This is a genomic window from Marinoscillum sp. HNIBRBA16962 (assembly GCF_057801515.1).
The window spans coordinates 57,672-288,357 of sequence record NZ_CM173603.1 but is presented as its reverse complement, the minus strand read 5'-3'; the positions used below and the strand labels follow the sequence as shown (position 1 = coordinate 288,357).

The following is a 230,686-nucleotide window of genomic DNA, read 5'->3' as shown; positions in this document are numbered from 1 at the left end:
ACCAAACCTTATACAGAGTTATCCGCAGCTACGTGAAGAATGCCGGGTTAACAGAAGACCTGATGCAGGAAACCTATATCAAATGCTATCGCAAACTGGAGCAGTACCATGGTGATTCTTCTTTTTCCACCTGGTTGATCAGGATAGCAACAAACGAAGCCCTTCAACACCTCCGCAAAAAGAAAAGAGCGCCTTTTGATCATCAGGAAAACATAGATGCCAAGGTCATTCAACTTCGAGCTACCCACATGGAACCAGACAAGCAATACCAGACCAATGAACTAAAACTGCTGATCGAATCAGCGGTGGATCAGCTTCCTGAAAAGTACAGGATCGTCTTTGTGCTTCACCAGGCCGAGGGGATGAGCAATGAAGAAATCGCCACTTGTCTGAACCTGAGCAATGGCAATGTGAAGGTCCGTCTGCACCGTGCTAAAGCTCAGTTAAAAGAATGGCTGTTTCAACAAACTGATAGTGCTTCCCTTTTTGAGTTTGGCAATGCCAAATGTGACCGGCTGGTAGAGCAGGTAATGAGAAGGATTTAGTCATCTATGATGATTTTTTGAAGGGGTTCTTTACCTGAAGAAACGGAAGCTTTTACACCTTTATAAAACATCCAATAGGCCATCAGCATAATAAAATGTGCGATATCATCCCTGTTGAACCACGCCGGATCAATGTCAATCCCCAGCACCTTCACCAAAGCCATCAGGATGAGACAAACTATTCCAAAAAAGAAATATCCATAACCGGACTGCCCGGCCTTCCACCGCTGGTATCCGATGATTCCCACAAATAGTAAGAGACCGGCTGTTTGAGCCATGATCCATTTAAATGAAAAATCGTATATCAAAAGAGCAACGGAAGCGAAAAGTTTGCCTCTGATAACTGCCAGGAGGGTTACTTTCTTTTTTTCATCGCTCACGTCAGTCACCATCGCCAGCTCACCAAGCGCTACCCCGATGATCGCCGCTGACCAGCCGGGTATTTTACCCATCATGCCTGTATACTCGTAGAGGAGGTGTGAAAACCCGCCAAATGCCAGTGAAATAGAATATGCAAGAAAAAACCACGCCCAGTACTTCAGAAAAGCATTTTGATTTGGCTCTTTTTTTAGTTTCTGATAGAAAAATAAGCACTGGATAGCCAGTACCCAGTTCATCAAAGTGCTCAGGGGCTCCAGCAAGGCCAACCCTAAAAATTCAAAGGAAACTTTCTCCACCGGACGTACTCGTTAGTTGATAAGTTTGCTAAACTAACCGCCTGGCATTAAAAGTCCGCAGCTTTTGAGTAATTTTCACCTATGGCCAGAAAGTTACTTCGCATACTGGTGATCTTATTCTCCTTTTTCGGAGTTGTTCTGATGTTTACCATAACGACCGTGGACAGGCAGCATTATCAGCAAACGACTTTCTACAAGGAAATGGATCAGCGCCTGGACTCTCTAGCCGGATCAGAGGTAGGCATAGCTCCCGACTCCCTTCAGGTTGGCTGGTCTAGAATCAACATTACCCCCCAGAGACCTCAACCCCTGGCAGGGTATGGGAGCAGAGACCCTAAAGTCATGACCGGGATACATGATTCAAGCTATGTGCGTACCCTGGTTTTCAGAAGCGGAGATAAGAAAGTAGCACTGATCACTGCGGACCTGCTGATCATTCATCCCGAAATTTCACGCAAAGTATGGACCCTGCTGCAGCCTGACTGGAGTCCTCATGAAATTTACTTCACTGCTTCTCATACCCATTCAGGGGCAGGAGGCTGGGCTCCTGGATTTATCGGCAAATTGTTTGCTGGCGAATACAATCCGCTTATTGCTGACAATGTTGCTCAACAAATAGCCAGATCCGTACTCCGGGCAGCTCATTATACCAAACCGGGATTAATCTCATTCATAGAATTTTCCATGGACGACCTGGTGAAAAACAGGCTTGTAAAAGAAAAAGGGATAACGGACCCCTGGCTCAAAGTCCTGAAAGTGCAATCAGGTGCAGAAAAAGGGTTAGTAAGCTTCTTCAGCGCCCATGCGACCTGCCTCGGGCACGAAAACAGGATGCTTTCCGGAGACTACCCGGCAAAACTGAATCAATCTCTGGAAGCCGATAGCAGCATCAGGTTCTCCGCATTTGCTGCGGGAGCTGTGGGTAGTATGGCTCCCCGGATTAGCCGAAATGATGATTTTGAGGAGGTTCGTGTCATGGCTGATGAGCTCGAAAAGCAGATAGCGCTTTTTGACATGCTTGGAGCAACAGAGTCAGAAACAGGAGCTCTAAGATCTTATCAGCTCAAGGTTCCCCTGCGTGCCCCTCACTTTAAAATCGCAAAAAGCCTTGCTATTCGTCCATATCTCTTTAACGCTCTGGCCGGGGAATACGAGACGCATATTCGTGTGCTTCAGTTGGGCAGCCTCCTTTTCATTGGTCTGCCTTGTGATTTTTCCGGGGAGCTGGCGGTGCCCCTTTACGAAAAAGCCAAAGCCAAAGGGATAAACCTGATTATCAGCTCGTTTAATGGGGAGTATATCGGATACATTGTCAAAGATGAGTGGTATGATCTGCCGAAATACGAATCCAGAACAATGAGCTGGTATGGACCGGACAACGGCGCGTACTTTAGTGAAATTATAACCAGAATAATAGATGCTACACCAAATTACCAAACCAACGCTATTGGTAGATGAGGATAAAGTAAGGAAGAACATAAAGAAAATGGCTACAAAAGCGAGTGACAATAAAATCACTCTTCGACCTCACTTCAAAACCCATCAGTCAGCAGCTATTGGAGAATGGTTTCTGGATGCAGGGATCATCCAGGCGGCGGTTTCATCCGTAGAGATGGCCAAATATTTTGCGCAATGCGGATGGAAAGATATTACATTAGCCTTTCCTTATAACCCGCTGGAATGCAATGAAATCGAGGCGCTTGCAAAAGAAATTAAATTAAACCTTTTAATGGTCTCAAAAGAGTCACTCAACCACCTGAATACCCATGTGAGTGCTCCACTGGAATATTTCATTAAGGTAGATGTGGGTACCCACAGGACTGGTGTACTGTCCTCAGCAGAAGAAGAGATAAAGGCAATCGCAAATAGCGAAAACGAAAAGCATAAACTCACTGGCCTTCTGGCTCATGCCGGCCATGCCTACCAGCCACTAACTCCTGATACGGCTGAAGAACTTTTCCGGGAAGGAATGGATCACTTGCTTTCGGTCAGAAAGACCCTGGGGGTTCCCTCACTAAAGATCTCCTGGGGTGATACACCCACCTGCTCCTTACTAGGCGAATTCCCTCAAGTAAATGAGATCAGGCCCGGCAATTTTGCCTTTTACGACCTCATGCAGTATTCCTACAATGTTTGTACCCTTGCAGAAATAGCCGTTTGTCTGGCCTGTCCGGTGGTATCGATACACCCTGACCGTAATGAAGTCGTAGTTTACGGAGGAGGTGTGCACCTGTCAAAAGATTTTATCACAGATGAGCATGGAAAGCTCTATGGACAGGTGGTCAGCCTTTCTGAAGAAGGCTGGGAGGCTTCTCCGATAGCTCGTGTCGATCGGCTGTCACAGGAGCATGGCATTTTAAAAGGTTCATCAGCATTTATACGGTCGCTGGAGATTGGTAGCCTGGTAGGCATCCTGCCTGTCCACTCATGTCTTACGGCTGACCTTCAGGGTTACTACTTATCTTTGACCGGCGACAAGCTGGAAAAACTCAATAGAAAAGGTTTATGAAAAAGCTTTTGATTTTAGTCATGAGCGTGGCATGCGGCTTCCCGCTGTTTGCTCAAACTCAAAAGGACTCTCTTGATATCATGATCGGGCAAATGATCATGATCGGTCTTGGAGATTTTAATACACTGGACACTACAGCAGTAGTCTTTGACGATATAAGAGACCGAAAAGCAGGAGGTATCATCCTTTTTGAAAAAAATCTGTCACCAGAAAATACCACCGAAAACCTTCGAAAAATTTTGGATTATGCACAAAGACGTGCCACCATGCCTCTTTTTGTGAGCATAGATGAAGAAGGTGGGCGTGTAAACAGACTTAAGCCAAAGTATGGTTTTCCCCAGACCAAAACCGCTCAGTGGTTAGGAGAACTGAACAATCCGGACTCCACCAGGTACTATGCCCAACAAACAGCAAGCACCCTGTATAGTTTGGGGATCAATATGAACTTTGCTCCGGACATAGATGTGAACATAAACCCGGATAATCCTGTCATCGGTAGCATTGGCAGGTCTTATTCGCAGGATTATATGGAGGTGGTAAAACACGCCAATCAGGTTATTGAGGCCCATGACCTGTTTGGTATAGCAACCGTACTGAAACATTTCCCCGGCCATGGCAGCTCCAAAAATGATAGCCACCTGGGGATGGCTGATGTTTCCTCCACCTGGCAAATTGAAGAGCTGTACCCCTACAAGGCCCTCCTTGATTCCGGAAAAATACGCGCGATCATGACAGCCCACATAGTAAATGCCACCCTGGATGAAGAGAAACTTCCCGCCACGCTTTCGCAAAAAGTAATCGGGGGATTGCTCCGAAATTTTCTCGGATATGAGGGGGTGGTTGTCTCAGATGATATGCAAATGGGCGCGATTAGTAAAAAATACGGATTGGAAGAGTCGGTAAAGCACGCTATTTTAGCGGGAGTGGATATTTTATTATTTGCTAACAATGTACCTGACCATCAGCTCGTCACCGCGAGCCAAATACATGAAATCATAAGCACGCTGATCCGTAATAAAGAAATAACTGAAGAACAGATCAGGGATTCTTACCGCCGTATCATAACTTTAAAAACCCAACTGGGCCTAACCCAATAAAAAACTTAAGTCACGCCGAATGATCCAATACAACCCTAAATCCTGGTTTTCCTTAATATTTGATGTCTATAGCAGGTATGTGATCAAATTACTTTTCCCTCTTCTTTTATTTGTGGGGCTGTTCACACTTTTGCTCTGCTTCCTGGTGATTGATGTTTTTGATTACCACTTTGAAGGCACCATCGCCTTTCACTCCATTTTAGGGGTTATACTAGGTCTCTTTTTGGTGCTCAGGACTAACACTGCCTATGATCGCTGGTGGGAAGGACGAAAACTCTGGGGTCAGCTTGTCAATGATTCACGCCAGCTGGCTATAAAACTGTCTGCATTTCTGCCTGATGATGCCACAGAGGACCGTGAGTTTTTCCGAAGGATGATTCCTAATGTGACATTTGCCATGAAAGAGCACCTGAGAGATAGCATCCTCATTGGCGAAATGGATACGATCAATGACGAGTACAAGGAAAAGATCATCAAAAGCAAGCACCGCCCCAATGCTATCAATAAGATAATCCTCACCAGGATCATGAAGGCGCACAGGGAAGGTAAGATTTCGGACACACAGCTGTTTCTGCTGGATAAAGAAGTGAAAGGATTTACGGACATCATCGGAGCTTGCGAACGGATCAAAAGCACACCGATCCCTTATTCCTACAGCATGTTCATTAAAAAGTTTCTTTTTATCTATGCCATCACACTTCCCGTGAGTTTTATGTGGGATTTCTACTACTGGACGGTAGGCATTGTCATGCTGGCTTTCTACTTTTTGGTAAGTATAGAGCTAATCTCAGAGGAGATTGAGGACCCGTTTGGCACTGACATAAACGACCTCCCACTCAATGAGCTTTGCCTTAAGATCAAAAGAAATATCTCTGAGATCTTACACTAATCCTAACACTAGTATATTAATTCACCAGGAGATCTCATCGGATCACGGGATCCACTTAATGTCATCAAAGTTGGGTTTGCGCTTTTCAAGGAAAGCATTGCGCCCTTCTTTGGCTTCATCAGTCATGTAGGCAAGACGGGTGGCTTCTCCGGCAAAGACCTGCTGACCCACCATGCCATCGTCAGTCAGGTTAAAGGCAAACTTGAGCATCTTGATGGAGGTAGGGGATTTCTCCAGGATCTCCTGAGCCCACTGGTAAGCGGTGTCTTCCAGCTCATCGTGGGGAATCACGGCATTGACCATGCCCATGTCGTAAGCGTCCTGCGCAGAGTAGTTTCTTCCTAAAAAGAAGATCTCTCGGGCACGCTTCTGACCTACCATTTTCGCCAGGTATGCCGATCCATAGCCACCGTCAAAGCTGGTTACATCTGCATCTGTTTGCTTGAAGATGGCATGTTCTTTACTGGCTAAAGTCAGGTCACAAACCACATGGAGACTATGACCGCCACCCACAGCCCAGCCGGGCACCACCGCGATAACCACCTTGGGCATAAAACGAATGAGTCGCTGCACTTCCAAAATGTTCAGCCGGGGCATGCCGTCATCATCTACATAACCCTGATGTCCGCGAGCACGCTGGTCCCCACCGCTGCAAAAGGCATACTTGCCATCTTTGGGAGAAGGACCTTCCGCTGAAAAAAGCACTACGCCAATGTTGGTATCTTCTCTGGCATCCAGAAAAGCTTCAAAAAGCTCCGCTACCGTTTTGGGCCGGAATGCATTTCGTACTTCCGGGCGGTTGAAAGCGATCCGGGCCACCTTTCCGGATTTTTTATAGGTGATGTCTTCGTATTCTTTTACTGTTTTCCAGTTGGCTGTGCTCATGGTGTTCATTATTAAGTTCGGGCGTTAAAGTTAGCTCTTTCATTTTCTTTTTTGGATCAAAAACATCTCTGTGTATTAATCACTTTTTCACAAAAAAATAATAAAAACTAACCGCAGAGTCCTCACGGTTTGAAGACCGAATGCTGACGCACATGATGTCCTGACCAGAGTTGCGCCAGGATCGGTACAGCATAGTTCCGACCTCAAAAACAGATAACTAATCTGTCTCTTTCCTGAGCGGCTTTTTTTCCCGCAGATTTCGCAGAATTACATAGTTTGTTTTTATTAAATCTGCGTCGATCCGCGAAATACGAAGTATTCATGAAGACAGATGAAATATAGAGTACTGCGTGAATAAATCAGCGGAAAATTAGTTATATAGGTAGTAAACAGAGATCACAGAGTAAACAATAGAAATCTGAAACTCCTTCTCCTTGGTTAGAAACTTTGCTTTCTCGGTGTTCTTTGAGGTTTAAAATCCTTATTGATCAAAATTTTTCTTTCTATAACTACTCATCCTTCATGTTGTCAACGCATTCTCATGTGAGGTTTTTATTGCCAATTTTGGCTGTTTTGGCTGTATATTGAGTAAGCATTTTTTTAATCAAAGCTTATGAAATTTCCGTCCCTTACATTTTTGAGTCAGCAGGCTACCAAGGCATTTAAAGCATATCCGATGACGATTTTATCTGCTTCAGTTGCTGTGTTTTTTGGGATCTACCTGATTGAGGCAGAGCAGCAGATCTCCAATGAGTTTCCGTTTATCAACCTGCTTTTATGCGGATATTTGGGCGTACCGCTTTTTATGGCCGCAAGGACGTATTCCCTGGCTTTGGAAAAGTCGGATAAGTTTCTCTGGGTGGTCAGAGGGCTTATCGTGATGCTTTTGGTTGGGGTATACTTTTACCTGCCTGGCTCTGAAGAGACGCTCAACAAGAGCATCCCATACATTCGCTATGTCATCTTTGCAGTGGCGGCTCATCTGCTGGTTTCGTTTGCTCCCTTCCTGCAAAGAGGTTCACTCAATGGGTTCTGGCATTTCAATAAAGGGCTGTTCCTGAGGTTCCTGCTTTCGCTGCTTTACTCAGCATTCTTTTACGTGGGCATTGTGCTGGCTTTATTGGCCATCAAATCGCTGTTTGATGTAGATATCAAGGATGAGCGCTTCTTTGAGATCTTCATATTCATTGCCGGTGTTTTTAATACCTGGTTTTTTGTGGCAGGGATTCCAAAAAAGTTTCCCCAGCTGGATGAAGATGAATCTTATCCGAAGGGATTGCGAACGTTCATCCTGTACGTGCTTATTCCTCTGCTGGCCACCTACTTTGTGATCCTGTATGCATACTCGGCCAAGATCATATTTGTCTGGGACTGGCCCCGGGGCATCATCACATACATGATCATCAGCGTGGCGGTGCTGGGCATACTGGCCATGCTGCTGGCTTATCCTTACTCTCAAAAGGAAAGTAAAAGCCCACTCACGTTTTTGAGCAGGGGATACTGCTGGGTACTGCTTCCCATGATCGTCATGTTGTTTCTGGCCATTGGGATCCGTGTAAGCGATTATGGAGTGACCATCAACCGCTATCTCACCATCCTTTTAGCCATTTGGCTGACCTTCGTTTCCGGGTATCTGATCTTTTTTGGAAAAAATATCAAGCTGATCCCCATTTCTCTTTTTCTGTTTATCCTGATCACTTCCATCGGTCCCTGGGGGATCTTTAAAGTCAGTGAGAGGAGCCAGATCAACAGGCTCCGGTCAGTACTTGAGGGTGCGGATATTTTGAATGGTAAGATCAACAATGAGCCGGAGTGGGTAGTATCAGATACCACAAAACTTATTTTCAAAGGAGAAAATGCCAACGACGGGCTGCTGACGGACAGCCTGCACAACGAAGTAATGTCCATCCTCAATTACCTGGATGATTTTCATGGGTTTAACGGTATTTCAGGCTGGTACAGCCAGGACCCTAAAGCTATAGCTGAAAGCCGGGGTGTCAGTGAGCGTGTGGTTTATATGCGGCTGATGGGGCTTCCGTATGTATACCGATCAGGCGAAGATGCAAAGGACTACTATGGCTTTGATACGTATGAGCAGCGTCAGAGGCTCCATCTTATCAGTGGGTTTGATTACATGATCTGGGTGGATTACTACAGCCCAAATTCCCCGGATAAAGGCATTGAACTGGACCCTTTTGACGAGTTGCCCGAATTAACCATTTTGCTTAAAGACTCCGCGCTGACGATCAGTGACCAGACCCATGAAATCAGCCTGAACCTGCAGAAGAAGCTTCGGCAACTCATCGATGAAAGTCCGGAAAACTATAGCAGAGAGCTGGAGGAAAAGCTGATCCTGAGTGCAGAGAATGATTGGATGAAAGCCCAACTCCAATTAACGAGTATTTCTGCGCAGGGAGCAGCGATTAACTACTACAGGGGTCGGCTTCTCTTTGGGTTTCTTCAGGGGGGAGCTGAGCAGAAATAGATAGCTTCGGAAAGATCGAACGAACTGCAGCTTTTAAAATATAACTCCGAAAAGTATTACAATCCCCAGCCCCTAAGCCGGTCTCTTACGCTAACTGTGCCTTCGCAAGCTTCAGCGAAGCAAGGAGCTTTAGCGACAGTGTGGCGCCCCTCCTAAAACAGGTAAAACATCCCGTTGAAAAAATTTCCCCATCACAGTCAGGGAATAATTCTAATTGCATAGCTGTCAAATTTTAGTCTTTTGGTTCAAAATATAATCCAAGTTAACCCTTCCTGTATTTGTGTGAACAGAGTAGCCTAAAACAGGAGGGGAGTTGTTAGCGTTGTGATTGGTAGTTACTTCTTCCATTTTAAGGTTTATAAATTTTTGCAGTGCATGAGGTGCCAGATACACCTACACCCGGAGGCTACACTGCATAAAAAAAGTCGAAGGGGTTTGTTATCGTTTCATCGTTATCTTTAAATTCCCAAGAAACATCCTTACTTATGAACATAGAATTCCTCCTCGTCATCCTGATAGCCATAGTCGGTTTCTTCATGCTTCTCTATTTTGTCCCGTTAAACATCTGGATCACTGCCATCTTCTCAGGGGTGCGGATAGATATCATGGAATTGGTCTTTATGCGCATCCGTAAGTCACCGGTCAAGGAGATAGTATATACCCTCATTGCCTGCAAGAAAGCCGGGGTTCCGATTGAGAAAAATGACCTGGAAACCCATGCACTGGCCGGAGGAGATGTGACCAATCTGGGTAAAGCGCTAATCAAAGCAAAGAAGGAAGAGATCCCAACAGACCTAAAGGAACTCTCCGCTGTAGACCTGGCCGGAAGTGACCTGATGGCCTTCCTGGAAAAGAAAAAACATGCTTCCACAGACGAAGACCTGAAGAAAAAGCTTTGCCAGCAGATCATACAGGATCTTACCGATGATCAGCTGAAAGAGCTGGATCGATTTATGAGTGACTTGTAAAAACCCTCCCGTGCTGGTAGTCGGTAATCGGTGGGCAGTGGGAGTAATCGGTAAGCAATAATCAGTGGTCGATCAATCCCCCCTATAATCCCCCGGGGATAGATGTAAGCACGTAACTTCCCAACCGTAACAACTCGCAACATCGCAACTCCTCAACTCGTAACCTTCACGCAACCATGCAACTCGCAACTTTCACAACATCGTAACCCCACGGCCATCACACCCGCAAAGCCTCAGCATGATTGTGATCCGGCGTCTTTTCCGCATCATCAGCTATTCCCCTGATCAGCAATCGTCTGAACCGCTCTATGAAGCGTGCCGTCTGTGCTCCGTCCAGAATATCATGATCCATAGAGATAGTGATATCCACTACCTCCCGCTTTACCAGCTGTCCTTCGTCATACCCGGGAAGCTTCCTGATGCAACCCACCATGGCCGTAAGCACCTGCGGTGTCATGGGGATGACCCAGGCACCCGAATTGTAACTGAACATGCCCATGGAAGAAAAACCAACCGTACCGTTAAATTTCTTCTTGAGAAAGGGGTCATTGAATATGCGCCTCAAAAACCACCTTCGCAAAAAACCAATCCTCTTGATCACACTGATCAGTTTCTTCTTTCGAACCATCACATCACTGTCAATCAGATCCGAAGATTCTCCATTTTTAGCTTTTTTGATCTCTTCTGATATCTCAAAAACGGATTTGGTATTGGCTGCCCGCAGCACGTAACTAACCGGAACGAGCACTCCGTTTACCCTGCGTTCCACCATAGTGGAAATATCCACATCATCAAACACAATGAGCTTATTGCCCTTTCGGTAAGCCTGCACTGATCTATCAGCATCCACAGCCTGTGCAAAACAGTACAGCAAATACGCCGTAAGGGAGATCGGACGGTTACTTTTCCTGCCAGCTTCCCGTATGCTTTCACGGACTCCGGTGATATCCAGCTCCAGGACCGCATAGGCGGTATGCTTGGCCTTGGCAATGCTTAAAAAATCAACTATTTGCTTTCGCTCCAGTGAAAACGGGTGTACAGTATATCGGGACATTTTACAAAAGAGATTAAGGAATAAAGGTAAAATGCCCTGCTCAGCCTGCTTATGAAGTATATCAGTCTGCAACTTGACAGAGATCATATATACAGTTCTCAAAAATTGGGAATCCTCTACTTTTGAAGGTCGGCAATGCCAGAGAAACACTCCCTAACCCTCTTTTTTTCAGGGCAATAGCCTGGAATGATTAGAGGATCATCGAAAAAATGCCGCAACTCCGCAACACTTCTACACTCACCTCTTTTTCCTAAAAAGAAATGCATCCACGGAAAACCGGCCCGGCCCCAGAACCAACAGCGAAATGAATGGAAACAGAAACACCAGCGAATGTTCCTTATCATCAAACGGATCTCCCGCATGAGCCACAAAAAAAGCAACCAACATGGTAATAATCAGCGGGATAAGTGCGAGCCGGGTTCCTGCCCCCAGCACCACAAACAATGCACAGAAAAACTCTGCGAAAATGACCAACGCCAGAGAAACGGATCCTCCCAGCCCCAGGAAGTTCATAAATCCGGGCGCCCATGCACTGTAGTTTTCCAGCTTCATCAATCCATAACGCATCATCAGCAGCCCAAAAGTCAGCCTCAGGATCAAAGAAGCATAGTTAATTGCTGTGTTTTCGGTTTGTGGAGTCAGAAAGTTTTTTAGCATGGTTCTTTTTATATTTCACACAAATCTAAACCTAACTCACATGAAAGGGTTGCAACTTTTACAGAAATGGAATACGAAGAAGAACTAATCACAGTAAATCGCAATGCAATAACAGTCATACCACAAAAACCCTACTTTGACTGGATCAATTACCTGCACCCGGAAAGCATCATCACTCCTGATGATATGCACGAATATAATTCGTACCTGGTGAATGGTGGTTTTGCCGAACCCGAAAAGGTTGTCAAAAAACACTACAAGACCATCTTTGAAACCGAGCTTTTTGATATGTGGACAGATGAAAATGACTGGCCTCAAAAACGTACGTTTAAAATCTTTGCAGAATGGTTTGACTGCAAAGTCAGTGCAATAGTGTATGACCTTGGCAAAGGGGGAATCTACAAGGAGTAAAAAGATAGGGGTTATAAAAAAATTTATCAACCCCATACTCCCTTACTGCTTAATTGTAATTAGTCATCCTTGAGGGTCTCTGCGGGATTTACCAGGGCCGATGTAATGGTCTTGTAGCTTATCGTAATAATGGCTATCAGCAGGGTAGCTAAAAACGCCACCACAAAAACCCATGGGCCAATGGCTATCCTAAAAGCAAAGTTGTCAAGCCACTTGCCAAGCAGATAAAAAGCTATTGGTGATGTAATGACAAAAGAGATGGTGATCAGGGTGATCACTTCCTTAGAGAAAATGCCAAGGATATTGAATACTGAAGCTCCGAGCACCTTTCTCACCCCGATCTCCTTGGTGCGGTTGACTGCTATGAATGAAATCAACCCATATAAGCCCAGACATCCGATCAGGATCGAAATACCTGCGAAGATCTCCATGAGTGAAGTAATGTTCTGAACAGTCTCGTAACGTTCGGCTACTTTTTTGTCATAAAAATCATAATCGAGCACGTACTCAGGATAGACCTGGTTCCACACGTTTTCAAAGTGACTGTTGGCCTCTTTCACCTGATCCAGGGATTTTACTTTATAAGACAAACTATAAAAAGCCTTGGGATAGTGAAGCATAAGAACAAAATCCAGGTCCTTTTCCAGTGAGGTGGTATGGAAATTATCAACTACTCCCACGATGGTTTTGTCGCCACCCCACCCTGTAGTTAACTTTTCTCCTACGGCATCCGGATAGCGACCTTCAAAACCCATAAGGTCAGCGATCTTACGGTTTACCACTACATTATTGCTGTCTCCCTCTCGCACCGTTCTGCCCGCCAGCAGGTCTATATCAAAGAGCGATGTGTAATGTGAATCCACCGCTTTAAAATTGCCATGATAATCATTTTCTGATTCCAGGGGAGCATAATTAAAGTTGCTGAATGAGTTGGAGTTTCCGGTAGGTTCAGCCAGGGCAAAGGACACACCTTCAATGGCCGAAGATCGGAGCATTTCCTGCCTGAAACGTTCCATCTTCACCTCATCCCGTTCGGGCATATAGGTGGTCATGATAGCCTTGCTGTCAAAGCCCAGCTCAGAGTTCAGGAAAAAATCTGTCTGTAAGGAAACGATCAATGTGCCTATGATCAGGAACTGTGAAATGGTAAACTGCAGGATCACGAGTCCTTTACGCAGATTCAATCCACCGGAATGAGACCCCGCCGAAATCTTCTTGCGCAAAGCCACTACCGTATTCATCCGGGACAGAAGTACCGCCGGATAAAATCCGGAAAGTAAGCTTACTACCAAAAAGAGGATAAGAAGAAAGAGAATGGTTTCCGGAGAGCTAAAAAGATCTAATGACAGCTGATGGCCAATAATATCTTTAAGCGTATTAAACATCAGCTCACTTATGGCCAGTGAGATCAGAACTGCAAAAAAGGTGATCAATGCAATCTCCGCCAGAAACTGAACCACCAGCTGACCGCTCATACTGCCGATAGCCTTGCGTATACCAATCTCTTTCGCTCTGTTGGCAGCCTGAGCAGTTGCCAGGTTTACGAAGTTGATGCAGGCTGTGATCACTAAAAAAATACCAATCACTCCCAGTGCCAGAATAAACTGCCAGGAAGCACCATCTGTATAGGACCCGTACTCCTCATCAAAATGTATCTCGCTAAAAGGCTGAACGATATATCGTGTTTTCTCAGAGTCCCCTTCTCCACGATACTTCTCTACAAACTCAACAAGCTTTCCATTGAACGTGTCCAAATCAAACGTTGCCTTTGGGATAAAGTAGGTGTTTGTATTGGAGCTGGTAGAATTCCACTGCTTGCCCTCACCGAAATAGGGATTTACATCATCCTTCTGCCCGTAATACTCAAACAAATAGGTAAATGGCAAAGAGGTAGTTTCCGGAGGATCGCCGATAATTCCCACTACCTGAAAGTCTTTCAGGTTGTTGTAATTGATCACCTTACCAATGGCTTTGTGCTCCTCTCCAGCGCTCAGCCCATAAAGTTTACGCGCCTGGGATGCCGATATCACTCCAGTATTGGGTTTGGTAAGCGCTTTTTCGCGGTTGCCTGCTATCCAGGGAATGGAAAAAACATCAAAGAAGGCCGGCTCGGTAAAGGCTATGCCCTCCTCGATCATATACTTATTGATGGTGCCGTCTGCGTTGTAGGTGTTGAGCTGGTTGCCGTACGTGTATTGTGTGCGTACTACCTTTTCAATTTCAGGATAATCCTCCCTCAAGGCAGGGCCAAGGGGGTGAGGTGTACCCATGTCTTTGGAAACATGATCCGGGTAAATGTTTTGATGTACTACCCGGTATATGGACTCATAATTTTCGTGATGCTTATCATAGCTTAGCTCATAGGTAATCACTTTGTATATGACCAAAGCACAACCTATACCAAGCGCCAACCCAAACACATTGAGCGCTGTATAGACCTTATTTCGTTTTAGGTTTCTGAGTGCAGTGATCAGGTAGTTTCTTAGCATATCTAGTCTTCCGGATGATCATTTCTGAGGTCAACAAGTGTGCCAACCAACAAAAACTATAAATAAGCTAAGATAGATGGGTTTTGGTAAAGTAATCACCTGCTAAAAACGTACATGAAACTGTTCGATAATGTACATTCTCGTCAAAGAATCGGGGAATTTAAATGATTACGTTTTCTGCCTGCGCCACTCCGTACCGTTATTGAGGGTTACCAGGGGTTTATCCTCCCTCTCAAAACCTGCCATTTCCTGACATTGACGGGCCACTCCGGCGCCACTTATGGCAAAAGCACCTTGCGCAGTAATGAACTTATCTCACCCGCTAGATCGGAACGTTTACGTGCCTTTCAGCATGATAGGAGGATCTTACCAGCGGACCAGACTCTACGTATTTGAGTCCTCGCTTTAGACCTTCTTCCCGGTATTTGTCGAATTGGTCGGGGTGGATGAATTCAGCAACTTCAATGTGCATTTTGGTAGGTTGAAGGTATTGTCCCAGAGTAAGAATATCCAACCCGTGCTCTACCAGGTCATCCATGGCTTTGTGTACTTCATCTTCCGTTTCACCAAGCCCCAGCATGATCCCGGATTTCGTTCTTTTACCGGCCTCTTTGGTCAGTTTGATTTGCTCCAGGCTTCTGTAATACTTTGCCTGGGGCCGTACTCTTCTGTAGAGCGTCTCTACAGTCTCCACGTTGTGAGAAACAACCTCCTGCCCTGGCTCGATCATCCGGTACAGTGCATCCCAGTTTCCTTTTACATCAGGAATGAGTGTCTCTATGGTAGTCTCAGGGCTTAGCTCTTTTACTTTCTTCACAGTCTGATACCAGATCTCAGCGCCTCTATCCTTCAATTCATCCCGGTTTACGGATGTAATGACAGCATGCTTGACTCCCATGGTCTTTATAGCTTCCGCTACCCGCTGAGGTTCAGCTTCGTCATACTCCGGGGGTCTTCCCGTAGCTACTGCGCAGAACGTACAGCTTCGCGTACACACATTTCCGAGGATCATGAAGGTAGCTGTACCTGCTCCCCAGCACTCTCCCATATTAGGACAGTTACCGCTCTCGCAGATCGTGTGAAGCTTATGCTCATCTACGACCTTTCGTACATTGGCATATTCCTTGCCTACCGGCAACTTTACTCTCAACCAGTCTGGTTTTCTGGTTCGCTGTGCTTTATCCTGAGAAATAGTGGGTAATTCAATCATGCTTCAAAATTGTTCTGCAAAGAAAGCTCTGCTGTGTCAAACTTCCAAACAAGGCATTTTACTTCCTCGTTCCCCAGTAAAGATTAAAATAGAGGGAAGTAAATAAGGCGTTATTGTCCTGGGTAGGAACCATGATTATCTCTTTAGGAAATGCTTCAAAAGCGATGCCTGTCTCTACTCCGGCTACATTATTCTTAAAAGTTCCAAATTCAAAGGAGACTCCGGCTTTGGCATTCAGTCCGACAGTTAATTCTGAGTCTCCGAGGCCCTGAAACAATTTACCTGATCCCTGCACGGCCCCAAAATTATTATGCAACTCATGGTCAAACGGCACGTAATTTCCGCTATACAATATGTAGTAGGGAGCTATAACCCCTACAGTAGGTCCTGCGCCATACAGCACACTGATCTGCACACCCTGCTTTGGCGCTTTTTTAAACAATAAATGCTCGCGACCATAAATGCCCCGAATGGAGTATAAAAATTTTTCCTTACCCCAGGTGAATGAGGTGCCCGAAGCTTGCGATAAGTATCGCTGCTCTTTGGGATGGCGCACATTCATCATCTCTATACCAAACATGGAAAAAAGATTTTCCTTCTGCTGCCGTGAGAGCTTGAAGATCACACCTCCTATCAGTCCTCCGTTGGTGTTCTTATTTAACCCCCAGGTGACTTCAGTGGTATAGTCATTTTCCGGATCCTGGGCGTATATTGATCCGGATACACAAATTACGGTTAAAATAACTATCCACTTTTTCATAAGATGTTCGCACTAAGTGCCACTAAATTTAATCAAGGTTACTCAGAAAACCCTCGGAAGGCTGCTGATCTTAAGCAGAAACCGGGTCGATGTTATCGATGAGTTCCTCAAACGAAATGCCAAAGTGTGAATTATCATACACGCATCGGCCATCCTTTATCATAAGTATCTGTGGTGACTGGTGCTCCACCCTGTATCGCTCCGCTATAGCATTGGACACGTCTCTGTATGCGATCAAATCCAGAAAGTACAGGACAAGGCCCGAGGCTCTTGTGTCGTCCCACTTTCTTTCCAGCCGGTTTAATGATGCTGCACTGATTGAGCACCTGGTGCTATGCTTAAAAACTACTACAGGCTGAGTTTTGGATAATTCTTCCAACTCCTCTATACCTTCTACAGATGTCAGGTTTTTCCAGTTCATATTAGTCATTCCAGATTTCCGCTTCCTTACGATCAAATTTGGGTTTGGAAACTTTTTCTTTAACAGCATCCGGTTGTGCTTTGTTCCCGTTTAACCTCGCCCAGAAAAGATTCCACTTCCTGAGACTGTTCCTGAGAAACTCACTATCCTGATTTGCTTTCTGATGGGGGAAGCTCGGATGCATCTTTCGGTTATTGATCCACTTTTCTTTGAATGAACCCTGGTAGCCAGATGGATCCTTTGATTTGGACTTATAGTCTTTGGCCATGTATGGCACTTTCTGTCCACCCTCAAAATGAGCTGTAGACCAGGTTTTGAAGAAGCTGTTCACGTTCTCATACCAGTCTCGTTTCTTTTTATACTCCCCTTTGTATTTGGATACCTTAAAATTATAGATCCTACTTTGCCGTTTTAGCCTTTCATTTTCATCAAACCGGTTTTTGTTTTCTGAAAACCGCGGATCTGCTTTACTCCACCTTAAACCATCAAATGGTGAGCCCGGAGAAAATCTTGGTGTAATGTTCTTTTTCCTTTTTGCCAGAGGTGAGCCTACAGAATACCGGGGACTCACTTCCCGGTCCTTTTTGCTAAATGGTGAGCCGGGAGAATACCTTGGCTGCACACTTCTATCCTTTTTGCTAAAGGGTGAACCCGCTGAGTAGCGGGGCGCCACTTTCCGGTCCTTATTGGAAAAAGGTGAGCCTGAAGAATAGCGGGGGTTTATTGCATATTTTGCGTTTTTGAATGGCGATCCGGAATCTGACCTGGGCTCTTTCTTTTTGCTGTAAGCCCGATTATTAAAAGGTGAGCCCGGAGAATACCGTGGAGTGACGGTTTTGTCTTTGCGACTAAATGGTGAGCCGGATGAGTATCGCGGGCTCACTGCCATATCCTTCTTGCTGAATGGCGAGCCAGAAATAGATCGAGGTGTGATATCCTTTCTCTTTTTTGAAAATGGCGAACCCGAAGATGTCCGTGGACTTACTACGACAGTCTTGTTGGAGAAAGGTGAGCCTGGTGAAAATCTCGGCTGGATTTTTTTCACTTTCCGATCAAATGGGGTCTGCCCTGAAATGGACCGGGGCGGGCCTGCTTTCTTCGACTTTCTGTCAAACGGATCGCCGGATGAATACCTGGGTGATACATTAAACTTTGTAGTCCGAAATGGTGAATGTGAGTCTGACCGGGGCTCCTTCCGCTTGCTGTAGGATCTTTTATTGAACGGTGATCCGGGTGAAAACCTGGGTGTTACGGATTTTTCTTTCCTCGAAAAAGGTGAGCCTGAAGAATACCGGGGTGATATGTTGACTTTGCTGTCGCGGAAAGGGGAGCTGGAGTCTGAACGAGGCGGCTGGCGCTTATCTTTGCGTCCCGCAAATGGGGAGCCGGATGAATACCTGGGTTGCCCTTTTTTCTGCTTGCTAAATACTGCCGGCGGACCTGAAGGGTATGCACTGGCCGGAGCAGTACGCTTAGACCTGAATAACGATCCTCTGTCTATTTCGGTAAATCGGGGTGTTACCTTTCTCCTCCTGAACGAACTAAATGGAGATGCAGTGGACCTTGGAGCCCCCGTTTTAGCCTTTTGGCGAGGTGGACCTGTGGATCTTTTATCTTTGCTGAATAACCCAAAAAACCAGCCCTTCTTGTCTTTATCTTTCTTCTCCGTTTTCAGCCTGCGGTCTGAATCTGTAATGATCTGGGCCTGAGCCGTCTCCACAGATAGAGCTGCTATCAACAAACAAAAAGAAGATATGATCAGTACGCGCTTCAAACAGTCGATTTCAGTACCTCCAAAGATTTAAATTTTCTCCCGTAATCCCAATTAATGAGTCTGGTTATCCTTTAATAACGCAACAATTGCCCGATTCTTCCTTTCAGACGAGACTTTGGTAAGAAATTCTCTTCCAAAGGCTTAGCAAAAGGCACCGGTGTATCCAGGCTTCCTTCTCTGAAAACCGGTGCATCCAGCTGCTCAAAACAGTGCTCAGATATCCATGCCGCAATCTCTCCTCCTATACCCCCCGTGAGACAATCCTCATGAAGGATAAAGACCTTGCTGGTTTTTGTAACGGTTTTCTTCACGGCATCCTTATCCCATGGCAGTAAAGTACGTAAATCAAGGATATCCGCAGAAAGTTCCATCTCACTGACCACCTCCCGGGCCCAGTGAACGCCCATGCCATAAGTAATGATAGAAAGATCGGACCCCTCATTGACTAACCGGGCTCTCCCCACTTCAGTAGTATAATAGTCATCCGGCACTTCATCGGTAAGCGAGCGATACATAAACTTATGCTCAAAAAACAGATAGGGATTCGGGTCCTCTATAGCAGCATTCAGCAAGCCTTTTGCATCCGCCGGGTTAGAAGGATATACGATCTTCAGACCGGGCGTATGAAAAAACCACGCCTCGTTCGACTGGGAATGGAACGGACCGGCGCCTACGCCTGCCCCTGTAGGCATGCGGATCACCACATCGGCATGCTGCCCCCACCGGTAATGGATTTTGGCAAGATTATTAACAATTTGATTAAACCCACACGTAACAAAGTCTGCAAATTGCATTTCCATCACTGCTTTCATGCCAGAAATGGAAAGCCCCAGGCTCGCGCCAACAATCGCTGATTCACACAATGGCGTATTTCGGATCCTCTCTTTACCAAACTGATCAATAAATCCTTCTGTCACCTTAAAAACACCACCATAATCCGCTACATCCTGTCCCATTACTACGAGTTCAGGGTATTTCTCCAGGCTTTGCCACAAGCCATCAGAAATGGCATCAACAAAGCGCTTCTTCGTGGTTTTACTGAAGTCGGGAGTGGCAACCTCCTGCTCAAACGGCCGGAACAAATCGTTTACCTCACTATTTGTATCGGCCACTACGTCGGGTTCTGCAAACGCTTTCTTTACTGCACTGTCAATTTCTTTTTTAATCCTGGAGCGGATCTTTTCAAGTGCCTCCCTGTCAGCTGCTTTCTCCTTCAGGAGGTAGTCTTCGTAGCATGAAATGGGGTCCTTTTCCGCCCAGTATTCCATCAACTCCCTGGGTACATATTTCGTCCCTGATGCCTCCTCGTGCCCTCGCATTCTAAAGGTTTTTGCTTCGAAAATAATCGGTCTGGGTTTCTTTCGGATGCTCTTCACAAGCGGCTCCAATTCATCAAGCACTTCCAGTATGTTGTTTCCCTCCACACTGTATGCTTCCATACCATACGCCGGACCTTTCACCACAAACGAGTCAAAATTAAACTGCTCCGAGCTGGGTGTGGACAAGCCGTATCCATTGTTTTCTATGATGAATATGACAGGTAGATTCCAGACGGAAGCTACGTTTAATGCTTCGTGAAAATCCCCTTCGCTGGTGCCTCCATCTCCGGTGAACACGATAGTAGCTTTCGGCTCTTTTCTCAGTACCCTGGCCAGAGCTATCCCATCTGCTATCCCCAGCTGGGGCCCTAGATGTGAGATCATTCCCACGATATTATGCTCCTTTGACCCAAAGTGGAATGATCGGTCACGCCCTTTTGTAAATCCGCTCAGCTTGCCCTGAAACTGCTCAAAAAGCTGAGTGAATTTCACTCCCCGGGAGGTAAAAACACCCAGATTTCTGTGCATGGGCAGGATGTACTCATCCATTTCCAAGGCAAGTGCAGAACCCACGGATATTGCTTCCTGTCCTATGCCTGAAAACCATTTGCTGATCTTTCCCTGCCTGAGCAGGATCAGCATCTTTTCTTCGATCAGTCTAGGGGTGACCAGAGCAGAATAAATTTCCAGAAGTTGCTTATCTGAACGCTTCTTACGGTCAAAATTCATAGATGTGATGTTTTAAAACGGCTAAGCCGATTTGGGGTGTAATTTTTGGCCAAAGGTATTATTTATCCCCTTATTCTTATCCATGAGGATTATGGTTAATTTTGTCAGCTGAATTCTAAAGAAATCAAAATAGCCAACCACTTCATGGTCCCATACAAAGAACATCACCTTTCAAACGGATTACACCTAATCGTACACGAAGACCACAGCAGCCCGGTCGTGTGCCTGAACCTCCTTTACAAGGTGGGCTCCAGAAATGAGCTTCCTCATAAAACCGGCTTTGCTCACCTGTTTGAGCACCTGATGTTCGGAGGTTCTCAGCATGTTAAAAATTTTGATGAGCCCCTGCAGAAAGTCGGAGGGGATAATAATGCCTTCACCAACCCCGACATTACAAACTATTACATCACGGTCCCATCTTCCAATGTCGAGACGGCCTTTTGGCTGGAGTCTGACCGAATGCTGAACTTATCTTTTGATCCGGAGGTGCTGGAAGTCCAGCGCAAAGTGGTGATCGAAGAGTTCAAGCAACGCTACCTGAATCAACCCTATGGTGACATCTGGCTGAAACTAAGACCCGTAGCATATCAAAAGCACCCTTACCAATGGCCTACCATCGGCAAAGAGATCAGCCATATCGAAGAAGCTACCATGGAGGATGTAAGATCATTCTTTCACACACATTATCATCCGGGCAATGCTGTATTGGTACTTGCCGGTGATATCACCGAAGATAAAGCGTTGCAGCTTACACAAAAGTGGTTTGGCACCATACCCGGTAGAGCAAATCACCTCAACGGTATCCCTGAAGAGCCCAAACAAACCGTTTCAAGGCACCTGGAAATAACAGCCAATGTGCCAGCTGACAGCATCTACAAAGTATATCATATGCCTGGCCGGGTGGGCAAGCGCTATCATGAAGCTGACTTGCTTAGTGACCTGCTGGGTCGCGGAAAGTCATCGTTACTGCACCAAAAGCTGGTAAAAGACACCAACCTGTTTTCCAGTCTGGGAGCTTATGTAACAGGAAGTTATGATCCCGGCTTGTTGGTAATATCAGGCAAGCTGAATGATGACGTAACACTCGAAAAAGCCGATCAGGCCATCCAGGAAGCCATCAAACCTACTCTGTCCGAATTGGATCCTAAAAGATTGGAAAAGGTTAAAAACCAGGCTGAGGCTACCGTGGTTTTTGCCGAGGTAGATCTACTCAACCGGGCTATGGGACTGGCATATGCCGCATTTCTGGGAGACACTAACCTGATCAATGAGGAGATAGAGCAGATCAAATCTGTCAATGCCAAAGAAGTAATGACAATGGCTCAGGAAATACTGCGGGAGGATAATTGTACTACACTATATTATCGTAAAAAATGAAACCGAACATTCGAATAGGCTACGGCTATGATGTGCATGCACTGGCTGAGGGTGTAGATTTCTGGATCGGTGGGATTAAGATCCCTCACACGCATGGAGCTTATGGTCATTCGGATGCGGATGTGCTGATCCATGTGATCTGCGATGCGCTACTCGGAGCAGCCAACATGCGGGATATAGGGTTTCATTTTTCAGATAAAGACCCAAAATACAAAGGCATTGATAGCAAGATCCTCCTAAAAAAAGTAGTGAATCTACTTGCTGAAAATAGCTTTGGCATAGGAAATATTGATGCTACGGTATGCCTGCAGCAACCTAAGCTCAGCCCACATATTGAAAAGATGAAATCCACTTTGGCCGAAGTGATGAATATACCCGTCCATGACATCTCAATAAAAGCTACAACCACTGAAAAGCTTGGTTTTGTAGGAAAAGAAGAGGGTGTGGCTGCACATGCGGTGGCATTGATCTATTCCAGTGACCGATCTACATCGAGAACTTTCCCTTAAAAGACCTGCTAACAAATCTTACCTCCAGGCCTTTTTTGATCAAAACCCCCATGAGATAGCCCGGCAAAAAAATGATCTTCCTCAATTTACTATTGAAGAAGGGCAGCCTTTTTACAGGATTTTCTGTCTGGTTATTTACTTTGAGTTTTTGAAACACAACGATCCCAGACCGTTTTTTTGAATGAGGGCCACTTTGTATTGTACAATAATTTGTACAATTTGTTTGTTGAGCTTATCTTTGCAATATGGAAGTAACCTCATACTCTAATTTTAGAAAAAACATGAAAGCCTTCATGGACAGAATCTTTGACTCAAAGGACACACTTTTTGTCACCAGGTCTAATGGGCATGATATGGTTGTTATGTCGAAAAATGACTATGAAGGGATGCAAGAAACACTTCATCTATTAAGTAGCCCCAAAAACGCTCAACGACTCAGAGAAGCTATTGAAGAATATAATGCTGGTGGTGGCCAAAACCGTCAACTCATAGAGGACTAGTGGAGCTCGTCTTTCTTACACATGCCTGGGAAGATTACCTTTATTGGCAAAAAACGGACAAAAAGACATTAAAAAGGATCAACGAGCTCATCAAACAATGCCTCCGAACTCCATTTGAAGGGATTGGAAAGCCAGAAGGTTTAAAAGGAGATCTATCCGGATGGTGGTCCCGAAGAATCACTCAGGAGCACCGATTAATATATAAAGCAGAGAAAAATAAACTGGTGATTGCCCAGTGTAGGAAGCATTATTAGTTAAAACTTCACCCCCACAGTCACATAGCCGCTTCTGCCGTCTGAAGGGATAATGCCTGGGCCCGGATAACCGGCTGCCCTTCGGGTAAAGTAGTATTCATTCGTTAGATTGTTGATCCCGGTCTCCAGCGTCCAGTTTTTCAGGGTATAACTCAACGAAAGGTCCATCACCGAATAGGCCGGAATGATGCCTTCCACTGCTGTAGGTGAATCGTCTGCGTTTGTAGCATCTGAATATTGCTGGCTTACGAAACTATATAGCCAGGAGAAACCAAGGTCTTTGTATTTGAAGGTAAGACCTGTTTTTAGGTTTGCTTTCGGCACCAGTTCTACACGGTTTCCTTCTACACTCTCTTCTTCATTGGCCATGTATTCGGCATGGATCGCCGCAAAATTGATAAAGCCTGTCAGGCTGATATTTTTAGGTTTATAGTTAAACAAGCTAAAAAGATTGCCTTCCAGATACGTCTCTAGCCCCAGGATTGCCGCATTCGCCACGTTGGTTCTGAAACGAAACGTCTTAGGTACATAAAAAGTGAAGCGAGGGTCGGCTTCTGTGCGGAGCACACTACCGATCCGGTCTTGATAAGACAGGTAAAATAAAGAAACATCATATCGAAATACATCTGGCTCAGATCCTCTTATACCCAGATCCGCATTGTATCCGCGCTCATCATCAATGTTTTCATCTACTGTAAGTGATGGATTATCAACACGAATGTCATTGAAGTTTATCGACCTGAAATTTTGAGAGAAATTAGCGTATAATTCCAGGGCATCTGACTGTTTATAACTTAGCCCTATTCCCACCAGCGCAAAAGATCGGTCTTTGGACTTCTCCTCCTCAATTTTTTCTCTGAAAATAATATTTCCAGCTATATCCTCCTGTTGACTGTAGTAATAGCCATCTGCATCGGTTTGGATGTACTCATACCTGATTCCCGGTGTTACACTAAGTTTAGGAGTGATATTAAAAATATTCTCAATAAAGAAGGCCACATTCTTACTTGGGAAGGTAAACTCTGAGTCATCAGGTTCTTCCGGATTAATGAAGTCAAAGCTGGCTTCATTTGAATTATTAGCTTCGCCCTGTTTACGTAAGGTTTGCCCAAAGTAAAGCCTGTTCCCAACCAGCAGTATGGATTTCTGACCCAATAATGGATAATGAACGATGGTTCTGAACTCATTGCCCCAGTTACTATAGTCGTCCTTTAAAAGGTTCCGGTTTTCTTCCGGATCGTCGGGCCGGTTGATCCGGCCAAGGTTTCCCACCGCATACCGGTTAGCATTCAGATGAAAAGTCTTATTGTTAAACTTCAAATAAGGAGACACCCGGTAGTTCCACTCCATAGCCGTAAGGTCCCAGCCCACCTTGAACCAATTGCGCTCCCTGTTGGACTGTCGAGGATCCTGGTAAAACTGCGCATCTGTGAGGCCTCCAGGCTGCTGCGCCAAATAGCTCATATGTGTATGCTCCAGCTTCACACTCAGGAAGGGATTGAAATTATAAGTGAATGACCCAAATGCATTATGCTGATCCAGCCCCGAATTTGGCCGCCAGCCATTGCTGGTTTTGTACTGGTAAAAGCCGTAATAGTTTACTTTACCCACTGTGCCGCCTGTGCTATTAAAAGTGTTAAACAAGCCAAACGATCCCAGGGTGTTGATTGAGTTAATCTCGATTTTTTTATCCTCCGGGCCTTCTTTAAAATCAAAGTTCAGCATTCCCCCAAACTGTGTCCCATATTGCAGTCCCGCAGCTCCTCTGACTATCTCTATCTTATCCAGCGCCTGCACCGGAGGGGTATAGTAACTTTCAGGGTATCCCAAAGCATCTGCCGAGATATCATATCCGTTTTGTCGCACATTAAAATTAGACGTTCGGTTAGGACTTAGTCCTCTCCCACCAATGCCCAGCTGAATCCCCGCTCCATCACTCTCCCAAATGTTCAGGCCCGGTACCCGTGAGTAAACCTGGCGGCTCACATTGGCAGCTTTGTTGGCAATGACTTCATCCAGCTGAATAAGTTCGGTCTTTTTAGCTTCGTAGATTGCCGACCCGCTCACAGATTGCAACCAGTTGATACCCAACTCTTCAGCCCGGGTATCCTGTACAGTGACTGATGCCAGCTCCCGGGATAACTCTTTGATCTGAAAGGAAACTGTTACCGTCTCTCCTGCATCCAGCTCAATGTCCTGATAGGAAGTTTCAAAACCCGGATAAAAAGTCGCTACCCTGTAAATACCTACCTTCAGTCCTCTAAATGTAAAATCCCCGGAATCGTCAGTTGTGGCTTTTTGATGAGTACCTTCTATAAAAACCATTACACCCGCTAAGCCTTTTCCCTCCATATCAAACACATTGCCGGAGATACTCTGGCCAAAGGTGGCAGTAGCAAAAAACAGGGTTAGTATCGTCAGCAATACCTTATTCATAATCCAATACCATTTTCCCGGTGGTCAGTTCCGGATCTGTCAAGTCCAGGTTCGGATCAATGAAAGCCCGGTTTGGTCGGCCGTTTAAAGTCACATGGGATTCAGCAGTCACTCGTGGGTCATCGAACCCCTTTGAGGCAAACTCCTCCTTCAAAAAACCAGCAAACTGCCGGATCATATCCGGCTGGGTAGCTAACATCTTTTCCTGCTGCGGTGTCAGGTACTCGTAATTGGCCACCATATGCTTTTTGGTGTCATCCTCCACATAAAAGGTTACTTGTCCGGCTTTTTCCATCAGCATCACTCTCCACGAAAATCGATACCCTGATTCATTCCAGAAGATATTCCCGGGATAGGTCAGGTATCGTAGCGGAATCAAAATTTGAAACGCAAAGAAAGCCACAAAAAAGACTTTCTGTGTTCTGTGCATTGTTAATTTTCCGAGAGGTCTTTCTGCAACCGGTCTTTCAAGTTTTGATAGTAGTTCCTCATGTATCCTTGCAGGAAAGAAAATGGTGGTTGCAACAATCATGATGTACGGAAACATCCCGATCGGAAACATCCAGCCTGTAAGCAAATGAAATATTACCACAGCAACATAGGCGAATGGCAGTGTTTTTTTGAAAGACAGGAAAAACGGGATAGTGGTATCAAACAGCATCCCAAACCAGCTAAAAAGATATGCTGTAAGCTTATAGCGAAACAGTTCCCCGATTATTGGTTTATGAACCAGCGCTGACAGCCACATCTTCAGCGGTTGCGCGTTGATGAGCCAGTCGTAATTAATCTTGGCAATACCTGCAAAAAAATAAACGATCCCCAGCTGTAGCTTGATCACATTGATGAAAAGCACGGAAACCTGTCTCGCTGGTACAACTGCACCACGCAAAACGTCCAGGGAAAACCGCTGGTGAGCCGGGAGCCAGATCAGCAAAAAGCTCATCAGACTGACGAAATAATAGTGGTTGAGATAGTTGGTCTTATCAATGAGCTCTACATACGTGAAAAGCAAAAAGAATACCGCCGTAGACCAGCGGTAAAAAAGGCCGGTCATTATACCCAGTGCACTTAGCGCCATTAGGAAAAAGACCACATACATTCCGCCTCCGGAAAGTGGCGCCACTCCGGTGATAAAAGGAAAGAAAAACTTCGGCTCCACGTACTGAGTGTAGATCCAGCCATTGGCCCAGAAGCGCACAATGGACAAAAACATAAGCAGGCCAAATAAAACCCGAAAGGTTACCAAGGGAGCATTGGTAACCTTTTTGTGAATGAGTTGGGCCGATATGTCTTTCAGGTCAATCGCCATCGTTATCCTGGTAGCTGATAATTACACCGATGGAGGATGCCATGTCTGTTTTGAACAGCACAACCAGGGCCTGCATCTCCGCAAATATTTTCTCCACTTCTGTTTTTTGATTGGCTATGGCCTCAGGTAGTGGGTCAGAGATTGCAGCAATAGCTGTATTAATTTTGGCAAATTGAGCTTCTATGGTTTCTGAAAGATCCTCATTTCCTGTAGTAGAAGCTCCGATTTCTTTGAGATAATCATCAAAACCTATGCCGTCAGAACCGCCCGTATACAGTTCAAAGTACCCTTCCATGTTGGCTTGAAGCAACTCGACAGAATACTGTCCGAAAAAAGCTTCCGAAGCGGTAGGGATAGCCTCGCCAAGAGAACGGATGCCTACTGGAATACCTACTTTGCCATCTCGCGTATTTCGCTCAAAATCCCGATTCATGGCATTGACCAGTTTGCCAACTGAGCTCCCGATATCCACGCCTAATGCATCCTCAGCAGTAAATGTGGCAAGATAATTTTCTCCTTCAGACTTCCATGCATCATAAACAGCCAGAGTGGCTTCCTCAATACGTGCAACAACATCCACGAGGTACTGTAAACGTCCTGACGTAAGAGTCGCTAAAACATCCTCGTCAGTATCCGGGTGCCCGTATATCAGAAACCCAATGGCCTGATAGCCTTTTGTATCAGAATTACTAAGTTTCGATAGGTCATAATCACCAGAATTAATATTTAATTCAATCTGATTTTGATCGATTGGATAAATATTCAGCTCGGCAGAAAGACCATAAGTCTCAGCAGGGCCAAACTGAAAGGGCGTACATTTTTGCCATGCAAATCGAGCTGCCTTGAGCTGAGATTGTGCCGCTAACAATGTAACTTCAGAAGGATCGTTTGCCAATGCATGGATTGCTTCAGCAAGCTTTTCGTTTTCAACAGCCAGAGAAGCATAGGCCGGGAGAATGATGTTCTCCCCGATATTTTCCAGAAATGGCTGTTGATCAAAATCGTTGACCTTGTCCAGCCCGCTATTCCCATCACATGAAATGAGCATGATGCTCAACAACCCCACTATTGAGCAAACCCCTCCAGGTATAATTAAAGGCAAGCAACAGACCCCTGGTCTCAGTAATCTTTTAAAACCCGAATAGAGCGAAAGGCTCAATAAAACTATTGAGCCTAACCCTTGAAGATACTTTTTATGTATAAAATACATTTACAAAGTCTTATGGTTTAATGAATCCTTTTCAACTTCACTTACAGGTCATCTGCAAATTCTTCAAACTCCGGATAAACAGATACCAAAGTAGATTTCGCAGCATTTAATCCTTCCAGGTCTATGGTCCAGAAATCACCGTCCGTTCCAAAATTGGAGTTAAGGATCGTTTCAATCTGCGCATCTGTGATTGACTTATTAGGACTGTATTTCAGAGCCATTACAAACCCGTAGCCTTCAGAAATGTGATGAAAAAGGTTACCCTGATCTCCGTCATTCAGATTCGTGATCGCTTCATTAATGTAATGGATAGCTGTAGCTGCTGCTATTTCTTCAAATTGCTCATAAATGATGTCTCTTTGTGCATCTCTAAGCTCGTAATCCTTATTTACGATGGCAGTCCTTCCCGTAAGAAAAGCATCTTTCAGGGCTGTAGCGCTTCCAAGGTATGACTCACGTCCGTAAGTGTAATTCCCCCAGAATCGATTGTCCCCTTCAGGATCAAAATCCACAGGCACACCCCAGTAACCGAATGCTTCGTCCCAGTGATGCTCCATTGCTGTATAATTCTTTCCTTCTTCCAGCTCATCATTTTCCACTGCATCACCAATCTTAGCCTCGGTCAGATAAGAATTGAATATCTGATTTAAGAATGTAGCACCCATCAATCCCTTCTCAATGATCTGGGTATATTCCCAGCCTTTTCCATCAACCAGAATATTTTTATCCGGGCCTCTGGCGATCAGTCCGGCTTGTCCCTGCGCTGCATCTCCGGGAGACTCACTTGCTGCTGCTGCAGAACTCAATACATTTTTGAAAAAATCAACATCACTAAGGAATGTTTTATTTTCCAGTTGTTTACCACTTGTATTTAAGTCTTCAGTAGAAAACGGATTGTTTTGGTTGGCAAACATGTCCAGCAATGTCTGCTCGGAAAGTGTGGTGGTACCATCATTGGCTTCTCCAATGTATGCTTTCATTTCAGCCAGCATATCCAGGCGTGTAGTTTGACCGGAAAAGCTCACTGTAGATTCCCCGTTTCTTTCAAAAGTATAAGTCTCAGGAACCTCAATATCCTTTGTTACATCATCCTCATTATCGCATGCCGTGAATAGTACAACTGACAATAGAACTAGTGCTTTGAATAATTTCATTTTATGTGGTAAACGTTTTTTGATTATCAATTTTTATTTAGATCAATTCTAAACAATGCAAAAGTACTACCGATGAGAGGTGCTATACAATCACTACCGATAGGCAAATTTCTGGCAACTAGTGATGCTAGTAATCACTACAAATAGTGAACGATTATTGGAGTACATGCTCCCGAATGGTTTTGGGCTTTTTTTGTTGAGGCCGACCAATGCTGAGTGAAATGGCAAGAAAAATGCTGGCTACCCACCGATTTGCTTTTCGCTTTCATTCCGGTGGTTTTTAATAAATCAGCCGAAAAAGTTCGTTTATGGTTTTAGCTTCCGTGATCATGCTTTGGATCTCCCAAACTTCTCGCTGAGTAAGACAAAAACCTACTTTGGATGCCGGAGTTTTTAGAAGGACCTGTTGGGAATCATTTAGCTGGTAATGGAAGTCATCATTGGTGAGATGGTTAAGTAAACTTTCAAACTGTTTGAAATCCTGGTCGTCAAAAGCTGCACAGCATGCTTTGTAAGCTAATGTGTAGGACCGGCAGCATTTACACCATCTGATAACACCATTTTCCGTTTCGCTTAAAGTTATTTGCTCTTTGGCACTACACATGTATTCTGAACATTTGTGCCTCATGGAACCGATGGTCCTTACAACCACCGGCCCACACTGAGGTCTTCTATTAAAAATTACTGATATAGGCGGTAAAGCATTTCCAGCTTCTCCTTCAAATAGGGGCAGTGTGAATCCCGGATCGCTTTTCGGATGATCATCCTGCGGTTTTCAGTCTCGGATTTCAATTTTTTTTCCAGCTTTAAAAAAAAATGGTCGTATTTGTAAAGATCCATTGTACCTTATTCGAATGACGCTATACAAAAGTGAATAACTCCGGGATCTATGTCAATCGCTAGAGATAAGGGAATTTGTGTTCACCAATAGTTACTTATCAGATGGCTACAACTAGGACTGGTAGTGATAAAAGCATCGCTAATAGTAGTTAAAGATTCGTTAGTCGAAACAACAGGTTACCCTGCAGGTAATATTAGTATAAATCAAAAAATTATTTAAATATTCCAATTTTAAATTGTGCCGCCATGAAAATTTTTATCTCGATCTTCATATTGCTTCCATTTGCAGCTTTCAGCCAATACGATTCCAGAACGATCACGGTCTATGGAGAAGCTCAACAGGAAGTAAGACCGGACCAGGCAGTGATTTACGTATCATTTTCTGAGTTCGAAAAAGTAAAAGAAAGTGAACTGGCTGAGCGCGAAGAAGCTTTGGCCAAATTATTGGAAGAGTGGAATATTCCTTTTGAGCATGTAGAAGTTTTGCAAATGAATGCCAGCAGGTCAGGTTATCAGGGTTCTCTTTTTTCAAATAAAATACGATTTGCTAAGGACTTCCTGGTGGAATTTGACCAACCCTTGAAACTTACAGAATTCATGATTGAGTTGTTTAAAGTAGGTGCAGGTGTAGTGCGTATCTCTGAGTTGAAGTATAACGAAAAGGAAGCTATCAAAAAAGAGGTGACCCGATTGGCTATGGAAAACGCCAGGGACAAAGCCATGATTATGGCGACCAGTCAGGGTGATACGTTAGGAAACACTATTTCCATTAAGGAATTTCCTGCAAAGGAGTCTTATGAAGAAAATTATCCGGAAATGACCTACCGTGAGCAGCTAAACATGTATGGGGCTGTTTCACGAGCCGTAGGATCATCTCATGACAGTCCTATCGGTTTAAGGAAAATCAATATTGAAGTAAATGTAAAAGTAGTTTACTCACTGGAGTAAACCATTATTCCTCTTTCAGATAAGTTGTGGGCTTTACACGGAATCCGATCTTACTCTGAATCAGGATCATCAGTAAAATAGCAGCAATCAATACCAGAGATACCCCAATCAAAAGGTCGAATGGCAAGCCAATTCGATAAGCAAAATTGTCCAGCCACTGATTGATAAAAAAGATGGTGACTGGAATGGCCAAAGCAACCGAGAGCAGGATCTGCCAGGCAAACTGCCTGATATATAAGGTTAGTACATTGCTAAATCCAGCGCCAAATACTTTCCGGATCGTGATCTCCTTAGCGCGAAATCTGATCTGGAATGACACCAGACCGATCAATCCGGCAAAGGCCAGTGACACAATAAGTAAAGAAAAGATGCTCAGGGTCTTCGTTCGTTTTTCTTCAGCCTGGTATTGCTGCCAGTAATCCTGATCCAGAAAAGTAACGGCATGTGAAGTAGAGTTGGTGATCTCCCGGGTTTTGTCCTCTACAAAACCCAGCAGGTTTTGCATGTCTTGTGTTTCAACCTTGACCAGGAGCATCGAAGTGATCGGAGTAAAATTGATCAGAATGTGAGGTGCTATCTCGTGATGCAAAGACCTCATGTGGACATCTTTAACCACACCAATAATCCGGGAGTGAAAATCCTCACCAATTGGGAGCTTTACCCGTTTATCCAGTACATCCCCGGGATTTGAGTATCCCAGTTTTTTGGCCAGAGTCTCATTGACTACTGCCACAGTACCCGGACTTTCATCACCTATATTTCTGCCTGCCAAAAGTTCAAGTCCTAAGACAGGCAGGTAATTTTTATCTACAGCATTAAATTCTGCTTTGTGAGTGCTAAACGAACCATCAGGCATCTCAAAAGGAAACCCCTCCAGCTGAATATCATCTCCGGGAGCTTGCTTTGAAGCGGCTACCGATTGAATATCCGGATGGGCCAAAAGTTCCTGAACCAGTGCATATTCATCATTGGTCCGGTTTTTCAAATCGATCTTCAGGACATTTTCCTGGTCAAATCCCAGGTCCATATTCTTCGCAAATTCTACCTGCCGATAAACCGTCAGTGTCACAATGATCATGACCAAAGCGATCATAAACTGAAAGGCATTAAGCAGCTTATTGAGTGGAAGCCTAAAGCCACTGAAAGAATAACTCTTCTTCAGCACCTGATCTGCCGTGAATTTAGATAAAAACACAGCCGGATAGCAACCGCCCAACAATCCCGTCACCAAAACAATCAATGCAAAACCGGCAAGGATTTTCACATCCAGAAAATGGAAAACGGTGAAAGACTTGTCCGCCAGATAGTTGAAATACGGAAGAAAAACAGGGACTAAAAGCAGGGCCAGTACAGCTGAAAGCAGAGTCAGAAGGCTCGATTCTGTGAAAAACTGGAAAAGCAACATTTGCCGATTGGAGCCAAGCACTTTTCTTATGCCCACCTCGCGCACTCTCTTTGTAGCCTGGGCTGTGGCCATATTCATATAATTGATGCAAACAACCAGTACGATAAAGCCTGCAAGAAGACCCATCCCTACAACGTGATAAAACTTATTGTTTGGCTCAAGCTCAAAAGCCAGGTCCGAATGCAAATGAATGTCTGTAAGAGGCTGAAGGAACAAATAGCCCGTTCCGGAAAACACTTCTTTAACCGGTTGCTCCATGTATTGGCTATAAAAATCAGGAAGCTTCTGACTTAGCCGGTCTGGACCTGCTCCAGCTTTTAGTTTTACATAGTTGTAATAGCCATTGTCTTTCCAGTTTTGGCCAGTGAAATACCCATCATCTACATGGAAGAGGATGGGATGATGAAAATGGGCATTTTCGTAGGGGTCCGCCATCACTCCGGTAATGGTAAATATTCCATTGTGCTCCGACTCTACAGCCTTACCCACTACATCTAGTGTTCCAAAATAGGTCAGCGCTTTAGATTCACTGATCACCATGGTATTCGGTTCGTCCAAAGCGGTTTCAGGATCACCTTTAATGAATGGGTAATCAAAAACCTGAAGGAAGCTGCTGGAAACCAGATGAGATTGCGGATCGGTAAATTTCTTATCCCCGATTTTCAGGGTAACCCGATTAAACATAGTAAATGCAGCGAATGCTTCTACTTCCGGAAATTCAGCCTTTAGGGTAGCGCCCAAAGAGGCTGGTGTAGCTGCGGAAGTCATCTCACTGTTTTCCATATCTACATGCTGTGCTACCCGGTAGATGTCGTCATACTGAGAAAATTCCTTATCAAAGCTAAGCTCATCCAAAACGTAAGCCACCATCAGGATACTGGATGCTAACCCAATAGTCAATCCTAACAGGTTGAAAGAAGTGTAGCCCTTATTGCGGATTAGATTTCGGTAAGCGATAAGCAGGTAATTTTTGATCAGCATCATGTGATTGGTGGTTTTGGTTGGACGAATGTTTGACGGTTTGAAAAACCCCATAACTCTCAGGCAGTACAAGGCATTAGCTTTAAATGAACTCAATGATTGCAGATCCTCTGAGTACACCTCGTAAAGATCCCCTTCGATCTCTTCCAGGAGGTCTTTTCTGCAAAACCAGGAAAGAAACTTATGCGCAAGCTTTGGTGGTTGAGTGGGGTGCTTCATTTAATCCTATTTAAGAGTAGGTTGTAGCTGCCAGAGTTTTTCACGGGAGTCACGCTGATCCTGAAGGGCCTGTTTGCCAAGACCAGTGACCTGGAAAAGTCTTTTTCTTTTACCTCCGCGTTCATGGGTCGCATCTCCAAGTGAAGATTCCAGGTAACCCTTTTTCTCCAGCCGGTGCATCACTGTATGGAGCGCGCTCAGCGTCACCTTACGATCCAACTGGCTGGCTATTTCTTTCTGCACACTGACTCCATAGGCATCACCATCCAGGATGCCCACAGCCAGCAAAACTATTTCTTCCAGTTCACCTAAGTATTCGCCCTTCATTGGTCTTAAATGATATTTTTAGTAAATGTAGAAAAAATATTTATTATAAAATTCATATTTGTAGAAAAAACTTATTTTGACGGCTCTTTTTTCATAATGGAAACTATTGAATACTTTTAAACGTCAATAAAGAAACCGCCAGAGCCGCAAAACAGATCGCTCAATAAAACTTAGAAATGCGTAACTACTTGGTCATATATGAGAAATCACCACAGGGATATTCAGCCTATGTTCCTGACTTACCAGGCTGTACATCAGCTGGTGAAACAAAGGAAGAGACTAAAAGGAATATCACTGAAGCGATCAAGCTTTATCTGGAGACTTTAAAGGAAGATGGGCTGTCTTTTCCGGAGGAGAATTCCGAGTCAGATATTGTTAGTGTGTAGAAACTATTTCAAACCCGCTTGTTTTAAAATGCTGTTTTCTGTCCCTTTTGGGACATCATCAGATAATCTATGAATAGCAATCACTACAATACCTGGTTTTGAAGGATGCTTGAAAACATGATGGCTTCCCTTACTTCTGTGGATATACCACCCCTCATTTTCCACAAGCTTTATGATCTCCCGGTATTTCATAAACCAAAGATAAAATTAGTTTATCCCTAGTCCGGAACTATTACACACATCTTACCAACAAAATATCCTTAAAAGCAAAAAGGAGAACCATCGCTGATTCTCCTTTTCGGATTGATCTATATGTTATTGGATTTTAGCCTTCTGCAGAATCGTACTTTACATGAAGCACTCGCTCTTCGATCATCCCCAGGGCGAGCTTATCTTCACCGAGCACATCAAACAGTTCTAAGCATCTTCTTGCCACATACTCCTCTTCAATTTGCTCCTGCACAAACCATCTGAGGAACTCTTCAGTAGCCAGATCGCCAACTTTTCGGCAGACCCGCACCATATCGTGGATGCTGTCCGTCACTGCGATTTCCATTTCCAATGCCTTTTCAAAAACACTTCGCAGCTTATCAAACTCGTGCTGTGACTCACCAACAGACGGTGAAATCGCATCGCATTCCATATCCACCAGATAGTGGAAAAACTTCATCTGGTGCCCACGCTCCTGGTCAGATTGTTTGAAGAAAAACTCAGCACAGTTATCATATCCCCGCACATCACACCAAGCTGCCATCGCCAGATATGCTGCAGAAGACTGTGCTTCCATTTTGATCTGCTTGTTTACTACATCTATGATCTCGTCCTTAAGGACCGAATGTCTTCTCAATATGTCTTTCATAAGTTTCCGGTTTTGTCCACTATAGCGGCGGTACATGCTGTAACAATTGCGATTCAGTGATTCTAAACAGGTACCCCGGCTATCAGAATGTTTAAATAACAACTACAAATGAACAATAAAAGTTGATCAGAACAGCATTAAACCGCAATTTATAATCAGTCTAAGTTAGTGTCCTTCAGAAAGATCAGATGGAAACAAGCAGGATCAGGAAACTTTTCGTACCAGCTCTTTGTGGATCATGCTGTTGAGCTCCAGCATGGCAAAAGCTCCGCCAAATAGCTCTTTCAGCTCCAGCACATCGTGAATGGTAAAAGCAAAGATCCGATCACAGTGAGGCATATGAATGATCTCAACATCTGGTGTATCACTGGAAAGTAACGACACCATATCAATTTTCTGGATCTTTCGCTTAAAGGTGATTAGCTCACATGGCCGAAACTCAAGGATATCTCCTTTAAAGTTAAGGATATACAATTCCGCCTCATCACACTGAAACAGTGCAGAATTATTCGTTTCAAAAAGTAATTCCCTACTTCCCTTTCGCTTCAAAATCATATTTTTGGACACTTCTTGCAATGTTTTCCCTTCTTCTTATACTTCTTGCAGCATTTTTTAAACACACACTCTTCCCCGTTCATCAGATCCTTCTGACTATCAAAAGGATTGAATGAACCAAATCCCTGCGCTTCCATACACTGCTCCTCCCTAATCATTATTTAGAATAATTCCAGATAGCAAAAGTCGCGCTAAAATCGGGCCTAAACAATCGCTATTTTTAGTCAAATTTTTATTCACTACTAGTTAGAAGAGTATCACTACTTATAGTGATGTTATGAACCTTCTGATTTGGCTATCTGATTGGCAGCACACTTCTCACAACCGGGTTGGGATTTTCCGGAGAAGCTCTTGTAGATCCTTCTTCCGATAAAAAATCCTGCAGTCAAAAACAATCCGATCACGATTAGTAACTGTGTCATTTCAATAGCTGATAAACGATCAATGCGGCGATGTATGCCATCCCCGTCATGTATACTAACTGTAATAATGGATATTTCCAGTTTTTAGTTTCACGAAGCACAATTGCCAGCGTACTCATGCACTGCATTGCAAACGCATAAAAGATCATGAGGGACAATCCGGACGCCAAAGTATACACTGGATCACCTGTAAGACGGTTTTTCTCTGTCCGCATCCGTTGTATCAATGTCCGCTCGGTATCAAAATTTTCACCTACACTGTAGATAGTAGCCATAGACCCTACAAATACTTCCCGTGCCGCAAAGGAGGTGATCAATGCTATCCCTATCTGCCAGTTATACCCTAGTGGCTTGATGACCGGCTCTATAGAGTGACCGAGAATACCGATATAAGAATTGGAAAGTCTGGCTGATGATACCTGCTCTTCATAATCATCCATCTGAGATTGTTCCTGAGGTACCGGTATTTTGGCTACAGCTTCTTCCATTCGATCTCCCGGCCCAAATGAGGCAAGCACCCATAAAATGATCGAAATGCTAAAGATCACTTTACCGGCGTCAAACACAAACAGTCGTACTTTTTCCCATAAGGTAATACCAAGATTATTCCACCGTGGCATTTTATACAAGGGAAGCTCCATCACCAGGAAACTCTTCTGTTTGGTTTTAATAATGAATTTGAAAATCAGCGCCACAAGTAGCGCAGCTATCAAACCAATCAAATAAAGACCAAGTAAAACCATTCCCTTGAGATTGAAAGGCCCGATGGAGGTATCAGGTATCACTAGAGCAATCAACAATGTGTAAACCGGCAACCGGGCGGAGCAGCTCATCAGTGGAGTAACCATGATAGTGATGAGGCGTTCTTTCCAGTTATCAATGGTTCTGGTAGCCATAATCGCCGGGATGGCACAAGCCACACCCGAAATCAGCGGTACCACACTCCGCCCGTTCAGGCCAAACGGACGCATCAGCCGATCCATGATAAACACTACCCTCGCCATATAACCCGTTTCCTCCAGGAGAAAAATAAAGCCAAAAAGAAGCGTAATCTGTGGTATGAAAATGACTACACCCCCCAGACCGGGAATGATCCCTTCAGCAACCAGGTTAGTGAGAATCCCAACTGGCAACGTGTTTTTAGTCCACTTACTCGCAGACAGAAACACTGAATCGATCAGATCCATAGGCCATTCTGCCCAGGCATAGATAGCCTGGAAAATAACAAAAAGGATGGCGAGGAAGAACACATAACCTAAAACAGGATGGGTAACCACCCGATCCACATAGCGGTGCCTTTTGACAATAGATCTTTTAACAGGCGTTTGCTTCATCACAAAGCTGAGTACCTGCCGAATCTTCCTGTAGCGTTTTTCTACCCGTATATTTTGCTCATCAGTATCCCGGATCAGAAACTGACCTTCGTCAAACTCTCCTCCCAAAAACGGCTGTGAAGCGGGTCGCTGTTTATGACTGATAATCTCATCGATCAGCTCCTTCATGCCTTTGCCGGTACGGGCTATGATCGGAATGATCTGTACACCCCCCAGTAGCTCGCTGAGCTTCTCCGTATCGATGACCAGCCCCTTTTTATCTGCGACATCCGTCATGTTGAGCACCATGGTTACCGGCACTCCCAGGTCAAGCACTTGCGTAAAAAGCAGCAGATTGCGCTCCAGGTTAGAGGCATCAGCCACTACCACAATACGGTCCGGATAGTCCGGGTGATTCTTATCGCTAAGTATATCATATACGACCTGCTCATCCTGTGTTTTGGGATACAAACTGTAGATCCCGGGCAGATCAATGATGATATGAGAATTGTTACTATGCTTGAGAAAGCCAAATTTCTTGTCTACAGTAACTCCGGGAAAATTACCGATCTTTTGATTCAGGCCGGTTAATTGATTGAAAACGGAAGTTTTACCTGAGTTGGGGTTGCCAACTAATGCGATCTTCATGTTATTCCACCTCTACAAGTGATGCTTCCTCTTTTCTGAGAGAGAGGGTGTAGCCTTCCACATCCACAGCGATAGGGTCACCAAACGGAGCCTTGAAGACAACCTGGATCGACTTACCGGGGTATAGGCCCATGTCCATTAACTTGGAGGTTAGCCCATTTTGAGTAAGACGCTTTACGGTGACGCTTTGATTGAGTTTAAGTGTATCTAGAGTCAATGCCTTCAATTTATTTGGTTGCAAATTAAACTCGGTAATGGGGTTTTCACAATAGCTATTCCTAGTGAAAAAACTGACTTTTGTCATTCCCTGTAACTATTCCCTTCAGTATCAGACCTTTACCATTCCTGATTCCATAGCATAAACAATCAGTTCTGCAGGTGATTTCAGGTTTAGCTTTTTAAGTATATTTTTTCGATGAGAGTTTATCGTATGCACACTCACATGAAGTTCCTCGGCTATTTCTACGGTCTTATACCCTTTGGTGATCAGCTGTAAGACCTCAAACTCACGGGGAGAAAGATCAGTCGGCTCACAGTCTGCCTCCTCCACTTCTTTATCCTGACCCATCAGCAAATCCAGGATACGGTTACAGTAAAAGCGATTGTTTTTAGAAATGGCATGAATGGCATTAACGATCTCCAGCTTGCTACAGCTCTTGGTTACTATGCCCTTTATACCCAGGTCCAACAGAGATTTTATGTGCTGACGCTTATCATCATTTGTAATAATCAGGATGTTGGTGGCATTTGTGCTCACAATCTGCCTAAGTAAGGAAAGTAAAACCGGATCCTGACTTTGGCTATCCATCACCATTACATCAGGATGGTGATTCAACACACTTTTCAATAAGTCCTCCGGTCCCTCTACCACGTCTACCAAATCAAAATCATCATTCTTCTCAATGAGGTGAATGAGCCCCTCCCGGGTGAGATATTGAAAATCAGAAATGAGGACTTTTACTTTTTTCATCTATTTAGAATCATTCTAAACAACCACAAACCTACTACCTAAACAGGAATTTGACAATTCCGTTCAAACAATTCATTTGATTTAATATTGCGCGGAGTTAAAAATAAGCTTCTGCAACGCTTATTTTTGTGATACAAAATCTGATAAAACGTTAAAAAAATGGAATTCCGTACGGAGCATGATACAATGGGTGAGGTAAAAGTACCTGCTGAAAAATATTGGGGAGCCCAGACCCAACGATCGAAAGAGAATTTTAAAATAGGCGGAGCAAACATGCAGATGCCCATGGAGGTCATTTATGCATTTGCTATTCTGAAAAAATCTGCGGCTCAGGCCAATCATAAGCTTGGTGTACTCCCGGAGGAGAAAGCCGCCCTCATCACCAAAGTATGTGACGAAATCCTGGAAGGAAAGCTGGACGATCAGTTTCCGCTGGTAGTATGGCAGACAGGATCCGGTACTCAGTCAAACATGAACTGCAATGAGGTGATCGCTAATCGTGCTCATGTACTAAACGGAGGAAAGCTGACCGACGACAAAAAAGCTATCCACCCGAACGACGATGTGAATAAAAGCCAGTCTTCCAATGACACTTTCCCCACTGCAATGCACATTGCATCTTATAAAAGTCTTATAGAGAATACCATCCCTAAGGTCAAAAAGCTGCGCGATACGTTAAAGAAAAAATCAGATGCCTTCCGGGATGTAGTAAAGATAGGGCGAACGCATTTTATGGATGCTACTCCATTGAGCCTGGGCCAGGAGTTTTCCGGGTATGTCTCGCAGCTGGACCACGGGCTAAAAGCTCTTGAAAACACATTTGCTCACCTGTCCGAGCTGGCCCTTGGAGGTACGGCTGTAGGTACCGGCCTAAACACTCCGGAAGGTTATGCGGATCTCGTTGCAAAAAAGATAGCTGAAAATTCAGGACTACCCTTTGTATCTGCAGAAAACAAATTTGAAGCATTGGCCGCGCATGATGCCATCGTAGAAACCCACGGCGCATTAAAGCAGCTGGCCGTGAGCCTTATGAAGATCGGTAATGACATCCGAATGTTGTGTTCCGGACCCAGAAGCGGAATCGGAGAGATTATCATTCCTGAAAATGAACCGGGCTCTTCGATCATGCCCGGAAAAGTAAATCCTACACAATGCGAAGCGCTTACCATGGTCTGCGCCCAGGTGATTGGAAATGATGTGGCAGTGTCATCCGGAGGTATGTTTGGCCAGTTTGAACTGAACGTTTTCAAACCAATGATGGTTTACAATTTACTCTCTTCAGCACGGCTGATAGGTGATGCATGCGAAAGCTTCAATGATAACTGTGCCATTGGTATTGAGCCAAATTATCCGGTAATCAGAGAAAAACTGGAAAATTCCCTGATGCTGGTAACAGCGCTTAACACGCACATTGGGTATGAAAATGCTGCTAAAATCGCAAAAAAAGCCCATAAAGAGGGGACTACACTGCGGGAAGCAGCTATTGAACTGGGGCTTTTGACAAGTGAACAGTTTGACGAATGGGTAAAGCCAGAAGATATGATCGGTTCACTCAAAAGTTAAAAATTTGTGTTTTTTAAAGTTATTTTAGTACTTTAGTCGAAGATATACAAAACATTAAAGATCAATAGCTTAAAGATGAAATCTCAGATTAAATGCTTAGCTTCAATTTTGTCTTTATGAGGCTGGGTTTTAACCAAAATTCCATCGTTTACCAAACAAACATTATACACATGAAAAGATTTATTACACTTTTGGCCCTGACGCTATTTGTAGCTGTAGGTTTCCAGGCCACTGCTCAAATGGATAAAAAAGAGCGAAAGGAATGGAAGAAAAGGATCAAAGCTCTTGAGCCTGAGCAATATAAAACGCTTATTGAAGAGAACAAGTCCCTGAAAAGTCAGGTGTCAAGCTTGAAAAGTGAGTTGGCAGGAGTAGATGACAAACTTGCCGATAAAGATGACCAGATCTCGCAGTATCAAAAGCAGATAACCGGTCTTCGTGATGAGCTGGCTGAAGCCAACTCTAAGCCTGCGCAGTCTTCTAAAAAATCTCAGAGCAGCGGAATTAATGAAGAAGAGGGCGTGGTTTTCAAAGTCCAGATCGGAGCCTATAAAAACAAAGATCTAGGTGAGTTAGCACAAAAAGCTCAAAACTTCACTCAGGACAAAGAAGGTGATCTAAATAAGTATTCAATAGGAGTTTTCCGGGATTACTGGGAAGCTGATACATTCAAAAAGTACCTCCGTGAAATGGGTGTGAAGGATGCCTGGATTGTTTCTTACAAAGATGGTCAGCGAGTTCCTATTGAAGAGGTCCTCTCCGGAATCACTAAGAAATCATAATAGTTTGCGTTTATAGATTTTTGAATAGACCCCGGCATTCTCGCCGGGGTTTTTTTATTTGTGTTAATTTTGCGGTCTTAGCAGAGAGCCCATGATTCACTACAAGTCTAAAGAAGAGATAGAAATAATGCGGGAGAGCGCCCTGATAGTTTCCAGAACTTTAGGGGTAATGGCCGAGCACATTAAGCCTGGTGTTACACCTCTGGAGCTGGATAAGATCGCCGAAGAATATATCCGGGATCAGGGTGCCGAGCCGGGTTTTCTGGGTCTATACGACTATCCCAATACAATAATCACCTCAGTTAATGAGCAGGTAGTCCATGGCATTCCCACTAATCGCCCACTAGTGGAGGGAGATATCGTAGGTGTGGATATAGGTGCTTTGAAAAATGGCTTTTACGGAGATCATGCCTACACATTTGCAGTTGGTGAAATCAGCCCTGAGGTAAAGCAGCTACTAAAAATTACCAAAGAGAGTCTTTACCTGGGGATCGAGCAGATGGTGACAGGTAATCGGATTGGCGACATCAGCTATGCCATTCAGACTTATACCGAGAGCTTTGGCTATGGAGTAGTCCGGGAACTCGTGGGGCATGGCCTTGGGAAAAAGATGCATGAATCTCCGGAAGTACCAAACTTTGGAAAAAGAGGCCGTGGACCTAAACTCAAAGAAGGACTGGTTCTGGCTGTAGAACCAATGATAAACCTTGGCACCCGCCGCGTTATCCAACTCTCAGACGGGTGGACCATAGTGACTGCAGATCGGAAACCCTCTGCTCACTTTGAGCACGATGTAGCTATTGTGAACGGGAAGCCTGAGATCCTTTCTACCTATAAGTATATTGAAGAAGCACTGGAGAAGGTAAACGGACTGCTGGTCTGATTGATTACTTGTACTTGTCCAGCTTATCTTTTTCTGCCAGCTTAATCATCTTTTTGCTCGGGACCAGGCTTATTTCAATCCTTCTGTTTTTAGCCCTTCCGGCCGCAGTAAGATTCTTCTCAACAGGCGCAAATTCACCATAACCTTTAGCTTCCAGACGATCATCGTCTATCCCCTTGATTATAAAATAATTCAAAACTGAGATAGCCCGTTCCTCAGAAAGCTTTTGGTTATAGGTTCCTGCTCCCATGGAATCAGTATGTCCGGCAATGGTGACATCTGTATATTCATAGTTGAGTATTAAAGGGCTTATGACATCCAGGGTCCCCGCGTACTTCAGATCAGCCTTACTGGAAACAAACAGATTATCGGAGCTCAGTGTGAGTAGTACTTTCTGGCCCTCTCTCGAGACTATGCATTCTGGCAAGGCCATATTCAGCTCTGAGGCTATCTTATCCATCTCTCTAATGATCCGTTCCTTGGCTCTGTTACCTGATGCATCTGCCAGTGGTGTATAGCCTCTGTAATCAGTAGAAGCTATTACATTTCCCTGATCAAAGACATTAGCAGTTTTACAGCTGAATGTTAAAATCAAAAAAGTAAGCAGAAAATTAAAGATAGCGGAGCTGTTTTTAAGCGAATTTATTCTCATATTGACTCTAGTGTTTCTAATAAGACTGCAAATTAAGCGTGATGGTTGGAACAAAACCAAAAAAAAGTGGTAAATCAGTTATTTTTTTTATTAAAGTCATCTATTTATTGAAAATAAAACATAACAATCCTGCTTTGTCATGCTGCGATTAAGCAGATAAGAGCATATTGATTTGACAAATTTCCTATAATCCCATCGCCTCCCTTTTGGGAAAAGAAAAGGGGGAATATTTGTTCAAACCATACTCCAAGATGATTATTCAATATAACTCAATAGAGTAGAATTAATTCAACCTCAGTTTGATATAATATTTTAACGTCATCGGTAACGTTTTATTGTTAAGGGCTGAAGGGGAAAAGGCGTAAAGTCTTTCATAATAACCGAATTGGCTCTTTGCCCTGAAAGTGTTTGATTATAACTATTAAGCTTATGATTATTACCTGCAATTGTTGTCGTGTCATTTTTATGACCCTTTTTTTGATTAAAGATGATTTTCAGATCTGTAACAAAATTCTCAATTCTGAAATTATTCCCAGATCCCCACAGGCACAACCTCCAGCACATGGCCATCAGGATCTTCGAAGTAAAAAGATTTTAAATCGTCTTTCCATTCTTGCTCATGTGTAATGGAAATACCGGCTTTGGTCAACTTCTCCAGTGTATCTTTATATTGATCCGGTTTTACCTCAAAGGCAATGTGTTGCTTCCCTTTAGCAAAGTGTGGCGGTAGCGTCTTTTCATTTTTTGTCATCTCCGGGATAAAGCACAGCAAGACCGAGGTTCCGGCTCTGAAAAAAATATGCCGACCATTTACTTTTGATAGCACAGGCAGTCCTAATATCCCATGATAAAATGACTCTGTCTTATCAAGACCCTGTACATAAAGACAGGTCTCTTTGATTTGGGTAAATTCGATCATGCTATTTTTAAGTTAATTAAGTTAATCTGAAACATAAAATTTTACCTTTGTCGCTTGCTGATCATTTAAGATGAAGTTTTCGCGAGTATTAATGCGGTTTTTAGTCTGGCGACTAAAACACATCAGCGACAACAATTTCCTGCTGATCGTTGCCAGTATCATCGGGCTCATAGCCGGACTGGCAGCGGTGATACTAAAGAGTACGGTCCACTTCATTCAGAACCTTCTGGAACGCAACATGGATATCACAGGTTTTAACTACCTCTACCTGGGGTACCCTTTGATCGGCATTTTACTTACGGTTTTGATAGCCAACTATCTGCTGAAAGAGCGGCTTGGACACGGTATTACTCAGATCCTATATGCTATTTCTAAAAACAGTTCGATCCTGCGCCGTACGCAGATGTATTCACGTATGCTCACCTCAGCAGTCACCGTTGGTTTTGGAGGGTCAGTGGGACTGGAGGCCCCAATAGTAGTAACAGGGTCAGCGATCGGGTCCAATGTAGGCAGACTCGTCCATCTCGACTATAAGAAACGAACATTGCTGATAGGCTGTGGTGCTGCAGGAGCTATTTCTGCTATATTCAACTCTCCCATCACAGGAGTGATTTTCGCTATAGAGGTCATCATGACGGAGGTAAAGATCAGTAAGTTTATTCCTATCTTGATCGCCTCGGTAAGCGGACAGCTAGTAAGTATTATTCTTCTGGGAGAGGACATCCTTTTCTCTTTCCGGCTGACCGAAGGCTTCACAACCGCAGATACTCCTTATTATATTATGCTGGGTATTACCTGCGGACTGGCATCTTTATACTTCACACGAGTACTGTACCGGGTAGAAGGCTCCATTAAGAATATCAACAATCAATTTAACCGGGCTATCATAGGTGGATTGGGGCTTGCCCTTATCATTTTCACTTTCCCTCCTATATATGGTGAGGGCTACGAGTCGATAAAAGCACTTCTCAACGGTCGTCACGTCGACATCTTTGACCGAAGCCTTTTCTACTCACTCTCCGGTAATGAAGGTGTATTAATCCTGTTTTTACTTCTCATTTTATTGATCAAACCAGTCGCTACTGCCCTTACTATTGGTTCCGGAGGTAGTGGTGGTGTCTTTGCTCCTTCCTTATTTATGGGTGGGGTTACAGGCTTTCTCTTTACCAGAGTAGTCTCTCTGGTTTTTCCAAACGGTCAGATAAGTGCCAGCAATTTCACACTGGTGGGTATGTGCGGCTTAATGAGCGGTGTGCTCCATGCTCCTCTTACAGCTATATTCCTGATAGCTGAAATTACCAGTGGATATGAGTTATTTGTGCCATTGATGCTGGTATCTGCAATCAGCTTCTCTACTATTTCGTATTTTGAAAAATACAGCATCTACACGAAAAATCTCATTGAAAAAGGAGACCTGATCCAGTATGACAGAGACCGGATCGTCCTGAGCCTTATTGATCTGAAAAAAATTGTGGAGAAGGACCTCCTGACGATACACCCGGATGCACCACTCAGTGAGTTGGTAGATCTGGTTAAGCAGAGTAAAAGAAACATCTTTCCAGTAGTCAATGACAATCAGGAACTGGAGGGCATAGTAACACTGGATGACATTCGCGAGATCATGTTTGACCCTGAATATCGGGATAAAGTGATCATTAAAACCATCATGCAAAAGCCCCCGGCCTTTGTCACCCCTCAGGAAAAAATGCAATCGGTGATGAATAAATTTGAATTAACACAAGCGTGGAATCTTCCTGTTATAGATAATGGAAAATACGTGGGGTTCATTTCCAAATCCAGAATTTTCAATGCCTACCGTAAGAAATTAATCAGGCAAACAAAGGAATAAAACAGTCAATATGCTGATTTATAACCATTTACAAAATTGACTGCTTTTCGTCCGTTTATTTTTTTAATTCACATTATCCACAAAGATTACCTTTAGGTGATTAGTTTTAACGTTCTGTAAAACAGTTAGTTATAGGAAAAAATGTGGATAATGTGGATAAATGGTCAAAAATGTGAATAAAAAATTGATTTATCATTTTGATCTAAAAAAGACAAATCGTATTATCCGTGTTCTTTTTTTGTATCCCTCTGGGATCAGAATTTGAGATATATGTACGGCAGACACTTATTCAAAGCAAATCCATTCTTCAAATATTCTCAAAAAATTAAGATTGAGGAACTTGCAGACATCAATAATTTCAGAAAGATATAAGAATAGTGCAATTTTTATAATCCCTCCAATAAGTCTCTAAAACAAAAACACGCTAAAAAACGTAAACCCTTGATGATGAAAAAGTTGCTGATGATCATTTTGGTATCGATAGCCTTTAGTGGGGTATCACAGGATATCAAGCTGGTAAAACTGGAAGAGCTTAATAACATCATAAACACGGAGGGTGACCGGCTTAAAGTCATTAATTTCTGGGCATCCTGGTGTGGACCCTGCATCAGGGAAATGCCGTACTTTGATGCACTAGGTCAGAAAGGTGATGTGGATCTTTACTTTGTCAGCCTGGATTTTACATCGCAGGTTGAAAAGGCCAAAATGATGCTTGCAAAAAAAGGCATCAAATCAAAAGCATTACTGCTGGATGAAAAGGATGCAGACAAATATATATCCAGCATTAGCCCTGACTGGAGTGGTGCAATTCCAGCTACATTATTCGTGCAACGCTCCGGCGAAAAGACATTTTACGAAAAGGCACTCGAAAAGGACGAACTGGAAAGTATTGTTAAAAATTTATCATCAAAATGAACGAATCGATGAAAAGAACATTTCTACTATTTGCAGGATTGCTGGTGGTCGTAGCAGTATTGTTTGTGAATGCTACCGAAACTCCTGAAAAAGGATACGAAGTAGGAGACTATGCCACTGATTTTAAGCTAAAAAATGTTGACGGCAAAATGGTCTCCATGGCTGATTACAATAAAGCCAAAGGATTTATTGTGATTTTCACCTGCAATACGTGTCCTTACGCCAAGCTTTACGAGCAGCGTATCATAGACCTTGACAAAAAGTACCGCAGTAAGGGTTTTCCGGTGATCGCCATCAATCCTAATGATGTGGATAAGCAGCCAGGAGACTCTATGGATGAGATGATCAAACGCTCTAAAGAGAAAAATTACCCATTCCCATATCTCAGGGATGATTCTCAGGAAATTACAGCTGCCTATGGGGCAACAAAGACTCCTCATGTTTTCGTGCTTAACAAAGAAGCCAATGATAAATACCGGGTAGAGTATATAGGTGCTATCGATGATAGCCCCTCAGAGGTATCAGACGTGAATGAAACTTATGTTGAAGATGCCGTAGATGCCTTACTGGCTGGTGAGAAACCAAAGGTTACTGGTAAAAGAGCCATTGGATGCACCATTAAGTGGAAGGATGCGTAATAAGCTTGATTAAACATTAAAATTGATGGATGCTCTTTTCGGGACATCCATTTTTTTACCAACCGATATAAGTAAGTAGTTATCCGAACGGGTTTTACATATTTTTATTTTAAAAAAACCGGCCCCCTGGGGACCGGTTTTACAGGCCAATCTGCCATGAATGACCTCTGCCTTAGTTTATCGCTTGATCAGCCTTAAATGCTCCCCATTTGATAATTCAATGATATAAATACCGCTTCTAAGCTGGCTGATTATTGTCGTGGTGTTAGTCCGGCTCTGAAATTGCAATCTCCCGTGCTGATCATAAATGCTGATCAACTCATCATCAGGTGATTGTACTTCAAAACTTTTTGTAGCCGGATTCGGATACACTGATATGGTGAATTGTCGGGCCACCTCAAGGGGAGTTGGCTCTACTGTGAATGTAAACTCATCTGAAACTGACCCTCCGTTTCCATCATTCGCAGTGACAGTTATAGTGCTCTCACCTGATCCCACTTCATTGATCAGGATCTGGTCATCGGTAATCAACTCAACAGTAACCACACTCTCATCGCTACTGGTCACCGTGATCGCTAAAGCGTCACCATCAGGATCAGAAAAGACTTCTACATAACTAATTTGTGAAAATTCGAACCCTTCTTCTCGAGACTGATCAGCTAAAGCATTTGCCACTACTGGTGCGTTGTTCGGAACTTCTGTGACTGTGAAGATGAATTCATCAGCTACTGAACCTCCATTACCGTCACTGGCAGTGACTGTGATTGTGGATGATCCAGGTCCTACTTCTGTAATGGTAAGGAGGGAGTTGGTCTCACTAACGGTTACAACAGATTCATTGCTGCTCTCAACACTAAGGATCAGCTCATCTCCATCTTCATCAGAGAAGGTGCTACTAAGATCCACATCACTGCTGCCAAAGCCTTCGTCAAACGAAAGGTCCGCTATTGGGCTGGCCACTACGGGTGCGTCATTCACATTATTGACCGTCACCACAAAATCGTCAGCTACGGTTTCCCCGTTTCCATCATTGGCTGTAACCGTAATGGTAGCTGTACCCAAACCCGCTTCGGTGATGGTGAGGGTGGTTCCTGAAACAGCCACAGTTGCTACGGCTTCATCACTGCTTGAGGCAGTCAATGTCAATGCATCCCCATCTGCATCCGAGAAAGTGCTGCTGAGATCCACGTCACTGCTACCAAAGCCTTCGTCAAGCGAGAGATCTGCTATTGGGCTGGCCACTACGGGTGCGTCATTCACATTATTGACCGTCACCACAAAATCGTCAGCTACGGTTTCCCCGTTTCCATCATTGGCTGTAACCGTGATGGTTGCTGTACCCAGCCCTGCTTCGGTGATAGTGAGGGTGCTTCCTGAAACAGCCACAGTAGCTACGGTTTCATCACTACTTGAGACGGACAATGTCAAGGCATCGCCATCTGCGTCACTAAAGATGGAACTCAGATCGACATTACCGTTGCTGAAACCTTCATCAAAGGTTTGGTCAGGGATTGTATTGACCACAATCGGCGCATCATTAACATTATTGACCGTCACAATGAATTCATCTGAAATAGTGACTCCTGATCCATCGTCTGCTGTCACTGTGATAGTAGAGCTCCCAAAGGCCGCTGCTTCAGCGATAGTCAAAGTTCCAGCAGTCTCACTCACGGTAACTATACTTGTATTAGAGCTCGATACTTCATATGTTAATGCATCTCCGTCCTGATCTTCAAATACAGTGCTCAGACTGATATTCAAAGAAGTGAATCCTTCGTCCAAGTCTCTATCAGCAATAGGATTAGTGACTACAATACTTTCATTTTCATTAAGGATGGTGATCGTAAAGGACTCCTGATAGGTGCCGCCATTTCCGTCATTTGTTTCAATCCTCACCGAATAGCTTGATTGTGTTTCAAAGTTAAATACTTCACCAGCCCTGAGTTCATCCCCCACAATATCAAAAGAAGCGTTATCGGAATCACCAGCTCCTGCTACTAATGAGTAAGTGAAGGTTTCACCTGCATCTTCGTCCGTAGTGGATAAGCTGCCTATCACGTCACCGATCGAATTGTTTTCTTCGATGGTGTTTCCTGCTAATGTGATATTTGTAGGTGCTTCGGAAACATCATTCACTGAAATTGTGAAAGATTTTTCATCTGTATTTCCAGTTCCATCATTTACAAGAACTCGTACACTGTAAGAGTTTTTAACTTCAAAGTTGAAACCGGTCCCTGACAACAACTGGTTTCCTGAAATAGTAAAAGATGCATTGTCTTCGTCTCCGACACCAGCCACCAGACTGTACGTAAAGCTCCCGGAAAGATCTTCACCTGAAGTGGTAAATGAACCCACTGCTGAACCGGACAACTCATTTTCGTTAATTGATGCATTGCTCAGCGTGAATGATGTGATTTGAGCCGGTAGATCTGTAATAGAAATCACAAATGACTTTTCGAAAGCGCCTCCATTGCCATCTTCAGATCGAACTCTTAATGAATAGGAGCTCTTTGTTTCAAAGTCAAATACCTCAGCACTTACTATATCGCTTCCCGAAATCGTGAACGAATTGTTATCTGTGTCACCAGTTCCTGCCACGAGTGTATAAGTATGTGATTGCCCCGCATCTTCGTCATCCGACGACAATGACCCTACAATGGTTCCTGAAGGGTTACTCTCTTCTATCGATGTATTTGATAAAAGAATATCTGTTGGATTTTCATTCAAATCATTAACCTGAACAGTAAATGATTGTTCAAGTACTCCACCGTTTCCGTCATTCGTTTGCACTCTGATTGAGTAACTGCTTTGTGATTCATAGTCAAAAGAAACAATAGCCTGTAGATCATCACCTGAAATATTAAATGACCCGTTATCAGAATCTCCCACACCGCTTACGAGTGAGTAGGTGAAGGAGTCTCCAGCATCTTGATCGATCGTAGAAAGGGTACCAATGGAAGAGTTAATTGAATTATTTTCATCAAGTGTCTGATTACTAATATTAAGCGCAGACGGCACATCATTATCATCTATGATCGTTATAGTAAATACTTCTTCATAAACACCACCGCTCCCGTCATTGGTTTGGACTCTGATTGAATATGATGATTGATCTTCAAAATCAAAGATTTGACTGGCTAATAACTGTCCACTGGCGATCGAAAAAGCTGAGTTATCCGTATCACCTGTACCTGATACCAATGAGTAGATATGTGAATCTCCGGTATCCTCATCGGTAGATGTAAATGTTCCGATCAATTCATTATCAGCATTATTTTCAGTGATAGTAGCCGAGCTCAGCTGGATATCGGTTGGAACTTCATTTACATCATTTATATCGATTAAAATCACTTCCTCAACCGTGGAACCTTCTCCATCATCTGCCATTACTCGGATCGAGTATTGATTATCAGATTCAAAGTCAAAAGAAGTACCGGTCAATAATTGATTTGTTGAAATGCTAAATGAGGTATTGTCAGTATCTCCCGCTCCACTTACAAGTGAGTATGTAAAGCTGACGCCTTCTATTTCATCACCCAGCGCAAATAGATTTCCTACCAGCGAACCTGAAGACAGGTTTTCATTTATGCTATTGCTGGTAATACCTACACCTGTTAAACCAGGAGGCTGGTCGTTGATTGAGATCGTGAATGTTTTTTCAAAAAGCCCACCATTCCCATCGTTGGTTTGAATTCGAACGGAATAGCTCGTTTTGGTTTCAAAATCGAAGACTTCACCACTTTTCAACTGGTTTCCGTCAATGGTAAAGGAAGCATTATCGACATCTCCTGATCCACTTACCAGGGAATACGTATAGGTTTCGCCACTGTCTTCGTCCACTGTACTCAGGTTTCCAACTGTTGTCCCTGAAGGTGATGACTCATCTATATCACTGGATGATAGAAGTATATCAGTTGGTACTTCTTGTTGGTTGTTTATTGTGATTGTGAAGACCTTTTCAAATACTCCAGAGTTTCCATCATTAGTCTGTACACGAATGGAATATATGTTTTGTGTTTCAAAATCAAACTCCTCAGAAGCTCTAAGCTGATCCCCATTAATGTTGAATGACGCATTATCGGTATCACCACTTCCACTTATCAGTGAATAGGCAAATGTTTCTCCTATGTCATCGTCTTCTGAAGAGAATGTTCCGATCACATCGTTTATTTCATTGTTTTCTTGGATTGAACTGGCGCTGATGCTTAGATCGGTTGGTTGCTCGGAAAGATCATTTATTGTAACTACAAATGCTTCCGAATAGGTTCCGCCATTTCCGTCATCGGTTTGCACCCGGATGTTGTAGGTACTTTTTGTTTCAAAATCAAACTCCTCTGCAGCTTGTAGTTCATCCCCAACCATATTAAAGGATCCGTTATCCGTATCTCCTTCCCCGGCCACTAGCAAGTAGGTGTGCGTTTCCCCGGCATCCTGATCGGTGGTTAAGAAGGTGGTAATTAGATCATTCACGCTATTGTTTTCATCTATCTCAAGGAAGAATCCGGCAAACGTAATATCCGTTGGAGCTTCGGAAACGTCATTGATGGTAATGGTAAATGCTTCAGCATATATTCCTCCGTTCCCGTCATCGGTTTGAATACGGACTGAATAGCTTTCTTTGACCTCAAAATTGAATACCACCGAAGCTCTCAACTCATTTCCGTTGATATTGAAGGAAGCATTATCCGCATCTCCCGTTCCGGAAACCAAGGAGTACGTATGAGTTTCCCCGGCATCCACGTCGGCGGTGGAAAGGGTACTGATCACATCATTGATGGCATTATTTTCATCAGTGGAAGTGACATCCAAGTCCATGTCCGTGGGAGCTTCTGCTACATTCGTCAGGTTGATGGTGATAGTGGCAGAAGAAGACAATCCCCCGTCCGATACCTGAACAATTAGTTCGAAAGACGGATTGGTTTCGAAATCCAGTTGATTTACATCGGCTACTGTTATTTCACCTGATGACGAATTGATAACAAACCCACCTAAGTCGTTTCCTGAAGTGATTGAAAAAGTGATATCATCACCATCGTTATCGGATGCAGCTACTATTCCGATAGAGGTGGAATTTGCACTGTTTTCAGCTACTGAAAAATCCTGATCTGAAATAGTCGGTGCTTCGATGAAATCTATGCCAATACCACTGCTGGCTGCTATGGCATTGGTCACATTGGAGGCATCACCGAGATTAAATGCGGAGTTGGCAAAAGTGAATTCCAGCCCGGCAATATCATCTGTATTTACATGGCTTGAGGCATTTCCGGTAATGTTAAGGGTAGCTGATAAAGCATCTCCTGCCACAGTTAATGTTGGGGTTAAACCATTTGGCAGGTTATTGATGGTGTAGTCAACTCCGTTAGTAAGTGTTCCGCCAGCATTGGTAAATAGATCGTCAAATAGCCGAATGACAAGTGAACCCTCGATTTCACCAAAATTGTCAGCTGTTTCGGTGAACCCTCCGGAATTCAGGCTGTATTGATTGATGTCTTTACCTGAAGTTCCCACGATGTACATTTTGTCGCCTGAGTTATTGAAAGCAATACCCGATGGGCCAGTTTCTTGAGCGGAAATACTGAAGGGTTCTCCAAGAACCGTAACACCGCTGGTAACATCATAAGCTGTCGAGAGGCTATAAATATTTACTTCGTCTCCAGATGAACCAACGATTGCCAATTGGGTACCGTCAATGTTGAACGCCATCCCGCTTGGCCCGGTATCTTCTGAAGCTACCGAAAGTTCACCTTCATGTGAGACACCAGAGCCAATATCGTAAGGAGTAGTTAAGTTAAATTGCTGAACGGCATCACTACTTGCACCTACAACAAACATTTTGGTCCCATCGTCATTGAATTTCACATCATACGGAATCGTTTCATAAGTCGAGACATCTAAAGAGGAGCCGGAATAGCTTATTCCGGCGGTTACGTCCCATGCCGATGTGAGGCTGTATTGATAGACTGCATCGTTGGTAGAGCCGGTCAGGAAAACTTTGCTGCCATCTGAGCTGAATGCTATGCCGGTTGGTGTCTCATCCTGTGTGGTTGTACTTGATGATGTGCCGTCCAACGTTACACTAGAAGTAATATCAAATGGAGTGGTTAGGCTGTATTGATTAATATCATCACCTTCTGTACCTATAACGTAAACTTTCGTTCCATCAGGGTTAAAGGCAAGGCCACCTGGGTAGAGTTCATCCCCAGATACACTGAATGGGCTACCATCGAAAGAGGCATTTGACGGATCAAATAGGTAACCATATACAAGTTTTGGATAGTTTTCCACGAAATCTATGCCCAACCCGCTATCGGTGCTGACTGAATTCAAAACCGTCGAGGAAGTAGTAAAAGCTGCCTCTTCGAATGTGAAGATCAAACCGGAAATATCGTTGCTACCCTGATGTTCTGATGCTTTTCCTGAAATACTTAACTCAGCTGAGGACCCGTCTGCCGAAACAGTCAATGTCGGGACCAATCCAGATGGAAGATTGTCAATGGAATAGTGTGTTGTTTCGGCCAAAGTAGAACCAGCATTAACAAATGTATTTCCAGTCGCTTCAATTGTGAGAGTACCCTCAACCGTTCCATCATTGGCTTCTGTTTCTACAAATCCTCCTTCGTTTATATCGAATTGTGCGACCACATCATTGGTCCAATCGGTGATTGTTATTGTTTTTCCATCCGGATGAAATCTTGATCCGGTTGTATTTGGACCAGTGGCTAGTGAATAGCCATCAGCCGTGACGCCACTCGAAATGTCGAACGGCGTAGTAAGGCTAAATTGGTGAAGATCAACAAACATTTTTGTGCCATCCGCACTGAAATCCAACCTTGAGGGGTTGAACGCCTGGCTGGTGGGGTCATAGGAAGCCTCCAGCGAACCACCATCGGTAATGTCAAATGCGGTATTAAGGCTGTATTGCCTAACCTGATCGCTGTTGAAACCAACGATGAACATTTTTGTACCATCTGAGCTGAATCGAATGTCTGAAACGTTTGTCTCTTCCGCAGATACGCTGAAGGAACCGTCCAGGCTCACTCCACTGGAAATATCATAAGCGTTTGTAAGGCTGTATTGTCGAACTTCATCTGCACCATCCACAACAAAATACATTTTTAGCCCATCAGAGCTGAAGGCCATACCATTGCCACCTGCAGCATAGGAAGTACCTGTATAGCTTATGCCTGAGCTGATGTCGTAAGGTGTGGTGAGGCTATATTGATAAACGCTGTTCTCCAGGACAAAAAGTTTTGTGCCGTCATCATTATATGCAAGATCCTGCGGGGCAATTGTTTGGCCACTAATGTCAAATTCAGCTGTTCTACCTGTAGCCCCGTTTGACAGATCGAAAGATAGACCATAGGTTAAGTAGGGATCATCCACGGTAATGGTGATGGAAGTACAAGCTCCGCTTGAGAGACAAGAATATCCCTCCCCACGCACATAGTAAGTGGTAGTGGTTTCAGGGAAAACATTAATTGAAGTACCTGAACCCACAGAAGTGCCTGCACAACTTCCCGAATACCATTCCCAGTCTGTAGCACTGTTAAGGTTTCCTGACTGGATAGAGATGGTGGCGGATTCTCCCGGAAAAATGCTTGAAGCCGTAGCAGATAGTGTGGGATCATCGGCTAAAGATTCGATGGAATATTTTGCAACAAAAGCCTTGTCCCCGCTTAGTCCATTGATATTGTGCGTTCCTCCACACAGGTCGAAGTTGGTCGTGCTTGTAAAGGCACCATGCAGATAGAAGTCAGATCCATCGACTTCCACGTTGTAGTTTTTCATTGCAAAAGTAGGAGAGATGGAAAACAGCTCGAGTCCATCGATATCGTAGATTTCAACGATCCCATATAGGCTATAGAATCCAGCATGATATACATTATCATTTGCATCTACATCAATACCAAATAAGCCTGAGCTTGTGATGTCAACCTGCTTATACCAGAAAACCTTGTCATTCAAAATGTCAAAATGGTGAACCAACTGATCCACATTCGAACTGCCCGCTGTGGCACTCTTGGTGCCGGCATAAGGATCGATATCAATAGTACCATCGAAGTAGCTTGTGGTCACTACAGATCCGGTACTGGTAAACGCAAAATCTTGGAGACCATCATTTGAAGTTCCTCCCCAGGTGATCACTTGCTGATAGCCGCCAGCATCATCAAGCTGAAGCAGGAATGCATCAAGGAGGCCATTGGATGTTTTGTTAGCGACTGAACCTGATGGATCAAAATCTACTGTACTGGAGAATATTCCACCGATAAAGATATCTCCTGAACTTTCGAGAGCGATAGCGGTAGCTTCATCTCTTCCTGTTCCTCCAATATCAACACCCCATTGAAATACCCCTGAGGAATTTAACTCAACGACAAAGATATCTTGTGCACCATTTCCGCCCAGAGTGGTCGTTCCCGCACCATTGTCAAAGTCTCCTCCGTATGTGTCCCCCGTCACAAAGACACTACCTGCCCCATCAATTGCAAGTCCCTGGCCCTCGTCAGAGGAAATTCCTCCGCCCTGATAAACCCATTGGAAGGTTCCGGACGAGTTGAGTTTCAACACATAAACATCCGTAGAACCAGCAGAAGTTAGGTTACTTGTTCCGACTCCCGGGTTAAAGTCAATGTTGGATTCCTGAAACCACCCGGTCACATAGACGTTCCCACTGGCATCCAATTCCATATCTCCGACTCCATCGTTGGATGACCCACCAATGCTGTGGACCCAAAGAAGATTACCGGAGGCATCTAACTTACAAATGAAGATATCAAATGAACCGGCTGAGGTAAGGTTGGTGGTTCCGGTTCCAGGATCGAAATCGACCGTTCCTGAGAAACCTCCGGCTAAATAGACATTTCCGGAGGCATCAATTTTGGCATCGCTATTGATAGCGAAACCACTGGTGTTACCGTTGACCCATTGAAGGTCTTGTGCCTTCCCCATCCCCATCATACTGAGCATAAAGGCAAGTAGTAAAATTTTGTCAACTAAGATTTTTTTCATGGCATATTGCGATTTTTGTTTCGAAACAAAATCACAGAAATACCATGGTTTTTTACCTGACCCCTTGGGCTAGTTTCACCCTACCCAGGTGGGTAGTTTTACGAAAAACTAGCTTGAAGTTGCCTGAAAGGCGAATTTTAGCGCCTCCTTACGGTTAGATACTCCGAGCTTTTGGTAGATATTTTTGAGGTGATACTTCACCGTGTTGGTAGAAACGAAAATCTTCTCGGCAATCTCACTGTTATTTTTGTCCGTCATGGCCATTTGCAAAACCTCAAATTCACGGTCACTTAATGGTTCCTTGAGAACTTCGTTTAGCTGGTCAATAGAGATAGAAGATTCCTCCGGCTGATAGTCAATCAGTTGTTTGATCTGTAGACGCAGTTCGCTGATTTCCGACTGCATCAATTGCTCTTTTATCTTATTTTTTGAAATCAGCGAGTAGGTAATGAATGCTCCGGTTGCCAACACAACAAGTACTAAAACAGTCAGCCAAAATGTGGTGTTTTGTTCTTGCGCAAGTTTTGCCTTAGCTACATCACTTTCCAGTTGCAAAATCTCATTTTCACTGGCAATTTTATCCACTTCATATTTTACAGCCAATTCAGAGGCTGCTCGTTGGGCTTCTATGGTTTTGATCGAATCGAATAGGATACCGGCTATTCCTAACGCATCATATGCTTCGTAAGAGCGTCCTGCCTCGGCCAGTAGTTGTGCATATTTTTTTTGAGCAATGTGGAGATGCTTGATCGATCTTATTTCTTCTGCAAGTTTTATGTTGGTTTCTGTAAGCTGAATGGCGGCTGGTAACTGTCCTTGTTTTTCGTAGGATTCAACCGCTGCTGTGTTGGCCATCAGGATCAAATCACTTTTTTTCAATTGTGCCACTCTATCCCTGGCTTTCAGACTCCACTCCAAAGCTTGTTCCAGGAGGTCCATTTGATTTAAGATCATGGCACGATTGATCCATCGGTTGGCCAGGTTGATCTCATCATTAAACTGCTCATGAATTTCAATGGATTTTTGATTATAGAAAAGGGCGCTATCCCATTCGTTTTTACTTAGAAAAGCTTTTGAAAGGTTATTATACCGGGTGCCCAATGAATTGTAGTTTCCAGAACTTTTCCCCAGCAGGAGTATGGATTCCTTGAAGTATCGTATGGCCTCATCCGAACGGTTCATTTCCAAAGCGGCATATCCCAGTGCATTCAGGTCAAAACCTATGGCGGCAGTGTCTTTTCTTTGTTTATCTATCGCATAAGCTTGCTCCAACAGGCTGATGCCTTCTTCCAAATTGCCCTGCTTTAAATGAGCATTAGACCTATTGTAGTAACCTACTGCTACCTCCGAGCTATCATTTAACTCAACTGCAAGATCAAAGGAAGCTTTATAGTACTGCAGCGCCTTATCGTGTATACCTAATTCGCTGTAGCAAAAGCCTACATTGCTGAGCGTTTCCTGTAGTGCCTTACTGTTTTCCAGGAGTTTGATTTGCGGTTCTTCACTCGCCAGCAGGTAATTTTTCAGGGAGTTTTTGATGTCTGCCAGATAATAGTAAGCATCCCCTTTTTTGATGTAGAGATAAAAATAATCTTCGTAGAAACGGGGCAGGTCAAGCAATGAATCCGCAGTATTTATGGCTCCCTGGTAGTTTTCTGCATCTATGAGGTTATTAACTAATTCAACATTCTCCGATTGGGAAAAGAGGTAGTATGGAATAGAAAAGAAAAATATACTAAGACGTCTTAACCACATAGTCCAGGGCTTCCTTACGATTATTCACGCCTAATTTACCATAGGTGTTCCTTAAATGAAACTTGATGGTACTAATTGAAACAAAAAGTGTCTCTGCTATTTCACTGTTTGTCTTCCCCTCAAGGCTCAATTTCAACACTTCAAATTCTCTTTCGGAAAGTGGTGTTTGAATTTTTTCATTCAGGTCATTGATACTGACTTGCGTCTCTGACGGACTGATGTTAAGGTCCATTAATCGTTTTTCTAAAGCCTCTATTTGTAGTTCCTGTGCTTCCTGCTCCACTTTATGCTTCTTTATCCTCTGAAAATAAAGAAGAAGCACAAGGACGATGATACAAAAAGCGCCTCCGCCTCCCACAACAAAAATGACCCTGGTATTGTAGAGTTGAGCTTTTTGCAAATCAGTTTCCAATGAAAGACGCTCTATTTCAGCCTCCTTTTTGGCAGTTTCAAACCTGGTTTCCCACTCAGCGATTTTCTCATTCCGATCTTCATTAATGGCATCTACTCGCTTTACATAAGCCTGCCTATACACTTGGTACGCCTCTTCATACCTCCCTAGGTCGGCTAACACATTGGCTTTCATTTGAAGTCCGTTTATGGTATACATCGTCTCCCCCAGTTCTTTTTCTATCACTTCGGCTTCTTCTAGCATTGACAATGCTTCCTTACTTCTTCCTTTGCCGGAAAGCAGTTCGGCATAATTCACCAGAGAATTAAAAAGTCCACCTTTGTCCCCAATCTCTCCTTTTTTCTTAATAGCTAGCCTGAAGTGGTGTTCAGCCAGGGCATCATCAATATTCCCATCTCTATACAGAGTAGCTAAATTATTGTGTGCGTTTGCTTGCTTCGGCAGGTCTTTAAACTCTTCACCTATCTCTAAGGCTCGTTGATAATATGAGATCGCTTCCTCATATTTCTCCTGATTTTTCAGAATGATCCCAATGTTATTCAGCGTGTTACTCAGAGATCGGGTTTGTCCATGTTCTTCTTTTAGCCTGGCTGCCTCCTTATAGTATTCCAGAGCTTTTTCATAATCAGCCATTCGGTTATAGGCATTTCCCAGGTTATTGACTGTGGAACTAACCTTTGGATCATTTATTGATTCTCTAAATGCTTTTGCCTGAAGCAAAACGTGGATAGACGTGTCATATTTTCCCTGATATGTAAGAACCACTCCAATGTTGCCGACCAAAGCTCCTTGTCTAAGTGAGTCTTTAGCACGTATAGCCTGATCATATCCTCTTGAATAATAGTAAATGGCTGTATCATAATTTGACTCCAGAAAGTTTGCATTTCCCATCAAATTGTAGCCTGATGCCAGGGCCCTTGGATCGCCGATTTTGTCTGCCAGTGCAACCGCCTTTTTAGCGTACCAGACTAAGGAGTCTTTATTTCTGCCTTGAAAACTGTGGCCTAGCTTCAGATATAGTTTCACAATGGTAGTGTCACTGGTGGCAGTATCCAGTTGCGATCTCCATTCTTCCCGACTTTGAGCAAGACATGTAATAATAAGGAGGCACAGCAAAAGGGTAAAAGAGGATTTCATCAAGCCAAATTAATTAACTTCTGTAAAAAGAAGTTTGTGTAAGCTGAAAAAGCCTTTTCTGCTGAAAAATGGAGACCCCCTAAAGATCATGATAGATCTTACCTGAAAAATCGCTTGTAAACAGGCTTCCGATACAGAAACTGACCAGCCAGCAATGGGTACATGACCAAATCCGTAAGCAATGTCCCTGTAGTATACTCGATATTATCTACGATCGCTGAACCAGCGGCCTCTGCCTCCACCAAATGCTCGTGCTTCCACGTTTTGAGGAAAAAAGGCAGCTTCCTTCCAACATCTACAAACTTCCAGACTTTATCTGTTTCCTCATCAGAAATGACCTCACTGGTCCAGGTTTGTTTAAATGCCAAAAAGTTAAGCTCGAGTGAAACCAGATCTCCTTTTTTAGACCCATCAAACTGGAGAAGCTTAACTTTAGGGAAGGGTGGGTTCAAGGACAAAAAGAGCTCCTGGTTGAAGCCCTCTTTCACTTTATTGAGTGAGGCTGAAACCCGGGTTTTGATTTTTAAATGCATGAACTATAAACCACAAATCAATCATGAAGTTCTCCGGCCGTAAGTTAATCTTCTCCATAGCCACTCCAAAGGACCAAATGAAAACCGCTGCAGCCATAGCACGCTAAAGATTAGCTGAAAAACCCAGATAGCTGCGACAATCATCAACAGCTCTGACCGTGAGTAGGTATTAAATTGTGCAAACCCATACCCGTAGAAAATGAAAACACAAATAATCGTTTGCAGGATGTAGTTAGTCAGGGCCATTTTCCCTATCCCGGAAACAGGCTTAAAAGCACGTCTCGAAAAATAGATCTGAAAGAGTCCATTTAATACCAATACGTAACCAATTGCGAGAATTTCTTTGGCAAAGGCAGTAGCAGCCGCAAACCAAACATCAGTGACCGGATCCAGATAATTATAAGTCCACTGATAACTACGGAGGTAATTGGTAACCAAACCAATAATGAAAACCGAAAGCGCTATCCACCAGTAGTACCTGACTGATCTGAAGTTCTGAAAAATGCCCAACCTGAACAGCAGAATACCACAGACCATCATAATCAGGGTCCTGAATAAAATCCCCTGGTAATAAAGCTTGCCTTTGTAAACGTCTATGTGGTCTGAGTTTTCACTGAGATTCGCTAAGTACCCTTCCTTTCGGGTTTTAATTAATTCCTTATAACCTTCGGTATATTGCTTCGTTGTACGCCTTTCCCAATTCTTAATAACCTTGTTTTCATTTTCTGTTCTCTCACTGATTTCTTTTTCAATGGCTTGAAGATAGGTTGCTTTTTGCTCTTTTCTTTGAATGGTAATTTGCCACGTGTTATGCAGAAGGATTCCCATAAGTAACACCACAAATACCAGCAACTGCCTTTTTTTAAATGACCTGAAGGGAAACAGGAAAAAGCCGCAAATAGCATAGTGGTACAATATATCTCCGGTCCAAAGAAAGTAAGCATGGGCCAGCCCAAAGACAAACAACCACAAGAGTCGTCGGGCATAAAGGTCCATGGCCTTCAGCCCTAAACCCTTTTGCGCCAAGCGATCCAAAAAAATGTAAAAACCAACTCCAAACAATAAGGCAAACACGCTGAAAAACTTTCCCTGGAAAAGAAAATATACCCAAAACCGTACGTCAGAATCCAGGGTAGACTCAAAACCAAACTGATACGGACTGAAAGGATTGGGGTAGCTGAAGCTTTCAATATTGACAACCAGGATACCTAAAATAGCGATCCCCCGCAAAAAATCGAGCACTATTATCCTTTCCGACCGTTGAGTCGGCATTCGCAAAGAGAGTTCTTTCATCAAAGCAAGTTTTATAAAGCCGCCATCCGAATGGCGTTACTGATCTGATCTGCAATTTTGCTCTGACCGGATTCTGAATTTATGTACTTCGCACCATCTTCATTGGATAAAAAACCGACGCTGAGAAGTACTGAAGGGCAAAGAGCATTTTCAAGAACAAAATAGTCCGCTTTTCCTACTCTGCATCTTCTTCCTTCAGCCTCAAATTCATAGGCCGACAGTTTAGCAAACCGCTCCGCCCTGGAAGAGAATTCATTCCGGTCGTAGTAGATCGCAAGGGCATGATCAACGTCTTCCTCCTGATAGAACTCCGCATGAATAGAAAGAAAAAGATCCGCCTTTTTCGTTTGCGCTACTCTGTCTTCAAGGCTTATGAAGGAATCATCCCCGCGCGTAAGAATAACGTTTATATCCTTCTGATCTGCAAAGCAATTAGCTACTTTTCTGGCTATACTTAGGGTAATCTCTTTTTCCGGGTTACTGTATTCGGAAGAAGCTCCGGGATCTTTACCACCATGCCCTGCATCCAGAATGACTGTAAATTCCTTAGCAGGTGCACCAGCACCTGGTTTTGTAGTAAAAGCAAATACTGTAAACAAACTGATCGCGACCACTGCCACCAAACCTGATTTCAGGGCAAGCCTCCTTTTTGTCGGATGTTTTTTTGACATCATTTTGATTCGGTTCTTAAGTGAATGAAAAGAAAAATTACTTGCTAAATGAACCTGCGGCTGGTGGTTTGTGACCTCAAGTATTTTCTGTAAATAGTTCTTAGGGTTCCCGGTGTAACGAAGCACAAAATCATCTGCCAAAAACTCATGATTGAGTGTAATAGCATTTCTGTAGAGATAAATCAACGGCTGAAACCAAAACACCACTGAAAGTAACTCTACAAACAATATATCTACAGTGTGCATTTCTTCAGCATGCGCTTTTTCATGCAAAATCAGGTCATCCGGATATTTTGAATAATCCGTTTCAGACAGGAAAATATTTTTGAAAAACGAGAACGGATGAATGGTCGAATTCAGAATGATGAGCTTACAACCTTGATCCACAGTCTGTGTCCCAGACCGCTTGAGCTTGCCTATTTGATAGAGATTTCTAAAAAACCTGACAGCCATCAGAAGTGCTCCAGTCAGGTAAACAGCCCAAAAGATCAATGACATGCTTATGAAGCCATTGACTTCCGATTGTGCTGATTCCTTTGTGACCAATTGATTTTCAAAGTCTGCAGAAACATCTGTGAATGTGAGGTCATAATGCTCCAGGCCGATCGGCACATCCGAAAAAACCGGAATCTTAACCAGGGGAATGACCAATGAAAAAACAATAGCTCCCAGTAAATAATACCGGATAAACTTAAAAGCCCGCTCATTTTTCAATAGAAGATAAATGAGGTAAAAAGCCGCAAGGCAGACGGTAGATTGAATTAAGTAATTGATCATTTCTCTTCTTTTTTATTGGCTATTTGCTCCTCGATCATTTTTTGAAGCTCCTCCAGCTCTTCCACACTCAGATCGGTCTTTTTGGTGAAAAAAGATCCAAACTGCGCTGCTGAGTTGTTAAAAAAATCCCTGATCATACCTTTCAGCTGTCCCGAGAAATAATCGGTTTTTTTGATCTTTGGGTAATACTCCCGCACACTCCCTCGCTGATTAAACCCGATATAGTCTTTCTTGATCATGCGAGATACCATGGTAGCAACTGTGGTATAGGCCGGTTTAGGATCAGGAAATTCATCGACCAGATCTTTCATATAAGCTGTATCGAGCTTCCATAAGTACTTCATGATCTGTTCCTCTGACTGATTAAATTTCATATCGCATTGTGAATATATATACTACAAATGTAGTAATATTTTTCAAAATAAAAAACCATGGTGCACGACAGTTTTACATTCCTGAATGTTTCCAAACAATTTCACCCAAAAACAGACTAGCTTATAAACATTCCCCTACACCCCTTTTTCTAAAGGGGAATATTGGTGTTTTTGTGTGAAAACCTCTTATAACGCCAGGGTCATTTTTTGCGAAACTGTCGTACACCCAGAAATCATCAAAAATATGGGATCAAATCCACTCTCTTTTTAGCCGTTCACAAGGAGAGCAAGCATATCTTCTAAAGGAACCTTTCCGGATTGTATCTCACTCATGAGTGATTTCACCTCCTTAAGGATCATGAGTGTTATTTCCATGAAAAACTTTTCATTAAGGGGATAATCCTCCGGGAGGTCAATGTCATTAAGGATTTTGTAGTAAATGTAAGCAGATGCCAAATCGTCTTTAGCCAGAAAGTACATACCCATTAAACTATGGAAAGCTGTAAATTCTGATATATGAAATTGTTTTCTGTCAGGAAAAAGTCCTGGCAGGGAATATTCCCCGTCAAAAACATCGGGTACCTCTTCCAGCCTTTTTTTCTCGATCAACAGGTTAGCGTAAGCAATTTTACCAAAAAAGTAATCCGGAAATTTCTCATATACCAACCGTGTCTGTTCTTCCGCACGCTGAACTTCACCGCTTCTTATGTATGCAGTGTAGAGGTAATTATGTAAAATGGGGTTTTCCGGCCATTTTATGATAAGGTTTTTCAGCCTGGTTATTATCTTTTGAGTTCTGTCAGGGGTTAACTCAGTGCTATTTAACTCACTATATATTTCGAATTGTATATTCAGCTCTTCCTCAGAATACTTTCCCTCTCCAATTGCATCAAAAGTTACCTCCGTTTCCTCAAGAGTAGTTCTCCCAGCTGCAGCAAGCTGTTTTCCCGCCATATGCGGTTCAAAAATGCACTTCTCATAGATCATGTAAACTGCCGGATCAAATATAGTGAGTTCATCGGGCTCCAGATTCAGAAGAAAATCTTCCCACTCTTCCCTGGTCCACTCTTCAGGCGGATAGAAATCATCCATTTCCTCATCTCCATATTCATCAAAAAAACCACCATCAACTACTTCGTAATTCCCCGGACCGGCATGCTTTTCCAGTTGTCTCCGGTAATAGTCATTCCTCGGATCGTCAGGGTGTAGAACTAAAAGGGGTTTATCATTTTCACCGAGCGGAATTTCCATTAATGGAATGCTTTCATCATCCTCTTCCAGTACCATTTCTGCCAGCGAAAAGTCTGTATGCGGCTCGATACCAAAATCTTCAGCGTAAGCCAATGCCTCATAAATGATATTGTGAGCCACTTGGTATTCACAAGAAATCATACTAAGGTCTATTCCCTCATACCTGTCAACCATTTCCCTGTATTCATATTCTGGAAGGTTCACCATATACATGGCATCTTTTATTCCGGTACATAATAAATCAACCAGAATAATCACACAGGTAATGTTGCCATTCGCATGTTTTCGGGCAACGATCACAGGAAATTTCTTAAGGTCAGTCCAGTTCTCCGGTATCAGAGATTCCACGATCGGCAGTTTTCGGGCGCTCCCCTTTCTAAGGTAAATTTCCGGTGAAAATGATGCCGGATGTTTTATCACTTTCTTCTTTTTCTTTTTGGCCATGCTGCAAATTAAAGCTCGCAACTGATAACTTTATGGTAATGAAAACGAAAGTCGGATTTTCAAAATATTCCTGAAATGAACGAGGAGAAAAACAAACAATTAGGACGGGAACTATGTCTGGCTCTGATCTATCTTAACAGCCTGGAAAGAGGAAACGCTTGGTGAGGAATCTGTTATGCGGGCATGGAAAGGCTATGATTTTGGCACCCTGGACCAGCTAAAAGAAGAGGGTCTTATCGATTTTTCTTACAAAGCCAAATCCTTATACCTGACCGAAGAAGGAGAAGAAAAAGCCAGGAGTATTCTTAAGAAGCTGGACCAATTGTAAGGCTTACAGGTTACAGATCCTCATCGTCAGACCCAAAGTCATAAGAGCCGCCAAACTCATCATCATAGTCATCGTCCAGGTGATATGGGTAGTACTTTATCCAGTCCGGTCCATGCTTTCTCTTGAGGTGTTTGATCTCAATTTCCAGCGCACGAGCGCGTTCCTCTTCGGGGCTGAGTTCTTCATCTGAAAAGCCGGAGAAAAATTCAGCATAAAATGCACATTGGCAATACTCACCAAGAGTACACCGCTTGTGTTCCGTCCCCGGTTTACACAGTTCAAAGAATCCATAATGCCATCTTTTTTGTTTTGCCTGTTGATTAAAGTTGGCTCTGATAGTCTCATATTGGATGCGCTCCGGCACTTCAATTTGCAATACAAATGACCAGTTGCAGGCATCAAGTAAGTTTTTCAAAGCCGTAAGCAGGTGATGGATCTGGTCGTCAGAGAGCATTTTTTCCGGTGGCAGCTGCTCTTGACGGATCCCGGTCCAATCCTCAAGGTCCCGGACCGGAGCATACATTTCTTCCTCCTCTGGTGAAACCCAATCGCTCAGGTCTGTTGCCTTTTCTACAAAAGGCCAGGAGATATTCTCACTTGCAATCTTTAAATCATCAATTAGCTGAGATACATATTTCTGCATAACTGATATTAAATATTTTAATTAAGTCCTGACAGGTTACTTAGACAAAACCTGTCAGGATTAAATTTTCCACTATCTACTCTTTGTCCAGGCACCCAGGATAAACCCTGAAACAGCCCATCCTGCCATCTGAAATCCTCCCTCAACCCAGGCTAATCCGTAAGGCTCCTGAGAAAACATCCCGCCTGTCATCCCGGGTAGGTGATAAAAAACAAAGCCCACCAAAAACCCAAGAACCAGACCCCTGATCCCGCTTTTCACATTCATCTGCACAAACAGCCAGGCCAAAAAATAAATGGGTAATACGCTTGAAATCACATTTGAGATCCAAACACCAGCTCCGGGAGGATTTGCTTCAATCCCTTCCCTGGTAAGACCTACCATTTCCATCCATGGCTCACCAAACAATGGTCCGTACCACAAAAAACCCAGGACGAACATCCAGATTACAGAAACAAGAACAGCCAGGTGATTAATTTTTAGTTCACTCATTGCAGTTAAAAGTTAGGTTAATGAAACACTCTTGAATTTAAACATTTACCGACTGACTTACCCGCATGGCTTTTATAATTTTTTTGCCTGCTCCCAGTACGCATCCATCTCCTCCAGACTCATTTCACCCAGCTTTTTACCATCTTTTTTTGATTCTGCTTCCAGATAGGTAAAGCGTTTGATAAACTTCTTATTTGTTCGCTCCAGAGCCTCCTCCGGATTGATATCAATAAATCGGGAATAGTTGATCAGTGAAAAAAGCAGGTCTCCAAACTCGTTTTGAGCCTTTTCCCGATCTACTTTTGATTCATCTTCTATATTAAACTCACTTTTGAATTCCTGCAGCTCCTCCTCTACCTTTTCCCAGACCTGCTCCTTTTTCTCCCAGTCAAAGCCAGCTCCTCTGGCCTTCTCCTGGATACGCATGGCTTTTACCATGGCTGGTAGAGATGCCGGGACTCCTCCCAACACAGATTTATTGCCCTTCTCTTTTAGCTTAATCTTTTCCCAGTTTTCCTTCACCGCTTGTTCATCATCAGCTTTCACGTCTCCATAAATATGTGGGTGTCGGTTGATAAGCTTATCGCAAACCTGATTGAGTACATCGGTCACATCAAAAGCGCCTTTCTCTGACCCGATCCGGGCATAAAATACCATGTGGAGCATCAGATCTCCCAGTTCTTTTTTCACCTCCTCCAGGTCGTTTTCCAGGATTGCATCGCCCAGCTCATAGGTTTCTTCAATGGTCAGATGACGCAGGCTCTCCATGGTCTGTTTCATGTCCCATGGGCAGTTTTCACGCAGCTCATCCATAATGGTCAGCAGACGATCAAATGCTTTGAGCTTTTCTTTCCGGTTAAGATCGGGTTTCGCTAAGGGTTTAGACATTTATGAAATCTTTATAGGAGTTTGTCTGTTACTACAACTAGAGAACACAAATATTCTTTATTTTTGTCGCAAAATAGAAGCTATGGCTACTGTATTACTGGGAATTGGATTTATCGCGCTTTTTTTTATCCTGATGTCTGTACGACTTATCTTTAAAAAGAATGGTGAGTTTAAAGGAACCTGCGCATCACAGAGCCCTTTCCTCAATAAGGAAGGCGCTACGTGTGGATACTGCGGAAAAACAATGGATGGAGGCGAGAGCTGTGGTAACCAGGACTCAGAAGTCAATAAAGTAATGGCCAAGTTTAACTGATTGTCAGTTTATCTCCTTATTTAGGAACTTTATCTAAATGTCATATCAAACAGCAATCACTTTTTCTGAATTTTGCTGTAAATAAAAATTGCTAAGCCTTGTCACTAATTAAATCTATTGCCGGCCTGAGGGGGACCGTAGGAGGGAAAGTAGGTGAAAGCCTGACACCCATAGATGTTGCAAAATTTACTGCTGGTTTTGGGATGTGGATCAAAGAAAAACACGATCATCCCAAAGTAGTAATCGGTCGTGATGCCAGACCATCGGGGCGGGTTTTCCGCTCCATAGTAGAAAGCACCTTAAGAGCTCAGGGAATAGATGTCGTAGATCTTGGGCTTTCCACTACACCCACTGTGGAAATGGCAGTGGTCAACGAAAAAGCTCAGGGAGGTATTATTCTGACCGCATCACACAATCCATCCGGCTGGAATGCATTGAAACTTCTTAACCAAAAAGGAGAGTTTATTTCTGCGAAAGATGGACAAAACGTCTTAAAATGGGCAGAATCACCTGACACCTTATTTGTAGATCCTAAAAAATTTGGCGTTTACACAGCGGATGATACTTACATTGACTGGCACATCGAACAAATACTCGATCTGAGCCTGGTTAATGTAGAGGCAATAAAAGAAAAGAAGTTTAAGGTCATCGTGGATGCGGTAAACAGTACCGGAGGGATAGCCGTACCCAAACTTCTGGAAAAGCTGGGAGTAGAGGTTACTGAACTCTATTGTGAGCCAAACGGTATATTTCCACATAACCCCGAACCACTCCCTGAAAACATCACTCAAATAACCAATGAGCTGGCCAGTGGTGATTATGATCTGGGTTTTGTAGTAGACCCTGATGTAGATCGGCTGGTCATGGTATCTGAAGACGGGCAGCCATTTGGTGAGGAATATACGCTTGTGGCAATAGCGGATTATGTGCTAGGCAAGAAAAAAGGCAATACCGTCTCCAACCTTTCGTCCACCAAGGCGCTACGTGATGTAACTGAAAAGCACGGAGGCACTTATGAGCCATCAGCAGTCGGCGAAGTACACGTGGTAAAGAAAATGAAAGCTACCAGGGCTGTAATCGGCGGTGAAGGCAACGGAGGGGTCATTCTACCTGAATTACACTATGGTCGTGATGCCCTCGTTGGTATTGCACTGTTTTTGTCTCACTTAGCCGAGTATGGTAAGAGCTGTTCCATGTTGAGAGCCAGATACCCAAACTATTACATTTCTAAAAACAAGATCGAACTGGACCCGTCCATGGACCTGGACAATGTATTGGATCAGTTAAAAGCAAAATACGCTTCTAACCCCTCCAATACCATCGACGGTCTAAAGATTGAGTTTGAAAACGAGTGGGTCCATTTACGAAAATCCAACACGGAACCCATCATTCGGATCTTTGCAGAATCGGATAGCGCTTCCACTGCTGAGCACCTGGCTCATAAACTGATGGCAGATATCAAGGAGCTTATCGCAGGGTAGAGGGTCAGTCACTGAAAAGTGTGCTGTAGATGAGGTTGAGTATTCCCCAAAGAATATTCTTAATTTTGCGGGACCAGATTAAAAAACAACATCATGACCAAAGTTTACTTTGATAATGCAGCCACCACCCCTATGGATATTGCTGTGTTTGAAGAAATGAAACCCTATATGCTGGAGTACTATGGGAATCCGTCTTCCATACATGCTCACGGCAGGCAGGTGCGTTCTGCCATAGAAAAGTCACGAAAAAAAGTGGCAGATATCCTCAATACATCTCCTTCTGAGATTTTTTTCACCTCAGGAGGGACCGAAGCAGATAATACCGCCATTCGGTGTGCAATTGAAGAATATAGAATCAAAAATATTATCAGCTCACCCTTAGAACATCACGCAGTGCTACACACTATAGAGCATCTGGCTAAGACGGGACAGGTAGACCTTCACTTGCTCGGTGTGGATCCTAAAGGAAATATATCGATTGACGAGATCGAAGAGCTGCTGAAAAAAGAACCCAAAACCCTGGTTACATTGATGCATGGCAACAATGAGATTGGTACGCTTAATGACATCCATAGCATTGCGGACCTCTGCAAAGACTATGGCGCCCTTTTTCATACCGATACGGTACAGACCACGGGGCATTTCAAACACGACCTGCAGGAATTGAAAGCCGGATACATTGTGGGATCTGCTCATAAATTTCACGGACCAAAGGGAGCCGGTTTTCTGTACGTGAATCATGAAAATAAAATTCACCCGTTTATCCATGGTGGCGCTCAGGAGCGAAACATGCGAGGCGGCACAGAGAATGTATATGGAATTATCGGCCTGGCAAAAGCATTGGAGCTGGCATATGAACATATGGATGAACACCGTAAGCAGATCGAATCAGTAAAGGCATACATGATCCGGGAGCTTAGAGCAGCTATAGAAGGAATAGAATTTAACGGAACCTCTGCAGAGCTGGATAATAGCCTTTACACCGTTCTGAATGCCAGCCTCCCACCTAGTGAAGACAACGACATGTTACTGTTTAATCTGGACATCAATGGTATCTCAGTCTCAGGAGGAAGTGCCTGCAGCAGCGGCTCCAATATCGGATCACACGTGCTCACAGCTATCGGATCTGACCCAAACCGTGGAGCCATTCGGTTTTCCTTTAGCCGCTTCAATACTAAAGAGGAGGTGAATTACGTTGTAAGTAAGCTAGCTGAAATTACAACCGTGAGTGCCTGACATTAGAAAAACCTTAATCCTTTACCTGCTCCTGTTTGCCTTTTTCACTTCCTGGTCACAAGGCGTGAGGAAACTACACTATGCTCCTAACTCACGGATTTCACTTCAGGAACGGATAACAGCCATTGCCATTAAGTCCACGGTATACCTTGGCAAAGAAGTTCAGGGGAATGTCGGAGAGCAGGCTATAACTGTCCCCCTTGACCCGGATGCCCCGGATTTTACTTATTTTATCTCATTGGCTACACCTGTAGAAAATGGTTCAATTAGCTTTGATATAGATGCCGAAACCCAAATATTCCTGATCAATAGCGGGGTAAGTCCTGCCATCAATCAGGCTCGTTACAGAACCCACCAGCAGGATTGCAATTTTGAATTTTCAGCTGTCCCTCAATTCGAGTGGCGAGCCGGTTTAGAATCCCCCAGCTATACTCGCTCCTTTACCGATGTGAGTCATGTGGTAGTTCACCACTCAGCCGGATCCAATACCGCCACAGATTATACTCAGGTAGTGAGAGACATCTATCTGTATCACACAAACACCAATGGCTGGTCGGATATAGGATACAATTACCTGGTGGCTCAGAACGGGACGATATACACCGGTCGTGATCCGGATTCAGGAGAGCAGGATAATGTACTCGGCGCTCATTTTTGTGGAAGCAACAGTACTACAATGGGTGTTTGCCTCCTGGGAAATTATGAAACTGCTGATCCTACTCCCGAGACGATCACCTCGCTCGAAGAAATACTCGCATTCAAACTGGACAAAGAGGACCTTGATCCTTTTGGGGAGTACCCCCATGCTTTTGGGCAGCTTGGGTCGATCATTGGCCATAGAGATGGGTGCAGTACCCTATGTCCAGGCGAAAGCGTGTACCAGCAACTAGGTGATCTTAGAGCCTCAACTGCAGAAACGTTTATCGAGTGCGGCCAATTAAACCCAACACTCGATCTTACTTATGACCAATCTACAATACCGGCGGGAGAAGAAGTTGCTTTCCAAAATCAAAGCAACGGTTACAGTCAATACAAGTGGATACTGGAGGGAGCCAACCCTTCCGAAGCTTTCTGGGAAGACACAGGCACTGCAACTTATAATGATCCTGGGATTTACGATGTTACCCTGATAGGTTATCTGAGTGACTCCTCCGATACCCTTTTTTTGCCAGACCTGATCATCGTGCAGCAAAACCTGGAACTGGATTTTACTTTGAGCCAGATACAGATCAATGCCGGCGAGACAATCACCTTTCAGAATCAAAGCACCGGCTATGATGAATATCAATGGCTTTTTGAAGGAGGATCCCCCCGGCTTACGGACTGGACTACTGGCGGTACAGTAACCTATCCTGCTCCTGGCATTTTCGGGGTACAGTTAGTTGGCTTTACTGCCAGCCGGTCTGATACCCTCTTTCGCGAGCGGATTATCGCGGTAAGTGGTCAGCCAAGAGTTTATCCCAATCCAATAAACAGTATGGCGAAGTTCACCATAGCATCATTCCACGAGATAGAGCAGGTGAAAGTGATAGATTTTTCAAGTAGGACACAAATACTTAACAAGCTGCCTGACGGCAAATACCAGATGCCATATCTGCGGCAGGGAGTGTATTTTATCAGCGTCCAAACGACCAGGGAGACTGTCACTAAAAAAATATTGGTGAGGTGAAATTTCACTAACAGTTCCCACTTTACCTTCATTAATGCGGACAAAACACTATCAAATGATATAATAACGGGGATTATTACTTAGAATAGGTGATTTACCTAAATTCAAAATTAGGTATAATCATCTTGTTATGAGATAATCGGGATATTTTCTTTGCTAGAAAATATTATCAATTGATATAATGAGGGCAATCTTTTTAGGGTTATTTTTTATTCTTTGCTCAGTTAGAATCTATAGCCAGGATATAAGGTTTGTGAATCTAAACGAAAGACTGAATCACAATGCAGTCACGTGCATTGAGCAGGATTCGTACGGCTACATCTGGATTGGCTCCTTAAATGGGATACATCAATATGATGGAAAAAACTTGAAAATATTTGAAGGAAAGTCCAGTGAAAACACAGGTTTTACAGGTAATGGTCATGTTTTTTCCATTCTTTCCGGTTATGACAGCTCTTTGTGGGTCGGAACAGCTTCAGCAGGTCTACACCTTTACAGCAGAGAAAAGTCAACATTTAAAAAAATTGACCTTAAAATAAACATAGACAGCAGTCACCAACAACCGTTTCAAATAAACTCGGTTTATTCAATGTCTGAAGACAGGAACCATGATATTTGGTTAGCCACTAATAATGGAATTATATTGTTTGACCCCTCAATGCAAACCATTAAAACCAACTACCTGACCGGTCAGTGGAATTCAGTATTCGTTGATTCCAAGCAAAATAAATGGTTGGGGGGGAAATCACTCATTTTGTTAAGAAGTGACGGAACCTTGAAAAAATTTTCCGAAACTACTAATAAGGTATTGATTGGTATCAAAAACATTATTGAAATAGCCGAAGATAGCATTGGTAATATTTGGGTTGGCACTGAAGAAAATGGTGTCTACAGAATAAGAGAAGATAAGCCAGGCTACTACACTGCTGATCATTTTTCAAAGGATGGAAATAAAGATTCTCGAATTTCGGCAAACGAGATTTTAGCGGTAAAGGCAGATTCAAAAGGATACGTATGGGTTGGCACAAATAATGGCGGACTTAGCCGGATCAATACCCAAACAGGGAAAATAGATTATTTCAAAGAAAACCCGCTAAATGATAATAGCTTATCGGACGAAACCGTTTGGTCAATCTTTGAAGACTCTAACGGAAGAATTTGGTTTGGAACTTACCAAAACGGGGTTGATATTTATGACCCACTGGACAAAAATTTTCAGGTATATAGCTATAAGTACAATGCGCCGAAATCGCTTTCATACAGTTACGTACACTGCTTCGAAAAGGCTAAAAATAACCTTATATGGGTTGGTACTGACGGAGGGGGAATAAACTTATTCGATCCCTCCAAAAAAACATTTGAAACGTTTAGCCACAACGAAAGCAACCCAAACACCATAAGTTCGGATAATGTCCTTTGCATAGTTTCTGATAAAAAATCAAATGCCTGGGTAGGCACCTGGGGAGGAGGACTAAACTATTACAACTCAACTAAAAACAAGTTTGAAAGATTTTTAAATGATCCCTCCAATCCCAGAAGTATCTCGGATAATCATGTACTCTACATTTTGAGAGATCACCGCAACCAGGAAGACCTTTGGATTGCAACATTTCGTGGTGGATTAGACCATTTTGATACTTCTACAGGTGAGTTCACAAATTTTAATTACTCTAATAACAATCCGGGTGCTTTAATGGCCCACAGTTTAGGTTATGATAAAAACAATAATCTTTGGGTTGGAACAACCGACGGTTTATTTAAAGGCACCTTCTTTGGAGATTCGGTAGCCTTCAAAGCTTACTATACCGATGCTACTGATTCTACAAATAGCCTGGTCAATTATCTGTTTAAAGATATCAGTGACAGGTTATGGGCAGCAACAAATAGTGACGGCCTATTACTCTTCGATGAAGAGAAGGACCATTTTATTTCTTTTAACCAAGATACAGGACTTCCGGGAAATGGGATAGTCTCAATTATCGAGGATGATTCCAAAAACCTGTGGGTCGGGAGCCCCCAGGGTATCGCTAAGATTGAAATAATTCAGGATAGTCTCAATCAAATTCAAATAATCTGTCAAGGTTATACTGAAGAAGACGGATTAAATAACAATTATTTTATCAGAAACAGTGTCCTGAAAAATGATAATGGCAAGCTGTATTTTGGAAACAAAAACGGTTTTATAGTCTTTGATCCATCTGAAATCAAAAGAAATCAAATTAGCCCCCAGGTTCATATCACAAGTGCTGAAATTATATCTCAAAATCAGGAAATCAAACTGCTGGACAAGGATCAAATTGTATTGAATTATAATCAAAATACCCTGAAATTAGATTTTATAGCTCTCAATTATACCAGAAGTGGTAATAATGAATATGCCTATATTTTAGAAGGGGCAGAAAACAGTTGGAATCACTGCGGAGACAGAACATTTGCTTCTTATACTAACATTGATCCGGGCACATATACCTTCATGGTAAAGGCAGCTAATAATGATGGAGTATGGAATGAAACTGGTGATACACTCACTATAACTGTCCTGCCGCCTTTTTGGGCGACCGAATGGTTTATCTCTTTAGTAGTGGCATGTGGGATCGGAGTAGTTTTATTAATTGTAAATATTAGAACCCAGGCAATCAGACAGCAGAAACAAATTCTGGTCAAAAAAGTAGAAGACCGTACAAGTGAGCTAAATATAGCTAAAGAACAAGCTGAAACTGCTAACAAATTTAAAAGTCAGTTTCTGGCTAATATGAGCCATGAGATACGTACACCAATGAACGCCATCATAGGCATGACAGAAATTACACTTGCCGGAAGCCTGCAAAAAAATCACCGCGAAAATATTGAGATCGTTCAGCAATCCGCAAACTCCCTGCTCAATGTGATAAACGATATACTGGACTTTAGCAAAATAGAAGCGGGGAAGCTGGATATTGTGCCCGAAAAATTCCAGGTTCATGACCTAATAGAAGAGGTCATATCCACCTTTTCTTTCCAGGCATCAAAAAAAGGTATAGAGCTCATATGTGAAATAGAGCCAAATCTCCCCGATTTCATAATAACAGACCCTATAAGGATCAGACAAATATTGACTAACCTGATAAGTAACGCTATAAAATTTACTAACTCAGGGGAGGTGCATTTACAGGCCAGGCTCACCAAAGAAGGCAAATTCTTTATTCAAGTAAGGGATACAGGAATAGGCATCTCACAGGAAAAACTCGATTTGATTTTCGAAAGCTTCTCACAGGCAGATCTCTCTACTACGAAAAATTACGGAGGTACGGGACTGGGATTAAGTATATGCAAGCGACTCGTTGAAATGATGGAAGGAACCCTCATTGTAGAAAGCACAATAGGGTCAGGTAGTACATTTAAATTATCGTTTCCATATGAGTCTGTATACGACAATCATAAAAATTCAGAAGTTTATGATTTCCGAAATGTCAATCTGCTGATAATCGATAAAAACCTCACCAACTGTCAGGTACTGGATCGAATGCTATCCGCTTACGGGTGCAAAGTTTCATTCATAAACTATCCTCAGGTGGCTGTCAGCCAACTTAACGATGAGCGCTTAAACCATGATATAATACTTATCAATAACAATCTGAAACAATCAGACAAACTATCTCTGCTAAGAATAATAAAAAATAAAAAGTACCTGAAAAATGCTAAAGTTATCGTCGCAAAAGAAATTGTAGAGAAGGATGAGTCTTCCCTGGAAAAGCTTGGAGTGAATACTATCATCAATAAACCAGTGAAGCGAAAAGAACTTTTAAAACTAATCCATGAATCTGTAGAGCCCACCCACGTACATTCTGAATACAAAAGAAATTCCGCAAACATTGAATTTGCTCAAAATACTCAACTAAATGAGCACCTGAAAATATTGGTTGCAGAGGACAATCGGGTAAATCAAATCATGATGAGTAGATTTTTATCCAAATTAGGGTTAAATATCCAAATCGCTAAAGACGGGAAGGAAGCTCTGAAAATTGCAATGGATCAGCCATTTGACCTGATATTTTCGGACATTCAAATGCCGATTATGGATGGGTTTGAATTTACCGAATCCCTAAAGACACGTAACGGCCCTAATCGTGATACACCAATAATTGCCCTTACAGCTTATGCCATGACTGGTGACAAAGAAAAGTGTCTCGAAGCTGGCATGGATGATTATTTGTGTAAGCCTGTGAAATTAAACGACCTCAGAGATTCTATTGTGAAGTGGTGCCCGGATATCCAACAGCTAAATGCAACTGCTTAACTTTTACCTGAGAAATGCTTTCATGATTTCACCATCCCCGCCAAACTCTCCACCCACATCGGGTCATCATTCAGGCTTTCTACCAGGTCCCATCGTTCACCACCTGCAGCAATAAAGTCCTCCTGATAGGTTTCACCCACTTCTATAGTGGTTTCCAGACAATCTGAAACAAATGCCGGTGAAAACGCCAATACTTTTTTTATCCCCCTGGCAGCCAGCTCTTTTAAGGTCTCTTCAGTGTAGGGTTTGATCCACGGGTCCTTACCGAGCCTGGATTGAAAACAAACCGTGTATTTGTCTTCCGAAATTCCCAGCTTCTCGGCCACCAGCCTGGTGGTGTGAAAACATTGCGCCCGATAGCAAAACCGGTTACGTTCATTGAGTTGGTCACAACATGAACCCAGCTGGCATTGATCACCAACCGAACCTTTTCGTACCTGCCTTTCAGGTAACCCATGGTAGCTAAAAACAAAATGATCATAATCCGTCTGGTCCATCCATTTCTTCCCATTTTTCACAATCACCCCCAGAAATTTCTCATCTTCCAAAAACTGTGAGGTAAACTTAATATCCGGAATGATCTGCCAGGTTTTGGTGATCTCCATTACCTTATCTATTACCGACCCGGTAGTAGCAGAAGCATACTGAGGAAACAGCGGAATCACATGAATACTTGCCACATTTTGCTCCTTCAGCTTATGCAATCCTGATGCTATGGAGGGATTCTGATACCTCATAGCATACTCCACAACATACTCCTCTCCCAGGGTCTTACGCAGAGGCTCCAGCAGATCCTCAGTGTAATACTTCAGTGGAGATCCACGGTCCGTAAAGAGCTTTCGATACTCTGCTGCAGATTTAGGCGCACGAAATGGAGCAATGATAAGGTTTACCAGCAGCCACCGGGGAACAGCCGGTATGTCGATCACCCGCTTATCTGATAAAAATTCCCGTAGATATTTTCTCACATCAGTAACATTGGTGGAATCCGGCGTGCCAAGGTTTACCAACAAAACTCCATGCTTCGTCATGATCTTGTTAAATTTTTTGAAAAGCCGTCTAGTGTCATGATTCTTAAATAGGCCCACTAATTCATGCCATCACTAGTTGATGAAAACCCCTGTTTATAAAGCAAAAAGTTGAGTAATGGCATGAATAATTAGTTTACATTCTTTGCAACCCCCACACTAGTTCAGGATATTGGCCTCCCAGATAATAAATGCATAAGCACCAAACCGAATGAATCTGGTCAGGGAAAAGTACAAAAACCTTCTGTAAGGGTACTTGACTGCACCCGTAAGCATGCAGATCCCTGAAAACGGCAGAGGCGTTATGGCCGCAACTATGATAAGAAATCCACCAAAGCGGGTAAAATGTTTTTCGAATCGGCCTAAATAATTTCTCTGCAGTGTCCTGTAGAGCTGTGTAGTACTAAAGTGAGAGCCAAGGTAGTATCCGATCAATCCGGCACAATAGCTAATGACTGAAAGGCCCGCAACATTTAGTACATACTGAATAATCAGTTCATTGCGAAGTGCCCAGATCATAAAAAGCTCCGGGGGTATGATCCCAAAGATCACTTCTGAGCCAAAAAATATAGAGAATATCACTACAGGCTGATCATAGAGAGAACCCAAAACCTCCTTCATGGTAATATCATAATGAGACTTCAAATAAAAATACCCACCAACGATCACCCCAAGCCAGATCAAGCCTTTGATTAGGTTTCTTAAGAAAAATCGTGTACGATCTGATAAGACCTTTTGGTATTCAGGATCCATATGGCGTTCTATGAAGTTAAGGCGTTAATTTCCATTCCCGGAAAACGTTTCCCGGAAAAACGTTTTACAAATTTTTTTGTTGAGGTTCGACAAAAATTTTGGGGCAAAAATAAGCGTTTCAATCTTCTTCCAAAGATTTTCCTTGTGATCGGGAATTTTCTGGTTTGATGACGCCCTTATCGTATCTAACTTCCCAGTATGGATCCTGAAGCTCGGTATATCGGCCATGAAATTGTGTCAGCATAATTTTCACAGCATAATTGAGCCGATTGACCGCATCACGGTAGTAGTCCAGCCGGTTTTGAGGGTGGTAAATAAAAAATTTCAGGATCGGGAAAACTTTTTTTCTTAAATCCCCGAGCACCTTTTTTACATCAGGATCCTTTTTTTGCAAAGCAGTCACCGCTCCCCCGGTATGTTTGGTTACTCCTGCCAGGAGCTGAGAGTAAACCGGATAAGTTCTGCCCTGGATCTGCTCATAGTTTTGAATGGTTTCTTCACAAAAGGCCTGCAAAATTCGTAAACCCGGCAAGCTCATGCCTGCGTCCGTAAACACATCAGGCTGCCAGAGAATCTCGCGAAAGGTAAAAATGGATGGCAACAACTCAGTATCATAATCCGAATCTGAACGAATGGCCAGCAAAACATCCTGAGAGATATCTGTTACCTCCAGGTTTCCGGCTACCAAACTGTAAGACCAGCCGTCCTCCTGACCTATCAGCTCTGAAAAATTCCAGATTTCACTTAGAGGGATCTTCATGGTCCCGACAATTTATTCAAATCCCACCAACAAATAAAACTGTCCCCTTTTTAGGGGTTAACACTGTTTTTATTTACATAATAAATAGATAACTGCCTGTACGCAGCTTTTTTTATGCTAAAATAGTATGCTTGCAGAATAAATTTTCCTTTGGATATGATATATAAAGCATCGCCAATATTTTATGAGGGAAACAAAATCGTGAGATTATCCGATTTACCAGGAAACCAGGCGCATCTTTTTTCCGGATGGCTAAATGTGGGAAGCTATGTGACACTGGGTGAGCGTAATGATTATGATTGTGTGCGGTACGAAGATTATGAGTTTTGGTACCAAAATCACTTCATGACAGAAACCGACCTGGACGAAATCATTTAACACTCTATTTGTATCCCGTAGATCCCCACACTTGAATTGGACTTCTGAGTGCCTATTTGGGTATAAATACATTTCCTCATCTACTGTGGTAAAAATCAGGACTTTATGAAATACCTGAAGTCATTATCTCCCTTTGTGCATCCTGTTTTTGTGAATAATAATTCTTTACACGACGGTACCCATTTTAAAAAACTCTGAAACTTTAGACGCTTTTCTCAATAATTTTTCATTTTTTTGTCACGTCTCTGAATTGTCGAGATAAAATGAAACCCGCCTATATGAATTACCTGCCTGATAATTTTTCCTCATCTCATTCAGAAAAATCTGGTTCCAGGTATTTTCAGGCTGGTCTTCTTTTTCAATTCCAAATAAGTTTCCAACTAAAGCAAGAATTGCACTTAATACTTTAAATATTTCTATCAATTTTTTCCACTTAATCAACATACAAATGAAAAAGTTAACAATCTGTTTAATGGTTATATTATTTGCTGCGGGAGCATCTGCACAGGACAAACCTATGAGAGTAGGGCTCAAATTTGGAGTTCCGATGATCGTTGGGCTCAATGCAGAATACGTAACACCTGCAGTAGGTGGCAGACTGGCACCAAGTGCAGACCTGTCTTATTTTTCTATCTCTTTGGGAGAAGCTGAAACTTCATTTTCTTACGTTGAAATAGGAAGTAACATTTATTTTAAGGACACCGGAAAAGGTTTTTATGGAAACCTTAGTTACGGTAGAATTGGCCTGAAAGCAAGCTACAGTGACCCTGATGCTGGAGATGGCGAGGGCAAAATAGGAATCAACCTGGTGAACCTCAAACTAGGAGCAAAGCTGGGGAACAGTTTCTACTTCCGACCTGAGCTTGGATATGCTCTTGGAGTAGGAGGCACCAGCAAAGTCAAAGTTGAGTATGCCGACGGTACTACCCAAGAAGAAGAGGTGCCAGGACTTGTTGGCGGTGGGTTTATTATAAACCTGGGCTTTGGATTCGCATTCTAAAATTTTAGTATTCTAACTGAAGTATTAACGCAATGCATGTAAACTGGTGGAAGCTGTAAGTCTGAAGGACTTTTTCAGATTATTTCGACAGGTTCCACCGGTTACTTCCTCCAAATTTTATAATTTCATCGGATGGAAAAGAGATGGGTACTTCACAACTCTGTAACCGATGATCAATTAGAAAAACTGGCTTCTTCCCTCAACATCAGGAAAGGGCTGGCTCAGCTCCTTTTTTGGCGGGGCATCACTACTTTCGATGCTGCTAAAACCTTCTTTCGCCCTTCCTTAGACCATTTACATGACCCCTTCCTGATGAAAGGAATGGACCGGGCGGTAAACCGACTTTCTGAAGCCATCTCACATGATGAAAATATTCTTGTCTATGGAGACTATGACGTGGATGGTACTACCTCCGTATCCATGATGTTCGGATTTCTGTCCCGATACTCATCTAAGGTGAAATATTACATCCCGGACAGATATACAGAGGGCTATGGTATATCTGCTAAAGGAATTGAATGGGCCAAAGACCATAAAATTGATCTGATAATCAGCCTGGATTGTGGTATCCGAGCGGTTGACAAAGCTGCGCTGGCTAAGGAATACGGCATGGACCTCATCATCTGTGATCACCACCTCCCGGGAGAGGAGTTGCCGGATGCTTATGCCATACTGGATCCCAAGCAGCCAGGCGATACGTATCCGTACAAGGAGCTCTCAGGTTGTGGAGTTGGGTTCAAGCTCCTGCAAGGATTCTGTATCCAAAACACAATCCCTCTGAATGAACTGTTCAACTTCCTGGACCTGGTGGCAGTCAGTATCGCCTCAGACATTGTGCCTATAACCGGTGAAAACAGGGCGCTCGCTTTTTATGGCCTGAAGAAGCTAAACCAAAACCCCTGCCCGGGGCTGAAAGCGCTTATCCATATCAGTGGTCTGAAAGGGCAAATAGATGTTTCTGGTATCGTATTTTACATAGGGCCGAGGATCAATGCTACCGGCCGTCTGACCCATGCGCATGAATCTGTAAAGCTGCTTATTGCCCAAAACGAAGAAGAAACTGAGAAATATGCGGACATCCTGAATAACGCAAACGCAGAAAGACGCACCTTTGATCAGGACATCACAGCTGAAGCCCTGGAGATGGTCGAGGCTGATGAGGCGCTGGCCGTGGCAAAAAGCACTGTTCTGTTTAAAAACGACTGGCACAAAGGGGTGATTGGCATAGTAGCTTCACGGTGCATAGAGCAATATTACAGGCCTACTATTATCCTGACAGAGTCAGAAAACAAAGCCACAGGCAGCGCGCGAAGTGTTGATGGGTTTGATATCCATGAGGCCATCTCAGCGTGCAGTGACTTACTGGAGCAGTTCGGAGGACATACCCATGCAGCCGGCCTGACACTGGCCATCGATAAGGTTCCTGCTTTCCAAAAGCGCTTTGAAGAGGTGGTATCAAATACCATTTCTCATGAGCTCCTCTCGCCTAAGCTCGAAGTGGACCTGGAAGTGGACCTCAGCTTTGTGAATTACAAAACTTATGGTATCATCAAACAAATGGCGCCATTTGGACCACAAAACCCCAAACCTGTACTTGTTTCGAAAAATTTACGTTTAAGAAAAGAGCCTAACATTATCAAAGATCAGCACCTGAAGCTTTTTGTTTATCAGGACGGACACAAGATGAACCATGAGGCCATTGGTTTTGGTCTTGCAGACAAAGCTGAACACCTGATCTCCGGTAAACCTTTTCAGATGGCTTATCAGATTGAAGAAAATGAATATCTGGGCAACAAAAGCCTGCAGTTGAACATTAAGGATATTAAAATAGATTAATATCTTGCACGGTCAAACATTATGGAGTTAAGAGCGGATCATTTAATAAAAAAATATAAAAAGCGAAGAGTTGTTAATGACATCTCTGTCTCTGTAAACCAGGGAGAGATCGTAGGTCTTCTCGGCCCGAATGGAGCTGGAAAAACAACTACTTTTTATATGATTGTCGGGTTGATCAAGCCCAATGAGGGAGACATCTACCTGGACGATGATAACATCACAGACCTGGCAATGTACCGAAGGGCCAAAAAAGGCATCGGATATCTTGCCCAAGAGGCATCTGTCTTCAGAAAATTGTCAGTAGAAGACAACCTTATGGCTGTGCTGGAAATGTCAAAGCTTTCCAAAGCAGAGCAAAAAGACAAAATGGAATCACTGCTGGAAGAGTTTAGCCTGACGCATGTACGAAAAAACAAAGGCATGGTCCTGTCCGGTGGAGAGCGCAGACGTACAGAAATCGCCAGGGCGCTGGCTGTAGACCCTAAATTTGTGCTTCTGGATGAGCCTTTTGCAGGAGTTGACCCTATCGCTGTGGAAGAGATACAGTCAATAGTAGCCCAGTTGAAAGACAAAAATATCGGTATATTAATAACAGACCACAACGTGGATGAGACCCTTTCCATCACAGACAGAGCTTATCTGATGTTTGAGGGTAATCTTCTGAAAGCTGGCACCCCTGAAGAGCTGGCAGAAGATGAGCAGGTACGTAGAGTGTACCTGGGTAAAAACTTTGAGTTGAGGCGTAAGAGAAATGAATAGATGGAAATTATAAACTCCATATTAACCTGGGTCATGAAGAAACGGATTCATGACATTGAGCTTTTCCTGAAATACCCCATCGATGTTCAACGCGAACTACTTGACGGGCTGGTGAATCGTGCTGCTAAAACTGAGTATGGAAAGAAGTACGACTTTGCCTCCATCAGAAATTTTGACCAGTTTAAAGAACGAGTCCCGATCGTCTCATACGAGGATATTTTTCCCTATATCGAACGGCTTATGAAAGGTGAGCAAAATCTGCTATGGCCTTCAGAGATTAAGTGGTTTGCCAAATCATCAGGTACTACCAACGCCCGAAGTAAATTTATTCCTGTATCCAATGAAGCATTAGAGGACTGCCATTACAAGGGTGGGAAAGATTTGCTTTCCATCTATGTCAATAATTACCCGGAAACGAAGATGTTTACCGGAAAAAATCTGGTAATTGGCGGCAGTCAGCAGGTCAATCAGTTTGATCAGAATGCCAAATCTTACTACGGCGATGTGTCAGCGGTATTATTGAAAAACCTGCCTTTTTGGGCACAGATGGTTCGCACACCATCGCTTGACATTGCTCTCATGGAGGAATGGGAGGAGAAAATAGAAAAAATAGCTCGCCAGACAGCCGGGGAAAATGTAACCTCCATTTCAGGAGTTCCCACATGGACAGTCGTTCTGCTTGAGCGCATACTAGAGTTAAAAAAGGCCAGCAATATCAAAGAAGTCTGGCCAAACCTGGAGGTGTTCGTTCACGGAGCAGTCTCCTTCACGCCTTACGAGAGGCTTTTCAAAACACTGATTCCTTCTGACACCATGAATTACATGGAAACCTACAATGCATCAGAAGGCTTCTTCGGTATACAGGACCAAAAAGATTCCAAAGAGATGCTCTTAATGCTGGACTATGGGATTTTTTATGAGTTTATTCCCATGGAAGAATGGGATAACGAAAATCCGCACACCATAGGACTTGAAGATGTAGAACCTGGCAAAAACTATGCAATCATCATTTCTACAAATGCGGGACTTTGGCGGTATAAGATCGGAGATACAGTCAGGTTTACTTCACTGGACCCTTTCCGTATCAAAATATCCGGCCGTACCAAGCATTTTATTAATGCATTTGGCGAAGAGTTGATCATTGAAAATGCAGAAGATGCCATTGCCTGCGCCTGTGAACAAACACAGTCTGAAATAGAAAACTTTACAGCAGGCCCAAGATACTTGGATACCAGGCAAAAGGGAGGACATGAATGGGTCATAGAATTTGACCGTCCACCGGAAAACCTTCAGCAATTTACGAAGATCCTGGATGCCAGGCTACGGGAGCTAAACTCTGATTATGATGCAAAAAGACAAAAAGACATGGCCCTGGAGCTTCCGGTTATTCACCAGGTAGAAAAAGGCACCTTTTACAACTGGATGAAGAAAAGAGGAAAGCTGGGTGGGCAAAACAAAGTGCCCCGCCTATCCAATAACCGGGAATACCTGGACGATCTCCTGGAAATGATTTCTAACCCTATCGTTTGATGAATTGTAGACTTGATTAAGTCTCAACTTTGGTCAGGATCGTGGTGGTTTACATATCCCTCCCATTTCTGCAGAGTTGCTGAAAAATCCTCCGGCAATTCCGAATCAAACTGCATTTTCTCTTTTGTGACCGGGTGTATGAATCCCAGCGTTTTGGCATGGAGCGCCTGCCTGGGTATTATTTTGAAACAGTTCTGAACAAACTGTTTGTATTTCGTAAAAACAGTGCCTTTCAGTACCTGATCTCCTCCGTACAAAGCATCGTTGAATAACGGATGCCCAAGCCACTTCATGTGAGCCCTGATCTGGTGTGTACGGCCGGTCTCCAGATTGCATTTGATCAAAGAAACGTATCTCAGATCCTGTAGCAACTGATAATGGGTGATCGCCTCTTTGCCAAAATCCCCTTCCGGGAAAGCTACTGTTACGCGTCGGTCTTTGAGGCTTCTCCCCACATTTACATGAATAGTACCGTAAGTCTCCTCCGGCACACCCCATACCAAAGCATAATAAGTACGCTCGATGCTATGGTCAAAAAACTGCCTGGCCAGTCCGTTCATGGCTGCCTCCGTTTTTGCTATCACCAACAAACCGGAGGTGTCCTTGTCAATACGATGTACCAGACCCGGCCGACCTTCATTGCCCTCCATTTCAGGAAGGTTTTTAAAGTGAAAAGCAAGTGCGTTCACCAGTGTACCTGACCAGTTTTGATAGGCAGGATGCACCACCATCCCTGCAGGCTTATTTACGATGAGCAAATGCGCATCCTCAAACACAATGTCCAAAGGAATATCCTCAGGGAGGACCTCATCATCCCGGGGAGGCTCGGGAAGATACACATGAATAGAATCTCCGGGATGTACTTTATAGTTTGGCTTGACCTGATCTTCATTGACTTTGATCAGACCTTCCTTAATTCCCATTTGTAACTTATTACGGGTCACATTGGGGAGGCGGTCCATCAGAAACTTATCTATTCGCAGCAACTCCTGCTTAGGATCTACCTGAATATGGTAATGTTCAAACAGCTCTTCCTCTCCCTGACCATCATTTTCCTCAGCAGGGTTCATGCTAGACATTACGTTTTACGCGTGAAAAAAGTGAAACTGTACTGCTGGTGATGAAATCTACCATCACTTTGCTCCAACTGTTATACGAATGCAGGTGATCATAGTGCTTGTTAGCGATTTTGTTTAACTCCGGTAGCCGAGAGCCCGGAATGTTGGGAAAATCATGGTGCTCATTGTGATAGCCTACATTAAAAGCTACTTTATTCCATGGACCATAATAAGAATACGTTTCCTGTCCTTCCACAAATACAAAGTGCTCAGAAACAAAATGACCAGACATAGGGTGCAAACCACCTGCTATAAATATGGACAGCAACAGGTAAAGGATGCCATACCAACCGGCCAAAAAATAAAATCCAACCATAAAACCTACTTGCAGCACAAAGTTGATGATCATCCATTTTGTAGGCTTGATCGGGTGCACTATCATGGGTCTGATGGCATAAAACAGGATTTGGTTGACCATCCATATAAATTTTCCCAGAAACCCTTTGAAAAGCATGGCTTCCTGCTCCGTGGGAATATCCGTATCCACCCCTGCTTTACCCTGATGCCAGTGATGCTCCAGGTGGTACACTTTAAACGCCATGGCAAATGGAAACACAAGCGGAAAATTGACGATCATGGCCAGCCAGTTATTCATACTTTTATTTTTAAAAGCCAGGTCATGACTCAACTCATGGATTGCTAAAAAGAGGACCTGGGCCAGTGTCGCTCCTACTACAAAAAGCAGCAATACAAATAGCAGCGGATTTTCGGGCAGAAAAAATATGGGGATAACCAGCTGGAGCGCCGTTACAAAAAGTACCTTAAACTTGAGGTACGCGTCGATACCAAACAACTTCTTTACTTCCGGAAATTCCTTCATTATTTCCTTTCTCCGCTTAAAATGAGGCTCTCTCTCCTTATCCCACTTAAATGAATCTGTACTCATTCCGTCTTAAGATTTGTTCCTGGAATTGCAAAAATACCTATTTTCACTCATATGGCACGACTGCCCTCACCCATAGAAAAAATTGATGACCCATTGTTTAGAGACAAGGGGATCCAGGCTTTTATCAAGCGGGATGACCTCATTCACCCATACATTATGGGCAATAAATGGCGAAAACTGAAATACAACCTGCAGTACGCAAAGGAGGCAGGTTTCAAAGGAATTTTGACATTCGGTGGCGCTTTTTCCAATCACATTGCAGCTACGGCTGCAGCTTGTAATGAACATGGGCTAAAAAGCGTGGGGATTATCAGAGGGGATGAGCTCAACCCCTCCAGCAATGTAACGCTTCGGTTTGCCTCAAAACAGGGAATGGATTTGCAGTTTGTCAGCAGGAAAGCGTTTCGAGAAATGAGAGGCAACCTGGCTGATCACCAGAGAAGCCATGCAGACTATTATGTATTGCCGGAAGGAGGGACTAATGAACTGGCGATTAAAGGATGTGCTGAAATCATTATGGAGCTTCGCGAATTCTATGATTATGTCATCACTCCGGTGGGTACCGGAGGCACAATGGCCGGGTTACTAAAAGGCATGGAGGGGAAGGGAGAAGTGATCGGAATATCCGCCATTAAGGGAGAGTTTGTCAAAGCAGATTTTGAAGCTCTCACAAAAAAATACAAAATAAGCTCAGATAACTACCAGGTCTTCAGTGATTTCCATTTTGGAGGGTATGGTAGGGTAAATGATGACCTTATTCGTTTTATTAATCGAACAAGACAAAACATTGGTCTACTATTTGACCCGATATATACAGCAAAAATGTATTTTGCCGTTAGGGAACTGACAAAGAGGAATTTCTTTGTATCCGGGACAAAGATCTTAATTCTCCACACCGGAGGATTGCAGGGAATTGACGGCTACAATGAATTTCATGAAAAAAAGATCTTGATTTAATTCAAAATAACGAACTTTACCATTGTGAAGAAGTTTTTACCGCCATTTCTCTTCCTCCTGATTGTCATGGGTTGCAATTTCAACGACCTGGAATTTGACAACCTGGAACCTCCTGTTCTGGATGGAACCTTTGCTTTACCCATAGGTTATGTCAACTATACGATGCGTGAGCTCATCGACTCCATTGGAGATCAGGGACTGGATCTTGATGAAGACAGCACCTCGCTCCTGATGCTCACCTATAGGGATACTGCTACTTTCGGATCAGGCAACAGCCTCGTTGCAATAGATGACATTACCAATAATGGAACGATTTTTCTAGCTACCGAATCGAACAATACTTCTAATGACCTGGTAGTAGAATTTGATTCTATCTTCACTTTTACCTATCCCGCAGAAAATAATGAAGAAGTAGACTCCATCTTTTACCAAACGGGTACACTGTCATTGGATATCTCCAAGTCTTTCCCTTATGATCTGATCTACGATGTGACCATACAGAATACCAGAACCGAGACCACCGACATTCCTATCAATATAAGAGGCACATTGCCAACCGGTCAGGAGTCCGTGAATTCTTCGCAGGACTTGTCAGACTATATGACGGAGCTTTCTTACGAGAATGACCAAAACACATTTGAATTCGCTGTGACTCTTGATGTGGTTTTGCCTCCGGGAGAAACGATCTCAGCGTCTGATTTCGTCGTCTTCAACCTGTCCTATGAAAATCAAACATTTGACCTGCTGTTTGGAAGATTCGGGCAGGATACCGTAAACATTGGAAATCAGGTGATTAATGTAGACTTTTTCCGCGACCTGGGAGAGTCGGGATTAGAGTTTGGAGCGCCACAAATCACTTTTGATTTCGAAAACTCATTTGGGGTTCCTCTTGGAGTTTTATTTCAGGGCTTGTATGGTGTCAACGGCGATTCTCTCTCCGGTGATACTACCTATCTGCAGGGCTCTGTCACTCAGAGTCCCCAGGTTGTAGATGGTGCGGAGGTTGTTGGTGAATTTGCCGAATCGCAGATTGAAATAAATCGAGCAAACTCTACCATTCAGGAAATGCTTTCCGCCTCACCAAACCAAATTGGGTTTGACCTGTCAGCCATTTCAAACCCAAATGACCCGCAAAATTCCAATTTCATCCTTGATGAAAGTACTGTCACTACGTATATCGAGCTCTTTATGCCTCTGGAGATCTCCCTGAATAACCTCACCAGGGAATTTACCTTTAATATGGGCGATGGACTGGATTTTGATGAGGCTGACTCCCTTTCATTCCGTTTGGTTTCTGAAAACGGACTCCCATTTTCAGCCCTGCTGGAGTTTGATATAGTAAATGATTCTACCAGTGAGGTCACCTATCATGTTCCCAACACACTGGTGCTGGAAACTGCTTTTATCAACCCTACGGGAATCGTTTCTCAGCCCAGAAAAACAGTTGCTGATATCCCCATAGGAAAAGAAGGAGTAGAGGCTATCAACGCCGGTGGCAATTTGGTATTAAGATTTACTTTAAACACTCCGGGAAATACATCAGGAGATACATTTATAAAAGTACTGGCAGACTATAGCCTGGATATACATTTATCTGTAGTCGGTAAATTAAATTATCAGCCTTAGTGAAGAGACTAGCCTTACATAGCGTGTTAATGCTGAGTTTTGCCTTGTCAGCAAGAGCTCAGAACAGCCTGTCCTTTTATCACCTGGGCAACTCTACCTTTCAAAACAGTTTTTACAATCCGGCAATGATACCTGAAGGTAAAGTATTTGTCGGGTTGCCAGCGCTATCCGGAGTACACCTCAACTTCAACAATAAATTCAGCTACAGCGATGTTATTGTGAAAGGAGAGTTGCAGAATCAAATCGATTTAAGGCTGCTTCTAAGCAACCTTCAGAAAAATAACATGGTGAGTGCAACGGCAGGTATTAACTTATTCCATTTCGCAATTACCACTCAAAAAAATTTAAACTTCTCCATTTTCGCCAATGAGCGGATTGAAGCAGATGTTCTTTACCCAAAAAGCTTAATCCAGTTTGCAGTGGAAGGAAACCTGGCGCTCGAAGGGCAGGAGCTCACCATCTCAAAAACCAAAATGTCAGTCAATCATTTCAGGGAATATGGAATCGGTTTTGCTGCACCGGTCAGCAACCTGCCGATGACTGTGGGAATTCGTGCAAAATATTTACAAGGCTTTTTGAATGGTAGCACTGCACAAAATTTTAAAGCAACCCTGACTACCAACCCGGTGGATTATGCTCTTGAGCTGAATATGCAAAATGCGGTTTTAAGGACTGCCGGCTTTGACATTATGCAGGGAAATGAAGGCAATCTGGGTAGCTACCTGATCAGCAACAACAATCGTGGGGCTGCAATAGACCTGGGGCTGAACTGGGAGCTAGATAAGGTCAATACTTTTTCACTATCAATCACTGACCTGGGCTTTATCTCCTGGCAGGACAACATCAACAACTACACCCTGGGTGATACTACGTTCTCATACTCAGGCATTAGCCTGAAGGACCCAAATAACCTGGAGGAGACCATCAAAGATTCCCTGCTGAGGAAATTTGAAAATAAACTGACGGAAACAGCCGATCCGTACACCAGCATGATCACACCAAAAGTATTTGGAAGCTGGTCTTACCAGACCCCGACAGGAGGAGACATCATTGCTTCATTGGGCACCCGGTACATTCAAGGCCAGTTTAAGCTTCTGGCAGGGGCCGGATACAGACATTCTTTCGGAAATTTCTTCACCGGATCAGTAAATGTCACCAAACTACCTCAGCAGTTTCTTAACCTTGGTGCGGCATTTGCAGTCAAGGGCGGTCCGGCACAGCTTTACCTGGCTGTAGACCAACTGGTTAATTATGATGTTACAAAATTTCAAGCTATAGATGTACGATTGGGCATCAATTTCATTTTCGGATCAAAAAATGAAAAGGGCCCGGAATCGCCATTTGCCAACAATGAACCTACAACCAAACAGAATAAAGGGGGCAATGTATCCACCTCAAGTTTTCTGGGAAACAAGGTGAGAGCCAAAGGAAGAAGCGGAATATATACCATCATCAACCGGCAGAAAAGAAGGGATCCTAAAGAATATAAGAGCGAGCCTGATGGTCAGGAGGATTAGCCCATCTTGTGGGTGTCTGACAGTTTTGCAAAATTACTATCGTATTTCAAGGTCAGGGTTTTAGCCAGACCGGTCTAACTAAAGTCCGACCTTGCGGGCTCCTTTTAAAAGCGGTCAGCAAGTAATCTGATGGCCTCTTTGACAATCTGATACGAGTGAAAAGTAATCTGATACAAGCTGCAACCCGTCTGATGGTTAAACAAAATGATCTGCCGGGATTGGCGGGAGGGTCATAAAGAGGAAATAGCCGTGACAGTGCCGCCTTAGCGGCAAATCTCTTTTCTAGTGATTGTCCCGTATCCTTTGAGGATTCATTTTGGTAGGAAAAAAATCTGTTATGTAAACCGCACCTTTCGGCTCTTCGATATAATAGATGATCTTAAGTTCAAAGTGCCTGGTCTCCTTGAATAACAAAAACCTAAACCCTTCTTCCAGGTTCTCTAAATAGTCTTCCCTTCTCCCCCTGCCCGGATTCTTTTCTAAAGTAGCAGCAAAGTTTATGATTTTTTCATCTATTTCTGTGGCTCGCTCAAAGCTGAAATTCTCGTACAGGTAAGGCAAAACACGTTGATGATATCGGATCTTGGCAGGCCTGGCAATGATTACCTGGTAAACCTTTCCTTCGCCCATTTCCTGTTTTCCTTTCTAAACTCTTCTATGGATAAAACTTCATCTTTCTTAATAGCTTTTAATGATTCCTCAGCCCGTGCCTCCATTTCTGCCTGGATAATTGATTTCTCAACTTTTCGGAGGGCAGACTCATTTTGTAGTTTCATTAAACGTTCAATCAATCCAAGTTTTAAGGTTTCTGCTTTCATTTTTTATTGGCCTTTAGGTAAAAGTAACAATTTCAGTTCTCATCTCAGTTCATTTAACTATTTAACTCACAACCCTTAACCATGGTACAATTCAGAGATGCCAAAACAAATACGGCCTATATTTCGTAAATTTGAAGCAATGAAAACGAAAAACACCATCATTATCCACCCGGAGACCATAGAACAGGAAAACGCCCTGAAGGCTTTTGCCAAAGCGCTCAAAATGAAGTTTGAAGTAGCCAAAGAAAAGCCCTACGATCCTGAGTTTGTGGAAAAGATCCGCGAGAGCAGGCAGCAGGTCAAAGAGGGAAAAGTAACAAGGGTAAAAAAGGAAAACTTGAAGGAATTCTTAGGCCTGTAATATGGGCTATCACCTGGATTTTACCGATAAGGCTAATGAGGATATTGCCGCACATCAAAAGGCTGGCAATAAAACCGTTCTCAATAAGTTGCTTACCCTTTTGGAAGAATTGCCCTGTTCTTAAACACTATCCCCTTTCTCTTTCTACCTGGGTCCACCTGGATAAGACGACCAGCAGGAATAGATTAGGAGAAGAGGTCTTGAAAAGCCTCTGACAATCTCGCAAAAGCCTTCACTTTAATATCAAATTTCTTCAGATCCACCCCTTTTACATTATACTTAGAGAGATAGATCTCTTCAAAACCCAGTTTTGCTGCTTCGGTAATACGGGACTCGATGCGATTGACCGCCCGGATCTCACCCCCAAGGCCTACCTCAGCGGAAAAACAAACCGAACTGGGTATAGGCACATCATCAAATGATGAGAATATCGATGCACAGATAGAAAGGTCCAATGCCGGGTCGTTCACCCTGATGCCACCGGCAATATTTAAAAAGATGTCCTGGCTGCTTAGACGGATCCCCAGTCGTTTTTCCAGCACCGCCAGCAGCATGTTGAGCCGCTTCACATCATAGCCTGTAGTGCTTCGCTGAGGTGTGCCATAGGTAGCAGGGCTCACCAGAGATTGTACCTCTATCAGCAGCGGCCGGTTCCCTTCCAACGTAGCTCCTATGCCCACTCCGCTCAGAAAAGAATCTCTTGGAGAGATCAGGACTTCTGAAGGATTGGTCACTTCTCTGAGTCCGGTTTCCTGCATTTCATAGATGCCCAATTCTGAAGTAGAACCAAACCTGTTTTTAGCTGTTCTTAAGATCCGATAAGAAAGGTGGCGATCCCCTTCAAACTGCAGAACAGTATCCACCATGTGCTCTAAAACTTTCGGCCCTGCTATGGCCCCTTCCTTGTTTACATGCCCGATGAGAAAGACCGGCGTATTTGTCTGCTTGGCATACTTCATCAGCTTTCCCGTACACTCACGCACCTGAGCCACAGACCCCACGGAAGACTCCACTGTCTCCATAAAAAGGGTCTGAATAGAGTCCACCACCAAAATATCAGGCTTCATTTGATTGGCCTGATTGAGGATTTCAGAAAGGGAGGTTTCCGGAAGCAGAAAACAGTTTTCTGACTGGATACCAATCCGCTCTGCCCGCATCCTGATCTGGTCCATACTTTCTTCTCCGGACACATACAGGGTTTTTGTGCTTTTCATCCGAATGGCCATCTGAAGGAGAAGAGTGGATTTACCAATCCCGGGTTCGCCACCGATCAGCACCAGCGAACCAGGCACAATTCCGCCTCCCAGCGTGCGATCCAGCTCACCAGATCCGGTTGTAAGCCTCTGCGTATTGTCAAAGACTACTTCCTGAATTCGCCTGGGTTTTTTACGTTCACCTGATGGCGATTCCCATATATCCTTTTCTGCCGCAGAGGAGCCCTTTGTAACAACCTCCTCCACGTATGTATTCCACTCCCCGCATGAAGGACATTTACCGATCCATTTGGGAGAATTAGCGCCACAGTTCTGGCAGAAATATGTTGTCTTGGTTTTTGCCACAGTTTTAAAAATATAAATCTTAACCTGTTCTCTGACCGGTTAACTAAAAATTAGCTAATAGCAGACAGCCAAAGGTTATCAGAATAATTTACCAAACCAGAACTCAAACTACGAAAGGCCTCTAAAAGGTATTATTTCATTATAAAAGTCAACGATTTGGGAAGAATTAAAAAGTAAATCTCCGATTTTACCTTGAGCATTAAGAAGGGCGCTAAATAATATATTCGTATCAACTACTATTTTCACTTGATGAACTTATCCTTGTTTTCTTGATTTACTTGGTTAAATATAGAATTGACAAAAGAAATATTTTATCTTCACACAACGTTCAGATCTTGAAAACCTTAAAACTTTATTTACCAGTGCACCGAATTTTTGTTTCCATTATTTTCATAGTTCTTCAGACCCATGTCTTTGCCCAGGACTCTTATTTCGGAGTGAAGGGAGGGTATGGCATTTCAAAACTAATGGGTAATGGTGAGAGCCCTGTGAATCTTTCGCCATCACCCTCATTTAATATTGCCATGGTCTTTAAAACTCGTCTGGTCTCTCCATTTTACTTTTCCTTAGAACCAGGCTACACTCGAAAGGGAACAGACTTTGATCAAGACACCTTAGATTATAAGTTTCATTACCTCAACACGCCTCTTCTGGTGGATTTCTATCCCATTGACCAGTTTCATATGACTGTGGGTATAGAGCCCGGTTACCTTATAGGTGCCAGGAATCATGTCAACGATACACTAAAGCAAGATATTACTAACATTTACAATCAAAAATGGGATGCCGCACTAAATCTGGGTGCTGGCATTTCGGTTAGCTATTTTATGGACATTGGCTTCAGATACAGCCGTTCACTCACTGCCGTTTCTAAACAAGACGCCATTATCGAAAAGCGAAATCTTCGGAATCAGTTTATGCAGTTTTACGTGCTTTTTAAAGTTGCAAACTGATGCCTAGCAAAGTTGAACATAGCTCCCAAGCCAGGTAATATTTTCCTTGTACGGACGAATGGTATTTTGTATCGTAGGATCATTAAAGTGTCCTTCAAACTCCACGAAGAAAACATACTTAAACTGGGTCCCTTGTTTGGCCGGACGGCTTTCTACTTTGCACAGGTTAATTCCCGCATTTTGAAATTGCTGAAGAAAACGAACCAAAGCTCCCGGTTCGTCCGGTAGCTTGGCAATGACCGACGTTTTATCCTGACCGCTCACTTCATTCACAAAATTCTGGCTAATGATCAAAAACCTGGTCTGATTATCTGCAGAATCCTGAATGTTGCTGTACAATATGGGAAGCTCATACTGCCGGGCCGCAATCGGAGCACAAATAGCGGCTGCATTGGCCTCCTCGCCTGCTATCTGACAGGCGCGACTTGTGGAGCTTACCGGCACTAATTTTACAGGATTTTTAAAGTAATCATTCAGGAAATTTTTACATTGACGAAAAGCAATATCCCTGCTGTAAACGGTCTTTACGTTTTCCAGATTGTCTTCCCTGGATGCAAAAGCGAAATGAATAGGCAGGACAATTTCGGCAGCTATAGTAAGCTTATGCTGTGCCAGAAAGTCAATGGTTTCCTGCACGGTTCCCTCCTGGTTGTTTTCAATAGGCACCACTCCAAAGCGGGCACGTGAAGTTTTCACCGCTTCGAAAACCGAGGAGATGGAATCCAGCGGGATATAATCACTCATAGCTCCATAGCGGCTCTCGGCAGCCTGATGCGTAAAGCTCCCCTCCGGACCAAGATAAGCCACTCGCTCCGGCAGCTCATAATTTCGGCTGACAGCAAAAATCTCGAAGAAAATGGCTTCAATCGCTGCCCGGTTCAGGATGCCGTTGCTGCCTGCTTCCAGTCGATCGATAATCGCTTTTTCTCTCTCCGGCCGGTAAATCGCCGACTTACCTGATCGCTTTAGCTCACCTACCTTATGTACCACCTCCATCCGTTTGTTGAGAAGCTGGATCAGCTGATCATCTAAAGCATCAATCTCTTTTCTTAAATCATCTAACATCGCTCTGCCAAAAAATTGTGAAAGCTAAAATAAGCCAAGAGAATCAGAATAACGAGGAAAAATCGGGATTGGTAAAGTGGGGGGCATGAACTAATTTTGGCGCTCAGTTAAAAGCGGGTTAACAGTATTTAGCACTGCACCTTAAAACTTCATACCAAATGAAACGAAACGACATAGTATTCCAGCTCATTGACAAGGAGAAAAAAAGACAGATTGAAGGGATCGAGCTGATAGCTTCAGAAAATTTTGTGTCACCACAGGTTTTGGAAGCAGCGGGAAGTGTCTTAACAAACAAATATGCAGAAGGACTACCCGGCAAGCGATATTATGGCGGATGCGAAGTGGTAGATGAAGTAGAGTCACTGGCTATAGAGCGAATAAAAGAGCTCTTCGGAGCCTCCTGGGCTAACGTACAGCCTCACTCGGGAGCGCAAGCCAATGCTGCTGTGTTTCTGGCCTGCCTTAAACCAGGAGATGCTATCCTGGGCTTTGATCTCTCTCATGGAGGACATTTGTCTCACGGATCACCGGTAAACCTTTCCGGAAAATATTACAATGCCAATTTCTATGGTGTAGAGAAGGATACCGGCCTCATTGATACGGATAAGGTAGAGGCAAAAGCCAAAGAAGTAAAGCCCAAGCTGATCATTTGCGGGGCTTCAGCTTATTCTAGGGACTGGGATTATGAGCGCTTTCGAGTCATTGCAGATGAAGTGGGAGCTGTTTTGCTGGCTGATATTTCCCACCCGTCCGGACTTATTGCAAGAGGCTTGCTTAAAGATCCTTTAGAGCATTGCCATATTGTTACAACCACTACACACAAAACCCTGAGAGGCCCGCGAGGCGGATTGATCATGGTGCGTGAAGATGGGGAAAACCCATTTGGCATTACCACAGCAAAAGGAACGGTCAGAAAAATGAGCTCAATCCTGGACTCTGGCGTTTTCCCGGGTACGCAAGGCGGTCCTTTAGAACACATCATTGCTGCCAAAGCCGTAGCTTTCGGAGAAGCGCTTTCTGATGACTACATGACTTACATCATGCAGGTCCAGAAAAACGCGAAGGTGATGTCTGAGGCCTTTGTAGACAGAGGGTATGATATCATCTCCGGCGGCACGGACAATCACTTGATGCTGATCGACCTGCGAACAAAAGGACTCACCGGTAAGGATGCGGAAAATGCGCTGATCAAAGCAGATATAACCGTAAATAAAAACATGGTTCCCTTTGATGATAAATCGCCTTTTGTTACTTCAGGAATGCGCGTGGGAACATCCGCTGTAACTACCCGTGGCATGATGGAATCTGACATGGAAAAGATTGTAGACCTAATTGATCAGGTAATTAATAACTTTGAAGATGAGTCTGTACTGACCAAAGTAAAATCTGAGGTCAAGGATTGGATGAGTGATTTCCCTCTATATAAATAGGATATATGCCTCTGGATCAGATTGAGGATGAGAAAGAAATGAGCTTTCTGGACCACCTGGAGGAGTTCAGGTGGCATCTTGTCAGGTCACTGATTGCCATAGCGATTTTTGCTGTCCTGGCATTTATTTCAAAAACCCTGGTTTTCCATACCATCATTCTGGGGCCCAGCCGCATCGACTTCTGGACCTATGAAGCGTTCTGCAAGTTGGCTGAATTTTTACAGACGCCAAACTTATGCATTGATCAGCTCCCATTTGAGATCCAAAGCAGAAAGGTCACGGGACAATTTTCGATGCACATTACCTCCTCGTTCGTGATCGGAATTATTTGTGCATTCCCATACGCTTTCTGGGAAATATGGCGATTTATTAAGCCCGGGCTCTATCCAAGAGAACGAAAAGCTGCAAGAGGGGCCACTTTTTACGTTAGTCTGCTTTTTGCCATGGGTGTGACATTTGGTTATTTTGTCATCACCCCGATTTCAATCTACTTTTTATCCAACTACCAGCTGGATCCGACCATTATCAATGAGTTTGACATCATATCATACGTCACTACGGTCATTACTTTAGTGCTTGCCTGTGGGTTGCTGTTTCAGCTACCTATCATTGTTTATTTCCTTACAAAGGCAGGGCTCGTCACTCCGGAACTATTAAAAACTTACAGACGTCATGCTATTATAGTGATCCTGATCCTGGGAGCTTTGGTAACACCCCCTGATCCGTTTAGTCAGATTTTGGTAGCGTTGCCACTGTTGGGGCTCTACCAGGTAAGTATTTTTATATCCAGAAGGGTCCTCAGAAGAGAAGCCGTGGAAACTGAAACCACAGAAATAGAAAAGAAAGATGAGTAAAATAGCTATCGGCGGAGATCATGCCGGATACACATTAAAAGAAGAGATCAGAAAACACCTCGAAGAGCAAGGTCACGAGGTAAAGGACTTTGGTCCGTTTTCACCAGAATCTTCAGACTATGCAGATTTTGTACATCCACTGGCTGCATCCATTGAAAATGGCGAGTATGACTTTGGTATTTTGATGTGTGGGTCCGGGCAGGGTGTAGCGATCACGGCCAACAAACATCAAAAAATCCGGGCTGCTCTCTGCTGGGACACAGATCTGGCGGAAGTCACCCGAAAGCACAACAACGCTAACGTGCTCTGTTTTGCGGCCAGGTGGACTGCAGTAGAGTTAGCCAAGCAAATGACTGACATCTTTCTGACTACAGAATTTGAGGGAGGAAGGCATCAGCGAAGAGTAGATAAGATCGGTTGTTGATATATAGAGAGATATCTTTGCCAGATTACCTGACGTTCTATTTATTCTACCCTTCGATACACTCCGTCACTTTCTTTTGTATATAACCTGGAAAATGCCGGCAATCGCTCGAAAAGCTCAGGCATGGCATTTTCTCTATCGATAATGACAGACGGAGCGGAGTGTTTCATAACATCATATAGCTCAGAAGCCCCTTCCAGGTAGTTCAATCCTTCCAGTTTTTTCCTGCTCACAAACTCATCCAGGAACGGACCGGCCAACTTATTCTTTGCATAGAAATCTACGGGCACTCCTATACCCATAAGACGTTCTCCCTCTACAGGAGCTGACTTGCTTACTATTATCCCCAGGTCCTGGTTTTGGTCCACCCAATAAAACGGATACCCAATGAGGCCGAAGATGAAAATGTAAGGGAGCGTATATCGCCAGATCTTTCGCTTTAAGCTGAGCAAAAAGTAAACCAAAAAGAATGCAACAGAAGGGATAAAAAGCACAAGCTCATTGGTGCTTAGGTCTCTTGTAATGAAAATCACCCCCAGCCCTCCAAGAAAAAGCATTACCATCACCTGCTGCATCTTCTGCTGAAAGTTGGTAATCCTCAGGCTAAACAATACTGAAAATGAGATTATGGCAACAGGCCCCAGCACTGCAGCAGCCGACACAAAATCTGCATAGGAGATCAGCGGTTGTGCAGGTTTCAGCAAACCTGCAGTAAAAAAGCTCAGGAGAAAATCCTCGTGCGCATCAAACCAAAAGAAATAGACCCAAATCAAAATAAAAATAAAAAATGCGCCATACAGGAAGATCAGCAACCTTCGTAAGACCGCTGATGAAAAAAGGATCAGGCTCAACAGGAAAAGCACCAGATAAATGAGTGCCGGCAGGTAAAAAAATGTGGCTATACCCAGGTAAACTCCGGAATACAAAAAGAGCTCGTCGGTTACCACATTGTCGATACGCCGAAATACGTGATTTAACGCCAGCAAAATAAAAGTCAACGCCATAAGCTGGGGTGTCAAAGCAAAAAAGTCCATCGTACCACAAAAGAGGATCACATAGATAAAAGCAGGTACGTAGGTGTTTTCATCATAAGCTTTATTTCGGAGTAAAATATTATTAAAAAGCCCGGCCTGTAGAATCACCAAAATGGTACTAAAGACCATATGAACCCATCGTGAACGCCCAAAAATTACATCCAGCCACTTATAGATCAATGCCGCCAGTGGCCCTGTGTGATCATAAAGCTCTTTGTACATCGTGAACCCCTCTCCCAGATGCTCACCAATGATCAGAAACTTAAGCTCATGCACGGATAGCGGCAACCCAAAAATCACCCATGCTACCCGCACCCCTACCAGGATAAGGAAGATGAAAATGAGTCTGTACGGATCGTTGATTCTGAAAAATCGAAGCAAAGTGACGTTATCTGGCTGTTTAGCGTTCGAAATTAACAAATTAGCAGGAAGTTACATGGATCTCTGAGAAAGTCTGACTCTGCTATTATAAACAACCATCAAACTTTTCGGATAAATAACCCGTCCGAACCAAATGTGGGGTTCAGCGATTTTTTAGCCGGGATTAATTGTGGATATTTGTGGCGTTATGCAAGGTAAAAGGCAACATAAGTTCGGCAGGCAGATACAAAAAGACCTGAGTGAAATATTCCAAAAGGACCCCAGACATTTTTTTGGCAGCAGCCTGGTCACACTCACGGGAGTAGAAATGTCCCCGGACCTGAGTTTCGCGAAAGTTTTTCTCAGTGTGTTTCCCATCAAAGACACGGATCAGGTTTTCTTTGAATTAAATGAAAAGAAAAGCGAAGTGCGTAAATTGCTGGGCAACAAAATTGGGAAGCAAGTGCGAATCATTCCCGAATTGGCGTTCTTTCACGACGACACAGAAGAACGCGCCGAGAAAATGGATAAACTAATAGACAGCCTGAATATACCCCCGGCAGAAGACGAAGACGATCCTGAAGAAAACGAGTGAACCTATCTTATTTCATAGCTAAGCGGTACTTTCTCTCCAAAAAGAAAAAGAGCTTTATCAATGTCATTTCCATCATCTCCATGCTGGTGGTAGCTGTAGGCACTATGGCACTGATCATTGTGCTTTCGGTCTTTAACGGGCTGGAGGCACTCGTCCGCTCAGTGTATGGAACGGTAGATTCAAACCTGACGATAACAGCAAAGGTTGGAAAGTCATTTGATTACAACGACGCATTAAAAAAGCAGGTCACCGATGACCCGGGTGTAGCATCGATCACCGGGGTATTAGAAGACAATGCTCTTATCCAATATAATAAAGCCCAGCGAGTAGCTCGTGTAAAAGGTGTCACCCAAAATTTCATTGAGCAGGGAAGACTGAAAGATTACATTGTCTACGGTGAGCATAAATTATATGATGGCGATGTACCCTATGCTATTTTGGGAAGGGGGGTTCAGTATGACCTTTCAGTCAATCCTTCAAATGACTTTTACACCCTTAATATGTACTTCCCTGACGATATAGGTCCGGGAGTAGTCAATCCCGAACGCATGTACAAAGTCAAGCATATCCTGCCAGGAAGCGTCTTTGCCGTAGAAAAGTCTTATGATGAAAACTACGTGTACGTTCCCATCCGGTTTGCGGAAGAACTGTTCAACAAGCCAGGCAGAAGAAGCGCCCTGGAAATTCAGCTGACGGAAAATGCAGATCCGGATGTGGTAAAGTCCCGTTTAAACAACCAACTGGGGGATCAGTTTGTGGTGCAATCCAATGAGGAGCTACATGGCGGATTGTATAAAATCCTGAGATACGAAAAGTTCTTTGTTTTCCTCACCTTTTCAGTCATCATAGCCATTGCCTCCATCAACATTTTTTTTGCATTAACCATGCTGGCTATTGACAAGAAAAAAGATGTAGCCATCCTTACGGCCCAGGGAGCTTCGCGTAAGCTGATTCGAAACATATTTCTTACAGAAGGGTGTATCGTCGCTTTTTCCGGAGCCTTTACCGGTCTGTTGTTGGGTCTTTTGATCAGTTTTATTCAGCAGGAGTTTGGCCTGGTATCCATGGGAGTGCAGTCAGCCATCCTGGACGCTTACCCGGTAGAAATCAAATGGCTGGACGTGATGTTAACCGTTTTATGTATTGTAGTAATCACCGTTGTTACGGCAATCCAGCCAGCCATAAAAGCATCCAAAAGCATTGAAGTTAAAAACCTCCAATAATTTTTTTAAAATCACTTTACTCCGGATTTGTGATTTTCTGACATCTTTTATTTACTTTAGAATTTTGTCTGTTAAGAAAATCTATGAACGTATCTCCTGATCGTCCGTTTCAATTGATCTACTCCCTTTTCGAGCATGAGTACCTGGGATATCTCTTTGAATCCTTCGTCGTCCAGCTCAATGAAAAGGGCAATCTGACTTATTCTCATCAGAATATTTCTGCGCAAAATGCTCGTGAATTTGACAAAGGGCTGGATGAGCGGGACTATGAGATGATCAGGCTGATGGATGAGATGCAGCAAAAAGCCGTCGTAAATCATTTTCAGAAAAGGAAAATGAAACCCAATGAGTTTTTCCTGAAAGTTTACGACAAGAATTCGGGTGACAAATTGTTGCAGGAAGAGATAGACCGATATATAGAAAGAAGGAGGTCCAAGGTCCTCTCGCTTATTCATGGGAAGATGCTTTTTGAGATGGGGAAAGACGGAGAACCCACCTGGAAGCAGATCAATATTTCAGATGAAAAAGCAACGGTACTATTCCACTTTAGAAGAAACGAAGACAACACCCATTACTTCCCTACTATAAAACTTAAAGGCGAGAAGGTTCACTTTTACCAAAACGAGAGTTACCTGCTTTGCAAAGAGCCGGCGTGGATTGTGGCAAATGACATGCTTTTTTCTTTCGAAAAAGAGGTCAATGGAGCCAAGTTGAAGCCGTTTTTCAACAAAAAATTCATCCTCATCCCTAAAAATGTAGAAGAGACCTACTATAAAAAATTCGTTGCGCCACTCATTGCTTCTTTTGATGTTTATGCTAAAGGTTTTGAGATTAAAACGGAGCAGCTGGAGCCGAAACCCGTATTGACCTTTTCGGAGTTAGCAACTGCTACCCAACCAGCCGGCGATCTATTCTCCCAAAACAATGGGACAACGGATAAGGCAAAAGCTTCAAAGATCTTATTCGAATTGAGTTTTCGCTACGGAACTTATTCTTTTAGAGCTGACAAACTCAAAAAAGTAAGCGTATCGGTCGAAAAGCAGCAGGATGACTACATCTTTCACCGGGTGCAGCGAGAGTCCACCAAAGAAAAAAGCTACATCGACCTGCTCAATGAGAGTGGATTGACCTTGCGAAGCTCCCGCTCAACACTCGAAAAAACCAATGCACTCTCCTGGCTCAATGCCAACCTGGATACGCTAAGGAAAAAAGGATTTGTGATCAACCAGCAGGATGCATCCGTAAAAAAATATTTTGTAGGCCCTACCAACATTGACCTGGAAATATCTGAAAACATTGACTGGTTTGATGTAAAAGCGGTGATCAGGTTTGGTGAATTTGACATTCCGTTTACCACCATTAGGAAATTGATCCTGGGTAAAAAGCAGGAATTAAAACTCCCGAATGGAGAGTACGCAGTGATACCTGACTCCTGGGTATCGGAATACAGCGACCTGTTTGCTTTCGCTGAAAAGGAAGACGAGGAAGGCCTGCGACTCAATAAGATCCACGTCTCGCTGGTCAAAGACCTGAAGGACAGCAACCATGCACGGGTGGCGATGACCCGTAAGCTCGAAAAGCTGCTTGATTTTAAAGAGATAGAAGATTCCGGTGTTCCCCGACATTTTAAAGGTGAGCTGAGGCCCTATCAGCAGGCAGGGCTCAACTGGATGGAATTTCTTAACGAATACGGTTTTGGAGGATGCCTGGCAGATGACATGGGTCTGGGTAAAACCGTACAGACCCTTTCGCTCTTACAAAAAGAAAAAGAAAAAGATAATGGCTCCACCAGCCTGCTGATCATGCCTACTTCGCTGATCTACAACTGGGAGATGGAAGCTAAAAAGTTTACACCAAAGCTGAAAATTTTGGTTTACACCGGCACCAATCGGGATAAAAATCCGGACCGGTTTGCCCGGTATGACCTGGTGCTTACCAGCTATGGCATCACGAGGATCGATACGGATATTCTCAGCCAGTTTTACTTCAATTACATCATCCTGGATGAGTCACAGGCCATCAAAAACCCGGACTCTATTATTTCCAGGTCCGTACGTGAGCTGAAATCTCGTCGCAAGCTGATCCTGACAGGCACACCTATTGAAAACAGCACCATGGATCTTTGGTCGCAGATGTCTTTCGTGAACCCCGGACTGCTTGGAAGTGAAATGTTTTTCAAGAAAGAGTACCTGGTCCCCATCGAAAAGAAAAAAGACGAGCACAAAACACGCAGACTTAATGCGCTCATTAAGCCATTTATCCTCCGGCGAGAAAAAACCCAGGTAGCTAAAGAGCTTCCGGAAAAAGTAGAAAACATCAAGTACTGCGACCTTTCAGAAAGGCAGCGCGAGATCTATGACCGGGAGAAGAACGCTTATCGCAATAAAATCCTGGATCTGATAGAGCACGATGGACTGCAAAAGTCGCAAATGCTCCTGCTACAGGGGTTAACTAAGTTGAGGCAAATCGCCAATCACCCCGTAATGGTTGACCCGGAATATGATGGAGACTCAGGGAAGTTTGAAGACATTACCTACATGATCTCTAACGCCCTGGGAAAAGATCATAAACTATTGATCTTCAGCCAATTCGTGAAGCATCTCAAAATTGTAGAGAACCATCTGAAAGAAGCGAAAATCCCGTACTCCTATCTGGATGGCTCTGTAAAAGACCGAAAAGCCGAAGTAGAAAAATTCCAGAATAACGATGAAGTACGCATCTTCCTCATCTCATTAAAAGCTGGCGGGCTCGGCCTTAACCTGACAGAAGCAGACTATGTCTTCCTGCTTGACCCGTGGTGGAATCCGGCCATTGAGGCCCAGGCAGTAGACCGGGCACACCGTATCGGTCAGGTCAATAAGGTCTTTACTTATAAGTTTATTGCCAGAGATACGGTAGAAGAAAAGATCCTGAAGCTCCAGCACTCCAAGCTCAAGCTGGCCAAAGACCTGATCACCATAGAAGAAAGTTTTGTGAAGAGCCTGTCAAAGGAAGATATCACGAGTTTGTTTGATTAGCAGGAATCAGAGATTGCTATTGCTGGATAAATAGGCATCCTTAAGGTTTCTGGTGACAATTAGCTTCAGATCATTTTCTAATGCCATATAGAATTTGTACCCCTAATTCCTCCACTCAGAGTCCCTGTCGGAGAATGCTTAAACCTGTCCAAGTGATGAAAGGATCCGGGAACAACATTAGCTCACATGATTGAGTCAGATGCTTACCGCCTAACACCGGCAGATCACTTTGTTTAACCATCAGACAAGTTGCAGCTTGTATCAGATTACTTCTCACTCGTATAAGATTACTCTCCGATCTCATTAGATTAGTATAAACCCGCATCAGATTACTTTTCACCCATATAAGTTTACTCTCAGATCCCATTAGATTAGTCCAAATCCTCATCAGATTACTTTTCACTGGCGTCAGATTACTTTCCACCCTCATCAGATTACTTTTCACTCACATCAGATTGAGGCGTCCTAAAATAACTTGACAGGTTTTACATTAATTCTGATTGTAGTTTACAATAATAATTGATAATCCTAATTGTACTTTACCAGTATTGCTTTAATCCTGGGAGAAGTAGACAGGCTAGGATCTAGTCCTGCTTTGGGTTGTCATGTAATTTGTTATTCCTTCATTTGCTTTACAGTTTAAATGGTCATACTAATTCAGCTTTACTTGCTACCTAGTAATCCTGTTAATACTTTACGGGTTGTCAGATAATCCTAACAGGAGTTGACCCTTAAGGAGCTTAATCCTGACTGCTCTTTTCACCTTTTCTTACAGTCCTGTTTAAGCTTACCGATTCCTCAATAGCCTTAGCTGTATGTACCTGCTGTGGTGTCATTCCGTTCAGGCTATCATGAGGACGCAAACAGTTATAAGATGCTACTGCTTTTTGTACCGCCTCTTCTGCTTGATGAGGTGTATCAAAGGACTTCCCTAAGTTATAATCTCCTTTTAAGATACCGTTTACCCGTTCAGCAATCGCATTCTCATGAGGGCTCCCTCGGTGGGTCATGCTTATGCTTGCCCTATGGGTTTTCAGCATGTTTACATACCCCTGGCTGCAGTACTGCACGCCCTGATCACTGTGGTGGATCAGACTCTTCTCCACGTATAGCCTGTTCGAAAAAGCCATTAATAATGCTCTCATGGGGCCATCTGCAGAAAGGTTGTCCAGCAAGCAGTACCCCATGATTTTCCGTGAATAAGCATCTGTAATCAGGCTTAGATACATGAAACGCCCACCTACTGTCAGGTAGGTAATATCCACCACCCAAACTTGCTCTGCTCGCTTTATTTCCAGTCCTTTTACCAGGTTTGGATAGCGTCTAAAGCCATGTGTACTGTCAGTGGTCTGAGGCCTCCTGCGCTTTCTCTGCCGCACTTTCAAGCCATTACGCTCCATCACATCGAAGAGATAGTCCCGACCAATACGCAACTCGTTTTTCGCCAGCTGTTCATTAATAAGCGGCAGTAGTTTACGTGCTCCAAGCTTCTGGATACCGATATGATTACGGATGTCCTTTACCAGCTTAACCACAATGGTCTCTAGTAATGCATGGGATGTTTTGGACTGATGCCAGTGGTACCACCCTTGGCGGGTTTTGCCAAACAGTCGACAAAGGGACGCAAGCCCATTGTCTGGATATATTAATCGCATTATTTGGACTGCTTGGCCCCAGGCTTTTTTCGGATCTGGATGTTAAACTGGTCCTCAGCTACATCCACTAACGTCTCCAGAGCTGATACTTTCAGCATAGCCAGCTCTAAAGCCTTCTTCAGCTCTGCATTCTCCTTCTCCAAGGCCGAGGCGTCTTTATTTTGGTTAGAGCTTTTCATGTTGTTTAAAATACGAAAATATCCCAGATGCTCCAAGGCTTCCTGCTTAAAGGTGTGGACAGTATGGTTTTCCAGCCCATGTTTCCTGGCGATAAAGCTTGTGGACTCCCTGTCCATAACCAATTCTTCCAAAACCACTTGCTTGAACCCAGCACGATACAAGCGCTTACTCTTGTACTTTTTCTTGATTTCTAATGCTTCTGTTGTTTTCATAACTTGACTTGTTTGGTGTCAAGCTATTTCAGGACGGGACCGATTACCTGGAGAGGCCATCAGATTACTTTTCACCGCTATCAGATTGCCTGGAGAGGCCCCTATAATCTCCCCAGGGGGATAGATCATGGCATTCACACAAAAAAGGTTACCCGATAATTCAGATAACCTTTTTCAGAAAATTCGCCTATTGTATTAATCCCCGATCAAAAGCTTCCACTGCACTACCACATCCTTATCACTATTCTCAATGATGAGGTAGTACAATCCTGTATCCCAGGCTGTCACATCAAGTTCTTTCTGCTGGATCCCCATCTGATAGGGTAAAGCCTCCTGATGAATAAGCTTACCATCAGGCGTCCAGGCTTTAAGGTGCAAATCATCCATCCTTATTCCTATCTGGTAACTTAATGTGATTTTCTCAGTAGCAGGATTCGGATAAACCTTGAAATCTTCAATGGCATCAAATCCCAGTGCATTGGTTTGCTCCACGACAATTCCATCCGGAGTGATCAGAGCCTCCAACTCGATGGTTTCAAGTCCTACCGAAGGCCCAAACTCAAACTCAATAAAAGAATTGGGGTCCATTGGCACTCCGGGATAATCAATATTGATCACATAAGTGCCATCCGGGATGTCCTTAAAGACAAAATTACCTTCATCATTGGTCTCCGTGTACAGGTACAGGTCAAACTCGTCCTGACCGGTACGACCACCTCCTGAGCGTGTTCTTCTCCTGAGTGAACAACCCGCTTTCTTCACTTTTCGTCTCGCCTCAATTCTTCCGCTTTCATCACCCTCCCCCAGATCGGCTTCCACCAACCCAAGTACATCATCCTCAACACCCGTACTAAATTCTCCCACCAGCTGAATGTCATAAGTTTCACCCTGAGTTCGAAGTTCTATGGTATCTGCCTCTGTCCAGGTATTGGACCCGCCGTAATAGGAGACCGGAATGTTGTCATCCGTAGGCACAGCCTTCATGATGTAATCATCCAGAACGATATCCTGTAAAAGGAAAGCTCCAGTAGTTTCAATGGTAGCGACATCTACCGAGTCAAATGGACCATCCAGAACCAACCATAAGGAAACATCTCCCCCAGAGGTCAATGGACCGGCACCATTGAGCACTGTACCGCTAATATCAGCCGTGGCAAGCACTTCTATGTCATTGCTTGTCAGAGTAAAATCAGGCACAAGAGGATTAGTCACATCTACGGTATATACTCCCATGCTGTCATATTCGATGCTTTCCAGGCTAAAAGTTTTGCCCGTTGCGCCGGAGATTGGATCTCCATCATAATTCCACTGATACTGATTCCCCACACCCGAAATATTGCCATCAAAAAGATATGGTGAGCCAACCGGGATCTTCTCCAGGATGGGACTGCCAATGGGATTTTGTGGATCATAGATAAAGTTTGGAATAGGCTGGTTGATAATAATCTCAGCAAAACCAATCCTGTTGCCCGAAATATCCAGTGTATTCAGATCAGGCATCTGACTCATATTTGGTATTGTGGAAATCTCATTGTCAGCAAAGTTGGCAGTCTGCAGACTGGTAATATCCCTTATGATCTTAGGTAGTGCTCCTACCAGGTTCCCCTGACTAAGGTCTACCGTCAAAACCCTTTCATTTTCAATGGATATCTGGTTCCATCCGGAAATTGGGCCATCCAGCCAGTTGACATCCACCGTCCAGTCCGGGCCTCCCATTTGTTCGTAAATAGTCCTTAATGCCGTGGAGTCCCTTTTCAAACTGGAAACTTTAAACTGGAAAACGCTACTGGAAAGTGTAAGGTTAGTCGCGAGGTTGTTTTGGATCTCCAAACGATAGTACCCTTCATCCGCAAACTGAATATTGCTAAGAGCCAGTGGATTGGATATAGCCCCCGTAAGTGCTACTCCATCTTTATACCACTGGTAGGTGTTGTTAGTCCCGGTAACAGGGACTAACAGTGATACATCATTATTTCGATCGGCTATCGTATCCGTATAGGTATACACACTGTCCTGAGGAGAATAGAGGAAGGTAGGAATGCCCACATTGGTCTCCAATTCTCCAAATTGCAGCCTGTTTCCGGAAACATCCAGAGTATTTAATGACAATACCGAATTGAATGATGGAATGGATGAGATTTCATTGTCTGACAAGTTCATGGACGTCAGGTATTCCCAGGAGGTAATGGAGCCGGGAATCGTATCCATTACCTGGTTCCCGGATAAGTCTATGGTAAGCAGTGAGTCTGCGTAATAGAAATCATCCGGCACGACCCCTACGAGATTGTTGGACGGAAGGCTCAAATCAGTCACTCTTTTATTAGCAACAGTCACTCCATTCCAATTCATTAATAAATCAGTCAGCCAGCCAGTGGCATTGGTCCAATCTGTACCTGCTGTTGAGTTGTAAAGCGAAACGAGTGCAAGCGAATCCTGATCAAAATCGTTGAGAATGGCAGTATACAATGCTGAGGAAAGCTCCAGGTCCGGAACAACAGTATTTTGGATCTTTAACTGATAAGTACCCGTATCTGTAGCCGCAAAGCTTGCCAGCACATAATCCTGCAAATCCTGTGAGGGGATAGTATCCCCATTCAGAAACCACTGATAGATATTATTCACACCACCCACATCTATATCTATGGTCAGAGGCTGCCCGATGCTGACAACCGAATCTTCATCCTCCTCCTCTTGCAATATCTGATTGGAATAGGTAAAAGCTGGAATACTAATATTTGGCTCCAGATCATCAAAATCAAAGTAGTTGGAATCAAGAGCGAGAGTATTCAATGTGGTTATGGAAGATAGATTCGGTATCTCGTTAAATGCGTTATCATAAAAATAGGCTTCTTCCAGCTTAGTCAGCTGAGTGGTGAGGGTTGGAATGGTATCTGTAAGATTGTTCTGCGAAAGATCCAGTTTCTTTAACTCACCAAGGTATCCCACCTGAAAAGGAAGATCCCCAACAAGATTATTGGCAGGAAGCTCCAGCGAATCTACTCGGCTGTTCACCACGGTCACTCCATACCAGGTATCAATTGTACCTGTAAGCCAGTTGGTCTGGGTATTCCAGCCGGATCCTCCCAGCTGATTGTACATGTACCGAAGAGTAGCTGAATCCAACTCTCGCCCATAATTATAGGCTACAAACGGGAAGGCCTCAGCCATCCCCCACTGGCCATCCTGATTTTTCGCACGGATGTGGAAGGTGTGTGATCCTTCCGACAGAGAAGCTGTACTTACTGCAAATTCTCTGAACACTTCGAAACTTGGAGGCGAAACAGGAACCGATGTACCTGCCCCATATCCCGGATCATTATCAATAAAGTATTCTAATTCATCAATTGGAGAGTTGATCGTCCCTGCCTGATCTACAAACACCAGCTGGGACTCAGCTGATCCCCACTTTCCGCCCTGACCTCTGGCTCTGATATATAATGTATGAAAACCTTGTTGCAAACCGCTGGCATTCAGTGAATCCATCAGGTTAACTATATTCCCCGGTGTTACATTAATGGTTGTTGCGCTTCCATAACCAGGATCATCGTCAAAGAAATACTCCACCTGGTCAACCAATACCGTTTCTCCTACGGAACCAGCCTGCACGTATGTTAATCTGGATTCTGCCTGTCCCCATTCACCATCTGTGGATTTTACTCGTACAAACAATACATGAAAACCAGCAGCAAGCGTATCGGCCTGTAAGCTATCCATGAAAGTGATTACTGAATCAGCCGTGACATCTATCCCGACACCATTTCCATATCCCGGATCGGCATCAAAGAAGTACTCAATGGAATCGATATTGACTGTCATACTGCCAGAAGGATCTACATAGACCAGTTGGGATTCTGCCAGCCCCCAGTCACCGCTATTTTCTGCCCTGGCTCTAATGTACAAGGTATGAAAGCCTAAAGGCAAACCGCTCGAATTGAGGGTCGTACTCAGATTGATAACATTTCCGCTTGTTACTGAAATAGAGGTGCCGTTTCCGTAACCCGGATCATCGTTAAAAAAATACTCAAGGGCATCAATATTGATCGTCAGCCCACCGGATTGGTCCACATATACGATCCTGGATTCATAGGGACCCCATGCTTTGATAGTATCATAGCTAAAATAGGCACTATCCAACCCATCACCATCATAAGTGGTATGAGTAGAGTCCAGTGTCATTACTACTCCTATGCTCTGAAGCGCTCTCATGTACAAAACATGGAAGCCCAGATCCAGGCTACTGGCATTCAAAGTCTCTGAAAGGTTAACCGTGGTATCCGGAGTCCCGGTATGTACCCTGGTGGCCGCGCTGTATCCCGGATCAGCATCAAAGAAGTACTCTATAGAGTCAATCACTTGACCAAAGCCAGCCAAACTGGCGGTCATCAGGATGACCGCAATTAATATGCTCTTAATCCTGCACATGATCAATCAATCTAAAGTGATTAATTACCCTGTGCCTGGATCGTTGCGTTCAGGTTTTCCCCCTGCCTGATCACTTCCGGAACCACCAGCTTCTGGATCAGTGGTAAAGGGGTACCCGTTGTAGAATAGGGTATAGTGCCTCCCATTACCCCGATATCCGTACCATCTGTTCCTGCTCCCTGCAGATCCGGATGAGTCACGGTCGGATCCCAGGTAAATCCCCAATCTGACGAGGCAATATTTATATTACTATCTGCAAATATGGTCGAATCGGTAGCAGTATTTACATTGTTGCTTCCGGTATACCCACTTAAATCATAAGCAGCTCCTGTATTATCAACAGCTACACAATTATTCAGAACATTATTAACAAAAGATGTTTGTGCTGTGGGCAAAGCTCCGTAAAAGATTGAATTGGATACAGTACAATTTTCCAGCGATCCAAATGCATTGTTATTATCCCCAAAAAAGATACAGTTCTTAATAATCGTGCCGTTATAAGCAGTAAGGTTTTCATAACTGGTTGATGTTCCGTAATGGTCTATTATACAATTTGAAACCACACTGTTGCTTACTGAAGTTCCAAAAGAAAGGGAAGGACTCGATGTATGATTGGATCTATTGATCATGCAACTTCTCACCAGTATATTTGACATTGCCCCTGTACCGGTGAGGATTCGGGCCAGATAACAGTTTTCTATGGTAATTCCGCTATAAGCTCCATTATCCTGTCCAATATCAATATAATCCGACATCCATAAACCAGAAATACGTACTGCGTTTGCATTTAAATAGAACCGGTAAACTTTCGCAACCTGAGGTCCGTCTTTATCCGGATAGAATCCAATTCCATAAATGGAAATAGAATCCGTATTTACCGTAACAGTGGTGGTTCCATTATCATAGGTCGTGGCACTAGGTATCACATGAATGATGTCTCCTGGAACAGCTGCTGTAATAGCAGCCTGCAGGGTGCTATATACGTGAGTCCCGGATGGAGCTCCGGGATTATTGTCAGCAACTAAAATATTTTGGCTATATGCAGCGAAAGCAACAAAAAAGGCCAGGGCAGTGGTAGTAAGGGTTTTCATGACAAAGCGGTTAAATTTTAAATATCGATATAAGTAATAATTTAGCACAATTAAGCTCATCATCCAAAACAGTAGTCTGGTTTAAATGAATTGTTTATATATGGTGAAGACTCATGACATTTACATTTTTCCCGGGTGATCTTGGATTTTTTTAATAAGTTAACGTTTTAGTCGGGAAACAACCCTACCCTATTAGTCTATATGTCAGAGATGTACATTTCTTCAATAAAGGGTGATTTGCAGAAATCACTGTGGGAGCAATATGTGGCTGGTAATAAATCGGTATTTGGAGAACTGTATACATACTATCACAGGAGCCTGACCGCCTATTGTATTGGGAAGGTCGGTTCGGTGGAAAGTGCTGAAAATGTGGCTTCCGATACATTGATAAAGTTACTCCAGCATCAAAACCCCGGAGAGATAGAAAATTTTGAAAACTGGCTCTTTAGTGTTGCTAAGAATGAATGTCTGACATTTCTCAGCAAATCCGAACGAAGAAAGAAACTCTTGAATGATAATTATAAGATAGCGAAAGAATCTCAACCCGATATTGAAGTCCGGTTTTCACTTGAAAATCTGGATCAGATTATCAGGGAGACGCTGGATGCCAGAGACTATAAGATCTGGCAGCTACACCAGCAAGGCTATGACAATAAGGAAATTGCTGAGATCATTGATTCAACCGAGAAAACGGTAGCTAACAGAAAATCAGCTGCAAGAATTAAGCTGAAGAGTGTCTTGAAAGAAATAAACAGCCCCTAGCGTGAAACTAAACAACAATTACGAACTCATTAAAGACTACCTGGACGGCACCCTGGAATCAAAAACCAGTAAAGAGATTGAAAAACTTCTCAGGGAGGACGAAGTGGCCAGAGACATTGCAAAAGGCATACTCATACTGGACAAGCACTTTCACCAGGATGAAGAAAAGATAGAAGACTATCTGGATCGTCTCCAAACCAGGCAGGCCAACAGGATCAAATCACACACCCGTTCTGGCGGAAAATTTACTTTCCTGAAAATAGCCGCTTCCATAGCTTTATTGATCATAGCATTCATTAGTATTTACCAATACGCTTCTCCTGATATGGAGGATTACCTGGCTGCTCAATTATCCGAACCATATCAGGCTCCTTCCATCACCCGAAGCGCCGAAGGATCAGATGACAATTACCTGTCAGGAATGGCTTATTATCGAAATCAGAAATACGAGGAGGCATACTCCAGATTAAGCACCTTAAACACCCCTGTAAGTCTTTTTTACGGTGGGTTGTGCAAACTCTACCTTGGGGATTATGACACAGCAATTAACCTGCTGAATGATGATCAACTCCGGACCGGTATTTTCAGCCAGCAGAGTAAATGGTATCTGAGCCTTGCCTATATAAAAACCGGTCAAAATGAGCAAGCAATGAAACTTTTGACCGAAATCTCTCAACAAAATGGCTTCAAACAGGAAGAAGCTAAGAAGATGATGTCGCTACTGAAAGGCGAGGGTTTGCAGTTTTTATGAATTATCAGCCTTTAGCCGCATTTGGTTGTGTCTCGGCAACCAAAGATTTACTCCGTATAGAATTGAATAAATCGTTTGTGAAGACAACAATCGATGGCAGGATGAATGAAAAGGTGATCCCACAACTAAGATTTTGAAAACCTCCTCCGAGATGCCAATGTACCTCCGGTTAAGACCACAATCCCCACTAAAAGCCAGAGCATCCACGTCACACTTTTTTGCTCAATAGGCTGAGTATCACCCATAGCAACAAATCCAGCCCAATAAAACGGATGCTGCTTAAGGGGATCTTTTTCCTTTCCCAGAAAGGAAAGCTGCGCTTGTTTTAAAGCCTTGTCTTTCGGGGCTCCGTTTTTAATGTTTTTATAGAACTCAATCATGATCCCGGACGTGGCTTCATCGGGCACTTTCCACAGGCTCATCACCACACTGGGACACCCCGCGTAGCTAAATGCCCTGCTAAAACTAATAAGTCCCTCTCCTACCTGCAAAGCCCCACTCCCACTGCTGCAAGCGCTCAGCACCACCATCTGTGCATCTATATTCAGATTATAGATCTCACCAATTGCCAAAAAGCCATCGTTAGTGCTGTCTTTTTCGTCGTTAAACAATAACTCAGAATAATGAGGATCATTCATATTGAGTAAGCTGTGCATGGCGAGGTGAAGAATGCCGTAATTGCCGGAGTTCATTTTAAAATTAGTCTCAGAAGCCTCGGCATTCAACCAGATCTTTCCATCCATCATCCTGCCTATTTCCGAAACTTCAGCAATGGCTCCCGGCAGGGGTAATTTACCTTCCCTAACCAATTCAAAGGCCATGGGATGGTCAACAGAATCTATACCGGAGTAGTGCTCTGCTTTATACGAAGGTGCAAACCCCGCAAATGATGCCTTGTTTGTGTTCCTGATTTTTCTTGAATTTAAAGTAGCTGAATAGGCGTAACTGATGTCATATTGTTTGATCAAATAATCAAGCGAAGCATAATCTATCTTCTCTGGCATAGAACGAACAAAAACATTGAAGTTTACCCGGCTTAAAAAGCCATCCGGTATGATAATCAAACGTTGTTTGTTGCCATGGGGGCTTATAGCCGGGTCTACCAGCTCATTGTAAAGATGAGAAGCTGAGTATGTAAAAAGGCTGTCCGCTCTCCTCGAGTCATTCAGTACCAGGTCAGCATCAGTGAGGCTCTCCACATAGCTGTTGATTGTATTCTTCAAATCCTTTCGGGCATCAAATTGGTGCAATTCAAAATGATCTCTCGATATATCAAACACGTAGCCTGATGTATCTGCCAGAAAGTACTCCAGGATCAACGTCTCTTCATCCAGGAGACTTTGAATAGCCCCAATTTCTGAAATCACATCCTGGTACCTGAATTCGAAATAATCGGGATAATTTGCTTCCAGTCGATCTTTGAAGCTGTCTGACCTTGTCCGGATTGTAAAGATTCTGTCCTGATAGATGTTTGAAAGTGAATCGTTTTTTGCTTCTCTGGATTCTCTCAGCTTTCGTTTGTAATAGGTCAGCTCGATGGCTATATCCCGCTCCTTCGATAGCAGGCTGTCAGGCACGCCAAGTGACCTTTTGACGTCAATATCTTTGATCTTGGAAAGCAAAATTGGGGATTTGCTTTTTTCCACTATCCTGAAGGCTTCCCGCTTATATTTTTCGTCACCCGTGCCCTGATACAATAAATAGGCGACCTTGACTGCCTCTTCAAAAATCTGTCGCGAGTCTTCTCCCAATTGAGCTTTGGAGACCTCAAGGTTATAATCCTGACTTATAGCATCTATCACATCCATGGCAAGCAGATATCGTGAAAGCGCCGCTTTCAGGTTTTTTTCGCCCCTGTTCGATTGATACAATGAAGCTATTTTCCTCAGCGTAATCAAAGCCAACTGCTTATGGGTCAATGAAGGTATTTTAAGCTTAAGGTCATTTTGTATTGAGTCCAGTGAAACTGCATTGAGGGATTTCAAATACGCTTTCAGGGCTTTTTCCCTGTTTTCAGTTCTGGCATATAAGTCGCCGAGGTTCTGGTGGATAGTAGCAGCTTTTGGATTTTTCTCCCCAAGCGATTTCCTGATCATATCCATTGCCTCATTAAGGTGACCTCTGGCCATTTCCCAATCCCCCTTCTGCAAATAGCCCTCCCCTAATTCAATCAAAACATCAGCTTCCCTGGCAGAACCCGGCCCCAAAGCCTTTTGAAAGATCTCTCTCGCCTTCTTCAGGTACTCAATTTGATCTTCTACCTCAGAGATTTCTGAATAATAGTTTCCTATAATAGCGTAGATGATCCCCAGGTACAGGTGATTTGATTCCATGTACTTCTCACCCAGATTTTTTGCTTTCATCAAATACCTGACCGCCTCCTCATGCCTGCCTACATGACCATACATGGCTCCCAGATAGGCATAATAGGTATGTAAAACCGGTGTTTTTTCTCCGAGTGCCCTCTCTACGATCAAATTTCCCTGTTCAATAAAATGAATGGCCCGCTGATAGTTGAACATGTTTCCATAAAGCACACCAATGGTATAATAGCTGGCTCCAACGTTTACATGGTTCTCACCTAACGAGGCTTTTCGTATCTCCAGGGCCTGACTAATGTAGGGTAAGGCCCTGTCATAATTACCTACTGTCCTGTAAATAGTCCCGATATCACTCAGGCTGTTTGATATGGTAGGGTGATTCTTGTGTAAATACTTTTGCCTGATAAATAAAGACCTCTCACCAAGTTTCAGGGCGGTAAAAACATCCCCAAGATTTTCATAAGCCTTGGCCAGATTGAATAATGTATGTGACAGCTCCAATGAGTCTACCGCCTGCTGATCCGTACGAATTTCATAGGCCTTCTCCAGGTAATAGATCGCACTATCATGGTTTCCGATATTATTGTGATAATATCCCAATGTAGTATAATCGAACCCAAGTAGCGGGTGATCCGAACCCAGCACTGCCGAACGAATATTAACGGATTTTCTCATCAGGGTTATGGCCCTGTCAAAATCACGGGAGCAACCTCCTGCTGCCCTGGAGAGGAAGTAGTATCCCCGGGCCGTCAAAGTATCAGATTCTCCGGCTACCTTAAGGCTTAAGTCGAGAGCCGGTGCAATACTGTTTCTGGCTTCCTCACATTTTCCAAGATTGGCTAAACTCTCACCTTTTTCATAAGCGGATTTAATCAATCCTACAGTGTCCTGATCATCCTTAAAAGCCTCTAACGCCAGATCGAAGATCTTTGCCGCACTATCATATCTGGCCTCATAATACAGTCGGCCTCCAAGCTGATAATAATCATGCGCAGACATCTCCTGGCCAGTGACATACGATGAAGCCAGCAAAACCAGTGTGCCTATCAATAGTTTCTTACTCAATGGTTGGTGCAGTGTTGGATTATTCACAGTCAAAGTAGAAATAATTTGGGCGGAATCAAAGCAGTAAACAGATTAAGGACATTTACGAATACAGTTATAAAATTCCTCCTATTCGATTGAAACAATCATTGTTTTCGTTAATTTAAGTAGTTAGGAGACAATCGCTTCAGGGAAATCCTTATAAGTGGCATAGGGAAAGTGGTTCCTTCGGTTGTTTGGATATATAGAGTATGGGTAGAAAGATATTTTATTACCGTTTTATTAAGATTTTGCTGGTTGCTGCCTTCACGATCACTTTATCATGTCCCCGAAGCCTGGCACAACAAAAGATCGGTTTTGTCATGGATGCAAATCTGGACAAAGTCGAAATTCCCTTTGAAGAGTACAGCAACCTTATAGCCATTCCCATTACTATCAATGGTTTTCTTACACTCAAATTTATCCTGGATACAGGGGCAGAATCCACTATTCTCACTGAAAAGATCTTTGGAGACCTGCTCGGTCTAAATTATGTGAGAGACATCACCGTGCAGGGGCCGGGACTGATTGATTCCCTCCGGGCCTTTGTAGCTACGGATATCCGGATGTCCCTACCCGGTGGCGTAAGCGGAGGTGGACTCAACATGCTTGTCCTCAAAGAGGATTACCTGGAACTCAATAAGAACCTTGGAGAAGAAGTATACGGTATCATTGGTTATGATCTCTTCAGTCGGTTTGTGGTTCAGATTGATTACGAGGAAAACATCATTACGCTGTATCGTCCGGAAACCTATAAGCCGCGTAGATCTTACGAATCTCTGCCCATTGAAATTGTCAATACCAAACCCTATCTTAAAACTATAGTTAGTCAAAACGGGCAAAAGGACAGTGTCAAACTGATGGTCGATTCAGGAGCAAGTCATGCCCTTTTGCTGGATGTGAAGAGCACCGACAAAATACAACTCCCGGAGACGCTTGTTGCAACTCGTCTTGGTCAGGGGCTTGGTGGTGAGATCCCCGGATTTATGGGCCGGATGAACGGGTTAGTGGTCAATTGCTTTGATTTTGAAGATGTACTCGTATCTATTCCCATAGACGGCGCCTACCTCAAAGCCATCAAAAGGGGCTCCCGGCATGGAACTATAGGAGGAGACCTCCTCACGAGATTTAATGTAACCTTTGACTACCCACATCAATACATTTATCTGGCCAAAAGCAATCGGTATCGGGTTCCCTTTGAGCATGATATGAGTGGCATTACCATCTCAGTAGAAGGTAAAAAGCTGGATTCTCTGGTTATCTCTAATGTCAGGCGAAACTCTCCGGCATACAAAGCAGGTGTAGAAGAGGGCGACATCATCATCCGAATGAATGGTCTTCGTGCTGACGTATCCAGTGTTTCGGAATTTCACGCCTTGCTGCGTGTGCGAGACGGCAAGAAAATCCGTATGATCGTTCGTCGCAAAGACAAAAAAATCCGCTTTGTCTTCCGGCTAAAGCGTATGATCTGACATACTTTTGCTTAAACAGCCCGTTAATAAGCAAGGGTAAATCAAAATCCTATTCATGACAGATGTACTTATAGTAGGCGGTGGACTGGCCGGTCTGATAAATAGTATTTTGCTTAGCAGAGCCGGATTGCAGGTAGTGCTCCTGGAAAAAAAGACGTTCCCTTTTCACCGGGTTTGCGGAGAATATATTTCCAATGAGGTAATTCCTTTTCTGGAGCGCCACGATCTTTTCCCCACGGATGTCTCTCCCTCTCGCATTGAAAAGCTGCAGCTGACATCCACAAGCGGTAATTCCTTTGAGCAAAGGCTGGATCTGGGAGGATTTGGTATCAGTCGCTATACTTATGACCAATGGCTGGCAGAAAAAGCCATAAACGCCGGGGTCTCACTTCTGGAAGGTCAAACGGTCAAAAACATCCGGTATAGAAATAACCACTTTTCCGTCAGTACTTTATCGGGTAACAGGTATGAAGCCAAAATCGTCATAGCAGCTCATGGTAAGCGCTCTATGCTGGATAAAAAACTTGATCGTCCTTTCCTTCATAAAAAATCTCCTTATGTGGGTGTAAAATACCATGCTCTACTGGACTTTGACCCTGAGAAAATTGCTCTCCATAATTTCTCAGGAGGATACTGCGGAGTTAGTACGGTTGAGGAGGGTAAAGTAAACATCTGCTATATGACGCACCGGGATCAGCTGAAAAAGTATGGGAGCATCCCGGACCTGGAAGAAGGTGTATTGTTTCTCAACCCTTTTCTTAAAAATATTTTTCAACGAGGTGAATTCCTGTTTGACAAGCCGGAAGTCATTAACGAAATCACTTTTGAGAAGAAAGAACCGGTCTTTGAGCACCTGTTTATGAGTGGAGATGCAGCCGGAAGTATCACCCCCCTATGTGGGAATGGCATGGCTCTGGCCATTCATTCGGCAAAGACCCTGTCCGAAATAATCATCCGGGAGTGGAATATGGGGCATTTCGATCGCCAGTCGATGGAAGAATCCTATAGCAAAGAATGGAATCAGCTTTTTGCCCGCAGACTCTGGGCAGGAAGACAGATACAGACATTATTTGGCAGCAGCCTTGCCTCTGAACTGGCCGTTTTTACCGGCAAGTACCTCAGACCCATAGCCCGCTCCCTGATCCATCACACCCATGGGCAGCCCTTTTAGCTAAGAAGCAGCCAGGCAAAAAAGAGGTTGAGACACAGACTGGATAGAAGGTTCAGCCGCATGGTGCGTTCAAAGTCAGCATTTTTGCTGGAAGACCTCACCTGATAATACCAGATCCCAAAAAAAATCAATACCGGGGAAAGTAGGGCTAAAAAAAGAACCGCCTCTTTCAATGAGAAAAAAGAGAAAAAATACAGGCAAAAAAGAAGAACTGAGCCCGTAAAAAAGATCGCAGTAAAATGAAAGGTACCCAGTACCCCCAGGACCAGGCTAATCGTACGATCACCCCGCTTGCTGTCCTCATCATGCTGATAAACCTGCGTCATAGGATATGATCCAAATAACAAGAGTGTGCTGAGAATAGCCGGAAACTGTATCTCGTAGACAAAGAGGTCAGAGAAATCAACCCCGGTAAGGCCCAGATAGACCATCAGCCAGGTGAAATAGCCCTGGAAAACACCTGCAACGAGCCACCCGGTAATGGGCATTTTTTTTAATCTGATCGTCGGATGACTGTAAGCCTTTGAAACCACTCCATAGACAAAAAGCATAACCGTAAAGGTCATGGAAATCATCATGCCCAAAATCAAAGCAACCACATCCAAAAACAATGAGGTATAATAAAGCTGTTTAGTGACCGTTGGAGGTTTTTTCAGTCCTCCTATACTCTGTTCATCCTTATCAAAGTAGCTATTATAACCGTTACTGGCAGGATAAAGCAAAAAGTGCAGGATAAAGAAGACTAAAAAAAAATCAACCCGGCTAAAAGGCAGGGACAACGCTGCTGCAAACAAAAATACTGGCAACAGAAAAAATGAAAATGGAAAGCGTAAATGTAATAATGTTGACTTTTTCATCCGTAAGCTAGAACCTCTTCGCAAAAGTTAGTTATTATTACTTAAGTACGAATTATGCCCGCATATATTTCATCCATAGGTACAGCCACCCCCGAAAACCGTGTCAGTCAGAAGGCCATCTCTGACTTTATGGTGAAGCATCTGCCATTATCAGAGAAGGGAAAAAAACTAATGCGCATTTTATACCGTGCCAGTGGTATTCAGTACAGATATTCTGTCATTGAAGATTTTGGCAAAAGCTCGGATGCATTTTCGTTTTTCCCGAAAAGCGAAGACCTGGAGCCCTTTCCTACTGTAAGCTCACGAATGAAGCTGTACCAGGAAAAAGCCATAACCCTAAGCGAGCAGGCTGCCGGTAGCTGCCTGCGCAATCAAAAAGTGCAACCCACTCACCTGATCACTGTAAGTTGTACAGGCATGTATGCACCAGGTATTGATATTGAGCTGGTAGAGCGGCTTGGCATCCCCACTGACATACAGCGGACCTCCATCAACTTTATGGGTTGCTATGCATCGTTTAATGCTATGAAAGTAGCGTACGAGATCGCCTGTAACAATCCCGCTGCAAACATCCTGATCGTAGCAGTAGAGCTGTGCAGCATTCATTTACTAAAGAAAACCGACGAAGACAGTCTGCTTTCCAATGCGCTGTTTGGTGACGGAGCTGCCGCTCTTTTAGTACAGGGACAAAAAAACGGGCAAAAACAGCTGGAAATGAAAGGGTTTTATAGTGATCTGTCACTAGAGGGAAAAGAAGAGATGTCCTGGCACATCAACGATTTTGGCTTTCAGATGAAACTCAGCGGACAGGTACCGGACGTCATTCAGCGCGGGATTGGCAAACTTACCCGGAAGCTACTGGACAGGTTTGACCTGAACGTTTCCGGGGTGGATCATTTTGCTATCCACCCGGGCGGAAAACGAATATTGGAGGTCATAGAGATAGAGCTGGGGCTTTCCAAAGAACAAAACGCTCCTGCTTATGATATTCTCAAAAATTACGGTAACATGTCGTCTCCTACTGTCCTTTTTGTTTTGAAAAAGATCATGGACCCGCTGACTCAAAAAAATGACGGAGAAAATATCTTAAGTTTTGCGTTTGGCCCCGGACTGACCATGGAAAGTATGCTTTTAAAAATAACCTGAGTATGCTGGAACACCGATCTACCGAACTGGAAATCATGGATGACCTGGAGATCGAAGGGCCGGTCATAGGACAGACGCTACATGAACTCGACGTAATCAACCGTAAGCTCGGTGGTAATCAAATCAGCCTGACTGCATTCAAAAAAATCATTAACGAAAATAACGTAAAGTCCCTGGCGGACCTGGGCTGTGGTGGTGCCGATATCCTCATCGCCATGGCTAAAATTGCAAAAGGAAAGGGGCAGGACATCAAGTTTACGGGCATTGATGCTAACCCCCACATTGTGGACTATGCCAAAGAACACACCTCTGGCTGGTCAAATATTCACATTTCCTGCGAAAACATTTTTGACTCTGGTTTTCAGGAAAAACAATTTGACATTATCCACTGCTGCCTGTTTACTCATCATTTTACCAAAGAAGAGCTGATTTCACTTTTCAGGAGATTCAGGAAGCAAGCCCGGGTGGCGATTATCATCAATGACCTGCACCGGCACTGGCTGGCTTATCACTCCATCCGGTTGATCACACGGTTTTTTTCCAAATCATACATGGTGAGAAATGATGCGGCTATCTCCGTGGCCCGTGGATTTTTAAAGGATGAGCTCTCCTGCATCCTGCACGAGGCTGGTATCAAGAATTACACACTTAGGTGGAAATGGGCCTTTCGGTGGCAGCTGGTTATTTACTTGTGATCCAATTAATTGTCATTTCGAGAGGCCAGCCTCTTTAGATGAGGCCACAAATTGGCTGATGACGAACCTGTAAAGCACTGAAATACAGTGTCTTTTACAAATACGTCATTGGTAGGGACGAGAAATCTTACTCAAGATTAACCCAAAACTGTTTTTGGAGGAAAATTTATCAACCCATACTCCCTTACTGCTTAATTGCAACTTAACAAAGTAAGACTAACTTATGATTGAAGAAATCTGTCCTCCTTTTTACCCATTTTGTGCATCTACACCAGCCCCACTGAACTTAGCTACTGATTTTATATAGATAATGTATTTTATATTCCTATTTTTAAGGATAAGATAACCGTTTCCTAACTATGAGATTTATTATCACTTGCCTGGCCTTTTGTCTTTTACTTTATCCGGCATTCTCACAAGACATTACTGTAAGTGGAACTGTGACTGACGAGAATGGGGAAGGTATTTCGGGAGTAAAAGTAACTGCAGGAAAAAACTCGACTGTCACCGATGATTATGGCAAATTTGAATTAAAAGTATCAGATACATACCACACAGTTACTATTTCAGGGCCGGGATTTGAGACCCTTAGGGTCCCTTTAAACGGACGTACCGAAATCTCTCCGGTACTGAATCCCATAAGCAATGACATGATAGGAACTGGAATAGGGACACAATCGAAAAAAGAACTGACTAGTAGCATATCTTCGATAGATTCTAAAGATGTAAGTCCTGCACCATTGATAAATCTGGAACAATCAAATCAGGGCATGACGACCGGTATGTTTGTCCAAAACTCAAGCGGAAAATTAGGACAGGGTACCACCGTAAGAGTTCGCGGAGGTTCTTCACTATCTGCTTCCAACCAACCTTTATATGTTGTGGATGGTGTTCCGTTAACTTCCGGCAACCAGTCTAACATCAACCCAAGTAATATAGCCTCTATTGAGATTCTTAAAGATGCAAGTGCTACAGCTATTTATGGTTCCAGAGCCGCTAATGGGGTAATCCTTATAACTACTAAGGATGGGGTGTCAGGAGAAATGCAAATCAATGCAGACTATCAGTTCGGTATTAGTCAAACACCAAAAAAGCTTCAATTACAGACTCCTGCTGAATATAATCAAATGCTCATCGAGTATACTTTGCGATTTTTTAACCTGGATCAATACATTACAAAAGAAAACCTCAAAACCTGGCAGGAAGCTGGAAGTTTTGAAATCAACCTTCCTGACTTCACTATTAGGTTACCAGATTTTTTCGAAGCTTTAGGGTTTGGTATTGACTCTCTGGAATATGGTACTGATTGGCAAGAGGAAGTTTTAAGGACAGCCTACTCGCACAGAGCAAATGTTGACATTCAGGGTGGAACCAAAAATTTCGGATACTTTAGCTCACTGGGGTACACAACTCAAGAGGGAATCTTAATAGGGAATAAGTTTGACAGGTTAAACGGAACTCTAAACCTCAATGGTACTTTTAGTAGTAAATTATCAGCCCAACTGAGCTTAAACTACATTTATACAAAAGACAATCAATTGAATGATGATCAGGATCTTGGCGCTCCTCTACAAGCTATTGTCCTTCCACCATCAGACAGTTACAACCCTGAAAATGACTACAAGCTTGTTGTAAGAAGTTTGGAGTATAATCCACTTACAGAAATACATTTTTCTGATAATATCGGCTTTAATAATAGTCTTGTAGGAAACCTGGGTTTCAACTACAAAATAGCTTCTAACCTGAGCTTTGACATAAATGGAGGAATTGATTATGGGAATTTTCGACATGAATGGAGACAAGGTCCTCAAACCCAGGATGGTGCCCCAAATGGAAGGTCTGAATTTAGTGAGACAAAAATTCGGAATACTATTTTCAATGGATGGTTAACATATAGCCCATCAATCTCCGATGACCAGAAGCTTTCTGTGATCCTGGGGGGTTCTTATCAAGAGTCAAGGGGTACAAGTACTTTTAGAACAGCGCGAATTAATAATGTAGAGGAACTCAAAGAACTTGAAGTTGGTGATCCCCAATTAACATCATTCCCGGTCCCTGGCTCAGCCAGTATTTTTGCATCTTCTTATGGAAGAATTGATTATGCCTTCAAAGAAAAATATTTAGCACAAATATCTGGAAGAGTAGATGGGTCTTCAAAGTTCGGGCCTGATAACAGGTACGGGTTTTTTCCTGCTGCTTCACTAGGTTGGATTATTTCAAATGAACCTTTTTTACAAGGAGTTTACCCATTGTCCTTTCTTAAGATTAAGGGAAGCTATGGCCAGGTAGGGAATACTCCAGTGGATGATTTTTTATACAGGAAAAATTTCTTTCAAGTTGAATACGATGGTGAAGAGGCTGTTGAACTCGCCAACCTTGGAAATCAAGGGCTGAAATGGGAGACCACAGGTCAATTAAATCTTGGACTAGGTTTTGGGCTTTTTGATGATCGTATTAATGGAACTTTCGATTATTATATTAAAACTACAAAGGATCTGCTTTTTCCTGTTCCTGTAAGTATGACAAGTGGTTTTGGTTCTGTTCTTGACAATGTCGGGACTATGGAAAATAAAGGATTTGAACTCTCTCTCTCCTCCATAATTATTAATCGGGAGAACTTTTCCTGGAGCTCCGATTTTAATATTTCCAGTAATCAAAACACAGTAAAAGATCTTAATGGTTCTCAGGCAATTGTTGGAGTAAATGCCTTTTTGGAAGGGCAGCCAGCTGGAATCTTTTACATGAGAAAATATATGGGCGTAAATCCTTCAACAGGAGAGGCTCTATATGCTAATGGTTTTGGTGGAACAACAACAGATTATGAATCAGCCCCAAGAATGATTGTAGGAGATCCGAACCCCGACTTCTTTGGAGGGATAACCAACTCATTAAGTTATAAAAACATTGATCTATCATTCATGTTCCAGTTTGTTCAGGGAGCAGATTTGTACTTCGCTACTGGCGAATTTCTTGCCAATAGTGGTATTGCCAACCTTGGCCAGTTAGCATCTCAAAATAATCGGTGGTATTCTCCCGGTGACGATGCGCCGTACCCGGTTTTGAATCCCTTTGCAGATAATACAAATCCATCAAGCAGGTGGTTAGAAGATGGAAGCTATCTTAGACTTAAAACCGTAACACTAACATATAATATCCCCGGTCGAATACTTTCAAATTGGTCATTACGAAATATGAGTATTTATATAGCCGGACAAAACTTACTTACATTTACTGACTACGTGGGTTATGATCCGGATGTCAGTTATTTTGATCCTCTCGATGGTATAATAGGCCAAAATATTAGTAGGGGAATAGATAATTTCACTGCCCCACAACCTAGAATTTTTATGGGTGGTATTAAAATAGGTCTGTAAGTTGGAGTTACTAAAAAGAAACATGAAAAATCTACTTTTTTACTTATCATCTGTTATGTTTCTCAGTTCTTGTGAAGGGCTTTTAGAAACTGATGCTGAAAATTCACTTAGTGGAAATATTCTGGTTGATCAGGCAAGTATTGAAAATGCATTAAATGGAGCTTACTATAATGCTTTCGGAATGTATGATGGTGCAACAGGAGGTGAATTACTTGGGGGGGATTTCAAACTGATTGCAACTCTGCTCACGAGAAGTAATCAAAGTGAAGTTTCATGGGACATTACCAATGGTGAGACTTACGAAGACTTTATCGATAAGGATATCAGGGCAGCCAACTTCCAGGTAGAGGCAAACTGGTTACGGGCATATGAAACTATCAACCTTGTAAATGACATCCTGGCCAATATTGAAAATATTTCAGACGAAAGCTCAAAGAACAGAATAATGGGCGAAGCTCTGGCCATCCGTGGAATTTTATACTTTGAAATGGTACGCCTCTGGGCACCCCAGTATGGGTCTGTTCCGGAAACTACCCTGGCAATTCCTTTGCTTTTGCAACCAATTGAAAATGTAAATGAAATCAAGACACCGGAAAAGGCCAGCATCGAAACCATTTACAATCAGGTAGAGAACGATCTTGAAGAAGCTTCAGCTCTATTACCTGAACAGAATGGTACAAAAATTTCCCACTATATCTGTGAAGCCTATTTGGGAAAGGTAGCAATGCAGAAAATGGATTTTGCTGCGGCTGAAAGTCATTTTAATAATGTAATTAACGGGCCATTTGCTTTAGTTGATTCTCCACTGGATGCCTTTAACAATAAGTCCAATACGTCTGAAGATATTTTTGCCGTTCAGCAAGACATTTCGATCAATACAGGAAGCAGATCAACTGGTACTGGTTTAGTTACCTATTTCTCATCTCTACCAGAAACTGGATTAGGTGTAATGCGAATACTCGACTTTTCATTAAACAATAGCCTGCTGCAAAACAATCCGCTCTTCAGTGGAAATGATGTCCGGGGAAGCATTGAATATGGTATTGAAGAGAATACGTCTCCTGAATCGATCACCACAGCATTTTATCAGGACCCAATAAACACTCAGAGAATAACTTGCGCCAAATTTATCAGAGAAGATGATGTGATCCCACTTATCAGGTTAGCCGATATCCGTCTTCATCGGGCAGAGGCTATTTTTGAGCAAAACATCGATGTGATCGACTCTACTGCACTGGATGATCTGAATGATATCAGGGAGAGAGCCGGAATTGGCAGGCTATTTGGGAGTCAATTTGATGATCCTGACGATTTTTTCGACAGTCTGGTAGTGGAGATGAATAGAGAACTAATCTATGAAGGCATCATATTTCATGACTTGAAAAGGAGAGCTCTTTATCTCACTGATGTTCGCATAACAACCAATGACCCCCTGGATGATAAATTTATTTTACCCATTCCTCAGGCTGAATGTGATGCCAGTCCCGGACTTTGTGATTAACTCATTGGGAAAAGTTCTCCGGTTATTTTCCTAAATTGGTAACCAGACTCTCCAGAGTCGCCGTTAACTCAATAATCTCAACAACTTCAAGACCAGACAGGTTTTGAAAACCTGTCTGGTCTAAAGGAAAGCTAATGTTTTACATAAACTTTGTAGCTGGCCACCCGCATCCTCCCGGAAGCACGATCTTCAAAAGTCACAAAGTACATTCCTGACGGAAGCACAGAGGTGTCTATTTGTTCTTTTAGATTGTACCCACTGCTGATCTGCTTTTCATACAGCACGCTTCCATCCATGTCTATCAGTTGCATCCATACTGTTTCGGTCAGCAGCTTGGAGTATTCAATATTCACTTCAGTATCAGCAGGATTCGGATAGATCTGAAGATCCTTGAAATATTTTCTGTAGAACCCAAGCTCATCGATCTTGATCACCTCAATACCATCTTCCGTCACATAAGCCTCCAGGATGAACGTATTTTCTTCGATACCGTCTTCACCAACCTCAAACTCAACAAAGGAAGCGGTATCCATCGGGATTCCCGGGTATTCAATATTGAAACGGTAATAGCCCGAAGGAATGTCCGTAAATTCAAACTGACCTTCATCATTGGTTTCCACATAGGCCACCAATACAAACTCATACTCCTCCTGACCGGTACGACCTCCACCTGATCGTGTACGTCTTCTGAGTGAGCAACCCGCCTTTTTTACTTTACGACGAGCCTCTACCCTGCCATCCGATGTTTCATCAGCAAAGTTGGACTCTACAAACCCCTGCACGACTCCATCACCCAAATTCGGATCAAATGGATCCGGTTTAAAAGTCATTCGCAAAGTATCCTTTCTATTATCGCGCAACCTCAACGTATCCGCCTCTGCCCACAAATCAGTATTTTTAAAATAAGTAGGTACGTAGACCTCAGGATCAGATTCAAAGGCAATCAGGTAATCACCCAAAACCAGGTCATCAAAGATAAAGTTACCGTTCAAAGGTGTGATCGTAGCAGCAGAATCAAATGGTTGACCTGGCTGTGTGATCTGGAGGGCATATCCAAAGCCATCCGTGATCTTCGCATCATCTTTTCCTATGCCCACAAATTCCAGGTCTGCAGTAGCCAAAACATTCATCGGTTGGCTTTCCAGTGTAAGGCCATTAACTACCGAGTTAGTCACCCGGAGCACATAGGTCCCCATGTTCCCATAATTAATTCCCGGAATGGTATAAGAAGATGCTGTGGCCCCACCAATGGCTTGATTATCCAACGTGCCGCTAATTGTGGTAAGGTACCATTGATATTCATTGGCAGCTCCTCCCACATTGGCTCCCAGATCATAAGCCGTTCCGACTGGTAAAATTTCATCTACAGTTGATCCGATCTTTGCCTGGTTATCATACTGAATGCCATTGGTAGTTACATTTGGCTCAAGATCATCAAACTCCAGGGCGTTTTCAGAAACATTGAATGTAGTGATTTTTGGCAGGTTCGTTGCGATTACCGGCAGTCCGTAAATATCGTTATTGGAAAGATTTACAGTTGTAAGCTCTTGTAAGTCAATGATCTCTTCCGGCAACTCACCCTCAAGCGCCTGATTGGAAAGATCTACTTCAGTAACCCTGTTGTTGGTGATGGTGACTTCTCCCCAGTTTGCGATTGGCAAGGTGGTCCAGTCTGTGACATTAGACTGCGCTGTAACCAGTGCATCATAAATGGTTCGCAGGGAAGTAGAATCCCGCTCCAGAGAAGATACCCGCAAAATGACCGGAGCAGTATTCAACACCAGTCCGTCTACATTTGCGTTGGTAACCTGAGCCCGGTAGGTGCCGTCCACTGAAAAATCCTCCACAAACACATCAAATGAGGGGACAGTTTCAGTAATCCCTGCTCCGTTTTTGGTCCAGACATAGGTATTGTTTGATCCGGTGACTGTCCGGTCGATGGTATAGTTGGTGCCGATCTCCTGAACAACCCTGACCCGGTCCAGTACTTCTTTTTGTGGGGCGTAAGCAGCAAAAGGAAAATTAGTAAGAACCGTTTCAAGAGTTCCAAATTGGAGACGGTTATTGGAAACATTAAGGGTCTGTAAGGCAGGCAGCAAACTGATATCTCCAATGCTGGTTAGCTCATTGGATGAAAGGTCCATTGTAGTTACTTCCTCCAATCCTGACACCATAGCCGGGAAATCGCCATCCAGATTGTTATTTGGTACATTCAAGGCCTGTACCCGCTTATCCAGCATGGTTACTCCTGTCCAGGAATCCAGGTCTGCGCTGAGCCATCCGGTATTGTCTGTCCACGAAGCTCCCGCTGTATTTTGATAGATCGATACCAATGCGGTGGAATCAGCTAGGCGTAGTGTCTCGTCAAAAAATTCGCCAAGGGTATAAAACCCGGTGCCGGCGCCCGCTGCTGCACGCAAGGTGCCTGAAGTAAGATCTCCTGTAAATCCGGCCTGACCCAGGCCACTAAAAGTGCCCCCCAGTGGGCTAACTGCAACCGCCAGGTCGGCTATGTTGGTACCGATGGTCTCATTCATTACAGGAAGTTCGACCAGCGCGGACGTTAAGGTGCCAGAGGTGGTATTGACTCTCCAGTAGCGCGTACTGCTAACCGCCAGCAAACCGTACCCGGCCGTACCACTGGGGTCAGCCTCAAAAGATTCTACAGAAATGGAAGGAGCAGCCCCTGTAATATTCACCAATGTTACCGGGGCATAAACGCCGCTTTTGGCCACGGGGAAAACCAAAGAATCAGCCCCGGACCGGATCAATCGGCCCACCACATGAGAGGTCCCGTCAAACCCCGTGATCGTACCTGTTACCTCAAAGTTCTGGCCATTGGATAAGATGCGGGCATTGGTGAAGCTTAGGTTATTGGCAGTCAGCCCCGCCGTTAAGGTCTTGTCTCCACCGCTTACATTTAGTGTCTCTACTGTATCTGGTATATTGATGAGTTGATTTAATCCGTTCAGATTTACGGTACCAGTACCCGAATAGTCCCCTGAGATCGTCACACTATCCAGCAGGTTGATCGTGCCTTCATTGGTAATGCTTCCCGTAGAAACAAAATTGCTTTCTATGGTCACATTCAGGCCGGAGGAGATGGCAATAGGCAAGCCATTGTTAGTGACCTGAGCCTGAACTGTATTTGCCTGAAAAAGATAAAAAGCAAAGATCATCAGACCTTTGAACAGTACAGGTTTGATATGATTGGCTGGTAGCATTGTTTCTATGGTTTTTATCATTTTACCCATCACTTCTTAATGTGTTGAACTTACTGTATAAGTCAGCCTGACATCATAAAGTCTGGTGTCACTGGCCTGGTCTGCTCCTCCTCTGAATTGAAGGTAATAGGTGTATGAACTGTTATCTACAGTCGGGTTTGATATACCTGCTGTAGCCGGACTTTGAACGGAAGCCGTTAAATTAGTTGTCCCCAAAGTCGCCATAATTTCACGAGTGGTGGTGCCCATGGGCCTGCGTATCAATTCAATCTCAGCAACGTTGCCTGATGTATTGTTGTACATCCACGCCTGCAGTTCTGTGATCACGGCTCCATCAGGCAGATTAACCGGCGCAGTAGCAAACCGGTCAGCCCCTGCAGAGAAAGTTCCATATCCGGTATCAACAGTATCCGCTCCAAACTGATAGCTGCTTGGTGTAATGGACTTAAATGCACTGAAATCCTTGGAATAGTAATGGGTCTGTGGAGCGCTATAAACATACGAGGCTGCCGTTACATCTCCATTTACATCCAAGGTAGTAGCAGGATCAAAATGACCAATAGCTACTTTTCCCGCAAAAGCTGAACTATCTCCAAAAAACGTAGTCCCACCAGGGTTTTGGATGGTTAGCCCGGCACCTGTCCCATTATTCAATATTTCTACAGCTGCAGTAGCAGCCAATGCTGAATTGGAAAATGTAGCAGCCGAATTGGTTCCGTCGTTTTGAACGACCAAGGCCACAGAGCCATTACTTGTATTGACATTGGTAAACCGGCCCGCAGGTCCATTACCATTGGTATAACCCTCCACGGCATTTCCCGTACCTGCATCGACGATACCGATCACAGCTGCAGCAGGATTTGAAGCATTATTGATATAGAAATAACCGGCTGAGCCATCGGCTCCTAATGTATTCCCTGTAATCGCGTTGTTTGTATTTGATGCGTTGTTCAGGTCTACCCTGATACCACTTCCCAGTCCGTCATTGTTAACTTCAATGCCAGTAGAACTAATATCATCTGAGTTGGTCTGAATTTCCAACGGGTTCCCGAAGGCACTGGTATTATTCACCACAAACCTCGCAACACCTCCTCCACCATCATTTTGGATAAAAAACGGATTACTCGCTCCATCATTGATATAGTTTTGGGATGGAAAGCTCAGGCCTCCAAAACTGACCCACTCAGACCCGTTAAAGCCCCAAAACTGACCCATTTCAAATGCCATCAGGCCTGAACTGATATTCGTTGAGTCTCTGACAGACCCAATTTCCACAGCCCCGGAAAACTCTGCATCTCTGGAAGAGTTAAGTCTTAAGCTTGTAGAAACCTGACCCTGAGACAATGCATTCTGACCAGCCAAAAGGGGATCACCATGCAGGAATTCAATAGCACCGCTATCAAAAAAGATAAAGGCTGAACGTCCGTCAGCAATATTATAAAGCGAGTCTCCTACTGCATACAGATTATCTGCTATTACTTCCCCATCTACGGGAAAGCCTGCATTTTCAAAATGAAAAAACCCAAGCTGATCCCCTACCTGGAAATTGGCCTGGGGAACGGTAGTACCAACTCCCACATTTCCGGCAGAATAATTCAGATCTGCTCCTGAAATCGCCCAGGGTGAGGAATTGGTTGTATCCAGTTTATTCTGAAGTTCTTCCAGGGCTGCCTGTACATCTGTGGAAGTTAAATTGCCACTTGCAGTCACTCCTACATCCGCTGCTGCCTGACTGTCTGTGAATACCGCTCCGGCAGGAACGGCTGTTTCTACTGTAAACCCGTTAACAAACCCGGCATTAACTGTAGAGTCCACTACACCATCGGCGTCTATATCATAGACGCTTTGCAGCATATCGCCTCCACCACTGGATAACGCAAGCTCATCAATGGCATTTTGCACATCAGTAGAGAGCAGACCGGAGGTTGATCCGTCATAAGGAACATCCAATGCGGCCTGTGTATCGGTAAATACTGCCCCAACAGGAACGGCTGTTTCTACTGTAAACCCGTTAACAAACCCGGCATTGGCTGCAGAGTCTACCACACCATCGGCATCTATATCATAAACGCTTTGCAGCATATCGCCCGCACCTGAATTAGAAAGAGGCTGCCAGTCCGGGTAGACCCAAACATAAAACTGGTTTTCATCCGAATCATAAACCAGGAGTCCGTTTTCTGTTCCTGTAAAAGTAAGTGCTGTCCGCTGAGCAGTAGTCAGGCGCGGCACCAACAGACCCTGGTTATTGCCTGGAGACACCATCTCCACTACCGCATTTGGGTTGGGAGTGTCTGTACCAATTCCCATAGAATTTTGGGCCAAAAGCGGATCAGAATGAAAGCAAATCATTCCAATAAGTATTATTCCAATTTTTTTCATATGAAAAATAACTATGTTTCTTAAAGTTTAAATACTGTAATGCTAAAAGCTCTGTCAGCAGCTGTTGAATCAGTACCGAAGGTTGAAACTCTTAAAGCCCCGGATCCATTATCACCGTAAGTGACAAAACCAATTGTCCCATTGAGTGTAACTTGAATAACATAGCTGCTTAAGGCCACAGAAAAATCCTCCGTACCTATGCTAATATCATAAACCCCAGCACTAACATAAGTACAGGACAAATTTGGTGTCCCTCCACCTACGGCCCCATTAGTTAAAATAGAAGCCATACCGATTGGTACCATATTAGATGATCCCGTAGATGCTGTGGTAATGCTTCCACTAGCATTTATATCCCCATTTACATCAAGTGCTGATAAAGGTACAGTTTGACCTATTCCCACATTACCTGTACCTGTTTCTATAATCAGTCGATCATTTGTACCAAGTGCATTGGATTCACTGACTTTAAAATTCTGGCTGTCTGCATCTATTCCTACTGAGAAATTTTGCGTTACAATACCGTCATTATTTCTAAAGCCGATAGCTGCATCCGATGAGACAGATGCGTTATTGTCTTCTATCAAAAGCTCCGGGCTGGTAGATGCAAAACCTGATACAATGTTTAGGTTGGTGGAAGGAGAAGCTGTACCTATTCCCACATTTGCCGTGTTAGAACCCGTACGACCTAGTACAATTGCATTACCTATCGATACCGTAGATTGATACCCTATTGCTACTGAATTCTGAACGGATGCAGATCCTACGTCTGCACCATAACCAAGTAATACATTTCCGGATGTAGTGGTAATAGTTCCTCCCGATGATGCTCCTAATAGAACATTGAATCCCCCGCTGGAAATAGAACTTCCGGCGCCAGAACCTATTAATGTGTTGGAACCCGATGTGGAAGACAATCCAGCCTGGTAGCCTATAAAGGTATTACCTGTTCCGCTATTACCTACTGAAGGTCCGGCAAAAACTGAGGTTCCTGCTGTTTCAAAGTTGTTGGACTTTACATCACCATTCACATCCAGTGCCACAGTGGGAGCAGATAATCCAATACCCACAAATGTCCCTGAAGCTCCCAAAACAATTGAGTTGTCCTGACTTACTACTGCTCCCGTTCCAATAGCAGTAGCATTGGTACTTCCGTCTGCAACATCCGCATTGGATCCAATCAAGATGTTACCAGTACCTGTAACCAGAGAAGAACCTGTTCCTGATCCTATCAAAACATTACTGTTACCACTGGAAAGAGCTGTTCCGGCTGATGAGCCAACAAAAGTATTGTTAGAGCCTCCAACATTCGTATCTCCGGAATTATTGCCTATAAAAACGTTGTTACTTCCGCTAATTGTTGAGAACCCCGTATTATATCCAAGAAAGGTATTAAATCCAGCTGTGGTATTCACTCCTGAGTTGCTTCCTATCATCGTATTTGCATTCGCAGTTGTAGAGGAACCGGCCAGGTAACCCAGGGCTGTATTGTTTGCTCCTGAATTATTTTCTCCGGTACCATTCCCGATGAAGGTATTTCGTATTCCCGTACTAAGCCCGCCCGCATCGGAACCTACGAAAGTATTAGAACCATCCCCAACATTTGCAGCACCTGCATTATATCCGATAAAAGTATTGTTTGGTCCAGTTGTATTGCTTTGTCCTGCCAATTCACCAAAGAAAGCATTAAAATTAGCCGTGTTCGCAGCGCCGGCATTACTACCAATTGCCACTGAAGATCCTGAAATAGAACCGACATTCTCAATCTTGGTGTCCAGCTCATCGATGGCTGCTCCCACTTCAGTGGCAGCAAGTGTAGAGGCTACATTATCATATACAATAGCTCCGGTAAACTGCCCATTCAATGAAATATTACCAGCTACTGCATCTATTGAAACATTCCCTCCTCCAAAATTGGAGGTTCCTCCCGTTACCTGGATACCATTGGAAAATGAACCGGCATCAGCAGAAACTGTGCCTGTAGTGCTAATCGAAAGGGCTCCAAAATTGGTATTGATCTTGGTTCCATCAATACCTGCTCCAGCAGCAATATCATTATTATCTATAGTGCCATCCGCTATTACTCCACCAACGCCACCAGAGACGGAACCAGCATTCAGCACGAAGCCTGTAGCATAATCACCTGAAATATCACCTGCAGCGGGAGTGCTAGATGCTGTAAGGTCATCCGATGCATCGGTATCCAATGCCGGCGCACCATTGACGGTTGCAGTGGCTGATGCCACATTGGCGGCAGTCTCTCCACCTACTGAACTTACTACGGTAGCACTTTGCGTTCCGGTCACATCTCCACTTAAAGACCCCGATAAAGTCGTTGCTGTTACCCCCGTTAAACCTGATCCATCACCTGAGAAAAAGGAGGCAGTCACTGTTCCTGTTCCAAGATCAATATCACCAACACCATCAAATTGCGGAATGAGATTCGCACCTATACCAGTATTCACTGACAAAGGAGTTACATCTCCATCTCCTAATATGGTTGACCCATCCACTGACACACCAGTTACCGGAGCGGTCGCTATCCAGTCTATTCCATCATAAGTCAACACATCCCCGTTTACCGCTCCAGCTGTGCTGAGCGATGTGGGTTCAACTGTTCCTATCGACAATGGCGTCCCTTCGCCATCTCCCAATATAGTAGTACCATCCGTTATGACACCTGCTACTGGTGCTGTCGCTATCCAGTCTATTCCATCATAAGTCAATACATCGCCACTTACCGCTCCAGCTGTGCTGAGCAATGTGGGATCAACTGTACCTATCGACAATGGCGTCCCTTCGCCATCTCCCAATATAGTAGTACCATCCGTTATGACACCTGCTACCGGTGCAGTCGCTATCCAGTCTATTCCATCATAAGTCAATACATCGCCACTTACCGCTCCAGCTGTGCTGAGCGATGTGGGTTCAACTGTACCTATCGACAATGGCGTCCCTTCGCCATCTCCCAATATAGTAGTACCATCCGTTATGACACCTGCTACTGGTGCTGTCGCTATCCAGTCTATTCCATCATAAGTCAATACATCGCCACTTACCGCTCCAGCTGTGCTGAGCAATGTGGGATCAACTGTACCTATCGACAATGGCGTCCCTTCGCCATCTCCCAATATAGTAGTACCATCCGTTATGACACCTGCTACTGGTGCTGTCGCTATCCAGTCTATTCCATCATAAGTCAATACATCGCCACTTACCGCTCCAGCTGTGCTGAGCAATGTGGGATCAACTGTACCTATCGACAATGGCGTCCCTTCGCCATCTCCTAATATAGTAGTACCATCCGTTATGACACCTGCTACCGGTGCAGTCGCTATCCAGTCTATTCCGTCATAAGTCAAAACATCTCCCGTCACAGCTCCAAAAGTGCTGATAGAGGTCGGGTCTACCGTGCCAATCGCTAAGGGAGTCACATCTCCATCTCCCAGAATGGTTGTGCCATCTACGCTTACAGTGCTGCTTACCGTCCCAGCTACCCAGTCCGCTCCATCATATTGCAGCACCTGCCCTAAAACCGGACTCACAATATTTACATCACTGAGAACACCCACTGATGTTGCCCCCAGCAAAGAAGTCACAGCAGCATCGGAATAGTAAAGATTGGTACTGCCCTGCACCAGATCATCGGTTGTGAAGGAGGTAAGATCCGTTATGCCTACGTCATCACCGTCAGCCAGGTCTGCAGGCACATTTGCTATATATAACCAGTCAACAGCAGCAGGCTGCCAGCTTCCACTGGCATAAACCAATGGCTGACCTTCGGACCCTAGAAAAGAAAGCTTATCTGAAGTAACCGCACCGCTTGCGATTTTTGAAGTCCCTATGGCATTATCCCTTATCTCCAGAAAACCCCCAACATTGTAAGCAAGGGTGACCCCATCAATAAAGTTCGTAGAAAGGCTATCCGCTGCTTCCGCGATATCTACGATGCTATTGCCATCGATATCATAAGTTGCCTGAAGCATATCGCCTCCTCCAGCCGACAAAGCAAGTTCATCAATGGCATTTTGCAAATCTGTGGAAACAAGCCCCGAGGTTGTTCCATCATAAGGAACCTCCAACGCATTCTGAGAGTCCGTAAAGACTGCTCCCGCTGGAACAGCCGTCTGCACAGTAAGACCGTTTACCATTTGAGCATCATCCACCACATTGTTACCATCGGCATCATAAACCGACTGGAGCATATCACCTCCGGTCATGGCAATTTCGTCAATCGCTCCTTGTACATCTGAGGCTGCCAGCCCCGAAGAGATCGGATCATATGAAACAGATAGTGCATCCTGGCTATCGGTAAAAATAGCCCCGGCGGGCACGGAAGTTTCTACGGTTAAGCCGGAGACAGTCCCGGCATCAAAAGCGTATGCCGCACTATCGGCTATTCCATCTGCATTGATATCATAAACAGCTTGCAACATATCCCCCCCGGCATTCGCATCCAGTACCGCATCCAGCTCATCAATTGCTCCTTGTACATCTGAGGCTGTCAGCCCCGAAGAGATCGGATCATATGAAACAGAAAGTGCATCCTGGCTATCGGTAAAAATAGCCCCGGCGGGCACGGAAGTTTCTACGGTTAAGCCGGAGACAGTCCCGGCATCAAAAGCATAAGCCGCACTATCGGCCATTCCATCTGCATTGATATCATAGACACTTTGCAGCATATCTCCTGCTCCACCCACATTGGTTACTACCTGCCACGAGCCACTAAACCAGAAATAAAAATTACCATCGTCCGTATCAAAGACCATCAGCCCATTATCTGCATCGGTGAGGTTTGAGGTAAACGTAGCAGCTGTGCGTTCAGCGGTGGTGTATCTGGGTACTAAAAAGCCCTGATTCCCCGTAGGGGACACCAATTCAAGTACAGCATTGGGATTTGGTGTTTCGGTTCCGATTCCCATAGAATTTTGAGAATAGGCATTGAGGGAACAGATTGCTAAAAAAGCAATCATACCCATGATGCGCAGCGCAAAGGTCATAGTGGTTTCAATTAGTTTTTAAAAATTTAAGTCTTGTCCAGGCTGAGTGTGTGTTTGACTTAAAAAACTAATCTTGGCAATTTAAAAATATGTAAAAATCTCTACTTACTCCCAGAATTTTTCGGTGAACTCCGTCTTTTCATGGAGAAAAAGTGTTTTTGAAAAGAAACAAAAGTACAACTTACTCTTGACAAAAAACAAATTTTAAGTAGACCTGCTGATATTTCAAAGGTCTGTCAGGAGACCTCTACAGATAAAGTGGCGAGACCAAAAACCCAAAAACGTCCGAATATTCAGCGTATAATTACCGGTCATATAAAGGACTTACCGCTGTAAGGTATGCTTCTCCATGCATCAAGGTATTTTACTACATTACGATAGGCGCTCGTCGATTAGATTTGATGGAATTTTGCTAACATCAAAAAATATTAGTTATTTTATATTTCATATTAAAAAAATTTAATTCCGCCATGGCTCGTTTTTATATAGCATTACTTCTGGTATTAGCAACTTTCGGAGCTGCTCAGGCGCAGTATCCTTTTGAAAGTAAGAAAGCCGAAAAACTCTATCTGAAGCTAGAGGAGGCTTACGCGAATTACGATTATGCCACCATTCTGGATCGGGAGGATGTAATCCTGTCATCTTTTGAAGCAAAGCAGGATTCACTTTCTGCTTTGATGTACTCGTTCCTTGGTGAGGCCTACTATTATGAGCTGGGAGATCTGCAAACCAGCCTGGATTACTATGGTAAGGAGTATGATCTCAGGACCAGCCTGGAAGCCGAGGGTCGCTATGACTTTGATATGGAAAGCCTCGTCTACACGTATGCAGCGATAAGCGCTGAGGCCGGGAATTACCAAAAAGCTGAAAAACTCTACCTCGACCTCATCAAGATGGTACCCGAAGAGGGCAAGAAAAGTGAGGATTACGTAACCAACGTACTGGCCCTGGCCGACCACTATACATTAACCGGCGAACCGGAAAAAGGAGAAGAGCTCCTGAAAAGGAACAGGAGATACATCAAACGAAACACCTATGAAGATGCCATGAGGCTCCGGTTTCTGGGAGACTACAATGAAATTCGTGGTGAGTTTAGCAAGGCAGAAAAGAATTACCTGAACGCACTGGAAACACTGGAAGAGTCCGGTTACTACCCAAGCCTGGAGTATGTGTATGTTATGAACGCACTGGGTCTCTTATACACCAACCAAAGCCGGTACCCGCTGGCTGAAGAAGTATACCTTGAATCCCTCTCTGTTCTTGACCGCCTGGATGCTGATGAAGACAGCTATTCCGGTGTTCGCTTTAATCTGGCCCAGGTATATTACGAACTGGGACGCTATAGAGACGCTCTGGAGATCTACCAGGAAGTACTTGCAGCAGATAAAGAAAGCTTTGGAGAAGAATCCTATTATGTTGCCACTACTTCTTTAGTGATCGGTCAGATCTACATGGAGCTAAATCAATATGTCCAGGCAGAAAGGTATTTTTCATCAGCCAAACAGACTTTTGAGGCCCTCGGAGAAAAAGAATCGCCCGAGTATGGCCGGACCATAGCCGGTTTATTGAGATACCATACGGCTGTAGACAATTATCGTGAAGCTTCGGATTATGCTGAGCTGCTCGTCAATATTTTTAAAAACCTTTATGGTGAAGAGCATTGGGAGTATGCTACTAACCTGGCCAATGCTGCCAAAACCTACATGCGCCTTGGTGATCTGGATAAAGCCGGTCAATACCTTGAGGAGGCTCTAGAAATCAGGAAGAAAAGTCTGGGCGAAACACATCCATTCTATGCGCTTTCTACCAAACAGCTTGCTGTCTATCATTGGAAAAAGAATAACCTCGATCATGCACTAGCCTACTATCAAAGCACTTTTGACAACTATTTCACTCAGATCAACAACTACTTCCCGATCCTGAGTGAAGAAGAGAAATCCAAGTTTTATTACAGCCGGCTGAAGCCGACTTTCGAAGCATTCAATTCCTTCATCGTGGAAAATAAAGGGGAAGACAAAGAGCTGATCGGTGAAATGTACAACTACCAATTGGCCACCAAGGGGCTAATCCTTTATGCAACGAGCAAAGTGAGAGAGTCTATTCTTAACAGTGGAGACAGCTCGCTTATTAATAAATATGAAAGCTGGATTGAGCAAAAAGAACAGCTGGCCCAGCTATTCAGTGCCACAGACATCCCCTTAAAAGAGCGAAATAAAAAAATTGACTCGCTTAATGAAGTCTCCAATAACCTGGAAAAGGAGCTCAGTCTTGCTTCCGCTGAATTTGCGAAAACCTTTGCTAAGAAAGACTACACCTGGAAAGATGTTCAGGCAAAGCTTAAACCAGGTGAAGCGGCTGTAGAAATGATCCGCTTTAGAGATTTCAGTCCTGACTCAGCCGGGGTTTTTACCGACGAGGTATACTATGGTGCACTAATCGTAAGACATGATACGGAGGATTATCCTGAACTGGTGATCATGAGAAACGGTAAGCTCATGGAAACCCGCTATCTGTCTAATTATCGAAATGCTATCAAATATAAAATTGATGAGGACTACTCTTACAGGCTGTTTTGGCGACCCATCGCCAACCGGCTGAAAGGAATAAAAAAGGTGTACTTCTCACCTGATGGTGTCTTTAATCAGATCAGCATTTATACGTTAAGAAATCCAGCCACCGGAAACTTCACCTTAGATGAGCTGGAGATCCAGCTGGTCACCAATACGAAAGACCTGGTAGCTTTCGCCCAAACGGAAGCTTCTCCCGGAGCAAAATCCTATCTGTTTGGATATCCTAACTATAACCTTGGAAAAATAGACGATGCAGCCAATGAGTCGGAAGGTAATGCTGCATCGGACATTACTTCTGCGGCGGCAGAGGATCGCGGCAGGGGTACACGCGGAGGAGTAAGGGGTGCCAGAGGTACTCGCGGAGAACCCGGAGAACTGCAAGCTTTGAGCAGAGGTGGGTCTATACCAAGAGGCTTGCGGGGAAACCTGCTTCGATACATGAGATCCAATCAGCTTCTGGCCTTGCTTCCCGGCACCAAAAAAGAAGTGAACCTGATAGATAGTCTGTACCAAAAAAACAATGAATCAGTTGTTACTTACCTGAGCGACAATGCCCTCGAGGATAGTCTCAAGCAAATTGCTAACCCCAGAACCTTGCACATAGCCACACATGGGTTTTTCCTGGAAAGCGCCAGTGCTAATGATAGCGAAATACAGGCTGACGAATATGTGGAAAACCCACTGCTGCGGTCAGGCCTGATCCTTGCCGGAGCAAACAGCTTTATTCGTGATGGTGAGATCTCTGACAAAATCGATTTTAGGGAGGATGGTATCCTTACTGCTTATGAAGCCATGAACCTCAGACTGGACAACACCGCCCTGGTAGTACTTTCAGCTTGCGAAACAGGGCTTGGCGAAGTGCAAAATGGCGAAGGAGTATTTGGTTTGCAAAGAGCCTTCCAGATAGCTGGAGCCGAGTCCATTATCATGTCTATGTGGACTGTGGATGATAATGCTACACAGGAGCTGATGACCATCTTCTATGAAGAGTGGCTGAATGGCGCTACCAAACAGGAGGCATTTATCACCGCTCAGAAAAAGCTGAAAGAGAAATGGAAATCCCCATATTACTGGGGGGCCTTTGTAATGGTGGGTATCTAAATAACCGATAAGTTTTTATTTTTGGGGGTCTTGGCCCCCTTTTTTATTCGCCGCCTTCATGAACAAAAACCCGGACATAAGATCCCAGCCCGACCGGCTGGAGAAAACCCTCTTTGAGCTTATCTGTCTGATGATCATGGCAGTAATGGCCCATGGTATGCTTCAGGGGCTTATCCTCTACGGGATTACACTGCTTTCCATCATCGAATTCGGTGTTTTTTTATTGTGTGGGTTTTTTTATTACCTGTCAAAATTCAAAAGGCTATTTAACCAGGTGCGTATCCCACTGATAATACTGGTAAACGTTATCCTGGTTTTCTTTTGGTTTTGGCTAAGCGGTTTTCTCGGACCTACAGCCATCGGTGCAGCAGCTACCGGAATCGTTACTATTTTGCTGGCCCCGCAAAAACTCAGAATCCCACTGGTCATAATCACCTTTATCTCCATGGTGACCCTCGTTGTCCTTCAGATGAATACCGATTGGGTTCGTACATCCGCTGGAGATTATGAAACGCTCCCTTATGATTTTTTGGTTGTTCTTTTCAGCGTGTTGCTGATCATTCTCTACCTCAAATCTGAATTTGACAAAGAAAGGAGGATCGTCCTGCAGCAAAACCAGGAGCTGGGTTTTCTGAATAAAGAGCTCGCGAAATCCGTCAAAGAAAAAGAAAAGATCATCAAAGAGCTGAAGTCCACGCAGCGGAAACTGATCGAGTCAGAAAAGATGGCTTCCATTGGCAGGTTGACTGCCGGGCTTGCTCATGAGCTTAATAATCCGCTGAATTTTATAGGTGGCAACATACACCCTATCAAACGTGATGTGGATGAGCTCAGGCAATCCATTGGTGAAAAGCTTGCAACCCAGAATCAGTTCCTCTTAGAGGAAATTCACACCTTGCTGAATAATATAGAAGAAGGATCAACTCAGGCCAACAGTATTATCGAAAACCTCCTCAGGATCGACCCGGGCTCCAAAGACGATAAAGAAAAGGAAATAAACCTGGTAGAGGTAATTAAGCGAACCACAATACTTGTACAAAAAGCCAATGTGAATGTAGAAATGTCCCTCGTCATAAAAGATGACCTGAAAATTACAGGAAGTGTAATTGAACTCAATCAGGTCCTTCTCAACGTGTTTAAGAATGCAATTGATGCGGTTTCGCGTAAACGAAATCCGAAAATAGTGATTACGGCCCTTAGAAATAAGAAAAATGCTGAAGTACAGGTAGAAGATAATGGTCCGGGCATACCTCCCAAGATCAGATCCCACATTTTTGAGCCATTTTATACTACCAAAAGAGAAGGTGCTGGTACGGGTCTGGGTCTATACATTTCATACGGAATCCTCAAAAAACATGGTGGAAGTATCCAGCTGGATGTAAAGCACAAAAAGGGTGCAAAGTTTATCATAAGATTGCCTCTGGCTCCCTGAGTCAAAACAATCGGAGGGTTTTTGAGCTTGTAGATTACAACCAAAACCTTTTTGCTATGAAACTGAAAATCTTTTCAATCCCATTATTAGTAATAGCTTCCCTGGTATGGCTCCATACCAATGAAGAAGAGTCCGGGAAGACAGCCTACCTGGATAACAACCTGGCCAAATGCCATCTAACTACCCAAAAGTTTGCAAATCTTGCGGATGATAATGACTTTTTGAACATCCACCTGGATCCCGAGCCATTTGAGAATTTCCAGGGCTCAGGTGAAATGATCACCTACCCCGTAGAAGGAGGCGAAGATGCTAATGCCTATTTTGTTAAATCTCCGAAGCCTTCAAATGAGTATTTATTTGTGATCCACGAATGGTATGGACTGAATGCTTATGTGAAAAACGAATCAGAAAAATTTGCTGAGCGCTTCAACGAAATGAACGTCATTGCCCTGGACCTATATGATGGAGGTGTAGCAGAAACCGGCGACAAAGCAAGGGAGCTGATGCAGGGAGTAAAAACCGAACGTGCCCTGGCTATCATCAATGCCGCTAAAAAATTTGCGGGAAAAGATGCAAAGATCTACACCGTAGGCTGGTGCTTTGGAGGTGGATGGTCGCTACAGGCGGCCATAGAAATGGGAGACCAGGCCAGCGGAGCAGTGATGTTTTATGGAATGCCCGAGCAAGACCTTGATCGCCTGAAAACATTGCAATGTGATGTGCTGGGTATTTTTGCTGAGCAGGACAACTGGATCACACCGGAAGTTGCTGAAAAATTCAAGGAAAAAATGAGCAAAACGGATCAGCAACTTACGTTGAAATCATACGATGCTGGTCATGGCTTTGCCAATCCCAGCAACCCGGTATATAATGAAGAAGCGGCCACCAATGCATACAAAGTCATGTATGATTTTATCATGGCTCGCAGATAATTTTCCGGCTTATTCACGTGTTGAAAAATTAGCTTTTAGCTCTTAGCCTTTGGCTTTTGGCGCGGAATTTTAATTGTGACCGACCAGGGCGACGGACCGCACATCCGATGCCCCTGTTGGAGTTGTCTCCAAACAGGCTGATGAGCGCATTGAGGCCCGGCCAGCCAGGCATTCGTGGCCTGACTGTGCCTTCGCGCGCCGTGCCGTCGGTAAGCCTCTGGCGGCCGATGGTAGCTTCGGCGAAGCAAGGAGCATTAGTGTAAGAGTCCGAAAGTGGCTACTGCTGGCAGGTTGGACTGCGCGTCCCGGTAATACTCAATAATTTGGGAAGAGCATCATGCCCATTTCAGGGTGGGTTAGCTTAACTTTACCCACATGAGTGAAAAGAAGAAACTATTCCTGCTCGATGCAATGGCGCTCATCTACCGGGCGCATTTTGCACTGAGTCGAAACCCTACTCCCATTAAAAATTCAAAAGGGGTTTACACAGGAGCAATTATGGGTTTTACAAACTCCTTCCTGGAAATTGTAACCAAAGAAAAGCCAAGCCACATTGGTGTAGCATTTGATACAAACGCCCCTACCTTCCGCCATGAAGAATACAAAGAATACAAGGCTACCAGACAAGCCCAGCCGGAAGAGATCAGGGATGCCATACCATACTGTAAAAAACTGCTGGAGGGGTTTAACATTCCGGTCCTCGAAAAAGACGGATATGAAGCTGATGACCTGATCGGCACCCTGGCAAAAAAAGCTTCCAAAGCGGGTTTTGAGGTGTACATGATGACCCCGGATAAAGATTTCGCTCAGCTGGTGGAAGAAAACATCTTCCTCTATAAGCCGGCATATATGGGCAACTCGGTAGATATCCTGGGGATACCTGAGGTGCTCAAAAAATTTGACATTGAAAAAGTGGAGCAGGTCATTGACGTTTTGGGACTCAAAGGAGATTCTGTAGATAACATCCCGGGCATCCCGGGAATAGGCGACAAAACAGCCTCCAAATTGCTCAAAGAGTACGGCTCAGTAGAAAATATTGTCGCCAATGTGGACCAGTTTAAAGGAGCGCTCAAAAAGAAAATAGAGGAGAATGGAGAGCAGGGAATTTTTTCTAAAAAGCTGGCCACCATCAATACCGAATCTCCTATAGAGTTTGATGAGGAGCTTCTGAAGTCCAAAGATCCTGATAAGGAAAAACTTACAGCCCTTTTCAACGAGCTGGAGTTCCGGACCATTGCCAAACGAGTCTTTGGAGACACTGCTGCAGAAACGCAAAACGGTCAGCTGGGATTGTTTGGTGACGACACCTCTGCCCGGGAGGTGAAATCGAGCAAAGCAGGCCTCGATGAAAAAAAGGTGACCTACCAACTTGTAGCTTCTGAAAAGGACCGTAAATCCCTGATTGATGAGCTTGTTAAAGAGAAAGAATTTTGCTTTGATACCGAAACTACCAGCCTGGAGCCGGTAGAAGCCAGGCTGGTGGGTATAGCATTCAGCATCAAAAAGCAGGAGGCTTTCTACGTCTCTTTCCCGGAGGATGAAAAAGAAGCCCGGAAAATTTCAGAGGAATTCAAATCCCTGTTTGAGAACGAAAAAATCGGAAAGGTCGGGCAGAACCTGAAGTACGACATTCAGGTATTACGGAACTACGGCATCACCGTAAAGGGCCGGATCTTTGACACCATGTTGGCTCACTACCTGATCGACCCGGAAACCGGTCACAGCATGGACGTACTGGCAGAACAATATCTGGATTACAAACCAATTCCTTTTAGCGAACTGGTGGGGACGGGCAAGAAGGCCAAAAACATTCGCGAAATAGACCCGGAAGAAGTCACCAAATACGCCTGTGAAGATGCTGACATCACCCTCCAGCTGAAATCCAAACTGGAGCCCGAGATCAAAGAGTTTAACCTTGGCAAGCTGTTGCATGAAGTTGAGGAGCCTCTGTCTTTTGTGCTGGCAGACATGGAATACGAAGGGGTAAAAGTAAACGAAGAAACCCTGAAGGTGATGTCGAAAGAACTGGAGGGTGAAAGCCGCAGAGTACAGGGCGAAATCTTTGACATAGCCGGACAGGAATTCAACATCGGCTCGCCCAAGCAGCTTGGTGAGATCCTTTTTGATAAGCTCAAGCTGATCGAAAAACCCAAAAAAACCAAGTCAGGACAATATGCTACCGGAGAAGATATTCTCTCCCGCCTGGCAAACGACCATGAGATCGCCTCCAAGATCCTGGAATTTCGGGAATACCAGAAGCTAAAATCCACCTATGTGGATGCCTTACCTAAAATGGTGAGTCCGGTGGATGGCAGAATTCATACGGACTACCGGCAAACCATTGCTGCTACAGGTCGGTTAAGCTCCAACAATCCAAACCTCCAGAATATTCCGATCCGCACCGAAAAGGGCAGAGAGATCAGAAAAGCATTTGTGTCACGTAGCGGTGATTTCAGAATTCTTTCAGCAGACTACTCGCAGATAGAGTTGCGGATCATGGCCGCTTTCTCAGGAGATGAGAGTATGGTGCAGTCTTTCAAAGATGGCGTAGACATTCATGCCAATACAGCCAGCAAGGTTTTCAAAGTGCCATTGGACGAGGTAGATCCCGGAATGCGACGCAAAGCCAAAGAAGTAAACTTCGGAATTATCTATGGCATCTCGGCGTTTGGCCTGTCCCAAAACCTGAACATCCCGCGTACTGAAGCAGGCGAGATCATTGATGCTTATTTCCGGGAGTTTCCAAAAGTGAAAGAGTACATGGACGGCATCATCGAAAAGGCACGTAAGCAGCAGTACGTAGAAACCATTCTGGGTCGCCGAAGATATTTGTCAAACATCAATTCCAGGAACTTTACCATGCGGGGTTTTGCAGAACGCAACGCCATCAATGCCCCCATTCAGGGTAGCGCTGCTGATATGATCAAGGTAGCCATGATCAAAGTCCACGACTGGATGAAAAAAGAAAAACTCAAATCAAAAATGGTCATGCAGGTACATGATGAATTGGTCTTTGATGCTCATGAGAGTGAGCTAGACCTGCTGACCAAAAACGTCAACGAATTTATGAAAACAGCTATCAAGCTGGACGTGCCCATGGAAATAGGAATGGGTCATGGCGCTAACTGGCTGGAGGCACATTAATGTCTAAATCCTCTATGGAATCTATACCTTCTTTCAGTGATATCAGAAGAGCACACCAGCGGATCTCAAAGATCGTGCTGGATACACCGGTCATGACTTCACACTCCATCGATGAGATGTGCGGGTGCCATGTGTATTTTAAATGTGAAAACTTTCAAAAGGTGGGCGCCTTCAAGATGCGCGGAGCCTCCAACATGATCATGGGTTTTCGACCGGAGGAGCGGGAAAATGGTTTTGCCACACATTCATCCGGGAACCATGCGCAGGCAGTAGCGCTTGCTGCAAAACTAGCCGGAAGCAAAGCCTATGTAGTGATGCCTGAAAATGCAACTTCCGTCAAAATCAATGCGGTAAAGGGCTATGGCGCTGAACTCATCATGTGTGAGCCTACGGAATCAGCGCGGGTCACAGCGTGTGTTGAAGTCATTCAAAAAACCGGGGCTATTTTTGTGCCCCCTTTCGATGATTACCGGATCATAGCCGGACAAGCCACTGCTGCAAAAGAGCTTATCGAAACAGTAGAGCACCTAAACACCATTATGACACCAGTAGGTGGTGGAGGATTAGCTGCAGGTACGGCATTGGCAGCTAAATACCTCGACCCAAACATAGAAGTAATCCTAGGTGAACCTGAAAAGGTAGACGATACGTACCGATCCCTCAAAGCCGGAAAGATCCTGCCCGTCCAAAACTCTGATACCATTGCAGATGGCTTAAAGGTGACTGTAGGGAGGCGAAACTTTGAGATTATACAGACACATGTGAAGGAGGTCATTACAGTCACCGAGAAAGAAATAATTCAGGCCATGCGAACCATCTGGGAACGTATGAAGATCATCATTGAGCCCTCCTGCGCGGTTCCATTCGCAGCATTGCTAAAACGAAAAAAAGATTTTGCCGGAAAACATGTGGGTATTATCCTTACAGGCGGTAACGTAGACCTTGAAAATCTGCCGTTTTAGGGCTTTTTTAATTGTAAAAAATTTGAGTAAAAAACTTTTCATTGTAGCTAATCCCGCCTCTGATATCAGAAAGCTGGAATCTGTTCTAAGAGAACTTATGGATTTTGCCGTAGCTAAAAATTATAAGTTTGAAGTCTTTCTTACTTCCAAAAGCCACAATGGCTGGAAAACTGTAGAAGAAAATTTTGATCCTTCATATACCGACCTGGTCATTTTGGGCGGTGATGGTACCATCAATGAATGTGTGAATGGTCTGAAATACGAGGTGCCCATCAGCATCATACCTACTGGCAGCGGCAATGATTTTGTGAAAATGATCAATATAGGTGATTGCCTGGAAGACCACCTGCAGGTCATTGCTAAAGGGAAAACTATTCAAGTAGACCTGGGGATATGCAATGGCAGAAAGTTTGTAAACGGTGTGGGGATGGGCTTTGATGGGCAGATAGTGGCAGATATGCTCCGGCGCAAATCATTTCTTCGTGGTGCGACGAAATATTATTATTACGTGCTTCGCATCTTGGCTACTTATAAGCCACGGCTTTTCAACTACCAAATAGCTGATCAAAAGCTAAAAAACAACCTGATCCTCCTCTGCGTAGGTAACGGATCCACTTTTGGAGGAGGCTTTAAGCTAACTCCTGATGCCGATCTGCAGGATGGTAAGCTGGAGGTATGTGAAGTGAAAGCACTTTCCGGTTTGAAACGGTTTCTCAATATCCACCGTCTCCAGGATGGGACACACGGGCTGCTGAAAGCTGTAGATTTCTACCAGACGAATAGTGTAAGGGTGGAAGCCAATCCAGCTATAGCCGCTCACATTGATGGCGAGTATTTTGGGAATCCGCCCTTTGAATTCTCTATTCTGCCTAAAGCGCTTACGATAAAGGTCAAAAATCCGAATTTTAAGAGATTTAGCAAGTAACGTTACACAGCTAGCTTGCAATGGCAAAAAGCACATTTTGAAACCTGAAGTTAGATGGAATAAATAATGGAAAAGCGTTTTCGATCCGGTCTCCTTAGGTCAGGCTTTAGCCGGACCGGAGGGAGTGAATAGAGCCCTGGCTTAATATTCCCAAAGTTTCCGGACGAAGTTTAAAGCACTAATCTCCTTTTAACCTGCGCTGTTGCTTTCGGTATAAGTAAAAATAAGCCCACAAAGCTCCTGCAATAACGAAAATGGAGATAAACTGCGAGTGGGAAAGCACATCCTCAATGATGAAACCTCTTCGGCCATCTCCCCGGAAGATCTCAATGACCGACCGGCCTGCTGCATAGAGCATGATGTAAATAAAGAATAGCTGACCTTCGAATCGTTTGTGTCGCTTAAACATCAGCAGGATCACCAGAATCGACAGGATCAAAAACACAGAATAAAGTTGTGTCGGGTGCAAGGGTGTATTTAACGGTTCTGCCTGTGTTGCAGGGTCCGTAAATGTGATTCCAAGAAAGCTGTCCGTTGGTTTACCGTAGCAGCAACCGGCAAAGAAACACCCCATCCTCCCAAACACATGAATGATACAAGCTGAGATCGCTATCCGGTCCAACATCGGCCATACAGGCCATTTGTTTTTACGGAAGTACCAGATAGTAGCCGGAATGGCAAAAAGCAAAGACCCATAAAAAACAAAGCCTGTCCGGAAATTCTCAAACATGTTGGACATGGGGCTGAAGTAATAGCCGGGATCTTCCAGGTAAAAGAAAAACTTACCTCCGACAAAAGCCGTCACAATGACAATGATCGCCAGGTTTTGGATCTTATCAGCTGAGATATTTAGCTCCCTTTTGGCTGTAGTGGCCATGTAGAAATAGCCCATTACTGCTCCGAGCATGATCATAAACCCGTAAGTGTGAACGGTAAAGTCTCCTATCGTAAAAAGTTCCGGATGCATGGTTGTCTTTGATGTTGTAAAGTTTGGTGTTTAAAGGTAGCTGAAAACATACCTTCAATAAAACTTTTTGATAAGGTATGATTGCTTTAATATCCATAATTCAAATTGTGTTAGCATTGTAAAGTCCAAAATTATTGTGCCACATGATCAACCACTTGTATGTATGCCCGGTATTTTACAGTTAATAGACAAAAACTTCCTCCTTCACGCTGCTAAAATCCCAGACCAAACTGCTGGTATGAAGGTAATGCACTCTGAGAATGTATCACTGATCTACAGCGGCTTGTCCTGTGATACTTTTAATATCATTCACATCACAAACGGTAAGGACATTACAGACCTGGAGTTGTCTGAATCGGTAAATTATTTCAGAGATCGGAAGCTTGATTTTTGTATCTGGGTTAGTGAAGAAAACCTTACAGGCGAGCTGCTGTCCTGCCTGTCTCAGATGTCACTGGTGCGCCAGGGAGAAGAGGTGGGTATGGCCCTGGATCTGGAACTTTATAACCCTGTCCCGTCCGATAAACATCAGCAAATCACCAGAGTGACTGACCTCAGCAAACTCAGTGATTACAGCCGGGTGATTGCCGAAAACTGGAACCCTCCGGACCAAAATGTTTTAGCTTACTATAAAACCACGGCTGATCATTACCTCCATGAGGAAACCGGTGTAATCCTTCTCCTCTATTACCAGCAGAATAAGCCACTGGCCACTGTAGAGCTTTTTCCTTCAGATCATGAAACCATTGGGATCTATGGGCTGGCTACACTGGAAGATGCCAGAGGCAGAGGGATAGGGTCGGCATTGATGACCTACACCCTAAATGAAGCTAAGAAACTGAACTACAAATGGGCGGTATTGCAAGCCTCAGCTGAGGGATTCGGGATCTATCAAAAGCTCGGTTTTCAACAGTACACTACCTATTACGAATATGCTTGATCCACCTAAATCTCTGCTTGTTTAGAACTTAAACAAGTATTTAATAATATTGGACTATGATCACTGCAACACCATCTGACCGCCAAAGAGTCTCAGCCATCATCCAGGAGTCATTTCATGACAATCCCAGCGTGGTTTCTGTCATCAATCCCCGTAAACCCAACAGCCTCAAAGCACTCGCTGAGTATTCTTTTGATACGGCGATTGTGCGAGACGGGGTTTTTCTTTCCAGTGACCGGGAAGCAGTAGCCATCTGCTACCGATACAACGCCAAAAAAGAGGGGCTTCGCGATCTCCGGAATCAGGTATTGCTTGTCCTTCGCTGCATAGGACTCAGCCGGGTGCCGTCCGTGATGAAAAGAGAAGCTTATGTAAAAAAGATGCGTCCAAAAGACGGCAACTTCCTGTACTTCTGGTTTTTTGGTGCCACGAATAAAGGCAGGAGGAATGGGGCCGCTAAAGAACTTAAAAAAGGGATTTTTGATCTCTCAGAGAAACACAAACTTCCTGTTTACCTGGAAACCTCTGTAGAAAAGAACCGTCGTGTCTATGAATACTTTGGCTTTGAAGTCTACCACAAGTGGGATCAGCCTCGGGGTAAAACACTTTATTTTATGCGAAGGGAGCCATCCCAGGACCAATAATCAAATAAATTATGACCAGATACATGATCGTTGAAAGGTTTCGTAAAGATCGATTGCGGGAATTATATGCAAAATTTGATCAGGAAGGGAGACTTTTACCAGAGGGAGTAACCTACATCGATAGCTGGATTGATAAAAAGGTGGAGATCTGTTTTCAGCTAATGGAAAGCGACTCGCTCGAAAAGATCAAAAGGTGGACTAAAAGATGGTCTGACTATGCGGAAATTGAAATTTTCCCAGTTATAGATTCAGCTGACGCCAAAAAAAAGGTCCTGCAGAAATAATGTCATCTTCGTGACCGAAAAACACAACTTTTGAACTTTTGAGGTATAAATATTCTCCTGATGCAGTTACTTAGCATTATGCTTAAGATCTTACCTCAGCTCTTTTACGAAAGTGACCATATCCAAAAGCTTCTGGTTGATGGTCTTTCCTGTGTGATTTATAAAAAGCTCACCGAAGAGGTGCATCATAAAGAAGGCTATGTCTCTACGCATGCCATTACTCTGGTATTAAAGGGGCGCCTCCGCGTAGAAAATGATAAAGGTTTTGTCACTGATGTCCCGGCAGGAAAGATGATCTTCTTACCCAAGGGGCTTTATACAATTTCAGATATGATGCTGGATGAAAATTATTTTGAAGCCATGGTTTTCTTCTTTGATGAGCAGGTCATTGCACAGTTTGTAGATTCCCTAAACCTGAAGGGTAGCTCAGAAAAATGCATCAGCCATCAAATACTTGATCATACGCCTGATCTACAGGTTTTTACACAGTCTTTGCTGGACCTCTACAATCGGGGAAATGTAAAAGCTCATCGGGATCTGACCCGGATGAAACTGTTTGAATTCCTGTGCCTGATCGCCGCCTCTTCGCAAGTCAATTGTTTTCCGGCTGCACTGGCCACACTCAACAACAAAGAAAAGCGGGGCCTCAGAGCATTTATGAATGCCAACTACAGCAAACCGCTCAGCATTGAGGATTATGCCTACCTGACCGGGCGTTCGCTCTCCTCTTTTCGGAGAGATTTTAAATCAAAATTCGGAGTCTCCCCAAAAAAATGGCTGATCGATAAGCGTCTGGAGAAGGCATACGACCTTTTAAAAACGCATAGTAATGCCACGGTCATTTCTGTAGCTCTGCAGGTGGGGTACGAAAACATACCGCATTTTATCAAAGCATTTCAGAGCAAGTATGGCATTACTCCCAAACAATTTTTGATCCAGGAACGAAAAAAAGTACTCATCTGACATTACTGACCGAAAAACAATACTTTCGGATTTTAGCCAAAAATAGCAGCTCCATACTGCTCTAGTTTTGACTCATTATTCATTAAAAACAATTTGAAAAATGGGAAAACTAGAAGGAAAAACTGCCGTGATCACTGGCGGCAATAGTGGTATCGGTTATGCCACAGCTAAGCTCTTTTTGGAAGAGGGCGCTAAAGTCATCATAACCGGAAGGAACGAGTCGGCAGTAAACGAGGCTGTAAAAACCCTCGGACCAAATGCACATGGGATCACCTCTGATGCACGAAATATGGCAGACATCAATGCCCTCCCGGGTAAAGTTGCCGGATTGACTGATAAAGTGGATATTTTATTCGCCAATGCCGGAGTTGGTTTGTTTGCCCCTTTTGAGCAGACTACAGAGGAAGTTTTTGACTCCAACATTGATATCAATTTCAAAGGGGTATTCTTTACGGTGCAGAAGCTACTGCCCATGATCCCGGAGAGAGGATCTATCATCCTAAACTCCAGCATTTTGGCGCACAGTGGAGCAATAGCCACCAGTGCATACTCTGCTTCAAAGGGCGCGTTGCAGGCTCTGAATAAAACCCTGGCCATTGAGCTTGCTCCGAAAAACATCAGGGTAAACTGCATCGATACCGGACCGATTAGCACCCCGATCTATGGCAAAATGGGTATGTCAGAAGAGCAACAGCAAGCCTTTGCTGAGGACATTCGGAAACAGATCCCTTTACTGCAATTTGGGAAACCTGAAGATGTTGCAGAGGCGACTTTGTTTTTGGCATCAGAAGGCAGTGGTTTTATGACCGGATCAGAGATCACTGTAGACGGCGGAAAAGCAGCGGCTTTTTAAATCTAAACTGAATTGGAGTCGGGTTTCACATCCGACTCCATTAAGCTCAGGCATTTACTACCTTAGCCCGGTGAACTATCATCAAGCTTATTCTTATAATGACACCAAAAGAAGTAGTATCGCTTTTCGTAAAATCAACCAATGCACAGGACTGGTCAACAATGTCTGAACTGCTTGCTCCAGATTTAACGAGACACTCATCCACCTTTGGCCAGCCTGATGTACGCACAAAAGAAGACCTGATCCGGTTTCACAAACAGGAGCTGGAAACCTTTCCGGACCTGAAAGAGGAAATCCGTTTTATGGTTTGTGAGAATGATATGGTAGCTGTACGGATCAACTTCAAAGGAACGCAAAATGGAAAAATGGGTCCATATCCTCCATCCGGAAGGGTTTTAGATGCTGACTTCAATTGCTTTTTTCGTATAGAAAATGAGAAGATCGCTGAAGCATGGGTGGAGTATGACACACTGAACGGGCTCATACAGCTGGGGCATTTTGAGCCGAAATGATACGAGCCGGACCGGCTGTCAGACACATTTTGTTATTTACCATAAACGCCAGACCACCAAACATCTTCTTTTCTTCCACATTAGGAACGTCGGTGAGTGACTCTCTTAATCTTTGAGCAAGGTTTTCGCTATACGCCATGAAGTAAGGTTTTAATCAGTTCCACTTCTCCTGATTACAAAAGGAATCAAGCATGGATGAATTTACTAAAATTTGGATTTTATTTCATTCATCAAAGGCCGTCATCGCCAAGGGTTGTGTCCGGGTAAACTTCCGGAATTTATCCGAAAAACGTCCGTGAGACACGGACGTTGGCGAATGTGGAATATTTTTCACTTAAACGGATTCCCTCCACTATCCACACTACTATCGTAAACCCGTATGGCGATCACGTCTGCTTCAGCAGTTACTTCACCTTCCACCATCGCTTTGCAGGTCATCACGGTTTTGCGGCCTTTTACTTCCATCACCCTGGCTCTCAGCTCGATCTCCTTATCGTTGGGGGTGGGTTTGAGGTATTTGACGGTGATCGTTCCGGTTGCGTAGCGGTACACAGGATCAGAATCCAATGACCGGTCTTCCCTGCGATATGCATCCGCCATAGCCGTGCCCATCGTATGGCAGTCGATGAGGGTGGCCAGAATGCCACCGTTCAGCAGGTTAGCCCAGCCGTGGTATTTTTCTTCACTTTGCCACTTGCATACGGCCTCCTCGCCTTCCCAGTAGCTTTTGATCTGCAGACCATCGGGGTTGTTGATCCCACACCCGAAGCAAACATTTTCGGGCATATGCAGCTGAAAGTAATCTTTCTCCATTTTATTTCGTAGGTTTCTGTTGTCAGCACAAACCTAATAAAATGGTACACATCTTAGACTTACATTTTCTTGGCATTGATCACGCGATCGCTTCTTTTCTCATCGAAACGTCAGACGGACCCGTTTTGGTAGAAACCGGCCCTCACTCCACGTTTGAGGCTATGCAAAAGCAGCTGGACAAGCATGGATACAAGGTGGAAGACGTAAAGCACGTCCTGCTTACCCACATCCACTTTGATCATGCGGGAGCCGCCTGGGCATTCGCCGAAAAAGGCGCCACCATTTACCTCCACCCGTTTGGCGCACCGCATATGGAAGACCCCACTAAGCTTTACAACTCCGCAAAGCAGATCTATGGCGATGAGATGGAGCGGCTCTGGGGGGCTATGGAAAAAATACCAGCCGATCAGCTGAAAGAAGTCGCCCATGGTGAAAAGCTGGTGATCGGAGACCAGGAGATCATCGGCTGGCACAGCCCGGGCCATGCCAGGCACCACATCGCGTGGCAGCTGGACGATATCATTTTTACCGGCGATGTAGCTGGTGTGAAAATCGAAGCAGGACCGGTAGTACCACCCTGCCCTCCCCCGGATATCAACCTGGAGGACTGGAACCAAAGCATCGATATCCTGATGGAGAAAAAAGCGCAGAAGCTGTATCTCACCCACTATGGGGAAGTGACTGAAATTGGTAACCACTTTCACCAGCTACGCGAGATCCTGAATGACTGGGCCTATTGGGTCAAAAAAAAGTGGGAAAGTGGGTTGTCAGCGGAGGAGATCACCCCTCAGTTTTCTGAGTATACGGCAAATCAGCTTCGCGAAAAGGGCGTTTCCGAGCATGGTGTGAAACAATATGAAGCCGCCAACCCCAGCTGGATGAGCGTGGCGGGATTGATCCGGTATTGGAAGAAGAGAGGGAGTTGATTGAATAACCGCTGAGAGAGCGGAGTTTACGCAGAGTATTCGCTTAGTTTTCTCGACTTCCTCCTATTGAGAGGGCATTTCGGAGTATTGAGCAAATATTTCGGCGCATTAAGAAGATATTTCGATACGTTGAGCTGGCATTTCAGTCCATCAAGATGAGATTTCGGCATATTAAGACAAGGTTTCGGTGCATTGAGATGATATTTCGGTTCATTAAGACAAGGTTTCGATACGTAGAGCAGGGGTTTCGGTACATTGAGTGGTGGTTTCGGTGAGGGGTGCAAGCTCGACATGAGGAATTAACCAACCGCCGAGAGAACAGAGTGACACAGAGGATTCGCTCTGTTTTCTCAGCTTTCTCTGTGGTTAACCCTTTTTGCCTATTACTCTTGCATGCTGCCTGTTGGAAACAAATATCTCTATCAAAAAATATATATTTGATCTCAAGCCTAACCGACCATGGAAGAAAACGATCAAATAAAAAAGCTGAACGAAAAATTAGAACAGCTTCTGGACAGACAGTATTCCCTTTCCCGGGAGGTAGGGGAACTGAAAGGCCAGATTGATCAACTATCTATGGCTAAAAGCCAAACCACTAAGAAAAAAGCTCCTCCTCCAAAACCTTTTGACGCTACTCCCAAAAAACCAGATACTAAAAAGAAAACCCGTTCTGATCTGGAGCGGTTTATCGGACAGAATCTAATTAGCACGATTGGGGTTATCATCATTATTCTGGGGGTAGGCATAGGCTCCAAATATGCCATAGAACATCAGATGGTGAGCCCCATTGTCAGGATAGTTTTGGGGTATGTATTTGCTGCTGTACTATTGGCTATAGCCTTCCGGCTAAAGGCCCGGTACGAAGGCTACAGTGCTGTACTGGTGAGTGGTTCGCTCGCTATCATGTACGTAATTACCTTTTTTGCTTATAGCTTTTATGATCTGATTCCCAAGCTACCGGCATTTGGTCTGATGATCCTTATTACCGCCTTTGCCGTTTACAGTGCCATAAAATACAGCCGGGAGATTATTGCCCACATTGGGTTGGTCGGAGCGTATGCCATTCCTTTCTTACTCAGCGATGGTTCCGGTGAGGTTTCAGCATTATTTACCTATATGGTTTTGATCAACGCCGGCATTCTGGTCATTTCGTTAAAAAAGTACTGGAAGCGACTTTATTATTCCACATTTGGATTCACCTGGCTGATCTTTACCGGATGGTACTTCTTTTCATTCGGAAATGATAAAGATTTCCTGATCTCCATTGCCTTCTGCTCTATTTTCTTTGCGCTTTTCTACGGTACTTTCATCCTTTACAAACTTCTTCGCAATGAAGAATACCGTAAGCCTGATATATTCCTTGTGCTCTCCAACGCCTTTTTATTTTATGCTGTTGGTTACGCTATTCTCCTGGAGAATGACCAAAACAATTCTGCATTAGCACTATTTACCCTGATCAATGGGGCCGTACATTTTTTAGTGAGTGCATTTATTTTCAGGAAAAGGAAAGCGGACAAAAACCTGTTTTTTCTTATCGTTGGGTTAGCCCTGCTGTTTCTTACCATTTCTATCCCTGTAAAGCTAAATGGCAACTGGGTCACGCTCCTGTGGACAGGCGAGGCTCTGATACTCTTTTGGATCGGGCGTACGCGAAACAAATCAGCCTATGAAAAACTGAGTTATCCATTGATCTTTCTGGCTTTTTTTAGTTTGCTACAGGACTGGGAGGAATATTACATAGCCAATCTGACAAGGCTTGTTTTCAACATCCAGTTCTTTTCCTCACTCCTCGTAAGTGGTGCTTTTGCGGCCATAAGCTATTTGCACTTTAGTTCGAAGTACTCCATCCATGACTCTAAAGGTCGAACAAAGAACCTGCTGAATTACGGATTGCCAGCCATTTTACTTCTTACCCTTTATGGGTCCATTTACCAGGAAATAGATGCCTATTGGTATAGCAGCCCTTCTTTTACAGGCGTCTGGCATTTCAGGTACTTATGGCTACTCAACTATACCTTTTTATTCCTGGCGGGACTGGGAGTCGTCAACCTGCTAAAAATAAAAAACAGTCCCCTCGCTTATATGAACCTGGCTTTGAGTTTTCTGGTGTTTATACTTTTTCTCACAGAAGGGCAGTTAAGGCTAACGGAGCTGAGAGAATTATACCTCAGCGAAGAAGGAGGCTTTGGTAACCTGCGGGTTCGGTATTTCAGTATCGCCTTTTGTGCTCTGCTCCTTTTAGTTAATTACCTGAATAAAAAGGCTGCTTTTGTGAAAGGATTGAGCATTCCTTTTGATGTGCTCCTTTACCTGTCCACACTGGTTCTTGCCAGTAGTGAACTGGTCCATTGGCTGGATCTTTATGGCTTTAAAGGCACTTACAAACTTGGCTTAAGCATACTCTGGGGTGTATTTGCCTTACTCTGGATCCTTTTGGGTTTATTAAACAGGAAAAAATACCTGAGAATAGGAGCTATTGTCCTGTTTGGGATTACGCTTCTTAAGCTGTTCTTCTATGACATATCGCATCTCGGTACCATTTCCAAAACCATCGTTTTTGTCTCCCTGGGAGTCTTGCTTTTGGCCATTTCCTTCTTTTATAATCGGTTCGCAGAATTAATTGTGGAAGAGAAGAATTAACTAAATCGCTTCCAAAAGGGATCCCTATGGGAAGAGAGAGCGGAGTTATGTGGAGAAGTCTGTCTTAGCTTACGTTCTATAGTGCGGGTTTTAGAGCGATTCACTGTCTGCCTTCAGCAAACTATAATTAGGCCACCCTTGTAATCACATAACTTACAGATACATAGATATTTACATCCTTGGTATTGGATAGGTAAACCCCGAAATCGGCCAAATATGGCTTTTTTCGGGGTTTGGTGTTAAATTACAGTTACGTACAAAATAATTCAACACTTGAAAGATAGCATGCAGCAAGCTCTTTTCCAACCTAAGGAGTACCGACACCCAAAATTGTATTTATTCAAGCAGACCAAACTTGGCCGCATCCATGATACCATCCCGTGGGAAGAGCTGGAGGATTGTTTGCCCGTCCAGGATACCAGCAAGCCTGGCCCGAAGCCCTGGTTCTCCAATAAGGGGATGTTTGGGTTGATGTTCCTAAAGCATTTGATCGATACCAGTGATGAAAAACTGATAGACCGTTTCAATACCGATTGGTCTTTGCAACTGTTCTGTGGCAAATTGCTCGGTGAAGGGGAGATGATCAGGGATCAGGCCATGGCCTCCAGGGTTCGAGGGTATATGGCGGAACATGCGGACTGGGAAGCTGTCCAGCAGGTGCTTTTAGAACACTGGAAGAAGGACATGGAGTCGTTACATATACTGTTTATGGATGCCACCTGCTATGAGAGTTACATCCGCTTCCCCACAGACGTAAACCTGCTATGGGAATGCTGTCAATGGATCTACGACCTTATTTTTAAGCTTTGCAAGCTTTTGGGCATCAAGCGTCCTCGCAACAAATTCATTGACCAGAAAAGGAAACAGCAGGCGTATTCAAAGTTGCGCCGGAAAACCTATAAAAAAGGGAGAAGACGCCACCGGTCATTGGTATACCTGCTTGAGAAGGGCCTGGACCAGCTGCAAGGGTTGTTTGATGACCACCCAATAGTACTTACTGGGAAGCAGACCATTTATTTAAAGACCATTAAACAGGTTTTATCACAGCAAAAAGTAATCCAGGAAGACTCCTCGGCCAAGATACCCGAGCGTATCGTCTCTTTGCACAAGCCTTATATACGCCCCATCGTTAGAGGGAAAGAGAACAAGCCAGTTGAGTTTGGAATGAAGGCACATATGCTCCAGTCAGGAGGGGTCGTCTGGTTTGACAAGATGGAGTTCAAAGCCTTTAATGAATGTAAATCACTCAAAACCAGCTTCTTCAAACATACCAAGCATTTTGGGTCGTGTTTCCAACTGGCTGCTGACAGGATATATGCCACCAATGAGAACCGTAATTTCCTAAAAGGAAAAGGGGTTTTTCAAAGCTTTGCCCCAAAGGGACGGCCCGTTAAAGATCCCAAACAAGCAAAACCGGAAGCTGTGCTCAGGGGAGAACTTAACAAAGTCCGGTCCACACACTTGGAAGGGGCTTTTGGCAACCATAAAAATCATTATGGGCTAAGAAAAGTCAAGGCTCTCAGCGAAAAGACCGAACGCATCTGGGTGTTTTTTGGAGTAATGTCAGCCAATGCCTCAAAAATCGCTGACAGGAGGTTTAAAACAAACAACAAAGAACCAGCCCTTCAATTAGCAGCATAAAACTACACCTTCACCAAAGGTGTACATGGGATAATTGTGCCCATACATGTCTTATATGCTTTCTGCACCTATTCTTAACGTTGAAATTGTATTTTTTAAAGAAATCAAATCCCCATGTACAACCACAGGTTATGCTTGGTCAAGGACAAAGCCCTTCAAATATACTTTACAAAAAACGTCTTGTTTGGAACAAAACCTAATTACAAGGGAGGCCTAATTAAGGCCAAAACACTTAATTTTGGCCACTCAGCCCACATTACGCTTATAAATTGTTAGCGGTGCGTTGCTTTTTTGCCTTTTTTATTCAATTTAAGTTTCTCGACCATAGCTCAACCATTCCGACAGTGGTTTTATTATAGTCCACAAATTTTGCCTTGCGATTTCGTTCCAGGCAATAATCTTTATCCGTATTAAAAAGAGATTTCGCAAAAGCTCTTCCTGATATAGTGATGGCAGTGGTCTTTTCTAACCGAATATTCTGAAATGCTTCAAACGATTCTTTCAATGTTTCATACTTAGTTAATTGCTCTGCTAATTGCCAGGCATCTTCCATTGCCTGACAAACTCCCTGTCCGGAGGTGGGTAATGATGCATGGGCTGCATCACCCAATAAACAAACATTGTTTTTAAACCAGTTAGGAATAGGATTGTGGTCAAAAACAGGAATTCTTTTTATGTTCGTTTCCTGCGTTTGTTCTATTATAGTTTTTATAAAGGGAGACCAGGAACGAAATAGTTTAAGCAATTCTTCTTTATCGGTTGCTTCTTTATTCCTACTGTTTAATTGCAGTGCTTTACAAGCTGCCCAGTACACTTTACTTTCATTAATAGGCACTATTCCAAAACGCTCACCACAACCCCAATAATCCATTACATTATTCTCTATTGACAAAGGGTTATCGCTTTCAAAAATACCAACCCAATTTATATAATGATAAATAGGCCGATTCTCTCCACAAACATACTTCCTGGCAATGGAATTCATTCTTCCGTCAGCACCAATTATAATATCTGCCTGAATGGCGCATTCTTTCTGTTGAAGAAAAGAATTTCCATGCTCATTATCTTCAATACTTGTAACCGCAGTGTTGTTTTGTAATTCTAAGCCTAACTTAATTACTGTCTTTTGTAATAAATTGTGGAAGTCCAATTTGCTAACAGCATAGCTAGGGTAACCAATTTTTTCATCAACTTTCGCAATATCAATTCCTCCTAAAAACTCACCGTCTTCAGCCCAGCGTTGCATTTGTTTCAGTCGCCCTCCAATTGCCTCTACATCTTTTAAAAGACCAAGTTTATTTAAAATCCAAATGCCGTTTGCCCAAATCACAAAGCCTGCACCGGCCGACTGAGCTTCTGGTCTTCGCTCATAAATTACAACATTTGTAAATCCTTTTTGCCGTAAAGCAATGGAGGTAGTTAATCCACCGATGCCTCCGCCAATAATTGCAATTTTTGATTTTCTATCCATATGCTCAAAGTTTAGCAGGATCTAAAACCTTTTGCATCATTTTCTGATTGGATATTGCTAACCCTGTATAAGACAAAATCTTTTTGGACATAAAAGCCATTATCCTATTTCCTTTACCAGGAATAATAGAAAGTTTCTTTCCGAAATTTTGTATAGTTTCTTTCGCAACATCCTCCGGACTCATTGTTTTCACAGGAGTTTTTGACCAATCTATTCCTATGTTTTCTGCCATAGCAGTATTCGTAACACCTGGCGACAACACCGATATATCTATTCCTTTTGTCTTCAGTTCACCGTAAAGTGAAGTTGCCAAACTGAAAACATATGATTTACTAGCCGCATAATTAGAAAAATAAGGGCTTTATTTTCCATTTTTAATTCTTTTATTGAAATTTTACTTTCAAATTGAAAGTAAAAATATAAATAACTTTTAAAATGCAAGATACATGGTCTTTAATTTTAGGTCTACTTGTCCAATAAGTTCGGCATTAGATATCGTGGGAGATAAATGGTCTCTGCTGGTATTAAGAGACATGATGTTTTCGGGGAAGAAGACATTCAGTGAATTTGCTGCCTCAGCTGAAGGAATTGCAACAAATATATTGTCCGACAGGCTTTCCAATTTAGAAAAATCGGGAATTATCATTAAAGGGAAGTTGCCTGGTAACAAAAAAACGAATATTTACTCACTTACAGATAAAGGAATAACATTTTTGCCTTTACTCGTAGAAATTATTCTATGGAGCGATAAAAATTTAGAAGATCATATTACCGAAAACACCAAAAAGTTGGCGAGAACTATCATGAATGATAAGAAAGAATTTATCAAACAGATGTTGGCTAAATTGAAGAATGAGATTCTTTAAAATGAATTTAATGAAGCTCGTTGACTGCTCGATATAGTTCTGACTAAGGTCTGTTAAAGCACAAATACTTTTCTTAATTAAATCTAATTTCAGTCCATTAGCTTAAGAAATTCCTGGAATTTGGCAGTTCGGCAATTTAGGTTCCAGCTAAGAATGCGAGTTTTTTCTTATGCAGTCGATGCTATCAACGGTCAAGTATAAGCGTAGTGCGGGGTCTCGGTGCAATTCACTGTCTGCCTACCATAAAGTTTCTTAGGAGCAAACATTACGCTTATACAATGTTGGCAGTTCGTTGTTTTTCTTTATCATTCCTTTTTCGGTTGATAGTACAGAATTACAGCTCCACCACTAAAGGTTTTAGTCTTTATGAGTTTAAGAATAGTCCTGTTGTTTATATGTTCAAATAATGGCAAACCGCCTCCTGCAATAACAGGATGAACACAAAGTTGGAATTCATCAATCAAATTAAGTTTCATCAGCTGTATAATTAAACTCCGACTGCCAACAAAAATGTCTTTACTCCCGCCTTTGCGGGATTGTTTGAGTTCTAAAACTTCATCTTTTAAGTCACGTTTTGCTACGGTTGCACTTTCCCATTCTACATTTTTAAGCGTATGAGAAAAAATAATTTTTGGAATTTTGTCAATAGCTGTGGCAAAGTCATTCATTGACTTTTCTTCGGAAGGTTTTTCTAAAAACGTTCGCCAAAATTCCATAAGTTGATAGGTGGTTCTTCCGTATAAAATTGCATCTCCCTTTCCTAATAATTCTGTATAATGCTGATGTATTTCTTCATCTGGAATTCCTGCTGTATGGTCACATATTCCGTCAATTGTCATATTTAATGCTGCAATTATTTTTCTCATATTATTTTATCCCATTCAATTTTTGATTTTCGATATATCTTTTCTCCAGTGACCGCCAACGTCCAACTATCATCGCTAAGCTGGACCGGGTCGCCTAGACTTTTCATCCCGAAGCTTCGGGACTATAAAAGTATCTTATCGAACCAGCCTTTGCAAACCAGCCGGCCGGCAGGTAGCTCAGTCCCGAAGCTTCGGAAGCTTAAGGATGATAGTGCTTCTTGTTATCCACTTCTAACCTTTTCTATTCAATTTTGGAAGCCTCAAATCCGTAAAATTTGAAACCGGTTATCACATCACCGTTTCGGATAAATTCGAGATATGCACCACCATTTGTATTGAAAAAAGTACTGTCAGAAGAGGGGAGTAAAAAAATTGGTTCAGGAGCAAAAGGTGCAAGGTGTTCTAATCCATTTTCTTTCATGACCATTTCTACTTCACCGAGGTCCGGGATGTGGTACTTACCTGTAAACTTTTGCAGTTCCTGAGTTGAAAGCTCATGATACACTCTCTTCATTGGCTCAACACCAGGCAATTCATATTCCTGGGCGATACTCAACTTTATCTCCTGAATGATACTCCCATTGTCCGAGTTGACCATAATGACTGCTGCTACGGGTCGCTCTTTCCAGGCTATTAACTCGGCTCTGAACCCTTCATCTGCACCATTATGTCCAAATGTGTGTTCCGCCACAGCAGGCCCCAGGCCATAATCGTTCATTCCCGGGGTAAGCATTTCATTAACCGTATTTGCCTTTAACAATCCATCTTGTTGGGTTTGGTAGATTTGCTGAATTTCTTTTGCATACAGGACGAGTTGTGATGGGGTCGTCCATAGACCAGCAGCTGCCATTTCAGGATAAATAGGCCATTTTCCTTCCACTTCATTTCCATTTCTCCGATAGCCGGTTGCAGTGATGGAATGATACCTGGAGGGTGGCGGATTTTCAAAAGTACTGTTGGACATTCCTAAAGGGCCTAATACATTCAACCGCATGAGTTCCGGGAATGATTTTTCTTCAATATCTGTAATCATATGTTGCATAATAGTATAACCTCCACCGGAATACTGCCAACCTACTCCAGGTACCTGATAGACACGAACCGAATCTGTATTTCCCTTACCGTCCAGTACTTCAGGTACGCTCGGTATGGTATCGCCTTTGTCATATCCCGGAAATCCCCAAACAGTTAATCCTGCTGTGTGATTCAGTATTCTTCGGGTGGTGACTTTTTCTTTTGCTGTAAACTCATTTTCTGGGAGTTTCCAGCTGGTAAGGTATTTATTTACATTCGAATCCAAACTTATGACACCCTCTTCTGCAAGCTGATGAGCCCTAATTGCAGCAACTGGCTTGCTTATCGATCCGGCAAGGAACATTGTCTCGATTGTTACCGGGCGATATTCCGAACTGTCTGCGATCCCATAACCTTTCGCCCATTCAAGTTGACCCTCATTGATAACTGCTATGCTAACTCCGGAAATACCCAATTCCTTCATTCTTGCTTCGATTTTATATTTAGGTATGCTGTCTCCTTGGATTTGGAGATTAGGTTGAAGACCGTTTTCGATTCTAGAAATTCGTTCGGACAATAGTTCCTTATCCTTTTCGGACTGAGTGACACAACCCATCAGAATAAGCAGAAGAAAAAAAGGAGTAAGGGTTTTCATATTAAATTTTTATTGTGAATAACAGTACATGCCCAATAGAGCTTAAATTCCTTTCAATACTCCAAAATAACGGAATCCATCATCAGAGTCAAGAAGTTTTTTACCAAATAAAGATCACTCGGTTCGCAGAATATATTGTGGAAGACAAGAATTAAACCGCTCCCAAAGGGATCCCTATGGGAAGAGAGAGGCGGAATTACGCGGAGAAGTCTGTCTTACCTTACGTTCTATTTCGGTTCCTACTCGGATAGATTCAGGTGTACACATCCAAGTGTTAGGAAGATAATAGCTAAGAATGCGAGTTTTTTTTCATGCAGCTAGTGAAAAGAATGGGACTTTACTACACCAGTTGACCAGCCGCTGTTATTTTTTAGTGTTATATGGCGTTCTTTTATCCAATCTATTGCCTTTGATAAACTTTCTCCTTTTTCACATTTAATATCGGGGATCAGTCCCTCTCGGATTTTGTTCCTATTTTTATCACAGTAATAATCAGTTGCTAATAACAATTTTGCATTACTCTTGAAGTCAAATAATCGAAGGTGTGATGTTTTTCCTTTGGTTTTTGACCCAAACAATTTAGTGTCTTTTTGGAACTTAAAAGCTAAAGCAAGAAATTCTCCTGCACTTACTGTTTCCTCGCTTACTAATATTGCAATCTTTTTATTTTTATTTATCAAGGTTGAATTGTAATTCAAACTATCCACTAAATAATCCCCGAAATAAAAATAGTCGTTTGTAACCCTTATTTTTCTGAATGTATTCTTATTATCGCATGAAATCCCTATCAAAGGCTGTTCAAACAGTGGTGACAGTCCAAGGGATTCACTTGGTAATTTACCTCCTGAATTATTTCTTAAATCAATTACCCAACCAGATAATTTCGCAGTAGTATCCAAACTTATTAAAGCTTTTCTTATTTCTAGAGCATACTTGTCAGTCAGGCTATCATTTGCAATAAATCCGGGTAAATTAATATAGCCTACATCATTTTCAATAATTTTTGTTTTTATTGCTGGCACTGATAGTGTGTCAATGAGTAATGGATTTGTTATCGGACCTTTTTCTGGGTTTTGTGATGAAATGAAAATACTATGACCATCATCAATTAGTTTTACAGTATAGCCAATTGCTTTATAAACATCTTCATTACTATTAAATCCTGAAATTGAATCTTTTACTGTCTTTTTTAAATCCGTCCAGTTCAGATTATTTTTTTTGATTGAGTTTTCTTCAATTATTTTAAAAGCTTGTTCAAAAAACTCCTCAAAACCCCAATGAACATTTCTTTTACAAGAAAATGAAACCAATGAAATAGCTATTAATAAAATTATTTTTCTCATCGTTTTTTTTGAATGCCATATAACGATCAGATGTAAAAACAGTAGCTATGGCTTACGTTTCGTTTTGCGGGGCTATTATTTTTACATTCATGATGTGTGGCGTTATTTTTTCTTTTCAAATTGTCGGGATAATCCACCCATTCCAATCGTAATATATTATGAATATTAGGATAATGTGTCTCATAGCAGAGTTTGCATATAACGACCAGCTATGATGAGTGGGGATTAGAAAGCACTAACCTCTCGTCTCGCACATAGCCACACCTTGATTTAAATTTAAAACTTGTGGCGGACTTTCCAATCCCCACGAAAATACCCTGACCGATAACCCCCATTCATTCATAGCATATGTTACTTGCCGTTTTCACTTTTCCAAGATCTTGAGGTTTTGTAGTCAGCAATACCAATATCATAGCCGTACTTAAGTACTACTTCAGAATAGTCTATCCGGTTAATATTGAATTTCTTGGTAGTCAGAATGTCCATGATTTTCTCATAGATGACCTTTGCTTCTTCTGAGTTAGTGTCTTCGTTAACCCAAGCTTCAATAACGATTCCAATTTCTGATTCCACTGTTACGTGAATCTTTGATGATTCAACTCTTATTACTTGATCCAGTTCATATATCTCTAAAGCCAACTCTCCTAAAACTTCCTGATTAGCTTCAACCACCTCTGTTAGTGCGTTAGTGGTATCTTTGAAGGTAAAATAGGTGGCAACAAAAACTCCAAGAATCAAGGTTACGATACCGGCATAAATATAAATTTTGTGCTTTGATACGGAAACCAGTTCATCCACACCCTTATGCTGAAACTTTACTAACGTCTGTGCGAGTAGATCATGGACTGTTCTTCTGTCTGAGTTAACAATGAAAAAGTAGAATAGTCCAACGTAGTATGCAATATTCAATGCTCCAAAGACGCTTGAGACTATTGGTAGGTAAAATAGATTCTGAATGTAGTCGAAAAGAAAAAAAGGTGTTGTGAACAATAAGCTTCTGACAATTCCTTCTTTTAGAGTTAGCAAACTCCCATCACCTTTAACAACTTCAAGATGCATTGCTCTCTTACCAAGTGATTGGCCTTTACCTATTTCACTATTGAAAATAGCATAATAAGCGGTAGAGATTAACCAGCCAACTAGTACACCATGAGTTCCAAGTTCTATGAATATTCCCTTGCCTACCAGCGATAGAATATATCCGATTATTGCAAGAATTATTAGGTCAATCGCTAGGGCTGCAATTCTTCGTCCGAATAAGTTTTTAGGTTCCTTTAACATCGTTTGGTCTGTTGATGATTCTGTTGTCATGGTTTCAGTTTATGGCAAGTAACGCCTAGCTATCGGGCGTATGTCCGCAGCTAGTGAATAGCACTAAAGTAGTGAAATCTGCCGAAGCTCACAACGGTTCCAAATGGCACTGCGTTCCGAAAGTCTAAAAATCCTGCGAGCAGAAGTAAGTAGAAATCACAGCCGATTCTCAGCGGCAGATTCACGGTCGAGTTGCACTGAAATCAGCCAGAAAGCACCAAGACATATGCCCGATCAGCGTCTGTTAGGCTTTCGTTATTATTTGAACCTCTCCTCGTATTCCTTCAGATGTTCTGGAAACGTTCGTTCGTATTGTTCCGAATCGATTCCCATTAGTGTTATCTCAAATTCATCTGAATCCATTCCTGTGACCTGGTTGGATAGTGGGGTCAGTCGTTCGCCAGAGTTCGGGTTTACAGCAATCAGTTCATTGATATTCGCTGTTGACACCATGCGTTCATCGGGTTCGTTCGCCAATAGTTCGATAGAGTTCTGTTGGCAATAGTTTACCCAGAAGTCATAGCTAAATGAGTTCTCCAAGAAGTTGAGAGTTCCATAAACTACTCCCATCGGAGGATCAGCACGTTCGAAAGCAGTTGTTCCGATCAAGCGTTCGCCGAGGAATATGTTGAACTCAGTTGCCATTTCTGTTAATTATGCGGTTCGCGAGATGAAGCCTAACGTTCAGATATGGCGAGTGGCCACATCCGTCTGTAAAAAGCAGTAAAATAGTGAAACTGCCCAACCCCCGCAACAGTATCCACAATGCACTGCATTATGAAAGTCTAAATCCAGAAAGAAAAAAGTTTCTAGAAGCACAAAAGCTGGCAGAATGGGCAGGGTCACGGTCGGATTGCACGAAAGTATCAGATAGGCAGTTTGGCCATTCGCTATATCGCTTGTTATGGGCTTTCTTTCAGTTTTGTCCGTTTGTAAATTGCGAAAATTCCTCCTAGAATGATGTGGATAAATAGTGCCAAGATTATATAAAAAAACCTGTTCAGGCCGTATTCATCATGCCCAAAGTTGGATAGTTCTGGGTTCACGAGAATTGTTAGATAAATGGCAAGAATTAATGCATTCAGCAAGAAGAATTTCCAGAAATGTTTCCATTTGCTCAAAATCACAAGACTGATTATCCAAATTGTTGGAGAGCAAAGGATTACGATAATTAAGATGTCAAATAGGATATCCATTATTTGTTGTAATTCACCTCATCAAAGTTGGAAAGACTGAATTTGTATTCTTCAATCAACTCTTTCTTGGGTTCTATTAAAGTTCGGAATTCAAGATGCAGTTCTTTATGATTGTTCCAGAATTCAGGTGTTATACCAAGAACAACTTTAAGAAGATCTCCCTTGTACAAATCACCTTCCGCAAATAAGTTGTCTGACAGTATTTCAAATGCTATGGGTACAAGATATTCAAGTCCAATTCGTTGGCCGATCATTAACCTTACATCTTCAATTGAAAACTGGTCTAAGGGCGTTCTTCGAAGCTGTTTTGATCGTTTAATTAGGCGACTATCAAGGTCAAAGTCCGGCCAATCACTTTTCTCAAGTTGTTCGATAGTTTTATATCTCCAATTGTTCTCCATGCAGTGATTGCCCATAACAATTGTCTATGTGCAACGCCCATTGCACATATCCAACATACATCTATTCCAAATCTACGGGATTTTTAATTTGATTGAAACTCTCTGCTCCCTTCCCTTTCTCTGTGGTTAACCCCTTGTTTTATTGCCTCCCGAAACTTCTGAATGCTATTGCCTATTGGGAACACTGCCTACTGCTCCTTGCCTACTGCATATTGAGAATACTGCCTACTCATTTCTCTCCACCACTTCTCCTTTGGATAATCCTGCCCAATAACCACCGTCTCTCCGATGTACGGATAGACAGCATTGACTCCCAGCTCTTCGGCTTTTGCGGCGATCCGCTCTGCCGGGTCAGCCACGGATGCAAAGCAAGCGAAAACACTCCCCAGTGGATCGGCATAATGGCTTTGGCCTTAAGATCCAGTCCGGCGTGATGTCCTCCTCCGCAATGCCCCAGCGTTTTAGGTGCGAGCCCACTCCCAAAGAAACATAGTAATGCCCACCTCATCTTTGATTTCCTGAATGGCAGGATAATCCAAATGGTCGTAATGATACCGATACAAGGGAAACAATAATAAGGAAGGTCATTTTTAGCGTTCGGAATTTCTTCATCGATCTCCGGATTATGGAGTATAAAAAAGTAAGTAATCACTTATTAGACTGATTCTTCAAAGAAAGGTTGTGATGAGCATTGCAATTGCGGCTTAAAATCAAGAATATAAATGACCTGAATCATTCTTTTGCGTTTAATAAGATGGTACCTTTCACTACATCCAAAAAACATGCCCATGAAAACGATCCTTGTCCCCACAGATTTTTCAGATTGCGCTACATACGCAAGCGAAACCGCCATAGAGCTCGCCAGGATCATTGGAGCTGAAGTACATTTTTATCACTTTATGTCTATCCCCATTGACTGGACGCACATTTCCCTTCAGGATGCCAAAAAAATGTATCCGGATGTCACCAAAAAGGTGAAACATGTGAAGCATACCCTGGAACAATTGAAAGATAAAGCTGGCAAGGAAGGGGTATCAGCAAAAGCCTTTATTGGATACAATGAAAACGCAGAGGACGTAGTTACACATGCAATAGACAAAGACTTCAGCATGATCGTGATGGGCTCTCACGGCTCAAAAGGGCTGAAAGAGTTTTTTATTGGTTCTAATGCACAAAAAGTAGTCCGTTCCTCCAAAGTACCGGTGTTTATTGTAAAAGAGGGCCTGAAAACCGTCAAAGTCTCCAACATCCTCTTCGTCTCCAATTTCGAAGATGAGATGATGCAACCCTTCGAACGAGTAGTAGCGTTGGCGAACCTGTTAGATTCTAAAATACACCTCCTGTATGTAAACACGCCGGAAGAGTTTATGGAGACCTGGGAGATTGACCGAAAAATGGAAAGTTTCATTGCCCTGGCCGGCAATCTCCTGGATTCAGCCGAAACGATTAATACACGCTTTTTTGAAGAAGGTATCCAGCGATACTGTCAGAAAAACAATGAAGGCATTTTAAGCATTGCTACCCATCAAAGCAAAGGCTTGTCCAAACTGTTTTTAGGGGGAGTTGCCGAAAAAGTCGTCAACCACGTCAACATTCCGGTTATCAGCATACCTATCAGGAAGCCCACAGGATATCCCCGGTTTTAAGTGAAGGTGAAGGGGGATAACTGATTCTTGTATATTAGTTTTATGGCCAGGTAAAACTAAATGTAATAGTATGAGAAGTATAGTATGCACCCTCATAGCGGGGGCGATGATTTTTAGTTGTGGTCCGGTGAAAACGGACTATTCGGTTACATCCCCGAACGGGAAAATTACCGTGAATTTTGAGTTAGACAATGGGAAACCGGCTTACACTGTCTCCTATGCCGGAGCCCGGCAGCTCGAAACATCTTATTTGGGTTTTGAATTTCAGGGTCAGGATCCGCTCATAGACGATATGATCGTGGCTAACAGCAAATCCCGAAGTTTCAGTGAAACCTGGGAAATGCCCTGGGGCGAACAACGTGAAGTTTCTAATGAATTTAATGAGCTTCGAATTACCCTGGAAGAAACTGCAGCACCCTACCGTACTTTTGATGTAGTATTTCGGGCATTTGATGACGGTATAGGTTTTCGTTACGAATTCCCCGAGCAGGAAGCTTTTGGTGATGAAGTGGTGATCACTGATGAGTTCTCCGAATTTAATCTGACAGGCGACCATCAGGTCTGGTGGATCCCGGGAGATTGGGACATTTATGAATACTTGTACAACACCACTAAATTTTCGGAGATTGATGCCATTTCCAAATTTGTGGAAGGGGATCACCTGGGCCAGGTCTACATTCCGGAAAATGCCGTAAACACCCCGGTAACAATGAAAACAGCCGAAGGTGTCTATCTGAGCTTTCATGAAGCAGACCTGACAGATTACGCTGGTATGACCCTGAAAGTAGATACTGAAAACCTGAGTATGGTCAGCGAACTTGTCGGCAATGACTCAGGAATCAAAGTAAAGACTTCAGCTCCATTTGTAACCCCATGGAGGACCGTACAAATTGCAGATCGTGCAGGGGACCTGATTGAATCAAACCTGATCGTAAATCTAAATGACCCGAATCAATTGGGTGACATCCCATGGTTTACGCCGATGAAATATGTGGGCATCTGGTGGGATATGCACCTTGGCACTAAAACGTGGGATTATGCAAGTGGCAATCATGGGGCTACTACAGCGTATGCAAAAGAGCTGATTGATTTTGCCAGTGAGAACAACATAGGCGGAATCCTCGTGGAAGGCTGGAACACCGGTTGGGAAACCTGGACGGACCCCAATATGCGAGACACCATTTTTGATTTTACCACACCTTATCCGGACTATGACCTGGAGGAAGTAGTAAACTACGGAAAAGAAAAAGGTGTGGAGCTTATCATGCATCACGAAACCTCCGGGGCTGTGGCTCGATATGAAGAGCGAATGGACACGGCTTACCAGCTTATGAATAAGCTGGGTATTCATTCGGTAAAAACAGGCTATGTGGGTACGATCATCCCTGACGGAGAGTATCATCATGGTCAGTGGATGGTAAATCACTATCAGAAAACACTGGAGTACGGAGCTAAATATGAGGTAGCCATCAATATGCATGAACCGATCAAAGCCACCGGAAAAAGAAGAACCTTTCCAAACGCCATTGCAAGAGAAGGCTTGAGAGGGCAGGAGTACAATGCCTGGGCGGCCGAGGGAGCCAGTCCGCCTGAGCACTTGCCCATTGTTGCTTTTACGCGAATGCTGGGAGGACCTATTGATTACACACCGGGAATCTTCAATCTGAGCCTGAAACCTTACAGAGAAAACCATCCGATCAAATCCACTTTAGCCCAGCAGCTTTCACTATATGTGGTGATCAACAGTCCTATTCAGATGGCTGCAGACCTGATCCAGCATTATAAAGATCAGCCGGCATTTCAGTTTATCCGCGATGTGCCTGTAAACTGGGAGCAAACCAGGGTACTTGATGGTGAAGTCGGTGACTTTGTGATTACGGCCCGTCAGGAAAGAGGTACGGATAACTGGTTCGTAGGTGGCCTCACCGATGAAAATGCCCGCAATTATACATTAGCCCTTGATTTTCTGAAAGATGGCACAACATATAGCGCTAAAATTTACAAGGATTCCGAAGAAACTGATTATCTTGAAAATCCTACTGCAATCAGCATTACCGAGCAGGAAGTTGCGAAAGGTGATCAGCTGGAGGTAAATATGGTTGCAGCAGGAGGTTTTGCCATAAGTCTCACAGCACAATGAGTTTGGTATCACCGACCTAATCATATTTTGGCCGCTTCAAAACATCCTGAAGCGGCCTTTTTTTTCAGAATTATACCTTCATTGGATATTCTACCGTTTTAAAGAAAAAACCACAAAGCGCTATGAAATACTCGTTCCTTCTACTTATCCTTTTTGCATTTGCCTGTGACTCTCCAAACTCAGGAAACAGGATGGCCCTGATGGATTCCGGAGCCAGCTTTGAACCCGTGGAATCCAAACGCTCAGACTCATTCGAAGACCAGCAATCTGAACCCCAAATGGCCAAAAAGGTGATCAAAACCGGAGATCTGAGCTACCAGGTAAAGAGTGTGAAAGACACCTATAAGAAAGTTAAGGAACTCCTGGGTGATTTTGATGCTTACATCGAAAATGAAAACCAGTCTACCCATGGAGACAGGAGCCAATATTCCATGACGATCCGTGTTCCGAGCGATCGTTTTGATAGCCTATTTGCCAGCCTGGCCAGCCAATCTGAGGTGGTTGAAAACCGATCGGTCAGACTGCAGGACGTGACGGAGCGTTATTATGACCTGGAAACACGACTAAAAAACAAAAAAGCACTGGAAGAGCGATACAGAGAGCTGCTGGGTAAAGCCACTTCCGTAAAAGAGATCCTGGAGATCGAACGCAGCCTCAACGAAATTCGCACAGAGATTGAAGTAGCACAGGGCCAGTTTGATTATCTAAGTAAGCAGATTAACTATTCCACCATTCACCTGAGTTTCTATGAGATCCTGCCCTATCAATATCAGCCGGAAAGTCGTCCGGGGTTTGCAGAGCGGATCAAAATCGCTTTGGGTGGTGGCTGGAGACTTTTCGTTTCGTTTCTCTTTGGTGTTATGCGACTATGGCCATTTATACTGGTTCTCGCTGTTGGTATCGTTTTATTCCGCAGGTATAGAAAAAGAAAGGTAAAAGGATGAGACCTCTCATTGTCGTATTTGGACTCCTGGCTTGCCATTTTTCAAGCTCGCAAGAAAATGACGATTATATCATACGGTTTGAATCCGATACGGGACACGGCTATGTGGCACCTTCTGGTGATACGGTTGTTTTTCCTGAAAAGTACCTGATGTGCTTTACGGATACCTTCCGAAGCATGGCCATTGTACTGGACCCGGGGATGGGTTACGTCGGGATAAACAGGAATGAAGATGTCCTTTTTAAAGTCTTCCCTTTTGACAATGGTCCTGACTATATTTCGGAAGGTCTCTTTCGGATCGTCAAAGGCGAGAAAATAGGCTATGCGAATAGGCTGGGCCAGATTATCATTGCACCACAGTTTGACTGTGCATTCCCTTTTGAGGGCGGCAGAGCGAAAGTTGCTTACACATGCTCGGAAAAGCCCGAAGGGGAGCATACCCGATGGATAAGTGATGATTGGTTTTATATTGATAAAAAGGGTGAAAAAATGAAATGAAGTCGCAAAAAATTTATCCCGGCAACCCGATCATCAAAAGGAAGCTACCTTGAAGCCGACCGGTTGATCCTTTCCATGTGTTTAAAGGTTGTCAAAAATCAGCGGTTTGCTGCCCAACTTTGATTGCGGCCAGCCAGGCATACCTGGTTGGACTTGGCGTCCCCGTATTCTCTCCCGATAGCTATCGGGATTGAGTTGAGGCTACGTGCCCCGGCATCATGCTCATTTCATGTGAGGTAGTTCCGCTATTTTAATAATGCTCTAAAGCTTCCCTCGCCGTTGTTGGTCTTGTGACCAACAACCCATTTTCAAGATGTATCATGCTGTTAGTGGAAAACACCAACATGGGCGAAAACTTCCTCCTCTACACTTTTAGTGACTTTCCAGAGCTTCTCTCTGCCGACGTATTTCATCCAATGAGAATTTGCCTGCTCCCATTACACTAAAGATCAATAAAGCCACAAGCGTAATGATAGAAACCTCCAGCTCAGACTGGTTGCCAACCATCATAAATCCTCTGGGTGCATTGATGAAAAAGATCGCACCGATGAGTACCGGAACCTGGATGAGACAGGCAGTCCGGGTATAATAGCCCAAAAGGATCAGCGGTCCACCCAGCAGATGAGCAAACAATACATAATGAGCAGCTAATACGGACATGTAAATGAGGTTGGTAGACATATCCTGAAGCTGCTCCAGATTCATTGCAAAAAAGACGCCTTTGTAGACAATAAATCCCCCCAGGGCTACCCGCAGTACGACGAGCCAGCTTACACGGTGCTCATCCCCCCAATGTTCGATTCTTGTAATAGCATTCATAACATCTTCGGATTTGGTTGTACCTATAATTTACTAAAAATCAGAGTGAAATACCAGAAAGTTGATTCCGGCATTGTAATGCTACAAAGCCTGCTCGCAATACTCCTCCACAATGGAGCAGATACGTTTCACCGGGCTATTACTTCTGACCAGTTAGGATTCAATGATGGCATTTTCAAAGCGTTTTTCATATTCCAACATGCTGAAGCCATCCTAATCACCTAGCTCCGGCATCAGGATGGCTTCAATCCCGGACACATGTGGTCCGGGTGTAATGATCCACTTACTTAGCCCTTTCTTAAGAAGATATTGCCACTAATTGTTTCAAAATTTAACATGGTACCCCCTTCATAGACTCTGCCTTTTACATCCATGCCCACAACCTGGCGAAGGCCGTCCTTGCCCTCCGGGTACTTGATGTCCAGGTCTGAATAGATTTCACCGGAGATGGTTTTGGCTTTGAAGTCAAGTCCCTTGTTGGGTTTTACCGTTACGTCAATGTCTCCTGAGATGGTTTTTAACCTGGTCTCTTTTCCATAAGGCTCCAGGATAAAGTTGCCACTTATGGTACTGGCTTCCAGTTCCAGCGTCTCCGGCAGATAGACTGTATAAAAAAGCTCAGAACTGAAGATGCAGTGATTATCCTTTTTCTCGATCTTCTTCCACATATCTTTATCCATAGAAATGGTGATGGTTTTATCCGACACATCCTTCTCCAGAGTAAAAATGTGGTCATACTCACCATCGTTGATGGAAACACTCACTTCCACATAGACTTCTTTTTTGTCCCAGGTCTTGATGGTAATATCGTCTGCAAAGTCAAAGTTTAGTTCAAGCAATCGCTGATCTGATACGCTAACCGATTCGGTCACTTTGGTTTGAGCATAAGCACACCCAAACACTATCGCTAGTATTATTGAAAATAGAACTCTCATTTCTTTTGTCTTTAGTCTCCCGAAATGTCTGACTACTACTTCGCCTTCCTGATATACACATCTCCACTGATACATTTCAGCGCTACCTCTACTCCTCCTCCGTTGAGGGTTGCTTTGGCAGACATACCTCCGCCAAAGCGTTTCAGGTCTTTGTCATCTCCAAATTTGAAGTCCATATCCGTGTAGACCTCCCCGGATACAGAGCTCATACTAAAGGTACCTTTGGTAGTAGCCGGAAGAGTAACATCTATATCCCCACTGGTGGAAGATAGCGATGTGGGTGAGTTTTGATTCAGGTTTGAGAAAACCACCTCTATATCGCCACTGAGGGTATGAGCAATGATGGGGCCCGTCACGCTTTCCAGCTTGAGGTCACCATTCTGGCTTTTTACCTCTACATCACTGGCCATGCCTTTGATCTCAATATCACCTGCTTGCCAGGTGTTCAGGTCTGCCATGATCCGGATATTTTTTGGTACTTTGAAATAGTACGTTCCATCATCCGCATTTCTACTTGCCGCACTTACCAGGATCCTGTTGCCTTCAGGGGTGACATTTAACCCAATCCCCGTATTCTCAGGGCCTGTAGCTGAGAGCGGTTTCAGCCCTTTCGCTTTTTCAGGGATTCCTTCGTAATCATCCGTTTCTATGACCATCTCATCTCCGGAAACTCCCTCTATCACAATGTCCGCAAATAGGTTTTTGATGACTATTGTCTGTTCACCCGGGTTATTCAGTTTCAATTTAAAATTGGATGCCGTAAGCGTGACATCATTCTGGGCTTTTAGGGCAAATGCCCCCAAAACCACCATACTCATTATCATTAATCGTTTCATCGTTTTTCTACTTTGAGTTTTTAATACTTACTTAATTCATAAATATTGGCTCGGTGGTACAGCAACCACTGTCCGAGTTGTTGTTTCTCAATATCTAAGTCCTGGATTATCCAGGCATTCATTTATCTTCAATTGGCCGTTTGAATTCATTATGTTAAAATTTCGATCGCTACTTCCGCCTGTTTCTTTACTTCAGGGGTCACACTATCTCGCTCCATAAGGTCTTTGATAGGCTTTATTGCCGTTTTTTCTTGCGCTTCTACCAGCATGGAGATCAAAAGGATCTGAATAAGCGGATCGTCCTGACGCTCCAGGGATTCTGATAATGCCAGCCGAACGCTTTCCTGACCAGTAAACCGGTTTAAGGCCTGTGCGGCAGCATACCGGACGTTCGGACTTTCATCCGTGTTAAGGGTAAGTACCAGCGTTTTAATCAGCTTTTCACTGGCCCGGGGAGATTCATCTTCCTCAATCATATTGACTGCCTTTATCCGCTCACTGGCCGTGTGTGACTGGAGGGTATTGACGGTAGCCATTTCCTTGAGAAGCTCCACCTGCGACTCCAGGGCAATGATCCTGTCCTGCTGGTCCGAAGGAGCGTACCTGCCGACAAAATAGCCAACTACCAACAGGGCGATCGCTGCGGCTATTTGCCAGTAGCCAAATAAGCTGCCAGTGGATGGAAGTTGTCTCTTTTCTTCCTCCAAAGCCCTTTCAAAGTGCATTCGGATGTTTACAGGAGGTTCCACATCCCGGGCGGAATCCATAGCCTGAAAAACTTGCCTCAGTTCCTCCACCTCAGACCTGCATTGTTCGCATGCATCCAGGTGCTCCGAAATGGATTTTTCCTGCTCCCCATTTTCCAGGTAGCTGATCAGCTCTTCGGGTGTAAAATGCTTTTCCATTTTATTCTCATTCATTTTCTTCAAAATACAGGGTGCGCAGCTGCTTGATGGTCCGGTGTACCTGCACTTTAATCGCAGAAACTGACGAGGACCTCAGCTGAGCGATCTGCTCATATTTCAGTCCCTCAAACTTGCTGAGCACCAGCAGCTCCCGTTTATCGTCGGGTAGCTTTTTCATTGCTTTCAGGAGTCGTTCCTCCTGCTCCAGCTGCACCAAATCATCTTCATCTGTCCGCTCCGGCATGACTTCTACCGGATTAAACTGGTCCTGATAAACTTTCATTTTCCGAAAGTGATCCTTCAGCTGATTGCGGGCAATCTGGAAAATCCAGAGCTCAAATCGGCTGCCTGGCTTGTACGATTTCCGGTATTTCATCACACGGATGAATACATTTTGCGTGAGGTCGCCACTGTCTTCTGCATTCAGTGTAGACTTCAGGAAATAGTTGTAAAGCCTCTTCTGATAGCGATCGAAAAGCACATTAAGCTTATCGAGGTTATCATTTTGCACAGCGATCATCAGCTGCTCATCACTTTCTTCCAAGATCGATCAGGTTTAGATTTTGATGATTTCAGATAAGTTACCTGAAAATGGATGGAAGGTTACAGGGGGTGGGAGATTTTTGAAAAGTTAGCGTTCAGTTCTAAATATTGAATTATCAACGATTAGCCTATGCGCCTTGGGAATTTGCTTGTAAAACACTAGCAGGAAAAGTCTCGTTGCGACCGGCCAGGTTGCTCACCACAAGCTGTAAACTAGCAAGTCATTTCGAAGGAGCCTTTCTCGACTTGTGCTTGTCAGGATTAATGACGTGGCAATCTCCCCAAGTATTTTGCCTTGCTGACCCGTCTAGACAAGGTTTGGATCCTATACACGTAAATATTATATTATCAGAGGACTGATGATAATGTGGGCACTTTAATTATTTCCTCAACTATGTCGTTATAGTCTTCAGAATTAAATTTTATACTTTCTTGATTGATACTTTCTGTAATGACTTTAGTGAAATCTGAACTTGACATATTGTACATAATTCCTCTTGCTCCATCAAATTGACAATTGATAGCACCTAAAAGTTGACCAAATCTCAAGCCTTTAACAAGACTATTCTTATCAAGGCTATCAAATCCTTTTAGTCCATTCTGACCGAGTTTATAAATTATTCCTGCAGAACTCCAATCTCCAGCACCAGCAGAATCTATTAAATTATCAATCTTATAGGCATTAAGAACTTCCCAGCCATTTGATTTGAATCTAAATCTCAAACCTTTATCACCTTGTGTTTCAATTTCAAGTGGTACCTGAGCTGATGGATACAACTCACTAAATCCTCTTATCCTTTCATTTGAAAATTTTAGCACATGTGTATATTGAAGACACTCAGTAAATAATTTTTCGTCCTTAGCTGATGATGGTTCGAAAAAAACTAATGCTCCTCTATTGTAATTGAATTTTGCCAATTCAACGGAAGCTCTATTCACTCTATCAAAATAAAAAACATCACAATTTGGCAACTTCTCTATTGTACTTGATAGGTTACGAACCAATAATGGACGATAGCTTGGCAACCATTTTTTGGATTCAGGATCCCTGAATTCAAATTTGTGCTTAGGATTACCTTTTTTATCTGTGAATATTCTATGAATTATTACTGGTGTACTTCCCTTTTCTTCTCTACTAATCAGGGTTGTATTTACCCCCCACTTTTCTAAATCCTCAATAACTATATCTGCGGCCTTGTTGATGGCAAGTCTTCCAATAGGATAGCTGGTCCATCCTAAAAATGAAAGTATGGTAAGTACATTACCACATGAACCACCTGTGGATAGCTTAGCTGGTGTTATTGGTTTACCATTTAAGATGGCATCTAAAGCTATCAATCCCGTTCCTACGCACCTTCCCAAAATTTCTAAATTTTAAAAATTAAGAATAAATATTTCCAGTGAGCCAAGATACAAAAACACCGCTATTATTTTTTAAATTTTCCATTGCTTTAAGGTCGGTAATTTCATAACCGAAAGAATCAATGTTGGAAATTCCTACATGGATTTCCTCATGATCCTTGAATTCATAAGCAGCTAACAGAGCTCCAACAGACAATAATTTGCTCGAAAAAGTTGAAATTACCGACTTACAACCATGCAATAGAGACAATGAATCATTGTAATTAGAAATGGTCTTTAGCAACTTCATGTAAACTTCAAAAGGATTTTGTTCATGAACAAACATTATGTTCTGAGGTTCTATCCGAAGGACATCAAAGAAGATTTCTGCATGTTGTTGGAAGATTGTATCGCTCCTTCTAGGGTTTTTAGATGGAAAAGGTAAAAGTGGGCAAATTTCGTTTGGTCTTAAATGTAGATGAGCCATTTCAAAATGAGGATGTTTGTTTTCACCAAGTAATGGCAACCAAACTATCGGTAGATTCTTAGATTCTAGCTCGACATTACCTCCAAAACCATGCGGATAGTGTATGTCCTCATCAATTTCTTTTTCTATTATTAATGAATCCAAATCAGCATTTTCGGATGTTAACACAAATAAGTTGGGTGCATTCTTTGGTTCAAAATAATTATCGATTATGGCAAGTAACTTACCAATCAGTGAAAAGTATATACCTCTTGGAAGAGAACTTATATCTACTACAATATCGTTGTACTTCTTGATATCATCATTATTGGTAAAAATATCCGATGCTTGCCTGTCCCCTATTCTTCTCTTCTTTCCTCCGCTTTTCTTCCAAACCTGGATTTTCTTATCAATTACTGTGTAAGAAGAGGTTAGCTCTTCAAATTCTTTATCATTTTTTCCAACTAAATCCTTATATTGAATAGACGGTGAGTTAGCCCCTTCATCAAAGGAAATCGACATTATTTCAATGTTGGCTTGTGGATCAACACTTAGCAGTTTCTCTAACCCGAAGTTCATTCTAACGTCAAAACCTTTTCCAAGAACGTATAACAATTCTTGTCCTGTTTTTGAAAGATGTTCTTTCCAAAATGAGTCAATTTGAGATTCATTGATCCACACATAATCTTCCCACCTCGGTTCCAATCTTTTTTTTATTTGATGTTGATCCATTTCATAAGTTGTTCAGGTTTAAACTTATTCCATCCACTATATGTAAGAGGTAGATCATATCTTATACAGAGCCATCTATTTAGAAAATAGACCTGCCAAACTTGACCTTTTAATCCTTGTCTTACTTCCCTTACCTCCAATAGGTTATATGTTAAGCAAGTCATTATCATATTCCTTAACACCTTGTATGTTTCAGATTCTTGCCATTTAGACTCCTCGATCAGCTTATAGGAAGAGTTTTCATTTATTGCAAACCCATTAATTCCTGGGGCGTATGATGCCGTTTGTTTATAGGTTACTGACTTAAAATGCCTTCCCATTGCATCTAGAAATAATTTAACAAACCTGGAGTCTGGAACTAAAGAGGATAGTTGATTCCATTTCTTTTTCGCTATGTCTCTAATTATTTTATCCTGCTTTTCTGGAGAGACTGTAATTTCATTTCCTAATAGTTTCTTGGAAATCATTACCTCGAATAACTCTGAGGAGAAAGAAAGAAACTGATCAATATTATTAGTAGCAATACTGGATAAATCATCAAACCCGTAATAATATGGGATTCTACTCTTTTGAGAAATGAATAATCGTGCAGCGTTTTCTAATGATGAGTCTATTTTAGATTTCAATTCCTCAACAGACAAGTCAAATTCGAAGGCTAATTGATTTTTTTGTAGGTTTCGGTGCATTAGAATTTCAGCCTCTTTGTAAAGAATGGCCGTCTGCAAATCATGCCCTTTGTTCTCTGTGATATAGGAATACCAATTATGAAATTTGGAATTGTATTGATGTAGTGAATTTATACTCGTTTCGGTTTCTTCAATACATTCTCCTATGTCCTTAGCTAATTCAGCCTCATCAATTTGATCAATAAGATTTTCTTGAAAAGAAGTAACATCCTCAGTTGATATTGACGCTCTTTTAGATGCTATTTTGGATAGAACCTTTTTGAATTTACCTGGATTCCTATGCCAGATGTCCTCAAGATTGAGTTCATTATAGTCCCTATTGATAAATGATCTGAAGTCAGATAGTGATTCTAATCGTTCGGAAATCCATATATTAGAATGATTTCTATTTTCGGCTAAGTATTTTAAATAAGATTCTCTTTGCTTCACCGAAAGCTTGTGAGCATCATCAATCATAAAGAGAATCTTATCTACTATTTGATTACCATCAATTGATAAATACTCTGGTTTCAAAATTGCTGTAGAAAATGGTTCATTATGCCCAATAGCTTTTAAATTTTCTATAGGGAGAAAACTATCCAGAACGTCATAAACATCTTTTTCAACACTAGATGCCCAATCATACAGCTCTTGGCCGTTACATGGAATTTTGAGACCCCTTATTTGTTCTTCCAGCCCCACTTCTGGCGAAAACTTGATTTTCTCAAGATCTTCTGGAAATCTTAAATCCTTTCTTAATTCAACTATTCCCTTAAGGGTTGCTAATATTACTCTTGAATTAATGAGCGAATAAAATAGACGCTTTCTACGTGCTTCATCAATATTTATATCCTCTAGAATCTCATAATTACGAGTACATCTTAAAATAACTCCAAGCAAGTGTATTCCTGCTTCATCCACGACACCTAGTTTCTTTAATGGATTATATAGTTCTTTGTAGAAATCCTGGGATTTGTGATTAAAAATATAGTTAAGAGACTGTGACTCAAAAACTCTTAGTAAGGAGGTCTTTCCAGCGCCTGGAGAACTTCGGATAAACAATAAATCACTCCAAAGCTCCCCCTTATTTTGTCTTTCTACTAGTAAATCAAGTACATCAGGGCTAAACAATTTCAGGAAATTTGCATCTGATTCTATTTTCTCAGATGCTCTCATTTTGAATGGATTTCTTAACTTATTACTCATTCCCCTTATTCTTTATGTCTCGTTACTCTTGGGAATAAGCCCACGTACTTTTTATCCTCAGGAAACCATAATATTGGGAGAGAATTATTTGGAGTATTGTGGTTAAGAATTAACGGAAGGGAACATTCATTGAACCCTAAAAAAGGCCTATCATTTGGCCCTTTTGATACGCCATTTTCAAAACCTTTCCTGTAGTGTTTATCTTCTATACTCTCGTCATAATATTTCTCGATTATTCTAAGGAAATCGTCATTTTTTAAAACTGATTCTTTAACATCATTATCAATAAGTTGAACTACGTCAACTGAGTACTCAAACTCAAGATTGTTTTCCTCTTTCCATTTTGCGATTTCCTCATCAATATAATTTCTACCTGTTAGCGTAGCTATGTAAAACAGTATGTGAATGGAAATTTCGGAACTATCAATTAAACTACTTACATGATTCTTGTCCTCTTCACTATCGATAAAAATAGATTTTAAGAGCTTTAATATCTTTCCACTATTCTCATTTGCTCTCCAATAGCTTTTACCACTAGCTGTAAAATCATCAATCAAAAAAAGAGTATTAAAAGTTTCAAAACTCTCAATTTCCTTATTCAATTCCTTTTGAAAATCTTCTGCTTTATCTTGTGAAATTTGATAGGTGGGATAAACTTGTTCGTTACTAATTCCACTTGATCTTCGGAATAAATCAATTTTTGAACCATCACTCAATCCTAGATACAAAGATCTTCTTTTGTTTTGTTTGAATAGTTCGCTCGTAACTATAGTTTTTATGGCATATTCACTTACTTTAAGACCAATAGCAGTTTTCCTTAAAAGAATTGGTTTGATTTTAGCTGAATAAGAGAGATTGACTAAATGTGAAACTTGATCGTTTGAGAAGAATATCAATTGCTCTATTATGAATGCATAAGCTATTCGTTTATCCTCTAGATTATCAAATTGTTTCAACCACCCTACTAAACTCTCGATAAATCTCTTGCCTGGTGAAAACTGCTGATATTCGTCGTATTTAAAGCTAGAAATAGCTTGTAATAAGGGTCTTTCATTTTTCACCTCTTCTTCCGTCCATTCTAGAATGGAGCATAATAGTCTTTCAGCAAGGGCGGTGTTCATTGACTAAAATTTTATTCTCATAAAATTACCGTTTTTTATGATTTTATCAAGATAATACAATGCAGAATCTGTGTTTTTCATTCCTGGTTTTGAAAGATTCCAGCAATTTTCAGGATTAGAAGAGACTTCATCTACACTCAGGGAATAATCTGTATCAAGCAATTGATAATCGTTCCCAGGCCATTTACCTCGATCTCCAATGCAAAGTACATCCAAACCCAAGCCTTTTTTTACCTGATCCTTAGCACATTCTTCAACTACTTTGATTTTTGTGATGTGACTAGGAATAATGTCAATTGAATGACTCGATTCTAATACTCTCAATTCACCTATATGTAGCCTAATTATTTCTTCCTGCAATTGTGATCTTATTTTTAGCCAATTAAATGAATCTGAAGTTTCAATAGTTAGCTGATGAGGTCTGAGCTCCATGCACAATGTTTTGAATTTTGGCATATACTTCAGTTTATCATGAACCTCCTTTAATGGATGATAAATTTCTAAACTCCTATTTGGAATGGCTTTATTACTTAGTTTCCCAATCTGACCTCCATTGTAATATCCGATTATTACTGAATCCCAATACTCTTCAGGTACAGTTGCTTGAAGGCTTTCTCTAACGGATTTACCTCTGCCAGTTGCTATGCCAATTATGAATCCAGCCTCTAATATCTGTATTACTTGTTCTGCAATACCTTCGCTTATACCTTTTATATACCTGTTTTTTTCTGAGGATATAGTTCCATCATAATCAAATACTATCGCTCCAAATTTTCCCTTCTGAATTCTTCTTATAAAATCATTGTAATGCTCTTCCCAGATTTCTATTTCTCCACTTTGCTGCTTTTTTAAGCTTCGAGCTTCTATTTTTCTCTTGATAGCAATATCAATCTGTTTTAATTTCTTGCCCTTAATTAAGTTTGAAAATCTTAAGTTATACAGTTTACTTCCATAATCAGGTACTCCGGGTCTTCCTGGGTCAATACCCTGCAGTTCACCAAGTTTATTTATTAAATAAAATGACTTGATTAATAAATCGATAAGAGCTCTTGGTGTCTTGTATGAAGATTTTAGTATCAGACGAGGAATGGATTCTGGAATAAGTTCTATTGTCTTAGATGCCAAATTATTATCCAGGTCAGTTTCAATTGCAAGAATTGCTGATTTACTGCCTCTTTTGTCAAACCAATGATGCCTCCCATGAGCAAAATTTCTATAGTCAGACAGTAAAACGTTTATCAGTGCCGCCTCTGTGCACTTAGATTCTATGTCATAAGCAACTCCTTGTGACCATCCACTGTAGAGCACAACTAAAGAATAGTCGGGCGAAATAGAGTTTACGAAATGGTCTATTCTCTCAATATTGTATTTGTTGTCCTCAAATGAGATTCTGTCAGTTCCTTTAAATATTCTATATAAAATACCGAAGAAAGAAACCAGTGAGTTAGTTGCTAAAAACCCATCTTTTCCAGTTGGAATATTAAAATCATAGCAGGTCGATATGCTATACTTTTTGCTCAATTGACTTAGGGCTGAGTTTCTTCTCATCGTAATTGAGATTATTTGTTTTGCCTCTTGCTCAATCGCTATTTTAAAAGCGAATTTTATATCGTTGTTTTTCCCACTTGCACTAAGGAACAAAACAGTAGAAGAGCTAATGATCGATTTTGCTGATAACAATTCAAGAGGTGTCATTGCTTTTGCAAATTGTCCTCGATCTTGTGCAAGCGTGGCAGCAAAATGACATGCACTTAATGAACCCCCAGACCCTACAACTAGTAATGGCTGATTGGTATTTTGAATTATTACTTTATATAACTCAGAAAGATCTAAGCTATTAACCCAATCCATAGTTTCATGGATTTTTTCTAACTCCTTTATGAAAGGTTTTCCCATTTATTCAATTAAGTTTTTGAGCAATGATTAAAATGTGGCTAGTAGAAAGAATAAATCTACTAAAGAAATTGTTGGTATGTTTGAATGAAAATTTTAGCTCTGGTGAAGCCCCACACATTTCACCTCTCCTGCGTTTCCCCTTCATGAGAGTTGAAAGAGTGCTCATGATCGTAAACGATTATATAACAATATTTGTGATTTGCGTATGCGCAGTATTTAAGACGCTTGTAGCAGAATCAGAATGGCTCACAGTTTGACTTTTCTCTGGCCTGTATTTGCTCTGACGCTCAAGTCCTGTGAAGTAAGATTCGAACCTTTCTTGAGGAGGAAACATTTTACCGTAGTGAGTTTTGCGATACTTTTTACACTTGATAGCGTAGTAACATGCTTCGAAGTAAATGATCTCCGTCTTTGAAAGAATACGAAACGGTAAATACCTAACACAGGAAGAAGTGGGTTCTAGAATAGATGCTTTACTTATCCCTAATACCTCCCCACATAAATCAACACCGCAATCCCGATAAACACAGCTACAATACTCAAAACGTAGATCAGGTTGAGCAAAAGCAGTTTAAAAAAAGTCGTGACCCACTTTTGATCGTAGACCTTTCGCAGGGAAACCAGCAGGTATACTTCAATAAGGCACACCGACAAAACCAACACCCATTGGTTGGTGCTGTAACTCTCACTGAGAATGTACGAACTGACTACGATGTAAATGGAAAAAAGCAACAACACAAATGCATGAAAGTGCAGGGAGAAAATGAAATGTGAAACGTAAAAACGACCCCTCTTTCTAAAAATCACGTAGGTGATAAAAGCAAAAAGGGGTAATAAAAAGAAAAACAGCCGGGGCATCCACACATTAAAATATGCATCGAAAAAAGCTGCATCCAGCTCTTCGCCACTTACCTGCAATGGCTCCTTGGTAGAACCCAGCAAAATAAAAAAGACAATACTGATGAAAATATACATCCTCAAGGGTGGGATATACCTTACCCTGCGTCCGGCCAGGTACTCATTAGTGAGATGACCGGGGTTAAGTAGCAGGGGAACTACGCTGCGAATGATCTTAGAGTCAAACGTGAAGTAATCACCCAGAAAATCCAGTATAAATTGTTTGAAGTAAACGACACGCTCTTTATCCTCCTGACCACAGTCAGGACAAAAATGATAAGTGGTTTCTAACTGAAAACCACAATTCTTGCATATTTTAGTATCTGAGTGTCCCACTGCTTTAAGATTCACAACGAAAATAAAAGGTTGCACATTAAATGAAAATTATTGGCGCTTTCTGCTTCCTGTTTTTTCTTGCCCTTCTGTCTGCTCAGGGCCAGAAGATCGTTGTGGACAGTTCCTTTACAAACGACTACATCAAAAAAGAAGCCTTGCAGCCAGCCTCCGAAGAGGAAGAAAAGGTAGAAAGCCTGGGCGACCTGGCTGCTAAAATAGGCGAGGGCATCTGGAAAAGACTCAAATACCGCCTAAACCTGGAAGGTGTAAAAGAAACACTGGAGGCCAAAAAGGAGAAGTATGTGGGTACAAAAGAAGAGGATGACGATAAGATCAACACCACCCGGAACCAATCTGACAGTGACTAGTGCCTAATGGCACAAATAATCAGTAGAAACAACGAACTGGCAATCAACTATTTGCGACACATTTTAAATGTAGCTTAATTCTGCAACTTAACACCAGTGTGAAGATTTCTAAATTCCCGAACCAAAAATTCGCTATTTCGCAAAAACTTTGTCTTCTAAACTGCCTCTGAAAAAGAAGTAGATCAGTGGCTTATGGTTTTTTTGATCCTTCATGTTGCACATTTGAATACCCTCTCCTATTCTTCATAGTGCTACTTTTGATCAAACTCAAAAGCATCGCTTTCCATGAAAAAAGTTTTTTCGTTCCTTCCAATCTACATGATCTGCCTGATTGCCACCCCTCAGGATGCATTAATGAGCAGACTTTCCGTATCGGGAAACCAGTTTGTAAATGAAGCCGGAGATGTCGTAGTATTGAGAGGATACAGCACCAGCGATCCTGATAAACTAATGAAGGATGGCAAATGGGAAAAAGCTTATTTTGAGGAAATCCGCAAGTGGGGAGCCAATGTCGTTAGATTCCCCATTCATCCACCGCGATGGCGCGAGCGAGGGCAGAAAGGGTACCTAAAGCTCCTGGACCAGGGAATTGAGTGGGCTTCAGAAAACAACCTTTACGTGATCCTGGACTGGCATAGTATAGGCAACCTCAAGTCCGGGCTTTTCCATTTACCCATTTATGAAACTGACCTCAAAGAGACGTTTGAATTTTGGCGGCTGATCGGGCAAAGATATGGGGATAACCCGACTGTAGCGTTTTATGAACTTTACAATGAACCCACTACCCATAATGGCAAATATGGAATATGTACGTGGGATGAGTGGAAATCCATCAATGAAGAAATGATCACGATTGTCAGGGCTAATGGCGGAAAAGGCATTCCCCTCGTAGCAGGATTTAACTGGGCTTATGATCTGACTGAAGCATGTGAAAGCCCCATTGCTGCGGAAGGCATAGCTTATGTAAGCCACCCCTATCCGCAAAAACACCCAAAACCCTGGGAAGAAAAATGGACCATGGACTGGGGAAAAATGAAAGAAAAATATCCGGTGATACTTACAGAGATAGGTTTTGCCTATCCTGAGGAACCTGGCGCCCATATACCGGTGATCAGCGATGAAAATTATGGAGAGACGATAACAAACTACTGCGACAGCCTGGACATTTCTTACGTTGTTTGGGTTTTTGATGCCCGTTGGTCTCCCAGTCTATTTAGCAACTGGGACTATGAACCTACCAGACAGGGAACCTATTTCCGAAAAAAGCTGAGAAGCTATTCGGAATAAAGATCCATTCACTCTCCCCAGGCCGTGATCACAATTTTTCGTGATCCACCATGATCCCGGTGCTCACACAGATAGATGCCCTGCCACGTGCCCAAAACGGGCCTTCCGTTTGATATGGGGATGAGTACAGATGGGCCAAGTAATGAGGCTTTTATGTGTGCGGGCATATCATCCGGTCCCTCCAACGTATGCTCGTAATATGGCGCATTTTCCGGAACCATTTTGTTGAAGTGCGATTCAAAATCCACTCTGACAGTAGGGTCAGCGTTTTCATTGATCGTCAGGGAGGCAGAAGTATGCTGAATAAAGACTTGTAGCATGCCTGTATCCAGTTCGTTGATTTCCGGAATGGCATTCAGGACTTCTCGGGTGATGATGTGAAAACCCCTGCTGTGTGGACTCAGCGATATTTGATTTTGAAAAAATTTCATGGGTTAAAGATAAAAAGTCGAGCCCACCAATCCATGAATGGGATTCAGTGTATGACAGTTTTGCATTTTTGAATGTCCCCAACAATTTCACACAAAAACAAACTTTCTTATAAACATTCCCCTACACCCCTTTTTTTAAAGGGAATATTAGTGTTTTTGTGTGAATACCTCCTTATAGCCCTAGTGTATTGTAAATTAATTGGTTTAACTCAGTCATTTTGGAATCTAAGTGTTTACCAAAAGCTATTTATTTATTCTGTAAGCTTTAACCAAAAGAGTTTTAGAGATAAAACGGGGGAAAACGGGTAATAAAAAAAACTTTTTGTGGATTAATCCATATCTATCCTTTCATAAGCTCCGATATCCGGCTTGTCGTCCCTGAGCTTTCCCTGCAGGTCTGTGGTGATCCCAATAGTGGCTCCCCTATCCCTCGCAAAAGCTGCCGAATCTAGTTGATAGTCAAACATAAAAGGATCTACAAAGCCCGGTGAATCAAGCTCTGAAGTGGTAAAGTTATCGGATAGCTCCTCTTCTGTTTTTATAATATTACCTTCCAAAAGCACAGTAACTGCGGATCCTCCTCCATCATTGATTCCCAACTCCTCGTCATTCGCGCCCCATAAAATTGAATTGCGAATGGCCAAATCAAGATCCTCAGTGATCACCTCATCATCTGAAATAACCACATTATCACTGAACTGAATAGCAGGATCCTCATTGACAAAAAAGCTGGGCTGATTGGTAAATGTACAATGGTCATATCGGTAATTACCTCCACCAAAATTGCCCACAAGCCAGGTAGCCACATTGTAAATTTCTATATTATACGCATAGACATCTGCGGAAAATGCTAAAATTCCAGCAGTAGACATGTGTCGAATGGACGTATGATCAATGACAATATTGGCTTGCAGAGAAGAGGTTTCAGGTAAGAGGACAGTACCTCCACCCTGAAGTCTGGCATATGTATACCCGATCCCTAAACCGATCTGGCCATTTTCAATATCACAGTAGCTGACAACATTATCTGTACTTGTTTCCATAAAAACAATACCATTCCATTGGCCCGGCGCTTCCAGGTAATTTTTATCAAAGCGAGTATTACGGATAATCACCCGGTCAGCTGAGTCCCCAAGTATCCGCAAAGTCCCTTCTACCACCAGGGAAGCTCCGTTATCCATATAAATTTTCGTCCCCGGCTCCACAGTCAGTGTACACATGGAATCCACTATAGCCACATTTTGAATGACATAAGGCCGGTCTTTCGTCCAGACCTCATCACAGATCTCTACATTTCTGATGTAATTGGCATCCTGGCCCCAGGCCACCAGCTTTACATGGTCTGAGTTAGCGTTCCACTCCACGATCACCGAGTCTTTCACCAGGTAGGGATTATTCTGATCCAGCGGGTTGATATCCACTGTAACCAACACTAAAATGCTATCCTGTCCAAAAATCACTTCATCAGAAATGGCCGGACCTTCTTTTCCGTTTATAATGATGGAGTATTCAGACGCACTTCCTTTACCTAGCCGTATGCTGCTTACTTTGATGGCTTTCTCATTGGGGTTGTAGATCCGAAATCTCCTGGTAAGGCTGAGGGTATCACTGATCAGCGTATCAAAAAGGACGGTATCCTCACTAAAAGTTAGCTTCAGGTTTTTCTGGCCACTGATCTGCTCCTCTTCCGGCTCACAGGAGAAAAGTAAGAAGAGAACTATTGTAAAAGGTATGAAGAATAGTTTATGCATCAGGTGTTTAACGAAAAGTATGTTCATTTATGCTAAACCATCCTCCTTCAATAGCTCAGTATTCTCAGCTATCCGTAACCGCTCTATAAAATCATCCAGGTCACCACCCACGATAGCAGGTAGATTATACACCGTATGGTTAATTCGATGATCAGTTACCCGTCCCTGCGGGTAGTTATAAGTTCGGATCTTATCCGACCGATCGCCAGAACCCACCATGGTTTTTCGCTGTGAGCTGATTTCTTCATTGTGTTTTTTAAGTTCGATCTCATAAAGCCTGGAGCGGAGTACTTTCAGCGCCTTATCATAGTTGGCATGCTGCGAACGGCCATCCTGACACTCCACCACCAGCCCTGACGGGGCATGCGTCAGGCGTACCGCTGATTCTGTTTTGTTAATGTGCTGTCCACCAGCCCCTGAAGCACGAAAGGTGTCTTTGCGGATATCCCCCATATTGAGCTCCACATCCACTTCTGCGGCCTCCGGCAACACAGCTACTGTAGCTGCGGAAGTATGTACCCGGCCTTGTGATTCGGTTTGAGGAACGCGCTGAACCCTGTGCACCCCGGACTCAAACTTCAGCTTGGCATAAACATCCTCTCCCTCTACCGTAGAAACAATCTCCTTGAAACCACCGGCTGTACCCTCGGTAAGACTCATCACACTAAACCTCCAGCCCTGGCTTTGAGCATATTGCTCATACATCTTGAAAAGATCCCCCGCAAAAATAGCCGCTTCATCTCCGCCAGTACCCGCTCTGATCTCCAGGATCACATTTTTACTGTCATTCGGATCTTTAGGTATGAGCATAAACTTCAGCTCCTCTTCCAGAGCTTCTTCTTTCGGGTACAGGTCCTCCAGCTCCATCTTAGCCATCTCACGAAACTCTTCGTCCTTTTCTGTTTCCAGGACCTGTTTCGCGTTTTTAATGTTATCCGTTACGAGCTTATACTCATCGTACTTCCTGACAATTTTTTCCAGGTCACGATATTCTTTATTGAGCCTGGCATACTTGTCCATATCAGCCATTGCATCAGGCTGTACGATCAGCTGACTGACCTCCTCAAATCGTTTCTTTATTGCTTCCAGTTTATCGATCATCTCCAGTAACTTTATCCTGACAAAATTAACCAAGTGCAAAGACTTTATATGATGACCCGCAGAAACATCCTTTTGGGTAGTTTACTTTTTACCTTGTCACTCACAAATTGTGACACCAGCAAAAGACCCAATACAGAAGCTGTAAAAGAAGAAATGGCCTCTCGTGAAATCAAAAAGGTTTCGGACGCAGAGATCATGATAGCGGGAGAAAAGCTCGGGCTATGTGTTTTGGATACGATCCAGAAAAAATTTCAGCATGAGCTATTAACCGCTCTTCGGGAAAAAGGCGTGCCGGGAGCAATAAGCTACTGCAACCTGAATGCCTCTTCTTTAGTCAGGGGTTTTGAAGACAGCCTGAACATCTCTGTAAAAAGAGTTACGGACAAGCCCCGAAATCCGGCGGATACCCTTTCCGATTTTGAAAAGACCATTTTTGAGGCTTATCAGTATAACCCGGACCTGGCAGGCGCCCAAATACAGGAGCTGGACAAGCAGGCACTGATCCTCACCAAACCGATCAAGATCACAAATGGTGCCTGCCTCAACTGCCACGGAAAAGTGGGTGAGCAGGTCACCGAAACCAATTATACCCTGATCAGGTCATTGTATCCCCGGGACAAGGCTACCGGGTATCAGCTCAACGACCTGAGGGGTATGTGGAGCATTGTCATTCCGAAAAAAACCGTGGTGAATCAGCTTTAGATTATACAGGTTATTCATCTTTAATAAAGACGATATCCACGTCCAGCTCTATGGCGTCCGAGATGGTCTCATCGCCCAGACTCGCAAAAAAGCTCTGGGACTTATACCGTATATCCCATTTTGATCGGTCTATCGTGAAGCTGGACCTGACGAACCAGTAGTTCTCTACATTTTGGATGCGGGAGCGAAACGTCACCGGCTTGGTAATCCCCCTGATCGTCAGATTGGCATCAGCATCAAAGCTTCTGGAATCAACGTACCGAATACTGACGATTTCAAGTTGTGCTGTGGGGTAATGCTCCACATCAAAAAAGTCAGGGCCTTTCAAATGATTGACCAGGCTGGCTATATACTCATCGTCCGTGTTGGTGATGGTATTCATATCCACCACAAACGCTCCACCACTGATTCGATTGCCGTCCATCTTTACCTCACCACTTTTAAAGTGGACCGTTCCAAAATGTGCTCCCGCGTTAAGCAGGTGCGATCCTCGCCATTTCACACTACTTTTGGCCAGATCTATTTCCTGTGACTGTGCAAAAAAGAATTGAATAAGAATTCCGAAAATTAAGAATGATTTTTTCATCTGTTAAAAGTTGTACAATAAGCCATGTGCTTTCCCAGTTTTTGACGGTTCGCCCATGCTCATCATGAAAGATATTTTTCGGTAATTCTACGCCAGCAGGATAGGACAGTGTGTAAACAGGCTGTAAAACAAGTGTAAACTATTTGTAAATTTTACGTTCAAAGAATAGCTTGACATCTTTTTATGAAATTCAGAAAGTGGATATTGACTATTGGGATCGCCGCGTTGCTTTTAAGCATAGTGGGATTTGCCTGGACAGAGAGAACCAGTATCTCTAAAGAGTCTGCACGCGTGATCATGCGAAATATCGGTCACCATCTGTTGCTCCATAACGGGGATTCTTCATCGCTGGTCTTGCCCATAAAAACACTTGCGGAAAACTCCTACCAGATCCACTTTGAAAAAAGTCTGGCCATAAACCCCGATAGTCTCATCCTTGTCATCAAAAACTCCCTGAACAACTCCGGTCTGTCAAAAAATTACATCGCAGAAGTAGTCTCCTGCAAAACAGGTGAAATTGTATACAGCTACCTGACTTTTGAGAACGCCGAAAAAAGCGTCATCCCCTGTCTCGGACGTATCCTGCCGGAAGCCTGCTACCGGATAAACATGCACTTTAAGGCCAAAGACAATTTTGTACGATCTGGCGGTCTTTACATTTCTTTGGCCTTATGTCTGGCGGCGGCTTTTCTATATACTTTCAAAAGGTCAGCTAAAAAGACCAAATCCGGGTCATCCGCCCTGCCTTTGGGGAAGTTTACCTTCCGCAGAAGCGAAAACACCCTGGACATAGCCGGTCAGGAGATCCGCCTCACCGCAAAAGAAGCAGAAATCCTTGAGCTGCTTTGTCAGCATCCGAATGAGATCATCACCCGCGAAAAGCTGGTAAAAGAGATCTGGCTGGACAAAGGAGTCGTCGTTGGCCGCAGCCCGGATGTCTTTATTTCCAAACTCCGGAAAAAACTTGAAGGAGACCCAAACGTCCTGATTGTAAACATTCACGGACTGGGATACCGACTGGAAATAAATTAGTCCCCGGTTTCACTCGGACACTCACCTTTTTCATAGCTGGTCACCCCCGATTTGGCAGCCTCACAGGCGTTTCCGTAAGTATTTCCGTCACAGCCACAGACAGGATCATACTGCATGGTACATACAGCCTCTTTGTCGATTAAGTCTTCATTGATACAGTTGTCATTGTCTGATTTTTCGCAGGCTGCAGCTACCGCCATTAAAATGGTTACTAATAAGATCTTCATTTTCCCAATAGTTCTTTATATCTGAAACAATCCTTAGTGTGGTCGTTTACCAGTCCGGTGGCTTGCATATGGGCATATATGGTGGTTGACCCTAAAAATTTAAATCCTCTTTTCTTCAGGTCTTTCGCCAGTGCATCAGACTCGGGTGTGGTCGCTGGTACTTCTTTCATGCTTTCCCGGTGGCCTATCTTCACTTTATTGTCCACAAAGCTCCAGATATACTTATGAAAGCTGCCAAACTCGCTCTGCACTTCCATAAATCGGGATGCATTATTTATAGCTGCTTCTATTTTAGCACGATTTCTGATGATGCTATTATCTGCTAACAGCTCCTCCACCATACCCGGACCGTACGTCGCCACGACTTCATAATCAAAATCAGCAAAGGCCTTCCGGTATCCTTCCCGTTTTTTGAGGATGGTGCTCCAGCTTAGGCCGGCCTGTGCGCTTTCCAGGATCAGAAACTCAAAATGGATCCGGTCATCATAGACTGGCACACCCCACTCTTCGTCATGATATGTGATATATTGATCAAATGTATCTGTTGCCCATTGACATCTTTTTTTCTCCATCAGATAATACGCTTGTGCTTTGTTGGTTAATATATAAATTTAAATCCCAAAACGATTATGGTCTACATCAGGGCTTTTTGTATTTGTTTACTCTTTTTCGCAACAAAGGTTTGCCTTGCTCAGCAGATTGATATTATAAATATCGGTGGGCCAAAATACCTGGTAAAAACAAATAATCTTCCTGAAGACATTACAAGGAGTCGGTCTGTGGTAGTGATAGAAGTTCCCACAGAAAATGAGAAAGGATATGAAGTAAGGGGCGACTGGAAAAAGCTGGCCAGGGAAGTTCATAAAAATTTCCGGAAGATCGGAGTAGATGCCGTGACCTACATTTACTTTGACGACCTCAACGCAGGCCCCGAGATCAAAAGCGCTTATCAGGATATTCTGGCTTCCCGCAAGGTTACAAACCTCCTTTGTATACGCAAAAAAGGCAAACTCCCCAATGAAACCTATTCCATGACCGTAGTACCTCTTGGTGAAAACGGGAAGGTGCCACACGGACAGCTTGCCTGGATGGAGGAGAGTGCAGAGCTTAGCCGACTCTTTCTCAGACTTGGCAGACAGGTGCTGCGTCAGGCGCTGGAGCGAACCAATTTTCTGATCCCGGAAAGACCCGAATACCTGGATGACCTGGCCGTTTTCACTGGTAATCGCCTGGAAAATTTCCCCAGCAGGCTGAAATCGCTCCCGGTAGCCGTAGTAGCCTTTGAAAAGATCTCTGCTGAGAATATCCAGAATCAGGAAGCAGCCGCCCGGATCGAAGCATACAATAAGGAGATTGAGAAAATGAATGATGAGCTGAAGACTATTATGGAAATGTATCCCTTCAGGTACGAGATAGTGACAGATCCTGACAATGATGCACTTTATCAGCAGGGATACCAATATGCACTTATGCCAGTAATCAGCTCAGGCATATCCATCAAAAAGATACTGAACTACCAGACCACCCCTTCAGAAACGGACTATATAGCTAGTATTTATGACGACTCAGGTCAGCAAAAACTGGTTCGAATCCCTGTCAATGCCAACGTGTGTAAGTACTACATCAAACAAACGATTGTCCGGGATATTCACACGGGTGACTATTGGGATACGGGAGTAAGCTGGCAGGAGGGACTGAAAAACTTTATCCTTCATCTCAGAGCGGCTTTTAACTTACCGGCAGTTGAGTAAGCTTAATTACTTCCAGACCAGACCAAAGCTGGAGCAAATCCCCGTAAAGGAATATCTTGAGCGGATAAAGGTTCCTTTGGAAAGCAAGAGCCTGAAGTACCTGAAAAAACTACACAAGGCACACCTCCATACGATCCCGTTTGAAAACCTGGATATTCATTACAATAAAAGAATTGTCCTGGTAGTGAAATCTCTTTTTGAAAAAATAATCCGGAGGAAAAGGGGTGGCTTTTGCTATGAGCTGAATACGCTCTTTTACCACCTGCTCAACCAACTTGGGTATCAGGTGTACCTGATCTCTGCACGGGTATTTAATAATGGAGAGCTTTCCCCTGAATTTGATCACATGGCCATTGCTTTGGTATGGGAAGATGAGAATTACCTTGTAGATGTAGGGTTTGGTAAAAGCTTTGTGGAGCCGAAAAAAATCTGCTCTCAGCCTCAGCTGGATTATACTTCTTACTACAAGTTTGAACAAACCCCTGACGCGCACTGGATCCTAAAACATTCAAAAGATAATTCCAACTACGAGTCTGTCTATCAGTTTGAATTAAAACCTCGTGAACTGATCGAATTTATCCCAAGGTGTAACTTTCACCAGGAGTCACCAGAATCCCATTTCACCAGACAGAAACTGATCACCCGGTTATTTCCGGAAGGCAGGGTGACTTTAACAGACCGAAAATTAAAGCTAAGCCTCAGTGGAGATCATGCTGAGCACTCCATATTAAATGAAGACGAGTTTTTCGCCCGTTTGGAAGAGTACTTTAAGATAGAGCCACAAGCTCTAATCCGTCAGTTGCTTGATTAGCTGCTCAGAAGCTTCACGGTAAAATCGCTCCAGTATTTCTCCTGACTTTTCAGAAAGCAGGTCTTCAGCCATGAGTGTAGCTCCCGTCCAGTCTTGAGAAACCCATGACCCGTTAGTGAGGTCACCACACCTGTTTACATCTACATGAGGCCAGGTGTTGACATAAAAGTAAGGTATATTCGAAGACTCGTCTCCCGGCGACATACCGAGGGATATCTTAGTAGTGGTTTCAGGATCACCGGAATTCTTTATAATGTGATCCATTGCCATATCAAAGTGATGCGGCCAAACCCTTATTTCTGCTCCCTGGACTTCTTTCTTCAGGTTTCTGAGGGTAATGTAAGTGTTATGAAAGTACCTGCCCAGCTCCATTGCATAAAGCATGTCACTTATCTGAAATGGGCTGGCATTATTTCGAACCATATTCGGTAGCTCATATGGCAGTTTCATCACCAGATTTGAAGCGTCCAACCCAAATTTCCCAATCTGCTCCTCAAGCCAGAGCATTAGCTGGCGGTAGGTCTTCCCCTCCAGTGTAAACTCAGAAAGCGTTGCTACTTTCTTGTCTACAAGAAAAATAGAAAAAGAATCAAAGCTAATAGAGCTCCGGAAGGTAATATTACCCTCCACCCAGCTACCTGCCAGTCTCGACAATCCAGGCACCCATGTCAGAGTAGCATGTACATCCTGTCTGGAAGGCGGGGAAAACCTCCGTCCTACGGCAGATACATTTTGAATGGCCTGATGAAACTGTTGTCTGACTCCTGTTAACATCTCCCAGTCACTAAGCGAGACAGGCCTCCATTCAAAGCTTTGCATACGGGCTGGGTTTGTTTGGTGATAAAAAAAGCCTCGTTAGCGAGGCTTGCTGATTTTTAGTTTTGGTATTTCTTTACTTCTCTTTTTAACGCCTCTCGATTTGATGTGATCATGGGGTCACTAAAGACCTTCGAGCTCAATTTAGAAATCACGGATTTTTTAAATCCCAGCTTTTCAGCAAGTTCCTCACAGTACTTGATCTCACTCAGATATACCTGACTATCTATCTTCATTAGCTGCACGATGTTGTACAGATACTCAAAACGATCTTCCTCTGTCATGGTAGAAAGTGGCGGAAGTGGTTCCGGATTGTCCACAAGATCCATCACCTTCTCTTCAGAAAGCCCATTGGCTTTTCCTATCATCAGGATCAGGCTCTTTTCTTCTCCGGCAAACTCCCCGTCTATCTTGGCTAGTTGAATGAGGGTACTTAATTGGGACTTGATACTCATAGCGTTATTAAAAAGATCAGATATAAAAAGTAAATAAAGATAGATCGAGCTACCAAGAGTAGCAAATTAAATAATCACAATTCAAATTTCTTAATGGCCCTTTTCAGGGATTCCTTATCCGCAGTAATGCTGGGGTCCGCATAAACCTTCTCTGACATTCTGCTTACGACCTTGGGATCAAAACCCAGCTTTTTCGCTATTTGCTCGCAAAAACGGATCTCGCTTAAAAAGACCTTGTTGTCAATCTTCATAAGCTGGATTATGTTATAAAGATATTCGAACTTCTCATCATACGAAAGCGCTGAAAAATTAAGTTTAAACTCACCCTTATTCTGCATGATCTCCGCAATAGCTTCATCTATTTCGGTTTCAGGGATCTTATTCGCTTTGCCAATACTGTGAATGAGCATCTTTTCCCTTTCATCAAATGATTGGTCGGCGATAGCAAGTTGAATGAGTGAACGGAGGTGATTTTGAAAATTATCCATGTTATATACTTTTTCCTAACTGAAAGATATGAAAATTATTTGTGAAAACTTTAGTGCATATAGCTCCCTGCATTGATATCAAAAGTAGCTCCTGTACAGTGATCTGCCATACCACTGGCAATAAATGTGACCAGCGGCGCCAGATCTTTAGGCTCGGTCAGCCGCTCCAGTGCTATATCTCCCTTCGTATGGTCCTCTCCATACTGCTCTGTAAATTCTTTGGCCATATCCGTACGCACAAAGCCCGGCGCCACGACAAAAGCCTTTACACCGTCTTTACCAAATGCCCTCGCAATGGATCTGGTCAATGAAACCAATCCTGCTTTAGACGCAGCATACGCTAAATACTCCGCTGTATCTCCGCGAAAGGCGGCTCTTGAGCTGATGTTTATGATCCGGCCCGAGGACTTTCTCTTGATGAAGTGCTCCACTGCCTTTTTGCTAAGTACTGCGGCCGAGCGTAGATTGACCATCTGAGTTTCATCCCAGGCTTTAAGCCAGTCTTCATCTTTAGCTGTAATTGGTGTAGACAATGCTACTGCGGCGTTATTGATGAGGATCTCTACACTGCCCATTTCTAAAATTACCCGCTCAAAAAGCTTGGATGCTTCATCGGGCTTAGAAAGGTCCGCCTGAAAGGCTTTGGATTCATTCCCCAAAATGTGGGCAAGATTCTCCGCTTCGCGTACATTTTTGTTATAGTGAATGCCTATCGTAGCTCCGGCCTCTGCAAGCTTAGTGGCCACGGCTTTGCCGATACCACGGCTGGCACCGGTCACCAAAATATTTAAGCCTGACAAATTAATGTACATGGTTGGGAGTTTTTTGGAGCGAAAATTAGTTAAAGATCAACAAAGTAGCGTGGACAAGCCCGGAAAATCAAACCATGCTCTCATACAATCGTATCTAATTTTATATCCTGGAAGAAAGCACAATGGATTCAACCTTTCCTTTTAAAACGACACTCACCTTAGACAGCATCATCAGTTTTTGGGAAGAGCAGCAGAAAAACCCCAACCCCATTTTGGCTGCCAACGCTCGAAAGCTGGTACAAGAAGCTAAAAAACACCCGGAACTCCAGGGAGAAATCGCCGACATGTCCGTTTTGGAAAAACACAAGCAGATCGTGGAGTCCCTGATGAGTGCGCTTCTCCCTCCTGCTGCGGATGATGATGTAATTCACGCGGCTTTCAAGCCTTTTTCAATGGACTATTTCTATGGATCTAAGAAATTTCACGAAATCATAGACAGGGCAGGATGTATCGGAAACATGGTGGATGAGTCTATTCACGAAGAAATGTCAAGAAACAAGCTGATATCTGCATATCAATACATCCTCGCCAGGTTTTACCAGGTGGACTCTCCTAAGCTCCGCCATTTTCTGCTCAGTATGAAGGAAGAAAACGGACTTACCAGGTATTATCAACTTTCTCTTAACCCCAGGTTTTGCGATATACGGGCAAAGGGGAAGTTGCCGGATTTTTCAGAAGAAAAGCTTCAGGAGGTAGTGGACCATATAAGTGATCCGGATTACCTGATGGCGCAGTTGCCTCCGGATCTTTTTGAGTTTGTCGGGTTTGGGATATACACTATGACAGAAGATACAGGGGAAGTGGTTATCTCGCAGATCAAGGAAGTCTTATTAAAAAAAGACAGTATCACTCTGGAACCAGGCTTTGAATTTTTGGAAAAAAACTTTAGCTCGTTGCTGGAGAACCCCGAAATCAAACTCGGCATCACCATCTATCAAAAACGAAAAAAATCTTTCTATAAAATCAAAAACAAGGGTGGACATAGCCTGATGACAGATCAGGAAGGTAATTACCTGGAGCCATTTTTTAATGTAAATCAAAAATTGCTGGCTACCAGGGAACCCTACATCGTAAAGGACCTTCGGGAAGATCCCATTTTCAGCTCGTATGCATCCCAGATTCAAAACAACCTTAAGAGCATTGTTTTTACTCCGCTGCTCATTGGAGACGAATTGGTAGGTGTATTGGAAGTGGGGAGTCCGAGACCCGGAGCATTTAGCGCTTTTACGCTGGCCAGGCTAAACGAGGTAATTCCGCTATTTGCTGTGGCCGTAAAGCGAAACTCCGAAGAATTGGATAATCGCATTCAGTCGATCATCAAAGAGCATTATACATCCATACACCCTACTGTAGAGTGGAAATTTACGGACGCCGCGTATAAAATTCTGGATCAGGAGGAAAAAGGTGAAAAACCGGAACCAGAGGAGATTGTGTTTAACAACATATACCCCCTTTATGCCGCATCTGACATCCGTAATTCCTCCATCATCAGAAATGAAGCCATCATCGGTGATCTGACCACACAGCTTAAGGCTGCCAAAAAAGTACTGGAAAAGACTGCAGGCGAAGAGGAGTTTCCACTGCTGGGAGAGCTGATCTTTAAGATAAACCGCTCAGTGTCCAACCTTAAAAAAGGACTACTCTCTGGTGATGAATCTTCAATTTTACGGTTTATACGGGAGGAACTGGAGCCTGTGATCCTTTCTCTGGAAAATGAGAAAGAGGACTTCAAAACGATCTCCAGGCTATACTGGGATCAGCTGGATCCTTTGCTGAAAGTGGTCTACGACAAACGAAAAGCCTTTGAAGAAAGCCTGACAACACTCAATGAAACCATCTCCTCATTTCTGGATCAGGAACAGGAAAAAGCACAAAAGGTATTTCCTCACTTTTTCGAAAAGTACAAAACTGATGGCATAGAGTATAACGCTTATATTGGTGGGAGCATAACCCAGCGTAAGAAGTTCAGCAAACTACATCTCAAAAACCTGCGACTATGGCAGCTGCTGGCAACTATCGAGATTGCACGTCGGACCAATGCGTTAAAAGACAAGCTGCCTGTGCCATTGGAGACTACACACCTGGTTTTGGTGCATAGCCAGCCACTTTCGGTACGTTTCCGAATGGATGAAAAACAGTTTGATGTAGACGGTGCCTATAACATGCGGTATGAAATTGTCAAAAAACGTATTGATAAAATCAAGATCAGGGACACTCAGGAACGTCTTACCCAGCCAGGCAAGGTTGCTGTGGTTTTTTCTGACAATAGTGATGCAAAAGAATACATACAATATTTCGAATACCTGCAGTTTAAGGGCATGGTCCACCCTGAAATAGAAAGAATAGAGCTGGAAGAATTACAGGGAGTCAATGGGCTTCAGGCACTTAGGGTTCGCGTTGAATCTGGAGGGGTTTCCTTTTTAGACGAATTGGAGAATCTTAAAAGATCCACTTTGGTTTAATCCTCCCTCTTTTTATCATTATTTTTTAGTCGTAGTGCAATTGATTGCGCATATTCAATTATGAAATTTTCCGCTCTGAAATGTTATTATTTAAAGAATTTATCCAATATTGCAGAAAGTAAATAAATTTTGGCAATGCCCACCTTCAGCTTATAGCAATTTGATTTTTCCACCATAACCGCGCCTAAAATGGGTATCGTTATTCCTTTAATTCTTATTACGATCTGCTGTGTTGTCATCTGGCGTGCGGGTGACGGATTTATGACAGCATCTGAATACATAGGAAGAAACCTGTCTGATGGTGTTCGTGGAGCTACAATTAACGCTGTTGCAAGCTCCATGCCTGAGGTATTCACATCTCTCTTTTTCTTATTTGTGATGAGGGACGCTGAAGGGTTTTCCGGAGGTATCGGAACCACTGCAGGCTCGGCCATTTTCAATAGCATGGTCATTCCGGCGGTGGCCGTTTTGGCTGTGGTAGGAATAGGTCTTACTAAAAAGGTGAGGGTTTCAAAAAAAGTGATGCTCAGAGATGGAATCTCTCTTCTCATAGCTGAGCTTATTTTTATCGTACTGATCAGTGGGTCTTTACTGGACTGGTACCACGGACTGTTACTCATGTTGGTCTATGTAGTGTACATCGTTTACATGTTTTGGTCTATGGATAAAAGCGAGCGTGAAGAGCTGCTGGAGCATAGCCATATCCAGGAGGAAGATTTTGAAAATGAGGAGCGCAAACAAAAACCCTTTTTTTTAGGACTGATTACATTGGACCTTGAGCGGATTTTTATTGGGAAGAATAAAATAAACAATGTCAATGCCTGGACACTACTGGTCTTTGCTACACTTTCGATAGCAGCTGTTTGTTATCTTCTGGTGCTGGCTTGCGAGTGGATAGGAGCTGATACATATTCTGTTCCATACCTGGGTGAATTTCAGGGACTGGACATTCCAGTGATGTTTGTAGCATTGATCCTTGCTTCGGCGGCATCCAGCTTTCCTGATACGATCATCTCAATCAAAGATGCTCAAAGAGGCCAGTACGATGACGCGATTTCCAATGCACTGGGTAGCAATATTTTTGATATCTGTTTTGCGCTGGGGTTCCCATTATTCCTTTTTACCCTGCTTTACGGCCCTATACCCATGCCTCCGGAGATGGTAGACCTGAGCAGTGAGCTCCGATTCTTACTTTGGCTACTGACTGCTGCTGTGCTGATCGTCTTTATTATCGGTTCCTATATTGGTCGTCGCAAAGCGGTATTCTTGCTTACATTTTACTTTTTATTCGTGCTTTACGTCATAGGTCGTGGTGCCGGAAATGAAGTGGCGCAATCCATCGCCGACTGGCTGGTTTCCATAGTGCGGTTCTTCAGCATCTCCTAAGTCAACAGCTCCAGCTGTCCGGAATCATTCCATTGTGTTTTGATCAGTTTTAGCGGGCGGCACCTTTGAGCAGACTCGTCTCCTGTTTTCAGGCTAAACCGATAGCTATGCCAGGAACAAACTACTTCCTCAAAGGCATTTATGCGGCCTTTTTTGAGTGGGTAACTCATGTGTGGACATCCTGTTTCAAAAACATACACTGATGACGAGCCGGTCCAAACAATATTAAAAAGCACATCATTGATTTTGATCTGTCGGATTTCATTGGGGCTCAAAATCTCCTCCATTTCTGCCCTGCTGTTAAATAGCACCGTTTTTTCCATCGCTTATTCTTTTTGAGGTTTATCTTGTCTCTCAAAACAACTATATTCGCAACTAAATACTCAAAGATATGGATATTACAAACCCAGCCGTAACAGATGGAGTTGATCTGTTTGTGAACATTGTCATTTTCCTGGTTGCTTTTGGAGCCGCTATCTCGTTCATTGATTTTCGTAAAGAAAGCCAGAAAAAGACAGAAGACTAAATGTCAAACCCACTAGGTAAAGTTGTTACCAGAAATAGTGGCAGAAGATTAGTCATAAGTGATGTACATGGCTGCCAGAAGACTTTGGAGCGCCTGATCACCAACCTACACCTGAAAAAAGACGATCAGCTCTTCCTACTGGGAGATTATGTAAACAAAGGTCCTTCGAGCAAAGCGGTAGTGGATTATGTGATCGGCCTGCAGGATACCTGCAATTTGTTTCCACTGCTGGGCAACCATGACCTGATGGTTCTTAATTACCTCAAAGAAGGCAGTGCAGCCATTCGCGAACGACTGACCGAAGTAAGTAATACAGATTTTTTTGAGCTTAAAGAGAAGGAAAAACAGAAGTATCTGAATTTCTTCTCAGGACTGCACCATTATTTTATCCTTGACAATTTCATCATCGTTCATGCAGGATTTGACTTCAATCTGGCGAATCCATTTCTGGGGACGGAGGCTATGATCAATATTCGTGAGTTTTACTATGATTCCTCCAAAGCTCAGGGCAAAACGGTAGTCCACGGACATTTCCCTTACACGCTGAACTACATTCGTACACAGATAGAAGAAAAAAATAAAGTGCTGCCCCTGGATAATGGATGTGTGTATGCTGATCGGGAAGGTCAGGGAAACCTTTTGTGTTTCAATGTAGATACGGACGAACTAATCGTACAACCAAATACAGACTAATTTGTCTTGATCCTGTTTTTTATACGTGATCCCTTTTATGATCGCTCACTTTTTCATTTGGCAGGATGACCGGACAGATAATAGCAAGTACAAAAAGGACAAGAATAAAACCTAGCATTAACATATTTCTCAGATGTTTTTGCGACAAAGATAATTCATGCCTGTTCAAAAGAAAGGAGATTGTAAAATAAAGTAGGGAGCATGATTAGCTCCCTTACCTGTTAGCATTAATACCTCCACCCTGTTATACCACACCTTGTGCAATCATAGCATCGGCCACCTTCACAAATCCCGCTATATTGGCTCCTCTAACATAGTCCACATAGCCCTTATCCACACGGCCGTACTCTTCGCAGTTGTTGTGGATGCGTTTCATAATCATTTTCAGTCGATAGTCCACTTCTTCACGGGTCCAGTAAAGCCGCTGGGCATTTTGCGACATTTCCAATCCTGAGGTAGCCACACCTCCGGCATTGGAGGCCTTACCGGGGCTAAATAAAAGTTTTTTCTCCCGAATAAAACCGTGTGCCTCCTCGGTGGTAGGCATGTTGGCTCCCTCAAAAACTCCCTTGCACCCATTTTTTACCAGCGTTTTGGCATCCTCCAGGGGCAGTTCATTTTGTGTAGCACAGGGGTATGCCAGGTCTACTTTAATATTCCATGGAGTGACATCTGCATGAAATTCCGCGCTTTTGAATTTATCGGCATATTCACTTATGCGCCCACGCTTTATATTTTTCAACTCTTTGATAAACTCCAGCTTCTCGGTATCAATGCCGTCTTTATCATAAATGCACCCCCCGGAATCCGAAACAGTCACTGGCCTGGCGCCAAGTTCTATAAGCTTCTCTATAGTGTACTGAGCTACGTTTCCACTTCCGGAAACGGCGCACACCTTACCGTCCAGTCCATCACCATGAGCCTCCAGCATTTCATGACTAAAATATACCAGCCCGTAGCCTGTGGCTTCTGTACGGATGAGGCTTCCGCCAAAGTCCAGCCCCTTTCCGGTAAGCACCCCGGTAAACTCATTCTGTATTTTTTTATACTGGCCAAAAAGAAAACCGATCTCTCTTGCTCCTACGCCAATATCCCCTGCAGGAATGTCCGTAAACCCTCCGATATGTTTGCTAAGCTCCGTCATGAAACTTTGGCAAAATCTCATCACCTCCGCATCTGATCTGCCTTTAGGGTTGAAGTCACTTCCTCCCTTACCTCCTCCCAGCGGCAAAGTTGTGAGGCTGTTTTTTAAAACCTGCTCAAAGGCCAGAAATTTTAAAATGGATAAGTTGACAGACGGATGAAAACGCAAACCTCCTTTGTAGGGTCCTATTGCAGAGTTCATCTGTACGCGAAAGCCCCTGTTTACCTGAATTTGGTTTTGGTCATCCACCCAGGGAACCCGAAACATCACCACGCGTTCAGGCTCACACATACGCTCCAGGATGTTCGCTTCTTTGTATCTCTTATTGGATTCTATAAACGGAACGATGGTTTCTGCCACTTCCGTAACTGCCTGAATGAATTCTTCCTCATGAGGATTTCTTTGCCGCACCTTCTCGACAAAGTCTTTCACATTTTTGGATAGGTTAGACATGTATGTACTTTATTTGAATTTAATAATCAAGATATAGTTTTTTTAGGCAAAATCACAAAATCGAAAAAAGGGGATATAAAGCAGGTTAATTAATGATAATTAAATAATGGTTTAAACCTTCAATAACCTTGAAAGATTATATTGAAGACAGTAAACCACCAAAATCATGTATCAGTCAAAACTCGAAAGTGAAATCATCTCAAAAGTGAAGACGCTAAACGGAGATCAAAAGTCGGTCGTGCTTGACTACCTGAAGGCTATGCCAAAAGTCAGCCACAGCACAAAGATCTATCGCCGAAAAGCGATGAAGCAGATCCGGGAGGCGCTTAGCCGGCTATAAGGTATGCAAGCTTAGTCTTCGGAAAGCACGATCACCATGTCCTCAGCCGACAAAGTGAACATGTTGGATTTCGGAGGGTTTACATACACTCCATATCCTTTTGAAGCATCTTTTGCTTCTTTGATTATTCGATAACCGATAGCCACCTCGTTCTTTCTGGCAGCTGATTCCAGAATGGTATAGAAATTCATAGGTTCGCCTGGCTTCACATAATCTTTCGCTGGTTTTATATAGATCTCGGAGCCTTCTGCGTCAAAAAGATCCTCAAATACCCGCATCAGGAATTTGTTTTCAGCTACCTGGCTCATCAGCAAGCTGATCATCTTGTCACTTACGATAAAATCATCTGCGCTGGTAATGTCAGCCAGCTGTCTGTTTCGGATGTCCAGCATCTCGGAGACGATCTTATATTTCTCACCGCTCTTTTCGGTAAAGTTTCGCAGGTGAAGCAGGGTAATAAGCGTCTGAGCATCCGCCTCCTGAATCGGAAAGTAGTTTTGGTAGCAAAGCAAAATGATGTAATCATACCCATCCAGGTGCATACTTTCCAGGGTAGAACGATCTGTGGTATCCATTACCTCAAACTCAAGAGAGATATTTTGGATTTCATTTTGAAGTCTCCGAATAGCCTTTTGGGCATCATCAAACTTGGAAACCACCCGCACATGAGAGCCCGGAGGAACATAATAGTCAAGCTCGTTAATGATATACCTGGCTCGATTGTTCCAGCCAACAATCAGAATTTTTTCTGCTTCCGGTGTTTCCGGCTCGGTATATACTATTTTGTTTTCTTCCAGCTCTATAAACTCCGGCGCATTTGGGACCAGCGTGTCGTCATCTTCGGTAATACCAATGACTCGATCACCTTCTCTGAAAATAGTGTCCATCGGCGGGTTAATCTCCACATGACCATCTGCATATTGGATACCCATGATGGCCGAGTCTTCATAGGCAAACAGAATATCGCGGAAAGGTCGGCCAACCAGCGAGCGTTCTTCCATAAAGTAGATCTCATCCCCATCAAAATCCATGAGCTCAATGTATACCACGCTAAGCCCGGACTGCCTGGAGGTCTGGACCATGATTCGGGAAATGATCTCATCTGACAAAATAAGCTCAACTTCATTCTGACCAACCATTTTCGCCACTTCCAGGTTCTTCCTGTCCTCCATCTCTGCAGTAATGTGATACGGTTCCTTGCGACGTTCGGGATTAGTTACAATTGCTACGATCGTCTTGATGATCTGTGAGTCGGAGTTTTCATTGTCCTTGTCCAGGATGATTATGGACTTGGTGTCAAATGGATTGGCAATGTACAGGTCATGGATGTCAATAGGGTTACCTGTACGGCAGATCACTTTAGTGTTTTTGGTATTTCCTACCTTATCCCTGATCTCGTCTTCCATAGCCACCTTATCCATATCGGCCAGGATAGCGATCACTCCTTCCTTCTGGTTTTCATTGGCAATGACGAGCTCGGAAATGATGGTAAATATTTTTGACGACCAGCCCAGGATCAGAACATGGCCTTTCTCGATCACAAACGATCGCCCCTTACGCAGGTCTTCCAGCTTGGAAAGGACCCCGCTGGAAATAAGGGCGATCAATGTACTGGTGACGATCAGCCCGATGATGGTCACAGCCATCATGAAACTCATAAAAGGCCAGTTATCCTGGTGTTCGCCCACCGTACCCGGGTCCAGGATGTGGGTCATGTTGATCCAGATGGAATCAAAAATGGTAAAATCCTTGTCATGGTCAGGGTGGACGCGAGCCAGTATCAGCAAGACCGTAAAGAGAAGAACGGTAAACAAGGTGAAAAGGGCCAGCCCATAGATCATGGAGACGGTGCCCTTGGATATGAAGTTATCAAACTTGTAGCTTAATCTATCCTTTAAAGGAAACTTGCTCATTGAGGATGTAGTTCAATATATGAAAGATACGCAAAAGTAATTCAATAATATAAATTTACGAGTGCATAACTAATTCCCAAGCGGTTTAAGACTAAAGATTTTGTATTTTTTCAGTAATTCTCAAATAAGTTATGGTCATAAAGCCTATTAAATGTTGTCTTTTGCCAGACAATACCAAAACTTATATCGAATGATCTTACCCTGGGTTTCAATCATTGTGCTTATTTTGCCTCAGATGCAACGTCTTTTTCTAAAACTTATCGGGTTTTCGTTACTGGGTTTCATCATCTGCTCATGCAACCCCACTACACTACCTTTTACTATCATTTACAGTGAAGAAGAGCCAATAGGGGATATCACCAAAGCGCTGGAAAAGGTGCTGGAACGCAACTACAATGTGGACATCATCCTGATCAATAATGCAGGAGCGGGATCTGTAGCCAATGTAGACAGTGTGGCCTCCGGAAAGGTGGATTTTACGATCACCGAAAACCACGTGCCTTTTCAGGAAGGAGTCAACTCAGTACTGGTTTTTTACCCGCAGATACTTCATGTTTTTCATAAAGAAAACTACCAGCCTGCAACCTTTCGGGAGCTGGTTGAGGGTAAAACCATTTTTATAGGTAATGAAGGGTCGGGCTCTTATCGATTCATGATGGATCTGATGGATTTTTTCCACATCGATATGGACCAGGTTACCATTTCAGGTAATCCATTTGATGAGTATGATGTTTTTGCAGGGTTTAGTGACATCCTGCCGGATAATTATCTGCTGGGGCTCGAGGATTTTCGCATCTATTCTTTTGATGAGGTTAGTAAATATCCTGGTGGCTCCATCGCTGATGCCATCTCTCTCAAGTATCCTCGCGTAAGGCCGTACGTCATTCCGGCCAGTACATACGGTGATAAAACTCCTGAAGCGGTTCTGACAGTTTCATCCGATGCTGTGTTGGTTGTACGTTCGGATATGCGTGCTGTACCGGTCAATGATATGATCACGACTATCTTTAAAGAAAAAGAAGCCTTTGTAAACATCAGCCCGCTGATTTTCAAAGGCATGACGGAGGATTTTGACCGAAGCTCGCTTAACTTCCCCCTGCATGAGGGTGCACGTCAATACCTTGACCGGGACGAGCCCGAATGGTATGAGCGCTATGCCGAACTGTTCGGCGTGATCTTCTCCGTGATTATCGCGGTGACTTCAGGGGTCATTTCCCTCTCCAAATGGCAAAAGCAGAAAAAGAAAGACCGGGTGGATGTATTCTATGAAGTGCTGATGGACATCAAAAAGAAGCTGCCTTTAATGAAAACAAGCAAAGAGGTAACCAGGCACATCCGGGAAGTCCAGGAATCACAAAACAAGGCATTTGACATGCTCATTCACGAAGAGTTAGATGCTAACGAAAGCTTCAGGATCTTTATGGAACTGTCAAAAGAAACCATCCAGGAGCTAAAATCAAAAATGCGTGTATTAAAATCTCGTGAGTCTTAAAATGTTTATTTTCCGGGGTTTTGCAGGTCCCGGTACTTTTTATCAGCCACGATCTTGTTGATATCAGGATCTTTTTCCCACAAAGTCTTACCATTGAAGAAGGCTCGTACTTCGAAAAACAAAAGGTTTCCGTCCTGGATCTTGTAGTGATTGAAATCCGGTCGCACCAGGTTTCCGTTTGCTATGGCAATAGCACACCAGCCATTATATGCCGGGATATACTTATCAGGATCTTTCTTAAACTTCTCTCGGTTTTCCGCCGAAGCAAACTGAAGATTGAGACCGTCATAGTTCAATGCATAGGTTTCTTTCCCCTTTAGAGGCTGGTCATCTTCATAATAGCTCACCAGGTCATTTCCAAAAAATGCGATCTCATCCGCACTACACGCATAGGGCGTATCACTGGGCTGTGCTGACACACTGATTGCTGTCACTAAGGTTGCTATTGTAAAAATGCTCTTCATGGTTATTTGTTTTTTTAAGGATATACTTACCTAAACCCTGCGGAGTTGTTTAATCAAACGACTTGGTCACGCAAGTGACAATCAACGTAGCTCAACGAGCCTTAGGAAATCAAAAAACATAATGCGAAAGGATTCAGCCTGTTTGGCACTTGTAAAAAAATCCTTTCGCTTACCATCTTCTAAATAAGCAAGGGGTTTATCCTTCAAAATGGCATTGTACATTGATGTTGCGAGTAATGCATGTTGTTTTTGATTGGTTCCGTCAAACGAAATGGTATCAGCGCCTGCCAAAATGATAAGGGCCTCCTCGTCTGTCTGATTTTCAAAGTGGAAAAAGGCCCTATCTGTCCGCCAGCTAATAATAATTATGGGTTTCAGGGGCAGGCCCGATTTTGTCAGCTGCTCCAGGGTGTAAAGGTCCATGCCCGCCTGCCGGTTTTCCTCCAGATCATAGTTCGATTTCCTCATATTTTTGAAAAAGAGCTCTGAGGCATCGGTGGTGCTGAAACGGATTTCTTTGAGATCTGCCTCTCTGTTTTTGTCCGGGTTACAGGCCAACACAAAAACCAAAAGGTAAAAAACCGGTAGCTTTTTAAACATACGTATTCAACCCATTTGGGGTGATTCTGGTTGTGGAATGTTTAGATTTGACGCATATTTCTTAAATTTAGTTTCCAGCGGATTTGACTTATGCAGAAAAACTCGGTTGATGTATTGGTAGTGGATGACCATACCCTTTTCAGGAAAGGTATGGTTATGATGCTCAATAGCTTTCCTGAAGTAAAAGGTGTAATGGATGCCAGCAACGGACAGGAGGCTCTGGACCTGCTGGAAAAAGACGCTTTTGACCTGATGCTACTGGACCTGGATATGCCGGTACTCGATGGGTGGGAAACTTCCCGAAGGGTATTGAAAAATTACCCCGAAGTGCCTATTATCATGGTTTCTATGCATGATTCATTATCTGTAGTGTCACAGCTGATAGAGCTGGGCGTGCATAGCTACCTGCTTAAAACAGCTAATCCCGAAGAAGTCCAGAAAGCTATCGTTTCTGTCATTAACAATGACTTTTATTACAATCAACTTGTGGCGAGCGCTCTGTACCAAAAAGTAAAGTCCGGAAGGGCAGAACCTGTAAATACTGAAGAAATCCATAAAAACCTGACAAAGCGTGAGGTGGAGATACTGGAACTCATCTGCCAGGAACTTACCATGAAGGAAATAGGCCAACAACTTTTCGTCAGCGAGCAAACCATTCAAACACACAGGAAAAGTCTGATGAAAAAAACGGAATCCAAGAATGCTGTCGGCCTGGTAAGGTATGCCATTCAGCATCAAATTGTGAATTTTTAGTCTACCCAGTTTTGGGTATTTTTTATCCATAAAACTGGGTATTTTTCGTTGACTCAATAAATGTCAAAGTGCTGATTTTCAGTCACTTGACTTTTTTTGCTCATCTCAATAGCCCATCGCCCTCAAAAAATTGAATCAGGGACTTAGTATCTTTAATGTGTACGAAGTACATATTTCTCTTAGGTTGATGATTTTAGGAAGAGGGTGGCAACTTGAAAATTCGCTTAATTTGGTATGCCAATACTCCAATAGGTAATTCTGCCACTCCTCTTCCTTAATCAGTTTCTTCTCAAAACACCTTCCCACTCCATCGGCTTGAATTAAGCATGATACTCATTCCGCTATTTCCCCCTAATACTTAATTAACCACAGAGAAAGCAGCGTTTTTTCCTGGACTGACCCCAGGGGTTAACATAGTTCCGGATCAATCCAAAAATCTGTGGACCACTTAGGAAAAATACTATTGGCAGAAGGATTCAGATTCCTATGCAGAAACGAAATGTGCGAACGGTGTTCCCTGCCTTTGCCGGCTGAATGAAAAAAATTAGAGTCATTCCAACCTTTTCCGGCTTTAGTGTTTCTATAAGATCATAAGGAACCTTACCAAAGTTTAATTTCCTTTTTTGCAAGTCAAACGTAATCTGAAGAGGTTACTCAATCTAGTCTCCTGATTTTTTTTCAGGAGACTTTTTTTATTTCTGGCTGGTTAAGGGGATATTAGTCATCCCAAAGAACCAGCCCATGTCACAGAAACAAGTATCTATCCTGGTAAATCTCGCTGCACGTGACGGTGAGATTGACGCAAGAGAACATGATCTTATTTTTAAGATCGGAACCTCTCATGGCCTCACAAACGAAGAAATTCAGGAGTTGCTCGACAATCCTACGGAAATCCATAATCTGGATGAGCTTAGCGAAGAAGAGCGGTTTGACTGTCTGTATAACCTGGTACACCTCATGAAGGTGGACGGACAGATCTTTGATGAGGAGATCAGCTATTGTATGCAGATGGCCCAAAAGCTGCACTATCCGCTGGAAGCAGTGATGGAGCTTTACAGTCTGGTGCATGCCAATGTAAAACTGACACGTGAGATCAATACGCTGAAAAGCAAGTATCGTCAGAAGGGATAAGAGTTTTTGTGTGAAAACCTCTTATAACGTTTTTTCGCAAAACTGTCGTGCTCCCAGGGATAAGGGGCTAATCATTTGGTTTAAATTATATTCGATACAGCGGTCAATGTCTTATAGTCTGCTTATCAAAGTAATCGCCAGTCTGACTGCTCAATGCCAGGATCAAAACGATCAACTGCATAAAAGGCATCCTGGCTCCGGCAATGGTCATTGAAATATCAAAAACAAAGGTTATCCAGAAACCAAGCTTTTTCCTCCTGGCCAGGAAAAAATACTGTAAGAAAATCAGAAGCGTGTACACCCCAAAGGAGCCGATCAGGTAGCCAATAGAATAACGAGGATCAAAATAGGGATTTTCGAGTTTACGCTGGGAAAAGATCAGATCGGCAAGACTGGTAAATACTCCTTTTTCGTTTACTAAAAATAAAGCAACGGCGGAGATGATCAATGAAAGGCCAAACAAAACGAGCCTCAACATAAAAATGCGGTTGATCCAAATAACAGGCGAAGGTTTATCCATTGAGGTTAGTTTGAGATTTACATAAAAGCCCGGACAAGGTTATTCATTTTTTCATTCCAGTACTTTTTGACTTCTTCCCGCTGGTTAGCATCCTGCAGCTTTTCCTGGTGAAAACTGACGGTGGATTTTCCATTGGTATCCATGACCCGGACCTGAACCGTAGACATGTTTTTCCACTCAGGCTTTTTCCAGCTTATGCGAATGTGAGAATAAGGTTTAAATACCCGAACTGCACCCTCAATCCCTTCAGTGGTTTTGTAAGGTTTGCCAACCTCCAGGTCGTTCTCAAGATTGCCCAGCCAAATAGTCAGGCCTCTATTGGAAAAAACCAGGTCCCACATTTCCTCACTGCCGCGGGGGAAAGTTTTCCGCAGGCCAAACTGGTAACCTACATCCCTTGTAAGTCCTACAGGTTTTTCCATGACTTCTTTAGTGAATTGATCCTATCTCAAATTACAAAATGCCGCCTTTAATTCCGACGAAAAGTCAGGTTTTGTCAAGATATTTAAAAATACCCCTTCTACCAAAGTTTCATTTATCTGGGTTGTACAGCCCCACAATAACCAACTTGTCTCCTGACATATCCACCTCAAATAAATGGGGAACCCGGTGATACCTTCCATTCACCACCTTATGACTATGAATGGCCATAAGGTCTTTTCCATCAAAGGTCCGGAATAACATTCCGTGACCAAAATTGGGTGGAGTGATAGGCTCCTTTTCATGGATCCAGGGACCATCCAGTGTGCCGCTCTCTGAGTAAGCAACTCCCTGAATATAAACATCATACTTCCAGCTCGTCCATATCATTCCCAGACGCCCGGTTCCCGTACGAAATAAATAAGGTCCATCCGTTACTTTATTGGGAACAACTTTTCCGTTTTCATCTTTTTCCCTGCTCCAGGGAGAATCACTTGCTTTAAACAATAATTTTCCTTTTCCCACTGAACCACTCAGGTCAGGTTTCAACTCAATTTTCTCAATGGTACCGTTGAGGTTTTGCAACCACTCATAGCAATAGACCATGTAGGGCTTTCCGTCCGTATCGATCCAGAATGTACCATCGAGTGTTGGCATATCTGCCGGCAGATAGGTCGGATCTTCCATTGGTTTGTAAGGCCCCTCCGGATCATCACTCACCAATACATGGCTCGCACGCCGTTCAATTACATTTCCTGCCACGGTATCAATTTTCACATCCCGGTTGGTAAATGTGGCGAAGTAATAGTATTTGCCATTATACATATGAAGCTCAGCGGCCCAGATCATAGGGTTTGGACCCATCCAGGATTGCGGGTCTGTTTCGGTTACATCATAGGGTCCATCCCAGGTTTTCAGATCTCCGCTTTGCCAAAGTTTTCCTCTCGTACCCGTCATGTAGTACATCTGTGATTTCTGGTCCGCCAAAATAGCCGGATCACTAAGTACAATAGAGTCCAAAGGAACGTTCTTCCGGATCTTCCGCTCCCTTTGAGCATAAGTAGAAGTTGTCAGAAATAAGCATAAAACGATGGTGAATGCGAGATGAAGTTTTTGTCTAAATACGGATAAGGCTGATTTCATGATACTGCTCTTTTATCCTCAAGATAACCTTCTTAAGAAAAAACTCCATCACCAACCTGCCATAATGTACGACAGTTTTGCATTCTCTGAATGTTCTCAACAATTTTCACACAAAAACAAACTTGCTTATAAACATTCCCCTACACCCCCATTTTCTAAAGGGAACATTTGTGTTTTTGTGTGAAACCCTCTTTTAACACCGGGGTCATTTTTTTGTAAAACTGTCATACACCCATCTGCCGAAAGGTCAGGTTCACCCTGGGCTCCATTACTTTTTTGGTAGGTGGCAGACGATGCAGCCAATGGGTTTGCGTAGTCCCTTTCATGACCATCAAGCTGCCATGCTCCAGCCAGAGGTCTACACGCTCTTTTGTTTTTTTATGCTTAAAGGAAAATTTACGCTCCGCCCCAAAGCTCAACGAAGCAATTGCCCCATTTTGTTTCAGCTCCCGCTCTCCATCGCTGTGCCAGGCCATGCCTTCCTCACCGGTGTGGTACAAATTGAGCAGACAGGAGTTGTACGTTTCGCCGGACCACTTTTCTGTTAATTCCTTTATTTTCTTCAAATCCTCCGTCCAGGGTAATGCCACTTTGGTGGTACCCGAGTAATGATAGGGAAACTGCTGATCAGCATACCAGGCGACTTTGCGTTTGGTAGTAATCATCTTGCCGAAAACCACTGCCCGGTCATTTTGCCATTTGATGGCATTTAAAAGTGAATGAAATAACCTGTCTGCTTCAGACAATTCATAAACTTTCCCATAGTATAGCACTATGCCGTCTTTGGTCAGCAAGTTTTGATTGGGATCCGCTTCACGGTCAAATAATTCCATCTTTCCAATTTTTATACAACTCGGGCATACAGTGTCCACAAGGTCGGTAGCCAGCAGCTTCGGCCTCCTCTTCATTGACGAAGAATACCCTGTTTTGTTTGCACATCCGGTTACCGGAACTGCAATCTAACCTGCCGTAGATCTTTAACCGTTGATTTCCCGCCAACCTGAACTTTCCGGTCTTAATAGCGACATGCAGATCTTTTGCCGGGATACTCGAATGTGCAATCATATCAGGTGGTAGCATCATGAAAAATGATGCCTAAAGTATATCGGCTGCCCGCTTTTAGCTCACTGACTCCATGTCTCAGGTTGGTTCGGTAGTAGCCCCTGCTTCCTTTGACCGGGCGGAAGTTGGTTGCAAAAAGTACTGCATCTCCTTTACCAGGTGTGACTACCATGGCTTTTGATTGAGATCGAGGAACCTGCTCAGTCAGCACAAATTCACCACCGTGATAATCCGTACCATAATCTGAAAGGAAAATAGCCAGCTGCAATGGAAAGTACACTGAACCGTAAAGGTCCTGGTGCAGAGTGTTGTAACCTCCCTCGCCATATTTCAGGATCAAAGGTGTGGGCTTGCGCTGCTCATTCGCATGGCAGGTAGCCAAAAATTCTTCGTGCTGAGCCGGATACCTGGTATCAATATTCAGAACCTGCATCCATTTGTTGGCTATTTCAGCCAGATAAGGATACATGATCGTTCTCAGGTCCCCGACCACTCCGGGCAGGGGATAATTGAAATACTTATATTCCCCCTGCCCAAAGCGATGGCGCTCCATCACTACGGTTTTTCGGTAGCGTTCGTTTTCCTCATACAGGCTTACAAGCTCATCGCAGGTCTGGTGGTACAGAAAATTGGAGATTGAAGCAAATCCCTTTTTATTCAAATCTGCTCTGATCTGCTGCCAGGGGAGTTGATTTATGTTGGGGATATTCATGTTTGTTTTAAGGATTAAGATCTTTTCGTTAGCAATTTTTTAGTTAAGCCTACGCTCACCCTGCCGATATCTCCCGATAACTATCGGGACGGCATCCCTGAAGGGATTCCCTCCCAATTAATGAACACAAGAACACTTCTTTTATCATAGGCATCCCTTGAGGAAAGGGGTTTTCCAAAGGAATTCCTTCGGAAGGGGTGAGGTCTACTCCTCCACCCTGCATGCTTCCCATCCTACGATAGCAGCTTTTCGGTTACTACCCCACCGGTACTCACCGAGCTGACCGGTGGACTGGATGACGCGGTGGCATGGGATCAGGTATGCAACCGGATTATCACCCACGGCCGAGCCAACAGCCCGAGACGCTTTGGGATTGTCGATTTGGCGGGCGATGGTTCCGTAGGTGGAAACTTTCCCCTGTGGTATCCGAATCAGCGTTTCCCATACTTTCAGCTGAAAATCGGTCCCTTTCAGATGCAGCTTGATCTCATTCAGTTTGCTCCAGTCGTGGGAAAAAATAAATAACGCGTTTTGCTGGATCATGTCCAAATGCTGATGAAAGGAGGCCCTGGGGAATTTTGCTTTGAGTATCTCAAAGGACTGCCCCTTGTTTTCTGCGAACATCAAATGACAGATCCCTTTTGCAGTGGAGGCCACGATGATCTCCCCAAATGGGCTATCAGCAAAGCTGTAGTTAATGGAGAGATTCTTCCCTCCGTTTTTATACTCTGCTGGTGTCATTCCTTCGATGTTGATAAAAAGATCATGCAGACGGCCGGACCCGGAAAGCCCGGTATGATAAGATGCCTCTGCCAGGGTCGACTGATTTTCTTTCAGCAATTTCTTTGCATGAGCGAGTGTGATGTACTGGAGAAACTTTTTCGGACTCACCCCGGCCCAATCCGTAAACATACGCTGAAAGTGATACGGGCTCAGGTGTACCTGCTCAGCCACCTCATCGAGGTCCGGCTGTTGCTTAAACTGATCCCGGATATAGCCGATGGCCTTAGCGATCCGGTCAAAGTTGATTTTTTCTGATGTATTCATTGCCTTTTTATAAAGTGACAAGACAAATGTAGGTTGCTGGCTAGACGGAAAACACCCGAAAGTTGCGGGGTTAAGGTTGGCTATATAGCTAATATCATTTTTGTAAGCCGAATCTTCTGCGTTTGGAAAGCAAAATTCCGACATCTAAAATTTGATCTATTTCTTTTTCATCGAATAATGATCGTTTAACCCCTTGCCGACTAAAATTTTGGACGTGCATTTTTCAATTCTTGACTCCCTGGTACTTGATTGTTTGGGTTGAGAAAAGTGCAGGATGTATCCTCTCCGGCGCCCGGGAGTTAATGCCTCAAACGCTGTTTTCAGGGCCGGGTTTTCTTTCAACGCTTTCTGCAGCTCTTCAGGCATGGGTTCCGGATTCTTTTCAAAACTCACCTTTAAGCCTGCTTTTTCCACTTCTATTGCCTCATAAATGTAGGTTTTGAGGATAGACTCTTTCTCGAGTATTTCCTGTACACTGGTGAACCGGATCACCCGGTCCGACTGGGTGTTTTCTCCGGGTTTTTCCAAAATACCATGAGCATCCTGCAGCAAGGCCCCTTTGAAAAAACTAATTGCGCAGTATTCTTTAAAGGCCGATACTATCGATACATTACTTTTCTTAAATGTGTAGCATGGCACACTCCATTTCAACTCTTCGGTTAGTCCACTATCCAGAACGATCCTCCTCAGCTGTTTTAATTCCTCCGTCCAGTTATGGACTTTGCACTGAGGAGTGCCTCCCAGCGGGCAGCGTCCGCAGCCTTCGCTTAAATAGTTATCAATTTCAGGGTTCATAATCGATAAAATCTACTGATCATTCAGGCCCTTTCCTTCGAGAATGTGCTCGTAATACTTTTCAATCCTTGATTCTCGTGTTTTGGATTGCTTAGCCTGGGAGAAGTACAGAAGATAGCCCCTTTGTCTCCCTGGTGTCAGTCCTTCAAAAGCGGCCTTCAAATCAGCGTCTTCATCCAAAGCTTTCTGAAATTCCTCGGGCATTTTGAATGCTGACGTCTTTTTCAATTTTACCTCCAGGCCGGCCTTCTCCACCTCGATGGCTTCATAAATATAAGCTTTCAGCGTGGCTTCCATCGCTAATATTTGGTGACCGCTGGTGAAACGGATCTGTCGCGCCGACTGTACATTCTCTGTCTGCTGAATGAGGATTCCTTGGGGATCTTTCAACAATACCCCTTTGTGAAACAGCAGGGCACAGTATTCATTAAAGCCATGGATCAGCACGACATTCTTCTTTTTGTACGTGTAGCATGGATGGCCCCACTTCAACTCCTCCGCAAATACACCTTCGGCGGGCTGGCAGTCAAGAATGATCCTTCTCAACTGCTCATATGCTTCTTTCCACTTTGTATCCTTATCAAAAAACCAATCAACTTTTGGGTTCATAACTTTTTCAGCTTATTTGATTTCCCAATGCAACCCTTCTGCTCTCCGGTCTAAAATACCACGATAGTACGGTCATAACAAGTAATGTTAATGAAGGAACCACTTCACTGAACGGTTGGCCCATTGTACTGTGTGAGGCCGCTGCCCCGGACATGGCAAAGAAAAACCCGGCATATGCCCATTCTTTCACCAAAGGAAATCTCGGGATCAGAATGGCAATCACACCCAAAATTTTCCATGCTCCAAGGATAGACAACATGTAGATCGGGTAACCCAATTGACTAACAATATCCACATAGCCTCCTATTTGCAACAATTGCTGCACACCTCCTGCCAACATTCCAAAGGCAAGGAAGCCAGTGGTAATCCAATAGATAATTTTGTTTCTCTTTTTCATAATGCGTTATTTTGATATGAATTATTTCAATTGGCTTATGACTTCCTGCAATCGGTTATGGGCCATGTTGAGACCCTGGGCAAAGGGCTGTTGCAGCAGCAGATCCCTAAGCTCCACAGACCTAAACAGCGAATGCATACTGAGTTTACTGGTTTGGTCTGTGAGTTTTTCAAATTGCAGAAACTCCAGCTGGACGTCCAGAGACCCATTCTCAGCTTCAAATGTCCGGGTGATTTTCTGGTCGGGAACAAACTCATGGAATACCCCATTGGCTGCAAATAACACATTTCCCTCCGCATCGGTTGTCTGAAATCGCCAGGCGCCATATTGCCTGCCTTCAAATTTTGTCACTTTCGTGGTTCCGTATTTGTGTGACATCCACTGCTCAAAAATTTCCGGCTCCACATGTGCCTTAAAAAGCAGCTCCACCGGCAAGTCAAACTCCCTGGTGATCAGTATTTCCTGTTTGCCATCTTCGGCGTGAACTTTCGTTTTTAGCTCCATATACTTTTCTATTGATTAAGGTGTTTACCAATAATATTCATATCGATTGGCCTGGGCCCGACCTACGTCCTAAAGTTGCTTCGGCTTTGCCGATTTCATGATGGACTCCAGCTTATTGAAGCGGTCGTCCCAGAATTTTCGGAAGGGTTCGATAAAGTCTGAGATCTCTTTTAGTTTTTTAGGGTTTAAATGATAATGAATTTCTCTGCCGCTTTTCTCTTGCTTCAGCAACTCACACTCCGTGAGGATCTGCAGGTGTTTGGAAATAGTCTGCCTGGATGAATCAAATTTTCCCGCTATGGCCCCGGGTGTCATGGCGTGAAGGGTCACTAAAGTAAGGATGGCCCTGCGCGTGGGGTCAGCTATGGCCTGAAATACGTCTCTTCTCAATTCCATTATGCAGTTATTTGACTGCAAATATATATGCAGCTATTTAACTGCACAAATGTTTTTGGAATTTTCGGAATAGGCGTAATTGTGAGCCGTCAGACGACTCTGCCATAACGGATATATCGTCAGACGGCTTGATGGCAAAGTTGTTAGTAGGTTATGGTGAGGGTTTTTAAATGGTGAGTAAGGAGATCACTGTTTAGTCCTTTCCATCACCTTCATCAACCTCCGCTCTTCCTGCGTCCATTCCGCAATGTTCCGTGGGTATTTGGATTGGATACTGTCTTTTTCCTCACCCCAATACCAATCATCAAAAGGTTTGTGGTATAGCTGTAACGACATTTGATTTCTTAGCCTATCAACCTGCGTGTAAATTAGATCCAGGTATTCAATGTATTTGCCATAGGATAGCTGATCATCGGTATTAAGAATTATCACGTAATCAGGTGAGTATTTTTTGATAAAGGAATATAAGATTTCTTCCAATTTTTCTTTGGATACAGGTTTCCCATTAAGGATTACTTCATTTTCAGTCACATTGAGCTCAACACGATTATACTCCTTCAACGCATTGATCCGATACATTATTGATTCCGGAAGTCTGATCGCATGGTTTGAAAGATCAAGTTTCTCTGCTGAATCTAGAAAAGCTTCAAACTCGGGAAAATAGGGATATAATCTTTGTTGCAACCCCTTGTACTTAAACCCTGAATAATTCGGTGGGTACCTTGAAAATTTACGTCCAGTTGAATACTGAATTCTACTGACACTTGCTTTTCTTAGCTGGTGGTTAAATTCCCTGATAAACCCAATCGGAATATTTTTATCAATATGCAGGTTGGGGGTTAACAAGGGTTGTTCGTATTCAGCGAGTTTAGCCTTTTCTTCAAGAAGCTGATCATAAATTCCATTGAGATCAACTTTGCCGTAAATATCATTGAATAAGATCAATGGTTTGGAGTTCTGATTCGTGTCAGCCACGATGTAAACATCTGTTACCAAAGACAGTCTTTCGATCCGCTGAAAGCTTTGGGTTTTCGGCAATTCCAGCTTGTAGGAGTATCTGATTGTGTTTTTCAACAGATTTTGATTAATCCTTTTGTAATCAGCAAAATCTTTGAAGGCTAAGCCAAAGCTTGTGATTACGAAAATTCCCGAAGTGATACCCAGCCATTTGAAATGATTAACCCTTACCGCTCGTGACAATGTTGGCCAGGTGCTAAGAAACGTAACAACCGGAATGAGCATTAATAAATGTGGAAACTCTTTTAAGAAATTAATATCATACTGCAAAGGCTCTACGAGATACCAGATCCCTAACATAGTAGTCAGCTTCCCAAACCATTGAAGAAATGACCAGGTAAAAAATCCCTGATCGTTTAACGTCCTTCTTATTGATAGTCTGGTTCGGATAGACTGTTTGGAAACAGACTTATCCAGGACAAACCTTAACGAAAACATATAGCTCAAAGCACAAGCCGTCGCAGCGTAGAAAAGATTATAAAGGAAATGCTCCTTCTCATCCAGTACCAAAAGCATTTGCCCGCCCAGTTCATGTGTCTGGATTCTTAGTGTCTCACGAAAAAGATAAAAGAACGCGTAAAGGATGTAAGAAAACAGCAGCCAAAGGATTATTCCCGTAATCAACCGCTGCGGTCTAACTACTACCTTTCTATTTAGGAATCCTTTGGTAAGGGGTGGCATTGGATGAAGATACGAAATTTTGATTGACCAGTTAGAAACCCTCAGGAAGAAACTGAATGATGCGAAAAGTTAATGTGAGCCGTCAGACGACTCTGCCATAACGGATATAGTCGTCCGACGGTTGATGACAAAACAAAAAGCTTTAATCAGCCTTCCGAAGTTTTCAGAAACAAGTAGCTAACCCATTAATCCTGAGAAAAACCGGGCAAATTGCAGGAGCTCTCAGCTTGAGGTGGCGGTAGAATGGACAGGAAATTTAGTGTTGCACGCGTGACATTCGAGCTAGCATGATTAGGACTCATAGTCTATCAACATGCTTGTCTTATATTGAGAGTTGAAAATAAAATATAATCCAAGCGATCAAATGGGTTTATGGAAAATTGAATCCAAACAATTCCATTTGTTAAAATATAAGTTTTGGGGTAGAAGTCAGCAAAATGTCGTTCGACAGCAGATGGGCCTTTAACTTCAGAAAAAGAAAATTTGGGGTTTCTGTCTACCAAACAATTAAGCTTAAGCTCAACGAGCTTTGCTTCCTCTCCTAAATAAATTGCTGAAAACCCTGACTTGTATAGCGCAAACTTGTTTGTAGTCCGTATTACGTAAACTCTGCTTTTAGCTTTTAGATCAACTTCTTTTCTATATGAATCTCCTAACACAATTAATTCAATTTCTTCCTGATCAATTTTCCAAAAGTGAAGTTGTCCGACCGGACAAAATTCATCCTCATCAACAAAAGTCTTATAAGGTGCACCAAGTGAGTCAATAACCGATTGTATGGAAGAGCTAAAAGTGTATGTAGATAAATAATCCGATACATTACTACAATCAAAATTCCTGACCTCCTTGAGTTTATTTTCTCGTCTTAAGATCAAATTGATGTTTTCCTTATCATGGTCTGTCAAAAAAGAATCAACAGTGCTGTATTTAGGTTTATACCAATCTTGTTGCTCAAAATAGGACCTAAGCTCTTCGGACTGAAACTTATAGCCATACTGAGCAAAAATCTCATTTCTTTTAATTCTTAGCTCAGCACTATCCATGTAAGAAACCTCTTTTTCGGTGTATTTCCTTTCTACCCGAAAAACTGTTTCTTGTTGGACTGTTTCTTCATTTGATTTCTTAGAATCAGAGCATCCCAGGACGACCATAGTCAAAAATAAAAGGATCAAAATTCTCATGTGATGAAGATACGAATTTTTGGTAAGTAGAAGTGAGGTGTTTGTGCTAGTGGAGGTCGTACTATATTCCGATTTTGCTCTTCAGTTCTTCTAGTTGTTTCAATTGATGTTCAGAATCAACGCGGAATCGGAATTGATATTCTGTGTGATCATGTGTAAACCAGAGGTGGTTCCAGGTTCCGTTAGAAAGTTTGGGATGCTGTGCAAAAAAGACATATCCGGAAGTTGGTCTGCCTTTGTAGTCGTAACAGAGAAGTTTGTCAATTCTTAGCTCGCTCATCGGAAATGCTTTATCTCCAATTCGAATTTCACGTTCGTTTATCACCAGGCTCAAAGGAAAAGACCCGTTGAGTCGTTCGATTTTGTTCCACCGATCTATGGCGATTCCATAACAAATTACAAATAGCAGGAACGGTAGAGTCAATGCGATCCAATAAATCTCCAAGACAAAAAACAAAATGATAACAAGGAGGACAATCCAACCAATCAGATTCTTCTGCTCCTCCAGTTGGTTCTTTCGTTCACTGGGTTTGAATATGTATGCGTTGAACTCTGGCATGCAAGCAGATCAGTTACTTTATGGGTTTTAAATGGTTATTAATAGCTTGTTCATCTTAGATACATATAGATGCGGTCAATCTTTGCATCAGTTGTATCAGAATAGAACTCTTCCTTAGTAATTGGTATGTCAAGTAGTTGCCATTTTCCGTCTTCAGGAAAATGTTCAATAGCGAATCCTTCTGGTTTTGAGAAAAGGTAACCAAGGTTTATGCTTTTTTGATAAACTAGTTTGCCGTTCTTCGTGGTGGCATGGCCGCTACCCCAGGTTGGGTCAACCAATTTCCATTCTCCATTTAACTTAACTGCGTTCCAAGAATGATTCGGTCTTGTTTCAGTTTGGGCCTCTACTTTGCCCTTGTAACCATATCCTTTCGCGTAACCGGATATCACAACGCATTCCAGTTCAGCTTCATCACATAGCAATTTAAATAACTGAGAATATCCTTGGCAGACCGCCTTTTTAGACTTCATTACGTCAATTCCTTCTGAAGAAGAATAATTTCTAGAAACATAAGCCTTGATATCATATTCAATATTATCTGCTATCCAATAATAGATTAATTCTATCAACTCACGTTGATCTCCAGATTCTTGCTTGAGATATTCCATCAACAATTCTGGGTCGCTTTCAATCTCAACAGGTATTTGTTCAACATATCTCCACAGACGGTTATGTTCCGTATAATGAAGAAGTTCTTGACTATAGGAGTTAAAGGAGTAGAATATAATTATTAGTATTATGAAAAATGATCTCATATTGCACAAATGCCAACACCCAACTAAAATGAGTATGTGCCCCAGTTGCTAGAAACACTGGGGGTTGATGCTCGCATCATTCTTTCTAAAACCTCTGTTCGCATATTCATTTTGGTGTTTGTTATGGAGCTTTTGAGCCAAGAATGAATTTAAGTTCTCGTTCAAATTCATATTTCATTTTTTTTAAAGCACTATTCCATTCATAAACAGTTCGTCCAAATCCTACTGGACTTATTATTAGTAGTCCAATCAGTAACAGCTTAGTATTACCCTCAGATATTGTAATTCCATAAATAATAACGAGGAGCAGAATTATGGAAGTTATTGTAGATGATAAGAATTCAAATGGCTTTATATAAATCCTAAATTTTATAGTTGTTCTATTCTCCTTCTCTTCCAATTTACCAACCAAAAAAGTTTTTCTTGTTTCACTATCCTCAAATTTCTTTCTTTCCTTCACTCGCACTGTATTGGCTTCTATGGAGTACTTATATCTTTTCTTGTCAAGATCGGATAAAATCTCTATCCCATTATCCTGATCCCATTGATTTTCAAAAATTGAAACAACTTCTGACAAACGACAAGTGAAGGAATCTTCTATTGTCTCAAACAATCCAATCGTTTCATAAACTGTTCTCATTTGCTCTCTGATATGCTAAATAATCCTATGGATACTGTACAGTCTGTGAGGGTTTTTCCATTAATCGTAATATGTCCAGAATCCAATTGCTCGTTAATTTGAGCCTTGAATTTCTCTTTTTCAATTTTGTTGATCTCAGCTTTATTAACTTTTGAAACTTCCCTTCGAATAATGCTTCTAATTATGGGCTTAACTAATAAATCATCTAAGTCCTCCTCATTTTCTACATTACAATTCTCATATATTTCGGTATCATGTATTATCGAATAGCCAATATTAAATCTGACTTCTAGCCCACCAGAATCTAGAGCGGATACTTCAATCACATTCAGCGATAATGCATTAGTTTCTTCTTTTTTTTCATTCTTTGTAACGCAGCTTACTACAAAGATGGAGAACAGTGTAATTATGAATGGTTTCATTCTGGAATTGTTGGTAACGTCTGGCCATAATGAGTGAAGTTAGAAAGAACCAACCTTTCCCTCTGCTCAAAGCCATTCCGATTAATAAATTTACAATTCGTGGCGGACTGGGCGTCCTCGACTTTCCAAGTGCCGCTAAAGTATCCTGACCGGTAAACCCCCGTTCATTCTATTTTCCATCACATCTATGAGTTTCTACATATAATAATCCAGATTCACTGTCATATATCTTCAATGTAGATACCCGGTCAGATTGCAATATTTCGTATTCACCTTTTTTAAGTTGTACCGTAATCATGCTATCGGAAGAAAATTCCATAAAATCTAATTCGATATCGTAAAATTCTCTTCTTGTGTTGGTTTCAAAAGATATGGTTGAGCCAACAAGTTTATCAGTCTTATTTGAAAATGCATTAATCGTTTTTAGGTCTTTGGTTTCTATAGGAAGTTCTTTTTCCAAGTTTGGCGAGTCGCTTTGTCTTGAGACAATTCTTAAATCCTCACAAACATCGGTAAATCCAAATTTTTGATAATACTGATACACTAATTGTGTAGAATCAATCCCAAATTCTTTAGCGAGATCCATATTCGGTATATTTTCTTGCTTATTGTTTGTTCCGCAACTGAATAATCCAAGAATAGTAATAAGGCTTGTTAATATTATTTGTATTGATTTCATTCTATATTTTACAACATCCGAGTACAGTGAGCATAGTTCACTATACTTCACCTATACCCTTATGGTAAATCTAATGAATTCTGATATTACTGCAGTGAGTACCACAGCAGTTAAACAGGCTCCCCGGAGACAAAATGCCGCTTCCCGGGTCGATTGGGGCGCTTCCCGGGCCCCGGGAAGGGGTAAAAGCCTCCCGGGAAGGGTCATGATTGTCCCGGGGAGGGTGCCAGGTCTCCCGGGACGAAATAAAATTTGCCTGGTGAGGGTGAAATTGTCCCGGGGCAGAATAAAATTCCGCAGGAAGCCTCAAACACCTCGCAGGAAGGGTAAAAAGTCTTGCAGGAAGGGTCATGAGTAGCGCAGGAAGGGTCCTCACACCCGCAGGATGGTGTAAAGCACTCGCAGGATTAAGAAAAGGTCCCGCAGGGAAGGTGGAAAGTCCCGCAGGAGCGGCTACAGGTCCCGCAGGAAGCCTAAGAAATTCGATTTTCCAGGAAGCCCAAGAAATTCGATTCTCCTCATCATTCTACCATTCATTTTTGTCTTGACACAAAAGCGATGCAAACAGCCTATTGGATTTGTGCCAATTTGTGGGACACTAGCGCATTATTAGACGCTTTTTTGAATAGAATGTTCTAATAAAAGAATGCAATTGCTCTAATGAATCCAATGATTTAATTTGATTGAAATCTTGACCTTTCATCATTTGTTAGCGATTTTTATCCAAACATGTAAGCCTCAAGAGTTCCTTCGTTAGCCGCTTTAATTCCTTTTCTTAGTTCCTTTTCTTAGTTCCTTGTTCGGTCGTTCATCTGCCACGTTCTCAAGATAGTCAAAGAAAATTTTGGCTCCCTCTAGGAGAGTTTCTTTCACTTCTGGAAGTTCACTATATTTTATGTCAGGTTGTTTTTCGGGGAATACATGTCTGTTGTTCTCGTAACGCTGTTCAATTAGGTACTTTACCATTGCAGCCATATACATATTTTTCATTAAATCATCATCCCTGCATGATTCAATTACCTTACCGAAAATAAGAATTCTATAGCTTTCTGTATGGCTACACCATTTAATCAAACTTTTAACCGCATAGTAATATTTTTCCGTGAAATTCTTTCGTTGGATAGGCACTGAAAGTATGTAGTTCGAGACTTCAAGTATTTCTTGATCCACCTCGTCATATTGTTCAAACTCATTGAAGCTGTTGAGGCGTTCAAGAAGGTTCTTAAAATCCTGAGCCTGAAGGTTCGCTACTCCAAGAATTAAAAAGCAAAATAAGATTACTAGTTTCTTCATTGTATCGTTGTGAAAATTATCGCTCTCGTACAGCTAAAGTGCGTATGTCCAGAACCTAGCTGATGGAAAACTAAACTAGCATAGCTGTGCCAACCGCACAACAGTTTCATTAAAATACTGCGTTGAGAAAGTCCAAATCCAGAAGCACCACAGCGAATAAAAAACACCAAAGTTTCAGAAGGCGCAGCTTTGTGGTCAAGTTGCACAATAGTTGGCTAGAAGCAGTCAGACATATGCACTTTCAGCGCTTGTTATGATACTTTTCTACTCATTGAGTAGGTTGTTGCGTTCGCTAAATAACTGTCTTTTATTTATACCAGCCTTCTTAAAATTTCTCTTATTGTATTTATTGACTAGGAAAGCTGAATTAGGATTTTTGTTCGCATAGCTCACTAGTGATTTTAAAGTAGGGTTCCAATCAGAAAAAAAGCAGTTTCTCGTATCTATTATGATTTTTTTGGATGTCGTAAGGGTAGTTAAAAACTGTTCAAAATCATCTGACATTTGATTTAAAATTCTACCGTAAATTCTGTATTCCAGTGGATGTTCTGAAATTTGTCGAATTGGTAAGGTGTCCATGTAGTAAAGCCTCAATTGATCAATTATATACGAGCTTTCGATTGACTCTAAATTACTCTCGAAGAACTGAATTAGTGATATAATATTATCAACTTGGGTTTGGTTTGTTGGTCTGCGAAAACCCTCAAATGCTCCTGATTTTGTAGATGTATCAGACTGATATCTATAGAAAAGAGAACTGTATCTATAATTATCCTGTAAGAAATCCACTTTGATTTCGGAGCTTGAATTGTTAAGAATTTTCGATTTTATTAATTCAAATGTATCTAGATGAATTTCGATGGACTCGATTGATTGAATGAATAGAAGTTGACTAAAGGTCTTTAAATATTCTGGATAAATTAAAAGAGACTCTTTAAGTTCTTCCGTATAATATAGAGGTTGTTTAGTCCCAGGTTCTTGAGGATCAATAATCTTGCTACAGTTCAATGTTACTGAAGTGTCCTTTTTGATGAAATCAAATCGGTAGGTTCTGGCATCTAGATAGAACTCCAACCTTAAACTCGACCAGTCTTCCTGGCCTGATTGTGCGAGGATTTCAATTACGAAACATTGTATAAATAAGAATGCGAAAAATGAAGTTCGTTTCATGACTAATGCATCATAACGCCCAGATATGGCGAGTGGCCTCCGAGCTTTATTAATTGCGATAAAAGTAGCTTATCTGCCGGTGCATTCAAAGTATCAGACAGGCATTGCGCAATCCCAGACAAAAAACTCCCACGAGTAGAAGATTGTAGAAAGCACTTCAGTTTCTTGGCGGCTAATAAGCGGGATGTTCAGCAGACTCTTGGCAGATTGCTAAGTAAGGCCATGCGTCCATATCGTATGTTGGGCATAGTTTAGTTTATATGTCAAATTTTTCAGAGTTTAGCGTATGGTGAATAAGTTATTGTTCTTAGCCAGTATGGTAATTCTTGGTTCCTGTCGAGTGGATATTCAAGAATCAGGAAAGCGATTGTTAGCAGTTTCAAATGACAATTATTTACAAGCTTTAGGTTCAGAGGTTGATGATAAGCAAATCGTTTTGTTGGGTGAACAAGATCATGGAGATGGATCGGTCATATCTCTCAAAACCGAAATAGTCAAATACCTACATGAGAATCACAATTTTGATTTCCTAGTTTTTGAAAGCGATTTCTTTAGTTTCATGGAAAATCAGGACGATGTGCGATCATTGGATAATGTGTTGAAAGTGTGGAGAGAATGCAAGCAATTCGATCAAATGACAGATTACTATCAAGCAAGTCTTAGATCAGAGAACCCACTATTAGTTAGGGGAATCGATAATACTCATTTCACTGATTTTCGGAAGAATAATCTTGTTGAGTTCTTTCAATCTTTTGGTTCTTCAATTGTCGGAAAGCAATCTGATTTTGAAGAGTTTCTTCAAGTTATGAGGAAATTTGTTCGGTCTGGAATATTCGTCAAACTTTCCGAAAATGAAATTCAAAAGCTAGAACAGTTTGCAGATACCTTTTCAACAAAGTCGAGTCCTAAATCCAGATTAGCAAATCAGGAGTTATTAAATCTTATATCGGTTCATGAAAATGCCAAAAACATATGGGCTGAAAATCTTTCTAATAATATTAGAGATTATCAAATGTTTGAAAATTTTTTATGGTTGAAGGAAAACGTAATTAATGATAGAAAGTGCATTATTTGGACAACCAATTCACATGGCCATAAGGATTTTGAAAGCGTTAGTCATCTAAGCCCCTTTAAACGAGATACAACAAACTTTGGAACATTGTTATACGAAAAATTTCCAGATCAATCTTATTGTATCGGTTTTTCTTCTTTAACTGGATCATATGGGAGATTTTATACGGAAAGCAATTCTATTGAAACTTCAAGGAATTCATTAGAACATCTTTTTTATGAGGTTTCAAGCAGTTCACCGACCTTTTTGGACTTAAGTAGTTTAAACAAAACGTATCCTGATTCATCTGTTACAATGAGCCCGTTTGGCCATGTATCAATGAATGGGAAATGGCTTAACCTATTTGATGGATTGATTTTACTAAAGAAAATGGAGCCTTGTGATGCTGAAAAGGAAAACTATTGATCTGGCCACAATTATGTCCAACGCCCAGATATGGCGCTGTGGCCTCCGAGCTTTATTAATAGCGTTAAAAGTAGCTTATCTGCCGGTGTGATCAAAGTTTCAGATACGCAC

The 230,686-nt window shown here is 43.1% G+C and carries 203 protein-coding genes and 1 pseudogene (1 of these 204 running past the window's edge); 88 read left to right on the top strand and 116 right to left on the bottom strand.

What is annotated here, in order from left to right; translation table 11 throughout:
• On the top strand, window positions 1-545 hold the 3' portion of the coding sequence (locus tag AC3E9V_RS01250; protein ID WP_488751364.1) for an RNA polymerase sigma factor. 115 nt of this gene lie to the left of the window's left edge; the window shows 545 of its 660 coding nt (coding positions 116-660); its start codon lies off the left edge, out of view; it ends in the stop codon at window positions 543-545.
• Here AC3E9V_RS01250 and AC3E9V_RS01245 read toward each other — a convergent pair.
• Window positions 542-1,222, bottom strand: a complete 681-nt coding sequence (locus AC3E9V_RS01245; RefSeq protein ID WP_488751363.1) for a DUF6962 family protein — start codon at window positions 1,220-1,222, stop codon at window positions 542-544. The two genes, AC3E9V_RS01250 and AC3E9V_RS01245, sit on opposite strands and share 4 nt — an antisense overlap.
• A gap of 81 nt (window positions 1,223-1,303) precedes the next feature.
• Here AC3E9V_RS01245 and AC3E9V_RS01240 point away from each other — a divergent pair, with 81 nt between their 5' ends.
• Genes AC3E9V_RS01240 through AC3E9V_RS01225 form a run of 4 tightly spaced genes read left to right on the top strand, consistent with a single transcriptional unit; the run spans window position 1,304 to window position 5,717 of the window.
• Window positions 1,304-2,680 carry a neutral/alkaline non-lysosomal ceramidase N-terminal domain-containing protein gene (locus AC3E9V_RS01240; protein ID WP_488751362.1) on the top strand — a complete coding sequence of 459 codons (1,377 nt, stop codon included), beginning with the start codon at window positions 1,304-1,306 and terminating at the stop codon, window positions 2,678-2,680.
• Entirely contained in the window at window positions 2,640-3,731 is a 1,092-nt protein-coding gene (locus AC3E9V_RS01235) for an alanine racemase (protein ID WP_488751361.1), read from the top strand. The genes AC3E9V_RS01240 and AC3E9V_RS01235 overlap by 41 nt, the downstream gene beginning before the upstream one ends.
• Window positions 3,728-4,828, top strand: coding sequence for a glycoside hydrolase family 3 protein (locus AC3E9V_RS01230; RefSeq protein ID WP_488751360.1), 1,101 nt, complete (start codon window positions 3,728-3,730; stop codon window positions 4,826-4,828). Before AC3E9V_RS01235 ends, AC3E9V_RS01230 begins: the two co-directional genes overlap by 4 nt.
• 19 nt (window positions 4,829-4,847) lie before the next feature.
• Window positions 4,848-5,717, top strand: a complete 870-nt coding sequence (locus AC3E9V_RS01225) for a bestrophin family protein (protein WP_488751359.1) — start codon at window positions 4,848-4,850, stop codon at window positions 5,715-5,717.
• 42 nt (window positions 5,718-5,759) lie between these two features.
• Here the strand turns inward: AC3E9V_RS01225 and AC3E9V_RS01220 are convergent, their stop codons facing one another.
• Window positions 5,760-6,602: a 1,4-dihydroxy-2-naphthoyl-CoA synthase gene (locus AC3E9V_RS01220; protein WP_488751358.1), complete on the bottom strand. Its 843-nt coding sequence runs from the start codon at window positions 6,600-6,602 to the stop codon at window positions 5,760-5,762.
• A gap of 613 nt (window positions 6,603-7,215) precedes the next feature.
• On the opposite strand from AC3E9V_RS01220, the gene AC3E9V_RS01215 reads away from it, so the two are divergent.
• Window positions 7,216-9,087 (top strand): DUF4153 domain-containing protein, encoded by a 1,872-nt coding sequence (locus tag AC3E9V_RS01215; protein WP_488751357.1) that lies wholly within the window; start codon window positions 7,216-7,218, stop codon window positions 9,085-9,087.
• A gap of 485 nt (window positions 9,088-9,572) precedes the next feature.
• Window positions 9,573-10,055 (top strand): flotillin-like FloA family protein, encoded by a 483-nt coding sequence (locus AC3E9V_RS01210; RefSeq protein WP_488751356.1) that lies wholly within the window; start codon window positions 9,573-9,575, stop codon window positions 10,053-10,055.
• Window positions 10,056-10,272: 217 nt separating this feature from the next.
• Here AC3E9V_RS01210 and AC3E9V_RS01205 read toward each other — a convergent pair whose 3' ends face one another.
• Both AC3E9V_RS01205 and AC3E9V_RS01200 read right to left on the bottom strand, forming a co-directional pair.
• Complete coding sequence (locus AC3E9V_RS01205) at window positions 10,273-11,109, bottom strand: 2-oxo acid dehydrogenase subunit E2 (RefSeq protein ID WP_488751355.1); 837 nt, start codon at window positions 11,107-11,109, stop codon at window positions 10,273-10,275.
• Between the two features lie 237 nt (window positions 11,110-11,346).
• Window positions 11,347-11,766, bottom strand: coding sequence for a DoxX family protein (locus AC3E9V_RS01200; protein WP_488751354.1), 420 nt, complete (start codon window positions 11,764-11,766; stop codon window positions 11,347-11,349).
• Between the two features lie 66 nt (window positions 11,767-11,832).
• Here AC3E9V_RS01200 and AC3E9V_RS01195 point away from each other — a divergent pair, with 66 nt between their 5' ends.
• Window positions 11,833-12,177, top strand: a complete 345-nt coding sequence (locus tag AC3E9V_RS01195) for a hypothetical protein (RefSeq protein ID WP_488751353.1) — start codon at window positions 11,833-11,835, stop codon at window positions 12,175-12,177.
• A gap of 59 nt (window positions 12,178-12,236) precedes the next feature.
• Here AC3E9V_RS01195 and AC3E9V_RS01190 read toward each other — a convergent pair whose 3' ends face one another.
• The 5 genes from AC3E9V_RS01190 to AC3E9V_RS01170 form a co-directional block, all read right to left on the bottom strand.
• Window positions 12,237-14,666, bottom strand: a complete 2,430-nt coding sequence (locus AC3E9V_RS01190; protein ID WP_488751352.1) for an ABC transporter permease — start codon at window positions 14,664-14,666, stop codon at window positions 12,237-12,239.
• A gap of 322 nt (window positions 14,667-14,988) precedes the next feature.
• Entirely contained in the window at window positions 14,989-15,876 is an 888-nt protein-coding gene (lipA, locus tag AC3E9V_RS01185) for a lipoyl synthase (protein ID WP_488751351.1), read from the bottom strand.
• 58 nt (window positions 15,877-15,934) lie between these two features.
• Window positions 15,935-16,636, bottom strand: a complete 702-nt coding sequence (locus AC3E9V_RS01180; RefSeq protein ID WP_488751350.1) for a hypothetical protein — start codon at window positions 16,634-16,636, stop codon at window positions 15,935-15,937.
• 70 nt (window positions 16,637-16,706) lie between these two features.
• Window positions 16,707-17,057 (bottom strand): bacillithiol system redox-active protein YtxJ, encoded by a 351-nt coding sequence (gene ytxJ, locus AC3E9V_RS01175; RefSeq protein WP_488751349.1) that lies wholly within the window; start codon window positions 17,055-17,057, stop codon window positions 16,707-16,709.
• Between the two features lies 1 nt (window position 17,058).
• The gene (locus AC3E9V_RS01170) at window positions 17,059-17,679 is read right to left on the bottom strand and encodes a hypothetical protein (protein ID WP_488751348.1); all 621 of its coding nucleotides are present in this window, start codon (window positions 17,677-17,679) and stop codon (window positions 17,059-17,061) included.
• A 214-nt stretch (window positions 17,680-17,893) separates the two neighbouring features.
• Here AC3E9V_RS01170 and AC3E9V_RS01165 point away from each other — a divergent pair, with 214 nt between their 5' ends.
• Window positions 17,894-18,265, top strand: a complete 372-nt coding sequence (locus tag AC3E9V_RS01165) for a hypothetical protein (RefSeq protein WP_488751347.1) — start codon at window positions 17,894-17,896, stop codon at window positions 18,263-18,265.
• A 9-nt stretch (window positions 18,266-18,274) separates the two neighbouring features.
• Entirely contained in the window at window positions 18,275-18,766 is a 492-nt protein-coding gene (locus tag AC3E9V_RS01160; RefSeq protein WP_488751346.1) for a hypothetical protein, read from the top strand.
• A gap of 136 nt (window positions 18,767-18,902) precedes the next feature.
• Here AC3E9V_RS01160 and AC3E9V_RS01155 read toward each other — a convergent pair whose 3' ends face one another.
• Window positions 18,903-20,879 (bottom strand): alpha-ketoacid dehydrogenase subunit alpha/beta, encoded by a 1,977-nt coding sequence (locus AC3E9V_RS01155; protein WP_488751345.1) that lies wholly within the window; start codon window positions 20,877-20,879, stop codon window positions 18,903-18,905.
• A 144-nt stretch (window positions 20,880-21,023) separates the two neighbouring features.
• Between AC3E9V_RS01155 and AC3E9V_RS01150 the strand changes: the two genes are divergently transcribed.
• The 4 genes from AC3E9V_RS01150 (at window position 21,024) to AC3E9V_RS01135 (ending at window position 23,519) form a co-directional block, all read left to right on the top strand.
• The gene (locus tag AC3E9V_RS01150; RefSeq protein ID WP_488751344.1) at window positions 21,024-22,256 is read left to right on the top strand and encodes a M16 family metallopeptidase; all 1,233 of its coding nucleotides are present in this window, start codon (window positions 21,024-21,026) and stop codon (window positions 22,254-22,256) included.
• Window positions 22,253-22,765 (top strand): 2-C-methyl-D-erythritol 2,4-cyclodiphosphate synthase, encoded by a 513-nt coding sequence (gene ispF, locus AC3E9V_RS01145; protein WP_488751343.1) that lies wholly within the window; start codon window positions 22,253-22,255, stop codon window positions 22,763-22,765. The genes AC3E9V_RS01150 and ispF overlap by 4 nt, the downstream gene beginning before the upstream one ends.
• A 245-nt stretch (window positions 22,766-23,010) precedes the next feature.
• Entirely contained in the window at window positions 23,011-23,265 is a 255-nt protein-coding gene (locus AC3E9V_RS01140; protein WP_488751342.1) for a type II toxin-antitoxin system Phd/YefM family antitoxin, read from the top strand.
• On the top strand, window positions 23,265-23,519 hold the full coding sequence (locus tag AC3E9V_RS01135; RefSeq protein WP_488751341.1) for a Txe/YoeB family addiction module toxin: 255 nt from the start codon (window positions 23,265-23,267) through the stop codon (window positions 23,517-23,519). Before AC3E9V_RS01140 ends, AC3E9V_RS01135 begins: the two co-directional genes overlap by 1 nt.
• On the opposite strand, the gene AC3E9V_RS01130 is transcribed toward AC3E9V_RS01135, so the two are convergent.
• From AC3E9V_RS01130 to AC3E9V_RS01110, 5 genes are all read right to left on the bottom strand, one after another.
• A complete protein-coding gene (locus AC3E9V_RS01130) occupies window positions 23,520-25,955 on the bottom strand; it encodes a TonB-dependent receptor domain-containing protein (protein ID WP_488751340.1) in 2,436 nt (811 codons plus the stop codon).
• On the bottom strand, window positions 25,948-27,264 hold the full coding sequence (locus AC3E9V_RS01125) for an HTTM domain-containing protein (protein WP_488751339.1): 1,317 nt from the start codon (window positions 27,262-27,264) through the stop codon (window positions 25,948-25,950). Before AC3E9V_RS01125 ends, AC3E9V_RS01130 begins: the two co-directional genes overlap by 8 nt.
• Complete coding sequence (locus tag AC3E9V_RS01120; RefSeq protein ID WP_488751338.1) at window positions 27,254-28,312, bottom strand: imelysin family protein; 1,059 nt, start codon at window positions 28,310-28,312, stop codon at window positions 27,254-27,256. The genes AC3E9V_RS01125 and AC3E9V_RS01120 overlap by 11 nt, the downstream gene beginning before the upstream one ends.
• A gap of 203 nt (window positions 28,313-28,515) precedes the next feature.
• Window positions 28,516-29,628: a DUF4856 domain-containing protein gene (locus AC3E9V_RS01115; protein ID WP_488751337.1), complete on the bottom strand. Its 1,113-nt coding sequence runs from the start codon at window positions 29,626-29,628 to the stop codon at window positions 28,516-28,518.
• Between the two features lie 280 nt (window positions 29,629-29,908).
• Complete coding sequence (locus AC3E9V_RS01110; RefSeq protein WP_488751336.1) at window positions 29,909-30,232, bottom strand: DUF6686 family protein; 324 nt, start codon at window positions 30,230-30,232, stop codon at window positions 29,909-29,911.
• A gap of 482 nt (window positions 30,233-30,714) precedes the next feature.
• Here AC3E9V_RS01110 and AC3E9V_RS01105 point away from each other — a divergent pair, with 482 nt between their 5' ends.
• A complete protein-coding gene (locus AC3E9V_RS01105; RefSeq protein WP_488751335.1) occupies window positions 30,715-31,416 on the top strand; it encodes an SIMPL domain-containing protein in 702 nt (233 codons plus the stop codon).
• A gap of 4 nt (window positions 31,417-31,420) precedes the next feature.
• Here AC3E9V_RS01105 and AC3E9V_RS01100 read toward each other — a convergent pair whose 3' ends face one another.
• Together AC3E9V_RS01100 and AC3E9V_RS01095 are read right to left on the bottom strand one after the other, a co-directional pair.
• The gene (locus AC3E9V_RS01100; protein ID WP_488751334.1) at window positions 31,421-34,021 is read right to left on the bottom strand and encodes an ABC transporter permease; all 2,601 of its coding nucleotides are present in this window, start codon (window positions 34,019-34,021) and stop codon (window positions 31,421-31,423) included.
• 6 nt (window positions 34,022-34,027) lie between these two features.
• Window positions 34,028-34,348, bottom strand: a complete 321-nt coding sequence (locus AC3E9V_RS01095; protein ID WP_488751333.1) for a PadR family transcriptional regulator — start codon at window positions 34,346-34,348, stop codon at window positions 34,028-34,030.
• Window positions 34,349-34,524: 176 nt separating this feature from the next.
• On the opposite strand from AC3E9V_RS01095, the gene AC3E9V_RS01090 reads away from it, so the two are divergent.
• A complete protein-coding gene (locus AC3E9V_RS01090; protein WP_488751332.1) occupies window positions 34,525-34,734 on the top strand; it encodes a type II toxin-antitoxin system HicB family antitoxin in 210 nt (69 codons plus the stop codon).
• Between the two features lie 3 nt (window positions 34,735-34,737).
• On the opposite strand, the gene AC3E9V_RS01085 is transcribed toward AC3E9V_RS01090, so the two are convergent.
• The 7 genes from AC3E9V_RS01085 to AC3E9V_RS01055 all read right to left on the bottom strand — a co-directional run bounded on the left by AC3E9V_RS01085 (window position 34,738) and on the right by AC3E9V_RS01055 (window position 39,501).
• Window positions 34,738-34,926 (bottom strand): type II toxin-antitoxin system HicA family toxin, encoded by a 189-nt coding sequence (locus AC3E9V_RS01085; RefSeq protein ID WP_488751331.1) that lies wholly within the window; start codon window positions 34,924-34,926, stop codon window positions 34,738-34,740.
• A gap of 133 nt (window positions 34,927-35,059) precedes the next feature.
• Window positions 35,060-35,593: a ferritin gene (locus AC3E9V_RS01080; RefSeq protein ID WP_488751330.1), complete on the bottom strand. Its 534-nt coding sequence runs from the start codon at window positions 35,591-35,593 to the stop codon at window positions 35,060-35,062.
• A gap of 204 nt (window positions 35,594-35,797) precedes the next feature.
• Window positions 35,798-36,148: a hypothetical protein gene (locus AC3E9V_RS01075; protein ID WP_488751329.1), complete on the bottom strand. Its 351-nt coding sequence runs from the start codon at window positions 36,146-36,148 to the stop codon at window positions 35,798-35,800.
• A 275-nt stretch (window positions 36,149-36,423) separates the two neighbouring features.
• Window positions 36,424-36,570 (bottom strand): hypothetical protein, encoded by a 147-nt coding sequence (locus AC3E9V_RS01070; RefSeq protein ID WP_488751328.1) that lies wholly within the window; start codon window positions 36,568-36,570, stop codon window positions 36,424-36,426.
• Window positions 36,567-38,531 (bottom strand): ferrous iron transport protein B, encoded by a 1,965-nt coding sequence (feoB, locus tag AC3E9V_RS01065; RefSeq protein WP_488751327.1) that lies wholly within the window; start codon window positions 38,529-38,531, stop codon window positions 36,567-36,569. Before feoB ends, AC3E9V_RS01070 begins: the two co-directional genes overlap by 4 nt.
• A gap of 1 nt (window position 38,532) precedes the next feature.
• Entirely contained in the window at window positions 38,533-38,748 is a 216-nt protein-coding gene (locus AC3E9V_RS01060) for a FeoA family protein (protein WP_488751326.1), read from the bottom strand.
• A 111-nt stretch (window positions 38,749-38,859) separates the two neighbouring features.
• Entirely contained in the window at window positions 38,860-39,501 is a 642-nt protein-coding gene (locus tag AC3E9V_RS01055; RefSeq protein ID WP_488751325.1) for a LuxR C-terminal-related transcriptional regulator, read from the bottom strand.
• Between the two features lie 159 nt (window positions 39,502-39,660).
• Between AC3E9V_RS01055 and fumC the strand changes: the two genes are divergently transcribed.
• From fumC to map, 3 genes are all read left to right on the top strand, one after another.
• Window positions 39,661-41,064, top strand: coding sequence for a class II fumarate hydratase (fumC, locus tag AC3E9V_RS01050; protein ID WP_488751324.1), 1,404 nt, complete (start codon window positions 39,661-39,663; stop codon window positions 41,062-41,064).
• Between the two features lie 170 nt (window positions 41,065-41,234).
• Complete coding sequence (locus AC3E9V_RS01045) at window positions 41,235-41,846, top strand: SPOR domain-containing protein (RefSeq protein WP_488751323.1); 612 nt, start codon at window positions 41,235-41,237, stop codon at window positions 41,844-41,846.
• A gap of 91 nt (window positions 41,847-41,937) precedes the next feature.
• On the top strand, window positions 41,938-42,729 hold the full coding sequence (gene map / locus AC3E9V_RS01040) for a type I methionyl aminopeptidase (protein WP_488751322.1): 792 nt from the start codon (window positions 41,938-41,940) through the stop codon (window positions 42,727-42,729).
• A 4-nt stretch (window positions 42,730-42,733) separates the two neighbouring features.
• Here map and AC3E9V_RS01035 read toward each other — a convergent pair whose 3' ends face one another.
• A complete protein-coding gene (locus tag AC3E9V_RS01035; protein WP_488751321.1) occupies window positions 42,734-43,381 on the bottom strand; it encodes an OmpA family protein in 648 nt (215 codons plus the stop codon).
• Between the two features lie 526 nt (window positions 43,382-43,907).
• Window positions 43,908-44,297 (bottom strand): VOC family protein, encoded by a 390-nt coding sequence (locus AC3E9V_RS01030; protein ID WP_488753687.1) that lies wholly within the window; start codon window positions 44,295-44,297, stop codon window positions 43,908-43,910.
• 73 nt (window positions 44,298-44,370) lie between these two features.
• Here AC3E9V_RS01030 and AC3E9V_RS01025 point away from each other — a divergent pair, with 73 nt between their 5' ends.
• The 3 genes from AC3E9V_RS01025 to AC3E9V_RS01015 all read left to right on the top strand — a co-directional run bounded on the left by AC3E9V_RS01025 (window position 44,371) and on the right by AC3E9V_RS01015 (window position 47,702).
• Window positions 44,371-46,149: a chloride channel protein gene (locus AC3E9V_RS01025; RefSeq protein ID WP_488751320.1), complete on the top strand. Its 1,779-nt coding sequence runs from the start codon at window positions 44,371-44,373 to the stop codon at window positions 46,147-46,149.
• A 444-nt stretch (window positions 46,150-46,593) separates the two neighbouring features.
• Window positions 46,594-47,064: a TlpA family protein disulfide reductase gene (locus AC3E9V_RS01020; RefSeq protein WP_488751319.1), complete on the top strand. Its 471-nt coding sequence runs from the start codon at window positions 46,594-46,596 to the stop codon at window positions 47,062-47,064.
• Between the two features lie 8 nt (window positions 47,065-47,072).
• On the top strand, window positions 47,073-47,702 hold the full coding sequence (locus AC3E9V_RS01015; protein ID WP_488751318.1) for a thioredoxin family protein: 630 nt from the start codon (window positions 47,073-47,075) through the stop codon (window positions 47,700-47,702).
• Between the two features lie 177 nt (window positions 47,703-47,879).
• Here the strand turns inward: AC3E9V_RS01015 and AC3E9V_RS01010 are convergent, their stop codons facing one another.
• The 8 genes from AC3E9V_RS01010 to AC3E9V_RS00975 all read right to left on the bottom strand — a co-directional run bounded on the left by AC3E9V_RS01010 (window position 47,880) and on the right by AC3E9V_RS00975 (window position 65,358).
• Entirely contained in the window at window positions 47,880-56,711 is an 8,832-nt protein-coding gene (locus tag AC3E9V_RS01010) for a cadherin domain-containing protein (RefSeq protein ID WP_488751317.1), read from the bottom strand.
• Window positions 56,712-56,819: 108 nt separating this feature from the next.
• Entirely contained in the window at window positions 56,820-58,466 is a 1,647-nt protein-coding gene (locus AC3E9V_RS01005) for a tetratricopeptide repeat protein (protein WP_488751316.1), read from the bottom strand.
• Window positions 58,447-60,015, bottom strand: a complete 1,569-nt coding sequence (locus AC3E9V_RS01000; protein WP_488751315.1) for a tetratricopeptide repeat protein — start codon at window positions 60,013-60,015, stop codon at window positions 58,447-58,449. The genes AC3E9V_RS01005 and AC3E9V_RS01000 overlap by 20 nt, the downstream gene beginning before the upstream one ends.
• 98 nt (window positions 60,016-60,113) lie before the next feature.
• Window positions 60,114-60,548, bottom strand: a complete 435-nt coding sequence (locus tag AC3E9V_RS00995; RefSeq protein WP_488751314.1) for an SRPBCC family protein — start codon at window positions 60,546-60,548, stop codon at window positions 60,114-60,116.
• Window positions 60,549-60,569: 21 nt separating this feature from the next.
• Window positions 60,570-61,841, bottom strand: coding sequence for a DUF418 domain-containing protein (locus AC3E9V_RS00990; RefSeq protein WP_488751313.1), 1,272 nt, complete (start codon window positions 61,839-61,841; stop codon window positions 60,570-60,572).
• Window positions 61,842-61,852: 11 nt separating this feature from the next.
• Window positions 61,853-63,289, bottom strand: coding sequence for an N-acetylmuramoyl-L-alanine amidase (locus tag AC3E9V_RS00985; RefSeq protein ID WP_488751312.1), 1,437 nt, complete (start codon window positions 63,287-63,289; stop codon window positions 61,853-61,855).
• Window positions 63,286-63,663 (bottom strand): BlaI/MecI/CopY family transcriptional regulator, encoded by a 378-nt coding sequence (locus AC3E9V_RS00980; RefSeq protein ID WP_488751311.1) that lies wholly within the window; start codon window positions 63,661-63,663, stop codon window positions 63,286-63,288. Before AC3E9V_RS00980 ends, AC3E9V_RS00985 begins: the two co-directional genes overlap by 4 nt.
• Before the next feature lie 267 nt (window positions 63,664-63,930).
• Window positions 63,931-65,358, bottom strand: coding sequence for a hypothetical protein (locus AC3E9V_RS00975; RefSeq protein ID WP_488751310.1), 1,428 nt, complete (start codon window positions 65,356-65,358; stop codon window positions 63,931-63,933).
• Window positions 65,359-65,533: 175 nt separating this feature from the next.
• Between AC3E9V_RS00975 and AC3E9V_RS00970 the strand changes: the two genes are divergently transcribed.
• Complete coding sequence (locus tag AC3E9V_RS00970; protein ID WP_488751309.1) at window positions 65,534-65,686, top strand: DUF6429 family protein; 153 nt, start codon at window positions 65,534-65,536, stop codon at window positions 65,684-65,686.
• A gap of 10 nt (window positions 65,687-65,696) precedes the next feature.
• On the opposite strand, the gene AC3E9V_RS00965 is transcribed toward AC3E9V_RS00970, so the two are convergent.
• The 3 genes from AC3E9V_RS00965 to mazG all read right to left on the bottom strand — a co-directional run bounded on the left by AC3E9V_RS00965 (window position 65,697) and on the right by mazG (window position 67,709).
• Entirely contained in the window at window positions 65,697-66,329 is a 633-nt protein-coding gene (locus tag AC3E9V_RS00965) for a hypothetical protein (RefSeq protein ID WP_488751308.1), read from the bottom strand.
• Between the two features lie 72 nt (window positions 66,330-66,401).
• Window positions 66,402-66,821: a DUF1761 domain-containing protein gene (locus tag AC3E9V_RS00960; RefSeq protein ID WP_488751307.1), complete on the bottom strand. Its 420-nt coding sequence runs from the start codon at window positions 66,819-66,821 to the stop codon at window positions 66,402-66,404.
• A 72-nt stretch (window positions 66,822-66,893) separates the two neighbouring features.
• Entirely contained in the window at window positions 66,894-67,709 is an 816-nt protein-coding gene (gene mazG / locus AC3E9V_RS00955) for a nucleoside triphosphate pyrophosphohydrolase (protein ID WP_488751306.1), read from the bottom strand.
• 82 nt (window positions 67,710-67,791) lie between these two features.
• On the opposite strand from mazG, the gene AC3E9V_RS00950 reads away from it, so the two are divergent.
• The 5 genes from AC3E9V_RS00950 to AC3E9V_RS00930 all read left to right on the top strand — a co-directional run bounded on the left by AC3E9V_RS00950 (window position 67,792) and on the right by AC3E9V_RS00930 (window position 76,684).
• A complete protein-coding gene (locus tag AC3E9V_RS00950) occupies window positions 67,792-68,022 on the top strand; it encodes a hypothetical protein (RefSeq protein ID WP_488751305.1) in 231 nt (76 codons plus the stop codon).
• Window positions 68,023-68,120: 98 nt separating this feature from the next.
• On the top strand, window positions 68,121-69,503 hold the full coding sequence (gene glmM, locus AC3E9V_RS00945) for a phosphoglucosamine mutase (protein WP_488751304.1): 1,383 nt from the start codon (window positions 68,121-68,123) through the stop codon (window positions 69,501-69,503).
• Window positions 69,504-69,596: 93 nt separating this feature from the next.
• Complete coding sequence (locus AC3E9V_RS00940) at window positions 69,597-70,739, top strand: cysteine desulfurase family protein (RefSeq protein ID WP_488751303.1); 1,143 nt, start codon at window positions 69,597-69,599, stop codon at window positions 70,737-70,739.
• Complete coding sequence (locus AC3E9V_RS00935; RefSeq protein WP_488751302.1) at window positions 70,732-72,408, top strand: N-acetylmuramoyl-L-alanine amidase; 1,677 nt, start codon at window positions 70,732-70,734, stop codon at window positions 72,406-72,408. The genes AC3E9V_RS00940 and AC3E9V_RS00935 overlap by 8 nt, the downstream gene beginning before the upstream one ends.
• 253 nt (window positions 72,409-72,661) lie before the next feature.
• On the top strand, window positions 72,662-76,684 hold the full coding sequence (locus AC3E9V_RS00930) for a hybrid sensor histidine kinase/response regulator (RefSeq protein ID WP_488751301.1): 4,023 nt from the start codon (window positions 72,662-72,664) through the stop codon (window positions 76,682-76,684).
• A gap of 20 nt (window positions 76,685-76,704) precedes the next feature.
• Here the strand turns inward: AC3E9V_RS00930 and hemH are convergent, their stop codons facing one another.
• The 3 genes from hemH to AC3E9V_RS00915 all read right to left on the bottom strand — a co-directional run bounded on the left by hemH (window position 76,705) and on the right by AC3E9V_RS00915 (window position 79,225).
• On the bottom strand, window positions 76,705-77,715 hold the full coding sequence (gene hemH, locus AC3E9V_RS00925) for a ferrochelatase (protein WP_488751300.1): 1,011 nt from the start codon (window positions 77,713-77,715) through the stop codon (window positions 76,705-76,707).
• Between the two features lie 156 nt (window positions 77,716-77,871).
• Entirely contained in the window at window positions 77,872-78,465 is a 594-nt protein-coding gene (locus AC3E9V_RS00920) for a YqaA family protein (RefSeq protein WP_488751299.1), read from the bottom strand.
• A 118-nt stretch (window positions 78,466-78,583) separates the two neighbouring features.
• Window positions 78,584-79,225, bottom strand: a complete 642-nt coding sequence (locus tag AC3E9V_RS00915) for a hypothetical protein (RefSeq protein ID WP_488751298.1) — start codon at window positions 79,223-79,225, stop codon at window positions 78,584-78,586.
• A 156-nt stretch (window positions 79,226-79,381) separates the two neighbouring features.
• Between AC3E9V_RS00915 and AC3E9V_RS00910 the strand changes: the two genes are divergently transcribed.
• Window positions 79,382-79,603 carry a hypothetical protein gene (locus tag AC3E9V_RS00910; protein ID WP_488751297.1) on the top strand — a complete coding sequence of 74 codons (222 nt, stop codon included), beginning with the start codon at window positions 79,382-79,384 and terminating at the stop codon, window positions 79,601-79,603.
• A 237-nt stretch (window positions 79,604-79,840) separates the two neighbouring features.
• On the opposite strand, the gene AC3E9V_RS00905 is transcribed toward AC3E9V_RS00910, so the two are convergent.
• Window positions 79,841-80,047: a hypothetical protein gene (locus tag AC3E9V_RS00905; RefSeq protein WP_488751296.1), complete on the bottom strand. Its 207-nt coding sequence runs from the start codon at window positions 80,045-80,047 to the stop codon at window positions 79,841-79,843.
• 4 nt (window positions 80,048-80,051) lie between these two features.
• Between AC3E9V_RS00905 and AC3E9V_RS00900 the strand changes: the two genes are divergently transcribed.
• The 4 genes from AC3E9V_RS00900 to AC3E9V_RS00885 all read left to right on the top strand — a co-directional run bounded on the left by AC3E9V_RS00900 (window position 80,052) and on the right by AC3E9V_RS00885 (window position 84,728).
• On the top strand, window positions 80,052-80,603 hold the full coding sequence (locus AC3E9V_RS00900) for a hypothetical protein (RefSeq protein ID WP_488751295.1): 552 nt from the start codon (window positions 80,052-80,054) through the stop codon (window positions 80,601-80,603).
• A 132-nt stretch (window positions 80,604-80,735) separates the two neighbouring features.
• Window positions 80,736-82,439 (top strand): single-stranded-DNA-specific exonuclease RecJ, encoded by a 1,704-nt coding sequence (recJ, locus tag AC3E9V_RS00895; protein WP_488751294.1) that lies wholly within the window; start codon window positions 80,736-80,738, stop codon window positions 82,437-82,439.
• A 21-nt stretch (window positions 82,440-82,460) separates the two neighbouring features.
• Window positions 82,461-83,198, top strand: coding sequence for an LPS export ABC transporter ATP-binding protein (gene lptB / locus AC3E9V_RS00890; RefSeq protein WP_488751293.1), 738 nt, complete (start codon window positions 82,461-82,463; stop codon window positions 83,196-83,198).
• Window positions 83,199-84,728, top strand: coding sequence for a GH3 auxin-responsive promoter family protein (locus tag AC3E9V_RS00885; protein ID WP_488751292.1), 1,530 nt, complete (start codon window positions 83,199-83,201; stop codon window positions 84,726-84,728).
• Between the two features lie 23 nt (window positions 84,729-84,751).
• Here AC3E9V_RS00885 and AC3E9V_RS00880 read toward each other — a convergent pair whose 3' ends face one another.
• Both AC3E9V_RS00880 and AC3E9V_RS00875 read right to left on the bottom strand, forming a co-directional pair.
• Window positions 84,752-85,798: an RluA family pseudouridine synthase gene (locus AC3E9V_RS00880; protein ID WP_488751291.1), complete on the bottom strand. Its 1,047-nt coding sequence runs from the start codon at window positions 85,796-85,798 to the stop codon at window positions 84,752-84,754.
• Window position 85,799: 1 nt separating this feature from the next.
• Complete coding sequence (locus AC3E9V_RS00875; protein WP_488751290.1) at window positions 85,800-86,732, bottom strand: fatty acid desaturase; 933 nt, start codon at window positions 86,730-86,732, stop codon at window positions 85,800-85,802.
• A 51-nt stretch (window positions 86,733-86,783) separates the two neighbouring features.
• Here AC3E9V_RS00875 and AC3E9V_RS00870 point away from each other — a divergent pair, with 51 nt between their 5' ends.
• Genes AC3E9V_RS00870 through AC3E9V_RS00860 form a run of 3 tightly spaced genes read left to right on the top strand, consistent with a single transcriptional unit; the run spans window position 86,784 to window position 90,832 of the window.
• Window positions 86,784-87,689, top strand: coding sequence for a 1-aminocyclopropane-1-carboxylate deaminase/D-cysteine desulfhydrase (locus AC3E9V_RS00870; protein ID WP_488751289.1), 906 nt, complete (start codon window positions 86,784-86,786; stop codon window positions 87,687-87,689).
• Window positions 87,690-87,713: 24 nt separating this feature from the next.
• Window positions 87,714-89,315, top strand: a complete 1,602-nt coding sequence (locus tag AC3E9V_RS00865; protein ID WP_488751288.1) for a hypothetical protein — start codon at window positions 87,714-87,716, stop codon at window positions 89,313-89,315.
• Window positions 89,315-90,832, top strand: coding sequence for a DUF5723 family protein (locus AC3E9V_RS00860; protein ID WP_488751287.1), 1,518 nt, complete (start codon window positions 89,315-89,317; stop codon window positions 90,830-90,832). Before AC3E9V_RS00865 ends, AC3E9V_RS00860 begins: the two co-directional genes overlap by 1 nt.
• A gap of 282 nt (window positions 90,833-91,114) precedes the next feature.
• Here the strand turns inward: AC3E9V_RS00860 and AC3E9V_RS00855 are convergent, their stop codons facing one another.
• Together AC3E9V_RS00855 and AC3E9V_RS00850 are read right to left on the bottom strand one after the other, a co-directional pair.
• Window positions 91,115-91,462: a hypothetical protein gene (locus tag AC3E9V_RS00855; RefSeq protein WP_488751286.1), complete on the bottom strand. Its 348-nt coding sequence runs from the start codon at window positions 91,460-91,462 to the stop codon at window positions 91,115-91,117.
• Window positions 91,435-91,650, bottom strand: coding sequence for a hypothetical protein (locus tag AC3E9V_RS00850; RefSeq protein WP_488751285.1), 216 nt, complete (start codon window positions 91,648-91,650; stop codon window positions 91,435-91,437). The genes AC3E9V_RS00855 and AC3E9V_RS00850 overlap by 28 nt, the downstream gene beginning before the upstream one ends.
• Window positions 91,651-91,789: 139 nt before the next feature.
• Here AC3E9V_RS00850 and AC3E9V_RS00845 point away from each other — a divergent pair, with 139 nt between their 5' ends.
• Entirely contained in the window at window positions 91,790-92,011 is a 222-nt protein-coding gene (locus AC3E9V_RS00845) for a DUF2683 family protein (protein WP_488751284.1), read from the top strand.
• A gap of 185 nt (window positions 92,012-92,196) precedes the next feature.
• Here AC3E9V_RS00845 and radA read toward each other — a convergent pair whose 3' ends face one another.
• Window positions 92,197-93,570: a DNA repair protein RadA gene (gene radA / locus AC3E9V_RS00840; protein ID WP_488751283.1), complete on the bottom strand. Its 1,374-nt coding sequence runs from the start codon at window positions 93,568-93,570 to the stop codon at window positions 92,197-92,199.
• 362 nt (window positions 93,571-93,932) lie between these two features.
• On the opposite strand from radA, the gene AC3E9V_RS00835 reads away from it, so the two are divergent.
• Window positions 93,933-94,523: a porin family protein gene (locus AC3E9V_RS00835; protein ID WP_488751282.1), complete on the top strand. Its 591-nt coding sequence runs from the start codon at window positions 93,933-93,935 to the stop codon at window positions 94,521-94,523.
• Window positions 94,524-94,526: 3 nt separating this feature from the next.
• Here AC3E9V_RS00835 and pheA read toward each other — a convergent pair whose 3' ends face one another.
• Window positions 94,527-95,588 (bottom strand): prephenate dehydratase, encoded by a 1,062-nt coding sequence (gene pheA / locus AC3E9V_RS00830; protein WP_488751281.1) that lies wholly within the window; start codon window positions 95,586-95,588, stop codon window positions 94,527-94,529.
• Window positions 95,589-95,746: 158 nt separating this feature from the next.
• Here pheA and glyA point away from each other — a divergent pair, with 158 nt between their 5' ends.
• From glyA to rpiB, 3 genes are read left to right on the top strand one after another with little or no spacing between them, the layout of a single operon-like run.
• Window positions 95,747-97,018 carry a serine hydroxymethyltransferase gene (gene glyA / locus AC3E9V_RS00825; protein ID WP_488751280.1) on the top strand — a complete coding sequence of 424 codons (1,272 nt, stop codon included), beginning with the start codon at window positions 95,747-95,749 and terminating at the stop codon, window positions 97,016-97,018.
• Between the two features lie 5 nt (window positions 97,019-97,023).
• Window positions 97,024-97,872: a twin-arginine translocase subunit TatC gene (gene tatC, locus AC3E9V_RS00820; protein WP_488751279.1), complete on the top strand. Its 849-nt coding sequence runs from the start codon at window positions 97,024-97,026 to the stop codon at window positions 97,870-97,872.
• Entirely contained in the window at window positions 97,865-98,296 is a 432-nt protein-coding gene (rpiB, locus tag AC3E9V_RS00815; RefSeq protein WP_488751278.1) for a ribose 5-phosphate isomerase B, read from the top strand. Before tatC ends, rpiB begins: the two co-directional genes overlap by 8 nt.
• Window positions 98,297-98,337: 41 nt before the next feature.
• On the opposite strand, the gene AC3E9V_RS00810 is transcribed toward rpiB, so the two are convergent.
• The gene (locus AC3E9V_RS00810) at window positions 98,338-99,750 is read right to left on the bottom strand and encodes a hypothetical protein (protein WP_488751277.1); all 1,413 of its coding nucleotides are present in this window, start codon (window positions 99,748-99,750) and stop codon (window positions 98,338-98,340) included.
• Between the two features lie 148 nt (window positions 99,751-99,898).
• Between AC3E9V_RS00810 and rbfA the strand changes: the two genes are divergently transcribed.
• The 3 genes from rbfA to AC3E9V_RS00795 all read left to right on the top strand — a co-directional run bounded on the left by rbfA (window position 99,899) and on the right by AC3E9V_RS00795 (window position 104,525).
• Window positions 99,899-100,285: a 30S ribosome-binding factor RbfA gene (gene rbfA / locus AC3E9V_RS00805; protein ID WP_488751276.1), complete on the top strand. Its 387-nt coding sequence runs from the start codon at window positions 99,899-99,901 to the stop codon at window positions 100,283-100,285.
• Window positions 100,282-101,508, top strand: a complete 1,227-nt coding sequence (locus AC3E9V_RS00800) for an ABC transporter permease (protein ID WP_488751275.1) — start codon at window positions 100,282-100,284, stop codon at window positions 101,506-101,508. Before rbfA ends, AC3E9V_RS00800 begins: the two co-directional genes overlap by 4 nt.
• 83 nt (window positions 101,509-101,591) lie before the next feature.
• Window positions 101,592-104,525 carry a DEAD/DEAH box helicase gene (locus AC3E9V_RS00795; RefSeq protein ID WP_488751274.1) on the top strand — a complete coding sequence of 978 codons (2,934 nt, stop codon included), beginning with the start codon at window positions 101,592-101,594 and terminating at the stop codon, window positions 104,523-104,525.
• Between the two features lie 740 nt (window positions 104,526-105,265).
• Here AC3E9V_RS00795 and AC3E9V_RS00790 read toward each other — a convergent pair.
• The 4 genes from AC3E9V_RS00790 to AC3E9V_RS00775 form a co-directional block, all read right to left on the bottom strand.
• Window positions 105,266-106,180: an IS3 family transposase gene (locus tag AC3E9V_RS00790; protein WP_488748822.1), complete on the bottom strand. Its 915-nt coding sequence runs from the start codon at window positions 106,178-106,180 to the stop codon at window positions 105,266-105,268.
• Window positions 106,180-106,572, bottom strand: coding sequence for a hypothetical protein (locus tag AC3E9V_RS00785; RefSeq protein ID WP_488748821.1), 393 nt, complete (start codon window positions 106,570-106,572; stop codon window positions 106,180-106,182). The genes AC3E9V_RS00790 and AC3E9V_RS00785 overlap by 1 nt, the downstream gene beginning before the upstream one ends.
• A gap of 195 nt (window positions 106,573-106,767) precedes the next feature.
• A complete protein-coding gene (locus AC3E9V_RS00780; RefSeq protein WP_488751273.1) occupies window positions 106,768-110,994 on the bottom strand; it encodes a T9SS type A sorting domain-containing protein in 4,227 nt (1,408 codons plus the stop codon).
• Window positions 110,995-111,014: 20 nt separating this feature from the next.
• Window positions 111,015-112,085 carry a hypothetical protein gene (locus AC3E9V_RS00775; RefSeq protein ID WP_488751272.1) on the bottom strand — a complete coding sequence of 357 codons (1,071 nt, stop codon included), beginning with the start codon at window positions 112,083-112,085 and terminating at the stop codon, window positions 111,015-111,017.
• A gap of 237 nt (window positions 112,086-112,322) precedes the next feature.
• Here AC3E9V_RS00775 and AC3E9V_RS00770 point away from each other — a divergent pair, with 237 nt between their 5' ends.
• Window positions 112,323-112,847 carry an RNA polymerase sigma factor gene (locus AC3E9V_RS00770; protein WP_488751271.1) on the top strand — a complete coding sequence of 175 codons (525 nt, stop codon included), beginning with the start codon at window positions 112,323-112,325 and terminating at the stop codon, window positions 112,845-112,847.
• Window position 112,848: 1 nt separating this feature from the next.
• Window positions 112,849-113,598 carry a tetratricopeptide repeat protein gene (locus AC3E9V_RS00765; protein ID WP_488751270.1) on the top strand — a complete coding sequence of 250 codons (750 nt, stop codon included), beginning with the start codon at window positions 112,849-112,851 and terminating at the stop codon, window positions 113,596-113,598.
• 125 nt (window positions 113,599-113,723) lie between these two features.
• Here the strand turns inward: AC3E9V_RS00765 and AC3E9V_RS00760 are convergent, their stop codons facing one another.
• The gene (locus tag AC3E9V_RS00760) at window positions 113,724-116,984 is read right to left on the bottom strand and encodes a CHAT domain-containing protein (RefSeq protein ID WP_488751269.1); all 3,261 of its coding nucleotides are present in this window, start codon (window positions 116,982-116,984) and stop codon (window positions 113,724-113,726) included.
• Window positions 116,985-117,214: 230 nt separating this feature from the next.
• Between AC3E9V_RS00760 and AC3E9V_RS00755 the strand changes: the two genes are divergently transcribed.
• Window positions 117,215-118,474, top strand: a complete 1,260-nt coding sequence (locus AC3E9V_RS00755) for a pepsin/retropepsin-like aspartic protease family protein (protein ID WP_488751268.1) — start codon at window positions 117,215-117,217, stop codon at window positions 118,472-118,474.
• Between the two features lie 55 nt (window positions 118,475-118,529).
• Window positions 118,530-119,645, top strand: coding sequence for an NAD(P)/FAD-dependent oxidoreductase (locus tag AC3E9V_RS00750; RefSeq protein WP_488751267.1), 1,116 nt, complete (start codon window positions 118,530-118,532; stop codon window positions 119,643-119,645).
• Here the strand turns inward: AC3E9V_RS00750 and AC3E9V_RS00745 are convergent.
• Window positions 119,642-120,502 carry a UbiA family prenyltransferase gene (locus tag AC3E9V_RS00745; RefSeq protein ID WP_488751266.1) on the bottom strand — a complete coding sequence of 287 codons (861 nt, stop codon included), beginning with the start codon at window positions 120,500-120,502 and terminating at the stop codon, window positions 119,642-119,644. The two genes, AC3E9V_RS00750 and AC3E9V_RS00745, sit on opposite strands and share 4 nt — an antisense overlap.
• A 54-nt stretch (window positions 120,503-120,556) precedes the next feature.
• Here AC3E9V_RS00745 and AC3E9V_RS00740 point away from each other — a divergent pair, with 54 nt between their 5' ends.
• From AC3E9V_RS00740 to AC3E9V_RS00725, 4 genes are all read left to right on the top strand, one after another.
• Window positions 120,557-121,648 carry a type III polyketide synthase gene (locus AC3E9V_RS00740; protein ID WP_488751265.1) on the top strand — a complete coding sequence of 364 codons (1,092 nt, stop codon included), beginning with the start codon at window positions 120,557-120,559 and terminating at the stop codon, window positions 121,646-121,648.
• Between the two features lie 2 nt (window positions 121,649-121,650).
• Window positions 121,651-122,343 (top strand): methyltransferase domain-containing protein, encoded by a 693-nt coding sequence (locus AC3E9V_RS00735; RefSeq protein WP_488751264.1) that lies wholly within the window; start codon window positions 121,651-121,653, stop codon window positions 122,341-122,343.
• A 359-nt stretch (window positions 122,344-122,702) separates the two neighbouring features.
• Window positions 122,703-125,717: a SusC/RagA family TonB-linked outer membrane protein gene (locus AC3E9V_RS00730; protein WP_488751263.1), complete on the top strand. Its 3,015-nt coding sequence runs from the start codon at window positions 122,703-122,705 to the stop codon at window positions 125,715-125,717.
• Window positions 125,718-125,739: 22 nt separating this feature from the next.
• A complete protein-coding gene (locus AC3E9V_RS00725; protein WP_488751262.1) occupies window positions 125,740-127,218 on the top strand; it encodes a RagB/SusD family nutrient uptake outer membrane protein in 1,479 nt (492 codons plus the stop codon).
• Window positions 127,219-127,349: 131 nt separating this feature from the next.
• Here the strand turns inward: AC3E9V_RS00725 and AC3E9V_RS00720 are convergent, their stop codons facing one another.
• The 3 genes from AC3E9V_RS00720 to AC3E9V_RS00710 all read right to left on the bottom strand — a co-directional run bounded on the left by AC3E9V_RS00720 (window position 127,350) and on the right by AC3E9V_RS00710 (window position 137,743).
• Window positions 127,350-130,463, bottom strand: coding sequence for a T9SS type A sorting domain-containing protein (locus AC3E9V_RS00720; protein WP_488751261.1), 3,114 nt, complete (start codon window positions 130,461-130,463; stop codon window positions 127,350-127,352).
• A 15-nt stretch (window positions 130,464-130,478) separates the two neighbouring features.
• Window positions 130,479-132,749: an autotransporter outer membrane beta-barrel domain-containing protein gene (locus tag AC3E9V_RS00715; protein ID WP_488751260.1), complete on the bottom strand. Its 2,271-nt coding sequence runs from the start codon at window positions 132,747-132,749 to the stop codon at window positions 130,479-130,481.
• Between the two features lie 92 nt (window positions 132,750-132,841).
• On the bottom strand, window positions 132,842-137,743 hold the full coding sequence (locus AC3E9V_RS00710) for a beta strand repeat-containing protein (protein WP_488751259.1): 4,902 nt from the start codon (window positions 137,741-137,743) through the stop codon (window positions 132,842-132,844).
• Between the two features lie 548 nt (window positions 137,744-138,291).
• Between AC3E9V_RS00710 and AC3E9V_RS00705 the strand changes: the two genes are divergently transcribed.
• From AC3E9V_RS00705 to AC3E9V_RS00680, 6 genes are all read left to right on the top strand, one after another.
• Window positions 138,292-141,492, top strand: coding sequence for a CHAT domain-containing protein (locus tag AC3E9V_RS00705; protein ID WP_488751258.1), 3,201 nt, complete (start codon window positions 138,292-138,294; stop codon window positions 141,490-141,492).
• Between the two features lie 58 nt (window positions 141,493-141,550).
• A complete protein-coding gene (locus tag AC3E9V_RS00700) occupies window positions 141,551-142,924 on the top strand; it encodes a sensor histidine kinase (protein WP_488751257.1) in 1,374 nt (457 codons plus the stop codon).
• A 56-nt stretch (window positions 142,925-142,980) separates the two neighbouring features.
• A complete protein-coding gene (locus AC3E9V_RS00695) occupies window positions 142,981-143,856 on the top strand; it encodes a dienelactone hydrolase family protein (RefSeq protein WP_488751256.1) in 876 nt (291 codons plus the stop codon).
• 375 nt (window positions 143,857-144,231) lie between these two features.
• On the top strand, window positions 144,232-147,000 hold the full coding sequence (polA, locus tag AC3E9V_RS00690) for a DNA polymerase I (protein WP_488751255.1): 2,769 nt from the start codon (window positions 144,232-144,234) through the stop codon (window positions 146,998-147,000).
• A 14-nt stretch (window positions 147,001-147,014) separates the two neighbouring features.
• Entirely contained in the window at window positions 147,015-147,962 is a 948-nt protein-coding gene (locus tag AC3E9V_RS00685; RefSeq protein ID WP_488751254.1) for a threonine ammonia-lyase, read from the top strand.
• Between the two features lie 22 nt (window positions 147,963-147,984).
• On the top strand, window positions 147,985-148,887 hold the full coding sequence (locus tag AC3E9V_RS00680; protein ID WP_488751253.1) for a diacylglycerol/lipid kinase family protein: 903 nt from the start codon (window positions 147,985-147,987) through the stop codon (window positions 148,885-148,887).
• A gap of 178 nt (window positions 148,888-149,065) precedes the next feature.
• Here the strand turns inward: AC3E9V_RS00680 and lgt are convergent, their stop codons facing one another.
• A complete protein-coding gene (lgt, locus tag AC3E9V_RS00675; protein WP_488751252.1) occupies window positions 149,066-149,854 on the bottom strand; it encodes a prolipoprotein diacylglyceryl transferase in 789 nt (262 codons plus the stop codon).
• Window positions 149,855-150,017: 163 nt separating this feature from the next.
• On the opposite strand from lgt, the gene AC3E9V_RS00670 reads away from it, so the two are divergent.
• The 6 genes from AC3E9V_RS00670 (at window position 150,018) to AC3E9V_RS00645 (ending at window position 154,050) form a co-directional block, all read left to right on the top strand.
• Window positions 150,018-150,794, top strand: a complete 777-nt coding sequence (locus AC3E9V_RS00670; RefSeq protein WP_488751251.1) for a GNAT family N-acetyltransferase — start codon at window positions 150,018-150,020, stop codon at window positions 150,792-150,794.
• 56 nt (window positions 150,795-150,850) lie between these two features.
• Window positions 150,851-151,438, top strand: a complete 588-nt coding sequence (locus AC3E9V_RS00665) for a hypothetical protein (RefSeq protein WP_488751250.1) — start codon at window positions 150,851-150,853, stop codon at window positions 151,436-151,438.
• An 11-nt stretch (window positions 151,439-151,449) separates the two neighbouring features.
• Entirely contained in the window at window positions 151,450-151,722 is a 273-nt protein-coding gene (locus AC3E9V_RS00660) for a DUF3303 domain-containing protein (RefSeq protein WP_488751249.1), read from the top strand.
• Between the two features lie 60 nt (window positions 151,723-151,782).
• On the top strand, window positions 151,783-152,685 hold the full coding sequence (locus AC3E9V_RS00655) for an AraC family transcriptional regulator (RefSeq protein ID WP_488751248.1): 903 nt from the start codon (window positions 151,783-151,785) through the stop codon (window positions 152,683-152,685).
• Between the two features lie 100 nt (window positions 152,686-152,785).
• The gene (locus AC3E9V_RS00650) at window positions 152,786-153,538 is read left to right on the top strand and encodes an SDR family oxidoreductase (protein ID WP_488751247.1); all 753 of its coding nucleotides are present in this window, start codon (window positions 152,786-152,788) and stop codon (window positions 153,536-153,538) included.
• Window positions 153,539-153,636: 98 nt separating this feature from the next.
• A complete protein-coding gene (locus AC3E9V_RS00645; protein ID WP_488751246.1) occupies window positions 153,637-154,050 on the top strand; it encodes an ester cyclase in 414 nt (137 codons plus the stop codon).
• Here AC3E9V_RS00645 and AC3E9V_RS00640 read toward each other — a convergent pair.
• Together AC3E9V_RS00640 and AC3E9V_RS00635 are read right to left on the bottom strand one after the other, a co-directional pair.
• On the bottom strand, window positions 154,019-154,189 hold the full coding sequence (locus AC3E9V_RS00640) for a hypothetical protein (protein WP_488751245.1): 171 nt from the start codon (window positions 154,187-154,189) through the stop codon (window positions 154,019-154,021). The genes AC3E9V_RS00645 and AC3E9V_RS00640 overlap by 32 nt on opposite strands.
• Before the next feature lie 191 nt (window positions 154,190-154,380).
• A complete protein-coding gene (locus AC3E9V_RS00635) occupies window positions 154,381-154,863 on the bottom strand; it encodes a PaaI family thioesterase (RefSeq protein ID WP_488751244.1) in 483 nt (160 codons plus the stop codon).
• A gap of 41 nt (window positions 154,864-154,904) precedes the next feature.
• On the opposite strand from AC3E9V_RS00635, the gene AC3E9V_RS00630 reads away from it, so the two are divergent.
• The 3 genes from AC3E9V_RS00630 (at window position 154,905) to AC3E9V_RS00620 (ending at window position 160,070) form a co-directional block, all read left to right on the top strand.
• Window positions 154,905-155,789, top strand: coding sequence for an MBL fold metallo-hydrolase (locus AC3E9V_RS00630; protein ID WP_488751243.1), 885 nt, complete (start codon window positions 154,905-154,907; stop codon window positions 155,787-155,789).
• A 459-nt stretch (window positions 155,790-156,248) separates the two neighbouring features.
• Complete coding sequence (locus AC3E9V_RS00625; protein ID WP_488751242.1) at window positions 156,249-158,429, top strand: DUF2339 domain-containing protein; 2,181 nt, start codon at window positions 156,249-156,251, stop codon at window positions 158,427-158,429.
• A gap of 273 nt (window positions 158,430-158,702) precedes the next feature.
• Complete coding sequence (locus AC3E9V_RS00620) at window positions 158,703-160,070, top strand: transposase (protein WP_488751241.1); 1,368 nt, start codon at window positions 158,703-158,705, stop codon at window positions 160,068-160,070.
• Between the two features lie 304 nt (window positions 160,071-160,374).
• Here AC3E9V_RS00620 and AC3E9V_RS00615 read toward each other — a convergent pair whose 3' ends face one another.
• Together AC3E9V_RS00615 and AC3E9V_RS00610 are read right to left on the bottom strand one after the other, a co-directional pair.
• Window positions 160,375-161,541, bottom strand: coding sequence for an FAD-dependent monooxygenase (locus AC3E9V_RS00615; protein WP_488751240.1), 1,167 nt, complete (start codon window positions 161,539-161,541; stop codon window positions 160,375-160,377).
• A gap of 4 nt (window positions 161,542-161,545) precedes the next feature.
• Window positions 161,546-161,887 (bottom strand): annotated as a pseudogene (locus AC3E9V_RS00610) (SDR family NAD(P)-dependent oxidoreductase); the annotation flags it as partial.
• Window positions 161,888-161,987: 100 nt separating this feature from the next.
• Between AC3E9V_RS00610 and AC3E9V_RS00605 the strand changes: the two are divergent.
• On the top strand, window positions 161,988-162,407 hold the full coding sequence (locus tag AC3E9V_RS00605) for a winged helix-turn-helix transcriptional regulator (RefSeq protein WP_488751239.1): 420 nt from the start codon (window positions 161,988-161,990) through the stop codon (window positions 162,405-162,407).
• 305 nt (window positions 162,408-162,712) lie between these two features.
• Here AC3E9V_RS00605 and AC3E9V_RS00600 read toward each other — a convergent pair whose 3' ends face one another.
• The 7 genes from AC3E9V_RS00600 to AC3E9V_RS00570 all read right to left on the bottom strand — a co-directional run bounded on the left by AC3E9V_RS00600 (window position 162,713) and on the right by AC3E9V_RS00570 (window position 169,552).
• Window positions 162,713-163,273, bottom strand: coding sequence for a dihydrofolate reductase family protein (locus AC3E9V_RS00600; protein ID WP_488751238.1), 561 nt, complete (start codon window positions 163,271-163,273; stop codon window positions 162,713-162,715).
• A gap of 241 nt (window positions 163,274-163,514) precedes the next feature.
• Complete coding sequence (locus AC3E9V_RS00595) at window positions 163,515-164,771, bottom strand: serine hydrolase domain-containing protein (RefSeq protein WP_488751237.1); 1,257 nt, start codon at window positions 164,769-164,771, stop codon at window positions 163,515-163,517.
• Between the two features lie 488 nt (window positions 164,772-165,259).
• Window positions 165,260-166,285 (bottom strand): S41 family peptidase, encoded by a 1,026-nt coding sequence (locus tag AC3E9V_RS00590; protein WP_488751236.1) that lies wholly within the window; start codon window positions 166,283-166,285, stop codon window positions 165,260-165,262.
• Between the two features lie 351 nt (window positions 166,286-166,636).
• Complete coding sequence (locus AC3E9V_RS00585) at window positions 166,637-167,596, bottom strand: RDD family protein (RefSeq protein WP_488751235.1); 960 nt, start codon at window positions 167,594-167,596, stop codon at window positions 166,637-166,639.
• Window positions 167,597-167,854: 258 nt separating this feature from the next.
• A complete protein-coding gene (locus AC3E9V_RS00580) occupies window positions 167,855-168,205 on the bottom strand; it encodes a hypothetical protein (RefSeq protein WP_488751234.1) in 351 nt (116 codons plus the stop codon).
• A gap of 586 nt (window positions 168,206-168,791) precedes the next feature.
• A complete protein-coding gene (locus AC3E9V_RS00575) occupies window positions 168,792-169,208 on the bottom strand; it encodes a contact-dependent growth inhibition system immunity protein (RefSeq protein ID WP_488751233.1) in 417 nt (138 codons plus the stop codon).
• Window positions 169,209-169,381: 173 nt separating this feature from the next.
• Complete coding sequence (locus tag AC3E9V_RS00570; protein ID WP_488751232.1) at window positions 169,382-169,552, bottom strand: hypothetical protein; 171 nt, start codon at window positions 169,550-169,552, stop codon at window positions 169,382-169,384.
• 429 nt (window positions 169,553-169,981) lie between these two features.
• Here AC3E9V_RS00570 and AC3E9V_RS00565 point away from each other — a divergent pair, with 429 nt between their 5' ends.
• The 4 genes from AC3E9V_RS00565 (at window position 169,982) to AC3E9V_RS00550 (ending at window position 174,420) form a co-directional block, all read left to right on the top strand.
• Complete coding sequence (locus tag AC3E9V_RS00565; RefSeq protein WP_488751231.1) at window positions 169,982-170,839, top strand: universal stress protein; 858 nt, start codon at window positions 169,982-169,984, stop codon at window positions 170,837-170,839.
• Between the two features lie 70 nt (window positions 170,840-170,909).
• A complete protein-coding gene (locus tag AC3E9V_RS00560; RefSeq protein WP_488751230.1) occupies window positions 170,910-172,979 on the top strand; it encodes a glycoside hydrolase family 97 protein in 2,070 nt (689 codons plus the stop codon).
• 122 nt (window positions 172,980-173,101) lie between these two features.
• On the top strand, window positions 173,102-173,923 hold the full coding sequence (locus tag AC3E9V_RS00555; protein WP_488751229.1) for a DUF4349 domain-containing protein: 822 nt from the start codon (window positions 173,102-173,104) through the stop codon (window positions 173,921-173,923).
• Window positions 173,920-174,420, top strand: a complete 501-nt coding sequence (locus AC3E9V_RS00550) for a WG repeat-containing protein (RefSeq protein ID WP_488751228.1) — start codon at window positions 173,920-173,922, stop codon at window positions 174,418-174,420. The genes AC3E9V_RS00555 and AC3E9V_RS00550 overlap by 4 nt, the downstream gene beginning before the upstream one ends.
• Window positions 174,421-174,792: 372 nt before the next feature.
• Here the strand turns inward: AC3E9V_RS00550 and AC3E9V_RS00545 are convergent, their stop codons facing one another.
• Window positions 174,793-175,239, bottom strand: a complete 447-nt coding sequence (locus AC3E9V_RS00545; RefSeq protein WP_488751227.1) for a DoxX family protein — start codon at window positions 175,237-175,239, stop codon at window positions 174,793-174,795.
• A gap of 45 nt (window positions 175,240-175,284) precedes the next feature.
• On the opposite strand from AC3E9V_RS00545, the gene AC3E9V_RS00540 reads away from it, so the two are divergent.
• Window positions 175,285-175,464 carry a hypothetical protein gene (locus AC3E9V_RS00540; RefSeq protein WP_488751226.1) on the top strand — a complete coding sequence of 60 codons (180 nt, stop codon included), beginning with the start codon at window positions 175,285-175,287 and terminating at the stop codon, window positions 175,462-175,464.
• Between the two features lie 62 nt (window positions 175,465-175,526).
• Here AC3E9V_RS00540 and AC3E9V_RS00535 read toward each other — a convergent pair whose 3' ends face one another.
• The 10 genes from AC3E9V_RS00535 to AC3E9V_RS00490 all read right to left on the bottom strand — a co-directional run bounded on the left by AC3E9V_RS00535 (window position 175,527) and on the right by AC3E9V_RS00490 (window position 187,133).
• On the bottom strand, window positions 175,527-176,174 hold the full coding sequence (locus tag AC3E9V_RS00535; protein ID WP_488751225.1) for a DUF4097 family beta strand repeat-containing protein: 648 nt from the start codon (window positions 176,172-176,174) through the stop codon (window positions 175,527-175,529).
• Between the two features lie 35 nt (window positions 176,175-176,209).
• A complete protein-coding gene (locus AC3E9V_RS00530) occupies window positions 176,210-177,010 on the bottom strand; it encodes a DUF4097 family beta strand repeat-containing protein (RefSeq protein ID WP_488751224.1) in 801 nt (266 codons plus the stop codon).
• 149 nt (window positions 177,011-177,159) lie between these two features.
• Entirely contained in the window at window positions 177,160-177,915 is a 756-nt protein-coding gene (locus AC3E9V_RS00525) for a hypothetical protein (RefSeq protein ID WP_488751223.1), read from the bottom strand.
• 7 nt (window positions 177,916-177,922) lie between these two features.
• The gene (locus AC3E9V_RS00520) at window positions 177,923-178,459 is read right to left on the bottom strand and encodes an RNA polymerase sigma factor (RefSeq protein WP_488751222.1); all 537 of its coding nucleotides are present in this window, start codon (window positions 178,457-178,459) and stop codon (window positions 177,923-177,925) included.
• Between the two features lie 347 nt (window positions 178,460-178,806).
• Window positions 178,807-179,820 carry a carbohydrate kinase family protein gene (locus tag AC3E9V_RS00515; RefSeq protein WP_488751221.1) on the bottom strand — a complete coding sequence of 338 codons (1,014 nt, stop codon included), beginning with the start codon at window positions 179,818-179,820 and terminating at the stop codon, window positions 178,807-178,809.
• Window positions 179,821-179,839: 19 nt separating this feature from the next.
• Window positions 179,840-180,997 carry a hypothetical protein gene (locus AC3E9V_RS00510; RefSeq protein WP_488751220.1) on the bottom strand — a complete coding sequence of 386 codons (1,158 nt, stop codon included), beginning with the start codon at window positions 180,995-180,997 and terminating at the stop codon, window positions 179,840-179,842.
• Window positions 180,979-182,868, bottom strand: coding sequence for an ORC-CDC6 family AAA ATPase (locus tag AC3E9V_RS00505; protein WP_488751219.1), 1,890 nt, complete (start codon window positions 182,866-182,868; stop codon window positions 180,979-180,981). The genes AC3E9V_RS00510 and AC3E9V_RS00505 overlap by 19 nt, the downstream gene beginning before the upstream one ends.
• 5 nt (window positions 182,869-182,873) lie before the next feature.
• Window positions 182,874-183,989: a phosphoribosyltransferase-like protein gene (locus AC3E9V_RS00500; RefSeq protein ID WP_488751218.1), complete on the bottom strand. Its 1,116-nt coding sequence runs from the start codon at window positions 183,987-183,989 to the stop codon at window positions 182,874-182,876.
• 3 nt (window positions 183,990-183,992) lie between these two features.
• The gene (locus tag AC3E9V_RS00495) at window positions 183,993-185,885 is read right to left on the bottom strand and encodes an HAD hydrolase family protein (RefSeq protein WP_488751217.1); all 1,893 of its coding nucleotides are present in this window, start codon (window positions 185,883-185,885) and stop codon (window positions 183,993-183,995) included.
• Window positions 185,886-186,368: 483 nt separating this feature from the next.
• The gene (locus AC3E9V_RS00490; protein ID WP_488751216.1) at window positions 186,369-187,133 is read right to left on the bottom strand and encodes a DUF3667 domain-containing protein; all 765 of its coding nucleotides are present in this window, start codon (window positions 187,131-187,133) and stop codon (window positions 186,369-186,371) included.
• Window positions 187,134-187,159: 26 nt separating this feature from the next.
• Between AC3E9V_RS00490 and AC3E9V_RS00485 the strand changes: the two genes are divergently transcribed.
• Window positions 187,160-187,486: a hypothetical protein gene (locus AC3E9V_RS00485; RefSeq protein ID WP_488751215.1), complete on the top strand. Its 327-nt coding sequence runs from the start codon at window positions 187,160-187,162 to the stop codon at window positions 187,484-187,486.
• A 285-nt stretch (window positions 187,487-187,771) separates the two neighbouring features.
• Window positions 187,772-188,773, top strand: coding sequence for a glycoside hydrolase family 5 protein (locus AC3E9V_RS00480; RefSeq protein WP_488751214.1), 1,002 nt, complete (start codon window positions 187,772-187,774; stop codon window positions 188,771-188,773).
• Window positions 188,774-188,781: 8 nt separating this feature from the next.
• Here the strand turns inward: AC3E9V_RS00480 and AC3E9V_RS00475 are convergent, their stop codons facing one another.
• From AC3E9V_RS00475 to prfA, 3 genes are all read right to left on the bottom strand, one after another.
• Window positions 188,782-189,204, bottom strand: a complete 423-nt coding sequence (locus AC3E9V_RS00475) for a secondary thiamine-phosphate synthase enzyme YjbQ (protein WP_488751213.1) — start codon at window positions 189,202-189,204, stop codon at window positions 188,782-188,784.
• A gap of 329 nt (window positions 189,205-189,533) precedes the next feature.
• Complete coding sequence (locus tag AC3E9V_RS00470; protein WP_488751212.1) at window positions 189,534-190,955, bottom strand: hypothetical protein; 1,422 nt, start codon at window positions 190,953-190,955, stop codon at window positions 189,534-189,536.
• Window positions 190,956-190,982: 27 nt separating this feature from the next.
• Window positions 190,983-192,056 carry a peptide chain release factor 1 gene (prfA, locus tag AC3E9V_RS00465; RefSeq protein WP_488751211.1) on the bottom strand — a complete coding sequence of 358 codons (1,074 nt, stop codon included), beginning with the start codon at window positions 192,054-192,056 and terminating at the stop codon, window positions 190,983-190,985.
• Between the two features lie 33 nt (window positions 192,057-192,089).
• Between prfA and AC3E9V_RS00460 the strand changes: the two genes are divergently transcribed.
• Window positions 192,090-192,758: a Tll0287-like domain-containing protein gene (locus tag AC3E9V_RS00460; RefSeq protein ID WP_488751210.1), complete on the top strand. Its 669-nt coding sequence runs from the start codon at window positions 192,090-192,092 to the stop codon at window positions 192,756-192,758.
• Window positions 192,759-192,768: 10 nt separating this feature from the next.
• On the opposite strand, the gene AC3E9V_RS00455 is transcribed toward AC3E9V_RS00460, so the two are convergent.
• Window positions 192,769-193,344, bottom strand: a complete 576-nt coding sequence (locus tag AC3E9V_RS00455) for a YceI family protein (protein WP_488751209.1) — start codon at window positions 193,342-193,344, stop codon at window positions 192,769-192,771.
• 183 nt (window positions 193,345-193,527) lie between these two features.
• Between AC3E9V_RS00455 and AC3E9V_RS00450 the strand changes: the two genes are divergently transcribed.
• On the top strand, window positions 193,528-194,376 hold the full coding sequence (locus AC3E9V_RS00450) for a winged helix-turn-helix domain-containing protein (protein ID WP_488751208.1): 849 nt from the start codon (window positions 193,528-193,530) through the stop codon (window positions 194,374-194,376).
• Here the strand turns inward: AC3E9V_RS00450 and AC3E9V_RS00445 are convergent.
• Together AC3E9V_RS00445 and AC3E9V_RS00440 are read right to left on the bottom strand one after the other, a co-directional pair.
• Window positions 194,373-194,603 (bottom strand): Kazal-type serine protease inhibitor family protein, encoded by a 231-nt coding sequence (locus tag AC3E9V_RS00445; RefSeq protein ID WP_488751207.1) that lies wholly within the window; start codon window positions 194,601-194,603, stop codon window positions 194,373-194,375. The genes AC3E9V_RS00450 and AC3E9V_RS00445 overlap by 4 nt on opposite strands.
• A complete protein-coding gene (locus AC3E9V_RS00440) occupies window positions 194,600-195,175 on the bottom strand; it encodes a DNA-3-methyladenine glycosylase I (RefSeq protein ID WP_488751206.1) in 576 nt (191 codons plus the stop codon). Before AC3E9V_RS00440 ends, AC3E9V_RS00445 begins: the two co-directional genes overlap by 4 nt.
• A gap of 57 nt (window positions 195,176-195,232) precedes the next feature.
• Between AC3E9V_RS00440 and AC3E9V_RS00435 the strand changes: the two genes are divergently transcribed.
• Together AC3E9V_RS00435 and AC3E9V_RS00430 are read left to right on the top strand one after the other, a co-directional pair.
• The gene (locus tag AC3E9V_RS00435; RefSeq protein WP_488751205.1) at window positions 195,233-196,354 is read left to right on the top strand and encodes a hypothetical protein; all 1,122 of its coding nucleotides are present in this window, start codon (window positions 195,233-195,235) and stop codon (window positions 196,352-196,354) included.
• Window positions 196,347-197,165 (top strand): arylamine N-acetyltransferase family protein, encoded by an 819-nt coding sequence (locus AC3E9V_RS00430; RefSeq protein ID WP_488751204.1) that lies wholly within the window; start codon window positions 196,347-196,349, stop codon window positions 197,163-197,165. The genes AC3E9V_RS00435 and AC3E9V_RS00430 overlap by 8 nt, the downstream gene beginning before the upstream one ends.
• On the opposite strand, the gene AC3E9V_RS00425 is transcribed toward AC3E9V_RS00430, so the two are convergent.
• The 4 genes from AC3E9V_RS00425 to AC3E9V_RS00410 form a co-directional block, all read right to left on the bottom strand.
• The gene (locus tag AC3E9V_RS00425) at window positions 197,142-197,984 is read right to left on the bottom strand and encodes a hypothetical protein (RefSeq protein WP_488751203.1); all 843 of its coding nucleotides are present in this window, start codon (window positions 197,982-197,984) and stop codon (window positions 197,142-197,144) included. The two genes, AC3E9V_RS00430 and AC3E9V_RS00425, sit on opposite strands and share 24 nt — an antisense overlap.
• A gap of 56 nt (window positions 197,985-198,040) precedes the next feature.
• Window positions 198,041-198,436, bottom strand: coding sequence for a tellurite resistance TerB family protein (locus tag AC3E9V_RS00420; RefSeq protein ID WP_488751202.1), 396 nt, complete (start codon window positions 198,434-198,436; stop codon window positions 198,041-198,043).
• Window positions 198,437-198,510: 74 nt separating this feature from the next.
• Window positions 198,511-198,924 (bottom strand): TerB family tellurite resistance protein, encoded by a 414-nt coding sequence (locus tag AC3E9V_RS00415; RefSeq protein WP_488751201.1) that lies wholly within the window; start codon window positions 198,922-198,924, stop codon window positions 198,511-198,513.
• Between the two features lie 50 nt (window positions 198,925-198,974).
• Window positions 198,975-199,736: an SDR family NAD(P)-dependent oxidoreductase gene (locus AC3E9V_RS00410; RefSeq protein WP_488751200.1), complete on the bottom strand. Its 762-nt coding sequence runs from the start codon at window positions 199,734-199,736 to the stop codon at window positions 198,975-198,977.
• 122 nt (window positions 199,737-199,858) lie between these two features.
• Between AC3E9V_RS00410 and AC3E9V_RS00405 the strand changes: the two genes are divergently transcribed.
• Both AC3E9V_RS00405 and AC3E9V_RS00400 read left to right on the top strand, forming a co-directional pair.
• On the top strand, window positions 199,859-202,198 hold the full coding sequence (locus AC3E9V_RS00405; RefSeq protein ID WP_488751199.1) for a GAF domain-containing protein: 2,340 nt from the start codon (window positions 199,859-199,861) through the stop codon (window positions 202,196-202,198).
• A gap of 189 nt (window positions 202,199-202,387) precedes the next feature.
• Entirely contained in the window at window positions 202,388-203,584 is a 1,197-nt protein-coding gene (locus AC3E9V_RS00400) for a sodium:calcium antiporter (RefSeq protein WP_488751198.1), read from the top strand.
• On the opposite strand, the gene AC3E9V_RS00395 is transcribed toward AC3E9V_RS00400, so the two are convergent.
• Entirely contained in the window at window positions 203,581-203,907 is a 327-nt protein-coding gene (locus AC3E9V_RS00395; protein ID WP_488751197.1) for a Rieske (2Fe-2S) protein, read from the bottom strand. The genes AC3E9V_RS00400 and AC3E9V_RS00395 overlap by 4 nt on opposite strands.
• A 68-nt stretch (window positions 203,908-203,975) precedes the next feature.
• On the opposite strand from AC3E9V_RS00395, the gene AC3E9V_RS00390 reads away from it, so the two are divergent.
• Both AC3E9V_RS00390 and AC3E9V_RS00385 read left to right on the top strand, forming a co-directional pair.
• The gene (locus tag AC3E9V_RS00390; protein ID WP_488751196.1) at window positions 203,976-204,110 is read left to right on the top strand and encodes a hypothetical protein; all 135 of its coding nucleotides are present in this window, start codon (window positions 203,976-203,978) and stop codon (window positions 204,108-204,110) included.
• Window positions 204,111-204,803 (top strand): metallophosphoesterase, encoded by a 693-nt coding sequence (locus AC3E9V_RS00385; RefSeq protein ID WP_488751195.1) that lies wholly within the window; start codon window positions 204,111-204,113, stop codon window positions 204,801-204,803. It abuts the gene before it with no gap.
• Window positions 204,804-205,047: 244 nt separating this feature from the next.
• On the opposite strand, the gene gdhA is transcribed toward AC3E9V_RS00385, so the two are convergent.
• Window positions 205,048-206,400 carry an NADP-specific glutamate dehydrogenase gene (gdhA, locus tag AC3E9V_RS00380; RefSeq protein WP_488751194.1) on the bottom strand — a complete coding sequence of 451 codons (1,353 nt, stop codon included), beginning with the start codon at window positions 206,398-206,400 and terminating at the stop codon, window positions 205,048-205,050.
• A 166-nt stretch (window positions 206,401-206,566) separates the two neighbouring features.
• Here gdhA and AC3E9V_RS00375 point away from each other — a divergent pair, with 166 nt between their 5' ends.
• Window positions 206,567-206,740, top strand: coding sequence for a hypothetical protein (locus tag AC3E9V_RS00375; RefSeq protein WP_488751193.1), 174 nt, complete (start codon window positions 206,567-206,569; stop codon window positions 206,738-206,740).
• 11 nt (window positions 206,741-206,751) lie between these two features.
• On the opposite strand, the gene AC3E9V_RS00370 is transcribed toward AC3E9V_RS00375, so the two are convergent.
• Window positions 206,752-208,653 (bottom strand): CASTOR/POLLUX-related putative ion channel, encoded by a 1,902-nt coding sequence (locus AC3E9V_RS00370; RefSeq protein ID WP_488751192.1) that lies wholly within the window; start codon window positions 208,651-208,653, stop codon window positions 206,752-206,754.
• A gap of 190 nt (window positions 208,654-208,843) precedes the next feature.
• On the opposite strand from AC3E9V_RS00370, the gene AC3E9V_RS00365 reads away from it, so the two are divergent.
• Window positions 208,844-210,145 (top strand): TAXI family TRAP transporter solute-binding subunit, encoded by a 1,302-nt coding sequence (locus AC3E9V_RS00365; RefSeq protein WP_488751191.1) that lies wholly within the window; start codon window positions 208,844-208,846, stop codon window positions 210,143-210,145.
• A 5-nt stretch (window positions 210,146-210,150) separates the two neighbouring features.
• On the opposite strand, the gene AC3E9V_RS00360 is transcribed toward AC3E9V_RS00365, so the two are convergent.
• Entirely contained in the window at window positions 210,151-210,609 is a 459-nt protein-coding gene (locus tag AC3E9V_RS00360; RefSeq protein ID WP_488751190.1) for a YHS domain-containing (seleno)protein, read from the bottom strand.
• A gap of 81 nt (window positions 210,610-210,690) precedes the next feature.
• Entirely contained in the window at window positions 210,691-211,209 is a 519-nt protein-coding gene (locus AC3E9V_RS00355) for a hypothetical protein (RefSeq protein ID WP_488751189.1), read from the bottom strand.
• A gap of 90 nt (window positions 211,210-211,299) precedes the next feature.
• On the opposite strand from AC3E9V_RS00355, the gene AC3E9V_RS00350 reads away from it, so the two are divergent.
• Window positions 211,300-211,962 (top strand): response regulator, encoded by a 663-nt coding sequence (locus AC3E9V_RS00350; RefSeq protein WP_488751188.1) that lies wholly within the window; start codon window positions 211,300-211,302, stop codon window positions 211,960-211,962.
• Window positions 211,963-212,703: 741 nt separating this feature from the next.
• Window positions 212,704-213,093: a tellurite resistance TerB family protein gene (locus AC3E9V_RS00345; protein ID WP_488751187.1), complete on the top strand. Its 390-nt coding sequence runs from the start codon at window positions 212,704-212,706 to the stop codon at window positions 213,091-213,093.
• Between the two features lie 103 nt (window positions 213,094-213,196).
• Here AC3E9V_RS00345 and AC3E9V_RS00340 read toward each other — a convergent pair whose 3' ends face one another.
• From AC3E9V_RS00340 to AC3E9V_RS00240, 21 genes are all read right to left on the bottom strand, one after another.
• Window positions 213,197-213,613, bottom strand: a complete 417-nt coding sequence (locus AC3E9V_RS00340; protein WP_488751186.1) for a hypothetical protein — start codon at window positions 213,611-213,613, stop codon at window positions 213,197-213,199.
• Between the two features lie 17 nt (window positions 213,614-213,630).
• Window positions 213,631-214,035 carry an SRPBCC domain-containing protein gene (locus tag AC3E9V_RS00335; RefSeq protein ID WP_488751185.1) on the bottom strand — a complete coding sequence of 135 codons (405 nt, stop codon included), beginning with the start codon at window positions 214,033-214,035 and terminating at the stop codon, window positions 213,631-213,633.
• Between the two features lie 109 nt (window positions 214,036-214,144).
• The gene (locus AC3E9V_RS00330) at window positions 214,145-215,176 is read right to left on the bottom strand and encodes a glycoside hydrolase family 43 protein (protein ID WP_488751184.1); all 1,032 of its coding nucleotides are present in this window, start codon (window positions 215,174-215,176) and stop codon (window positions 214,145-214,147) included.
• Window positions 215,177-215,400: 224 nt separating this feature from the next.
• Window positions 215,401-216,009 carry an alpha-ketoglutarate-dependent dioxygenase AlkB family protein gene (locus AC3E9V_RS00325; protein ID WP_488751183.1) on the bottom strand — a complete coding sequence of 203 codons (609 nt, stop codon included), beginning with the start codon at window positions 216,007-216,009 and terminating at the stop codon, window positions 215,401-215,403.
• Complete coding sequence (locus tag AC3E9V_RS00320) at window positions 215,996-216,241, bottom strand: Ada metal-binding domain-containing protein (protein WP_488753686.1); 246 nt, start codon at window positions 216,239-216,241, stop codon at window positions 215,996-215,998. The genes AC3E9V_RS00325 and AC3E9V_RS00320 overlap by 14 nt, the downstream gene beginning before the upstream one ends.
• Before the next feature lies 1 nt (window position 216,242).
• Window positions 216,243-216,950 carry a 2OG-Fe(II) oxygenase gene (locus AC3E9V_RS00315; RefSeq protein ID WP_488751182.1) on the bottom strand — a complete coding sequence of 236 codons (708 nt, stop codon included), beginning with the start codon at window positions 216,948-216,950 and terminating at the stop codon, window positions 216,243-216,245.
• A 204-nt stretch (window positions 216,951-217,154) separates the two neighbouring features.
• Window positions 217,155-217,997, bottom strand: a complete 843-nt coding sequence (locus AC3E9V_RS00310) for a methylated-DNA--[protein]-cysteine S-methyltransferase (protein ID WP_488751181.1) — start codon at window positions 217,995-217,997, stop codon at window positions 217,155-217,157.
• A 156-nt stretch (window positions 217,998-218,153) separates the two neighbouring features.
• A complete protein-coding gene (locus AC3E9V_RS00305; RefSeq protein ID WP_488751180.1) occupies window positions 218,154-218,792 on the bottom strand; it encodes a YdeI/OmpD-associated family protein in 639 nt (212 codons plus the stop codon).
• Between the two features lie 12 nt (window positions 218,793-218,804).
• Complete coding sequence (locus tag AC3E9V_RS00300) at window positions 218,805-219,401, bottom strand: YdeI/OmpD-associated family protein (protein WP_488751179.1); 597 nt, start codon at window positions 219,399-219,401, stop codon at window positions 218,805-218,807.
• 7 nt (window positions 219,402-219,408) lie between these two features.
• Entirely contained in the window at window positions 219,409-219,798 is a 390-nt protein-coding gene (locus tag AC3E9V_RS00295; protein ID WP_488751178.1) for a DoxX family protein, read from the bottom strand.
• A 21-nt stretch (window positions 219,799-219,819) separates the two neighbouring features.
• Window positions 219,820-220,302: an SRPBCC domain-containing protein gene (locus AC3E9V_RS00290; RefSeq protein WP_488751177.1), complete on the bottom strand. Its 483-nt coding sequence runs from the start codon at window positions 220,300-220,302 to the stop codon at window positions 219,820-219,822.
• Between the two features lie 69 nt (window positions 220,303-220,371).
• Window positions 220,372-220,698: an ArsR/SmtB family transcription factor gene (locus AC3E9V_RS00285; RefSeq protein ID WP_488751176.1), complete on the bottom strand. Its 327-nt coding sequence runs from the start codon at window positions 220,696-220,698 to the stop codon at window positions 220,372-220,374.
• 186 nt (window positions 220,699-220,884) lie between these two features.
• Window positions 220,885-222,339 (bottom strand): ExbD/TolR family protein, encoded by a 1,455-nt coding sequence (locus tag AC3E9V_RS00280; RefSeq protein ID WP_488751175.1) that lies wholly within the window; start codon window positions 222,337-222,339, stop codon window positions 220,885-220,887.
• Between the two features lie 365 nt (window positions 222,340-222,704).
• Entirely contained in the window at window positions 222,705-223,577 is an 873-nt protein-coding gene (locus AC3E9V_RS00275; RefSeq protein WP_488751174.1) for a YARHG domain-containing protein, read from the bottom strand.
• A gap of 61 nt (window positions 223,578-223,638) precedes the next feature.
• A complete protein-coding gene (locus AC3E9V_RS00270) occupies window positions 223,639-224,136 on the bottom strand; it encodes a hypothetical protein (protein WP_488751173.1) in 498 nt (165 codons plus the stop codon).
• 50 nt (window positions 224,137-224,186) lie between these two features.
• Complete coding sequence (locus tag AC3E9V_RS00265; RefSeq protein ID WP_488751172.1) at window positions 224,187-224,894, bottom strand: transglutaminase domain-containing protein; 708 nt, start codon at window positions 224,892-224,894, stop codon at window positions 224,187-224,189.
• A gap of 121 nt (window positions 224,895-225,015) precedes the next feature.
• Window positions 225,016-225,534, bottom strand: coding sequence for a hypothetical protein (locus AC3E9V_RS00260; protein WP_488751171.1), 519 nt, complete (start codon window positions 225,532-225,534; stop codon window positions 225,016-225,018).
• Complete coding sequence (locus AC3E9V_RS00255; protein WP_488751170.1) at window positions 225,531-225,956, bottom strand: SPFH domain-containing protein; 426 nt, start codon at window positions 225,954-225,956, stop codon at window positions 225,531-225,533. Before AC3E9V_RS00255 ends, AC3E9V_RS00260 begins: the two co-directional genes overlap by 4 nt.
• Window positions 225,957-226,125: 169 nt before the next feature.
• Window positions 226,126-226,635, bottom strand: a complete 510-nt coding sequence (locus AC3E9V_RS00250; protein ID WP_488751169.1) for a hypothetical protein — start codon at window positions 226,633-226,635, stop codon at window positions 226,126-226,128.
• Between the two features lie 762 nt (window positions 226,636-227,397).
• Complete coding sequence (locus AC3E9V_RS00245) at window positions 227,398-227,928, bottom strand: hypothetical protein (protein ID WP_488751168.1); 531 nt, start codon at window positions 227,926-227,928, stop codon at window positions 227,398-227,400.
• A gap of 264 nt (window positions 227,929-228,192) precedes the next feature.
• Window positions 228,193-229,098: a hypothetical protein gene (locus AC3E9V_RS00240; RefSeq protein WP_488751167.1), complete on the bottom strand. Its 906-nt coding sequence runs from the start codon at window positions 229,096-229,098 to the stop codon at window positions 228,193-228,195.
• Between the two features lie 286 nt (window positions 229,099-229,384).
• On the opposite strand from AC3E9V_RS00240, the gene AC3E9V_RS00235 reads away from it, so the two are divergent.
• The gene (locus AC3E9V_RS00235; RefSeq protein ID WP_488751166.1) at window positions 229,385-230,575 is read left to right on the top strand and encodes an erythromycin esterase family protein; all 1,191 of its coding nucleotides are present in this window, start codon (window positions 229,385-229,387) and stop codon (window positions 230,573-230,575) included.
• The last annotated feature ends 111 nt before the right edge of the window (window positions 230,576-230,686 follow it).

Bases quoted from the DNA above. Each gene is read 5' to 3' on its own strand.
- AC3E9V_RS01240 (WP_488751362.1), top strand. From the start codon at position 1,304: ATGGCCAGAAAGTTACTTCGCATACTGGTGATCTTATTCTCCTTTTTC.
- AC3E9V_RS01235 (WP_488751361.1), top strand. From the start codon at position 2,640: ATGCTACACCAAATTACCAAACCAACGCTATTGGTAGATGAGGATAAA.
- AC3E9V_RS01230 (WP_488751360.1), top strand. From the start codon at position 3,728: ATGAAAAAGCTTTTGATTTTAGTCATGAGCGTGGCATGCGGCTTCCCG.
- AC3E9V_RS01225 (WP_488751359.1), top strand. From the start codon at position 4,848: ATGATCCAATACAACCCTAAATCCTGGTTTTCCTTAATATTTGATGTC.
- AC3E9V_RS01220 (WP_488751358.1), bottom strand. From the start codon at position 6,602: ATGAGCACAGCCAACTGGAAAACAGTAAAAGAATACGAAGACATCACC.
- AC3E9V_RS01215 (WP_488751357.1), top strand. From the start codon at position 7,216: ATGAAATTTCCGTCCCTTACATTTTTGAGTCAGCAGGCTACCAAGGCA.
- AC3E9V_RS01210 (WP_488751356.1), top strand. From the start codon at position 9,573: ATGAACATAGAATTCCTCCTCGTCATCCTGATAGCCATAGTCGGTTTC.
- AC3E9V_RS01205 (WP_488751355.1), bottom strand. From the start codon at position 11,109: ATGTCCCGATATACTGTACACCCGTTTTCACTGGAGCGAAAGCAAATA.
- AC3E9V_RS01200 (WP_488751354.1), bottom strand. From the start codon at position 11,766: ATGCTAAAAAACTTTCTGACTCCACAAACCGAAAACACAGCAATTAAC.
- AC3E9V_RS01195 (WP_488751353.1), top strand. From the start codon at position 11,833: ATGGAATACGAAGAAGAACTAATCACAGTAAATCGCAATGCAATAACA.
- AC3E9V_RS01190 (WP_488751352.1), bottom strand. From the start codon at position 14,666: ATGCTAAGAAACTACCTGATCACTGCACTCAGAAACCTAAAACGAAAT.
- lipA (WP_488751351.1), bottom strand. From the start codon at position 15,876: ATGATTGAATTACCCACTATTTCTCAGGATAAAGCACAGCGAACCAGA.
- AC3E9V_RS01180 (WP_488751350.1), bottom strand. From the start codon at position 16,636: ATGAAAAAGTGGATAGTTATTTTAACCGTAATTTGTGTATCCGGATCA.
- ytxJ (WP_488751349.1), bottom strand. From the start codon at position 17,057: ATGAACTGGAAAAACCTGACATCTGTAGAAGGTATAGAGGAGTTGGAA.
- AC3E9V_RS01155 (WP_488751345.1), bottom strand. From the start codon at position 20,879: ATGAATTTTGACCGTAAGAAGCGTTCAGATAAGCAACTTCTGGAAATT.
- AC3E9V_RS01150 (WP_488751344.1), top strand. From the start codon at position 21,024: ATGGTCCCATACAAAGAACATCACCTTTCAAACGGATTACACCTAATC.
- ispF (WP_488751343.1), top strand. From the start codon at position 22,253: ATGAAACCGAACATTCGAATAGGCTACGGCTATGATGTGCATGCACTG.
- AC3E9V_RS01140 (WP_488751342.1), top strand. From the start codon at position 23,011: ATGGAAGTAACCTCATACTCTAATTTTAGAAAAAACATGAAAGCCTTC.
- AC3E9V_RS01130 (WP_488751340.1), bottom strand. From the start codon at position 25,955: ATGAATAAGGTATTGCTGACGATACTAACCCTGTTTTTTGCTACTGCC.
- AC3E9V_RS01125 (WP_488751339.1), bottom strand. From the start codon at position 27,264: ATGGCGATTGACCTGAAAGACATATCGGCCCAACTCATTCACAAAAAG.
- AC3E9V_RS01120 (WP_488751338.1), bottom strand. From the start codon at position 28,312: ATGCTCATTTCATGTGATGGGAATAGCGGGCTGGACAAGGTCAACGAT.
- AC3E9V_RS01115 (WP_488751337.1), bottom strand. From the start codon at position 29,628: ATGAAATTATTCAAAGCACTAGTTCTATTGTCAGTTGTACTATTCACG.
- AC3E9V_RS01110 (WP_488751336.1), bottom strand. From the start codon at position 30,232: ATGTGTAGTGCCAAAGAGCAAATAACTTTAAGCGAAACGGAAAATGGT.
- AC3E9V_RS01105 (WP_488751335.1), top strand. From the start codon at position 30,715: ATGAAAATTTTTATCTCGATCTTCATATTGCTTCCATTTGCAGCTTTC.
- AC3E9V_RS01100 (WP_488751334.1), bottom strand. From the start codon at position 34,021: ATGAAGCACCCCACTCAACCACCAAAGCTTGCGCATAAGTTTCTTTCC.
- AC3E9V_RS01095 (WP_488751333.1), bottom strand. From the start codon at position 34,348: ATGAAGGGCGAATACTTAGGTGAACTGGAAGAAATAGTTTTGCTGGCT.
- AC3E9V_RS01090 (WP_488751332.1), top strand. From the start codon at position 34,525: ATGCGTAACTACTTGGTCATATATGAGAAATCACCACAGGGATATTCA.
- AC3E9V_RS01085 (WP_488751331.1), bottom strand. From the start codon at position 34,926: ATGAAATACCGGGAGATCATAAAGCTTGTGGAAAATGAGGGGTGGTAT.
- AC3E9V_RS01080 (WP_488751330.1), bottom strand. From the start codon at position 35,593: ATGAAAGACATATTGAGAAGACATTCGGTCCTTAAGGACGAGATCATA.
- AC3E9V_RS01075 (WP_488751329.1), bottom strand. From the start codon at position 36,148: ATGATTTTGAAGCGAAAGGGAAGTAGGGAATTACTTTTTGAAACGAAT.
- AC3E9V_RS01070 (WP_488751328.1), bottom strand. From the start codon at position 36,570: ATGACACAGTTACTAATCGTGATCGGATTGTTTTTGACTGCAGGATTT.
- feoB (WP_488751327.1), bottom strand. From the start codon at position 38,531: ATGAAGATCGCATTAGTTGGCAACCCCAACTCAGGTAAAACTTCCGTT.
- AC3E9V_RS01055 (WP_488751325.1), bottom strand. From the start codon at position 39,501: ATGAAAAAAGTAAAAGTCCTCATTTCTGATTTTCAATATCTCACCCGG.
- fumC (WP_488751324.1), top strand. From the start codon at position 39,661: ATGGAATTCCGTACGGAGCATGATACAATGGGTGAGGTAAAAGTACCT.
- AC3E9V_RS01045 (WP_488751323.1), top strand. From the start codon at position 41,235: ATGAAAAGATTTATTACACTTTTGGCCCTGACGCTATTTGTAGCTGTA.
- map (WP_488751322.1), top strand. From the start codon at position 41,938: ATGATTCACTACAAGTCTAAAGAAGAGATAGAAATAATGCGGGAGAGC.
- AC3E9V_RS01035 (WP_488751321.1), bottom strand. From the start codon at position 43,381: ATGAGAATAAATTCGCTTAAAAACAGCTCCGCTATCTTTAATTTTCTG.
- AC3E9V_RS01025 (WP_488751320.1), top strand. From the start codon at position 44,371: ATGAAGTTTTCGCGAGTATTAATGCGGTTTTTAGTCTGGCGACTAAAA.
- AC3E9V_RS01020 (WP_488751319.1), top strand. From the start codon at position 46,594: ATGATGAAAAAGTTGCTGATGATCATTTTGGTATCGATAGCCTTTAGT.
- AC3E9V_RS01015 (WP_488751318.1), top strand. From the start codon at position 47,073: ATGAAAAGAACATTTCTACTATTTGCAGGATTGCTGGTGGTCGTAGCA.
- AC3E9V_RS01010 (WP_488751317.1), bottom strand. From the start codon at position 56,711: ATGAAAAAAATCTTAGTTGACAAAATTTTACTACTTGCCTTTATGCTC.
- AC3E9V_RS01005 (WP_488751316.1), bottom strand. From the start codon at position 58,466: ATGTGGTTAAGACGTCTTAGTATATTTTTCTTTTCTATTCCATACTAC.
- AC3E9V_RS01000 (WP_488751315.1), bottom strand. From the start codon at position 60,015: ATGAAATCCTCTTTTACCCTTTTGCTGTGCCTCCTTATTATTACATGT.
- AC3E9V_RS00995 (WP_488751314.1), bottom strand. From the start codon at position 60,548: ATGCATTTAAAAATCAAAACCCGGGTTTCAGCCTCACTCAATAAAGTG.
- AC3E9V_RS00990 (WP_488751313.1), bottom strand. From the start codon at position 61,841: ATGAAAGAACTCTCTTTGCGAATGCCGACTCAACGGTCGGAAAGGATA.
- AC3E9V_RS00985 (WP_488751312.1), bottom strand. From the start codon at position 63,289: ATGATCAATTACTTAATTCAATCTACCGTCTGCCTTGCGGCTTTTTAC.
- AC3E9V_RS00980 (WP_488751311.1), bottom strand. From the start codon at position 63,663: ATGAAATTTAATCAGTCAGAGGAACAGATCATGAAGTACTTATGGAAG.
- AC3E9V_RS00975 (WP_488751310.1), bottom strand. From the start codon at position 65,358: ATGGCCAAAAAGAAAAAGAAGAAAGTGATAAAACATCCGGCATCATTT.
- AC3E9V_RS00970 (WP_488751309.1), top strand. From the start codon at position 65,534: ATGCGGGCATGGAAAGGCTATGATTTTGGCACCCTGGACCAGCTAAAA.
- AC3E9V_RS00965 (WP_488751308.1), bottom strand. From the start codon at position 66,329: ATGCAGAAATATGTATCTCAGCTAATTGATGATTTAAAGATTGCAAGT.
- AC3E9V_RS00960 (WP_488751307.1), bottom strand. From the start codon at position 66,821: ATGAGTGAACTAAAAATTAATCACCTGGCTGTTCTTGTTTCTGTAATC.
- mazG (WP_488751306.1), bottom strand. From the start codon at position 67,709: ATGTCTAAACCCTTAGCGAAACCCGATCTTAACCGGAAAGAAAAGCTC.
- AC3E9V_RS00950 (WP_488751305.1), top strand. From the start codon at position 67,792: ATGGCTACTGTATTACTGGGAATTGGATTTATCGCGCTTTTTTTTATC.
- AC3E9V_RS00940 (WP_488751303.1), top strand. From the start codon at position 69,597: ATGACCAAAGTTTACTTTGATAATGCAGCCACCACCCCTATGGATATT.
- hemH (WP_488751300.1), bottom strand. From the start codon at position 77,715: ATGACGAAGCATGGAGTTTTGTTGGTAAACCTTGGCACGCCGGATTCC.
- AC3E9V_RS00920 (WP_488751299.1), bottom strand. From the start codon at position 78,465: ATGGATCCTGAATACCAAAAGGTCTTATCAGATCGTACACGATTTTTC.
- AC3E9V_RS00915 (WP_488751298.1), bottom strand. From the start codon at position 79,225: ATGAAGATCCCTCTAAGTGAAATCTGGAATTTTTCAGAGCTGATAGGT.
- AC3E9V_RS00910 (WP_488751297.1), top strand. From the start codon at position 79,382: ATGATATATAAAGCATCGCCAATATTTTATGAGGGAAACAAAATCGTG.
- AC3E9V_RS00905 (WP_488751296.1), bottom strand. From the start codon at position 80,047: ATGTTGATTAAGTGGAAAAAATTGATAGAAATATTTAAAGTATTAAGT.
- AC3E9V_RS00900 (WP_488751295.1), top strand. From the start codon at position 80,052: ATGAAAAAGTTAACAATCTGTTTAATGGTTATATTATTTGCTGCGGGA.
- recJ (WP_488751294.1), top strand. From the start codon at position 80,736: ATGGAAAAGAGATGGGTACTTCACAACTCTGTAACCGATGATCAATTA.
- lptB (WP_488751293.1), top strand. From the start codon at position 82,461: ATGGAGTTAAGAGCGGATCATTTAATAAAAAAATATAAAAAGCGAAGA.
- AC3E9V_RS00885 (WP_488751292.1), top strand. From the start codon at position 83,199: ATGGAAATTATAAACTCCATATTAACCTGGGTCATGAAGAAACGGATT.
- AC3E9V_RS00880 (WP_488751291.1), bottom strand. From the start codon at position 85,798: ATGAACCCTGCTGAGGAAAATGATGGTCAGGGAGAGGAAGAGCTGTTT.
- AC3E9V_RS00875 (WP_488751290.1), bottom strand. From the start codon at position 86,732: ATGAGTACAGATTCATTTAAGTGGGATAAGGAGAGAGAGCCTCATTTT.
- AC3E9V_RS00870 (WP_488751289.1), top strand. From the start codon at position 86,784: ATGGCACGACTGCCCTCACCCATAGAAAAAATTGATGACCCATTGTTT.
- AC3E9V_RS00855 (WP_488751286.1), bottom strand. From the start codon at position 91,462: ATGGGCGAAGGAAAGGTTTACCAGGTAATCATTGCCAGGCCTGCCAAG.
- AC3E9V_RS00850 (WP_488751285.1), bottom strand. From the start codon at position 91,650: ATGAAAGCAGAAACCTTAAAACTTGGATTGATTGAACGTTTAATGAAA.
- AC3E9V_RS00845 (WP_488751284.1), top strand. From the start codon at position 91,790: ATGAAAACGAAAAACACCATCATTATCCACCCGGAGACCATAGAACAG.
- pheA (WP_488751281.1), bottom strand. From the start codon at position 95,588: ATGTTAGATGATTTAAGAAAAGAGATTGATGCTTTAGATGATCAGCTG.
- glyA (WP_488751280.1), top strand. From the start codon at position 95,747: ATGAAACGAAACGACATAGTATTCCAGCTCATTGACAAGGAGAAAAAA.
- tatC (WP_488751279.1), top strand. From the start codon at position 97,024: ATGCCTCTGGATCAGATTGAGGATGAGAAAGAAATGAGCTTTCTGGAC.
- rpiB (WP_488751278.1), top strand. From the start codon at position 97,865: ATGAGTAAAATAGCTATCGGCGGAGATCATGCCGGATACACATTAAAA.
- rbfA (WP_488751276.1), top strand. From the start codon at position 99,899: ATGCAAGGTAAAAGGCAACATAAGTTCGGCAGGCAGATACAAAAAGAC.
- AC3E9V_RS00795 (WP_488751274.1), top strand. From the start codon at position 101,592: ATGAACGTATCTCCTGATCGTCCGTTTCAATTGATCTACTCCCTTTTC.
- AC3E9V_RS00790 (WP_488748822.1), bottom strand. From the start codon at position 106,180: ATGCGATTAATATATCCAGACAATGGGCTTGCGTCCCTTTGTCGACTG.
- AC3E9V_RS00785 (WP_488748821.1), bottom strand. From the start codon at position 106,572: ATGAAAACAACAGAAGCATTAGAAATCAAGAAAAAGTACAAGAGTAAG.
- AC3E9V_RS00780 (WP_488751273.1), bottom strand. From the start codon at position 110,994: ATGTGCAGGATTAAGAGCATATTAATTGCGGTCATCCTGATGACCGCC.
- AC3E9V_RS00775 (WP_488751272.1), bottom strand. From the start codon at position 112,085: ATGAAAACCCTTACTACCACTGCCCTGGCCTTTTTTGTTGCTTTCGCT.
- AC3E9V_RS00755 (WP_488751268.1), top strand. From the start codon at position 117,215: ATGGGTAGAAAGATATTTTATTACCGTTTTATTAAGATTTTGCTGGTT.
- AC3E9V_RS00750 (WP_488751267.1), top strand. From the start codon at position 118,530: ATGACAGATGTACTTATAGTAGGCGGTGGACTGGCCGGTCTGATAAAT.
- AC3E9V_RS00745 (WP_488751266.1), bottom strand. From the start codon at position 120,502: ATGAAAAAGTCAACATTATTACATTTACGCTTTCCATTTTCATTTTTT.
- AC3E9V_RS00740 (WP_488751265.1), top strand. From the start codon at position 120,557: ATGCCCGCATATATTTCATCCATAGGTACAGCCACCCCCGAAAACCGT.
- AC3E9V_RS00735 (WP_488751264.1), top strand. From the start codon at position 121,651: ATGCTGGAACACCGATCTACCGAACTGGAAATCATGGATGACCTGGAG.
- AC3E9V_RS00730 (WP_488751263.1), top strand. From the start codon at position 122,703: ATGAGATTTATTATCACTTGCCTGGCCTTTTGTCTTTTACTTTATCCG.
- AC3E9V_RS00725 (WP_488751262.1), top strand. From the start codon at position 125,740: ATGAAAAATCTACTTTTTTACTTATCATCTGTTATGTTTCTCAGTTCT.
- AC3E9V_RS00720 (WP_488751261.1), bottom strand. From the start codon at position 130,463: ATGATAAAAACCATAGAAACAATGCTACCAGCCAATCATATCAAACCT.
- AC3E9V_RS00715 (WP_488751260.1), bottom strand. From the start codon at position 132,749: ATGGGAATTGGTACAGACACTCCCAACCCAAATGCGGTAGTGGAGATG.
- AC3E9V_RS00710 (WP_488751259.1), bottom strand. From the start codon at position 137,743: ATGGGAATCGGAACCGAAACACCAAATCCCAATGCTGTACTTGAATTG.
- AC3E9V_RS00705 (WP_488751258.1), top strand. From the start codon at position 138,292: ATGGCTCGTTTTTATATAGCATTACTTCTGGTATTAGCAACTTTCGGA.
- AC3E9V_RS00700 (WP_488751257.1), top strand. From the start codon at position 141,551: ATGAACAAAAACCCGGACATAAGATCCCAGCCCGACCGGCTGGAGAAA.
- AC3E9V_RS00695 (WP_488751256.1), top strand. From the start codon at position 142,981: ATGAAACTGAAAATCTTTTCAATCCCATTATTAGTAATAGCTTCCCTG.
- polA (WP_488751255.1), top strand. From the start codon at position 144,232: ATGAGTGAAAAGAAGAAACTATTCCTGCTCGATGCAATGGCGCTCATC.
- AC3E9V_RS00685 (WP_488751254.1), top strand. From the start codon at position 147,015: ATGGAATCTATACCTTCTTTCAGTGATATCAGAAGAGCACACCAGCGG.
- lgt (WP_488751252.1), bottom strand. From the start codon at position 149,854: ATGCATCCGGAACTTTTTACGATAGGAGACTTTACCGTTCACACTTAC.
- AC3E9V_RS00670 (WP_488751251.1), top strand. From the start codon at position 150,018: ATGCCCGGTATTTTACAGTTAATAGACAAAAACTTCCTCCTTCACGCT.
- AC3E9V_RS00665 (WP_488751250.1), top strand. From the start codon at position 150,851: ATGATCACTGCAACACCATCTGACCGCCAAAGAGTCTCAGCCATCATC.
- AC3E9V_RS00660 (WP_488751249.1), top strand. From the start codon at position 151,450: ATGACCAGATACATGATCGTTGAAAGGTTTCGTAAAGATCGATTGCGG.
- AC3E9V_RS00655 (WP_488751248.1), top strand. From the start codon at position 151,783: ATGCAGTTACTTAGCATTATGCTTAAGATCTTACCTCAGCTCTTTTAC.
- AC3E9V_RS00650 (WP_488751247.1), top strand. From the start codon at position 152,786: ATGGGAAAACTAGAAGGAAAAACTGCCGTGATCACTGGCGGCAATAGT.
- AC3E9V_RS00645 (WP_488751246.1), top strand. From the start codon at position 153,637: ATGACACCAAAAGAAGTAGTATCGCTTTTCGTAAAATCAACCAATGCA.
- AC3E9V_RS00640 (WP_488751245.1), bottom strand. From the start codon at position 154,189: ATGGCGTATAGCGAAAACCTTGCTCAAAGATTAAGAGAGTCACTCACC.
- AC3E9V_RS00635 (WP_488751244.1), bottom strand. From the start codon at position 154,863: ATGGAGAAAGATTACTTTCAGCTGCATATGCCCGAAAATGTTTGCTTC.
- AC3E9V_RS00630 (WP_488751243.1), top strand. From the start codon at position 154,905: ATGGTACACATCTTAGACTTACATTTTCTTGGCATTGATCACGCGATC.
- AC3E9V_RS00625 (WP_488751242.1), top strand. From the start codon at position 156,249: ATGGAAGAAAACGATCAAATAAAAAAGCTGAACGAAAAATTAGAACAG.
- AC3E9V_RS00615 (WP_488751240.1), bottom strand. From the start codon at position 161,541: ATGGATAGAAAATCAAAAATTGCAATTATTGGCGGAGGCATCGGTGGA.
- AC3E9V_RS00605 (WP_488751239.1), top strand. From the start codon at position 161,988: ATGGTCTTTAATTTTAGGTCTACTTGTCCAATAAGTTCGGCATTAGAT.
- AC3E9V_RS00600 (WP_488751238.1), bottom strand. From the start codon at position 163,273: ATGAGAAAAATAATTGCAGCATTAAATATGACAATTGACGGAATATGT.
- AC3E9V_RS00595 (WP_488751237.1), bottom strand. From the start codon at position 164,771: ATGAAGGAATTGGGTATTTCCGGAGTTAGCATAGCAGTTATCAATGAG.
- AC3E9V_RS00590 (WP_488751236.1), bottom strand. From the start codon at position 166,285: ATGAGAAAAATAATTTTATTAATAGCTATTTCATTGGTTTCATTTTCT.
- AC3E9V_RS00585 (WP_488751235.1), bottom strand. From the start codon at position 167,596: ATGACAACAGAATCATCAACAGACCAAACGATGTTAAAGGAACCTAAA.
- AC3E9V_RS00575 (WP_488751233.1), bottom strand. From the start codon at position 169,208: ATGGGCAATCACTGCATGGAGAACAATTGGAGATATAAAACTATCGAA.
- AC3E9V_RS00565 (WP_488751231.1), top strand. From the start codon at position 169,982: ATGAAAACGATCCTTGTCCCCACAGATTTTTCAGATTGCGCTACATAC.
- AC3E9V_RS00560 (WP_488751230.1), top strand. From the start codon at position 170,910: ATGAGAAGTATAGTATGCACCCTCATAGCGGGGGCGATGATTTTTAGT.
- AC3E9V_RS00555 (WP_488751229.1), top strand. From the start codon at position 173,102: ATGAAATACTCGTTCCTTCTACTTATCCTTTTTGCATTTGCCTGTGAC.
- AC3E9V_RS00550 (WP_488751228.1), top strand. From the start codon at position 173,920: ATGAGACCTCTCATTGTCGTATTTGGACTCCTGGCTTGCCATTTTTCA.
- AC3E9V_RS00545 (WP_488751227.1), bottom strand. From the start codon at position 175,239: ATGAATGCTATTACAAGAATCGAACATTGGGGGGATGAGCACCGTGTA.
- AC3E9V_RS00535 (WP_488751225.1), bottom strand. From the start codon at position 176,174: ATGAGAGTTCTATTTTCAATAATACTAGCGATAGTGTTTGGGTGTGCT.
- AC3E9V_RS00530 (WP_488751224.1), bottom strand. From the start codon at position 177,010: ATGAAACGATTAATGATAATGAGTATGGTGGTTTTGGGGGCATTTGCC.
- AC3E9V_RS00525 (WP_488751223.1), bottom strand. From the start codon at position 177,915: ATGGAAAAGCATTTTACACCCGAAGAGCTGATCAGCTACCTGGAAAAT.
- AC3E9V_RS00510 (WP_488751220.1), bottom strand. From the start codon at position 180,997: ATGGATCAACATCAAATAAAAAAAAGATTGGAACCGAGGTGGGAAGAT.
- AC3E9V_RS00505 (WP_488751219.1), bottom strand. From the start codon at position 182,868: ATGAGTAATAAGTTAAGAAATCCATTCAAAATGAGAGCATCTGAGAAA.
- AC3E9V_RS00500 (WP_488751218.1), bottom strand. From the start codon at position 183,989: ATGAACACCGCCCTTGCTGAAAGACTATTATGCTCCATTCTAGAATGG.
- AC3E9V_RS00495 (WP_488751217.1), bottom strand. From the start codon at position 185,885: ATGGGAAAACCTTTCATAAAGGAGTTAGAAAAAATCCATGAAACTATG.
- AC3E9V_RS00485 (WP_488751215.1), top strand. From the start codon at position 187,160: ATGAAAATTATTGGCGCTTTCTGCTTCCTGTTTTTTCTTGCCCTTCTG.
- AC3E9V_RS00480 (WP_488751214.1), top strand. From the start codon at position 187,772: ATGAAAAAAGTTTTTTCGTTCCTTCCAATCTACATGATCTGCCTGATT.
- AC3E9V_RS00475 (WP_488751213.1), bottom strand. From the start codon at position 189,204: ATGAAATTTTTTCAAAATCAAATATCGCTGAGTCCACACAGCAGGGGT.
- AC3E9V_RS00470 (WP_488751212.1), bottom strand. From the start codon at position 190,955: ATGCATAAACTATTCTTCATACCTTTTACAATAGTTCTCTTCTTACTT.
- prfA (WP_488751211.1), bottom strand. From the start codon at position 192,056: ATGATCGATAAACTGGAAGCAATAAAGAAACGATTTGAGGAGGTCAGT.
- AC3E9V_RS00455 (WP_488751209.1), bottom strand. From the start codon at position 193,344: ATGAAAAAATCATTCTTAATTTTCGGAATTCTTATTCAATTCTTTTTT.
- AC3E9V_RS00450 (WP_488751208.1), top strand. From the start codon at position 193,528: ATGAAATTCAGAAAGTGGATATTGACTATTGGGATCGCCGCGTTGCTT.
- AC3E9V_RS00445 (WP_488751207.1), bottom strand. From the start codon at position 194,603: ATGAAGATCTTATTAGTAACCATTTTAATGGCGGTAGCTGCAGCCTGC.
- AC3E9V_RS00440 (WP_488751206.1), bottom strand. From the start codon at position 195,175: ATGGAGAAAAAAAGATGTCAATGGGCAACAGATACATTTGATCAATAT.
- AC3E9V_RS00435 (WP_488751205.1), top strand. From the start codon at position 195,233: ATGGTCTACATCAGGGCTTTTTGTATTTGTTTACTCTTTTTCGCAACA.
- AC3E9V_RS00425 (WP_488751203.1), bottom strand. From the start codon at position 197,984: ATGCAAAGCTTTGAATGGAGGCCTGTCTCGCTTAGTGACTGGGAGATG.
- AC3E9V_RS00420 (WP_488751202.1), bottom strand. From the start codon at position 198,436: ATGAGTATCAAGTCCCAATTAAGTACCCTCATTCAACTAGCCAAGATA.
- AC3E9V_RS00415 (WP_488751201.1), bottom strand. From the start codon at position 198,924: ATGGATAATTTTCAAAATCACCTCCGTTCACTCATTCAACTTGCTATC.
- AC3E9V_RS00410 (WP_488751200.1), bottom strand. From the start codon at position 199,736: ATGTACATTAATTTGTCAGGCTTAAATATTTTGGTGACCGGTGCCAGC.
- AC3E9V_RS00405 (WP_488751199.1), top strand. From the start codon at position 199,859: ATGGATTCAACCTTTCCTTTTAAAACGACACTCACCTTAGACAGCATC.
- AC3E9V_RS00400 (WP_488751198.1), top strand. From the start codon at position 202,388: ATGGGTATCGTTATTCCTTTAATTCTTATTACGATCTGCTGTGTTGTC.
- AC3E9V_RS00395 (WP_488751197.1), bottom strand. From the start codon at position 203,907: ATGGAAAAAACGGTGCTATTTAACAGCAGGGCAGAAATGGAGGAGATT.
- AC3E9V_RS00390 (WP_488751196.1), top strand. From the start codon at position 203,976: ATGGATATTACAAACCCAGCCGTAACAGATGGAGTTGATCTGTTTGTG.
- AC3E9V_RS00385 (WP_488751195.1), top strand. From the start codon at position 204,111: ATGTCAAACCCACTAGGTAAAGTTGTTACCAGAAATAGTGGCAGAAGA.
- gdhA (WP_488751194.1), bottom strand. From the start codon at position 206,400: ATGTCTAACCTATCCAAAAATGTGAAAGACTTTGTCGAGAAGGTGCGG.
- AC3E9V_RS00375 (WP_488751193.1), top strand. From the start codon at position 206,567: ATGTATCAGTCAAAACTCGAAAGTGAAATCATCTCAAAAGTGAAGACG.
- AC3E9V_RS00370 (WP_488751192.1), bottom strand. From the start codon at position 208,653: ATGAGCAAGTTTCCTTTAAAGGATAGATTAAGCTACAAGTTTGATAAC.
- AC3E9V_RS00365 (WP_488751191.1), top strand. From the start codon at position 208,844: ATGATCTTACCCTGGGTTTCAATCATTGTGCTTATTTTGCCTCAGATG.
- AC3E9V_RS00360 (WP_488751190.1), bottom strand. From the start codon at position 210,609: ATGAAGAGCATTTTTACAATAGCAACCTTAGTGACAGCAATCAGTGTG.
- AC3E9V_RS00355 (WP_488751189.1), bottom strand. From the start codon at position 211,209: ATGTTTAAAAAGCTACCGGTTTTTTACCTTTTGGTTTTTGTGTTGGCC.
- AC3E9V_RS00350 (WP_488751188.1), top strand. From the start codon at position 211,300: ATGCAGAAAAACTCGGTTGATGTATTGGTAGTGGATGACCATACCCTT.
- AC3E9V_RS00345 (WP_488751187.1), top strand. From the start codon at position 212,704: ATGTCACAGAAACAAGTATCTATCCTGGTAAATCTCGCTGCACGTGAC.
- AC3E9V_RS00340 (WP_488751186.1), bottom strand. From the start codon at position 213,613: ATGGATAAACCTTCGCCTGTTATTTGGATCAACCGCATTTTTATGTTG.
- AC3E9V_RS00335 (WP_488751185.1), bottom strand. From the start codon at position 214,035: ATGGAAAAACCTGTAGGACTTACAAGGGATGTAGGTTACCAGTTTGGC.
- AC3E9V_RS00330 (WP_488751184.1), bottom strand. From the start codon at position 215,176: ATGAAATCAGCCTTATCCGTATTTAGACAAAAACTTCATCTCGCATTC.
- AC3E9V_RS00325 (WP_488751183.1), bottom strand. From the start codon at position 216,009: ATGGAATTATTTGACCGTGAAGCGGATCCCAATCAAAACTTGCTGACC.
- AC3E9V_RS00320 (WP_488753686.1), bottom strand. From the start codon at position 216,241: ATGATTGCACATTCGAGTATCCCGGCAAAAGATCTGCATGTCGCTATT.
- AC3E9V_RS00315 (WP_488751182.1), bottom strand. From the start codon at position 216,950: ATGAATATCCCCAACATAAATCAACTCCCCTGGCAGCAGATCAGAGCA.
- AC3E9V_RS00310 (WP_488751181.1), bottom strand. From the start codon at position 217,997: ATGAATACATCAGAAAAAATCAACTTTGACCGGATCGCTAAGGCCATC.
- AC3E9V_RS00305 (WP_488751180.1), bottom strand. From the start codon at position 218,792: ATGAACCCTGAAATTGATAACTATTTAAGCGAAGGCTGCGGACGCTGC.
- AC3E9V_RS00300 (WP_488751179.1), bottom strand. From the start codon at position 219,401: ATGAACCCAAAAGTTGATTGGTTTTTTGATAAGGATACAAAGTGGAAA.
- AC3E9V_RS00295 (WP_488751178.1), bottom strand. From the start codon at position 219,798: ATGAAAAAGAGAAACAAAATTATCTATTGGATTACCACTGGCTTCCTT.
- AC3E9V_RS00290 (WP_488751177.1), bottom strand. From the start codon at position 220,302: ATGGAGCTAAAAACGAAAGTTCACGCCGAAGATGGCAAACAGGAAATA.
- AC3E9V_RS00285 (WP_488751176.1), bottom strand. From the start codon at position 220,698: ATGGAATTGAGAAGAGACGTATTTCAGGCCATAGCTGACCCCACGCGC.
- AC3E9V_RS00275 (WP_488751174.1), bottom strand. From the start codon at position 223,577: ATGAGAATTTTGATCCTTTTATTTTTGACTATGGTCGTCCTGGGATGC.
- AC3E9V_RS00270 (WP_488751173.1), bottom strand. From the start codon at position 224,136: ATGCCAGAGTTCAACGCATACATATTCAAACCCAGTGAACGAAAGAAC.
- AC3E9V_RS00265 (WP_488751172.1), bottom strand. From the start codon at position 224,894: ATGAGATCATTTTTCATAATACTAATAATTATATTCTACTCCTTTAAC.
- AC3E9V_RS00260 (WP_488751171.1), bottom strand. From the start codon at position 225,534: ATGAGAACAGTTTATGAAACGATTGGATTGTTTGAGACAATAGAAGAT.
- AC3E9V_RS00255 (WP_488751170.1), bottom strand. From the start codon at position 225,956: ATGAAACCATTCATAATTACACTGTTCTCCATCTTTGTAGTAAGCTGC.
- AC3E9V_RS00250 (WP_488751169.1), bottom strand. From the start codon at position 226,635: ATGAAATCAATACAAATAATATTAACAAGCCTTATTACTATTCTTGGA.
- AC3E9V_RS00245 (WP_488751168.1), bottom strand. From the start codon at position 227,928: ATGAAGAAACTAGTAATCTTATTTTGCTTTTTAATTCTTGGAGTAGCG.
- AC3E9V_RS00240 (WP_488751167.1), bottom strand. From the start codon at position 229,098: ATGAAACGAACTTCATTTTTCGCATTCTTATTTATACAATGTTTCGTA.
- AC3E9V_RS00235 (WP_488751166.1), top strand. From the start codon at position 229,385: ATGGTGAATAAGTTATTGTTCTTAGCCAGTATGGTAATTCTTGGTTCC.